This window comes from Maricaulis sp. (assembly GCF_034670125.1).
Classification (GTDB): Bacteria; Pseudomonadota; Alphaproteobacteria; order Caulobacterales; family Maricaulaceae; genus Maricaulis.
This window is the reverse complement of the sequence record NZ_JAXMOC010000002.1, coordinates 283,361-514,046: the sequence shown is the minus strand read 5'-3', so window position 1 is coordinate 514,046 and position 230,686 is coordinate 283,361. Positions and strand designations below refer to the sequence as shown.

General features: G+C 62.8%; 210 protein-coding genes and 3 tRNA genes (2 of these 213 cut by a window edge). 142 read left to right on the top strand and 71 right to left on the bottom strand.

What is annotated here, in order from left to right; translation table 11 throughout:
* Positions 1–529 carry the 5' portion of a pantoate--beta-alanine ligase gene (gene panC, locus VOI18_RS05755; protein WP_323761451.1) on the bottom strand. It extends 338 nt beyond the left edge of the window, so the window shows 529 of its 867 coding nt (coding positions 1–529); the start codon lies at positions 527–529; its stop codon lies off the left edge, out of view.
* Positions 530–614: 85 nt separating this feature from the next.
* Here panC and VOI18_RS05750 point away from each other — a divergent pair, with 85 nt between their 5' ends.
* The 4 genes from VOI18_RS05750 to VOI18_RS05735 all read left to right on the top strand — a co-directional run bounded on the left by VOI18_RS05750 (position 615) and on the right by VOI18_RS05735 (position 2,926).
* Positions 615–1,235, top strand: coding sequence for an SPOR domain-containing protein (locus VOI18_RS05750; protein WP_323761450.1), 621 nt, complete (start codon positions 615–617; stop codon positions 1,233–1,235).
* Between the two features lie 57 nt (positions 1,236–1,292).
* Positions 1,293–2,180: a division plane positioning ATPase MipZ gene (locus tag VOI18_RS05745; protein ID WP_323761449.1), complete on the top strand. Its 888-nt coding sequence runs from the start codon at positions 1,293–1,295 to the stop codon at positions 2,178–2,180.
* 34 nt (positions 2,181–2,214) lie between these two features.
* Positions 2,215–2,643: a J domain-containing protein gene (locus VOI18_RS05740; RefSeq protein WP_323761448.1), complete on the top strand. Its 429-nt coding sequence runs from the start codon at positions 2,215–2,217 to the stop codon at positions 2,641–2,643.
* 61 nt (positions 2,644–2,704) lie between these two features.
* Positions 2,705–2,926, top strand: coding sequence for a hypothetical protein (locus tag VOI18_RS05735; RefSeq protein WP_323761447.1), 222 nt, complete (start codon positions 2,705–2,707; stop codon positions 2,924–2,926).
* Here VOI18_RS05735 and dprA read toward each other — a convergent pair.
* From dprA to VOI18_RS05715, 4 genes are read right to left on the bottom strand one after another with little or no spacing between them, the layout of a single operon-like run.
* Positions 2,905–4,032: a DNA-processing protein DprA gene (gene dprA / locus VOI18_RS05730; RefSeq protein ID WP_323761446.1), complete on the bottom strand. Its 1,128-nt coding sequence runs from the start codon at positions 4,030–4,032 to the stop codon at positions 2,905–2,907. The two genes, VOI18_RS05735 and dprA, sit on opposite strands and share 22 nt — an antisense overlap.
* 32 nt (positions 4,033–4,064) lie before the next feature.
* A complete protein-coding gene (gene plsY / locus VOI18_RS05725; RefSeq protein WP_323761445.1) occupies positions 4,065–4,712 on the bottom strand; it encodes a glycerol-3-phosphate 1-O-acyltransferase PlsY in 648 nt (215 codons plus the stop codon).
* Between the two features lie 12 nt (positions 4,713–4,724).
* Positions 4,725–6,002 (bottom strand): dihydroorotase, encoded by a 1,278-nt coding sequence (locus VOI18_RS05720; RefSeq protein WP_323761444.1) that lies wholly within the window; start codon positions 6,000–6,002, stop codon positions 4,725–4,727.
* Positions 5,999–6,961, bottom strand: coding sequence for an aspartate carbamoyltransferase catalytic subunit (locus VOI18_RS05715; RefSeq protein ID WP_323761443.1), 963 nt, complete (start codon positions 6,959–6,961; stop codon positions 5,999–6,001). Before VOI18_RS05715 ends, VOI18_RS05720 begins: the two co-directional genes overlap by 4 nt.
* A 142-nt stretch (positions 6,962–7,103) precedes the next feature.
* On the opposite strand from VOI18_RS05715, the gene VOI18_RS05710 reads away from it, so the two are divergent.
* Both VOI18_RS05710 and VOI18_RS05705 read left to right on the top strand, forming a co-directional pair.
* The gene (locus VOI18_RS05710; RefSeq protein WP_323761442.1) at positions 7,104–7,616 is read left to right on the top strand and encodes a GNAT family N-acetyltransferase; all 513 of its coding nucleotides are present in this window, start codon (positions 7,104–7,106) and stop codon (positions 7,614–7,616) included.
* Positions 7,617–7,619: 3 nt separating this feature from the next.
* The gene (locus VOI18_RS05705) at positions 7,620–8,621 is read left to right on the top strand and encodes an MBL fold metallo-hydrolase (RefSeq protein WP_323761441.1); all 1,002 of its coding nucleotides are present in this window, start codon (positions 7,620–7,622) and stop codon (positions 8,619–8,621) included.
* Here the strand turns inward: VOI18_RS05705 and VOI18_RS05700 are convergent.
* The 3 genes from VOI18_RS05700 to ruvX all read right to left on the bottom strand — a co-directional run bounded on the left by VOI18_RS05700 (position 8,578) and on the right by ruvX (position 10,848).
* Positions 8,578–9,234, bottom strand: coding sequence for a hypothetical protein (locus VOI18_RS05700; protein WP_323761440.1), 657 nt, complete (start codon positions 9,232–9,234; stop codon positions 8,578–8,580). The two genes, VOI18_RS05705 and VOI18_RS05700, sit on opposite strands and share 44 nt — an antisense overlap.
* Positions 9,235–9,312: 78 nt before the next feature.
* Positions 9,313–10,227, bottom strand: a complete 915-nt coding sequence (locus tag VOI18_RS05695) for an AEC family transporter (RefSeq protein ID WP_323761439.1) — start codon at positions 10,225–10,227, stop codon at positions 9,313–9,315.
* Between the two features lie 165 nt (positions 10,228–10,392).
* The gene (ruvX, locus tag VOI18_RS05690) at positions 10,393–10,848 is read right to left on the bottom strand and encodes a Holliday junction resolvase RuvX (RefSeq protein ID WP_323761438.1); all 456 of its coding nucleotides are present in this window, start codon (positions 10,846–10,848) and stop codon (positions 10,393–10,395) included.
* A 101-nt stretch (positions 10,849–10,949) separates the two neighbouring features.
* Here ruvX and gatC point away from each other — a divergent pair, with 101 nt between their 5' ends.
* From gatC to VOI18_RS05650, 8 genes are all read left to right on the top strand, one after another.
* The gene (gene gatC / locus VOI18_RS05685; RefSeq protein ID WP_323761437.1) at positions 10,950–11,237 is read left to right on the top strand and encodes an Asp-tRNA(Asn)/Glu-tRNA(Gln) amidotransferase subunit GatC; all 288 of its coding nucleotides are present in this window, start codon (positions 10,950–10,952) and stop codon (positions 11,235–11,237) included.
* A 3-nt stretch (positions 11,238–11,240) separates the two neighbouring features.
* On the top strand, positions 11,241–12,716 hold the full coding sequence (gene gatA, locus VOI18_RS05680; protein ID WP_323761436.1) for an Asp-tRNA(Asn)/Glu-tRNA(Gln) amidotransferase subunit GatA: 1,476 nt from the start codon (positions 11,241–11,243) through the stop codon (positions 12,714–12,716).
* Entirely contained in the window at positions 12,716–13,003 is a 288-nt protein-coding gene (locus VOI18_RS05675; RefSeq protein WP_323761435.1) for a hypothetical protein, read from the top strand. The genes gatA and VOI18_RS05675 overlap by 1 nt, the downstream gene beginning before the upstream one ends.
* Positions 12,990–13,268 carry a hypothetical protein gene (locus tag VOI18_RS05670; RefSeq protein WP_323761434.1) on the top strand — a complete coding sequence of 93 codons (279 nt, stop codon included), beginning with the start codon at positions 12,990–12,992 and terminating at the stop codon, positions 13,266–13,268. Before VOI18_RS05675 ends, VOI18_RS05670 begins: the two co-directional genes overlap by 14 nt.
* A complete protein-coding gene (gene gatB / locus VOI18_RS05665) occupies positions 13,261–14,754 on the top strand; it encodes an Asp-tRNA(Asn)/Glu-tRNA(Gln) amidotransferase subunit GatB (RefSeq protein ID WP_323761433.1) in 1,494 nt (497 codons plus the stop codon). Before VOI18_RS05670 ends, gatB begins: the two co-directional genes overlap by 8 nt.
* A gap of 606 nt (positions 14,755–15,360) precedes the next feature.
* On the top strand, positions 15,361–15,699 hold the full coding sequence (locus tag VOI18_RS05660) for an endonuclease domain-containing protein (RefSeq protein WP_416374866.1): 339 nt from the start codon (positions 15,361–15,363) through the stop codon (positions 15,697–15,699).
* A 141-nt stretch (positions 15,700–15,840) separates the two neighbouring features.
* Positions 15,841–16,272, top strand: a complete 432-nt coding sequence (locus tag VOI18_RS05655; protein WP_323761431.1) for a hypothetical protein — start codon at positions 15,841–15,843, stop codon at positions 16,270–16,272.
* An 80-nt stretch (positions 16,273–16,352) separates the two neighbouring features.
* Complete coding sequence (locus VOI18_RS05650; protein ID WP_323761430.1) at positions 16,353–17,726, top strand: mechanosensitive ion channel family protein; 1,374 nt, start codon at positions 16,353–16,355, stop codon at positions 17,724–17,726.
* A gap of 37 nt (positions 17,727–17,763) precedes the next feature.
* On the opposite strand, the gene VOI18_RS05645 is transcribed toward VOI18_RS05650, so the two are convergent.
* Positions 17,764–18,717: an isopenicillin N synthase family dioxygenase gene (locus VOI18_RS05645; protein ID WP_323761429.1), complete on the bottom strand. Its 954-nt coding sequence runs from the start codon at positions 18,715–18,717 to the stop codon at positions 17,764–17,766.
* A 204-nt stretch (positions 18,718–18,921) separates the two neighbouring features.
* On the opposite strand from VOI18_RS05645, the gene VOI18_RS05640 reads away from it, so the two are divergent.
* The 3 genes from VOI18_RS05640 to aspS all read left to right on the top strand — a co-directional run bounded on the left by VOI18_RS05640 (position 18,922) and on the right by aspS (position 23,541).
* Positions 18,922–20,493, top strand: a complete 1,572-nt coding sequence (locus VOI18_RS05640; RefSeq protein WP_323761428.1) for a hypothetical protein — start codon at positions 18,922–18,924, stop codon at positions 20,491–20,493.
* 164 nt (positions 20,494–20,657) lie between these two features.
* Positions 20,658–20,930, top strand: coding sequence for a hypothetical protein (locus VOI18_RS05635; RefSeq protein ID WP_323761427.1), 273 nt, complete (start codon positions 20,658–20,660; stop codon positions 20,928–20,930).
* Between the two features lie 793 nt (positions 20,931–21,723).
* Positions 21,724–23,541 carry an aspartate--tRNA ligase gene (gene aspS, locus VOI18_RS05630; RefSeq protein ID WP_323761426.1) on the top strand — a complete coding sequence of 606 codons (1,818 nt, stop codon included), beginning with the start codon at positions 21,724–21,726 and terminating at the stop codon, positions 23,539–23,541.
* A gap of 89 nt (positions 23,542–23,630) precedes the next feature.
* Here the strand turns inward: aspS and VOI18_RS05625 are convergent, their stop codons facing one another.
* The 3 genes from VOI18_RS05625 to VOI18_RS05615 all read right to left on the bottom strand — a co-directional run bounded on the left by VOI18_RS05625 (position 23,631) and on the right by VOI18_RS05615 (position 28,593).
* Positions 23,631–24,977, bottom strand: coding sequence for a pentapeptide repeat-containing protein (locus tag VOI18_RS05625; RefSeq protein WP_323761425.1), 1,347 nt, complete (start codon positions 24,975–24,977; stop codon positions 23,631–23,633).
* A 123-nt stretch (positions 24,978–25,100) separates the two neighbouring features.
* Positions 25,101–25,589 carry a pentapeptide repeat-containing protein gene (locus VOI18_RS05620; protein WP_323761424.1) on the bottom strand — a complete coding sequence of 163 codons (489 nt, stop codon included), beginning with the start codon at positions 25,587–25,589 and terminating at the stop codon, positions 25,101–25,103.
* A 67-nt stretch (positions 25,590–25,656) separates the two neighbouring features.
* Positions 25,657–28,593 (bottom strand): hypothetical protein, encoded by a 2,937-nt coding sequence (locus tag VOI18_RS05615; protein ID WP_323761423.1) that lies wholly within the window; start codon positions 28,591–28,593, stop codon positions 25,657–25,659.
* 155 nt (positions 28,594–28,748) lie between these two features.
* On the opposite strand from VOI18_RS05615, the gene VOI18_RS05610 reads away from it, so the two are divergent.
* Together VOI18_RS05610 and VOI18_RS05605 are read left to right on the top strand one after the other, a co-directional pair.
* Positions 28,749–29,165 carry an NADH:ubiquinone oxidoreductase subunit NDUFA12 gene (locus VOI18_RS05610; protein WP_323761422.1) on the top strand — a complete coding sequence of 139 codons (417 nt, stop codon included), beginning with the start codon at positions 28,749–28,751 and terminating at the stop codon, positions 29,163–29,165.
* 42 nt (positions 29,166–29,207) lie between these two features.
* Positions 29,208–29,684 carry a DUF2155 domain-containing protein gene (locus VOI18_RS05605; RefSeq protein WP_323761421.1) on the top strand — a complete coding sequence of 159 codons (477 nt, stop codon included), beginning with the start codon at positions 29,208–29,210 and terminating at the stop codon, positions 29,682–29,684.
* Here VOI18_RS05605 and aat read toward each other — a convergent pair.
* Genes aat through aroQ form a run of 4 tightly spaced genes read right to left on the bottom strand, consistent with a single transcriptional unit; the run spans position 29,651 to position 32,648 of the window.
* On the bottom strand, positions 29,651–30,301 hold the full coding sequence (gene aat / locus VOI18_RS05600; protein WP_323761514.1) for a leucyl/phenylalanyl-tRNA--protein transferase: 651 nt from the start codon (positions 30,299–30,301) through the stop codon (positions 29,651–29,653). The two genes, VOI18_RS05605 and aat, sit on opposite strands and share 34 nt — an antisense overlap.
* Positions 30,302–30,331: 30 nt before the next feature.
* On the bottom strand, positions 30,332–31,678 hold the full coding sequence (gene accC / locus VOI18_RS05595; RefSeq protein ID WP_323761420.1) for an acetyl-CoA carboxylase biotin carboxylase subunit: 1,347 nt from the start codon (positions 31,676–31,678) through the stop codon (positions 30,332–30,334).
* Between the two features lie 25 nt (positions 31,679–31,703).
* Entirely contained in the window at positions 31,704–32,186 is a 483-nt protein-coding gene (accB, locus tag VOI18_RS05590) for an acetyl-CoA carboxylase biotin carboxyl carrier protein (RefSeq protein WP_323761419.1), read from the bottom strand.
* A gap of 21 nt (positions 32,187–32,207) precedes the next feature.
* Positions 32,208–32,648, bottom strand: coding sequence for a type II 3-dehydroquinate dehydratase (aroQ, locus tag VOI18_RS05585; RefSeq protein ID WP_323761418.1), 441 nt, complete (start codon positions 32,646–32,648; stop codon positions 32,208–32,210).
* 76 nt (positions 32,649–32,724) lie between these two features.
* Here aroQ and thiS point away from each other — a divergent pair, with 76 nt between their 5' ends.
* Together thiS and VOI18_RS05575 are read left to right on the top strand one after the other, a co-directional pair.
* A complete protein-coding gene (thiS, locus tag VOI18_RS05580) occupies positions 32,725–32,925 on the top strand; it encodes a sulfur carrier protein ThiS (RefSeq protein WP_041637380.1) in 201 nt (66 codons plus the stop codon).
* A 1-nt stretch (position 32,926) separates the two neighbouring features.
* Positions 32,927–33,730: a thiazole synthase gene (locus VOI18_RS05575; protein ID WP_323761417.1), complete on the top strand. Its 804-nt coding sequence runs from the start codon at positions 32,927–32,929 to the stop codon at positions 33,728–33,730.
* Here VOI18_RS05575 and VOI18_RS05570 read toward each other — a convergent pair.
* On the bottom strand, positions 33,727–34,470 hold the full coding sequence (locus VOI18_RS05570) for a DsbA family protein (RefSeq protein ID WP_323761416.1): 744 nt from the start codon (positions 34,468–34,470) through the stop codon (positions 33,727–33,729). The genes VOI18_RS05575 and VOI18_RS05570 overlap by 4 nt on opposite strands.
* A gap of 112 nt (positions 34,471–34,582) precedes the next feature.
* Complete coding sequence (locus VOI18_RS05565) at positions 34,583–35,044, bottom strand: RidA family protein (protein WP_323761415.1); 462 nt, start codon at positions 35,042–35,044, stop codon at positions 34,583–34,585.
* Positions 35,045–35,148: 104 nt separating this feature from the next.
* Between VOI18_RS05565 and VOI18_RS05560 the strand changes: the two genes are divergently transcribed.
* Positions 35,149–36,027, top strand: coding sequence for a serine aminopeptidase domain-containing protein (locus VOI18_RS05560; RefSeq protein WP_323761414.1), 879 nt, complete (start codon positions 35,149–35,151; stop codon positions 36,025–36,027).
* Here VOI18_RS05560 and VOI18_RS05555 read toward each other — a convergent pair.
* Together VOI18_RS05555 and VOI18_RS05550 are read right to left on the bottom strand one after the other, a co-directional pair.
* Positions 35,987–37,285, bottom strand: coding sequence for a DNA polymerase IV (locus tag VOI18_RS05555; protein WP_323761413.1), 1,299 nt, complete (start codon positions 37,283–37,285; stop codon positions 35,987–35,989). The genes VOI18_RS05560 and VOI18_RS05555 overlap by 41 nt on opposite strands.
* The gene (locus tag VOI18_RS05550) at positions 37,282–38,190 is read right to left on the bottom strand and encodes an ROK family protein (protein ID WP_323761412.1); all 909 of its coding nucleotides are present in this window, start codon (positions 38,188–38,190) and stop codon (positions 37,282–37,284) included. Before VOI18_RS05550 ends, VOI18_RS05555 begins: the two co-directional genes overlap by 4 nt.
* A gap of 181 nt (positions 38,191–38,371) precedes the next feature.
* Between VOI18_RS05550 and VOI18_RS05545 the strand changes: the two genes are divergently transcribed.
* Positions 38,372–38,749: a response regulator gene (locus VOI18_RS05545; protein WP_416374858.1), complete on the top strand. Its 378-nt coding sequence runs from the start codon at positions 38,372–38,374 to the stop codon at positions 38,747–38,749.
* A 12-nt stretch (positions 38,750–38,761) separates the two neighbouring features.
* Entirely contained in the window at positions 38,762–40,126 is a 1,365-nt protein-coding gene (locus VOI18_RS05540) for a PleD family two-component system response regulator (RefSeq protein WP_323761411.1), read from the top strand.
* 49 nt (positions 40,127–40,175) lie between these two features.
* Here the strand turns inward: VOI18_RS05540 and rpmG are convergent, their stop codons facing one another.
* The 6 genes from rpmG to VOI18_RS05510 all read right to left on the bottom strand — a co-directional run bounded on the left by rpmG (position 40,176) and on the right by VOI18_RS05510 (position 48,712).
* Positions 40,176–40,343 (bottom strand): 50S ribosomal protein L33, encoded by a 168-nt coding sequence (gene rpmG / locus VOI18_RS05535; protein WP_011643217.1) that lies wholly within the window; start codon positions 40,341–40,343, stop codon positions 40,176–40,178.
* A gap of 90 nt (positions 40,344–40,433) precedes the next feature.
* Complete coding sequence (locus VOI18_RS05530) at positions 40,434–41,612, bottom strand: MFS transporter (RefSeq protein ID WP_323761410.1); 1,179 nt, start codon at positions 41,610–41,612, stop codon at positions 40,434–40,436.
* A gap of 67 nt (positions 41,613–41,679) precedes the next feature.
* On the bottom strand, positions 41,680–42,324 hold the full coding sequence (locus VOI18_RS05525; RefSeq protein ID WP_323761409.1) for an NUDIX hydrolase: 645 nt from the start codon (positions 42,322–42,324) through the stop codon (positions 41,680–41,682).
* A gap of 32 nt (positions 42,325–42,356) precedes the next feature.
* Entirely contained in the window at positions 42,357–44,621 is a 2,265-nt protein-coding gene (gene rnr, locus VOI18_RS05520; RefSeq protein ID WP_323761408.1) for a ribonuclease R, read from the bottom strand.
* 5 nt (positions 44,622–44,626) lie between these two features.
* Complete coding sequence (gene topA, locus VOI18_RS05515) at positions 44,627–47,260, bottom strand: type I DNA topoisomerase (protein ID WP_323761407.1); 2,634 nt, start codon at positions 47,258–47,260, stop codon at positions 44,627–44,629.
* A gap of 147 nt (positions 47,261–47,407) precedes the next feature.
* Complete coding sequence (locus tag VOI18_RS05510; protein WP_323761406.1) at positions 47,408–48,712, bottom strand: D-alanyl-D-alanine carboxypeptidase; 1,305 nt, start codon at positions 48,710–48,712, stop codon at positions 47,408–47,410.
* A 464-nt stretch (positions 48,713–49,176) separates the two neighbouring features.
* On the opposite strand from VOI18_RS05510, the gene VOI18_RS05505 reads away from it, so the two are divergent.
* The 3 genes from VOI18_RS05505 to clpA all read left to right on the top strand — a co-directional run bounded on the left by VOI18_RS05505 (position 49,177) and on the right by clpA (position 52,660).
* Positions 49,177–49,593, top strand: a complete 417-nt coding sequence (locus tag VOI18_RS05505) for a TIGR01841 family phasin (RefSeq protein ID WP_323761405.1) — start codon at positions 49,177–49,179, stop codon at positions 49,591–49,593.
* A 423-nt stretch (positions 49,594–50,016) separates the two neighbouring features.
* Entirely contained in the window at positions 50,017–50,346 is a 330-nt protein-coding gene (gene clpS / locus VOI18_RS05500) for an ATP-dependent Clp protease adapter ClpS (protein WP_323761404.1), read from the top strand.
* A 4-nt stretch (positions 50,347–50,350) separates the two neighbouring features.
* Positions 50,351–52,660 (top strand): ATP-dependent Clp protease ATP-binding subunit ClpA, encoded by a 2,310-nt coding sequence (gene clpA / locus VOI18_RS05495; RefSeq protein ID WP_323761403.1) that lies wholly within the window; start codon positions 50,351–50,353, stop codon positions 52,658–52,660.
* A gap of 75 nt (positions 52,661–52,735) precedes the next feature.
* On the opposite strand, the gene VOI18_RS05490 is transcribed toward clpA, so the two are convergent.
* On the bottom strand, positions 52,736–53,842 hold the full coding sequence (locus tag VOI18_RS05490) for an AraC family transcriptional regulator (protein ID WP_323761402.1): 1,107 nt from the start codon (positions 53,840–53,842) through the stop codon (positions 52,736–52,738).
* 201 nt (positions 53,843–54,043) lie between these two features.
* Here VOI18_RS05490 and VOI18_RS05485 point away from each other — a divergent pair, with 201 nt between their 5' ends.
* The 3 genes from VOI18_RS05485 to VOI18_RS05475 all read left to right on the top strand — a co-directional run bounded on the left by VOI18_RS05485 (position 54,044) and on the right by VOI18_RS05475 (position 57,358).
* Positions 54,044–54,868, top strand: a complete 825-nt coding sequence (locus VOI18_RS05485; RefSeq protein WP_323761401.1) for a DUF2306 domain-containing protein — start codon at positions 54,044–54,046, stop codon at positions 54,866–54,868.
* A gap of 188 nt (positions 54,869–55,056) precedes the next feature.
* Positions 55,057–56,859, top strand: coding sequence for a DNA helicase RecQ (recQ, locus tag VOI18_RS05480; protein WP_323761400.1), 1,803 nt, complete (start codon positions 55,057–55,059; stop codon positions 56,857–56,859).
* Positions 56,860–56,944: 85 nt separating this feature from the next.
* Complete coding sequence (locus VOI18_RS05475; RefSeq protein WP_323761399.1) at positions 56,945–57,358, top strand: hypothetical protein; 414 nt, start codon at positions 56,945–56,947, stop codon at positions 57,356–57,358.
* 7 nt (positions 57,359–57,365) lie between these two features.
* Here the strand turns inward: VOI18_RS05475 and VOI18_RS05470 are convergent, their stop codons facing one another.
* The 4 genes from VOI18_RS05470 to VOI18_RS05455 all read right to left on the bottom strand — a co-directional run bounded on the left by VOI18_RS05470 (position 57,366) and on the right by VOI18_RS05455 (position 63,226).
* Positions 57,366–57,803 carry an HIT family protein gene (locus tag VOI18_RS05470; RefSeq protein WP_323761398.1) on the bottom strand — a complete coding sequence of 146 codons (438 nt, stop codon included), beginning with the start codon at positions 57,801–57,803 and terminating at the stop codon, positions 57,366–57,368.
* A gap of 100 nt (positions 57,804–57,903) precedes the next feature.
* Positions 57,904–59,040: a GNAT family N-acetyltransferase gene (locus VOI18_RS05465; RefSeq protein WP_323761397.1), complete on the bottom strand. Its 1,137-nt coding sequence runs from the start codon at positions 59,038–59,040 to the stop codon at positions 57,904–57,906.
* Positions 59,041–59,096: 56 nt separating this feature from the next.
* A complete protein-coding gene (locus VOI18_RS05460; protein ID WP_323761396.1) occupies positions 59,097–60,458 on the bottom strand; it encodes a M48 family metalloprotease in 1,362 nt (453 codons plus the stop codon).
* A gap of 113 nt (positions 60,459–60,571) precedes the next feature.
* The gene (locus VOI18_RS05455; RefSeq protein ID WP_323761395.1) at positions 60,572–63,226 is read right to left on the bottom strand and encodes a ribonuclease E/G; all 2,655 of its coding nucleotides are present in this window, start codon (positions 63,224–63,226) and stop codon (positions 60,572–60,574) included.
* Between the two features lie 502 nt (positions 63,227–63,728).
* Between VOI18_RS05455 and VOI18_RS05450 the strand changes: the two genes are divergently transcribed.
* The 3 genes from VOI18_RS05450 to prfB all read left to right on the top strand — a co-directional run bounded on the left by VOI18_RS05450 (position 63,729) and on the right by prfB (position 68,745).
* Entirely contained in the window at positions 63,729–64,916 is a 1,188-nt protein-coding gene (locus VOI18_RS05450; RefSeq protein WP_323761512.1) for an N-acetylmuramoyl-L-alanine amidase, read from the top strand.
* 97 nt (positions 64,917–65,013) lie between these two features.
* On the top strand, positions 65,014–67,515 hold the full coding sequence (locus VOI18_RS05445) for a penicillin-binding protein 1A (protein ID WP_323761394.1): 2,502 nt from the start codon (positions 65,014–65,016) through the stop codon (positions 67,513–67,515).
* A 101-nt stretch (positions 67,516–67,616) separates the two neighbouring features.
* A protein-coding gene (prfB, locus tag VOI18_RS05440) for a peptide chain release factor 2 (protein WP_323761393.1) occupies positions 67,617–68,745 on the top strand; the annotation gives its coding sequence in 2 pieces (ribosomal slippage) (positions 67,617–67,685 and positions 67,687–68,745; 1,128 coding nt in all).
* 111 nt (positions 68,746–68,856) lie between these two features.
* On the opposite strand, the gene VOI18_RS05435 is transcribed toward prfB, so the two are convergent.
* From VOI18_RS05435 to VOI18_RS05420, 4 genes are all read right to left on the bottom strand, one after another.
* Positions 68,857–69,336, bottom strand: coding sequence for a polymer-forming cytoskeletal protein (locus VOI18_RS05435; protein WP_323761392.1), 480 nt, complete (start codon positions 69,334–69,336; stop codon positions 68,857–68,859).
* 58 nt (positions 69,337–69,394) lie between these two features.
* Positions 69,395–70,636: a M23 family metallopeptidase gene (locus tag VOI18_RS05430; protein ID WP_323761391.1), complete on the bottom strand. Its 1,242-nt coding sequence runs from the start codon at positions 70,634–70,636 to the stop codon at positions 69,395–69,397.
* Positions 70,637–70,737: 101 nt separating this feature from the next.
* Positions 70,738–71,553 (bottom strand): ferritin-like domain-containing protein, encoded by an 816-nt coding sequence (locus VOI18_RS05425; protein WP_323761390.1) that lies wholly within the window; start codon positions 71,551–71,553, stop codon positions 70,738–70,740.
* Positions 71,546–72,016, bottom strand: coding sequence for a peroxiredoxin (locus VOI18_RS05420; protein ID WP_323761389.1), 471 nt, complete (start codon positions 72,014–72,016; stop codon positions 71,546–71,548). The genes VOI18_RS05425 and VOI18_RS05420 overlap by 8 nt, the downstream gene beginning before the upstream one ends.
* A gap of 103 nt (positions 72,017–72,119) precedes the next feature.
* Between VOI18_RS05420 and VOI18_RS05415 the strand changes: the two genes are divergently transcribed.
* Complete coding sequence (locus VOI18_RS05415; protein WP_323761388.1) at positions 72,120–75,623, top strand: AsmA-like C-terminal region-containing protein; 3,504 nt, start codon at positions 72,120–72,122, stop codon at positions 75,621–75,623.
* Here VOI18_RS05415 and tyrS read toward each other — a convergent pair whose 3' ends face one another.
* Positions 75,624–76,871 carry a tyrosine--tRNA ligase gene (gene tyrS / locus VOI18_RS05410; RefSeq protein ID WP_323761387.1) on the bottom strand — a complete coding sequence of 416 codons (1,248 nt, stop codon included), beginning with the start codon at positions 76,869–76,871 and terminating at the stop codon, positions 75,624–75,626.
* A 63-nt stretch (positions 76,872–76,934) separates the two neighbouring features.
* On the opposite strand from tyrS, the gene VOI18_RS05405 reads away from it, so the two are divergent.
* Positions 76,935–78,041 (top strand): anhydro-N-acetylmuramic acid kinase, encoded by a 1,107-nt coding sequence (locus tag VOI18_RS05405; RefSeq protein WP_323761386.1) that lies wholly within the window; start codon positions 76,935–76,937, stop codon positions 78,039–78,041.
* 71 nt (positions 78,042–78,112) lie between these two features.
* Here VOI18_RS05405 and VOI18_RS05400 read toward each other — a convergent pair whose 3' ends face one another.
* Positions 78,113–78,796 carry an alpha/beta hydrolase gene (locus tag VOI18_RS05400; RefSeq protein WP_323761385.1) on the bottom strand — a complete coding sequence of 228 codons (684 nt, stop codon included), beginning with the start codon at positions 78,794–78,796 and terminating at the stop codon, positions 78,113–78,115.
* A 210-nt stretch (positions 78,797–79,006) separates the two neighbouring features.
* Between VOI18_RS05400 and VOI18_RS05395 the strand changes: the two genes are divergently transcribed.
* From VOI18_RS05395 to VOI18_RS05340, 12 genes are read left to right on the top strand one after another with little or no spacing between them, the layout of a single operon-like run.
* On the top strand, positions 79,007–79,483 hold the full coding sequence (locus VOI18_RS05395) for an Rrf2 family transcriptional regulator (protein ID WP_323761384.1): 477 nt from the start codon (positions 79,007–79,009) through the stop codon (positions 79,481–79,483).
* A 6-nt stretch (positions 79,484–79,489) separates the two neighbouring features.
* Positions 79,490–80,653, top strand: coding sequence for a cysteine desulfurase family protein (locus VOI18_RS05390; protein WP_323761383.1), 1,164 nt, complete (start codon positions 79,490–79,492; stop codon positions 80,651–80,653).
* Position 80,654: 1 nt separating this feature from the next.
* Positions 80,655–82,130: a Fe-S cluster assembly protein SufB gene (gene sufB, locus VOI18_RS05385; RefSeq protein WP_323761382.1), complete on the top strand. Its 1,476-nt coding sequence runs from the start codon at positions 80,655–80,657 to the stop codon at positions 82,128–82,130.
* Positions 82,127–82,447 (top strand): hypothetical protein, encoded by a 321-nt coding sequence (locus tag VOI18_RS05380; protein ID WP_323761381.1) that lies wholly within the window; start codon positions 82,127–82,129, stop codon positions 82,445–82,447. The genes sufB and VOI18_RS05380 overlap by 4 nt, the downstream gene beginning before the upstream one ends.
* A complete protein-coding gene (locus tag VOI18_RS05375) occupies positions 82,444–82,938 on the top strand; it encodes a cupin domain-containing protein (RefSeq protein ID WP_323761380.1) in 495 nt (164 codons plus the stop codon). Before VOI18_RS05380 ends, VOI18_RS05375 begins: the two co-directional genes overlap by 4 nt.
* A complete protein-coding gene (locus VOI18_RS05370; RefSeq protein WP_323761379.1) occupies positions 82,935–83,615 on the top strand; it encodes a hypothetical protein in 681 nt (226 codons plus the stop codon). The genes VOI18_RS05375 and VOI18_RS05370 overlap by 4 nt, the downstream gene beginning before the upstream one ends.
* Before the next feature lie 37 nt (positions 83,616–83,652).
* Positions 83,653–84,417 carry a Fe-S cluster assembly ATPase SufC gene (gene sufC / locus VOI18_RS05365; protein ID WP_323761378.1) on the top strand — a complete coding sequence of 255 codons (765 nt, stop codon included), beginning with the start codon at positions 83,653–83,655 and terminating at the stop codon, positions 84,415–84,417.
* A gap of 3 nt (positions 84,418–84,420) precedes the next feature.
* Entirely contained in the window at positions 84,421–85,449 is a 1,029-nt protein-coding gene (gene sufD, locus VOI18_RS05360) for a Fe-S cluster assembly protein SufD (protein ID WP_323761377.1), read from the top strand.
* On the top strand, positions 85,446–86,687 hold the full coding sequence (locus VOI18_RS05355; RefSeq protein WP_323761376.1) for a cysteine desulfurase: 1,242 nt from the start codon (positions 85,446–85,448) through the stop codon (positions 86,685–86,687). Before sufD ends, VOI18_RS05355 begins: the two co-directional genes overlap by 4 nt.
* Positions 86,688–86,695: 8 nt before the next feature.
* The gene (locus VOI18_RS05350) at positions 86,696–87,112 is read left to right on the top strand and encodes an SUF system Fe-S cluster assembly protein (RefSeq protein ID WP_323761375.1); all 417 of its coding nucleotides are present in this window, start codon (positions 86,696–86,698) and stop codon (positions 87,110–87,112) included.
* Positions 87,113–87,121: 9 nt separating this feature from the next.
* On the top strand, positions 87,122–87,481 hold the full coding sequence (locus tag VOI18_RS05345) for an iron-sulfur cluster assembly accessory protein (RefSeq protein WP_323761374.1): 360 nt from the start codon (positions 87,122–87,124) through the stop codon (positions 87,479–87,481).
* A 6-nt stretch (positions 87,482–87,487) separates the two neighbouring features.
* On the top strand, positions 87,488–88,078 hold the full coding sequence (locus VOI18_RS05340; protein ID WP_323761373.1) for a glutathione S-transferase N-terminal domain-containing protein: 591 nt from the start codon (positions 87,488–87,490) through the stop codon (positions 88,076–88,078).
* 56 nt (positions 88,079–88,134) lie between these two features.
* Here the strand turns inward: VOI18_RS05340 and VOI18_RS05335 are convergent, their stop codons facing one another.
* From VOI18_RS05335 to VOI18_RS05295, 9 genes are all read right to left on the bottom strand, one after another.
* Entirely contained in the window at positions 88,135–89,187 is a 1,053-nt protein-coding gene (locus tag VOI18_RS05335; RefSeq protein ID WP_323761372.1) for a GGDEF domain-containing protein, read from the bottom strand.
* 154 nt (positions 89,188–89,341) lie between these two features.
* Entirely contained in the window at positions 89,342–90,868 is a 1,527-nt protein-coding gene (locus VOI18_RS05330) for a DEAD/DEAH box helicase (RefSeq protein WP_323761371.1), read from the bottom strand.
* Positions 90,869–90,981: 113 nt separating this feature from the next.
* Positions 90,982–92,253: an amidohydrolase family protein gene (locus tag VOI18_RS05325; protein WP_323761370.1), complete on the bottom strand. Its 1,272-nt coding sequence runs from the start codon at positions 92,251–92,253 to the stop codon at positions 90,982–90,984.
* Positions 92,253–93,680 (bottom strand): amidohydrolase, encoded by a 1,428-nt coding sequence (locus VOI18_RS05320; protein WP_323761369.1) that lies wholly within the window; start codon positions 93,678–93,680, stop codon positions 92,253–92,255. The genes VOI18_RS05325 and VOI18_RS05320 overlap by 1 nt, the downstream gene beginning before the upstream one ends.
* Positions 93,681–93,840: 160 nt before the next feature.
* The gene (locus tag VOI18_RS05315) at positions 93,841–96,450 is read right to left on the bottom strand and encodes a M14 family zinc carboxypeptidase (RefSeq protein WP_323761368.1); all 2,610 of its coding nucleotides are present in this window, start codon (positions 96,448–96,450) and stop codon (positions 93,841–93,843) included.
* Between the two features lie 123 nt (positions 96,451–96,573).
* On the bottom strand, positions 96,574–98,592 hold the full coding sequence (gene parE / locus VOI18_RS05310; RefSeq protein WP_323761367.1) for a DNA topoisomerase IV subunit B: 2,019 nt from the start codon (positions 98,590–98,592) through the stop codon (positions 96,574–96,576).
* Between the two features lie 169 nt (positions 98,593–98,761).
* Positions 98,762–101,938, bottom strand: a complete 3,177-nt coding sequence (locus VOI18_RS05305) for an autotransporter outer membrane beta-barrel domain-containing protein (protein WP_323761366.1) — start codon at positions 101,936–101,938, stop codon at positions 98,762–98,764.
* Positions 101,939–102,106: 168 nt separating this feature from the next.
* Positions 102,107–103,510: a type I glutamate--ammonia ligase gene (gene glnA / locus VOI18_RS05300; RefSeq protein ID WP_323761365.1), complete on the bottom strand. Its 1,404-nt coding sequence runs from the start codon at positions 103,508–103,510 to the stop codon at positions 102,107–102,109.
* Positions 103,511–103,542: 32 nt separating this feature from the next.
* Complete coding sequence (locus VOI18_RS05295) at positions 103,543–103,881, bottom strand: P-II family nitrogen regulator (RefSeq protein WP_295692425.1); 339 nt, start codon at positions 103,879–103,881, stop codon at positions 103,543–103,545.
* A gap of 130 nt (positions 103,882–104,011) precedes the next feature.
* Between VOI18_RS05295 and VOI18_RS05290 the strand changes: the two genes are divergently transcribed.
* From VOI18_RS05290 to VOI18_RS05275, 4 genes are all read left to right on the top strand, one after another.
* Positions 104,012–105,538, top strand: coding sequence for an NAD(P)H-hydrate dehydratase (locus VOI18_RS05290; RefSeq protein WP_323761364.1), 1,527 nt, complete (start codon positions 104,012–104,014; stop codon positions 105,536–105,538).
* A 71-nt stretch (positions 105,539–105,609) separates the two neighbouring features.
* On the top strand, positions 105,610–107,886 hold the full coding sequence (locus VOI18_RS05285) for an NADP-dependent malic enzyme (protein ID WP_323761363.1): 2,277 nt from the start codon (positions 105,610–105,612) through the stop codon (positions 107,884–107,886).
* Between the two features lie 85 nt (positions 107,887–107,971).
* Positions 107,972–108,475: a hypothetical protein gene (locus VOI18_RS05280; RefSeq protein WP_323761362.1), complete on the top strand. Its 504-nt coding sequence runs from the start codon at positions 107,972–107,974 to the stop codon at positions 108,473–108,475.
* Between the two features lie 97 nt (positions 108,476–108,572).
* A complete protein-coding gene (locus VOI18_RS05275; RefSeq protein WP_323761361.1) occupies positions 108,573–110,009 on the top strand; it encodes an MATE family efflux transporter in 1,437 nt (478 codons plus the stop codon).
* Here the strand turns inward: VOI18_RS05275 and VOI18_RS05270 are convergent.
* Both VOI18_RS05270 and VOI18_RS05265 read right to left on the bottom strand, forming a co-directional pair.
* Entirely contained in the window at positions 110,006–110,614 is a 609-nt protein-coding gene (locus tag VOI18_RS05270) for a methyltransferase domain-containing protein (RefSeq protein WP_323761360.1), read from the bottom strand. The genes VOI18_RS05275 and VOI18_RS05270 overlap by 4 nt on opposite strands.
* 32 nt (positions 110,615–110,646) lie before the next feature.
* A complete protein-coding gene (locus VOI18_RS05265) occupies positions 110,647–111,882 on the bottom strand; it encodes a hypothetical protein (RefSeq protein ID WP_323761359.1) in 1,236 nt (411 codons plus the stop codon).
* 152 nt (positions 111,883–112,034) lie between these two features.
* On the opposite strand from VOI18_RS05265, the gene VOI18_RS05260 reads away from it, so the two are divergent.
* The 6 genes from VOI18_RS05260 to pheA all read left to right on the top strand — a co-directional run bounded on the left by VOI18_RS05260 (position 112,035) and on the right by pheA (position 120,157).
* Positions 112,035–112,119: transfer RNA gene (locus VOI18_RS05260), tRNA-Leu, on the top strand.
* A gap of 205 nt (positions 112,120–112,324) precedes the next feature.
* A complete protein-coding gene (gene tig, locus VOI18_RS05255; protein WP_323761358.1) occupies positions 112,325–113,896 on the top strand; it encodes a trigger factor in 1,572 nt (523 codons plus the stop codon).
* Between the two features lie 191 nt (positions 113,897–114,087).
* Positions 114,088–114,723: an ATP-dependent Clp protease proteolytic subunit gene (locus VOI18_RS05250; RefSeq protein WP_323761357.1), complete on the top strand. Its 636-nt coding sequence runs from the start codon at positions 114,088–114,090 to the stop codon at positions 114,721–114,723.
* Positions 114,724–114,885: 162 nt separating this feature from the next.
* Positions 114,886–116,157, top strand: coding sequence for an ATP-dependent Clp protease ATP-binding subunit ClpX (gene clpX / locus VOI18_RS05245; RefSeq protein ID WP_011643278.1), 1,272 nt, complete (start codon positions 114,886–114,888; stop codon positions 116,155–116,157).
* A 155-nt stretch (positions 116,158–116,312) separates the two neighbouring features.
* Positions 116,313–118,721, top strand: coding sequence for an endopeptidase La (gene lon / locus VOI18_RS05240; protein ID WP_323761356.1), 2,409 nt, complete (start codon positions 116,313–116,315; stop codon positions 118,719–118,721).
* A 281-nt stretch (positions 118,722–119,002) separates the two neighbouring features.
* The gene (pheA, locus tag VOI18_RS05235; protein WP_323761355.1) at positions 119,003–120,157 is read left to right on the top strand and encodes a prephenate dehydratase; all 1,155 of its coding nucleotides are present in this window, start codon (positions 119,003–119,005) and stop codon (positions 120,155–120,157) included.
* 59 nt (positions 120,158–120,216) lie between these two features.
* Here pheA and VOI18_RS05230 read toward each other — a convergent pair whose 3' ends face one another.
* Both VOI18_RS05230 and VOI18_RS05225 read right to left on the bottom strand, forming a co-directional pair.
* On the bottom strand, positions 120,217–120,480 hold the full coding sequence (locus VOI18_RS05230) for a YiaA/YiaB family inner membrane protein (RefSeq protein WP_323761354.1): 264 nt from the start codon (positions 120,478–120,480) through the stop codon (positions 120,217–120,219).
* 12 nt (positions 120,481–120,492) lie between these two features.
* Positions 120,493–121,200 (bottom strand): PspA/IM30 family protein, encoded by a 708-nt coding sequence (locus VOI18_RS05225; protein ID WP_323761353.1) that lies wholly within the window; start codon positions 121,198–121,200, stop codon positions 120,493–120,495.
* Positions 121,201–121,312: 112 nt separating this feature from the next.
* Between VOI18_RS05225 and VOI18_RS05220 the strand changes: the two genes are divergently transcribed.
* Positions 121,313–121,954 (top strand): TetR/AcrR family transcriptional regulator, encoded by a 642-nt coding sequence (locus VOI18_RS05220; protein WP_323761352.1) that lies wholly within the window; start codon positions 121,313–121,315, stop codon positions 121,952–121,954.
* A 70-nt stretch (positions 121,955–122,024) separates the two neighbouring features.
* Positions 122,025–122,100 (top strand) — tRNA-Val (locus VOI18_RS05215).
* Between the two features lie 68 nt (positions 122,101–122,168).
* Here VOI18_RS05215 and bioD read toward each other — a convergent pair.
* The gene (bioD, locus tag VOI18_RS05210) at positions 122,169–122,834 is read right to left on the bottom strand and encodes a dethiobiotin synthase (protein WP_323761351.1); all 666 of its coding nucleotides are present in this window, start codon (positions 122,832–122,834) and stop codon (positions 122,169–122,171) included.
* Entirely contained in the window at positions 122,831–124,012 is a 1,182-nt protein-coding gene (gene bioF, locus VOI18_RS05205; RefSeq protein ID WP_323761350.1) for an 8-amino-7-oxononanoate synthase, read from the bottom strand. The genes bioD and bioF overlap by 4 nt, the downstream gene beginning before the upstream one ends.
* Before the next feature lie 43 nt (positions 124,013–124,055).
* Between bioF and VOI18_RS05200 the strand changes: the two genes are divergently transcribed.
* The 4 genes from VOI18_RS05200 to VOI18_RS05185 all read left to right on the top strand — a co-directional run bounded on the left by VOI18_RS05200 (position 124,056) and on the right by VOI18_RS05185 (position 126,328).
* On the top strand, positions 124,056–125,345 hold the full coding sequence (locus VOI18_RS05200) for an adenosylmethionine--8-amino-7-oxononanoate transaminase (RefSeq protein WP_323761349.1): 1,290 nt from the start codon (positions 124,056–124,058) through the stop codon (positions 125,343–125,345).
* Positions 125,346–125,402: 57 nt separating this feature from the next.
* Entirely contained in the window at positions 125,403–125,747 is a 345-nt protein-coding gene (locus tag VOI18_RS05195) for an ArsR/SmtB family transcription factor (RefSeq protein WP_323761348.1), read from the top strand.
* Positions 125,744–126,148 carry a VOC family protein gene (locus VOI18_RS05190; protein WP_323761347.1) on the top strand — a complete coding sequence of 135 codons (405 nt, stop codon included), beginning with the start codon at positions 125,744–125,746 and terminating at the stop codon, positions 126,146–126,148. The genes VOI18_RS05195 and VOI18_RS05190 overlap by 4 nt, the downstream gene beginning before the upstream one ends.
* Before the next feature lie 103 nt (positions 126,149–126,251).
* Positions 126,252–126,328, top strand: a tRNA-Asp gene (locus tag VOI18_RS05185).
* A gap of 90 nt (positions 126,329–126,418) precedes the next feature.
* Here VOI18_RS05185 and VOI18_RS05180 read toward each other — a convergent pair.
* Positions 126,419–127,270, bottom strand: a complete 852-nt coding sequence (locus VOI18_RS05180) for a metal-dependent hydrolase (RefSeq protein WP_323761346.1) — start codon at positions 127,268–127,270, stop codon at positions 126,419–126,421.
* A gap of 354 nt (positions 127,271–127,624) precedes the next feature.
* Between VOI18_RS05180 and VOI18_RS05175 the strand changes: the two genes are divergently transcribed.
* Positions 127,625–128,989 carry a DEAD/DEAH box helicase gene (locus VOI18_RS05175; RefSeq protein WP_323761345.1) on the top strand — a complete coding sequence of 455 codons (1,365 nt, stop codon included), beginning with the start codon at positions 127,625–127,627 and terminating at the stop codon, positions 128,987–128,989.
* A 3-nt stretch (positions 128,990–128,992) separates the two neighbouring features.
* Here the strand turns inward: VOI18_RS05175 and VOI18_RS05170 are convergent, their stop codons facing one another.
* Both VOI18_RS05170 and VOI18_RS05165 read right to left on the bottom strand, forming a co-directional pair.
* A complete protein-coding gene (locus VOI18_RS05170; RefSeq protein ID WP_323761344.1) occupies positions 128,993–130,552 on the bottom strand; it encodes an AbgT family transporter in 1,560 nt (519 codons plus the stop codon).
* Positions 130,553–130,955: 403 nt separating this feature from the next.
* Complete coding sequence (locus VOI18_RS05165; RefSeq protein ID WP_323761343.1) at positions 130,956–131,084, bottom strand: hypothetical protein; 129 nt, start codon at positions 131,082–131,084, stop codon at positions 130,956–130,958.
* A 133-nt stretch (positions 131,085–131,217) separates the two neighbouring features.
* On the opposite strand from VOI18_RS05165, the gene VOI18_RS05160 reads away from it, so the two are divergent.
* The 44 genes from VOI18_RS05160 (at position 131,218) to lpxB (ending at position 176,431) form a co-directional block, all read left to right on the top strand.
* Complete coding sequence (locus tag VOI18_RS05160) at positions 131,218–131,667, top strand: hypothetical protein (RefSeq protein WP_323761342.1); 450 nt, start codon at positions 131,218–131,220, stop codon at positions 131,665–131,667.
* A 259-nt stretch (positions 131,668–131,926) separates the two neighbouring features.
* Entirely contained in the window at positions 131,927–132,295 is a 369-nt protein-coding gene (locus VOI18_RS05155; protein ID WP_323761341.1) for an NADH-quinone oxidoreductase subunit A, read from the top strand.
* Positions 132,296–132,301: 6 nt separating this feature from the next.
* The gene (locus VOI18_RS05150; protein WP_011643295.1) at positions 132,302–132,868 is read left to right on the top strand and encodes a NuoB/complex I 20 kDa subunit family protein; all 567 of its coding nucleotides are present in this window, start codon (positions 132,302–132,304) and stop codon (positions 132,866–132,868) included.
* A gap of 14 nt (positions 132,869–132,882) precedes the next feature.
* Positions 132,883–133,500 (top strand): NADH-quinone oxidoreductase subunit C, encoded by a 618-nt coding sequence (locus VOI18_RS05145; RefSeq protein ID WP_323761339.1) that lies wholly within the window; start codon positions 132,883–132,885, stop codon positions 133,498–133,500.
* Positions 133,501–133,515: 15 nt separating this feature from the next.
* Entirely contained in the window at positions 133,516–134,712 is a 1,197-nt protein-coding gene (locus tag VOI18_RS05140; RefSeq protein ID WP_416374865.1) for an NADH-quinone oxidoreductase subunit D, read from the top strand.
* Positions 134,709–135,374 carry an NADH-quinone oxidoreductase subunit NuoE gene (gene nuoE / locus VOI18_RS05135; RefSeq protein ID WP_323761337.1) on the top strand — a complete coding sequence of 222 codons (666 nt, stop codon included), beginning with the start codon at positions 134,709–134,711 and terminating at the stop codon, positions 135,372–135,374. The genes VOI18_RS05140 and nuoE overlap by 4 nt, the downstream gene beginning before the upstream one ends.
* Positions 135,375–135,377: 3 nt before the next feature.
* Positions 135,378–136,691, top strand: coding sequence for an NADH-quinone oxidoreductase subunit NuoF (nuoF, locus tag VOI18_RS05130; RefSeq protein ID WP_323761336.1), 1,314 nt, complete (start codon positions 135,378–135,380; stop codon positions 136,689–136,691).
* Between the two features lie 8 nt (positions 136,692–136,699).
* Positions 136,700–137,155: a hypothetical protein gene (locus tag VOI18_RS05125; RefSeq protein WP_323761335.1), complete on the top strand. Its 456-nt coding sequence runs from the start codon at positions 136,700–136,702 to the stop codon at positions 137,153–137,155.
* Positions 137,152–139,239: an NADH-quinone oxidoreductase subunit NuoG gene (nuoG, locus tag VOI18_RS05120; RefSeq protein ID WP_323761334.1), complete on the top strand. Its 2,088-nt coding sequence runs from the start codon at positions 137,152–137,154 to the stop codon at positions 139,237–139,239. Before VOI18_RS05125 ends, nuoG begins: the two co-directional genes overlap by 4 nt.
* Before the next feature lie 5 nt (positions 139,240–139,244).
* Entirely contained in the window at positions 139,245–139,736 is a 492-nt protein-coding gene (locus VOI18_RS05115) for a heme-binding protein (RefSeq protein ID WP_323761333.1), read from the top strand.
* A gap of 3 nt (positions 139,737–139,739) precedes the next feature.
* Positions 139,740–140,810 carry an NADH-quinone oxidoreductase subunit NuoH gene (gene nuoH / locus VOI18_RS05110; protein WP_011643301.1) on the top strand — a complete coding sequence of 357 codons (1,071 nt, stop codon included), beginning with the start codon at positions 139,740–139,742 and terminating at the stop codon, positions 140,808–140,810.
* A gap of 3 nt (positions 140,811–140,813) precedes the next feature.
* Positions 140,814–141,302, top strand: a complete 489-nt coding sequence (gene nuoI, locus VOI18_RS05105; RefSeq protein WP_323761332.1) for an NADH-quinone oxidoreductase subunit NuoI — start codon at positions 140,814–140,816, stop codon at positions 141,300–141,302.
* 47 nt (positions 141,303–141,349) lie between these two features.
* Entirely contained in the window at positions 141,350–141,961 is a 612-nt protein-coding gene (locus tag VOI18_RS05100) for an NADH-quinone oxidoreductase subunit J (RefSeq protein WP_323761331.1), read from the top strand.
* On the top strand, positions 141,961–142,269 hold the full coding sequence (gene nuoK / locus VOI18_RS05095; protein WP_121210232.1) for an NADH-quinone oxidoreductase subunit NuoK: 309 nt from the start codon (positions 141,961–141,963) through the stop codon (positions 142,267–142,269). Before VOI18_RS05100 ends, nuoK begins: the two co-directional genes overlap by 1 nt.
* Positions 142,270–142,275: 6 nt before the next feature.
* On the top strand, positions 142,276–144,435 hold the full coding sequence (gene nuoL, locus VOI18_RS05090; RefSeq protein WP_323761330.1) for an NADH-quinone oxidoreductase subunit L: 2,160 nt from the start codon (positions 142,276–142,278) through the stop codon (positions 144,433–144,435).
* Positions 144,436–145,950 (top strand): NADH-quinone oxidoreductase subunit M, encoded by a 1,515-nt coding sequence (locus VOI18_RS05085; protein ID WP_323761329.1) that lies wholly within the window; start codon positions 144,436–144,438, stop codon positions 145,948–145,950.
* 12 nt (positions 145,951–145,962) lie between these two features.
* Positions 145,963–147,405 (top strand): NADH-quinone oxidoreductase subunit NuoN, encoded by a 1,443-nt coding sequence (gene nuoN, locus VOI18_RS05080; protein WP_323761328.1) that lies wholly within the window; start codon positions 145,963–145,965, stop codon positions 147,403–147,405.
* Between the two features lie 10 nt (positions 147,406–147,415).
* Positions 147,416–148,159 carry a biotin--[acetyl-CoA-carboxylase] ligase gene (locus VOI18_RS05075; RefSeq protein WP_323761327.1) on the top strand — a complete coding sequence of 248 codons (744 nt, stop codon included), beginning with the start codon at positions 147,416–147,418 and terminating at the stop codon, positions 148,157–148,159.
* Between the two features lie 10 nt (positions 148,160–148,169).
* On the top strand, positions 148,170–148,949 hold the full coding sequence (locus tag VOI18_RS05070) for a type III pantothenate kinase (protein ID WP_323761326.1): 780 nt from the start codon (positions 148,170–148,172) through the stop codon (positions 148,947–148,949).
* 47 nt (positions 148,950–148,996) lie between these two features.
* The gene (locus VOI18_RS05065) at positions 148,997–150,616 is read left to right on the top strand and encodes a ribonuclease J (protein ID WP_416374864.1); all 1,620 of its coding nucleotides are present in this window, start codon (positions 148,997–148,999) and stop codon (positions 150,614–150,616) included.
* Positions 150,617–150,623: 7 nt separating this feature from the next.
* A complete protein-coding gene (locus VOI18_RS05060; protein WP_323761324.1) occupies positions 150,624–150,998 on the top strand; it encodes a hypothetical protein in 375 nt (124 codons plus the stop codon).
* Positions 150,999–151,096: 98 nt separating this feature from the next.
* Complete coding sequence (gene mce / locus VOI18_RS05055; protein ID WP_323761323.1) at positions 151,097–151,516, top strand: methylmalonyl-CoA epimerase; 420 nt, start codon at positions 151,097–151,099, stop codon at positions 151,514–151,516.
* A complete protein-coding gene (locus VOI18_RS05050; protein ID WP_323761322.1) occupies positions 151,513–151,851 on the top strand; it encodes a DUF1467 family protein in 339 nt (112 codons plus the stop codon). The genes mce and VOI18_RS05050 overlap by 4 nt, the downstream gene beginning before the upstream one ends.
* A 125-nt stretch (positions 151,852–151,976) precedes the next feature.
* Positions 151,977–153,572 carry an AbgT family transporter gene (locus tag VOI18_RS05045; RefSeq protein ID WP_323761321.1) on the top strand — a complete coding sequence of 532 codons (1,596 nt, stop codon included), beginning with the start codon at positions 151,977–151,979 and terminating at the stop codon, positions 153,570–153,572.
* A 125-nt stretch (positions 153,573–153,697) separates the two neighbouring features.
* On the top strand, positions 153,698–155,032 hold the full coding sequence (proS, locus tag VOI18_RS05040) for a proline--tRNA ligase (protein WP_323761320.1): 1,335 nt from the start codon (positions 153,698–153,700) through the stop codon (positions 155,030–155,032).
* Positions 155,025–156,356, top strand: a complete 1,332-nt coding sequence (locus tag VOI18_RS05035) for a lipoprotein-releasing ABC transporter permease subunit (RefSeq protein WP_323761319.1) — start codon at positions 155,025–155,027, stop codon at positions 156,354–156,356. Before proS ends, VOI18_RS05035 begins: the two co-directional genes overlap by 8 nt.
* Complete coding sequence (locus VOI18_RS05030; RefSeq protein ID WP_323761318.1) at positions 156,349–157,038, top strand: ABC transporter ATP-binding protein; 690 nt, start codon at positions 156,349–156,351, stop codon at positions 157,036–157,038. Before VOI18_RS05035 ends, VOI18_RS05030 begins: the two co-directional genes overlap by 8 nt.
* 328 nt (positions 157,039–157,366) lie before the next feature.
* Positions 157,367–160,810: a DNA polymerase III subunit alpha gene (dnaE, locus tag VOI18_RS05025; protein WP_323761317.1), complete on the top strand. Its 3,444-nt coding sequence runs from the start codon at positions 157,367–157,369 to the stop codon at positions 160,808–160,810.
* Positions 160,811–160,904: 94 nt separating this feature from the next.
* On the top strand, positions 160,905–161,357 hold the full coding sequence (locus tag VOI18_RS05020; RefSeq protein WP_323761316.1) for a nuclear transport factor 2 family protein: 453 nt from the start codon (positions 160,905–160,907) through the stop codon (positions 161,355–161,357).
* Positions 161,358–161,628: 271 nt separating this feature from the next.
* Entirely contained in the window at positions 161,629–162,501 is an 873-nt protein-coding gene (gene rpsB / locus VOI18_RS05015) for a 30S ribosomal protein S2 (protein WP_323761315.1), read from the top strand.
* A 34-nt stretch (positions 162,502–162,535) separates the two neighbouring features.
* A complete protein-coding gene (gene tsf, locus VOI18_RS05010) occupies positions 162,536–163,474 on the top strand; it encodes a translation elongation factor Ts (protein WP_323761314.1) in 939 nt (312 codons plus the stop codon).
* Between the two features lie 50 nt (positions 163,475–163,524).
* Positions 163,525–164,316: a UMP kinase gene (gene pyrH, locus VOI18_RS05005; RefSeq protein WP_416374857.1), complete on the top strand. Its 792-nt coding sequence runs from the start codon at positions 163,525–163,527 to the stop codon at positions 164,314–164,316.
* Positions 164,317–164,352: 36 nt separating this feature from the next.
* Complete coding sequence (gene frr, locus VOI18_RS05000; protein WP_323761312.1) at positions 164,353–164,913, top strand: ribosome recycling factor; 561 nt, start codon at positions 164,353–164,355, stop codon at positions 164,911–164,913.
* A 25-nt stretch (positions 164,914–164,938) separates the two neighbouring features.
* The gene (locus VOI18_RS04995; RefSeq protein WP_323761311.1) at positions 164,939–165,676 is read left to right on the top strand and encodes an isoprenyl transferase; all 738 of its coding nucleotides are present in this window, start codon (positions 164,939–164,941) and stop codon (positions 165,674–165,676) included.
* The gene (locus tag VOI18_RS04990; RefSeq protein WP_323761310.1) at positions 165,660–166,463 is read left to right on the top strand and encodes a phosphatidate cytidylyltransferase; all 804 of its coding nucleotides are present in this window, start codon (positions 165,660–165,662) and stop codon (positions 166,461–166,463) included. The genes VOI18_RS04995 and VOI18_RS04990 overlap by 17 nt, the downstream gene beginning before the upstream one ends.
* A complete protein-coding gene (locus tag VOI18_RS04985) occupies positions 166,460–167,650 on the top strand; it encodes a 1-deoxy-D-xylulose-5-phosphate reductoisomerase (RefSeq protein WP_323761309.1) in 1,191 nt (396 codons plus the stop codon). The genes VOI18_RS04990 and VOI18_RS04985 overlap by 4 nt, the downstream gene beginning before the upstream one ends.
* 17 nt (positions 167,651–167,667) lie before the next feature.
* On the top strand, positions 167,668–169,110 hold the full coding sequence (gene rseP, locus VOI18_RS04980) for an RIP metalloprotease RseP (RefSeq protein WP_323761308.1): 1,443 nt from the start codon (positions 167,668–167,670) through the stop codon (positions 169,108–169,110).
* 37 nt (positions 169,111–169,147) lie between these two features.
* Positions 169,148–171,535 (top strand): outer membrane protein assembly factor BamA, encoded by a 2,388-nt coding sequence (bamA, locus tag VOI18_RS04975; protein ID WP_323761307.1) that lies wholly within the window; start codon positions 169,148–169,150, stop codon positions 171,533–171,535.
* Between the two features lie 4 nt (positions 171,536–171,539).
* Positions 171,540–172,130, top strand: a complete 591-nt coding sequence (locus tag VOI18_RS04970; protein WP_323761306.1) for an OmpH family outer membrane protein — start codon at positions 171,540–171,542, stop codon at positions 172,128–172,130.
* Positions 172,131–172,152: 22 nt separating this feature from the next.
* Positions 172,153–173,187 (top strand): UDP-3-O-(3-hydroxymyristoyl)glucosamine N-acyltransferase, encoded by a 1,035-nt coding sequence (gene lpxD / locus VOI18_RS04965; RefSeq protein WP_323761305.1) that lies wholly within the window; start codon positions 172,153–172,155, stop codon positions 173,185–173,187.
* Positions 173,184–173,639, top strand: coding sequence for a 3-hydroxyacyl-ACP dehydratase FabZ (gene fabZ, locus VOI18_RS04960; protein WP_416374856.1), 456 nt, complete (start codon positions 173,184–173,186; stop codon positions 173,637–173,639). Before lpxD ends, fabZ begins: the two co-directional genes overlap by 4 nt.
* On the top strand, positions 173,636–174,433 hold the full coding sequence (lpxA, locus tag VOI18_RS04955; RefSeq protein ID WP_323761303.1) for an acyl-ACP--UDP-N-acetylglucosamine O-acyltransferase: 798 nt from the start codon (positions 173,636–173,638) through the stop codon (positions 174,431–174,433). Before fabZ ends, lpxA begins: the two co-directional genes overlap by 4 nt.
* Complete coding sequence (locus tag VOI18_RS04950; RefSeq protein ID WP_323761302.1) at positions 174,426–175,268, top strand: LpxI family protein; 843 nt, start codon at positions 174,426–174,428, stop codon at positions 175,266–175,268. Before lpxA ends, VOI18_RS04950 begins: the two co-directional genes overlap by 8 nt.
* Positions 175,265–176,431 (top strand): lipid-A-disaccharide synthase, encoded by a 1,167-nt coding sequence (gene lpxB / locus VOI18_RS04945; protein WP_323761301.1) that lies wholly within the window; start codon positions 175,265–175,267, stop codon positions 176,429–176,431. Before VOI18_RS04950 ends, lpxB begins: the two co-directional genes overlap by 4 nt.
* Before the next feature lie 62 nt (positions 176,432–176,493).
* Here the strand turns inward: lpxB and gltA are convergent, their stop codons facing one another.
* Positions 176,494–177,798: a citrate synthase gene (gene gltA / locus VOI18_RS04940; RefSeq protein WP_323761300.1), complete on the bottom strand. Its 1,305-nt coding sequence runs from the start codon at positions 177,796–177,798 to the stop codon at positions 176,494–176,496.
* A gap of 24 nt (positions 177,799–177,822) precedes the next feature.
* Positions 177,823–179,262: a glutamate--tRNA ligase gene (gltX, locus tag VOI18_RS04935; protein ID WP_323761299.1), complete on the bottom strand. Its 1,440-nt coding sequence runs from the start codon at positions 179,260–179,262 to the stop codon at positions 177,823–177,825.
* A gap of 118 nt (positions 179,263–179,380) precedes the next feature.
* Between gltX and VOI18_RS04930 the strand changes: the two genes are divergently transcribed.
* Positions 179,381–181,441: a ComEC/Rec2 family competence protein gene (locus VOI18_RS04930; protein ID WP_323761298.1), complete on the top strand. Its 2,061-nt coding sequence runs from the start codon at positions 179,381–179,383 to the stop codon at positions 181,439–181,441.
* Positions 181,442–182,141: 700 nt separating this feature from the next.
* On the opposite strand, the gene lexA is transcribed toward VOI18_RS04930, so the two are convergent.
* The 4 genes from lexA to VOI18_RS04910 form a co-directional block, all read right to left on the bottom strand.
* Entirely contained in the window at positions 182,142–182,840 is a 699-nt protein-coding gene (gene lexA / locus VOI18_RS04925) for a transcriptional repressor LexA (protein WP_323761297.1), read from the bottom strand.
* A gap of 108 nt (positions 182,841–182,948) precedes the next feature.
* Positions 182,949–183,755, bottom strand: a complete 807-nt coding sequence (gene trpC / locus VOI18_RS04920; protein ID WP_323761296.1) for an indole-3-glycerol phosphate synthase TrpC — start codon at positions 183,753–183,755, stop codon at positions 182,949–182,951.
* 3 nt (positions 183,756–183,758) lie between these two features.
* Entirely contained in the window at positions 183,759–184,778 is a 1,020-nt protein-coding gene (gene trpD / locus VOI18_RS04915; protein WP_323761295.1) for an anthranilate phosphoribosyltransferase, read from the bottom strand.
* Between the two features lie 286 nt (positions 184,779–185,064).
* Positions 185,065–185,655 (bottom strand): aminodeoxychorismate/anthranilate synthase component II, encoded by a 591-nt coding sequence (locus VOI18_RS04910; RefSeq protein ID WP_323761294.1) that lies wholly within the window; start codon positions 185,653–185,655, stop codon positions 185,065–185,067.
* Positions 185,656–185,754: 99 nt separating this feature from the next.
* Here VOI18_RS04910 and VOI18_RS04905 point away from each other — a divergent pair, with 99 nt between their 5' ends.
* Positions 185,755–186,786: a divergent polysaccharide deacetylase family protein gene (locus VOI18_RS04905; protein WP_323761293.1), complete on the top strand. Its 1,032-nt coding sequence runs from the start codon at positions 185,755–185,757 to the stop codon at positions 186,784–186,786.
* Here the strand turns inward: VOI18_RS04905 and trpE are convergent.
* Together trpE and VOI18_RS04895 are read right to left on the bottom strand one after the other, a co-directional pair.
* Positions 186,772–188,268: an anthranilate synthase component I gene (gene trpE, locus VOI18_RS04900; RefSeq protein ID WP_323761292.1), complete on the bottom strand. Its 1,497-nt coding sequence runs from the start codon at positions 188,266–188,268 to the stop codon at positions 186,772–186,774. The genes VOI18_RS04905 and trpE overlap by 15 nt on opposite strands.
* Positions 188,265–190,202 carry a peptidylprolyl isomerase gene (locus tag VOI18_RS04895; protein WP_323761291.1) on the bottom strand — a complete coding sequence of 646 codons (1,938 nt, stop codon included), beginning with the start codon at positions 190,200–190,202 and terminating at the stop codon, positions 188,265–188,267. The genes trpE and VOI18_RS04895 overlap by 4 nt, the downstream gene beginning before the upstream one ends.
* A 175-nt stretch (positions 190,203–190,377) precedes the next feature.
* On the opposite strand from VOI18_RS04895, the gene tpiA reads away from it, so the two are divergent.
* The 4 genes from tpiA to VOI18_RS04875 all read left to right on the top strand — a co-directional run bounded on the left by tpiA (position 190,378) and on the right by VOI18_RS04875 (position 194,369).
* Positions 190,378–191,109: a triose-phosphate isomerase gene (gene tpiA, locus VOI18_RS04890; protein WP_323761290.1), complete on the top strand. Its 732-nt coding sequence runs from the start codon at positions 190,378–190,380 to the stop codon at positions 191,107–191,109.
* A 90-nt stretch (positions 191,110–191,199) separates the two neighbouring features.
* The gene (locus VOI18_RS04885; protein ID WP_323761289.1) at positions 191,200–192,246 is read left to right on the top strand and encodes a response regulator receiver protein; all 1,047 of its coding nucleotides are present in this window, start codon (positions 191,200–191,202) and stop codon (positions 192,244–192,246) included.
* Positions 192,247–192,336: 90 nt separating this feature from the next.
* Complete coding sequence (gene secG / locus VOI18_RS04880) at positions 192,337–192,663, top strand: preprotein translocase subunit SecG (RefSeq protein ID WP_323761288.1); 327 nt, start codon at positions 192,337–192,339, stop codon at positions 192,661–192,663.
* Positions 192,664–192,740: 77 nt separating this feature from the next.
* The gene (locus VOI18_RS04875; RefSeq protein ID WP_323761287.1) at positions 192,741–194,369 is read left to right on the top strand and encodes a CTP synthase; all 1,629 of its coding nucleotides are present in this window, start codon (positions 192,741–192,743) and stop codon (positions 194,367–194,369) included.
* Between the two features lie 145 nt (positions 194,370–194,514).
* On the opposite strand, the gene VOI18_RS04870 is transcribed toward VOI18_RS04875, so the two are convergent.
* Positions 194,515–195,903, bottom strand: coding sequence for a pyridoxal phosphate-dependent decarboxylase family protein (locus tag VOI18_RS04870; protein ID WP_323761286.1), 1,389 nt, complete (start codon positions 195,901–195,903; stop codon positions 194,515–194,517).
* 127 nt (positions 195,904–196,030) lie between these two features.
* Between VOI18_RS04870 and VOI18_RS04865 the strand changes: the two genes are divergently transcribed.
* The 14 genes from VOI18_RS04865 to VOI18_RS04800 all read left to right on the top strand — a co-directional run bounded on the left by VOI18_RS04865 (position 196,031) and on the right by VOI18_RS04800 (position 207,896).
* Positions 196,031–196,684 (top strand): head GIN domain-containing protein, encoded by a 654-nt coding sequence (locus tag VOI18_RS04865; RefSeq protein WP_323761285.1) that lies wholly within the window; start codon positions 196,031–196,033, stop codon positions 196,682–196,684.
* 133 nt (positions 196,685–196,817) lie between these two features.
* Positions 196,818–197,000, top strand: a complete 183-nt coding sequence (rpmF, locus tag VOI18_RS04860; protein WP_011643350.1) for a 50S ribosomal protein L32 — start codon at positions 196,818–196,820, stop codon at positions 196,998–197,000.
* Positions 197,001–197,155: 155 nt separating this feature from the next.
* Positions 197,156–198,826, top strand: coding sequence for a formate--tetrahydrofolate ligase (locus tag VOI18_RS04855; protein WP_323761284.1), 1,671 nt, complete (start codon positions 197,156–197,158; stop codon positions 198,824–198,826).
* Positions 198,827–198,973: 147 nt separating this feature from the next.
* On the top strand, positions 198,974–200,248 hold the full coding sequence (gene eno / locus VOI18_RS04850) for a phosphopyruvate hydratase (protein ID WP_323761283.1): 1,275 nt from the start codon (positions 198,974–198,976) through the stop codon (positions 200,246–200,248).
* A 287-nt stretch (positions 200,249–200,535) separates the two neighbouring features.
* A complete protein-coding gene (locus VOI18_RS04845) occupies positions 200,536–200,841 on the top strand; it encodes an FtsB family cell division protein (protein ID WP_323761282.1) in 306 nt (101 codons plus the stop codon).
* A gap of 162 nt (positions 200,842–201,003) precedes the next feature.
* The gene (gene pdhA, locus VOI18_RS04840; protein WP_323761281.1) at positions 201,004–202,050 is read left to right on the top strand and encodes a pyruvate dehydrogenase (acetyl-transferring) E1 component subunit alpha; all 1,047 of its coding nucleotides are present in this window, start codon (positions 201,004–201,006) and stop codon (positions 202,048–202,050) included.
* A complete protein-coding gene (locus VOI18_RS04835; protein ID WP_323761280.1) occupies positions 202,047–202,436 on the top strand; it encodes a VOC family protein in 390 nt (129 codons plus the stop codon). The genes pdhA and VOI18_RS04835 overlap by 4 nt, the downstream gene beginning before the upstream one ends.
* A complete protein-coding gene (locus tag VOI18_RS04830) occupies positions 202,433–202,843 on the top strand; it encodes a hypothetical protein (protein WP_323761279.1) in 411 nt (136 codons plus the stop codon). The genes VOI18_RS04835 and VOI18_RS04830 overlap by 4 nt, the downstream gene beginning before the upstream one ends.
* Positions 202,844–202,896: 53 nt before the next feature.
* Complete coding sequence (locus tag VOI18_RS04825) at positions 202,897–204,288, top strand: pyruvate dehydrogenase complex E1 component subunit beta (protein WP_323761278.1); 1,392 nt, start codon at positions 202,897–202,899, stop codon at positions 204,286–204,288.
* A 5-nt stretch (positions 204,289–204,293) separates the two neighbouring features.
* Positions 204,294–204,704 (top strand): hypothetical protein, encoded by a 411-nt coding sequence (locus VOI18_RS04820; RefSeq protein ID WP_323761277.1) that lies wholly within the window; start codon positions 204,294–204,296, stop codon positions 204,702–204,704.
* Positions 204,704–205,126, top strand: coding sequence for a GFA family protein (locus VOI18_RS04815; RefSeq protein WP_323761276.1), 423 nt, complete (start codon positions 204,704–204,706; stop codon positions 205,124–205,126). Before VOI18_RS04820 ends, VOI18_RS04815 begins: the two co-directional genes overlap by 1 nt.
* 16 nt (positions 205,127–205,142) lie before the next feature.
* Positions 205,143–206,471: a pyruvate dehydrogenase complex dihydrolipoamide acetyltransferase gene (locus tag VOI18_RS04810; RefSeq protein WP_323761275.1), complete on the top strand. Its 1,329-nt coding sequence runs from the start codon at positions 205,143–205,145 to the stop codon at positions 206,469–206,471.
* A gap of 8 nt (positions 206,472–206,479) precedes the next feature.
* Entirely contained in the window at positions 206,480–206,884 is a 405-nt protein-coding gene (locus tag VOI18_RS04805; RefSeq protein ID WP_323761274.1) for a hypothetical protein, read from the top strand.
* A 229-nt stretch (positions 206,885–207,113) separates the two neighbouring features.
* Complete coding sequence (locus VOI18_RS04800; protein ID WP_323761273.1) at positions 207,114–207,896, top strand: acyl-CoA thioesterase; 783 nt, start codon at positions 207,114–207,116, stop codon at positions 207,894–207,896.
* Between the two features lies 1 nt (position 207,897).
* Here VOI18_RS04800 and VOI18_RS04795 read toward each other — a convergent pair whose 3' ends face one another.
* Both VOI18_RS04795 and VOI18_RS04790 read right to left on the bottom strand, forming a co-directional pair.
* Positions 207,898–208,572, bottom strand: a complete 675-nt coding sequence (locus tag VOI18_RS04795) for a 2OG-Fe(II) oxygenase (RefSeq protein ID WP_323761272.1) — start codon at positions 208,570–208,572, stop codon at positions 207,898–207,900.
* 54 nt (positions 208,573–208,626) lie between these two features.
* Entirely contained in the window at positions 208,627–209,043 is a 417-nt protein-coding gene (locus tag VOI18_RS04790; protein WP_323761271.1) for an ACT domain-containing protein, read from the bottom strand.
* A gap of 79 nt (positions 209,044–209,122) precedes the next feature.
* On the opposite strand from VOI18_RS04790, the gene VOI18_RS04785 reads away from it, so the two are divergent.
* The 3 genes from VOI18_RS04785 to VOI18_RS04775 all read left to right on the top strand — a co-directional run bounded on the left by VOI18_RS04785 (position 209,123) and on the right by VOI18_RS04775 (position 211,767).
* Complete coding sequence (locus VOI18_RS04785; RefSeq protein ID WP_323761270.1) at positions 209,123–209,494, top strand: cupin domain-containing protein; 372 nt, start codon at positions 209,123–209,125, stop codon at positions 209,492–209,494.
* A gap of 125 nt (positions 209,495–209,619) precedes the next feature.
* Positions 209,620–211,020 (top strand): dihydrolipoyl dehydrogenase, encoded by a 1,401-nt coding sequence (gene lpdA, locus VOI18_RS04780; protein WP_323761269.1) that lies wholly within the window; start codon positions 209,620–209,622, stop codon positions 211,018–211,020.
* Between the two features lie 84 nt (positions 211,021–211,104).
* Entirely contained in the window at positions 211,105–211,767 is a 663-nt protein-coding gene (locus tag VOI18_RS04775) for a hypothetical protein (protein ID WP_323761268.1), read from the top strand.
* A gap of 190 nt (positions 211,768–211,957) precedes the next feature.
* On the opposite strand, the gene VOI18_RS04770 is transcribed toward VOI18_RS04775, so the two are convergent.
* Positions 211,958–213,610: an AMP-binding protein gene (locus VOI18_RS04770; RefSeq protein ID WP_323761267.1), complete on the bottom strand. Its 1,653-nt coding sequence runs from the start codon at positions 213,608–213,610 to the stop codon at positions 211,958–211,960.
* Positions 213,611–213,863: 253 nt separating this feature from the next.
* On the opposite strand from VOI18_RS04770, the gene VOI18_RS04765 reads away from it, so the two are divergent.
* The 4 genes from VOI18_RS04765 to VOI18_RS04750 all read left to right on the top strand — a co-directional run bounded on the left by VOI18_RS04765 (position 213,864) and on the right by VOI18_RS04750 (position 219,083).
* Entirely contained in the window at positions 213,864–214,643 is a 780-nt protein-coding gene (locus VOI18_RS04765; RefSeq protein WP_323761266.1) for a hypothetical protein, read from the top strand.
* 61 nt (positions 214,644–214,704) lie between these two features.
* Complete coding sequence (locus tag VOI18_RS04760) at positions 214,705–216,000, top strand: hypothetical protein (RefSeq protein WP_323761265.1); 1,296 nt, start codon at positions 214,705–214,707, stop codon at positions 215,998–216,000.
* 113 nt (positions 216,001–216,113) lie between these two features.
* Positions 216,114–218,549 (top strand): M1 family metallopeptidase, encoded by a 2,436-nt coding sequence (locus tag VOI18_RS04755; RefSeq protein WP_323761264.1) that lies wholly within the window; start codon positions 216,114–216,116, stop codon positions 218,547–218,549.
* 24 nt (positions 218,550–218,573) lie between these two features.
* Positions 218,574–219,083 carry a DUF6702 family protein gene (locus VOI18_RS04750; RefSeq protein ID WP_323761263.1) on the top strand — a complete coding sequence of 170 codons (510 nt, stop codon included), beginning with the start codon at positions 218,574–218,576 and terminating at the stop codon, positions 219,081–219,083.
* A gap of 12 nt (positions 219,084–219,095) precedes the next feature.
* Here the strand turns inward: VOI18_RS04750 and VOI18_RS04745 are convergent, their stop codons facing one another.
* Both VOI18_RS04745 and VOI18_RS04740 read right to left on the bottom strand, forming a co-directional pair.
* Complete coding sequence (locus VOI18_RS04745) at positions 219,096–219,815, bottom strand: SET domain-containing protein-lysine N-methyltransferase (protein WP_323761262.1); 720 nt, start codon at positions 219,813–219,815, stop codon at positions 219,096–219,098.
* Positions 219,816–220,528: 713 nt separating this feature from the next.
* Complete coding sequence (locus tag VOI18_RS04740; RefSeq protein WP_323761261.1) at positions 220,529–220,933, bottom strand: hypothetical protein; 405 nt, start codon at positions 220,931–220,933, stop codon at positions 220,529–220,531.
* Positions 220,934–221,259: 326 nt separating this feature from the next.
* Between VOI18_RS04740 and lipA the strand changes: the two genes are divergently transcribed.
* Entirely contained in the window at positions 221,260–222,237 is a 978-nt protein-coding gene (gene lipA / locus VOI18_RS04735; RefSeq protein WP_323761260.1) for a lipoyl synthase, read from the top strand.
* Positions 222,238–222,291: 54 nt separating this feature from the next.
* Complete coding sequence (locus tag VOI18_RS04730; protein WP_323761259.1) at positions 222,292–222,792, top strand: type II toxin-antitoxin system RatA family toxin; 501 nt, start codon at positions 222,292–222,294, stop codon at positions 222,790–222,792.
* Here the strand turns inward: VOI18_RS04730 and VOI18_RS04725 are convergent.
* Both VOI18_RS04725 and VOI18_RS04720 read right to left on the bottom strand, forming a co-directional pair.
* Complete coding sequence (locus VOI18_RS04725; RefSeq protein WP_323761258.1) at positions 222,763–223,263, bottom strand: nicotinamide-nucleotide amidohydrolase family protein; 501 nt, start codon at positions 223,261–223,263, stop codon at positions 222,763–222,765. The two genes, VOI18_RS04730 and VOI18_RS04725, sit on opposite strands and share 30 nt — an antisense overlap.
* On the bottom strand, positions 223,260–224,414 hold the full coding sequence (locus VOI18_RS04720; RefSeq protein WP_416374863.1) for a bifunctional 2-C-methyl-D-erythritol 4-phosphate cytidylyltransferase/2-C-methyl-D-erythritol 2,4-cyclodiphosphate synthase: 1,155 nt from the start codon (positions 224,412–224,414) through the stop codon (positions 223,260–223,262). The genes VOI18_RS04725 and VOI18_RS04720 overlap by 4 nt, the downstream gene beginning before the upstream one ends.
* An 80-nt stretch (positions 224,415–224,494) precedes the next feature.
* On the opposite strand from VOI18_RS04720, the gene dusB reads away from it, so the two are divergent.
* The 5 genes from dusB to VOI18_RS04695 form a co-directional block, all read left to right on the top strand.
* A complete protein-coding gene (gene dusB, locus VOI18_RS04715; protein ID WP_323761256.1) occupies positions 224,495–225,493 on the top strand; it encodes a tRNA dihydrouridine synthase DusB in 999 nt (332 codons plus the stop codon).
* A gap of 17 nt (positions 225,494–225,510) precedes the next feature.
* Positions 225,511–226,539, top strand: coding sequence for a two-component system sensor histidine kinase NtrB (locus tag VOI18_RS04710; RefSeq protein WP_323761255.1), 1,029 nt, complete (start codon positions 225,511–225,513; stop codon positions 226,537–226,539).
* Positions 226,536–227,801: a sigma-54-dependent transcriptional regulator gene (locus tag VOI18_RS04705; RefSeq protein ID WP_323761254.1), complete on the top strand. Its 1,266-nt coding sequence runs from the start codon at positions 226,536–226,538 to the stop codon at positions 227,799–227,801. Before VOI18_RS04710 ends, VOI18_RS04705 begins: the two co-directional genes overlap by 4 nt.
* Positions 227,802–227,874: 73 nt before the next feature.
* Positions 227,875–230,088, top strand: a complete 2,214-nt coding sequence (locus tag VOI18_RS04700) for a PAS domain-containing sensor histidine kinase (protein ID WP_323761253.1) — start codon at positions 227,875–227,877, stop codon at positions 230,086–230,088.
* 3 nt (positions 230,089–230,091) lie between these two features.
* Positions 230,092–230,686: the 5' portion of a sigma-54 dependent transcriptional regulator gene (locus tag VOI18_RS04695; protein ID WP_323761252.1), read on the top strand. Its footprint extends 794 nt past the window's final position; 595 of the gene's 1,389 nt are visible here — the first part of the coding sequence; the start codon lies at positions 230,092–230,094; its stop codon lies beyond the right edge, outside the window.

Sequence of the window (230,686 nt, the reverse complement as noted above, 5' to 3'; positions counted from 1 at the left end):
CGAGCACGTTGATCGGGAAATCGAGGTCTTTCACCAATTGGCGTATCACCAGTAATTGCTGGTAATCCTTCTCGCCGAAGAAGGCCATGTCCGGGCGGACCTGGTTGAACAACTTGGTGACAACCGTGGCGACACCGTCAAAGAAATGCGGGCGGACCGCCGCCTCCAGTCCCAGCGCCGGACCTGTCAGGGTCACGCCGGCACTGTAACCGTCCGGGTACATCGCCTCGGATGTTGGCAGGTAGATCAGATCACACCTGGCGTCGGTCAGTTTCTCCGCGTCATCGATCAGCGTGCGTGGATAGGCGTCCAGATCCTCGCCTGCCGCAAACTGTTTCGGATTGACGAAGATGCTGGCGACCACCCGGTCGCACTGGGCCTTGGCCAGGCGGACCAGCGAGATATGCCCCTCATGCAGCGCGCCCATGGTCGGCACGAAGCCAACGGTCAGCCGGTCGTCGCGCCAGCTTCGGACCCGTGTCCGGAGAGCGGAGACCGTGGTGGCATGCGGGATTTGCTGCGTAATCATGAGAGGGTCCACACAACGGGTCGCTTGGGGATAATCATAAGCGATGATACAGGCAATTGATGCGATGCCGTCTACAGACAATGACATGAAACGACTGACTGTTTTTATGACCGCGCTGGCCGTTGCCGGTTGCGCCACAACGACCACGGCCTCGCCCGGGGCGGACGGGGCAACTGTGGCCACCGTGGCCCCGACGCGCAATGCCCGGCTGGCGGATGCCATCGCTCGGGAACTGGCGCATCTGGCACGCTTCGATCCGGACGCGGTTGATGCGGTGTCGCCCGAATTGCAGGCCCTGGCCAATGCCGTCATGGCCCTCAATTCGCCGGGAGAGGCCGTCGAGTTGCCGCTGGCCCCGGGACCGGTCCCCTCTGACCTGCCACCGCCGCCCGAAGGCATGACCGAGGCACCCAGTCTCTATCACGGCGTCCATCTTGCCTCCTATCGACGGCTGGAGACGGCGCAACGAGGCTGGGACGAGCTGGTGCTTGCACATGGCGATTTGCTCGCCGGGCTGGAGGCGAGGGTCAGCGAAGCGGACATTTCCGGGCAGGGGACTTATTTGCGGCTGAAGGCCGGGCCTTTCGATTCGGCCGCTGCCGCACGCGCTGTCTGCCAGCACCTGATGGCGAACGGCGACTACTGTGCCGTGGTTGACTTCACCGGGCGGCGCATGGCGGATAGGGCTGCGATCACGGACGAATAGAATCGTCATGGGCCTGCCGGCACGCGGCGGCCCGACCGTGGTCCGGATTGGGACGAGATGACTAGTCAGACCGGTTTTCGCTTGCCTGCCAGACCCTTGGGTCGCGTTCGTGACGGCGTCCAGGCCGCCCATGTCATTGTCGTCGGCAATGAGAAGGGTGGCGCGGGCAAATCCACGGTTGCCATGCATCTCGCGGTCGCCCTTCTGCGCATGGGCAAGACGGTTGGCGCCATCGACCTCGACCTGCGCCAACGCAGCTTCGGTCGGTACCTTTCCAATCGGCAGCGCTGGTGCGAACGTCACCGCGTTTCCCTGCCACGCCCGGAGGAGATCGTCCTGGCGCCCAGCGCCCAGCGCGATCTGGACCTGGTGGAAGAGGAGGAGACCGAGCGCTTTTCCGAAGCCCTGACCAGGCTGAAGACCAGTTGCGAGTTCATCATCATCGACGCGCCAGGCGCGGACACCCTCTACTCACGCCTTGCGCACTCCAGCGCCGACACGGTCATCACGCCGGTCAATGACAGCTTTGTCGATTTTGATCTGCTCGCCGAGATCGACCCGGAAAGCTATGAGGTCGGCAAGCCGAGCGTTTACTCCGAGATGCTGTGGGAATGCCGCAAGCGCAAAGCCCAGCTTGAAAAACGGTCGATCGACTGGGTCGTGATGCGCAACCGGATCTCGATGCTGGATGCCCGCAACAAGCGACGCGTCGGCGACGGCCTCAAAATGCTGTCGCAACGGATTGGCTTCCGGCTGGCGCCAGGATTTGCCGAGCGGGTCATCTATCGCGAGCTCTTCCCGCTGGGGCTGACCCTGCTGGATCTGACCGAGAGCGGCTCGACGGTGACCTTCACGATGAGCCATGTCGCGGCCCGGCAGGAGCTGCGCGATCTGTTGATCATCCTCAAATTGCCCGGTCTCCAGGGCGAAACCATCCCGTTCTGACATGGTCCCGTTTGTCCTCGGATTTCTGGCTCTGATGGTCCTGTTGGGGGCGGCGTGGTGGTTTTCCCGACAGAAGACCGCCAAGGCCGCGCGCATGGTCCGGATCATCCTGGGCGGCGGCGCCTTGTTGGCGGGCGTGCTTATCAGCCTGCGCGGCGGCGTTATCCTGGGCGGTCCGATCGGCCTGTTCGGGCTGGGCATGTTGGGGGATGTCCTGCGACCTGGCCGGGCCGGGCGACAGGGCCGGACCACCGGGTCGGCGCCTTCTGCCAGCAACGCCATGAGCCTCGCCGAGGCGCGAGAGATTCTGGGCGTGGATGCAGACGTGGATGAGGACGGAATCCGCGCCGCCCACCGCCGTTTGATGAAGAAACTTCATCCCGATACCGGCGAGGGATCGGCGGCGTTGGCGCGTCAGGTGCAGGAAGCCCGCGACCTTCTGCTGGCGCACCTGTCTGGATAATTACTCAAGGTTGTATTTACCCGGTTTGTAATTTACCGTCGCTTCGACCAGGGAGGGCGGTATGCGTCGCAAGATAAGGCCCGGGCATGACCTGTTCGGGCATCCCTTGCCCGGCTTCATGCCGTTGACCGAGGAATCCGACCGGTTGTCGCGCGAACTCCGCCGTCTGAGTGAAGATGCCTTTCAGCATGGTTATGGCCAGAGCGCCTGCCTGATCGAACTGGCCGCCAATTATATCGAGATGGAGTCGCAGCGACTCAATCAGCTCTGGCGGCGCCGCTGAACCAGGCCGTCGGGCAGGGTCGAGACCTCCCCGCTCATTTCCATTTCCAACAACATTGCCTGCACCTCACCGACCGGCAGGTCGGCAGCGCGGGCCAGCTCATCCCCTGAGACCGGAGCTGGCGACAGCAGGGCCCGCAGGCGGTCCAGCGGCGTCCTGGCCGTCGGCTCGGACCGGCTTTCATGGTGCGACGGGTCGGATTCATCGTCCGGGAAGAGGTCCGCGAGGCGCTCCGCTGGCAGGTCTTCGAGGCCGCCAACAGGAGGCTCAGGCCGGCGGGCTTTCGACAGGATGTCCAGCACATCATCGACCGACTCGATCAGATGGGCGCCGTCGCGCAGGAGCTGGTTGGAGCCGCGGGCGCGCGGGTCAAGCGGCGAGCCGGGAACCGCCATCACCTCGCGGCCTTGTTCGGCGGCATAGCGCGCGGTGATGAGAGAGCCCGAGCGAAGCGCGGCTTCGACCACCAGCGTGCCCAGCGCCAGCCCTGAGATCAGGCGGTTGCGGCGTGGGAAGTCCCGGGCCGTCGGGGTCTGGCCCAGCGGTATTTCGGACAGCAGGAGACCCTGCTCGCCCAGCCGGGCGTGCAAGTCGGCATGTTCGGGCGGATAAATGTGGTCAATGCCGCCGGCGAGTACGGCGATGGTGCCGGTCTCGATCGCGCCTGAATGGGCGGCACCATCTATGCCGCGAGCGAGGCCGGAGACCACTGCCACGCCTTCGCGCCCCAACCCGTTTGCCAGTTCACGGGCAAATCTCAGCCCGACCGCAGACGCGTTGCGCGCGCCGACCATGGCACAGCCGGGGCGTTCGAGCAGGGACGGGTCGCCGCGCACAATGAGGACGGGCGGCGGTCCCGGTATGGCGGCGAGCAGATCCGGATAGTCCGGATCGAGGCCGGTGATCAGACGGGCGCCGAACCGGTCGATCTGCTCCATCTCGGCCTCGGCCGTATCTCGGGACGGGATGGTGATCTCCCGACGCCCGGCCGACCGGGCCCGGGCGGGCAAATCATCAATGGCGTCAGCGGCGTTGCCGTAATGGGCGATGGCCCGGGCGAAGCCGATCGCGCCCAGCCCTCTTGTCCGCGCGAGGCGCAACCACATCACCCTTTCGGTGTGGCTGGGCCCCGGCTGCGTCATGTCGCCGGTGTGTCGGGGTCGTCCCCGTCGCTGTCATGGGCTTCCGTTTCGGTCTTCTTGCCGCCGATACGGGGCTCTTCGCCCTTGAGCAGACGACCGATATTGGCGCGGTGCAGCCAGTAGATCAGGAGCGTCAGCACCCCCGCCATGATCGCCACATCAGGCCGCCCCCAGGCGAGGGCGGCAAACGGTGCGGCGAGGGCTGCAGCCAACGCGGCGAGCGAGGAGATGCGGAAAATCGCAGCCATGATCAGCCAGGTCGCGATGACCGTCAGGCCGACCGGCCAGAACACCACCAGCATGGTGCCGACAAAGGTCGCCACACCCTTGCCGCCCTTGAAGCCGAGCCAGACCGGAAAACAATGGCCGGCAAAGGCAAAGGCGCCGGCGACAAGCCCCGCCTGCGTGCCCAACGTGTATCCAAACACCGCCGCGGCGATACCGGCCTTGCCGGCATCGAGAATGAGGGTGAGGGCGGCGAGGTCCTTGCGGCCGGTGCGAAGAACATTGGTGGCGCCGATATTACCGGACCCGATGGCGCGGATATCGCCCAGACCGGCCAAGCGCGTCAGCACCAGTCCGAAGGGGATGGAGCCGAAGAGGTAGCCACCGGCGGCGGCGAGCGCGATCAGAAGACTGGTCATGTCAATTTGCACCTAAGGGTTGTATAATGTGTCTCCGGCGACGATGGTTTGCAAGACCCGTCCCTGGAAACGGCGGCCGGCCCAGGCCGAATTGCCGCGCGCCGAGGCAAATCCATCCGGCTGGCAGACCCAGGGCTTGTCACCGTCAATGAGAATGAGATCGGCCGGGGCACCGACCGAAATCCGCCCCTGCGGCAGGCCGAGCAGGTCGGCCGGGCCACAGGTCATGACGCGCAAGGCGTCGATCAGCTCGAGTTCACCATCGTGCACCAGGCCCAGCATCGCGCCCAGCATGGTCTCGAGGCTCAGCGTCCCGGCCATCGCCAGGGCGAACGGGTCGGCCTTGTCGTCGAACGGGGTGGGGCGATGATCGGAGACAACCGCATCGATTTCGCGCGCGACCACAGCGTCGACCAGCGCCAGCCGGTCCGCTTCGCCGCGCAGCGGCGGGTCCATGCGGAAGGCACTGTCGAGGGCGCCGGCATCCACTTCGTTGAGGGTCAGGTGGGCAACCGCGACCGTGGCCGCGATCTCGAGGTCGCGGCTGCGGACATGGCGCAGGGCATCGAGCCCGGCGGCGGTCGAGAGGCGATCGATCATCAACTTGCCGCCGGACAGTTCGGCCAGCGCCGCGTCGCGCTCGATGGCGATCCGTTCGGACACCGTCGGTTCCGACGGCAGTCCCATGCGGGCCGACCAGTCGCTTTCCATGACCACGCTGCCGGTCGACAGGTCCGGGTCGGCCGGCCGGCAGGCCAGCCAGATGTCAAACTGGCTGGTATAGGAGAGGAGGCGGCGCATCAGGCGCGTATCGGCAATCGGGCGATCCCCCTGGCCGGCATAGACAGCGCCGCCACGCACCATCAGGCCGATCTCGGCCATTTGCTCGCCGGCCAGGCCCTGGGTCGCGCCACAGGCGGACAGTATGCGCACGCCACGCTGGGCCAGGCCGCGCGACATGCCGGCAAAGCCGTCCGCCTTGTCCAGTGGTGAGCGGGCGTTGGGCGCCAGCACGATGGTCCCGAAACCGCCGCTCATGGCGGCCGCGCACAGCGTATCAATTGTTTCCCCATCGGGGGTGAGCGCCGGTTCCTTGGCGCAGCGAAGGTCGATCAGGGCGGGAGCGAGGATGCGGCCCTTGGCATCGATGACCTCGTCAGCGGCATCAAGGTCCAGCTCATTGCCCATCTGGGCGATCACGCCATCCTCGATCAGTACGCCGCCGGGGCCGTCATGACCGGAGGCCGGATCGACAAGGCGGGCATTGGTGATGGCCAGGCTGGTACTCATGCCAAGGCCTCCTTGCGGATATTGGCGCCGATCAGTTCAAGGATCGCCATGCGCACGGCGACACCGCTTTCCACCTGCTCCAGGATCACGCTGCGCTCGGGATCATCGGCCAGCTTGGTATGGATCTCGACACCGCGATTCATCGGTCCGGGATGCATGACCAGCACGTCCGGCGAGGCGGCTTCGAGGCGCTCATGGGTCAGACCGAACAGGTGGAAGAACTCCCGTTCCGACGGCACGAAACCGCCCGACATGCGCTCACGCTGCTGACGCAATGCCATGACCGCGTCACAGCCTTTCAGGGCCTCGTCGAGATCGTGGAAGACGTCGCAGCCCCACTGGTCGACATCGGAGGGCAGCAGGGTCGGCGGCGCACACAGGCGGATCTCGGCGCCGAGAATGTTGAGCAGGCCGATATTCGAGCGGGCCACGCGCGAGTGCAGGATATCGCCGACAATCAGGATGCGGCGGCCACCGACCGATCCCCAATGCTGCGACAGGGTAAAGCTGTCGAGCAGGGCCTGGGTCGGGTGTTCGTGCATGCCGTCGCCGGCATTGACCACGGACAGGCCGGTATGGTCGGCGAGAAACTGCGGCGCCCCGGTCGCCGAATGCCGCACGACCATGATGTCGGGCTTCATGGCCGCGAGTGTCCGCGCCGTGTCGGACAGGCTCTCGCCCTTGGAGGCGGATGAGTGGGCCACCGCGAAATTGACGACATCGGCGCCCAGTCGCTTGCCGGCCATCTCGAACGAGCCTTGCGTTCGCGTTGACGCCTCGAAGAAGAGGTTGAGCACGGTCAGGCCGCGCAGCACGTCAGAGCGCTTGTCCGGCGTCCGGTTGGTCGCCAGGTGATGCGCGGCGCGCTCGAAAATGATCTGGATATCAACGGGGTTGAGATCGGCCACCGATAGAAGGTGACGGTGGGGGAAGTCGTAGGAAAATTCCGCGCGGCTCATCCCGTCTCCTGGGTCGCCAAGGGCACACAGATACGTCGTGCGGCGGTATAGGGGGTGTTGAGGGCGGGAGCAAGGGAGGGTGTTGACCTGCGGTGGAGCTTGCGGCCTGCTGGGCGAAACCCCGCTCGCAATCGGAACTACCATGACCACACTCCGCCCCATGACACCCGCCGACGCGCCTGACGTCCTCGCCATCTATGCCGAGGGCATTGCCACCGGTCATGCGACCTTCGAGAGCGCCGCGCCGGACTGGGTCCATTTCGACGACAGCAAGCTCGCCGCGCCCCGGCTGGTCTCGGCAGATGGTGCCGGGCTGGTCACCGGCTGGGCCGCACTCAGCCCGGTCTCCTCGCGCTGTGTCTATGGCGGTGTCGGCGAGGTGTCGGTTTATGTCGCGGAATTCGCGCGCGGGCAGGGGCTCGGGCGGACGCTGCTGCAGGCCTTGATTGACGGCTCCGAGGCCGAAGGCCTGTGGACGCTGACGGCTGGTATCTTCGCCGAGAACGCCTCCTCCATCCGCTTGCACGAGCAATGCGGCTTCGAGCGTCTCGGCGTGCGTCGCGGCCTCGGCAAGATGAGCCACGGCCCCATGGCCGGTCAGTGGCGCGATGTGGTGCAGATGGAGCGGCGCAGCACGGTGGTGGGGGTGGATTAGCGCTTGACCTGGCCGCCCGGCTTTCGTCTCGTTCACCGCATGAAGACTCACATTCTGGCACTTGGCGCCCTGACCCTGACCGCCGCACCTGCGCCGGCGCAGTCCGAAGCCGTCATTGAATCCTGTTCCGTCGAGCTCATCGTCCTTGGCGTCGGCCAGGATGGCGGCGCGCCGCAGCTGGGCAACAGCGCGGATCTCGCCTGGGAAGATCCGTCGCTGCGCCGCCTGGCGACCTCGATCGCAGTCGTCGATCGGACGGCGGGGGCGCGCTATCTCTTCGAGGCGACGCCGGACATTCGCGAGCAACTCTATCGCCTCGACCAGGCCATGCCGACGACCGCGCCTCCCGGACTGGATGCTATCTTCCTCACGCATGGCCATATCGGCCATTATACGGGCCTGATGTTTCTCGGGCATGAGAGCATGGGCGCGCGGGACGTGCCGGTCTACGCCATGCCCTCCATGTCGGCCTTTCTCTTCTCCAACGGTCCCTGGGACCAGCTGGTCCGCTATGACAATATCGAGCTGGAGGCCCTTCATGCTGGCCAGCCGGTCGAGCTGGGTGATGTCCGGGTGACGGCCTTCGAGGTGCCGCATCGTCAGGAATATACCGAGGTCGTCGGCTATCACATTGCCGGACCGACGCGCTCGGCAATCTTCCTGCCGGACATCGACAGCTGGGAAGAATGGGAAACCTGGGACGATGGCCTGGCCATGCGGATCGAGGATCTCATTGCGACGGTTGATGTCGCCTATGTGGACGCCACCTTCTACGCCAATGGCGAAATCCCGGGCCGCGACATGTCAGGCTTCCCGCATCCCTTCATTGCCCATTCGATGGAGCGTTTCGCTGACCTGGCCGAGAGCGAGCGGGCCAAGGTCCGCTTCATCCATTTCAACCACACCAATCCGGTGCGCTATCCCGATGCGCCGGAGCGGGACGTGGTGACAGAAGCCGGGTTCAACCTCGCCGATGAGGGCGAGCGGGTCTGTCTGGCCGACTGAGCACCGCTATCCAGATGAAGCCGCTGCCGACAATGAAGTGCCCGACCGCTTCGGCGTAGGGGAATGCGCCGTGCTGGGTCATCACAAAGGCCCAGCCGCCAAGGATCAGCGCGCCGGCGATACGCGGCAGCCATCCGGTGATCAGGATCGGCAGCGCTATGATGAACATGCCGAGCGGGAACAGCATCGGACCGATCATCGCAAAGGTCATCTGCAGGGGCTGCGACGCCAACAGCGCATCCCTTGCCAATAGCGCGGCTTCCGGCTCGAGACCGGTTGCCAGGGCACCATAGACCAGATCCAGGGTGAAGTTGCCGACCAGGCCAAGTGTACCGATCATCATGGGGACAGGCAGAAGGCGTGCCGTCACGGGCCGGTGACCTGAAAGCTCTCGTGCTATGCCAATCGCCGCAAACAGGTACAGGACTGCCGCTGCGAGCATCAACAAGTGCCCCGCCAACCAGGCGTTCGGCTCAGCCGCGAGTGAGGCGAGGAAGGCGCCAGGCCCGCTCAGGCCCTCCAGCGCCGTCATTTGTGGCTGCATGATCGCGAGGCCGGCCGCAAAGGTCGGTCCGGCGAAGAACATGGGAATGCGGGTCAGGTAAGCGGTCACGATTTGTCCTTTCAATCCCGGGTCGGATTGAATCATGGATGTTTCGTGTGCCGTCTATGGATGCACGCTAACCGGTGATTATCCCAACAACCAGAGCCAGAACGGTATCGTGATGAAGCAGAACAGCGCGCTCGCCGTGATGTCACCGGCGGAATAGGGCGCATCGCCGCCCAGTTGCTGCGCCAGCACATAGGCCGACGCCGCACCCGGTGAGGCACCGGTGAGGAGCAGGACGGTCAGGGGAATGCCGTCAATGCCGAAGGCGCGGCCGATGCCGTAGAAGACCAGCGGGCCGATCATCAGCTTGACGAAGACCGACAGGCCGAGCAGGCGTGGCCGGGCCCGCATGGCGGTGAAGTTCAGTCCCGCGCCGACCGCCAGCAGGATCAGCGGCAGCGCCGCCTGACCGGTCAGCGCAATGGTGTCGGCCAGCATCGTCGGAACCGGAATGTTGGCCAGGTTGACCAAACCACCGGCAGCCGAGCCGAGGATCAGCGGATTGGTCAGAATGCGGTAGAGGATGGAGCGCCACTGCGGCGCTGCGCCGGTGCCCCAAACCGACAGGACGGCGACGCATTCCATATTCACCAACGGGATCGAGGCGACCATCACCAGGGCCACCAGAACCTCGCCCTCGGCCCCGAACAGGGCGATGGCGATGGCGAGGATCAGCAGGCCATTCCAGCGACTGGTTGCCTGGAACAGCGAGGTGAAGGTCGGGTCGGGAACGCGCAGCACCGGCTTCAATGCCAGTGTCAGCGCCGCCATGGCGACAAACCCCAGCATCGCCGCGGCCATGAAACCGCCGAGCTCGATCTCGGACAGGTCGGCAAAGGCGATCGAGGAAAACAGGAGGGCCGGGGACAGCCCCAGATAGGCCAGCCGCGAAATCGGCCCCCAGCTCGTTTCCGGCAACAGGTTGGAGCGTCGCAATACCCATCCGAGAAAGATCACGCCGAAGACCGGCACGAGGGCGGAGATGATGGGGTTCATGCGGGACAGCCTCGCGTCGTCAAAAAGGTCAGCCGCTGTTTTCCCTCTCCCCGGGGAGAGGGATCAAGGGTGAGGGGGAAAGCCCGGCTGTTGTCGGGTTTCGCACCGAACCCCCTCATCCCCCCTGCGGGGACCTTCTCCCAAGGGAGAAGGAAGATGGGGGCTCTACTCACCCAGCATCTCCAGACGGTCCAGCGCGCTTTGCAATATGTTGGCGGCGGCGTGGGCGTCGATGATGTCCTTGCGCTTGTCGCGGCGGACACCGGCCGAGATCAGCTTCTCCTCGGCCTCGAAGGTCGAGAGGCGTTCGTCCTGGAAGACGATGGGCAGATCGCGCAGCCGGATCAGATTGCGGGCCATGGCGCGCACCGACTGCACGCGCGGGCCCTCCGAGCCGTCCATGTTGACCGGCAGGCCCATCACGATGGCGACGGCCTTGCGCTCGTCCAGCAGGGCGAAAATGCGCTCTGCATCGAAGGTGAACTTGGTCCGCTTGATGGTTTCCACCGGTGTCGACAGGCCGCGTGACGCGCCGCAGGCGGCCACGCCGATGGTTTTGCTCCCTGGATCAAGGGCGATCAGGGGGCCATCGGGCAGGTCTTCCAGGGTCACAATCGGCATGATGGCGGGATGCGCTTTGCACGCGCGACCGTCAAGCTTTCTTGCACCTGCGAAAGGCGATTGCTACTCAGTCGGTCAAGACCAATCGGAGTGATTTCCCCATGTCCGTCACCGCTGATGATGTGCGCCGCATTGCGCGCCTCGCCCGCATCGCCGAACCGACCGATCGTATCGACACGCTGGTCGGCGAGCTCAATGGCATATTGAACTGGATCGAACAGCTCAATGAAGTGGATGTCGACGGCGTTGAGCCGATGACCACGCCGGTGAAATTCCCGCTGCCGCAGCGCGTGGACGAGGTCACCGACGGCAATTGCCGCGACAAGGTGCTGGCCAACGCTCCCAGCTCCGACGAAGGCTTCTTCGTTGTCCCGAAATCGGTGGAGTAGGTCATGAGCGAGCTTTTCAAACTCACCCTGTCCGACATCACCGCCAAGCTGAAGGCGCGCGAGGTCTCTGCTGTGGAACTGGCGACCGAGGGCCTGGCCCTGTGCGAAGCGGCGCAGCCCAAGCTGAACGCCTTCACGGCCTTTGATGCCGACAAGACGCTGGCCATGGCGAAAGCCTCGGACGAGAAACTCGCCAAGGGCGAGGGTGGTCTGATCGAGGGCGCGCCGCTGGCGATCAAGGATTTGTTCGCGGTTGAAGGCGTCGAGACGGCGGCCTCCTCGAACATTCTCAAGGGCTTCAAGCCGACTTACGAGTCGAGCGTCACCGCCAAGCTGTGGGACAATGGCGGCGTCTTCCTGTGCAAGACCTCGATGGACGAGTTCGCCATGGGCTCGTCGAACGAGACCGCCAATACCGGCCCGGTCAACAATCCCTGGAAGGGTCCGAACGGCGAAATGCTGACGCCGGGTGGCTCCTCGGGCGGCTCGGCCGCGGCTGTGGCGGCCGATCTGTGCTTTGGCTCGACCGGCACCGATACCGGCGGGTCGATCCGGCAGCCGGCGGCCTTTACCGGCACGGTCGGGGTGAAAGCCACCTATGGCCGCACCTCGCGCTGGGGCGCGGTGGCCTTTGCCTCCTCGCTTGATCATCCGGGTCCCTTTGCCAAGACGGTAAAGGATTCGGCGCTGATGCTGCAGGCCATGTCGGGGCATGATCCCAAGGATTCGACGTCCTTGCCGAACGAGCTCCCGGATTTCGTCGCGGCGGTCGGTCAGTCGGTGAAGGGTTTGCGCATCGGCGTTCCCAAGGAGTACCGGGTCGACGGCATGCCGGGCGAGATTGATGAGGTTTGGCAAAAGGGCATTGACTGGCTCAAGGCGGCTGGCTGCGAGATCGTCGACATCTCCCTGCCACACACCAAATACGCCCTGCCGGCCTATTACATCGTCGCGCCGGCCGAGGCCTCCTCCAATCTCGCCCGCTATGACGGCATGCGCTATGGCAATCGCGTCGAGGGGACAAACCTCAATGCGACCTATGAAAACACGCGCGGTGCCGGTTTCGGCCATGAGGTCCAGCGCCGCATCATGATCGGCACTTATGTGCTCTCGGCCGGTTATTACGACGCCTATTATCTGCGCGCCCAGAAAGTGCGCACTCGCATCCTTCAGGACTTCGAACAGGCGTTCGAAAAGGTCGATGCCGTGCTGACGCCGTCGGCGCCGTCGGCGGCTTTCGAGCTGGGGTCCAAGTCGGACGATCCGATTGCGATGTATCTCAATGATGTCTTCACCGTCACCGCCAATCTGGCCGGTCTGCCGGCCATGTCGGTGCCGGCTGGTGTCGACAAGGACGGCCTGCCGCTGGGGCTGCAGATCATCACCCCGGCGCTGGACGAGGAAACCATGTTCAAGGTCGGCGCGGCGATCGAGGATTCGGCCGGCTTCGTCGCCAAGCCGGACAATTGGTGGTCTTGATGAGCACGCCTGAAACCCCGCAGCCGACCCCAACTCCGACCCCGGAAACTCCCAGGAAGCCGCAGCGTGGCTTCATGATCATGATGGCGGTGCTCGGTCTCGCCTTCGGCCTGCCGACAGTCTATTCCGGCGGCGTGATGGTGGGCGGCGCGTTCGGGTCGGGAGAATTTCCGTCGATCGGGTTTCTGGTCCAGCTGGGCTTCGGGCTGGCGCTGACCGGCTTCGGCCTGGCGGCGCTCTGGGCTGTCATCCTGTCCTTCACGGAGCGCGGCAATGGCGACAGCTGAACCCGCCCATCCGGCCATGAAGCTGGCGCGACCCAGCCTGCTGGTCGGCGCGCTGCTGCTGCTGGCCGGGGCGGTGGTGTTTCGCGGTGTGATCGAGCTGGAGCCGCGCAATCTGTGGACGGTCCTGCTGGTGACGCCGGGGATCGGCTTTTTGTTTTTCGGCCTGACCGTCGCCATGGCGGGCCGGGTCCTGGTTGCGGCGATGAACACGCCGGAAGACGAACGTCCCACTTGGGATGACGACGAGGAAGATCGAGATGAGTGATCACAGCTACATCCTGCCGGGCGCGACCGGTGACTGGGAAGTCGTCATGGGCCTGGAGATCCACGCGCAGGTGGTCTCCAACGCCAAGCTCTTCTCCGGCGCGGCGACGGCGTTTGGCGCGGCGCCCAACACCCAGGTCTCGTTGGTCGACGCGGCGATGCCGGGCATGCTGCCGGTGATCAATGCCCATGTCGTCGAACAGGCGGTGAAGACGGGTCTGGGTCTCAATGCGCAGATCAATCTGATGTCGCGCTTTGATCGCAAGAATTACTTCTATCCCGACCTGCCGCAGGGCTATCAGATCAGCCAGTTCCAGTTTCCGATTGTCGGCGAAGGCGAGATCGAGTGCGAGCGTGATGACGGCTCGCGTTTCACCGTCGGTATCGAGCGCCTGCACCTGGAACAGGACGCCGGCAAGTCGATCCATGATCTCGATCCCAATTCGACCTATGTCGACCTCAACCGGTCCGGCGTCGCGTTGATGGAAATCGTCTCGCGCCCGCATATCCGCTCGCCCGAAGAGGCCTCGGCCTATGTCGCCAAGCTACGCACCATCCTGCGCTATCTCGGCACGTGTGGCGGCGACATGGAGAAGGGTCAGCTGCGCGCCGATGTGAACGTCTCGGTCTGCAAGCCGGGCCAGTATGAGAAATTTCGCGAGACCGGTGATTTCTCGCATCTGGGCACGCGTTGCGAGATCAAGAACGTCAACTCGCTGCGCTTCATCCGCCAGGCCATCGAATATGAGGCCAAGCGCCAGATCGACATCATCGAGGAGGGCGGCAAGATCGACCAGGAAACGCGCCTGTTCGACTCCAATACCGGTGTGACCCGGTCCATGCGCTCCAAGGAAGAAGCGCATGATTACCGCTACTTCCCCGACCCTGATCTTCTGCCGCTCGAGCTGGAACAGTCTTTCGTCGACGCCATCAAGGCCGGCCTGCCCGAGCTGCCGGACCAGAAACGCGCCCGTCTCGTCTCCGAGCTTGGCCTGTCGGATTATGATGCTGCCGTCCTGTCGGCCGACAAGGATCGCGCCGATTACTACGAGATCGTGGCCGAGGGCCGCGACGCCAAGCTGGCCTCCTCCTGGGTCAATAACGAGCTCTATGGCCGCCTCAACAAGGAAGGCCTCGACATCACCGACAGCCCGGTCTCGGCCGCGCAGCTCGGCGGCCTGATCGCGCTGATCTCCGACGACACCATCTCCGGCAAGATCGCCAAGGATGTGTTCGAGATCCTGTGGAGTGAAGGCGGCGACCCGGCTAAGATCGTCGAGGAAAAGGGCCTCAAACAGGTCACCGACACCGGCGCCATCGAAGCCGTCATCGACCAGCTCATCGCCGACAATCCCGACCAGGCCGCCCAGGTCAAGGACAAGCCCAAGACGATGGGTTGGTTCGTCGGCCAGGTGATGAAAGCCATGCAGGGCAAGGCCAATCCAAAAGCGGTGAACGAGATTTTGCGGAAGAAGTTGCTGGGGTAGGGCGATGAGGCCCGTTAATGTGATTGCAGCGTTTGTGGGCCGGTCACTGGTATGGGTGTTGGCCGTTGTGATTGGCGCTGTCCTCGGGCTGGTCGCGATAGGGGCTGCGCCGGTGTGGGACGCAATTCAAGCGTCTCGTGCGTGCGACTCGGCTTTGGAGCTACGTGCTGCCGGTGATGGCATACAAGTGGTCACCGGCACTGGCTCCGTGACGGATTGGCGCGACGTGATTGAAGCCGCGCGGGATACGCAGGAGCGTTGCGTCTCTGTTCACATGACGGGAAGCGCAACCTTGGGGGATCACATACTGTTGCGAGACGCCGCCGACGCAAATGGCATTCGGTTGAGCATCGAGCGCGAAGACTAGATTGTCGCATTGCCGACACCGGGATATCCCCCTCATCCGCGCTACGCGCACCTTCTCCTCAAGGAGAAGGAAAGTGTGTGAGCTTGGTCACGTGAGGCATCGGGTTTCCCGAGCTAGTCTGGACAACCCCTCTTTCCCTCTCCCGTGGGAGAGGGTGGCCGAAGGCCGGGAGAGGGGGAAATCCCGGAGCTTGCCGGTTGCCGCAATCCGTCCACAAGAACCGCCATCTCGCGCGGACGATGCGAAAAAGCCAGACACCGGCGGAAGCCTGTCTGTGGTCGCGATTGCGCAACCGCAATCTGCTGGGCGTCAAGTTTTGCCGACAAGTCCCCATCGGGCCGTACATCGCCGACTTCGCCTCCCGGGACGCGCGGCTGATCGTCGAGGCTGATGGCGGTCAGCATGGTGAAACCGAAAGTGATGACGCCGAACGGACGGCGTTTCTCGAGCACCGGGGATATCAGGTGCTCCGGTTCTGGAACCACGCGATCCTGACTGATACGGATGCCGTGATGGAGGTCATTGGCGAGGCGGTTCACTATGCCGTGCACCCCGGCAATCCTGATGCAAAGCGGTAATTTTCAGCCTAGGGGGTTTCCTCCTTTATCCGTCGCTTCGCGACACTGTCTCCCAGTGGAGAAGGAAGTTCCGCCGGTTAGTGCTGGCCCCGATCTCCCCAACAATGCTACCTCTTTGAAGTACGGGGGAGAGGCTTTCTCATGATCAAGTTGAACACTTGGCGTTGGTTGATCGGCTTGCTCGTGGCCGTCACGCTGACCGTGCTGGTCAGCCTGTTGGAGCCGGGCTGGGGGAACGCCTTGGACACTATGGCGGGACTGACCGTTTTTCTCGATCAAGTTTTGGCGGCCAACAGTGCGTCGCGAGGGCGGTGCGTCCGGGATCGCGGTTTTTACGTCCGCCGGGCCCTGGTTGGCGGCGGGGCAATGCTGGTACTCGCCTTGTCAGCTGTGTGGCAGCAACAGTGGTCCCTTGGCTCAGTGGGCCTGTCTGGTTTCACCTTAACCGTCAACATCGTAGCCAGTGCCGCTGGCGCGATGATCTCTGCAAAGGTGATTGCACTCGTCTATCCCTTTCGACCGACGAGCTCCGCTGATGCTGATGACGGGGGCATGCGTAAGCGGGCGCCGTAGGCGCTCATCATGCCTGCCCCACGCTAGCCCCGCACCTAACGCTCATGCTACCTCTTTGAAATCAGGAGAGAGACCGCCACATGACCACACCGCAGGATGACAGTGCGCTGGATGAACTTCTGCCGATGGAGGTTCTTGAGGGGCAGGTGCGCGAGATCTGGGGGTGGCTGGTTTCCAGCCTGCTCAATGTCGATGTCGCCCTGCAGCTGGGTCTGGTCCTGGCGGCTTTCATTCCGGCGCTGATTTTCGGGCCGCGCCTGCGCCATGTCGTCGAAGGGCTGACCAAGGGGCGGATCAAGACAGGGCTGGCGCGGCGTCTGCTGACGGCCGCGATTTCCCTGGCGACGCCGCTCGCCCTGGTCGCGGTTCTGGCGGTGATCCGGATCGTGCTGGGCGCGCTCGATCAGCCCTTTGGCCTGATCGATGCGGCGATGAGCCTGATGACGGCCTGGCTGGTCATTCGCGCCGTGACCCTGATCATCCGCTCGCGCTTCTGGTCCAAGGTCGCCTTCTATGTCGCCTGGCCGGTGGCGGCGCTGGATGTCTTCGGACTGCTTGATGATGTCGTGATGCAGTTGCAGGCGCTCGCCATTCCGCTGGGTGAGACCGATGATGGCGAGCCGGTGGACCTGTCCCTGTTCGATGTGCTGCGGACGCTGCTCTATTTCGGCGTGCTGTTCTGGCTCGCCTCGCTGGCCGGCCGCACCGTCAACACGCAGCTGGAGCGGGCCGAGGAAATCTCGCCGGCCTTGCGCGCGCTGATCGCCAAGGTACTCGGCTTTGTCCTGCCGGTGGTCGCCCTGCTGGTGGCCTTGCAGCTGACCGGCTTCAATCTGGCGACCCTGGCCATTTTCTCCGGTGCGGTGGGTATCGGTGTCGGCCTTGGCCTGCAAAAGACGGTGGCCAATTTCGCCGCCGGTTTCACGCTCCTGGCCGACAAGTCGATCAAGCCCGGTGACGCTCTGGAAGTGGATGGCCAGTTCGGCTGGGTGACCGGCATGCAGTCGCGCTATGTCTCCATGCGCACACGCGACGGCACCGAGCATCTGATCCCGAACGAGCATTTCATCGCCAATGGCGTGATCAACTGGTCGAAATCCGACAGGGTCGTGCGCCAGCATGCGCCGTTCGGCGTCTCCTATGACACGCTGGACCTGGAGCGCGTGCAACAGCTTGCCATCGAGGCGGCCAAGACTGTCGAGCGCGTCGTGTCCGACAAGGACCCGGTCTGCAACCTTGTTGAATATGGTGACAGCTCGGTCAATTTCGACCTGCGCTTCTGGATCTGTGATCCCGAGAACGGGCTCTCCAATGTGCGCAGCGAGGTTTATATCGCGCTCTGGAAAAGCTTCCACGAACACGAAGTCGAATTCCCCTATCCGCAGATCGACATCCATGTCCGCGATGTTCCGGCCGGCATGAAGAAGCCCAAGCCGATCGGCGGCGCGGGCTGAGCCGGTCCGGGTTCATCAGGTCGACGACCCGGCTTTCCTATTTCAACAGGCCGATCTCGCGCAGGCGCTGGTTGAGATAGTCATTGGCCCGCATCGGTTCGGGGTATTTGTCCGGATTGTCCGGTCCTGCGCAGCCCGGCAAGGTCTCGATCATGTAGTCGGGACGGTAGTGCAGGAAAAACGGCAGGGAATAGCGTGAGAAGCCGGTGCGGGCGCCGGCCGGATTGATCACGCGGTGCTGGGTCGAGGGCAGGACGTCATTGGTCGACCGGGCCAGCATGTCGCCCATATTGACGACCAGGCATCCGGGCGGCGGGTTCATGTCGATCCATTCGCCGTCGCGCGTCTTGACCTGCAGGCCCGGTTCCTCGGCGCCCAGCAGCAATGTGATGGTGTTGATGTCGCCATGGGCTTCGGCCCGGATCGAGCCACCCGGATCACCGGTTACCGGCGGGTAGTGCAGCAGGCGCATCACCGAATTGCCGTCCTTCACCGTGTCGTCGAAGAAGGTTTCCTCAAGCCCGAGATCCAGCGCGATGGCGCGCAGGACCTGGGTGCCGAGCTGGTCGAAAGCGTCGTAGAGCCCGTGCACGGGCTCGCGCCAGCCCTCTACTTCGGCCGGAACGAGATTGGGCGCCATGTCGGCTTCATACTTGTGGCCGGCCGGCAGGTCGCGCCCGACATGCCAGAATTCCTTCAGGTCGACATGCTTGGCGTCCTTGGCGATCTCCTGGCCGAAGGGCGTGTAGCCGCGGGCACCGCCACCGCCGTCGACGAGATATTTCATCTTTGTCGCCTCGGGCAGGGCAAAGAAGTCAGCCGCCCGGTCATAGGCCGCCTCGATCAGGGCCGGGTCGAGGCCGTGATCCGAAATGGCGGCGAAACCGAATTCCCGGAAACTGCGACCCAGCTCGGCGGCAAAGCGGGCCTTGTCGGTCCGCGCCAGTGCCATCGAGACGGGCGGGAAGCGGGAAAGGGTATCGGACGGCATGGTGCGGGCTCCTGATGGCGGTCTGAAGGAGATAAGCCGCACGACGGTGCGTGCCAACACCCCTTTCATTGGCCAACCCCCATTTATGGCAACCAGGTGATCCGGCAGGAGGATAGCTGGCGAGGGTTTTCTCGCGCCTCACGCGCATCTGGTTGCAAGCGCGTTTTTGCCTGCCATAACTGATATCGGGATCAGGGGGGCATCATGACGGATATCGTCGATGCTGGTGACACGACCAAGCCGGGCGCGGACGCCTGGCAGCGGGCCGGTTTGACCCGGCGCGAAGCGATCCGGCGCGAGCGCGTCGAGCGCTGGCGCGGTGAAACCCAGTCGCCCTGGGAGGCGGGGGCGGTCGGGCTCACGCTGTGGCTGCTCTGGCGAGCGGTGTTCAAGGGATTGCAGCCACTGTGGTTGATCGGGTCACTGGTCGTGGCCGCTTGGTTCGCGGTGCAGGGGCTGGCGCAGACCGGCGGCCTGGCCGGTCATGTCGCTGCGCAACCCGGCGAGCGCGAGCGCCTGTCCGCCCTGGTACACGCCGCGGTTCCGCCCGGCGAGGACGCCCGCGACATCTGGCTGTCCCGCCTGGAGGAGGCGCTGCGCGGTGATCGGCGCCGACGGGCGGACATGGACCGTTTCCGCAGCTGGGCCGCCCTGGGACCAGACCTGATCGGCCGTGACCGGCTGGCGCTCGACTTGCTGGCGGGCGCTGCCGGGCCGCGGGCGCTGGATGCCGAGCTGCGGGCCGGGCCGGCCTGGCAGAGACGGGCCAGGCTTGACGCTGCCTTCGATGGGGAGATGGCCCGCGGTGCAGCGCTCGGGCTGTCGCCTCCGGCGCTGATTTTCGCGCCCGACACCGTGCGGCAAAGCCAGGCCGGGCGGCAATTTGCCTGGGCCATTGCCAACACCAGCGCCGACGGTTTCTTCCGGGGTGCCTACCGGGGCCAGTTCGAGATGCGGTCGGTCCCGGGCCTGGTCGCTTTCGGTGCCGGCGATACGCGCCTTTATGGCGGCGTGCGGCATCTGGTCATCCAGATATGCGCCGACCCGCGGACCCGCCTGGACGGTTGCGACAGCGCCATCATTCCGCCGGCGCCCGTCGATGATCTGGCCCTGGCCCTGGCCGCGGTGGAATCGGGACTGGTGAATCTGCCGGGGCGAGACCGGGCGATGGCCTCCGGGGCTGAAATCCTGATCGCCGCGCGGCGGGCCGGGCGGTTGCACCCGCAGTTGGAGGCGTGGTTGGCTGCCGAGCTCGCGGGACTTCTGCCCGGCGGGCAGATCGGCGAGGCTTTCGCCGGGGCGATGATCCGGCCCGATATCGCCTTCGCGGCCCCGTCCCGGGCCGAGCCAATGATCGAGGCGCGGATCGATGCGAGCGCCTCTGCGGGCGCGGTCGGGGTCGCCACGGTCCTTCAGTCCGTCGCCCGTCTGAGGCGTCAGACGTCCAGCTTCGAGGTCATTCGCCTGATGAGCGAGGCTGGTTCTCCGGACCGCCTGGCCGACCTGCAGCGCGTGGCCGAGTTGGCCGGCCCGGCTACACTTGCAGTAATGGAATGGCTGGGTGAGGACGCGGTTTCCGCATTGCAACCCTTGCCGCCAAGACAGCAGGCCGAGCCGCACATCCAGCAGGCGCTGGTCCTGGCCCTGGCGTCGGCTGCCTTGGTCTTGCTGCTCACGCTGATCCGCCTGATGACGCCGGATCGATTGCGCCGGGCAAGCCGGGCAAGTCTTACCGATGCGTGGATATCGCGTTTACTACTCGGTAGGAAAATCTAATTGATTTCAAGACTTAAGGCGAATTTTTTCTGTCAGGCCTTAACTTTAATGCAAGCCTCTTTGCGCACTATCCTCCGTGTTCGAAGGCATTCGGACTGGATGGTGGTCGCGGGTCACAGGTCAAAAAGACAGGACCCGCCAGTGTAGAGTAAGGGGAAAGACCCATGGCGTTCACGGACGTAGAAACGGCCCAAGCGCATCAAGCGGCATTTGCTGACCCGACGGGTGAGGATCTGTGCAAGCTTGGTATCTTGTATTCAACCGGCCAGGGCGGCGAGATCGACTATGTCGAAGCGCACAAATGGTTCAACCTGGCAGCCCTGATGGGCTCGGAACCGGCCAAATACTACCGCGCCGAAATTTCCGACCAGATGTCGACCATTGAAGTGGCCAGCGCCCAACGCGCCGCCCGTGAATGGCTGTCGACGCGCCACTAGGCGAATCCGACTGACATGATGACAGCCGGCGGATGGGGGCATCTGCCGGCTCCAGGACCAACGTGCCCGCCAATCCGGATGGATGGCGGGCACGTTTGTGTTTGCGCATCAATCCGCGCTGTTCCAGCTATCGCGGTTCCGGGAAGCACCTGACCGCACGTTTTCTCGCTTCTCCCTGGTCAGGCAGAGGCAGTTATCCCCGCTCTGCACCACTTTCCTTCTCCCTAGGGAGAAGGTGCGCGTAGCGCGGATGAGGGGGATTCCTCCTGCTGGAACCGGGATTTACCCCTCACCCTGACCCTCTCCCAAGGGAGAGGGAAAGTGGCTTGAACCAAAAAACTTGTCCTCCCCCTTTTCGCCCATCGCATAATCGCTTCCGTTCCCAGGCCATCTTGAGGCCCGGACCGGTTATCCGGGGGTTTGGGGATAGCGGAGCGCATCCGGTTTGGTGGGGCTGACCACCATCAGACCCGGTGCGGCCGCCGGCAGGACTCGCGGCACAACGATTGACCGCCCTGATCCCGTCGGCTTCGATTCGGGGGCTTGAAGGCAACCCGGGAAATCTTCGCGTGCGGGATGTCTGTCGTGGCTACCGTTATTAAAATCAGCGCTTTATCGGCTCCGGCCGGTATCCCGCACACCCTCTTTCCCCAAAACGCCAGGCGGTGACGCCGTGGCGCTATCGGTGCTGCCCCGCAACTGCGCCCGGAGCCTCGCTCTCCTTGACATTTCACCCTGCAAACCGGCATGTCGCGACAACCTGTCTAACCCCGTTTTACCGGACGATTTCCCCATGCATGCATACCGCTCCCATACCTGCGCCCAACTGCGCAAGGAACATGTCGGCCAGACGGCCCGGATTTCCGGCTGGATCCATCGCAAGCGCGATCATGGCGGTCTGCTCTTCATCGACCTGCGCGACCATTACGGTCTGACCCAGGTCGTGCTGGAGCCGGAAAGCCCGCACTTTGCCGTGCTGGAACGTCTGCGCGTGGAAAGCGTGATTACGGTGACGGGTGAAGTCATTGCCCGCTCGAACGAGACGGTGAACCCCAATCTGCCAACCGGCGAGATCGAGGTCCGCCTGGCCGATCTGGCGATCCAGTCCGAGGCCGAAGAGCTGCCCCTGCCAGTGTTCGGCGAGCCGGACTGGTCGGAAGAGGTCCGCCTAAAACATCGCTATATCGATCTGCGCCGCGAAAGCCTGCACAAGCGTATCGTACTGCGCTCGAAGATCATCGACAGCATTCGCCGCCGCATGGTCGACGAAAACTTTGTCGAATATCAGACACCGATCCTGACCGCCTCATCGCCGGAAGGCGCGCGGGACTTCCTGGTGCCGTCACGGGTTCACCCTGGCAAGTTCTACGCCCTGCCGCAGGCGCCACAGCAGTTCAAACAATTGATCATGGTCTCCGGCTTCGACCGCTATTTCCAGATCGCACCGTGTTTCCGCGATGAAGACGCCCGTGCCGACCGCGCGCCGGGAGAGTTTTACCAGCTCGACATGGAAATGAGTTTTGCCACCCAGCAGGACGTGTTCGATGTGATCGAGCCGGTCATGAAAGGTCTGTTCGACGAATTTGCCGACGGTCGTACCGTGCCGGACGAACCCTTCGTGCAGATCGCTTACAAGGACGCCATGCGCTGGTACGGCTCGGACAAGCCGGACCTGCGTAACCCGATCAAGATGTCGGATGCGTCCGAAACATTCCGCGATTCCGGTTTCAAGGTCTTTGCGGGCATGCTGGAGCGCAATCCCAAGGTACAGGTCTGGGCGATCCCGGCCAAAACCGGCGGCAGCCGCAAATTCTGCGACCGGATGAATTCCTGGGCCCAGAAGGAAGGCCAGCCCGGGATGGGCTACATTTTCTGGCGTGAGACCGATGGGGCCATGGAGGCTGCCGGCCCGATCGCCAAGAATATTGGCGAAGAGCGGACCGAAGCCCTGCGCCAGTCGCTGGGCCTTGGCGTTGGAGACGCGGTCTTCTTCGCGGCCGGTGATCCGCGCGAGTTCGCCAGTTTTGCCGGGCGTGCCCGCGATGTGATCGGGGCCGATCTCGACCTTTGCGAGAAAGACACATTCCGCTTCTGCTGGATTGTCGATTTCCCCATGTATGAGTGGGACGAAGACAACAAGAAGATCGACTTCTCGCACAATCCGTTCTCGATGCCGCAGATCGATCCGGATGAGTTCCTCAAGCTCGACGCCGACACTGATGCCGACACGCTGCTGGCGTTGAAAGCCTATCAGTACGACATCGTTTGCAACGGTGTGGAGCTGTCTTCCGGCGCTGTGCGGAACCACCGCCCGGATGTGATGCTGAAGGCCTTCGCCTTTGCCGGCTATGATGCGGCGACGGTCGAGGAGGAGTTCGGCGGCATGCTCAATGCCTTCCGCTATGGTGCCCCGCCGCACGCCGGTATCGCTCCGGGGGTCGACCGCATGATCATGTTGCTGGCCGGTGTCGAGAACCTGCGCGAAGTCGTGATGTTCCCGAAAGACCAACAGGCCCGCGATTTGATGATGAATGCGCCGGCGGAAGTCGAGCTCAAGCAATTGCGCGAGCTGCATATCCGCACTGTCGTGCCGGACGCCAAGAAAGGCTGACGCCAGGTCCTGCAAGGGCCAAGGGCGCAGACCGGATTGAAAAAGCCGACCCTGGAAAGGGTCGGCTTTTTTGTCGGTTGATGCGTCTTTCAGTTATCCTCGGGTGCACCGCTTTGCGGTGGCGCCGGATCGGGGCGTGGCCCAAGCGGCGGGTCGGCCGGAGTTGGTGGCGGCGTCGGAGGGAAGTGGCGGACCTCTTCCTCGTCGACGACCCAGAAAGTATCCGTGTCGGTATTGGGCAGTTCGATGACGAAAGTGCCGTGTTCCGTTTCGATGCGGGCTGTCGCACGTCTGCCCGGGCCGGTCTGAACCCGTGTTTCCTCGCGCAGGGCCTCGCGGGCGGCGGCATTGGCTTCCATCGCATCACGGCGTGCGTCCTCGATGATGCGGCGGCGTTCTTCGCTGACGGCTTGGCGGCGAGTCTCCCGCTGACGCTCGATCCGGCGCAGTTCGCGTTCAGAGCGGGCGATTTCCCGCATGGCCTCATTGGCCGCGGACCGGACCGCATCGCGATCCAGCTCGGTCGCGTGCAACTGCAGTGCGGCTCCGATCTCCGACAGGATCTCGATTCGGGCATTCTCCAGCGCCTGCAATTCGACCAGGTGCTCCACGCGCTCGGAGCCGGAGAAGCGAAGCGCGTATTCGAGCTGGATGTCACTGCCATCATCAACGGGCTGGCTGTCGCAGCCCGGCAGTGCGATATCGTCACCGAGCGCGGTCTGGTCATCGCCACAGGCGCCGGCGAGCGTGGACTTGTTCAGTCCCGAGGGATCGCGGATCTCCGCCCCCGAAAAGTTGGCACCGACCAGGACCGCACCGGTGAAGTCGACATCGCGCAGGTCGGCATTGCGGAAATTGGCGCCCGTCAGGTCAGCATCCTGGAAATTGACATCGCGGCCATTCACCTCGGCGAAGTTTGCCCGGCGCAGTTCGGCGCTTCGAAAGTTCGTCTCGTTCAGATCGGCTCGCAGGAAATTGACCTGGCGCAGGCGGGCATCGGCGAAAAGCGTCTCGTTCAGGGACGAGCCGATGAAAGTCACAAACACCATTTGTGAGCCGGCGAAATCGGTCTCGGTCAAATCGGCGGATGAGAAGTTGACCCGTTCAATGACCGAGTTTGACAAGCTCGCGCCGGACAGGTCGGCGCGCGAGAATGTGACCCCGGTCAAACGTGCGTTGACCATGATGGTGTCGGTGAAATCGGTGTCGTTGAACCGGCTTTCGATCATGGAGACTGAGGGCAGTTCCGACCGGGCGAAACTCGTACCCTCGAAATTGGCGCCGATGAAGACGGCATTGGCCATGTTCTTGTCGGAAAAGTCGCAGCCTTCGCATTCCCCGCCAATCGCCAGGCCACGGCGCGGATGGTCGTCACCCCCGGCGAGGGCAGCGGATGCGACCAGGGCCAGGAGTGCGGCAGCAGAGGCAAATGTCATCAATCTGTTCCGCATGTCCCCACGGATAGGCCAGCGACCCCGGCAAAGCGACTTAAATCCCGGTAACCCGTGAGTATATCCTGTGAGGGACATGTCAGGCTGACCAGCCTGTCCAGCCGCGGATCAGCGGCAGGCGGGAACGCTCAGCCCGGCGGGCAGGCTAGTCGAACTGTCGCCACATGCGCTGGCCAGCTGGGTCTGGGTGAGCCCGCGCGCGCCATCCAGTTCGGCACCGGAAAGCGTTGCGCCTGACAGGTTGGCACCGGTCAGGTCGGCACTACCGAAATGGGCCCCGACAAGATTGGCGTGGCTGAGATCGGCATTGCGGAAATTCGCACCCGTGAAGCGGCCACCGAAGAGATTGGCGACGGACAGGTCGGATCCGTTGAAATTGGCCCGGTTCATGGTCACCAGCGCCAGATTGGCCTGGCGCAAACGCGCGCCGGAAACATTGATGCCGGGCAGGTCGAGATAGGCGAGCTCAGCCTGAAACAGGTTGCAACCGGGGCAGGACTGGCCTGTCTGGACACGCGCGATCTGACCGGCATCCTGGGCCTGGGCCAGTCCGGATGTCGTGAGCAGGGCGGTCAGGGCAAGAATCAGCCGTACCATTGTGGAGCACTCCAAGCGTTGATGTGCCTTGAACTGCAAGGCTTGCGCCGTCGCCGGATGGCCTGTGTCAGGCTCCGGTCCAGCCACAGGCGTCGCAGGCCTGCCCACCGCTGTCGGTCTCGACCACGGTGAAATGCCCGCAATCGGGGCAGGGCGCGCCGGTGTAGACCGAGATGTCACGTGTGGTCGTCCGGCTGGTGCTCCGGTCGTCCAGTTCATAATGCCCGGACGTGGCCTCGCCGCCGGTTGCCGCCTTTTTGGGCGCGTTGGCGAACATCAGGATATTGTCGGGGACCTGACCGCGCGAAAAGCCGCGGGAGATGAATTTCGCAGCATCCTCCCGGGCCAGCTTCTCTTCCTCGACCCCGCGCCCCAGACCGCCGGGATCAGCCTTGTCCGGGGAGAGTTCGGCCAGGTCATCGCGGCCGAGATAGGACACGCCCAGTTCGCGGAACAGATAGTCCAGGATCGAGGTCGCATGCTGGATGGAATCATTGCCCTGGACAGCGCCGGCCGGTTCGAACCGTGTGTAGACGAAGGCGTCGACAAATTCCTCGAGCGGGACGCCGTATTGCAGGCCGATCGAAATGGCTATGGCGAAATTGTTCATCAGCGAGCGGAAGGCTGCGCCCTCCTTGTGCATGTCGATGAAGATCTCGCCGAGCTCGCCATCATCAAACTCGCCGGTATGCAGGTAGACCTTGTGGCCGCCGACCGTTGCTTTCTGGATGTAACCCTTGCGACGATCCGGCAGCTTGCGGCGGCTGGCCGGCTTTTCGATCACCCGTTCGACGGTGCGCTCGACGATCCGTTCGGTGGCCGGCGCCTCGGCGGCATAATCGCCCTTGTCGAAGTCGATCGAGGGGAGCAGGTCGAACAGGCCCGACGCAGTCCGGCGGACGGACAGGTCGCGAAGACCCAACTCTCCGCCCAGGTCAATCAGGTTTGCGACATCGTCGATGGTGGCCTCGCCGTCGAGGGTCAGCTCAAGGGCGCAACAGCCTTCGATCTGGCCCTCGATGGCCGCCGCCATGAGCATCCGGTCCTGCTGGCCGGGTTCGTCAAACACCGACCGGATGGTTGCTGGCAGGTCGGGAGCCTGAGACAGGTCGCCGGTCCCATGGGCGTGAGCATCGGCGGCACGGATATCGTCTTCGGTAAAGCCGATGGCACCACACAGCGCATTGCCATGTCGTTCGATAATGTCGCTGGTCAGGCCCAGCGTATCGCGGCAGGTGCGATCGCCCAGTGTCCAGCGATTGACCGCGTGGCGGACCGAGGCGCCTTCGGCAATCGAATCTTCCAGCCGCTCGAGCGCTTCGGACGGAACACCGCGGTCCATCAGGTCCTCAAGTGATATTCCGGGGGCACCGCGCAGGCTGCCATGCCCGGCGGCGTGGTCTTCGGCGCACTCGACGTCGGTGACGCTGCAGCCCAGCGCCAGAAGGCCCGCTCGTGCACAATCGCGAAGGCGCTGTCCGCCGGCCATGCTGGCATCCGACGTGGTCGCAGACTTGACGGGCGCCGCGCCGGAACTGTCAGCGTCGAGCAGTCCGGCGATCTCCGGGGCGGGCGCGCGGCAGACAAGCGTGGGGCCGGGCCGCGCGAGCGCAGCCTTGGGCAGGAAAGGCGGTGCGCTGGAGGACAGTCGCTCGATCAGCTGGGCGAAGCCGGACGGCAATTCGTCCAGCGCCGGCCGCTCGCCAAGTCCGGGCGCTGCGGCGCCGGTTTCCATCGCAACCTCACGCAGGGTGCGGGTGGCGAAGTGGGCCAGGGCGGCGGCTGTCTGACGCGCGCTCTCGCTGCCATAGGCCTGACCGCTGGCCATCAGCAGCGCGCCCAAACCGGTCAGGGCGATCGACCCGGCCGAGCCGGCACCCTTCGGGGCGCTCATGGTCAGCGCGATTGCCCAGTATCGCAGGGTGTCGCACAGGATTTCGGCCTGAAATGCATGACTCTCGTCGAGGAAGGCCGGCAGGTTGACGTAAATGGTCGGACCGGTCTCGCTCGGGCTGGCTTGAAATGCCAGGGTCGGGGTTCCGAAGCTCCAGACCGTCCGCGCGATTCCTGTGCGGAAATCGCGGGCCCTGACGGCACCTCCATCCTGTTCAAAGGTCCAGGCCTCATCGTCCGCGACCGCCTTGCCGAACGCGCGCGGCACATGCAGGACCGCCGGACGGGCAGGCACGGCATCGGGAATCAGGGCGGAAAGGGCGTCGTCATCGGTTCCCTGGCGGGCCAGGGAGAGGGCGCGTTCGACCGCCTCTTCGGCGACTCCGTCCTTCAGGGCGCGGCGCATGGCCCGCGCGAGAGCCGCATTGCGGCGCGGGTCGAAGCAGTCCTCGACATCGCCAGAGCAGCGGCGGACCGCTTCGCCGATCGCCTCGAGGCGATCCCGGGTGACACGAGCGCCAACGTCGAGGACTGAGGCCCGCAAGGCGGTTTCGGCGACCCTGCGCAGATGTTCGGGCGCCTGCCGGGAATTGACGCGAATGGTCAAGGGGGCGGCGCGGGCCGGTGTATCGCTGGCTGCGTCGCCATAAGCCCAGTCCACGCCGCCATTGCGGATCAGATCGGCATCCGGCACCACGAGACGACCGCTGAGGCTGGCGGACAATTCTTGGGCGAACAGGTCGGCCTCTTCGTCGCTGTTGAAGGCGCCCTGACGCGCTGCCGACCAGGCGAGAGAGCCGGCCAGTCGACGGCTGACAACGGGAAGGCCTGTCTCAACCACCCGGTCCTCGCCGGCAGCGGATGAAGGCGTGAGTGTGCCGAATGTCTTCGCGCCCTTGCGGGCAGTGGTGTTGGCCGGACGTGGCGTGTCGAGTAGGTCGGCCAGCGTCTGGACCGCGGTCAGCGACCAACCCGACGGCGCGGTCAATTCCCGGTCGAACCCGGACACGGAGCTGTCATCGGGATCGAGGGATGCCAGCTGCCTGGTTTCAGGGGGTCCGCCCAGCGCGGATTCGGCGATAAAATCGGCGATGCGACCGAAGACCTGCATGCGACTTTCCTCTCGTGGCCCGAATCGCCTGTGCGTACGCCCAGTGTATCGTGTTGACGCGTCGTCCTGAAACCCGCCGCGTTCAACACTGGACCCGCCCGCCGGGTAAGGGCATATAAGCCAAGCCTGCCTCGACCGACTCGGAGCCGCTGACAATGTTCGGACTGATCTCAAAATTGTTTGTGTGGTGGAAAGACGCCACGCCGGGAACCTTCCTGACGCTGCGCATGCGCGGTGCCAAACAGGTCGGCTCGGATGAGTACGGCAATCGCTATTTCGAGGAATCCGGTGTCACCGGTCCCGATGGCCAGGGCCAGAAGCGGCGTTGGGTCATCTACAAGGGCTATGCCGATGCGTCGCGCGTGCCCTCCGACTGGCATGGCTGGCTGCATCACACCTTTGACGAATTGCCGACGGACGCGCCTCTCATGCGCCAGGCTTGGGAAAAGGACCATCATCCCAATCTGACAGGCACGGTGCATGCCTACCGGCCGACCGGCTCGCTGGCGGTCACTGATCGTCGCCAGTCGACCACAGGTGATTATCAGGCCTGGTCGCCGGACGAGGCATAATCCGCCTTTACCGCGTCACATTCCCGCGACAGGGTAAGCACCATGAAAACCTGTGTTCTCGTTTCGATTGTTTCGCTTGTGCTGGCCGCGCCTGTGTGGTCGCAGGGCAGTGCGCAGCCCGCCTCCGACTCCGCGGCGGACGCTGCCGACCTCCTGCGGCGTGATGATCCCGACAATTCGGTTGAACGCGGCCCGCTTTCGTCCGAGCCAGGGAGTGTTGTGGTTCTGCGGGGTCTCGACAAGGTGACCGCCCGGACCCGTGACTTTGAAGTCGCGATTGGCGACACAGCCCAGTTCGGTGCCCTGTCAATCACGGCGCAATATTGCCGCAAGCGGCCGCCCGAGGAGACTCCCGAAACCTACGCCTTCCTGCAGATCAATGATCGCCGGACGGATGGTTTTGGCGTTGATGTCGAGGGTGAGCAGGTTTTTTCCGGTTGGATGTTTGCCTCGCGCCCGGCACAAAACCCGCTCGAACATCCGGTCTACGATGTCTGGGTGGTCGACTGCAGGGCCTGAGGACCGGAAATTTCGTCCGGCAATGCGTTGAAATCAGCCTCAAAAATCAAGGCATCGGCCAACCGTTCACGATACGCGCTGCGCGGAATGGTGAGCGCGCCAAAGGATTCCAGATGCGCAGTGGTGAACTGGGTGTCCAAAAGCGTATAACCGCCCGCCTTCAAGCGCGCGATGAGGTGCACGAGCGCGACTTTTGACGCATCCCGCCTGACCGAGAACATGCTCTCGCCGAAAAATGCTGCCCCGAGGGAAACCCCGTACAGGCCGCCGACCATTTCTCCAGCGGACCAGCATTCGACCGAATGGGCGTAACCCGCCGCGTGAAGTTCGGAATAGAGCCGGATGATTGAATCGTTGATCCAGGTCTCCTCGCGGTCGGCTGACGGCTGTGCGCAGCCAGCGACGACGGCCGCAAAGTCCTGATCGACCGTTACCTGGAACACGTCCTGCCGGACTTTTTTTCGCAGGCTCCGCGAAACATGGAAAGCATTGAGCGGGATGATGCCGCGCTCGTCCGGATCGAGGAGGTAGATCCGCGGATCATCACGGCCTTCCGCCATTGGGAAGACGCCGCGGGCGTAGCAGTTGAGCAATTCCTCGGCGCCAAATCCGCGCATGATCACTCCTGTACCAACCGGCCGGAGGGATCAGCTCTCCCGGCTTGCCAACCAGTCTTCCAGCCAACGGATGTGGTAGTTGCCGCTGACGAAATCGGGTTCCTCAAGCAGGTCGAGGAAGATCGGGATCGTCGTCTCGATCCCGCCGACAACCATTTCCTCCAGCGACCGGCGCAGCCGCAACAGGGCTTCCTGGCGGGTGCGCCCATGCACGATCAGCTTGCCGATCAGGCTGTCATAATAGGGTGGAATGGAATAACCGGCATAAAGGGCGGAATCGAGGCGGACGCCAAGGCCGCCGGGCGCGTGGAAGTCCGTGACCAGGCCCGGAGACGGCGCAAAGGTGCGCGCGTTTTCGGCATTGATTCGGCATTCGATGGCCCAGCCTTCAAAAGTCACATCGGACTGCTTGATGTCGAGCTTCTGGCCATCGGCAACGCGGATCTGTTCGCGCACCAGGTCGATGCCGGTGATCATCTCGGTGACCGGATGCTCCACCTGCAGGCGGGTGTTCATCTCGATGAAGTAGAACTCACCGTTTTCCCACAGGAATTCGATCGTGCCGACACCGCGATAGCCGATCGCCTCGATGGCCCTGCGGACAACATCACCGATCTTCTTGCGATCATCGTCATTGAGGGCCGGTGAGGGGGCTTCCTCGAGGATCTTCTGGTGGCGGCGCTGCAGCGAGCAGTCACGCTCGCCCAGATGGACCACATTGCCATGCGTGTCGGCGAGGATCTGGATCTCGATATGGCGCGGGCGGCCGAGATACTTCTCGATATAGACCGTACCGTCGCCAAAGGCCGCGAGGGCCTCGGTCGAGGCCGTGTCCATGGCTTCTTTCAGGTTGGCGGCTGTCTCGGCCACCTTCATGCCACGGCCGCCGCCACCGGAGGCAGCCTTGATCAGCACCGGGTAGCCGATCTGCTCGGCGATCGGCACCGCGTCTTCATAGCTGTCGACGCCGCCCTCGGACCCTGGAACGACCGGAATGCCGGCATCCATGACGGCCTGCTTGGCGGTAATCTTGTCGCCCATCATGCGGATATGGGCCGCCGTCGGTCCGATGAAGGCGAGGCCGTGCGCTTCGACGATCTCGGCGAAACGGGCGTTCTCCGACAGGAAGCCATAGCCCGGGTGGATCGCCTGGGCGCCGGTCACCTCGGCGGCCGTGATAATGGCCGGGATGTTGAGATAGGACTTGTTTGCCGGCGGTGGTCCGATGCACACGCTCTCGTCGGCGAGGCGGACATGCATCGCATTGGCATCGGCCTCGGAGTGCACGGCCACGGTGCGGATGCCCATCTCGCGGCAGGCGCGATGGACGCGAAGGGCAATTTCGCCGCGATTGGCGATCAGGATCTTGTCGAACATGTCGTCGCTCGCCTTGCTGGTCGCGTCAGGACAGGACGAAGAGGGGTTCGCCGTATTCGACCGGCTGCCCGTCTTCGACAAGAATGGCGCTGACCGTGCCGGCTTTCTCTGCCGTGATCGGGTTGAAGGTTTTCATGGCTTCGACCAGCAGGATGGTATCGCCCTTTTTGACCTGGTCGCCGACAGTCACGAAATTGCCGGCATCCGGGTTGGGCCGCAGATAGGCTGTGCCCACCATCGGGGATTTGACCGCGTCCGGATCATCGACCGAGGCTGCCGGGGTCGCGGCAGCAACCGGCGCAGCTGCGGGGGCTGCGGCCGCCGGCGCGGCAGCGGGGGCCGCCACGCTGTGCACGACCGGCGCGGCTGTAATCTGACGGGCGATCTTGAGGCGCAGATCTCCCCGCTCGACTTCGATTTCCGACAGGTCGGTTTCGCGCAGGATGTCGGCGAGTTCGCGGACAAGTTTCGCGCTGATCGGGGAGCGGGGGCGGGAATCAGAACTCATGATGTAAACCCTTTGGTTCCGTCAGTTGCCAAGAGAGGTGATGGCAGCGTTGATGCCCAGAAGGTAGCTTTGCAGACCGAAACCGGTGATCGATCCGCGTGCCGCCCGGGCGATGTAGGAGTGGTGCCGAAATGTTTCGCGTGCTGCCGTCTGACTCAAATGTACTTCGATGACAGGAGGTTCTATCGCGCGAACCGCGTCGTGCAAAGCGACCGATGTATGCGTAAATGCAGCCGGGTTGAAAACCACGGCACAGGCGTTGACGTTTGCGTCATGCAGCCAGTCAATCAGTTCACCTTCATGATTGGACTGGCGAAAGACGATGTCATACCCCAAATCACGGGCATGGTCGGCACAGGCCTGTTCGATCTCGTCCAGGCGCAGCGTCCCGTAAACCTCCGGCTCACGGGTGCCGAGCAGGTTGAGGTTGGGACCGTTGAGAATGTGAATCGGTTGGGTCATGGCCTTGCTTTTCAGCGGTTACGGGATTTACCACGGGTCTAACGAGGGACTCAACGAAAGGCCAGCGAAGACCATGCTGCAGCTGACAGTCAATGGCGAAGGCCGCAAGGTCGCGCCCGATACCAGTGTGAGTGGCCTTGTCACCATACTCGGCCTCGATGGTCGCAAGATCGCCGTCGAGCGTAATCTGGCCATCGTGCCGCGCTCGCAATATGAGCAGACCGCGCTCGCCGATGGCGACCGGATTGAGATCGTCGCGTTTGTTGGAGGTGGATGAGATGGACGACGCAATCACGCTGGAGACAGCCTTCGAGGACAAGCCGCTGGTCGTGGCCGGTCGCGCCTTCACCTCGCGCCTGATCATCGGTACCGGCAAGTACAAGACCTACGCCCAGAACGCTCAGGCGCTCGAGGCCTCCGGCGCCGAGATGATCACCGTCGCCATCCGCCGGGTAAACCTGTCCAATCCGGACGAGCCGCGCCTGGTCGATTTCATTTCGCCGGAGGATTACACTTTCCTGCCCAACACCGCCGGCTGTTTCACCGGCGAGGACGCCGTGCGTACGCTGCGCCTGGCACGCGAGGCCGGCGGCTGGAATCTGGTCAAGCTGGAAGTCCTGTCCGACCCCAAACACCTTTATCCCGACATGGCCGAGACGCTGCGGGCCGCTGAGCTTTTGATCCAGGACGGGTTCGACGTCATGGTCTATTGCTCGGACGATCCGGTCTACGCGAAGAAGCTGGAAGAGATCGGCTGTTGCGCGATCATGCCGCTGGGCGCGCCGATCGGCTCGGGCCTGGGCATCCAGAACCCGGTCAATATCCGCCTCATCATCGAGCAGACAAAGGTGCCGGTCATCGTCGATGCCGGAGTCGGGACGGCTTCAGACGCCACGGTGGCCATGGAACTGGGGTGTGACGGCGTGTTGATGAACACGGCCATCGCCGAAGCGAAAGACCCGATCCGCATGGCGCGGGCCATGCGCCATGCGGTCATTGCCGGTCGTGAAAGCTATCTGGCCGGGCGCATGCCCAAGAAGCGCTACGCCGATCCGTCCAGCCCGCTGTCCGGTTTGATCTAGCCGCGCAGGGCGGCGGCCAACGCCTCGTTCAAAGCCATCTCGTTGGCCCCGGGCACGACCACGCCGTCGACAATGAAGAAGGGGGTGCCGGTCACGTTGAGGGCCCGGCCCAGCGAGCGCACCTGATTGATGTGGGCCATGATTTCCGGATCCTCCATGTCGGCCCGCATGCGGGCGACATCGACACCGGAGACCGCGGCAAGCTGGTCAATGCGTGACCCTGGCAGCGGGCCCGATGAACGGATGAGGGCCATGTGGAAGGCCGCATAGACCGCCTCACCCTGGCGAAGGGCTGCGATCGCGGCACGCGAGGCCTCCACCGACTCCTCGCCAAGGATCGGGTATTCCTTGAACAGGATCTGCACCCGGTCGCCATACTCCTCGCGGACGTTTTCAACCCATGAGGCAGCCACCCGGCAATAGGAACACTTGTAATCCATGAATTCGACGATCACGACGTCGGCGTCGTCAGGACCCAGGCGCGGATCGCGCGGATCATTGTAGATGGCAACCTCATTGGCGGAGAGGGCGTCGTACACCGACTGCATTTCCCGAGCCCGGGCGCGGCGTTGCAGCTCGATCAGCGCCTCTTCAATGATTTCCGGATTCTCCAGGATGTATTCGCGTACCAGCTCGCGGACTTCGTCGCGTTCCGGCTCGGACAGCTGGGCGGAAGCGGCCGGCTGTTGGCAGCCGAGCAGGGCGACCGTGGCCGCAAGAAAGACAAACAAGCGATGCATGGGGCAGTCTCCGTGGTTCCGCGTCTGTCTAGCGCAGCGATCAACCCGTTGCGAGGGGCGGGCCTGTAAAATCCGCGTGTTTGCGGGCGGGCGGTGTTTCGCCAGGTACCCGTCAGACGATCTCGAACACGCCGTCGACTTCGACAGCAGCACCCAGGGGCAGAACCGGGCAGGACACGGCAGAGCGGGCGTGACGGCCGGCCTCGTCAAAGACCGCGACCATCAGGTCTGAACACCCGTTGATGACCAGCGGGATGTCGGTAAAGCCCGGCACTGCAGCAACAAATCCGCCCAGTTTCACAACGCGCTTGAGGCGGGCAAGGTCACCGCCGCAAGCGGCTTTCAACTGGGCGACGAGATTGATGCCGCACAGCCGGGCCGCCGCCTGACCGGCGGCGACGTCCATATCGCGGCCCAATGTCCCCTTCACCAGCCCGTCCGGTCCGACCGAAACCTGGCCGGAAATGAAGACCTGGTTGCCGGTCTGAACGAAGGGCACATAATTGGCGACCGGTGCGACCGGTTCCGGCAAGGTGATTTCAAGATCGGCGAGACGGGTATCGATAGCGGACATGTCGGCCTCCGGTGTGTGTGATCGAAGCGGAGATTAGCGCCGTATCCCGGCCATGCAATCTGCGCGCTTGACTTGACGCGCGCGTCATCCCGCATGGTGTGGTCATGATGACCCTGCTCCACGAAGAAGAAATCCGGTTCGACGCCCGCGACGGCTATTCCTTGTCGGGCCGGATCATCGCGCCGGACAATCCGAGCGCGGCTGTGCTCATTTCGTCAGGGACAGGCTTTCCCAAAGGCCTGTATCGACGCCTGGCCCTGGCCGGCGCCGAGGCGGGCTTTGCCTGCCTGATCTATGATTATCGCGGTATTGGCGGGTCGGCACCAAAACAGATGCGCGGCTTCAAGGCGGACATCGTCGACTGGGGCCGCCTCGACCATGCTGCCGCCCTGGATCGGGCTGCGGCTTTGGCTCCGGGGCAGCCGCTTTACACGATTGGCCATTCGGTCGGCGGGCACCTGACCGGTTTTGCCGACAATGCGACGGCACCGCTTGCGCATGCCTTCATCACGGTCGGCACCGGTTATTGGGGGGCGCATGAAGTGTCCTACCGTCCGTCGGCGCTGTTGTTCTGGTTGCTCTATGGCCCGGCCTGTCTGGCGTTGACCGGCCATATTCCGGCGGGCGGTGTCTGGGGCGGCACGGCCCTGCCACGCGATGTCTTCCTGCAATGGCGCCAGTGGGCGTCCAAGCCTGACTATTTCGGTCATTATCTCGATCAGCTGACCCCGCATCATTTCGACGCCGTGACAGCCCCGATCCGCTCCTGGTCGTTCTCGGACGACCGGCTTTGCGCTCGCCGGTCAGCCGAGGACCTGTTGAAGCTCTATCCCAATGCCGCCACCGAGCACCGACGCCTCGCCCCGGCCGATATCGGCGCGCATCGGGTCGACCACCATGGTGCCTTCAAGAAAGACGCGGCCGCGTTCTGGCCGTGGATCTTCAACTGGTTTGATCAGGTTTCGGCGTCCGCTTCGCGCTGAGGCCGCGCCCTTTCATCACCGCATCGCTGCCGAAGCGTTCGCGCGCCCTGTCCATGGCGCGTTCGGCCGTGGCACGACGGATGGCCTGGGGATCAAGCAAGTCGCCGGCATCGCCGACGGCATCGCGCAGGCCGGAAAACCCGATCCCGATCAGGCGGAAGCGTGTCCCGTCCACCTCCTTGTCGAGCAGCTCCCGGCCGACCCGGAACAGCGTGTCGGCGAGTTGGCTGGGTTCGCTCAGGGTGCGGCGGCGGGTGCGGGTCTTGAATTGCGCAGTCTTGAGTTTGAGCGTGACAACCAGACCTGACAGTCCCTTGGACTTAATCTGGTCGGCGACTTTTACACTCAGGCGCCAGAGATGTTTCTCCAGTGTCTCGCGGTCGTCATGATCGGCATTGAAGGTGGTTTCGGACGACACGCTTTTGCGTTCGCGTTCCGGTGAGACCTGGCGCCGGTCTTCACCACGCGACAGGCGTGACAGGTGGTAACCCATATCGCCATAGCGCTCGGCCATGCGCTTGTCTCCCTGGCGGCGGATGTCGGACAGGGTGCGGATACCGTCGCGCTCCAGCTTAGCGGCAAAGGCGGGGCCGACGCCGTAGATCGAGCGCACCGGCCGCGGGGCCAGGAAGTCCAGTGCTTCCGCCTCGCCTATCACGGCAAACCCGTTCGGCTTGTCGAGGTCAGAGGCTGTCTTGGCCAGAAACTTGTTGAAGGAAAGGCCGACCGAGACGGTGATCCCGACCTGCTCCTCAATGCGCCTCTGGAGGCGCAACAGGGTGAGGGCTGGCGGTGCGCCGTGCAGCCGGGTCGTGCCGGTGAGGTCAAGGAAGGCCTCGTCGATGGACAGGGGCTCCACCAGTGGCGTGATGTCCTTCATCATGTTGCGGATGCGAAGCCCCTCGTGTGTGTACTTGCCGTGTTCCGGCCGGATCACGACAGCATCGGGGCAGGCCTTCAAGGCCTGGAACATCGGCATGGCCGAGTGAACGCCATACAGGCGCGCGACATAGCAACAGGTCGAAACGACACCGCGTTGTTGGCCGCCGATGATGACCGGCCTGTCCTCCAGCTCCGGATTGTCGCGCTTTTCCACAGCCGCAAAGAAGGCGTCGCAATCGATATGGGCGATGGACAAGGTGTCCAGCTCCGCGTGATGGAGCAATCTGTGACTGCCACACTGCGGGCAGGCATCGACCGGACCGGGCAATGGCGTCAGGCAGGCGCGACAATAACCGGGCAGGCCGGGAGGGCTCACATCCGGACTCCGTCCTCATCCCACAGCCAGGCCGCACCCCGGACGCCGGAGGCATCACCGTGCTCATGGCGAACAATGCCCGTACGACAGACATCCGAGAACAACCAGGCGGGCAGGGCGCGGTTGATCCGCTCGACCAACCCGTCGGCGTTGGATACCCCTCCGCCCAGGACGACGATGTCGGGATCGAGAATGTTGATGACCAAGGCGAGGCCGCGAGCCATTCGTTCGCCGTGACGTTCAATGCTTTCCGACGCCGCGGCGTTGCCGTCCTGTGCCGCGAGGGCGATCTCGCTCGCGTCCAGCGCACCGCCGTTCCGCCGGGCGTGATCGCTGGCCAGGCCGGGGCCGGACAGCCAGGTTTCCAGGCAGCCGGTCCTGCCGCACCAGCAGGCGGGCGGCGCCAGCTCATCGTCTTGTGGCCAGGGCAGCGGCAGATGTCCCCACTCTCCGGCAATTCCCTGCGTGCCATCGATCAGTTGCCCATTGACCACAACGCCGCCACCGACGCCGGTTCCGACTATGACACCGAAAACAACATCGCCGTCGCGCCCGGCCCCGTCGCGGGCCTCCGACAGGGCGAAGCAATTGGCATCATTTGCCATCCTGACAGGGCGTTCGAGCCTGGCTGACAGGTCGTCGCGGAAGGGGCGGCCATTGAGCCAGACCGAGTTGGCATTGCGCATGAGCCCGGTGTCCGGACTTGTCGAGCCAGGGTGCGCCAGTCCGACCCGTGCGGCACCGTGTTCGGCCTCCAGGGCCCGTACAAGTCGCTCGATCTCGCCCAGCGTGCTGTCATAGTCGCGCGGTGTCGGCACACGCCGACGCACACGCTCCTCGCTGCCGGGCGCGAACAGGCGCGCTTCAATCTTGGTTCCGCCAAGGTCGATACCGATACGATTCATGCTGTCGTCCCCTGGCTCGCGGGCTATAATCCGGGTGGCCCCTTTTTGTTCTTATCTTGTACCACGCGACCCGAAAAGTGGCCCTCGACTCATGGTTGGTTAAGGAAAGTCGGGTTTAGTGAAGGTGGGGTTCAACAAGCACGATAAAATATGTGCAAACAACGGGAAGCGCGTCGCCGACATGCTGCAGGTCATGCCCAAAAAGGTCCTGATTGTCGAAGATAACGAGCTGAACATGAAACTGTTCAATGATCTGCTGGAGGCTCATGGCTATGAGACCCTGCAGACCAAGGACGGCTTCAAGGCGCTCGAAATGGCGCGTGAACACACGCCCGATCTGATTCTCATGGATATCCAGCTGCCGGAAGTGTCCGGCCTTGAAGTCACCAAGTGGCTCAAGGACGATGATGCGCTGGCGGCAATTCCGGTGGTCGCTGTCACGGCGTTTGCCATGAAGGGCGACGAGGAGCGCATCCGCGAAGGCGGGTGCGAGGCCTATCTGTCCAAGCCGATTACCGTGGCAACGTTTATTCAGACGGTTCGTCAATTTCTGGACTAGGGGTGGCCGTCGATGAGTGCGCGTATTCTCGTCGTGGACGACCAGGCCGCCAATGTCAGGCTGCTTGAGGCGCGTCTTCAGGCCGAATATTTCGAGGTTTGCACGGCGACCAATGGCGCCGATGCGCTTGTCCTGGCCAAGTCAGAACAGCCCGATCTCATCCTCCTCGACGTCATGATGCCGGGCATGGACGGGTATGAAACCTGTTCCCGGATCAAGGATGACCCCGCCACCCGGCACATACCGGTTGTCATGGTGACCGCGCTCGATCAGCGCGAGGACCGGATCCGGGGTCTGGAAGCCGGCGCCGATGATTTCCTGACCAAGCCGATTGACGATGTCGCGATGTTCGCGCGGGTTCGCAGCCTGTTGCGTCTCAAGGAAGTGCTCGACGAATTGCGTTTCCGCGAGTCCAGTTCGGCGATGTCAGGCATAGCCGGTGAACTGCACGACGATGACGACCTTCCCGCCCGCGTGATCGTGGTCAGCCCTGACCCGCGCGCAACCGGTCGGCTCGCTGCAGCCATGCCGACGACTGCCATCAGCATTCAGATCAACGATCCCGCCACGGCGATCGCGGCTGTTCGCGACGATGCCGACCTGCTGATCGTCGATCTGACAGCGACAGATTTTGATGGGCTCAGGCTGTGCGCGCGCATCCGTTCGGACGCGGCCACCCGCCAGCTTCCGATCCTCGCTGTCGTGCGGCCCGGCGATGTGAAACACGCGGTGCGGGCGCTCGATTTGGGCGTCAATGACATCATCCAGCGTCCGGTGGACGCCGGCGAGCTGACAGCTCGGGCGCGCACACTGCTACGGCGCAAGCGGTATGCTGACCAGCTGCGCTCGCACCTCGACCAGGGCATGGAACATGCGGTGACCGATCAGCTGACCGGCCTGCACAACCGCCGCTATATTTCATCGCGGCTTCGCCAGGCCATGGACAGCGCCGGCAATGGCGGTGCGCCGGTTGCCCTGCTGCTGGCTGATATCGATCATTTCAAATCGATCAATGATTCCTACGGCCATGACGCCGGTGACAGCGTCCTGCGTGATTTTTCGACCCGGTTGCAGACCGGATTGCGCGCGCTCGACCTTGCGGCCCGATACGGTGGTGAGGAATTTGTGGTGGTCATGCCCGGAGCGGGGATGGCCGAGGCCGGAATTGCAGCGGAACGTCTGCGCTCCAGCGTCGCCGGAGCCGGTTTCGATCTGCCTGACGGGACCCGGATCCCGGTGACGGTCAGTATCGGCATTGCCCAGGCCCGCCGCGGCGAGAGCGTCGATGCCTTCCTGCGACGGGCTGACGAGGCGCTCTATGCCGCCAAGAACGCTGGCCGGAATCAAGTTCAGGCCGCGGACAACGCCGCGGCCTGACAAAACTTGATGGTCGAGCGGGGAAAGCCGTTCGAACGGGAAACCCGTCCTACTTGATTTTCGCTTCCTTGAAATCGACGTGCTTGCGGGCGACCGGGTCGTACTTCTTCAGCACGAGCTTCTCGGTCATGGTGCGCGCATTTTTCTTCGTCACGTAGAAATAACCCGTACCAGCCGTGGAGTTCAGGCGGATCTTGATGGTTGTCGGCTTCGCCATGGCTCTAAATGTCCTGGTGCATAGTGTGTGCGCGCGATCGACCCCGTGCCGATGCGAGAGCGCGCGAACATACGCACGGCAGCGCCGCTGTCAACTGTTCCCGGCTGTACGTGATGCACGCCGCCACACCAGTCCAGCATAGACCGCTGCAATCGCGGCCATGACGATCATCAGCCCCTGCGGTCCCACAATATCCATGGCCGTGCCCGACGTTGGCGGCCCGAAAAGCGAGCCGGCACCATAGGCGAAGATGAAGGCGGCGTTGGCGGCGGCGATCCCGCCGCCGGAAAAGCGCTCTCCCAGCAGGGCAAGGCCGACCGTGTAGAGGCCGGACGCGACGCCCGCCTGGATGAAGAAGAGCAGCATCATGCCCGGCAGGAAATCGCCGACCGCCCAGATGGCAAGCGGCGTGACGGCGGCCGTGGTGGCGATCCATTTCAGCGTGTCGCGGCGATCGGTGCGGTCGGCGATCCAGCCCAGCGGGATCTGGAAGGCGAGGGCCCCGGCAGCCGCAGCCATGGCAACCAGGGAAATGCCATGCTCGCTCAGCGCCAGCCGGTCGCCATAGACCGGTGCCAGGGAGAACAGGACGGTTTCCAGGGCGCCAAAGGCCAGGGCCGCCCCGATCGCCGCCGGCGCAGCCTTCGCGGCGCCCAGAATGGCGCGCGGCGAGGCTTCATCCTTGTCCGGGGCCTGGGCCGCCGGACCTTGCAGAAGAATGATGGGAATTGCGCCGATCAGGAAAATCAACCCGCCGACATAGAAGCCGGCATTGCTGACCGCGCCCAGTTGGCCAAAGAGGAAGGCGCCGATCCCGAAACCGCCGGACAGGACTGTCCCGTAAATGCCCAGGATTGTGGCGCGGCGCAGCGGCGTGGCGATCTGGTTGATCCAGGTTTCCGAAACGACAAAGACCACGGTCATGAAGCAGCCCATGACGAAGCGAAGAACAAACCAGGCCGGCACGTTGTCAAAAACGGGAAAGAGCGCGTGCAGCGTGCCGGCCAACACAAGGCTGATCACGATCAGCACGCGTCCCGGAACAAGGGAAAGCAGGCGCGGTACGAGCGGTGCCATGACGAGTGTCGAGGCTGCCGCAGCGGCCCCGTTGAGGCCGACGATCAAACCTGACGCCGTCATCCCTTCCAGGCGCAGCGAGATCAGCGGCATGGAAAGACCGAACACGATTCCGCACACCGCCGCACAACAGATCGCCGCAATCAGCGAGCGGTTGTTGGCAAAACGGGGATCGGTTAGCGGGTTTGTCATGGCTCAGCTATAGCGCTGGCCGGTCCGGACGTCTTGCTCAGGCGGCAGGCGGGCCGCGTCGCGGTGATCAGAGTGCTTCCACGACCATCTTGCCGCGCACGGCCCGCATGCAGCGTGGATGTTCGGGAGCCGGCGGCTGGACGCGCTTGAGTTCATCCAACACGAAATGGGTCACGAAGGGAAGGTCCAGCTGGCGGGCATCGGCCAGTGTGACCCATTGAACATCTTCCAGTTCGTCGCTTGGCTTGGGTGCGCGATCATCCAGCAGCGCCGAGGCGTCGGCGGTGAAGAACCAGGTATCGAAACGGCGGGTGCGGCCCGGCGGGGTGATGGCACGGGTGATGAGTTTGAGCGGGGCGAGGTCCGGCGCGGCGCCGGCGTCGCGGAAGGGTAGCCAATTGACGTGGCGGCTACGAATAGGCGCTTCGCGGGCGATCAGAAGGCCGGTCTCCTCGGCGGTTTCACGGACTGCGGCAGCGGCAGCGGCGCGAGCGCGGGTGGCGGCCATGGTGCGCGACATCACATTCAAAACTTGAGCATCCAGATCGCGCGCAAGCGGAGCCGTGCTGTCGGCCCGGTCGACCCGGCCGCCAGGGAAGACGTATTTGTTGGGCATGAAGACATGCCTGGCCGAGCGCCGTCCCATCAGCACGTCGATCCGGTCGCCTTCGCGCCGGGTGAGGATCAGGGAGGCCGCGAGGCGCGGGCGCATCGGCCTGACATCCTTGCGCGGCCGCTCATCGTTCATCGGCGGCGGCCCTTCTTCCACGGCTTGCCGGAGCGTCGGCCATTGGGTGGTCCGCCGGACTTGGGACGGCGGCGGCCGCTCGGTCGTTCGCCTTTTTCCGCCTCGGTCAGCATGTCCAGCAGAAGGCCGCCGGTGACCGGCTGGGCTTCGTCTATGCGCACCATGACCGGCATGCCGAGCCGGTAGCGCGATCCGGTCTGAAGCCCAACCAGAGCGTGGATCTTCTCGTCGTGTTCGAAGCGCTCCTCTCCCAGCCGGGAGATCGGTACCAGACCGTCGGCGCCGGTCTCGTCCAGCTTCACGAAGCAGCCGAAACGGGTCACCCCGGTGATGCGGCCGGAAAATTCGGCGCCGATCTTGTCGGCCAGGTAGGCGGCGATGAAGCGGTCGACCGCATCACGCTCGGCGGCCATGGCCCGCCGCTCGGCATGGGTGATTTCTTCCGCGATGACGGTGAGGCGACTTCGTTCCTCGTCGCTCTGGCCGTCATCGCCCAGTCCCAACGCCCGGATCAGCGCCCGGTGGACGGTCAGGTCGGCATAGCGGCGGATGGGCGAGGTGAAATGGCCATAGCGCTGCAGGTTGAGCCCGAAATGGCCCTGGTTCTCGGTGTCATAGACCGCCTGTGACTGGCTGCGCAGGACCACCACATTGATCGTTTCATAGTGCTCGGAGCTTTTGGCCTGCTTGAGCAGTTGGTTGAAACGCCCGGTCTCGACCTTGTTGCCCTTCGCCCATTTCATGCCGACGGTCGGCAGGAAGTCGGACAGCGCGTCGATCTTCTCGCGCGAGGGTGGCTCGTGGACGCGGTAGATCAGCGGCGTGCGCTTTTGCTCCAGGGTTTCCGCAGCGCAAACATTGGCCTGGATCATGAATTCTTCGACCAGCTTGTGGGCGTCGAAGCGCTGGCGGGTTTCCACCCCGATCACCTGGCCGTCCTCGCCGACCCGGACCCGCCGCTCCGGTGCGTCGATTTCCAGCGGCTCGCGGCGACCGCGTGCCTCGCGGGCGGCGAAATAGGCCCCCCACAGGGGTTTCAGCACGTCGTCGAGCAGGGCATTGGCCGGACCGCCATCGCGGCCATCAATGGCATCCTGGGCTTGTGTATAGGAGAGCTTGGCGGCCGAGCGCATCCAGCCGCGCATGAAGGTGTGTGAGCGCTTGTTGCCGGACTTGTCGAAGACCATCCGCACCGCCAGGCAAGGCCGGTCTTCCTTCTCTCGCAGCGAGCACAGGTCGTTGGACAGGCGCTCGGGCAGCATCGGCACGACCCGGTCGGGAAGATAGACCGAGTTGCCGCGCTTGAAGGCACCGCGATCGAGCGCGCTGCCGGGTGTTACATAGGCGGCGACATCGGCAATGGCGACGATGACCTGCCAGCCGCCAGGGTTTTTCGGATCGTCGTCGGGTGCGGCCCAGACGGCGTCGTCATGATCCTTGGCGTCGTCCGGGTCGATCGTGATCAGGGGCAGGGCGCGCAGGTCTTCGCGATTGCCCTGTTTCGCCGTCGGAGCCTCGTCGGCCTCGCGCTGTTCGGCCTCGGTAAAGCCTTGGGGAACCCCGTGGGAATACAGCGCGATCAGGCTGCCGGCGCCGGGCGCACTGGCATCGCCGACGACTTCCACGATCCGGGCGGTTTTCAGTCCATGGCGGCGATCCTTGGCGATCTCACACAGGACCAGGTCACCGTCGCGGGCCTTCTCGGCCTCGCCCTTCGCCGGGACCAGCTCATGGCGTGACCGTCGGTCGACCGGCAGGAGCCGGTAGGGCCCCGATTGCGGCTTGCGCAGCATGCACAGGAGTTTGTGGGCGCTCTGGCCGAGCTTCTTGATCAGCCGGGCCTCATAGCTGCCATCGTCTTGTCGAGCGAGGCGGACCAGCGCCTTGTCGCCAATGCCGATGGCCGGTGTGCCCTTGCCACCGGCGCCTTCACCGGGGGCCAGGCGGATCACGGGGGCCTGGCGGTCCGGTCGAACCGGCTCGGCCAGAAGCTCGCCGTCATTGTCGCGTCCCGTCAGCTGGACGACGCAAACCGCTGGCAGGGCGCCGGGCAGGGAATAGGTCTTGCTGTTCGAGCGGGTCAGGGTGCCGTCTTCGGTCAGTGCGGCGAGCGCGTCGTTGAGGGCCCGCTTGGCATCGCTGCCCTTCAGGGACATCGCCCGGGCCAGCTCGCGCTTTCCATATTCACCGCCACCCTCGCGGACGGCGTCAATGACCGCCTCGCGGTTCAGGCCGGCATCAAACTCTGTCTTGCCGGCCATCAGGTCTATTCCGCCTTGTCTTTGGCGGCGGCCGTCTTCTTGGCTGCGGGCTTCTTGGCCGCCGGTTTCTTCGCTGCCGGCTTTTTGGCGGTTGCCTTCTTCGCCGGAGCTTTCTTCTTGGCAGGGGCCTTCTTCTTGGCCGGGGCTTTCTTCTTGCCGCCCTTGGCAGCCTTCGCCTCGACCCATTCCATGGCCTGTTCCAGAGTCACGCTTTCCGGATCGGTATCCTTGGGCAGGGTGGCGTTGATCTTCTCGTATTTCACATAGGGACCATAGCGTCCGGACATGATCCGGACCGGCTTGCCGTCATGCTCGCCCAGCTCCTTGAGCGCAGAAGCCGTCGCGCCGCGGCGTCCGCCATTGGCCCGCTTGTCGGCGATCACCGAGACCGCGCGATTGACGCCGATCTCGAAGACTTCCTCGACCGAGGGGATATTGGCGTAGGTCTTGTCGTGGTGAACATAGGGACCATAGCGGCCGATATTGGCGGTGATCGGCTGGCCGTCATCAGGATGCTCGCCAACCGTGCGGGGCAGGTCGATCAGCTTGATCGCTTGTTCCTCGGTCAGGGTCGCCGCGTCCCAGCCCTTGGGGATGGAGGAGCGTTTGGGCTTATCCTCGCCATCCAGCTGCATCTGGAGATACCAGCCGAAGCGGCCATTCTTCAGTTCGACATCCTTGCCCGTCTCCGGGTGCTGGACGATCACGCGATCGCCCTGGGCGTCATCCTCGCCGGGAGGGCTCATCTGGCGCGTGAAGGAGCAATCGGGGTGGTTCGAGCAGCCCAGGAAGGCGCCGAACTTGCCCAGACGCAGGCTCAGCATGCCCTCTTTGCAAGACGGGCAGAGGCGCGGATCCGTGCCGTCTTCCTTTTCCGGGAAGATGTGCGGCGCCAGAGCCTCGTTGAGCGCATCGAGCACATTGGTGATGCGCAGCTCACCGATCTCGTCGATGGCGGCCCGGAAATCGGTCCAGAAATCGCGCAGCAACTGTTTCCAGTCGAGCTCACCGGCCGAGACCTTGTCGAGCTGGGTTTCAAGCGAGGCTGTGAAGTCATACTCGACATAGCGCGCGAAGAAGTTTTCCAGGAAGGCGATCACCACCCGACCCTTGTCGAAGGGATGGAAGCGGTTCTTCTCCATCTGCACGTATTCGCGGTCGCGCAGCACCTGAAGCGTCGAGGCATAGGTCGAGGGACGACCGATGCCCAGCTCTTCCATGCGCTTGACCAGAGAGGCTTCGGTAAAACGCGGTGGCGGCTGGGTGAAGTGCTGGTCGGCATGCGTCTTGGCGACGGTGGCGGCAGCGCCCTGGGTCAGCTTGGGCAGGCGGTTTTCGCCTTCATCCTCTTCATCGTCGCGGCCTTCCTGGTAGAGGGCCAGGAAACCGTCAAAGAGCTGGACCGTGCCAACCGCACGCAGCGCCGTCTGTCCGTCCGGGGTGGCGATATCCACCGTGGTCCGCTCGAAGCGGGCGCTTTCCATCTGGCTGGCAACCGCCCGTCGCCAGATCAGCTGGTAAAGGCGAGCCATGTCCGCATCCAGCGACAGCTTTTCAGGCAGGCGCGAGAAGCTGGTCGGACGGATCGCCTCGTGCGCTTCCTGGGCGTTCTTGGCCTTGGAGGCGTAGTGACGGGGCGCCGAGGGGACGTAGAGCGAGCCGTGCTCCTTGCCGATCACGTCGCGGGCCTGGTTGACCGCTTCGGGTACCATGGTGACGCCGTCGGTCCGCATATAGGTGATCAGGCCGGTCGTCTCGCCGCCGAGGGTGACACCCTCATAGAGCTTCTGTGCGGTCTGCATGGTGCGGGTGGCAGAGAATCCGAGCTTCCGGGCGGCTTCCTGCTGCAGGGTCGAGGTGGTGAAGGGCGGCGGCGGATTGCGCTTGGCCGGCTTTGCCTCGACCCCGGTGATCGACAGGTCGGCACTCTTGATCGCCTCCACCGCCGCATTGGCGCTGGCGCGGTCCTTGATCGAAAGCTTCTGGAGCTTCTTGCCACCGAGTGTGACCAGCTTGGCCCGGAAACTGTCCGAATTGGCGGTCAGGTCTGCATCAACGGTCCAGTACTCCTCGGAGCGGAATTTCTCGATCTCCAGCTCGCGGTCACAGATCAGGCGCAGGGCAACGGATTGCACACGGCCAGCCGAGCGTGACCCTGGCAGTTTGCGCCAGAGCACCGGCGAAAGGGTAAAGCCGACCAGATAGTCGAGCGCACGGCGGGCCAGATAGGCGTTGACCAGCTCCATGTCGACGGCGCGCGGATGCGCCATCGCTTCCAGGATAGCCGGCTTGGTGATGGCGTTGAAGGCCACCCGCTGGACTGTCACATTCTTGAGCACACGGCGCTTTTGCAGCGCTTCCAGCAAGTGCCACGAGATCGCTTCACCTTCGCGATCCGGGTCAGTCGCAAGAATGAGGCGGTCGGAGTCGCGGACTGCGTCGGCGATCGCCTTGACCCGTTTGGCGGAGGCCGTGTCGATCTCCCACGCCATCTCGAAATCTTCGTCCGGTTTGACCGATCCATCCTTGGCCGGCAGGTCGCGGACATGGCCGAAACTCGCCAGAACCGTGTAGTCCGAACCGAGATATTTGTTGATGGTTTTGGCTTTGGCCGGGGATTCTACGACGACAACATTCATCGGTGCTTGGTTCCAGACATGTGGCAGGGACCGCCGGGGGGCAGCCAAGGCGCGCGAAAGTGTTCGAGCGGAAAGGTTGTGTCAACCGACCGGAGGATTCCAGTCCGACGCGCACATGTCCGGACAATTCTGGACAAATCGACCGGTTCAGCGGCCCGGCGCGACTGCAAAGCAGGGGTGGCTGCGCGCCGACAGATCACGGCAGGCAAGGCGGGCGCTGTCCTCGGTCAGGTTTTCGAAGCGGGCACGCCACAGGCGGTCGCCGCTGATCGTGACCGCGCGCGCGGCGGGCTGGGCCGAGCCCAGGGCACCGGAATAGATGGCCACTTCGGCCAGACGGTCATGAGCGGCGTCGGCGGTATTGTAGGCCCCCACCTGGATCGCCCAGCTGCCTTGGCTCTGAATTGGCTCCGAGCCGGAACGGGCCGCGGCAGGGCGGTCGCGTACAGGCGCCAGGGTGTCGACACGCATCTCATCTTCATCGGCGAGGACAATCTGCAGGGCTGGCGGTTGATCGGCCGAGCCCATCTCCACAGGTTCGCTGAGGTGCAATGCCGCCACATCTAGGGCGATCAGGTCCTGTTGACGCACGGGATTGATACGCGGTGAGGAGAGGGCGGCGAACAGGCGCGTATCCTGGCGTTGCTCCAGCGTTGCGAAGGCGGCCTCGATCAGTTCTTCAGCATGTGCGTCGCGGGCCGCGGCGCTGGGTCCGCCCATGATGACCGTAATCAGCCGGTGATCGTCCCGCTCGGCCGATACGACGACATTGAAACCGGAAGCGCGGATATAGCCGGTCTTCAGCCCATCCACACCGCGGACCCGACCGACCAGCGAATTGTGATTGCGATAGGTGCGGCCATTATAGCGGAAGGATTCCTCGTTGAAGTAATCGAAGTACTGCGGAAAATCGCGGTGCAGGGCAATCGCCAGGCGCGCCATGTCGCGGGCGGTGGTCGTCTGGCGGCTGTTGGGCAGGCCGGACGCATTTCGAAATGTCGTGTTGGTCAGGCCGATCCCGGCCGCCCGGGCGGTCATCAATTCGCCAAACCGGCTTTCTCCACCGCCGAGGCGTTCCCCGACAGCCACAGCGACATCATTCGCGCTTTTCACCACCAGGGCCCGGATGGCGTTTTCAGCCGAGATGGTCGAACCCGCCGACAAACCGAGTCGGGACGGGCTGGCATTGGCGGCGTTTGCAGAGATCCGGATGGGGTCGTTGAGCCCGATCTCACCCATCTCGAGCGCCTCGAACAGCATGTAGAGGGTCATCATCTTGGTCAGCGAGGCCGGGTAGCGCTCTGCCTCGGACCGGCGCGAATGCAGCACCACTCCGGAATTCTCCTCGACCACAAATGCCGCATAGCGGGAATTGTTTGCGTGGGCAGGGGTGGACAGCCCTGAAAGGGCGAGGCCGACCGAAAGAATGAGAACGCGCGCGTGCTGGATCATGGGGCCACCGTGCCAACCGCGTATTGCCAGCGGGTTAAGGGGTGGCCGGGCTCATCAGATATATTTTGTGCAGTGCACAATTTCGGACTTGACCCGGGTTTGCGCGGGCCCTATTAATATTGCGACTGCGAAGAGCGTTCGCAGCAAAGGCAGCAACCAGACAGTGACCCGAAATGAGTGACGTCGAAAAACCTTCCACCGCAAAGCAAGCGGACGTTATCCAAGCGACTGCTCCGGCTGCGCCCAAAGGCGCGCCGGCAAAAGCGAAGACGGTGAAGGGAACCGCCAAGGCGAGCCCGGCCAAACCGAAAGCGGCGTCAAAGCCGAAATCGGTCAAGGCCCGGAAGGCTGCGCCGAAGAAATCGACGGCGACCGTGAAATCCGCGCCGTCCCAACCCGCCCCCAAGGCTGCCCATCCGGCTCGGAAGACCAAGCCGGCAGCCCGCATCAAAAAGAGCTTTGCCATGAACGATACCATTGAGAGCATGACCGCCGCGAGCAATGACGCGCTCAAGGAAGGTTTCGAGAAGACGCTGAAATCGGTCACCGAGGCCAGCAACTTCCAGAAGGAAACCGTTGACGCCCTGATCGCTTCGGCGACGGTCGCCGGCAAGGGTTTCGAGACCGCCAACGCCAATGCCGTGACCTACGCCAAATCGGCGATGGAAGAGGGTGTTGCCGCGACAAAGAAGTTCGCGTCTGCCAAGTCGGTCCAGGAAGTGTTCGAGATCCAGTCCGAGTTCACCAAACTGGCGATGGAAAACTACCTCGCCGAGGTCAACAAGAACTCCGAGCTTTTCTCTGACCTGATGAAGACGTCCGTGAAGCCGCTGAACGATCGTGTCGCGGCCGCCATGGAGCTGGCACAAGTCCAGCGCTGACGTTCGCGTGACGACTGTGTCACGTCCTGACTGAATGAGAATTTTCCTCCCCGACTGGGCCCGGTGATCTGTCACCGGGCCCTTTTTTGTCGGCGTCCCCCAATTGCAGGCGGTGTAGCCTTTGCGGCTGTCTTGGGATGGCGGATGTCGTCATCCGGCGTCCGGTGCGTTTCGGCGCCGGTTATCCGGCTGCTGGACGAAACGCTGCTGTCCTCCCCGACCGGGCCCGTTGTGGTCCGGTGGCTCCCCGACTGATGCGGAGGGCGCCTTTTTAGGCTCTCGGAGGCAAAACGGGAAGCACGAATTTGCCGGGCGTGTTATTCTCCGCGCCGGGCGGCGCTGCGGGTCGTCCCTTTCCAAGTCCGGCGCGGATTCCTATCTGTGCTGATGAGTAGCGAAGTAATATTCGAGCACGTTTAAAATATGACCGAACGAAAACATGACGATACTGGCGTTGAAGAGGGAAGCGGCCTCGCAACGAAGACCCGACCAGCCACGAAGAAACCTTCGCTTTACCGTGTTCTGCTACTCAATGATGACTACACGCCGATGGAGTTCGTGGTCGAGGTATTGGCCCGGATCTTCCGGAAGTCGCCCGAAGATGCAGCGCGAATCATGCTGCATGTTCATCAAAACGGTGTCGGGATGTGCGGCGTGTACACGTATGAGGTTGCCGAAACAAAGGTAGCCCAGGTCATGGACGCCGCACGGCGGGCTCAACACCCGCTTCAGTGCACAATGGAAAAGGAATAGAGTGGTGCCTTCATTCTCTTCAGACTTGGAAGACAGCCTGCACCGCGCTCTGGGCTACGCCAATGAGCGTGGGCATGAATTTGCCACCCTGGAGCATCTCCTTCTTGCTCTGGTGGACGACCAGGACGGCGCGGCGGTCATGAAGGCCTGCGATGTCGACCTGGACGAGCTTCGAGCGACGCTGACCGAATACGTGGACAACGAGCTTTCCGAACTGGTCGTTGATGACGACGAGGACGCCAAGCCGACAGCCGGTTTCCAGCGTGTCATCCAGCGGGCTGTGATCCACGTCCAGAATGCCGGTCGCGAAGAAGTCACCGGCGCCAATGTTCTGGTAGCGCTGTTCGCCGAGCGCGAAAGCCATGCCGCCTATTTCCTCGCCGAGCGCGACATGACCCGTTATGACGCGGTCAATTTCATCTCGCACGGGATCGGCCGCAAGCCCGGCGCTTCGGAAGAACGCGCTGTTCGCGGAACCGAACCGACCGAAGAACCCCAAAAAGATGGTGACGCACTCACCGCCTATACGGTCAATCTGAACGAGAAGGCCCGCAACGGCGGAGTCGATCCGCTGATCGGCCGTGATTCCGAAGTCGAGCGTTGTGTTCAGGTCCTGTGCCGTCGACGCAAGAACAACCCCTTGCTGGTTGGCGATCCGGGCGTCGGCAAGACGGCCATTGCCGAAGGGATTGCGCGCAAGATCGTCGAGAACCAGGTTCCCGACGTGCTGGCCGGCGCGACCATCTACTCGCTCGACATGGGCTCATTGCTCGCCGGTACCCGCTATCGCGGGGATTTCGAAGAGCGCGTGAAGCAGGTCGTCAAGGAGCTCGAGGAAAAGGACAATGCCGTTCTCTTCATCGACGAAATCCACACCGTTATCGGCGCCGGCGCCACGTCAGGCGGCGCGATGGATGCATCCAACCTGCTCAAGCCGGCGCTGCAGTCCGGCAATCTGCGCTGCATGGGGTCGACGACCTACAAGGAATACCGGCAGCATTTCGAGAAGGACCGGGCCCTGGTACGCCGGTTCCAGAAGATCGACGTCGCCGAGCCGTCTGTGCCTGACGCGATCAAGATCCTGCAGGGACTGAAAACCTATTTCGAGGATTTCCACGATGTCCGCTTCACCAATGACTCGCTGAAATCGGCAGTCGAGCTGTCGGCCCGCTACATGGGCGATCGCAAACTGCCGGACAAGGCGATCGATGTGATCGACGAGGCGGGCGCCCAGATGCGCCTGCAGCCGGTGTCCAAGCGCAAAAAGACGATTGGCGTGAAAGAGGTCGAGGGCATTGTCGCCACGATGGCCCGCATCCCGCCGAAATCGGTGTCCAAGGATGACGAGCAGTCTCTGCGCAATCTGGAAACCGAGCTGAAGCATGTTGTCTTCGGCCAGGACGAGGCCATTGGCCAGCTCTCCACCGCGATCAAATTGTCGCGTGCCGGGCTGCGCGAGCCGAACAAGCCGATCGGTTGTTACCTCTTCTCGGGCCCGACCGGTGTCGGCAAGACCGAGGTGACCAAGCAGCTGGCTGATACGCTCGGCGTCGAGCTGCAGCGGTTCGACATGTCGGAATACATGGAGCGTCATGCGGTTTCGCGGTTGATTGGCGCACCTCCCGGCTATGTCGGTTTCGACCAGGGCGGTTTGCTGACTGACGGGATCGACCAGCATCCGCACTGTGTGCTGCTGCTGGACGAGATCGAGAAAGCCCATCCGGACCTGTTCAATATCCTCCTGCAGGTCATGGACAACGGCACGCTGACTGATACCAACGGCAAGAAGGTCGATTTCCGCAATGTCATCCTGGTGATGACAACCAATGCGGGGGCGTCCGACGCGCAAAAGGAAGCCATCGGCTTTGGCCGTGGCAAGAAGACCGACGAAGCGGACAAGGCGGTCGAACGCCTGTTCACGCCGGAATTCCGCAATCGCCTCGATGCGGTCATCCCGTTCGCCCCGCTGTCCCCGGATTCCATCGGTCGCGTGGTCGAGAAGTTTGTCCTGCAACTGGAAGCGCAGCTCATTGATCGCGGCGTGACCTTCGAGCTGACGCCGGACGCCACGGCCTGGCTGGCCGAGCGCGGCTATGACAGCCGCTTTGGCGCCCGTCCTTTGGCCCGGGTCATCCAGGAGCACATCAAGAAGCCCTTGGCTGACCAGATCCTCTTTGGAGAGCTCAAGAAGGGTGGCCTGGTGAAGGTTGATGTCGATGCGGCCGACAGTGAACGGCTCGACTTCCACGTCACGCCCGGTGACCGCTTGTTGCCGCGCAATGCCAAGAAGAAAGACAAGAAGGAAGAGGTCTGATCCTCCCCGTCTGGTTCAATGAGAAACGGCGCCCCTCGGGGCGCCGTTTTTCGTTTCCGCTCCTGTATCGGACAGTCAACGGACCGCTGGCTGACCCAGACCGGACGGTGCGTGCGTCGGCTCCCTCCCGCCGCGCCGATATTCGCGTGGCGTCATGCCCGTGCTGTCCTTGAACGCCCGGTTGAACGGCCCGATCGAGGCAAAGCCGCTATCAAGGGCGACGTTGAGAATGCTGCCGGCTTCCTGTGGATCGGCGCGCAGCAGGGCCTTTGCGTGGCTGATGCGGTACCGGTTGATGAAGCGATTGAAATTGCGCTCTCCCAGCCCGGCCGAGATAGCGCGACTGATCCTGTAGTCCGGTTCGCGCAGGCGGTGGGCCAGCGTCGCAACCTTGAGGTCCGGGTCGAGGTAGAGCTGGTCGGCTTCCACCCGGGCACGAAGCCACTCACCCAGCTCACGATCGGCGCGACGGTTCTCCGCCGTCAAGGCCGGAGCTGTCGCTGCAATCGCCATGAGCGGATTCCGGCTGCGCCAGATAACGCCGTAGCCGGCGACGAGGAAGATCGTGGCGCCGCATCCGGCTTGAAGGATGGCCATCAAGGCCGGATCAAAGCGGGTCGAGTTGCCGTGATCCAGTAACATCACACAAATGCCGACACATGTCCCGAAGCTGCCGAGAAAGGCGAGGCGCAAGCGACGCTCGGCAACCGGCGCGGATTGTGACCAGCCGCGCAGGCCTTCCCAGAAAGCCAGCACCAGGACTGTGGATGACAGCATGGCCTGAAAGCCGTAGGCCGACGCAGAGATCGCCTCCATGCCGGTCGGTCCGAAAAGCCGTTCAGCCGAAGCGGCAGTGAGAAATTGGACCAACACGGCCGGACCGAAGATCCCGCTGACCACCAGCCCCTGTGGCCAGCCAAAGCCGACATCGGTCCGGAACAGGCCCCGTGCCACCAACCAGAAGCAGCTGCAGCTGGCGCACCCGGCAATCACGAGCACTGGTGTCATCAGTGCCGGGAGTGATCCGAACACGTCGCGGAGCATCACCGCGGCCATGCCGGTGCAGAAAATGGCCCAGGCAATCTGCAACCCGCTCCGGCGCTGATGGGCGATCACCATCAGGATGGAGGCCAATGCCGCGAGGCAGATGGTGAACTTGATAGCGTTGGCGACTTCCAGCATTGGCAGCACATCCTTGAACTCACGCGCCCCCGCGCTCCCGGATTGTGTCGCACATTTCGGGCCAGGATCAAGCTTGGTGCCGGATCCGATGTCGAATATTGGCCGATTTGCAAATCGGCAAGACGTTCCGGGTCGGGCGTGGTGTTTGGGCGATGCAGCCCGACTCGGCTGCCTGTGTTCACCGGTTCCAAGGTTCAGATCATGTCCGACACCCCCGCCTCTTCGTCACGGCGCCCGCTGTTTTCGCCGCATTCCCTGCTCGCCGGCAGCGGAGTGCTCTGGTTCGCAATCGCTGCTGCCGGGCAGTGGTTGTTCGCCTACTACATCATTGCCGCCTACATTCCGCGCACGGCATCGGGTGAGTTTGAGCGGTGGAACGAGACCGGCCTGATTAATGGATATGCCGAGGGCGACCTGATCGGCAATCTTGGCTTCATCTCGCATGTTCTGCTGGCGGCCTTCGTCAGCATCGCGGGAGTATTGCAGCTCCTGCCCATGGTTCGTCGTCGCTTTCCAACGTTCCACCGCTGGACCGGGCGTTCCTACATGTCGGTCGCGGTTTTTCTGGCTGTGGGCGGAATCATCCTGGTCTGGGGGCGCGGCACGCGGATGAATGACTGGGCGGCCCTGGGGACCACGATTGACGGCCTGCTGATCCTGGTGACGGCCGGTTTCACGCTGCGCCATGCGATCGCGCGCCGCATTGATCAGCACCGGCGTTGGGCCATGCGCTTGTTCGTTGTCGTCAATGGGGTCTGGTTTATCCGGGTCGGTTACATGGCCTGGGCGATCGCCAGTGGCGGGGCCGGCATGAGCCGGACAATGAGCGGGCCGGCGGATATCCTGATGCCGTACGCGGCCTTCCTGATCCCGCTCGTGCTGCTCGAGTTTTACCAGCGGGCCCGCGATAGTTCTTCGTCAGCGTTCAAGTTCACCGTCGCTGCCGCCATCACGACCGGGGCGGGCGTGACAGCGTTGGGCATCTTCGGTGCGTGGATGATGATGTGGTCACCGAATATCGGCTAGCCCTTCACATGCGGCCAGACAGGCATGACCGGATTTGATCTGACCGGGCCCGGGGGGGCAGGGCTCGAGTCCGGGATGGCGGGGCGTGATGCGGGTCAGCGGAATAGGGGGGCGGCCGTGAGTCTGGCGGATTGATGCGGGCGGTGAAGTCGCGCACAACAGGGGGGCCTCGCGACCGGACCGACGCCATGCCCCAAGCCCGCCCTGATGACATCCTTCGGTCGACTTTCGGCTTTCCGGAGTTTCGCCCGGGGCAGTCTGACATCGTCGACCTCATCCTGACCGGTCGCCCGACCTTGTGCGTGATGCCGACCGGTGCCGGCAAGTCGATCTGCTATCAGCTGCCGGCCCTGATGCTGGATGGCATGACAATCGTGATTTCGCCGCTGACGGCGCTGATGGATGATCAGGTGGCCGCCCTGCAGGCCAATGGCGTGGCGGCGGCGGCGATCCATTCAGGCCGCGACAGGGCAGCCAATGTCGACAGCTGGCGACAGGCGCAGGCGGGCGATCTGCAATTGCTCTACCTGTCGCCGGAGCGTCTGATGACCGCTCGCATGCTGGCGGCGCTGGAGGGGTTGAGCCCGGCCATGTTCGTCGTCGATGAAGCGCACTGCATCTCCAAATGGGGCGCGAGCTTCCGACCGGAATACGAAGACTTGTCGCAATTGCGCGCGCGTTTTCCATCAGCCCGGCTGGCCGCCTTCACCGCCACGGCCGATGAGGCGACCCGGCGCGACATTGCCGGCAAGTTGTTCGGAGAGGCCGGAGAAATCGTGGTGCACGGTTTCGATCGTCCGAACCTGACTCTCAGCGTTGCCGCCAAAACATCCTGGAAACCCCAGCTGCTGGCATTCCTTGAGGGCCGACGGACCGAGTCCGGCATTGTTTATTGCCTGTCGAGAAAATCGACCGAGGAAGTCGCAGGCCTGTTGCGGGAGGAAGGCTTTAACGCCCTGCCATATCATGCCGGTCTGTCGCCGGTGACCCGTCGCGAAAACCAGGAGCGGTTCATGGCTGAGGAGGCGGTGGTGATGGTGGCCACGATCGCCTTCGGGATGGGGATCGACAAGCCGGACATCCGCTATGTCTTCCATTTGCACATGCCCGGTTCAATGGAGGCGTATTACCAGGAAATCGGGCGCGCCGGACGCGACGGCCAGCCGGCGGAAACCATGATGCTCTTTGGCCTCGCTGATGCTCGCATGCGGCGCCAGTTCATCGATCAGGACGGCGAGGACGGCGAACACAAAAGACGTGAGCACAAACGCCTCGACAGCCTGCTGGCCTATTGCGAAGCGACCCGATGTCGCCGCGTGTCGCTCTTGGCCTATTTCGGCGAGAGCGGCGGACAGGCCTGCGGCAATTGCGACCTGTGTCTCGATCCACCGGTGTTGATCGATGGCAGTCTGGAAGCCCAAAAACTGTTTTCAGCGATCCTCAGAACCGGTGAAATGTTTGGCGCGGCTCATCTGATCGACGTCTTGCGGGGTGCCGACACTGAGAAAATCCGCGCGCGCGGCCATGACAGTCTACCGACCCATGGTGTGGGCGCCGACCGCCCCAAACCATTCTGGCAAGGTTTGATCCGGCAGAGTGTGGCGGCCGGACTGGTGGAGATCGACATCCAGGGCTTCGGGGCGCTCAAGCTGACGAATGATGGTCTTGCAGTCCTGAAGGGCCAGCAGACATTCGAGATCCGCGAGATCAGTACCAAACCGGCCCGGTCGCGCCGTGCGCCCAAGTCCGCGACAGCCGATGCTGCGATGGTGGACGGCGACCTGCTCGCGGCATTGAAGGCAAAACGTCGCGAACTGGCGGCGGAACGCAATGTGCCGGCCTATGTGGTATTCTCCGACGCGACCCTGATCGGCATGGCGCAGCTGCGACCGACCAGCCTGGAGTTGATGGCGTCGGTCAACGGTGTCGGGCCGAAGAAACTGGAGACCTTCGGGCAGACATTTCTTGACGTCCTTGGAGACCATGACTGAACAATCCGGGCCTGTTCAGGATTGGTGACTCCTGGCAGGTTTCATGGAGAAGTGTCGCCGCGCCAGGCGGATGCCAGAGGCTTCGATGAACAACCGTGACACGCCATTCTATATCCTGATCGGCCTGTTGTCTGTGCAGGTCGCCTATGGGGTCTATTGGGCAGGATATGATCTCTCGGCCCGTCTTGATCTTTGGGAAAACAGTGAGATGGCCGCGGCCTTCGTGCAAAGCCTGACACTCATGCAGGAAGTGTTCTTCTTTGCCCATGTGGTATTGAACATGGTGACGTTAGGCCTCGCCCTGGCAGGCCGGCACTGGGCGCTTCCGGTCTTTGTCCTGTCCTTCGTGTGCGATCGCGCGGACTGGGTGATCATGGGAAGCAACAACCTGTTTTCGATGCTGGTTGATGTCGATAGCTGGGCGCTGTTTTCCTTCACCCTTCAGGGCGCGATCATCGCTTTGCTGGTGTTTTTGAGGTTTGAGGGACGTCTGCGCTAAGCAGGCGTCAGGGCAGGGTGATCGCCGCAGCGATGCGCTTGGCCTGATCTTCGAGGACCGCCGTATCGGCCTGTCCACCGCCATGGGCTCCCAGTTCGACACCGTCCTGCCGCGGAATGATGTGGAAATGGACGTGAAAGACCGTCTGGCCCGCCGGCGCGCCATTGAACTGGGTCAGGATGATGCCGTCCGGCGCCAATGCCGTTTTCACCGCGTTGGCGATCCGCTTCACCCGAAGAATCGTGGCCTGCAGGGCCCCATCCGTCATCTCCAGCGCGTTGAGGGCCGGCTCGCGCGGGACGACCAGGACATGCCCGGGCGCTTGCGGAAAAAGGTCCATGAAGGCGAGAACATGGGCGTCTTCATAGACTTTCACACATGGCAACTCGCCGCGGAGAATCCTGGCAAAGATGTTGTCCGGATCATATTGACCTTCCAGGCTCATGGTACTGCTCCGCGGGTGTTGTGGTGCGACTTGGGTACCGCGATCGCGACCAGCCCGTCCAGCCTTCAGGCCTCGCTGATCCGTCTTGTCGCAGGACGGTTCAGGCTGGCCGGTCTTTGCGATACGGGCTTTCGCCCGCCTGGGCAAGAATATCAGCCCGGACTGCGGCTCCTTCCTGGTCGAGATACTGAGCGACAGCGTCGCGGAACCCATGGTCCAGAATGAAGTGTGCGGAGTGGACCTCGGTCGGCGTATAGCCTCTCGCCAGCTTGTGCTCGCCCTGGGCACCGGCCTCGACACGGCCCAGCTTGCGCTCGATTGCGGCATCGATGGCCTGATGGTAGCAAAGTTCGAAATGCAGGAAGGGGTGATCCTCCAGCTTGCCCCAATACCGGCCATAAAGCGCATCGGAGCCGATCAGGTTCAGGGCCGCCGCGATGTAGCGCCCGTCCTTTTTTGCCATGACCAGAAGGACACGGTCGGACATGCGCTGATGGAGAAGGTCGAAGAAGGCACGGTTGAGATAGGGGTATCCCCATTTCCGCGACCCGGTTTCCTGATAGCAGGCGAAGAACACATCCCAGTGCTCTGGTCGCAGCTGATCGCCGGAGAGATGCTCGATCGTGATGCCCGCCCGGGCCGCCGCGCGCTCCTTTCGCAAGGCCTTGCGCTTGCGGGAGGACAGGTCAGCGAGAAACCCGTCATAGTTGGCATAGCCGGGATTCCTCCAGACATACTGGCGATCCACGCGAGGCAACAAGCCGAGGGATGCAATCTCCGACAGCGTGTCTGGAGCAGGGAAATTGATGTGCCAGCCGGACACGCCCCACCGGCGGGCGATGTCGCAGGTCGCCTCGACCAGGGCGCGGCGCAAGTCCTCTGATCCGGCGAGGATGCGCCGACCGGTGACCGGTGAGAAGGGGACCGCCGTCACGAGTTTCGGGAAATACCGACCGCCGGCGCGCTCATAGGCGTCGGCCCAAGCGTGATCGAAGACATATTCGCCCATCGAATGGGACTTCACATAGAGGGGGACTGCGCCCCGCAATCGCCCCGCGGCGTTCCGAGCCAGCAAGTGGCGTGGCAGCCAGCCAGTGGTGTTCCCCACGCAGCCGCTCTGTTCGAGCGCCTGCAAAAAATCCCAGCTGAGAAAAGGATCGTATTCGGAACCAGGCGGATTGGCGACCCTGTCCCAGTCGTCGCGCGCGACGGCGTCCAGCGAATCGACGGGTTGCACCGTCAGTCCCGCGGCCAGGTCACCATCATCTGCCGGAGGTACCACTTTCGGCCCTGTCAGTTGCGCTGTTGCCGTCGGATCTGGCGCATTTCGGCTTCGGTGGGCAGAGATACCGACTCGATTTCAGTCGCGCGGACCCAGGCTGGTGTGCCGATCTCGAGTGAGGTACGGGCACGCGAGGCAAACTGGTGCGCACGCTGGCGGTTTCCGGCGGCATAGGACTGTTCCGCGATGGCCAGCTGGGCCAACGCGGTATTGCCGTTGCGTTCGTGGACGATCGACAACTGGTACCATGCAAATCCATTGTCCGGTTCAATGTCCAGTGCGACGCGAAGGCTTTGCGCCGCCTCGTCGAGGTGGTCCGGATTATCTGTCGCGATCAGCGCTGTCGCGAGGTTGACGCGCAACAAGGGGGCCGTCGGCTCCAGTTCAACCGAGCGTCGGTTGGGTTGGATGGCCTGCTCCGCCCGACCGCTCTCGAACAGCATCTGCCCGTGAAGCTCATGGAAATAGGGATTATCCGGCTCCTCGGCCAACAAACCGGTGATTTCTTCCAGAGCGCGGTCAAGCCGGGCATCGTGATAATAGGCAACCGCGCGGGCGTATCGCGCCGGCAAAGACTGATCGCTTTCCGGATAGCGATAGAAAACGAATTCGGGTTCGGCCAAAAAGCCGTAAATCTTGCCTTGGATGCGCTGCAGCCGGGCGATCTCTTCGGGGCTGTCGACCGTTTCATGATAAGGCGAGCTTGTGGCCCCGCCCCGCAGGTTGGCGATCCGCTCGGAGGACAGCGGATGGGAGCGGAAATAGGGATAGCGCCGGGCGTTCGACATCACTTCCTGGTAGCGAAAGCGCTCGAAAAACGAGACCAGCCCATTGGCGGACTGGCCGGTGGCTTCCATGAATTGCAGGCCGGCCTGGTCGGCGGACGCTTCCTGCGCACGGCTATAGGTCATGAAGGAGAGGGCGCCGAACTGCTGGGAGGATGCCATCAGGGCACCGGCAGCTCCGCCTTCGCCGGCGAGCGCCGCCAGGACACCCAGACCCAGGGTCACATACATCGGCGCTTGTGCCGCCGCGATTCCATCGTTGACGCGGGCCAGGTGGGCGCCGGAAATATGCCCGGTCTCGTGGGCGATCACGCCCTTGAGCTGGTTGGGCGTCTCTGATTCAAGGATGATGCCCGTGTGCAGGAAGATGTTCTGCCCGCCGGTCACAAATGCATTGAGCGACGGGTCAGCGACAATGTACATGTCGACGTCAGCCGGTTGCAGTCCGGCGGCGGCGAGAATGGGGTCTGCGTAATCGCGCAGCATGTGCTCGATCTCGGTGTCCCGGATGAGGGACTGGCCGAAACCCGGTGCGTGTGTGGCCACAGCAAGAACGCAGGCTGCGGCGACGGTTTTCAGGATCGACATCCTGCCTCCACTGATCGGCCCCCGCTCGGCCCATGATAGCGACGTCACCCCAAGACGCCACCCGACGACTCCAAGATGGGTTGCCCGGCGATGCCGGGCAACCCTCATCCTGGTCAGTTACCGAACAGGCCGGTCCGGTTCCACCAACCGCGACGCTTCGGCTTGCCGTCGTCTTCGGTGGTACTGTCGGCGCTGTCCGTTTCAGTCTCACCCGGTTCGGCTTTCGATTCCGTTGCTTCAGGCTGCGTGTCAGGCGCCGGGGTCTCAGCGGCGGTCACGTCTTCAGCGACAGGCTCCTCAACCTTTTTGCGACGCGTGCGACGCTTGGGCTTGGCAGGCGCTTCAGCTTCGACGCCAGCCGACTCGGCGCTTGCGTCCTCGACCGGTGCGGCCTCTGACGCGGCGTCTGCCGCTTTCTTGCGTGGGCGTCGGGTGCGCTTTTTCGGCGTCTCTTCAGCAATCGCGTCCGGTTCTGGCGCTTGTGCGACCGGTTCGGACGTGGCGTCTGACGCATCGTCCGTGGCCGTCGCATCATCGGTGTCAGCAACCTTGGACGAGCGACGCCGAGGGGCGCGTTTGCGTTTCGGGGCCGTGTCCGGAGCCTCTGCGGCGGGTGCCGCGTCGTCGGAGGTGTCGCTCGACGGCTCGGCGTCAGACGCTGGCGCATCGGATGCCTCGGTTGGCGGCGACGTGTCGGTGCCTTCGGCGTTCACCGTCTCTTCGTTTCCGGCCTCGCCCTCTGTCCGGCGACGGCCCCGCCCGCCGCGACGGCCGCGACGGCGCCGGCGACGGGGTTGATCGTCATCATCTTCGCCACTCGACGCGTCCTGTTTCCGGGTAGACGGTTCGGCGTCGTCATCATCGTCCTTGCCAGTGCCGTCGACATTGACGACTTCCATGGCCGAGGCGGTGTCATCCGACGATGGCTTGCGCCGACGCCGGCGCCGACGCCGGCGTCCACCGGAGACCTCCCGGCTTTCCTCGTCTTCGTCCGAATCGCTTGAATCCTCGTCGGGGGCGTCAGGGATTTCGATCTCTTCGACCGATTCCACCGACAAGGGCGCCATGACGAGCTCTTCACCGGGTTCCCGGTTTTCCAGCGCTTCGATGGAGAATTCCGGTGCCAGGATGGTGTCGTCTGCCGTGACCGCGATGCTCATGGAGAATCGTTGCTCGATCATCAGCAGATGGTCGCGCTTGTCGTTGAGCAGGTAGATGGCGACGGCGGTAGGTACGGAAATGCGGATCCGCTTGGCACGGCCGCGCGTCCCTTCCTTCTCCAACCCGCGCAAAGCGACGAGCGCACTCGACTCGGTCGAACGCAGATGTCCGGTGCCCTTGCAGGTCGGGCAGGGAGTGGTGGAGCCTTCGAGCAGGCTGGACCGCCGGCGCTGGCGGGAGATTTCCATCAGTCCGAATTGCGAGATCCGACCGACCTGGAGACGAGCCCGGTCACGCTTCAGCATGTCCTTCATCTTCTTCTCGACGGCACGATTGTTCTTGTTCTCGTCCATGTCGATAAAGTCGATGACAATCAGGCCCGCCAGATCACGCAGGCGCATCTGGCGCGCCGCTTCAGCCGCGGCTTCCAGATTGGTCTTCAAGGCGGTCGCCTCGATATTGCGTTCGCGGGTGGAGCGGCCCGAGTTGACGTCGATCGAGACCAGCGCCTCGGTCGGATTGATCACCAGATAGCCGCCGGACTTGAGCGGGGCGACGTCGGAATAGATCGCCTCAAGCTGCGCTTCGCACTGATGGCGCAGATAGAGCGGGACGGCTTCCTTGTAGTGCTGAACCTTCTTGGCATGGCTCGGCATCAGCATCTTCATGAAGGCTTTCGCCTCCTTGTAGGCCTCTTCGCCTTCGACCTGCACGGAATCGATTTCCTTGTCATACAAGTCACGGATGACCCGTTTGACCAGATTGCCTTCCTCATAGATCAGGGACGGCGCGACCGAACTCAGGGTCAGCTCACGGATATTGGTCCAAAGGCGCAACAGGTAATCGGCGTCGCGCTTGATTTCGGTCTTGGTCCGGGACGCACCGGCGGTGCGGATGATCAGGCCGACACCCTTGGGCAGGTCGAGCTCTGAAACAACGGATTTCAGGCGCTTGCGATCCGAGGCATTGGCGATTTTCCGCGAGATGCCACCGCCACGCGGTGTATTGGGCATCAACACGCAGTAACGGCCGGCCAGTGACAGATAGGTCGTCAGGGCCGCACCCTTGTTGCCCCGTTCTTCCTTGGCCACCTGGACCAGAAGAATCTGGCGCCGCTTGATGACTTCCTGGATCTTGTATTTCCGGAACATCTGGCGACGACGGCGGGCGGCCTGCTGGTCGCTGATGTCATCATCTTCGCTGTCGTCGCCAATGGTTTCAGGCGCTTCGGATTCGCCGTCACCATCGTCGGACGCACTGTCGGCAGACGGCGCTGATTCGGATTTGGTCTCCTCGACCTCATCGTCCTCATCATCAGCCGCAGAGGCTTCCTCCTCGGCGAGGGCCTGGCGGTCCTCGAACGGGATTTGATAATAGTCCGGATGGATTTCGTTGAAGGCGAGGAATCCGTGGCGATTACCCCCATACTCCACGAACGCCGCCTGGAGCGACGGCTCGACCCGCGTTACTTTCGCGAGATAAATATTGCCACGGATGGGGCGGCGGGCGGCCGCTTCAAAATCAAAATCCTCAACTTTCGAACCGTCGAGTACGACGACGCGGGTCTCCTCGGGATGACCGGCGTCGATCAGCATTTTCTTGGACATTAAAGTCGTCTCCTGCACCCGCGCACATTCGCCTGTTTCCAGCCAAGAGGCGGGACAGGGCAGAGAGTGGCGGCGGGGGCGAGATGGTCGGGGTGCGGCCTGTTTTCAGTGCTCTGGGCATCAGGCGCTCCCCGCGCATCGGCAGTTACCATTAGCGTCCCGCACCGATAAGGGAGGACGCGGCGGTCGGGGCCCCGGAATTGTCTTCGGTCGAACCGGGGCGACGATTAGCGTGTTGGCAGGCGCATTACGCCCAGCCGCTTCGCGCCCAGCTGACGCACACGACCGGCAAATCCGGCGGCGCGTCGCCAAGGCGTTGGCAACATGCAACATTCGAATGCGGATGAAAAGGCTTTCGCGCGGTCGGTGAATTCAACGGGAAATTCCTGCCGGGCATCAACCAAACGTCAAGTTCCGTGCGTTAGTGTTTCGCAAAAGCCGTGGACAGAACCGCGGCATGTGCGATGGTGTAGTGATGCGGGTTCAACAGTTATTCTTGGCTATGGCTGCCGGCTTGGCGCTGTGTGGTGCCAGCCTCGCGGACCAGGAGGTCCGGGACGTCCGCTTCGGCGTGGAAGTCTCCACAACCCGTGTGGTCATCGAGATGTCGGAGCCCACGGAGTTCAGGGCATTCACGCTGGATGGCCTTTCGGACCGGTTGGTTGTGGATCTGCCCCAGGCACGCTGGTCGGTTGAAAATCTGGTGTCAGGTGAGGGTGTCGGCCACGGGCTGGTGGACGCGTTTCGTTTCTTTGACAATTCGATGTCCAGTTCCCGCGTTGTGTTTGAGCTGGATCACCCTGCCGTCATCGTCAATCAGTTCGCCCTCGACCCGGCCACGCCCGGCGGCAACCACCGCCTCGTGATCGATGTGGAGCGGAGCAGTCTCGACAGCTTCCAGACCGCGTCAGGGTTCAACCACACGCGCGCTGAATCCCTCGATTCGCTGATCGCGGAGCGCGTTGAAGCGGTCTATGTGCCGCCACAGCGTGACCGTCGGGTGATCGTGATCGATCCCGGTCATGGAGGACACGATCCGGGCTCGATCGGTCGCAGCGGAACCCATGAAAGCCAGGTCAATCTGGAAGCGGCGCGGGAACTGCGCCGGCAGCTGGAGGCGACGGGGCGGTATGAAGTCCTGATGACCCGGGATCGCGACATCTACCCGTCATGGGAAGAGCGTGTCGGGGTGATGGAAGATGCCCGCGCCGACCTGTTTCTCTCCATCCATGCTGACAGTTCGAGCAATGCCGATGTTCGCGGCGCGGCTGTCTACACGCTCAATGACCGGGCCGAGAACCGGGCTCGTGCCCGCGCTCGGGAAGACTCCAGCCATACGCAGCAAGCCGACGTGAACAACATCCTTGTCGAGCTTGAACTGCGTGAAAAGCGGAACCAGTCCTCGGCCTTTGCCGAAGTCCTGCTGGAGCATCTCGACGATGCCGGTCCGCTTCTGGCCAATCCTCACCGCCAGGCCAACCTGTTTGTCCTGCTTGATCCACGCGTGCCGGCTGTCCTGCTCGAGATGGGCTTCGTGACCAACCGGACTGACGAGAACAATCTCAACTCGGCGTCGGCCCGCCGCCGCCAGATGGAGGCGGTGACCCGTGGCATCGACAGCTATTTCGCGCGCCGTGGCGATGACGGCGAGCTGCTGGACCAGACAGCGATTGCACTTCCAGCCCGCTGACTCCCTTTAAACTCCCGGCAAGCGCGGCCATAATGCCGCCGTGTAGTCATGGTCAAACGACAACGCTGACCAGCGGGTAGAGCGGCCAGAGGGCAAAATGAAACTCTTCACCTTGCGTAATGTTTTGCGGGTTGCCCTTTGGGGGAGCGTCGCAGCTGCCGTTCTGGCCGTCATCGGCTTCATTGCGGTCGCGGTCTACGTCGTCCGTGTGACTGACGATCTGCCCGACTACCAACAATTGGCGGAGTACGAGCCGCCGATCATGAGTCGCGTCCATGCCGGGGACGGTCTGCTGATTGCCGAATATGCGCGCGAACATCGCGTGTTCGTGCCGATCGCCAACATTCCCCAGAATGTTGTGCATGCTTTCATTTCGGCGGAAGACAAGAATTTCTACGAGCATGGAGGCTTGGACTTCCGCGGCATCATTCGCGCCGGCCTGTCCAATATTTCCAATGTGTTGCAGGGGCGCCGCCTTGAGGGGGCGTCCACAATCACCCAGCAGGTGGCCAAGAACTTCCTGCTGTCCAGTGAGCAACGACTGGAGCGCAAGGTGCGTGAGATGGTGCTGTCGCGCCGGATCGAGCGTGCCTTCACCAAGGATCAGATCCTCGAACTCTATCTGAATGAAATTTATCTCGGCAATCGCGCCTATGGCGTCGCCGCAGCGGCTTTGAATTATTTCGGCCGCTCGCTGGACGAGCTTGAATTGCACGAGATCGCTTATCTGGCGGCCCTGCCGAAAGGTCCTGCCAACTACCATCCGGACCGTCATCACCAGGCGGCGGTGGAACGCCGCAACTGGGTCCTCTCGCGCATGGCCGACAATGGTTATGTGACCGAGGAGGCGGCGCGCGAGGCCATGGCGCGCCCGCTTGAAACCGTCGATCGACTGTCCGGCGCGACCTACACAGCCGCCGAGTATTTTGTCGAGAATGTCCGTCGCGAGGTCTTTTCGCTGTATGGAGAAGACGAACTCTATGACGGCGGGCTGTCGATCCGGACCACGCTGGACACGCGCATGCAACTGGCAGCCCGAAGCGCCCTGCGCAACGGGTTGGAAACCTATGATCGCCGGCACGGTTATCGCGGCGCCCTCGAAACCATTGAACTGGGTGAGGGGTGGATGGAACGCCTTGCCGCGGCTGAAATCCCGCGTGATCTCGACGAGGGGTGGCTGCAAGCCGTTGTGCTCGAGACAACCGCCGCAGAGGCTCGCATCGGGCTGCTGAACGGCGAAGAGGGCGTAATCCCGATGGCTGCGCTGGAGTGGGCCCGCGAGAATCTGCCAGATGGCGAGATCGGGCCTCCGGTCTCAAGCCCGTCCGAAGTCCTGACAGCGGGGGATGTGATCCTGGTGGAGAGCATTTCCGATCAGGAAGGCTTCGCCGATGGCCAATATGGCCTGCGTCAGGTGCCCGCGATCAATGGCGGCATCATGGCGATGGATCCGCATACCGGCCGTGTGCTGGCCATGATGGGCGGTTATTCCTTCCAGCACAGCCAGTTCAACCGAGCGACCCAGGCACGCCGCCAGCCCGGCTCGGCGTTCAAGCCATTCGTCTATGCCTCGGCGCTCGACAATGGTTATACGCCGGCCAGCCTGATCCTTGATGCGCCCTTCATCGCCACAGGTGGCGCGGATGAACGTTTTTACATGCCGTCCAACTATTCCGAACGCTATTATGGAATGTCGACCTTGCGGCTGGGACTGGAGCTTTCGCGAAATGTGATGACGGTCCGCCTCGCCCAGGAAATGGGCATGGCGCCAGTCGTCGAATACGGCACGCGGTTTGGCATTTACGATGAGTTGGAGCCGGTGCTTGCGATGTCGCTCGGTGCCGGTGAGACGACCCTCTACCGCCTGGTCTCGGCCTATGCCGCGATGGTCAATGGCGGGCGCCGGGTCGAACCGACCATTATTGACCGGGTCCAGGACCGTAATGGGCAGACGATTTTCGCGCATGAAGTCCTGCCTTGCGAAACCTGCGATGTGGAGGCCTGGAACCAACAGGATGTGCTGGAACCGCTCTTCCCGGAAACCCGTGAAGAGGTGATCGACCCGGTGACGGCCTATCAGGTCGTGCACATGCTGGAAGGCGCCGTCCAGAGCGGTACCGGTACGGCCCTGCGTCCCCTGCCATGGACCCTGGCCGGCAAGACCGGCACGACCAATGACTTCCGTGACGCCTGGTTCATGGGGTTCGGCCCGGACCTCGTCGTCGGCGTCTATGTCGGTTTTGACACCCCCTACCAGCTCGGGTCCGGCGAGGCGGGAGGTCGTGTAGCAGCGCCGATCGCTCGCGATTTCCTTGAGGTCGCCCTGGAAGGCTACCCCGTCGCGCCATTCCGGGTGCCGCCGGGCGTTCGTCTGGCGCCGATCCATCGTGTCACCGGCGAACCGGGCGTGCTGGGACAGTCCGGCGTGATCCTGGAGGCTTTCCGGCCAGGCACGGAACCGTCGCGTCAGACCGATGAGGAAGAAAGCGGCCTGAGCTTTGCCCGCTCGTCTGTCAGTGACGATCCACTCGCTTTTCTGCTGAATGAGCAGGAAGACGAGGAGGAAGAAGAGGAAGATGAGCTGGGCGGACTCTACTGAGCCCAGGCCCGTCGGCCTGTGCGGAACCGCTTGTATCGGCAGATTGCTCTGATTATCTCCTTGTGACTGATCCCTTTGACGAATCGCAGGATTGATTGCCCATGCGCGCAGACCTCCAGACCCTGTCCGACGAAATCCAGCAGGCAGTTGGCCTGCTGAGGAGGCGTCTTTGACTGGGATACCGCCCAAAAACGTCTCGACGAACTGAACGCCAAATCCGAAGCGCCGGATTTCTGGAACCAGCCACAGCAGGCCCAGGCCCTGATGCGTGAGCGCAATCGGTTGGAGTCGGCGATCACCACCGTGGTCGAGGCCGAACAGGAGTATTCCGACAGTCTCGAGATCATCGAACTCGCCGAGATGGAAGACGATGCGGAGATGGTCGAGGAGGCTGTGGCCGGTCTCAACGCCCTGGCAGAGCGGATGCGCCGCGCCCAGCTCGAGACACTGCTTTCCGGTGAGGCCGACGGCAATGATGCGTTCGTTGAAATCCATTCCGGTGCCGGTGGCACGGAGAGCCAGGACTGGGCTGCCATGCTGGCGCGGATGTATACCCGCTGGGCCAACGCCCATGGCTACAAGGTCGACACCATGGAAGAACAGGCCGGCGAAGAGGCAGGCCTGAAGTCGACGACAATCCTGGTAAAGGGCGAGAATGCCTATGGCTGGTTGAAGACCGAGGCCGGCGTCCACCGGCTGGTGAGAATTTCACCCTTTGATTCCAGTGCGCGCCGTCACACCAGCTTCTCCTCGGTCGGCGTTTATCCGCAGATCGATGATGCGATTGATGTCGATATCGATGTCTCCAAGGTACGGACCGATACCTATCGGGCGTCAGGGGCAGGCGGTCAGCACATCAACAAGACCGACTCTGCGGTGCGACTGACCTACGACATGCCGGGCGAGGAAAAGCCCGTCGTTGTGCAGTGTCAGAATGACCGGTCCCAGCACAAGAACCGGTCCCAGGCTTGGGAAATGCTGCGCGCGCGGGTCTATGAAATCGAGCTTCAGCGCCGCGAAGCCGCCGCCCAGGCCGAGGCGGACAGCAAGAGCGAGATCGGCTGGGGGCACCAGATCCGCTCCTACGTCCTGCAGCCCTACCAGATGGTCAAGGACCTGCGGACCAATGTGGAAACGTCCAACACGGGCGGAGTCCTCGACGGTGATCTGGACGACTTCATGGCCGCCGCGCTGGCGGCTCGGGTCGGTGGCGAAGAGGACGAGGCCTAAGCCTCCACTACCCCGGGGCGGCTCGATTATCGGACCAACTTCCGTTTTGAGGCACAAAAAAACCGGCGCTCGATGTGAGCGCCGGTTTCCTGAACAGCGATGATCGCGAGCCTAGAAGCCCGACTTCGATGCCACGGGCGGCTCGAGCGAGCCCAGCGGGTCCTGACCTTTGGACGGTGCCGGCGGCTTGCTGTCGGCCTTGGCGGACGGCTCTGCCTTCACACCATTGTCCTTGGCGGCGGGCTTGTTGGCGGAACCGCTGTCTTTCAGCGGATCAGAGGAATGCCGGCAATGGCCGTCGAAGAAAGCGCCGCTTTCAACAGACAGGGCCGCGTGGACAATGTCCCCTTCAATCCGGGCGGTGGCGGCGAGCTGGACCTGACGGGCGCGCACACTGCCGGTCACGCGGCCGCGGATCACGACGGTTTCAGCCTGGACTTCGCCAGAAACGGTGGCGTCTTCGCCAATGATCAGCGAGCCTGCACGCACATCGCCATCCACCGTGCCATCCAGCTGGATTTCACCGTCAGACACGATGGTGCCGGTCAGAACCAGATCACCGGAGAGAATGGAGGGGGCTTTCGATTTCATGGCAGTCCTTTTCGGGGGGGCGCTGAACGCACCGGTCTCGGGAGACGAAGAGTCTTTGTTACCCTTGTTGAACATATTGGCCAGCTCTCAATAAACGCTCAGGATCGATTGCCGATCCGTTATACCAGATTTCATAGTGCAGGTGTGTGGCGGTACTGCGTCCTGTCGACCCCATGCCCCCGATACGCTGGCCGCGTTCGACAGTATCACCACGTCGCACGTCGATTTCGTGCAGATGACCATAGCGGGTTACGAACCCGTAGCCATGGTCAATCTCCACGGTACGACCATAGCCTCCCCGCCAGCCGGCGTAAATGACGCGGCCCGGTCCGGTCGCTTCGATCGGTGCACGACGGTAGGCTGCGAAGTCCATTCCCCGGTGCGAGGTCGGGCGGCCATTGAACGGGTCGATACGAACGCCGAAATCACTGGTCTGGCGGTAGGTGTCGCCAACCGGCTCGCCGAGCGGGCCAGCTTCGACAAAATCTTCCAGCTCTTCAACTTCCAGCAGGCGCGAGGCAATGCGCGCGATCCGACTGGAAAAGGCCTGGTCCAGATTGACCGACGACGAGGCGAAGGCTCCCGATTCAGAAATGGGTATAAACGGCCCGCCGGTCTCCGTTGTGTCGCGGTTATCGGCGATGACGGTTTCCAGGTCGAGGCCGGTCAGGCGGAGGACAGCGCGCAGGTTTTGCAAGCGCGCTTCGGTCGCGTCTTCTGCTTGCGCGAGTACGCTGTCCTGTTCGCCCATGAGATAGGTGATCTGATCCTCGGCCTCGCCCGATGCGGTTGCGGCGATCGCGATAAGCGGGTCGCGCGCCTCACGCGGGGTGGGGTCGGCGGGCGTCGCGGCCATCAGGATGCGACCATCGGCCAGCGCCGGCGACGGTTCCATTTCCTGCCCGGTCAATTGTTCGGCAAATTCGACCAGCTGTCGAAGTGTCTCGTGGCGCATCTGGAATTCGTAGGCGGTCCGGTCGAATTCCTCCATCCGCGATTCCATCAGTGAGATGGCGGTCGCTTCCGTCGCCCGCGCTTCGGCGACCAGGCGGTGCGATTCGACCCGCTCGAGCTCGATTTCATGCTCCTTGGCGGCCATGGCCTGGCCGTGGAATGCGACTGAAACAGTTGAAAAGCACAGCCAGCCAGCCAGCACGGTCGCGCCGAGCAGGGCTGAAATCTGTACCGTTGTGGAGATCGCAAAATAGCGAACCTGACCATCGGACCGATGGTAGATTTGCCGGTCCGGAAACCAGCGTTGAGCCGTTCCCCAAACAGCTTCTTTCACTCGTGTGAACATGCAGTACGCCGCTTTGTTCCGTTTGCCCCGGGCCCCAAGGCGTGCATGTGACACAAAACCGGCCCGAATATCAACAAGTCCGTTGCAAGAGATGCGCCGGATCAGGTGAGAGTTTGGTAAAATTCAGGGAAAAGCTCGGCTGACGCGCGCGCTTCCACGTTGAAGGGTGGTTTCAAAGAGCCACCATAATGCTGTCGAACCAGGGCTTTGAACCAGTTCTCCGGGTCTTTGCCGGCGCGTTCCGCGACATGCCTGAACCAGCGCACGCCGGCTGCGACATGGGCGACTTCTTCGGTGTAGATGATACGCAGGCAATCGGCACTGGCTTTGTCGCCGGCCGAAACGAGCCGGTCGATCATGCCCGGTGTCACGTCCAGTCCGCGCGCTTCAAGGACCATTGGTGCGACCGCGAGGCGTGCCGGGAGCGACCCTCGGGTGGCCGTTGCCGCATCCCAGAGACCATCATGGGCCGGCATGTCCCCATAAGCGGCCCCAAGTTCGGACAACCGGTCGCTGAGAAGGTTGAAATGCCGGGCCTCGTCATCGCCGACCGTGATCCAGTCGCTGATGAAGTTACGGCGGCGATCGTCCGCGATGGCTGTGTCTGTGGCGAACCGGGCCACAAGATCAAAGGCAAGATCGATAGCGTTGAGTTCGATGTGGGCGACGGCGTGCAACAGGGCGGTCCGCCCGGCGGGCCCGTTCAGGCGCCGTCTTGGCACATCGCCCGGGGCAACAAGTTCTGGGCTGTCAGGCCGGGCAGGTCGATTTGCCACCGGCTGGGCTGTGTCGGGGACATTGCAGGATCCATCGCGCCAAAGCCGGGCAACCGTGTGCGCTCGCGCCGCTTTTTCGTGTGGGTCAGCCGTATCCAGCACGGTTCGCGCGAGATCCGTGATGTCAGTGGAATCAGCCAAGCGCCCGCACCGCCTCGAGCACGTCGTCGACATGGCCCTTTACTTTTACCTTGTGCCAGATCCTCGCAAGGCGGCCTTCGCGATCGATCAGGAAAGTCGAGCGGTCGATGCCCATGTATTCGCGTCCGTACAGTTTCTTCAGCACCCAGGAGCCATAGGCTTCGATCACGGATGCCTCTGGGTCCGAAACCAGACTCACCTCGAGCCCATGTTTGGCCTTGAAATTGTCGTGTCTTTTGACGCTATCCTTCGACAGGCCGATGATGACCGCTCCGGCGTCGCCGAAAGCTGCACTGGCTGCAGTGAAATCGAGCGCCTGCGTGGTACAGCCGGGAGTGTCGTCTTTCGGGTACATGTAAAGGACGACGATCTGGCCGCGCAGGTCCGCGAGGTCGATCATGCCGCCGCCGTCGGCGGGCAGTTTGAAAGTCGGAGCAAGGTCGCCGGTTTTGAGTTCACTCATGTCATTTCCCCGTCTGGTGTCGCCTGCAAGGCCGTCAGGCCCGAGTAATGTGCTGCTCCAGGCCGCTCCGTCCAGTGCGCGGACTGCGGGAAGGCGGGTCTGAATGCTGCGTAAATCCGCCAAATGGACCCTGATTTATCTGCTCGAAGCCGTCGCGGCGCTGTTGGCGTTGACCATTTTTGCGATCGGGTTTGTCCTCTGGCGGCTGTCATCCGGGCCGGTGGAGCTGGAATTCCTGCGCGAAGATGCGCAGGCGATGCTGGCGACGGCATTTGAAGGCGAGGTCGTCGCGCTTGGATCCTTGCAGGCGCGTTTTGAACCGTCATCGCGTGCGATTGTGCTGGTCGCGACCGATGTGACGGTCGCCGAAGCGTCCGGTGAGGTCGTGACCCGGGCGCCGCGCATAGAGGCAGGCCTCGCTGCCGACGCGCTCATCTTCGGACGTATCGAGCCAGTAGAGCTGACCATTGACGGCGGCTCGGTTTCAATTGTGCGGCGGGCAGACGGAGCCGTCGGGGCCGGCTTGGGCGGTGTCGAGCGAATTGCGTCGACGGCTCGCCTGCCAGAACGCGGCGGTGATGACAGCGTGTCCCTGTTCGAGATACTGGCGTCGCCCGACGCGCCAGCCCAACTGGAACGCCTGCGCCGGGTCCGGATTTCCAATGCGGCTGTCCGTCTCGTCGACGATGTCGCGGGACTGGCCTGGTTCATTGATTCGGCCGGCGTCTCATTTGATCGGGACGATTCGCGAATTCTGGCGGAACTCGAGGGTCGACTGGCGACACCGTCGGGTTTCGCACCCGTTGATCTCAGACTCCGGGCCGGCACGGGGCTGGAAAGTCTCCTGCTGGAAATGAGCTTCAGTGATCTGTCGCCGGCCGGAATTCTGCCCGACACCGGCCCGGCATCAGCGTTGCGCGCGCTGGATGCGCCCATCGCGCTTGACCTCGTTGTCGATGCGACGCGAGAAAACGGTATCCGCACCGCCTCATTGCAATTGGACGTCGGCGCCGGGCAAATCCTTGTTGACGGGGCAAGCCACGCCTTTGACGGGGCCAATCTCTACGCCAGTTTTGATCCGGTGGAGCGGGTCATGACACTGCATGGCGGGCAGGCGCGATCCGACCTGTTTGCCGCGACCATCGAAGGACGGCTTACCGAGATCGGAAACTATGACGGGGCGTTGCCCACTCGAGCCCGGTTCGATCTTGCGATCGGGCCCGGATTTGTCGATGTAGGCCCGGTTTTCGAGCGCGCTCCGGAATGGGGTCTGCTGGCGGCCTCCGGGGAAATCCGGCTCGATGAATTTGCTTTGACGCTGGACCGACTGGCCGTCGAGATCGATACCATCAGGGCGGAGCTGACCGGTGGCCTTCAACTGGAGCAACGGCCGGACGGGAGCTGGCTACCCAATTTGCAATTGGAAGGTCCGATCGCCGGTGACATCCAGCCTGAAACGGTCCTGGCTTACTGGCCGGTTGAACTGGCCGACGGCGGTCGTGAATGGGTCAGTGAGGGCATTCTGGGCGGGCGTTTCTACAATGCCCGGTTTTTCCTCGACCTGCCGGGCTCGGCGATCGAAGCCGGCGTGCTCGACAATGACCGGATGCAATTGAGCTTCGATTTCGAAGACGCGCATGTTCGGTACATCACCACGATGACGCCGGTGACAGCCGGGCGCGGCGCTGCTGTCCTGCACGGGAATTCATTTGAAGTAACCCTGGAGCACGGATGGGTCGGCGATATCGAGCTGACAGAGGCCTTCGTCGATCTGCCGCGTCTCAACCCGAAAGGCGCCATGGCGCGATATGGCGGGGTCGCGCGTGGAGCCGCGTCTGATCTTTTGGCCCTGATTGACGAGGATCCGCTCTTTCTGGTGTCCGACTATGGCCTCGACCCGGCCCTGGTCGGCGGTCAGGGCGAAATGCAATTCGAGATCCATCGCGCCATGCTGACCGAGGTTGAGCCGGAGGACATACCCTTCTTCATCAGTGGTCGGTTTCACGACGCCTCGCTGGACATCCCGGGAACCGGATACGCGCTGAGCGATGGCGATGTGGCGTTGGAGGCCAGCCAGGCCGGGCTGCAGGCAACGGGGACGGCGCGCCTGTTCGATGCCCCGGTAAGGATCGACTGGCGTGAAAGCTTTGGACTTCCCGATGATGCCCCGTCCACCCGCATCGGTCTGGAGACTGTCATCAGCGCACGGACACTCGACCGCTTCAACATGCCGGCTCGCCGCTTCCTCGATGGATCCATTCGTATTGCGGCCGAGGCAGTGTCTGACGGTCTCGATTTCCGGTCGGTGCAGATCGAGGCGGATCTGCTCGACGCGCTGGTGGAAATTCCCGGCGAGATCTGGGCCAAGGAGATAGGCGAGCCAGGCATGGCGGCGCTCAATCTCGTGGAGCGCGAGGACGGGGGCTTCGATCTGAACTCGATCAGCATGGACGCCGACGGCGCCCGGTTACAGGCCGCAGCCGGCTTGAGTGCGTCCGGCGCGCTCGAGGACATCGTGATCGACAGGTTGTTTGTGGAAGGCTTGTTTGACCTGGCGGGCGAAATATCGCCGTCTGCCGCTCCGGGTGATCCGTTGAGGGTGCAGCTGACCGGCCAATATGCCGATGTCAGCCGCTTCATCCCGCAGCTCACGTCCATGGGCGGAGAAGGCGGCATCACGCTGCCATTGTCGGTGCGGGCCGATATCGGCCGCTTGATCCTGTCCGAGCAGAGCGTTCTCGACCATTTCAATCTGATCTGGCACAGCGAGACAGCGGGCATTCGCGCCGTGTCGGTCTCGGGCAATGCGACCGACGGGCCCTTCCAGGCCTTTTTCGGCGCCAGCGAAGCCGGCGAGCAGCGAGATTTTCACATTGAAGCGCAGTCCCTGCAGCGCATCTCCGCCCTGATCGGGATCGAGGGATATGCGCTGGGCGGCCAGGTCTCGGTCCTCGGAAGCGCGCCGCCACTGGGTACGGATGGCCCCCTGACCGCGCGGGTCGAAATCCGGGACCTGACCCTTGTCCGGGTTCCGGTTCTGGCGCGGATACTGGCAGCAGGCTCCTTCCAGGGACTGGGCGCCCTGTTGAACGGCGAGGGTATCAGCTTTGACGCAGTCGACGCGGATATCGCCTATGAAGACGGCCTGCTCACCATTGGTGACGGGCGTGCCCAGGGCAGCGCTTTGGGTGTAACCGCCTCGGGTACCGTCGACTTCGCCGGCAGTCGTGCCGCCATCGACGGAAACCTGGCGCCCTCATACGTCATCAATTCGATGTTGGGCGGCCTGCCGGTGATTGGCGAGGTGCTCGTCTCCCGCCCGGGCGAAGGGGTGATCGGCATCACCTATTCGGTGGAAGGACCGTTCGACAGCCTGACCGTTTTCGCCAATCCGCTGTCGGCGTTGGCGCCGGGCGTGTTTCGGCGCATGTTTGAAGGGACAGCTGCAGAGCGCGCGGCCCGGGAACGCGCCAGCGACGTGCCGGACAACACCGATCCGTCGGTGACGCCAGCCGACCAGTCCGCGCCTCCCGAAGCGGAGCCCGTCGCTCCCCGGCCGGCAGACCCGGTGCCGGATGACAACGAGCGCGCGCCTGACAACAATTGATCAGACCGGCTTGGCGAGCGCGTGCCGCTTTTTTCCGATCGACAACTTGATTGTCCCGTTGACCACATCTGCGATGCTTGCCTTGGCGAAGGGATCGGTCAGGACCTGATCATTCACCTTCGCTGCCCCCGCCTTGATATGTCGACGCATCTCGCCATTGGAGGCGGCCAGCTCGGCGGCGACAAACAAGCTCATCAACGTGACCTCTCCGCCGTCAAGGCTCTCGAATTCGACCGTCGGAAGGGCCGACCCACTGCCGCCCTGAGCGAAGGTCTGACGCGCGGTGGCCTCTGCTGCACTGGCCGCTTGGGCGCCGTGCAGCAGGGTTGTCGCCTCATTGGCAAGGCGGATTTTGGCTTCATTGATCTCGGCGCCTTCCAGCGCTTCGAGCCGTGCGATTTCGTCCAGCGGGAGATCGGTGAACAGACGCATGAAACGCCCGACATCGGCATCTTCCGTGTTGCGCCAGAACTGCCAGTACTCGTAGGGGCTGCGCATGTCGGCATTGAGCCAGACCGCGCCCTCGGCGGTCTTGCCCATTTTTGCGCCCGACGAGGTGGTGATCAGCGGCGTGGTGAAGCCATAGACTTCCTTCTGGTCGACACGGCGACAAAGCTCGACGCCATTGATGATATTGCCCCACTGGTCGCCGCCACCCAGTTGCAGGGTGCAGCCGTAGCGCCGGTTGAGTTCCAGGAAGTCGACCGCTTGCAGAAGCATGTAGTTGAACTCGAGGAAGGTTAGCGGCTGTTCGCGGTCCAGGCGCAGCTTCACCGAGTCGAAGGTCATCATCCGGTTGATGGTGAAATGCGGTCCGAATTTGCGTAGGAATTCGATATAGCCAAACTCTGACAGCCACTCGTTATTGTTGACGAGTACGGCATCGGTCGGGCCGTCGCCGATCTGCACAAGCGGACGGAAGGCCTGCAGGATGCCGTCGATATTCGCATCGATGGCCTCGTCGGTAAGCATGGAGCGCGACTTGTCCTTGCCGGAAGGGTCGCCAATCTTGGTGGTTCCGCCACCCATCAGGATGATCGGCTTGTGACCGGCCTGCTGCATCCGGCGCAGCATCATGATCTGAACCAGCGATCCAACGTGCAGGCTCGTCGCCGTCGCGTCAAAGCCGATATAGCCCGTCACCACGCCATCCATTGCGGCCTGGTCGAGGCCTTCTATGTCGGTAGCCTGATTGAGGTAACCGCGTTCGACGAGATCGCGGACCAGCTGGGACTTGTAATCGCTCATGAAGATGTCTCCTGATAGGACGCTTCTAGGTCGACTGGCGCGCCGGGAAAAGAGGGGGCTTGCATGAAGCGGATCATAGGCTTGATGAGCGGAACCTCGCTCGACGGAATCGATGCCGCGTTGCTGGAGACCGATGGCAATGAGATCCGCCGCTTCGGTCCTGGGGAGACGCAGCCCTATTCCGACGATGATCGCGCTGTCCTTCAGGATGCGGTGGACCGGTCGCTGGCTTGGGCGTTTGTCGGCACTCCGCCCGATTTCGCCGCGGCCGAGCACGTGCTGACAGTGCGGCACAGCCTGGCGGTCCAGCGGGTTCTCGACGCCGCCGGATTGTCGGCGTCCGATATCGATCTTATCGCTTTTCACGGGCAGACCGTGCTGCACAGGGCGCCGTCCGGCGGTCGCAAGGGCCAGACCCTGCAAATCGGTGACGGCAGGGCGCTGGCCGGTGCGACCGGGATACCGGTGGTCCATGATTTTCGTTCGGCGGACATGGAGCTGGGCGGGCAGGGCGCCCCGCTGGCGACGCTCTATCATGAGGCTCTGGCCCGGCAATCCGGTCTGGACAGGCCGGTCGCGGTTCTCAATCTCGGGGGCGTGGCCAATGTCACCTGGCTCGGACCGGACACGGACCCGATCGCATTTGATACCGGTCCTGCAAACGGACTGCTTGATGCCTGGTGCCAGAAAATGATCGGCCGCCCCTATGACGAGGGCGGGCTGCTCGCGGCCAGCGGCGCCGTTGACGACGCCGCGCTTGATGCATTGATGGCCCATCCCTTTTTCGCGCTTTCGCCGCCAAAATCCCTGGATCGCTGGGATTTTTCCCTCGAGCCGGTGTCCGGCCTGTCAGCACGGGATGGTGCCGCGACTCTGACGAAGTTCACGGCGCAGACGGTTGCCGATGCCATTGCGGCTTTGGGACAGCCATCCCGTGTCCTGGTGACCGGCGGTGGGCGGCATAACCCGACGATGATGTCAGTCCTCGCGGACTGCCTTGGACGGCCCTTCGAGCCGGTAGACAACGTGGGTTGGCGCGGCGATTTGCTGGAGGCCGAAGCCTTTGCATGGCTGGCGGCCCGTGTGGTTGCCGGTTTGCCCACGAGCCTGCCATCCACCACCGGAGCCAGTCAGCCTGTGTCGGGCGGGGTTCTGTCCCGACCTGAGTGAATCCGGGAACCGTCACGAAAAAGCCCCGGCGTGATGGCCGGGGCTTTGGTCTTTCGTCCTGAAGCGCCGGTTCAGCGCTTGCCGGTAATCGTGCGCTCCGAGCGCTCTTTCTCGACCAGCGGCAGACGCCCTTCCAGATAGGTCTCGATATGCTTCTCCAGCACGTCGAGATGTTCGGAGAACAGGTGATTGGCGTCCGGCACGACCTCGGTCGTGATCTCGATACCCTTCTGGACGCGAACCTTCGACATCACCCGTTCGACATCGTCCGGAGGTACGATCTTGTCGGCCGATCCATGCACGATAATTCCCGATGCCGGGCAGGGTGCCAAGAAGGTGAAGTCATACATGTTGGTCGGTGGGGCCACCGAAATGAAGCCGGCGATCTCGGGACGGCGCATCAGCAATTGCATGCCGACCCAGGCACCGAAGGAGTGCCCGGCGACCCAGCAAAAGCGTGCACCTTGGTTATAGCCCTGCACCCAGTCGAGAACGGTCGCGGCATCGGAGAGCTCTCCAAGGCCCTGGTCGTAGCTGCCCTGTGATCGCCCGACCCCCCGAAAATTGAACCGCAGCGTGGCAAAACCGCGCTTGCGGAACACGTCGTACATCATGTCGACGGACGGGTTTTCCATATGCCCGCCGCCGAGCGGATGGGCATGCAGGATCAGGGCGATCGGTGCGGTAGGGTCTTCGCTCGGGCTGTAGCGCCCTTCAAGCCGGCCGGCCGGGCCGGGGATGATCACGTCAGGCATTCAATCTCGCCTTTTTGGGTCGTTGTGTCTGGGTCCCGTGAATATGCGGCATTTCGTCCGTTGCAAGTGCACAGATGTGCGCCCATATTCTTGACTAATTCACTCGGATATTGGACGTGCGTCACTCTTACAGAGATCGGCTCCCCCTCCGGAAAGGCGGGTCTTAGCATGATCAGCCCGCTGGATGCGAGTGTTTAAGGAGGTAAACACATGAAGCTTAGCACAAAAGGCCGCTATGCCGTCATGGCCATGGCCGACCTGGCAGATGCCGCATCCACCGGTCCGGTGACCTTGGGTGACATTGCTTCGCGTCAGTCCATCTCGCTGTCCTACCTTGAACAATTGTTCGCCAAGCTTCGCCGGGCGGACATTGTGTCCTCGGTGAGGGGGCCGGGCGGAGGCTACAAGCTCAGCCGGTCTTCCGACCAAATCCGCATTTCGGATATCATTCTGGCTGTCGACGAACCCTTGCGCGCCACGCGGTGCTCGCAGGCGAAAGGTTGTCTGAGTGATGGCCGTCGGTGCATCACCCATGATTTGTGGGATGAGCTGGGTCGGCACATTTATCTCTATCTGTCGTCCGTGACCCTGGATGACGTCCTGGAACGACGCCTGTTCGGGTCCGCGAATGGCGCCACCGGGCGCCTCAAGCCGATGGGTACTGACGCGAACCAGGCGGCGGAATAACCCTCCATGCGCACCTATCTGGATCACAATGCGACCACGCCGGTCCGGCCGAGCGCGATTGCCGCCATGTCCAAGGTGATGGCCGAGGTCGGCAATCCGTCCTCGGTGCACGCCCATGGTCAGGCCGCGCTGTCCCGGGTCGAGACGGCCCGGCGCGCGGTCGGCAAGGTGCTTTGCGCGCGGGCTGAAGACATCATTTTTACATCCGGTGGAACCGAAGCGCTGAACCTGGCTTTGCACGCGGCGATCAGTGCCGGAGGCGTCGGCCGGATCGTCGTGACCGCGCTGGAGCATGAAGCGGTCGCTGCCACTGCGATCGCCAGCGGGCTCCCGGTTGAGACCTGGCCTGTCGATGCGAAGGGCGTCGCCAGGGTCGACTGGCTCGCAGAACGCCTGTCCCGCGTTTCACCGGAAGATGGCCGAACGCTTGTGGCGATGATGCTGGCGAGCAATGAGACCGGCACGATCCAGCCTGTCCGGGAGGCCGCGACGCTGGTGCGCGAAGCCGGCGGGTTGACGGTGGTCGACGCGATCCAGGCTGCCGGCAAGATTGAAGTCGATTTCGCAGAGCTGGGTTGCGACTATCTGGCGATCTCGGCCCACAAGTTCGGCGGCCCTCAAGGTGTCGGCGCCCTGTTGGCGGCCTGCGATGCGCCAATGGCGAGACACCATCACGGTGGTGGCCAGGAGAAGGGGCGTCGGGCCGGTACACTCAACGTGGCCGGTATTGTCGGGCTGGCCACGGCACTCGAGGAAGCTGTCACGGGGCTTGCGCGGTTTGCCGCCTTGGCTTTGGAGCGCGACCGGATGGCCGCCGCGATCCGTGCGGTGGCGCCCCAGATGATTGAAATCGGGGCAGACGCACCCCGCCTGCCCAATACGCTTGGCATGAGCCTGCCAGGTTGGCCCGGGTCGACCCAGGTCATGGCGGTCGATCTGGACGGTGTCTCGATCAGCGCCGGTTCGGCCTGCTCGTCCGGATCGTCAAAAGGGTCAAAGGTCGGAACAGCGCTCGGCCTGCCCGAAGCCGCGTCGCAGGGCTTTGTGCGTGTAAGCCTGGGTTGGAATTCAAAACCGGATGATGCAGACGCCTTCATCAAGGCGTGGACGGCAGCGTATGCGCGCGCCGAATTGCCATCAAAGCAGATGCCTGAAGAGGTGGTAGGATAACATGGCCGCAGTCAAGGAAACCATCGAAGACGTCCGCAAGCTGGAGGCCGACAAGTACAAGTACGGCTTCACCACGGACATCGAACAGGATCTCGCACCCAAGGGGCTGAACGAGGAGACCGTGCGTCTCATCTCGGCCAAGAAGGGTGAACCGGGCTGGATGCTGGATTGGCGTCTGGAGGCGCTCGAGCGCTTCAGGGCGATGAAGGAACCTGAGTGGGCCAAGGTCAACTATCCCAAGATCGACTATCAGGACATTCACTATTATGCCGAGCCCAAGGACGGCGCGAAGTATGACAGCATTGACGATGTCCCCGAGGAAATCCTCGCTGACTTCGCCAAGCTGGGGATTTCGCTGAAAGAGCAGGAAGTCCTGCTGGGTGTAAAGGGTTCGGAAAATCGTGTCGCGGTCGACGCGGTGTTTGACTCAGTGTCTGTCGTCACGACCTTCAAGGCGGAACTCGCCAAAGCGGGCGTGATCTTCTGCTCAATCTCCGAAGCCCTGCGCGAACACCCAGACCTGGTAAAAACGTACCTTGGTTCGGTCGTGCCCGCTTCGGACAATTTCTTTGCCACGCTCAACACCGCCGTCTTCTCGGACGGGTCCTTCGTCTATGTCCCGCCGGGCGTTCGCTGCCCGATGGAGCTGTCGACCTATTTCCGGATGAACGCGCAAGGCACCGGCCAGTTCGAGCGCACGCTGATCATCGCCGACAAGGGCGCTTACGTGTCCTATCTGGAAGGCTGTACGGCGCCGATGCGCGACGAAAACCAGCTCCACGCCGCCGTGGTTGAATTGGTTGCGCTGGACGATGCCGAGATCAAGTACTCCACCGTCCAGAACTGGTGGCCGGGCGATGAGAACGGCAAGGGCGGGGTCTATAACTTCGTCACCAAGCGCGGCGATTGTCGCGGCAAGAATTCGAAGATTTCCTGGACCCAGGTCGAGACGGGTTCGGCGATTACCTGGAAATACCCGTCTTGCATCCTGCGCGGTGAAAACTCGCGCGGTGAGTTCTACTCGATCGCGGTGACCAATGGTCATCAACAGGCCGATACCGGCACCAAGATGATCCATCTGGGCAAGGGCTCGACCAGTCGTATCATCTCCAAGGGCATATCGGCCGGCCGCTCCGACCAGACCTATCGCGGCCTGGTCTCGGTGCACGGCAAAGCCGAGGGTGCCCGCAATTTCACGCAGTGCGACAGCTTGCTGATCGGTGACCAGTGCGGCGCCCACACCGTGCCCTATGTCGAGTGCAAGACGCCCAAGGCCGTGCTCGAACACGAGGCGACAACGACCAAGCTGTCCGAAGACCAGCTCTTCTACGCCCGCCAGCGCGGGCTGGGCGAGGAGGCAGCGACGGCCCTGCTGGTCAATGGTTTCGTCCGGGAGGTCCTGCAGGAACTGCCGATGGAATTTGCGGTGGAAGCGCAAGCCCTGCTCAAGGTCAGCCTTGAGGGGAGTGTCGGGTGAAAATCAACCGACCGATCTTCGCGCGAAAGGCGGGTTATCGCATGTTCGGCTACAGAACGCCGCTTGTTTCGCGACCGTCGGGATTCCATGTCAGCTTCATGCCGGCCAATCACGAAGCATGGGGCCTCAGCGTCGCGATGGTGGCCGTTTTCGCGCTTCTGGCCTGGCTCCTGCCGGTGCTTGTGGGATCAACCTTCCAGCTTGGAACTAATGAAGTCTCGACGCGCTGGACGGTGATTGTGCTCGGTTTCCTGGCATTGCTGGCGGTCAGCTTTTTGTTCTCGGTCTCCGCCGACGAGTCGGAGGACAGGCCATGACGCGGACGCCTGTGACCCACATCAATGATGTGCCGCTGGAAAACCTGGCGCATGGCGAGACCTTTTCGGCCGACCTCGCGCGCCTTGGCCCATTGATCGGTCTGCAGCAGCTGGGCTGTTCGCTGGCCATCGTCCCGCCGGGCAAGACGGCGTTCCCCTATCACAATCACCACGCCATCGAGGAAGCCATCATCATCTTGGAAGGTGAGGGGACCTACCGTTTTGGCGAGACCCGCCATGCCGTGCGCGCCGGACATGTCCTGGCCGCGCCGACCGGCGGCCGGAATGTCGCGCACCAGCTGATCAATACCGGCACCGGAGATCTCAAATATATTTGCGTCTCCACGATGCAGCCGGTCGATGTGGTGGAATATCCGGACTCGAACAAGGTCGGCGCCGTGCGTTGGTCCGAGACTGATGGCGGCGAACCGGCCTTCCGGCACCGCGCCTATGCGGCCGAACCGGTGGACTACTGGGAGGGCGAAGGATGATGACCAGGATGAAGCACATGATGATGACGGGTGCGACCCTCACGGCGATAGCGCTGAGCGCGTCGGTGTCGGCCCAGGATTTCACCCATGCCGAAGACGGTATGCCCTGGTGTGACACGCTGGAAATCGGCTATGCCGGGACCGTCGACTGCGCCCTGATGCCTGGCGAAGTTCTGTTGAATTTCGTCTATGAAACGGGTGATTGGGAGTCGGTCCTGACCTTCACCCAGCATGATCCGCTGAGCGGCGAGATCCTCGATGCGTCCGATCCGATGACCATTGAAAGCGTGGTGTCGGCACCGGCCTTGCGCGATATCAACGCGGATGGCACGCCCGAGCTCTTCATCCCCTACATCACCGGTAATGTGAACACCTACTACTATGTCTGGCAGGCCGATGAGGACGGTGTCTACTACCCATCCGGCGAGCTCGGCGGTTTCGGTGTGGACGCCTTCGAACTCCGCAATGGCCTCGTGATCACGTTGACCCGCGAGAATGCGGCCACCTATCACGAAACAGCGCAGCTGCTTGATGCGGATGGATTCGTCCACATCTACGAGATGCGGATCGACGCCGCTGCCGGGCGCTGCACCATCACTGACGGTTCCGGGATTGTGGCGCGCGGGCTCGATGCCAGTGCCATCATCGCCGTATGCGAAGCTGAATACACGCAATAACCGGCCCGGCCGGTTCGACAGGATAATGAGAGAGACCATGCTGAGAATCCAAGACCTCCAGTGCCAAGTCGAAACCCAGGACGGCGAGGAAAAGTCGATCCTGAAAGGGCTGTCGCTCGAAGTGCCGGCTGGCGAGGTCCACGCGATCATGGGGCCGAACGGCTCTGGCAAGTCGACCCTGTCCTATGTGCTGACCGGCCGCGATGGCTATGAGGTCACCGGCGGCGAGATGCGCTTTTCTGGCGAGGACCTCGCTGACTTGGCCCCGGAAGAGCGCGCTGCCCTGGGTCTCTATCTCTCCTTCCAGTACCCCGTTGAAATCCCCGGTGTTCCGACCATCACCTTTCTCAAGGAAGCCCTCAATGCCCAGCGCATCACGCGCGGTGAAGAGGAGGTCTCGGCACCGGAGTTCATGAAGTTGATTCGCGAGAAGGCCAAGCAGCTCAACGTCTCCATGGACATGCTCAAGCGGGCCGTGAATGTCGGCTTTTCCGGCGGTGAGAAGAAGCGGATGGAAATCCTCCAGGCGCTGGTGCTGGAGCCCAGATTCCTGATCCTCGACGAAACCGATAGTGGCCTTGATATCGACGCGCTGAAGGTTGTGTCGGACGGCGTCAACGCCCTGCGCTCGCCTGAGCGCGGCATGCTGGTGATCACCCACTATCAGCGCCTGCTCGACCACATCACGCCGGACGTGGTCCACGTCATGGCCAATGGCCGTATCGTCAAGTCGGGTGGCCCGGAACTGGCGCGTGAGCTCGAGGCCGAAGGCTATGACAAGTATCTCGGCGAGGCGGCCTGAGGCATGACCGTAACGCTGACCCATACACCGGCCGAACTGGCCCTGATCGACGCACTCGACGGTGCGACCGGCTGGCGCGCGCAATTGCGCGAGGCGACACAGCGGGACGGCTTGCCGACGCGCCGCAATGAGCTTTGGAAATGGTCTGATCTGCGCCGCGCCGCCAATGATGTCAGCGGTGCCGGACGGATCGATGTAACGGGCCTGAACGGGCGGGTCACGCTTCAGGACGGCGACCGACTGGAGCTGGTCATCTCGGCCTCGGCAGGGGCCAGTGCGGCAGACGCATCACTGATTGTTCCGGCGGGCGCGTCCGTGTTGCTGGTTGAAACGCTGAAGGGGGGCGCCGGTTCCCTGGGCAACTGGCATGTGTCCATTCGTGTTGAAGCCGGGGCCCGCCTTGATCGCATTGTGCTCACCGAACATGACGCAGATGCGGTCTTTGTCGGATCGGCCGAAATCGAGCTGGCGGAGGGAGCGACACTCAACCAGACCATGGTTGATACCGGTGCACGTCTCTCGCGCAATGAGACCCATGTGACGCATCCAGGCCAGGGCGCCAGCATTGACATGGGCGGTGCCTATATCCTGGCCGCCGGACGCCATGCCGACACAACCAATCTGGTCCACCACACAGGGCCGGGCGGCGTGACCAGGCAGCTGGTGAAGGGAGCGGTGGCCTCAGGTGGACACGGCGTGTTCCAGGGCAAGTTCGTCGTCGACCGAGCGGCGCAGCAGACCGATGCGCGGATGACGCACCGGGCGCTGATGCTGGGCGAGAAAGCCGAGATCGATGCCAAGCCGGAGTTGGAGATCTACGCCGACGACGTCCAGTGTGCCCATGGCAATGCGTTGGGTACGTTGGATGAAACGGCGCTTTTCTACATGCGCCAGCGGGGCTTGCCGGAAGCCAAGGCCCGCGCGCTTCTGATTGAAAGCTATCTGGCCGAACCGCTGGACCGGGTCCGGGACGAAGCCCTGCGAGAGACGCTCAAGGCCAGCCTGCGCGCGCGCCTGGGAGCACTGACATGACCGCACAATCGACCATCAAGGCGCCGCTGAACATCGACGCAATTCGCGCCGAGTTTCCGATTCTGCAGCGCGAAATCAACGGCTATCCGCTTTGTTACCTCGACAATGCGGCCTCGGCCCAGAAACCGGAATTCGTGATTGAGAGCGTCGCCGGTGTCTATCGTGCTTCCTACGCCAATGTGCATCGCGGGCTCCATACCCTGGCCAATGAGACCACTGAGGAATTCGAGAAATCACGCGAGGATGTACGCCGTTTTCTCAATGCCGAGCGAACCGAGGAAATCGTCTTCACCCGCGGGTCGACCGAAGCGATCAATCTCGTGGCCCACAGTTTCGGCCAGATGCTGGGCGAGGGAGACGAGATCATCATCTCCCAGATGGAGCACCACTCCAATATCGTTCCCTGGCGGCTTCTGGCTGATTCCCGGGGCTTGAACTTGCGGTGGGCGCCCGTGACCGACACCGGCGAGTTGGATTATCCACAGCTGGCAGCCATGGTGAACGAGAACACGAAGCTGATCGCGATCACGCATATGTCGAATGTCCTGGGTACGGTGAATGACGCGGCCCGGATCGTCGAGATCGGCAAGTCCCGCGGCATCCCGGTCCTGCTCGACGGTTCCCAATCGGCGGTTCACCTGCCGGTCGATGTCCGTGCGCTTGATTGTGATTTCTTCGTCTTCACCGGACACAAACTCTACGGCCCGTCCGGCATCGGCGCGCTTTATGCCAAGGGCGACTGGCTCGACCGGCTCCCACCCTATATGGGCGGCGGTGAGATGATCGCCGATGTGTTCGAGGACCGGGTGACCTTTGCGGATGTCCCGCACAAATTCGAAGCCGGTACGCCGGCCATCGCCGATGCCATCGGTCTGGGCGCTGCAATCCGCTGGCTGGAACGTCATGACCGGATCGCGATTCTCGAGCACGAACGTATGCTGTTGGATCGGGCCATGCAGGGCATCGCCGACATGGACGGTGTGAGGGTGGTCGGCACGGCCCAGGACAAGGGCGCCATCATTTCATTCACGCTCGACGGCGCCCATCCCCATGATGTGGCGCAGATCCTCGACAAGTACGGTGTGGCCGTGCGGGCCGGGCATCATTGTGCCCAGCCGCTCATGCGGCGCATGGGTGTCAGTTCCACGGCGCGAGCCAGTTTCGCTATCTACAACACAATCGAAGAGGCTGATGCGTTTGTCGACGCATTGAAAAAGGCCCGCGACTTCCTCATCTAGGTAAAACCATGACCGAACAAACCTCCCGTGACGTGATCGACCTGTCGACGCCCGCTGATGCCCTCGGGGCCAGCCCCGCCAACCCTGCGGACGGAACGGGTGCGATTCCTGCTGACGAGCTCGCGCGGATCACCGACGCTGTCGTGGAGGCGTTGAAGTCAGTGTATGATCCGGAGATTCCGGTCGACATCTATGAGCTGGGTTTGATCTACAAGGTCGACCTGGAAGATGACCGGACCCTCAAGGTGCAAATGTCCTTGACCGCACCGGGCTGCCCGGTAGCCGGCGAGATGCCGGGCTGGGTCCAGGAAGCGGTCGAGAAGGTCGACGGCGTCGACAGGGCGCTGGTTGATTTGACGTTCGAGCCTCCCTGGACGCCGGACCGGATGTCGGATGAAGCGCGTCTCGCGCTCAACATGTTTTAGGAGGCCGACTTGGCTGTTCGTGAACGTCCCAAGGCTGTGAGCCTGACTGAAGCTGCGGCTGCCCGGGTCAAGGACCTGATGGCCCAGCGCGGTGCTGGTTTCTTGCGCGTCGGTGTCAAGAATGGTGGCTGCGCGGGCATGGAATACGAGATGGCCTATGTCGAGGCTCCGGAACCGCTTGACGAGCGCGTCGAGGACCAGGGCGTCGAGATCGTGCTCGAGTCCAAAGCACTTCTGTTCCTGCTGGGAACACAGATTGATTATGAGATTTCGCCGCTGCATGCGAAATTCGTGTTCAACAACCCCAACCAGACCGACGCGTGTGGCTGTGGGGAAAGCGTGACGATCGTTCCTGTCAAGGAGGTCTGACCAACCATGAAGCTCATCATCTCAACCACTTCTCCCTATTCCAGAAAATGCCGGGTGATGGTCCGTGAGCTTGGATTGGGAGACCGGATCGAGGAATGGGAGTCCCATCCGTTCGACGATGATCCCGAGCTCTTGCGGGCCAATCCGCTGGGCCGTGTACCTTGCCTTGTTCTCGATGACGGTCAGGCTTTCACCGAAAGTGCGCTGATTGCAGATTATCTCGTCGAGCAGGCAGATCAGTCCTGGCCGCAGGACTGGAATGACCGACGACTTGAGGCGTTGGGAAATGGGCTGCTTGACCTGACAGTGGCCCGCCGCGTCGAGATGGTGCGGGATGAAGGCCTCCAGTCGGCCTATTGGATAGGGCGCCGCGAGCGCGGGATCATGCGCGCGATTGATGAACTGGAGACCGCCGTTGGTGGGCTGGAAAGCGTCCTGGCCCAGGGACCGCTCACCATGGCGGTGGCTCTGGCCTATATGGATTTCCGGTACCCGGAGAGCGATTGGCGTGCAGGGCGCCCGCAATTGGCGGCACTGCTGGACGCGTGGCAACAGCGGGTGAGCTTCCAATCGACGCGACCACCGTCGGACACCTGACATGAAAAAGGCCGCCCCTTTGGAGTGGCCGGATTTCTGGCGATTGGCACTTGCGGTCAGGCCGCGCTGCGAGATCTTTCGCGGCTGCCATCAGTCGTGGTCCGATTGCGGCCCTCGGTTTTCGACCGATAAAGGTTGGTATCGGACCGTTCGATCAACTCCTCGATCGACTCGCCTTCGTGGTAGTTCGCGATGCCCAATGAGACCGTGATATTGCCGAGGTCTTCATTGGTTGATTTACGAAGCAGTTTCTTTGATTCGACGGTTTTGCGGATTTTCTCGGCCACCTGCTCAGCCACGTCGGGCGTCGTGTTCGGCATCACGATCCCGAACTCTTCACCGCCATAGCGGGCGACAAGATGGGACTCGCCGGCATGCCGGGTGAGGCAGCCTGCCACGAACCGGATGATCTGGTCGCCGGTCTGGTGACCCCAAGTGTCATTGAAGCGCTTGAAGAAGTCGATGTCGCAGAGAATCAGGCTCAGCGGCTCTTTCTTGGTATCGGCGTCACGGCGGGCACGGCGCAGGGACTCATCGAAGCGTTTCCGGTTGGCGATGCCGGTGAGGGCATCGGTCATGGCTTCTTCGCGAACCTTTTCCAGATGTGACCGCAACTGGGTGACTTCATTGGACGTCGCCTGCAGCCGGTCTTCCAGCGCCTGGCTGCGACGTTGCATGCGGGCCGTAGCCGAGACGAGGCTTTCCACCAGCTTTTTCATGCCCGGGGCGTCCGGCGTCGCGGTCAGCTCGTGGCTCGCGCCCTCCAGGGCCGCGCCGTAAGCGGCGGTGTCGCGCTCGGCAGCTTCGAGGGATTCCTTGACGACGCCGAGTTCGCGGCACATGACGCCGCCGCTTTCGAGGACGGCGTCCTGGATGGCTTTCCACTGAAAATACTGTTCGAACAGGTCATTATTGACGGATTCCGAAAAGTTTCCGCCGGCCTCGATATGACTCTTGAGCGATTCGCAGAGTTCCGGATTGGTGTCGCTCGCGAAGCAGATCCAGACGGAATAGTTTTCCGGGGTCGGCGCTATGCCGAATTGATCCATGAGATCCAGCGCTTTGAGCGCGAACTCACGTCCTTCTTTGCCAAGCAGTCGACCGTTCACCAGAAAGTCCTTTCCTGCGGAGGCGAATGGCTTCGCCCTGCGGTTAATCCTGAAACTAACCAGCAAACGGAAAGAAGAGGTAAAAATCACTCATGCCATATGAGTCGAAACTGAAGTCGGCCCCAACAAGGGCTGCGACCGACTGCCGGCGTTTCTATCGATCGGCGTTCATGAAACCGGGAACATGATCCCCAAATCCGACAACCGAGCGATCATTGCCTTGACCGCGATCGCGCTTGGAACCAGAGCGTCGGTTCGATTGCCGCGACTTTTCATCGCCCGTATCACGACCTGAATCCGGCGCCTTGGACCGACTGACGGCCCGGGTTTCACCGGCGGTGACCGGCTGGGACCGCGCAGGTTTCGGCTCCGCCTCCGGTTCTGGTGTATCGTTTGCGCTTGCGTCCGCAGCAATGTCGGTCTCGGGATCGGCTGTTTTGCGAGGTGCCTTGGGCTTTCTCGAGCGCGAACGGGCGGGGCGAGGCTTGGTGGAGGCTTCATCAGCCTCGGTACGTGCCGGGTTGCTGGCTTCGCCTGCCGCGCCGGTGCTGCCGTCCATCACCAGTTCGGGAATGTCTTCCTTGATCAGTTTCAGGACCGCGGCCAGCGACTTTTCATCGCCAGGCGCGAAGATTGTGACCGATTCCCCGGACTTGCCGGCGCGACCGGTTCGACCGATCCGGTGCACATAATCATCGGCGTGATGCGGCATGTCATAGTTGAAGACATGGCTGACATCGGGAATGTCGAGACCACGGGCGGCCACATCGCTGGCCACCAGGAAACGCAGCGTGCCGGCCTTGAAGTCAGCGAGTGTCGCGGTCCGGGCTGACTGATCGAGATCGCCATGAATGGGCGCTGCGGAGAAGCCGTGGCGCTGAAGCGACCGCGCCACAACGTCGACATCGCGCTTGCGGTTGGAAAAGATGATGCCGTTCTTCACGCCATCCCGCGACATCGCCTGGCGCAGTGCCAGACGCTTGGACTTCGCCGAGTTGTCAGTCAGCCGGATCATCAGCTGATTGATATTGGCGCCCGTCTGGGCCGGGCGAGACGTCTCCACGCGCACCGGGTCGCGCAGGAAACGATCAACAAGGCTTTGGATTTCTTTTGGCATTGTGGCCGAGAAGAACAGTGTCTGGCGGCGCGGCGGTGGCGGGATCAGCGAGAAGATTTTCTCGAGGTCCGGGATGAACCCCATGTCGAGCATGCGGTCGGCTTCATCGACCACCAGCATCTGGACGCCATTCATCAGCAGTTTGCCCCGACCAAAATGGTCGAGCAGGCGGCCCGGGGTTGCGATCAGCACGTCAGCGCCCCGGTTGAGAATTTCTTCCTGTGGGCCAAAGGCGACACCACCGATAAGGAGCGCCATCGAAAGCTTCTGGCCTTTGGAATAGGTCTCGAAATTCTCGGCGCACTGTGCTGCCAATTCACGTGTCGGCGCGATGATGAGGGAGCGCGGCATGCGGGCTTTCGCACGGCCACGCGACAGGCGCTCGATCAGCGGCAGCGTGAAGGAAGCCGTCTTGCCGGTACCAGTCTGCGCAATGCCAAGCACATCTTTCCCGGCAAGTGCCGGCGGGATGGCACCGGCCTGGATCGGAGTCGGTTCGCTATAGCCGGCTTGGGTAATGGCTTCGAGTAGTTTTGGGCTCAGACCCAGATCTGCGAACGTCATGGCATCCTTTGGCTTGACCTGAAATCAGGACGGCCGCGCCGTAGGGGCGCGGCCGCTTGGTGAGCGCAAAATACGGTGGCCCGGCTGCAAGTCAACGCAACAAGGCTGAACCGCTAACGCCGATACGCGAATGGCGTCTCGTCCGTGATATTGATGTAACGGTCGCGCAGGCGCGATTGCCGTGAATCCATGGCCGTCAACTCGCCATCGATCAGAACCGCGACAGGTGAACTCATCACCTCCAGCGGGTCCCCGTCCCAAACAACGACATCGCCGGCATAGCCGGTCGCCAGCGCACCGTAGCGCTCGCCGACGCCATAGATCTCGGCCGGTGTCAGGGTGATGGACCGGAAGGCCTGATCCCAGGCAACCCCATTGGCCACGGCATTGCCGGCGTGTTGGGCGATCAGGCGGGCGTTGTAATACCCGTCCGAGGTTTGCGTGGTGTAAGCGACCGTCACGCCCGCTGCATGGAGACGTTGGGCTCCATCCAGCGTCGCGGCGACCTCGTCAAACGAGGCCGGCAGGTTGCGAAGCGGATCCAGCAAGACCGGAATACCCGCCGCGGCCAGCTCGTCGGCAACCATCCAGGCTTCGGCACCGCCCTCAATGATGATCTGGACCGGCGCATTGTCAGCCTGGAAGCGGATCGCCCGGCGCAGGTCTGCCGCGCGATCGATATTAAGGACCAGAGGGACGCGACCGCGGACCACCGGCAACAAGGCCTGGGCGTCATAGCGATTGAGTGCGTCGCCCTCGTGATCGGCCGAGAAACGGCCTGGATAGCCGCGGGCATCGTTGAAGGCGGCCTCCAAAAAGGCCCAAGCAGCGGGTCTCGACCCGCCAGCAGTGGATGCGCCGGATTGGCTCAGGTCGGCAAACACGAAACTGTTGCTCTGGAACAGCGAGTCGCCTTCGCCGCCTGTTTCCACCAGCGCGCCCTGGCCGGCAAAAATATTGTGGCCGGTTGTCGGGTAGATGGCGGCTCGGGTCACACCTCGCATGCGGGTGGCCGCGATATGCGTTCCGCCCGGATTGAATCCGTCGCTGACATCCAGCGCGACCGAATACGGCGAATCGTTGGCGCCGGAATCCGTCGTCGAGCCCTCCAAGGCCACCTCGGTGAGGCCGATCTGTGTAAAGGGCGCGAACAGGCCGGGCGTGATCCACCCGCCATTGGCGTCGATGATGTCTGTGCCGTCAGGTATGCTGACCTCGGCACCGACCGCGACGATGTTGCCATCGCGGACCAGGACGGTGCCGTCGGCAATGACGCCTTGTTCGGTGTTGGTGACCACGCGGCCATTTGTGACCGCATAGGACTGCGCCAGGCCGGGCGCTGCGCTGGCAAGCGCCAGGGCGAGGGCTGGAAGGATGGTTCTCATCATTGGTCTCCTTCACCCGGCTGGCCGAGCATGAAGTCGCGTACCGGCTGGTCGTCTTCGTCGCGGCGGTCAAAGCTCAGGGCTCCGTCGATCCAGACTAGGTCCGCACGTGTGTAAGTTGAATAGGGATTGCCCGACCAAAGCACGACATCGGCGCGCAAACCGGCCTGCAGGCTGCCGGTCTGATCGGCAATGCCGAGTGCTTCGGCTGGATTGGAAGACAGCCAGCGCCAGGCTTCGCCGTCGGAGATGTCCAGACCGGCCCGGCGACCATCGCCCAAGGCCTTGGCCACTTCCTGGTTGAGCCGCTGGATGCCCATGTCGCTGTCCGAATGGATCATGGCGCAGGCGCCATTGGCATGCGTCATGGCCAGGTTCTCACGGATGGCGTCATAAGCCTCCATCTTGAATCCGCCCCAATCAGCCCAGACTGCGGCACAGGTGCCGTTCTCGGCCAGAAGGTCAGGAATCTTATAGGCTTCCACAGCGTGGTGGAAAGTCGTTACCTGATAGCCAAACTCTTGGGAGAGATCGATGATCTGGGCCATCTGGTCGGCCCTGTAGCAATGCATCTGGATCAGGATCTCGCCGTCGAGGACACCCATCAGGGTTTCCAGCTCAAGATCGCGTGTCGGTGCCGAGGCGTCGTCACCGGCTTCAGCGGCGTCCCAGTATTCCTGCCAGCTGTCGCGATATTCCGACGCCCGGATCCAGGCGGTCCGGTAGCCCGCCATGTTGCCCATGTCAGTCGCCGGCGACTGGCCCCGATTGCCGTAGACCCGGGACGGGTTTTCGCCACAGGCCATCTTGAGCGTGTAGGGGGCCTCCGGGAACTTCATTTCCTGGACTGTGCGGGCAGACACATTGCGCAAGGTCACACCGCGACCGCCAAAAAGATTGGCGGAACCGGGTAGCACATGCAGCGTAGTGACGCCGCCGGCCAGGGCTGCCTCGAACCCGGGATCCTGGGGCCAGACGCTGTGCTCGACCCAAACTTCGGAGGTCACTGGCTGGGTCGCCTCATTGCCGTCGCTGTGGGCGCTGACGCCGGGCGAGGGGTAGGCGCCCAAATGGGAATGGATGTCGACTACACCCGGGGTTACATAGCGTCCCGTGGCGTCCACCACGGTCGCGCCTTCCGGTGCCTCGAGGCCGGTCCCGACCGCAACAATGCGGCCATTCTCGATCAGGACATCGCCGCCTTCAATCTCACCGCCCAAGCCATCAAAAATCGTTCCTCCCTGGATGAGGGTGACGCCGCTGGGTCGCGGTGAGTAGGTTGATGGATATGGATCGAGACTGTGCCGAACGATATCGGATTGTGATGATGCAGCTTCGGTACCATCGCTTTCGGTACCCGAGCTGCACGCCGCCAGACCCAGGGCAGCTGTCGCCGCCAAGGTTGGCATCCATGCCTTGAAAGTCATTGGTATTCCCCACTTTGTGTCCGGCGTGACCAGCCGGAAGAGATGAGTGATTGAACGCTTTCCGGACCGGGTCGTCAAACCCTGATCGGTCAGTTTTCGCCCCGGTCCTGACGCCAGGCCGGAGCGGAGCCCGAATGGCCGCGAACGGCCAGCTGGCGGCCTATTCCTCTTCGTAGTCGCCAAAGGGGCGGTCGATCAGGCCGCCGAAAAAGATCGCATTCATGAACGCCCGCTCGGTGCCGCGGAAGGTTGCGCGGAAGGTCGGGTTGTCGGCGAACATGACGACAGTCCCGCGGCCATGCCGCTGGGCGATGATCGCCGGCGTTCCTGCGATTTCGTCCTGTCGTCGTTGTGACGCGTAGCCGGACAGCAATGGCGTGTTGGTATACTCCGCGACGACCGCAAACGGATTGTCCTCGGGCCGCTGCAGGGTGAAGCTGGTATTGCGGTGAACCGGAAGGTTGCGGTCGCCATAGCCAAAGCCGATCGGATTGGACGGATCGAGGTCGGTCTGGAAGATGGCCCCCCCAATGACATGCTCCGCATCGTCCACGCCCATATCGGCATAGTCACGACGCTCGGTGGTGGCGTCCGCATCGTCTTCCGCGTCGTCTTCGGCCGCTTCCATTCCCAGGAAGGCCGACTGCGCCATCCGGGATGCCTGGCGCATGGTGACCAGGATGCCGCCGTCTTCGCGGATCCACTGGTTCACCCGTTCGGTCGTGCGGGATGACAGGCTGGTATTGCCGCCGCCGACGATGACCAGATGGGTGTAACGTGACCAGTCCATACCGCCCAGCTCATCCTTGCGCCGCAGGGTGACGGGGATATGCATGCGGTGATCGAGCTGGTGCCAGACCTCGCCCGCGTCATAGCTGGTCAGTCCATCGTCGAACAGGACCAGGACTTCCGGGCGTCGGACGGCCCGGAAGCCGTTCCCGTCACCCAGATCCGGTGTTCCCGCCGCAGTTGACCCCGACGTCACCGAAGAAACGGCGACCCCGTCTTCACGGGCGATGGTCTCGATCAGCTGGTGGATGGTGTCATTGTCTGTGTCCTGTCCGATCAGCGGTACGAACACGGCGCCCGGCCCGAACGGGGTTGAGCCCGTGTGGGTTGCGATGGTGGCCGGCTCTGTTGCGACCCGGACGCGGATGTCGGCGTCCAGCAGGCGATACAGGGCGCGGGGAGCGTAATAGTCGGACCAACGCAGCACATAGCCGTAGTTCGACCGCGGCGGAGCGGCTACGGCCAGTGCCGCAGGCCCGGTTTCTGCCCCGACAAGGTCGGCTGACCAATTTCGGCCCAGCGCGGAATAGTCGAGGTCAAAGGCAAGCGGAAGGGTCCAGCCCGACACGTCGTAGAAGACGTTTTCCTCAAATGTCGTAACCCGGTCGAACACCGACCGGATCATTGTGTACTGCGGTTGGGCCAGGGAAACGACGAAGCTCTCGCCGGCGGCATAGGTGCGTCCATTGCTGCGGACATCGCGGGCGAGGCGATTGACGCGAATATCGTGACGATTGAGCAGGTCAATGAACATGTTGGCCCGGGCCGGATCGCCCTCGGCGGTGAACACAAAGCCGCGGTCACGATCCCGGCCGGCCGCCTCCATGGAACTGGTGAAGAAATCGCGCTGATAGGCAGCAATCTGGTCGCGAGCGGCCAAGCCACCGGCAATGGTGGTCAGTGAGGTTCGGAAATGGGTGCGAACATTGTCCGCGTGGCTGACAAGCCCGCGTTCCGATTCGATCAGGCCGCCGCGCGCCGCGCCGATTTCGAACAGGATGCCGAGTGACCCGTTGACCTGCGGATAGGTCGAACCCTTGCCGACATAGAAATTGTCAAAACCTTCCTCCGAGGTGTAGAGCCGCGCTTCGCTGTCCAGAAAACTGATGTGGTGGCGAGCGATCCCGAGGGTCAGTTCGCGGGCCTGCTCGGGAATGAGCGGATTACGACGCAGGGGCTCGCCAGGGTGGAAGTAGAACGTGCTTTCAGTCCCCATCTCATGGAAATCGGCTGACACCTGGGGCTTCCATTCGTGCCATTGCTCAAGCCACGCGCGGGATTCCGGTTGGGTCTGGAGCAACCATTGCCGGTTGAGGTCGAACCAGTAGTGATTGGTTCGGGCGGCGGTCCACAAATTGTGCTGCTCATGGTCCGGGTCGGTGGTGCGGACATCGCCGCCGAATGTCTCGACATGGTTGACGCGGCGCGAGTGCCCGTCCGGATTGAAGATTGCAGTAATCAGGATGACGCTATTGTCCAGCGTCGCCTCGATTTCCTCACCCTGTGCGGCGGCCAGGTGGTAGAGCGTCGGGATCGACGCATCCATACCCGCCGACTCGGCGCCGTGGACCCCGTAGTTCAACCAGACTATTGCCGGTCCATCCGTCGCCGCCGCGCCGGGTTCGAGCGAGGCGAGGTGGGCGGCGCGGATATCATCGATGCGCGCATGGTTTTCGGGCGAGGTAACGACAAAAAACAGGATCGGCCGACGTTCGTGCGTATAGCCGATGGTTTCGACCGAGATGCGGTCTGATCCATTTGCGATTTCCGAGAGGTAGGTGACCAGCTGGTCGTGACGGACCGGCCGGTCGCCAAGGCCCCAGCCAATCGAATCCTCCGGTGCGGCAACCCCGGGATCATAGGCGACACCCTCAACCTGGAAAAACTCGATCGGTTCGGCGTTGGCGGGGCCGACCAGTCCGGTCGCGGCCATGGCCAAAAGCGCGCAGCCAGCCAGTCCTGAACGAATAGAGCGTCGCATCATCATCGGATCCCCTCGTGATTCTGATCATCATCTCAGGACAGGGAGGCTAGCGTTATGATGGAACTTGTCCACTCACCGGACAGTCAGAAAACGAAACAGAGGTGGCCGGGCTGCGCGGTCCTACAGGTCGAGGTCTTCCGTCACGAAGGTGGCATTGTCCTGGATGAACTTGAAACGCGCCTCCGGCTTTTTTCCCATCAGCGTTTCGACCAGTGCCTCAAGGGTGGGCATGTCGTTCTCGTCGATGACCACACGCGCGAGAGTCCGGACCGCCGGATCCATGGTGGTTTGTTTGAGTTGGGACGGGGTCATTTCGCCCAGGCCCTTGAAGCGTCCGACTTCGATCTTGCTGTTGGCCTTGAATTCATCCCGGATCAACTGCTCACGATGGGCATCATCGCGCGCATAGAGCGTGCGACTGCCCTGGGTCAGCCGGTAGAGCGGCGGCTGGGCCAGGAAAAGCCGTCCGGAATGGATGAGCTCCGGCATGGAACGATAGAAGAAGGTAATCAGCAGGGCCGCGATATGCGCACCGTCAACATCGGCATCCGTCATGATGACAACGCGTTCGTAGCGCAGGTCTTCCAGTTTGAACTTGCTGCCTGTCAGACACCCCAGTGCCAGCAGGAGATCGCTGATTTCCTGGTTGGCCGAAATCTTGTCGGCAGTGGCGGAGGCCACGTTCAGGATTTTGCCGCGCAAGGGCAGGATTGCCTGGGTCTGGCGCGACCGGGCCTGTTTGGCAGAGCCGCCAGCCGAGTCCCCCTCGACCAGGAAAAGTTCGGTACCATCGGCATCCGCCCGAGAGCAGTCGGCGAGTTTTCCCGGCAGGCGAAGGCGCCGTGACGCGGTCTGCCGCTTGACGTTCTTTTCCTTGCGGCGACGCATGCGGTCGTCGGCGCGCTCGATGGCGAACTCGACCAGCTTGGCGGCCTCCTTGGGCGAGCCGGCAAGCCAATGGTCAAATTGGTCGCGAACCGCCGTCTCAACGAGTTTGGTTGCTTCCGGGGTCGCGAGGCGTTCTTTCGTCTGACCCTGGAATTCAGGGTCGCCAATGAAGACCGAAACCAGGGCACCAGCACCACCCAGCACGTCTTCCGCCGTGATCTGGCTCGCCTTTTTGGCATGGGTATGCTCGGCGTAGGCACGCAAGCCCTTGGACAGGGCGGCCCGCAGACCCTGCTCGTGCGTTCCGCCCTGCGGGGTCGGAACCGTGTTGCAATATGACTGGCAAAAGCCGTCAGCGTCGCCGCCATAACCATTGGCGGACCAGGTGATCGCCCATTCCACGCCACCGGCGCCGTCCTCACGTTCGACGCGGCCGCTGAAGGTTTCGGTCGTCACCAGGGCCCGCTTGTCGGCCAGCTCGGCCATGCGGTCAGCGAGTCCGCCCGGGAAACACAGAATGTCATCCGCCGGTGTATCGGTGCCCTCAACCAGGCTGGGGGCACAGCGCCATTGGATCTTCACACCGCGACGCAGGAACGCCTTTGACCGCGCCATGGCGTAGATGCGCGCGGGCTTGACCGACATCCGGTCGCCGAAAATCTGGGTGTCAGGCAAGAACCGGATCTTGGTGCCGCGCCGGTTTGGAGCGGGGCCGACCTTGACCAATGGTCCCTGCGGCAGGCCGCGTGAATAGGATTGGGTCCACAAGGTCTTTTCGCGAGCGACCTCAACGTCGAGCACTTCGGACAAGGCATTGACCACTGAAATGCCCACACCGTGCAGTCCGCCGGACGTCTTGTAGGCACTATCGGAAAACTTGCCGCCGGCATGAAGGATGGTCAGAACAACCTCGAGCGCGGACTTGTCGGGGTATTTGGGGTGGGGATCGACGGGAATTCCGCGGCCATTGTCGGTGACGGTAATATAGCCGTCCTCGTCGACGGCAACCTCGATCCGATCCGCCCAACCGGCGACCGCCTCATCCATCGAGTTGTCGAGGATTTCCGCAAACAGGTGATGATAGGCGCGCTCGTCCGTTCCGCCGATATACATGCCGGGGCGGCGTCGGACCGCTTCCAGCCCTTCAAGAACCTCAATATGAGCCGCGGAATAACCGGGAGCCGGCGCCTTGGAAGGCGTCGGCGCCGGTGCGCCTGAAAACAGGTCGGAATCGGAGTTCTGGTTCGACATGTATCCACTTTGCACGAGTCGGCGGTCAGGGGTGAAGTCTACGCAGGGTTTGCCGTGTGATCAGCTTGTCAGTGCAGCCTCGGGCGGTCCTGCAGGTGATGTTCCACAGGAAAATGCCCCGGCAGCGCGGCTGCCGGGGCATTTGTATCCGTGGCGACCGAAATCGGGTCTAGAACACCATCCGCATCACGAGGCGGGCCGTATGGCGGATGAAGTCTTCCCGCACATCCGCATCGTAATCGAAGGAGAAGGTCGAGTAACCGGAGCCGGCTGCGACACCGAAACCGAATATGGCGCCTGTTCCCGGCATCGACTGGGACCGCAAGGTGAAGGTGTCGTCAAAGTCTGCGAAGCTGGCCGCTGTCTCCGCTTCCCCACCGCCGAATTCATTGCGGAAGCCGACGCGAACGCTTGGCGACCACCAGCTGTTGGTGTTCTCGAAGCGGGCTCCCAGGGTCAACAGACCGGTTCCCGAGAAGCTCGAAGACTCGCGGTCGCCGACGGTCAGGTCGACCCCGACGCCGCCGCCGGTTTCGGTGTAGCCGCTTTCGCTCAACCGCAGATAATCAACCGAGAAAGCCGGCCGCACATACCAGCGATCGCCCATTGCGAGGTCGCGCGAGATGCGGGCCGAAGCCGAGGTGTGCCAGCCGCTCCAGTCAGCGGTGGAAGAGGCGTCGAATGCGCCGATCAGGACGCGGCGATTGTGCTCGAACCTGTCATAGCCAACCGCAGCGTAGGCATCCAGGTCGAAGGCGCCAAAACGGGCACCGGCATAGGTTCCGACCTGCGCCGTCATGGCGCTCATGGGATCGTCGACCCCGTTGATCTCGGAGACTTCGCTGGCCGCGCCGACGAGATTCAGCCCGACAGCGTAGAACGGACCGACCGGCCTATCGAAGCCGACGGCGACGCCGATGCCGTGTCCGCGATACCCGGGACCGAAGGCGCTGCCGGCGCGATCTGCGAAATAGCCGAATTCCTGGACCCAAAGTCCGCCCGACTCTTCCGGGCTGCGGCGGACGGCCTCAAGCCGGTTGGCAAGGGCGCCAACGGCACTGTCATTGGCAGCGAGTGCGAACTGGATCGCGCTGGCAGAGTATTCCGGCAGCAGCTGGTCATAGGCCGCGAAGAATTCGTCCTGGGTCAAAAGCGATGCAATCGCCTGGCCCAGCTCTTCATTGGTCTGCCAGCCTTCAAGTGCCGCCGTGTAGGCGGCGCCCTGGTTGGCGTTCATGCCCAGTTCGGCGGCCGTGCGCCGGCGCAGCGTCAGGATCAGCGCGTTGGCATTGTTCGGATCGAATTCGAGATTCGATTCATAAAGCCAAGGCGCTTCGGTATCCTGAAGAATGTCGAGGCTTTCCTCGATCACGAGGTTATTGGCGGAAACGACGACAAATGTTGCGCCGTCGCCAATCAGATTGGCCAGCGTTGCAGCCACCCTCGAGCCGGACTGGAAGGTGATGTCACCTGATGCCGTGATGTTGGCGGCTGTGCCGGCCTCGTCATCGATCTGGAACCGGATCACCGAACCATCGCCGAAACGGGCGGTCGTGATATTGGCGCTGGTGTTGGCCGCGAGGGCCAGCTGGGCGTCATCGACTTCGATTGCGAGATTGCCGTCGGAATCAACAAGCGCGCCGGAGACGTTGCCGCCGGAGATCATCAATTGATCGGCACCGTCGCCGAATGACAGGTCGCCGGACACTACGCCGGACTCGACCTGCAACACGTCGTCGCCCGATCCGAACCGGACTTGCCCGATCAATTCCTCGACATGGTCGTCCGCGGCATCGGTCGCACGATACTGCCGGACGGTCGTGCCGACCGTGTTTGCAGACAGGTCGATGGCAACCAGATCGTCGACCTGGGGATCGGTGCCAACCAGGGTGTTCAGGTGATAGGCGGCAATCTCACCCGTGTTTTCGATCAGGGTGAGGGTGTTGGACAGGTCGGTGACGGCGACCGCGCCGCCGCCATTGAGTGTCGTGGCATCGATGGTGCCGGAATTCACCAGCATGGGGACATTGGCCCCGGTATCGATGTAAACGCCCCGAGCTGTTGACCCTTCGTTATTGGTCCGGATCAGGATGTCGCCCGCATTGGCGAAGGTCGGGACGATCGCGCCTGTACCCAGCAGGACGCCGGTCGATGTGGCCTGCCAGGCGGAGCCATTGATGGTGCCGTCATTGAGGAAGCCGCCGGTGAGGGAGACGGTATGACCATCCGCTCCGCTGACTTCGAGCGAAACTGTATTGACGGCGTCCAGATTGCCCTGGGAGCTCAGGGTCCCGCGATTGACCAAGGCGTAGCCGATCAATTCGGCCGCGACGCTTTCGTCAACGTCAGCGGTGTCCGGATCGTCAGGAATGGCTTCCAGAACGACTTCCCCGAGAACAATGTCGCCTGAGCTGGCATTGGCCAGGATATGGGCGGCGGGCGCTGAGCCCCGCACCGTGATATTGGCGGATGGCGTACCGGGCCGGTCTGCTGAAAAGCCACTGAAGAAAACGCCACCGGCCGCGTTGCCGTTGATGAGGACCGGCGAGGCACTGTCCGCTGTGTCTTCAGCCTCGAGGTTGTTGCGGGTTTCTTCGACCGGCCGTCCGAGGAAGCGATAGGCCGTCGCGTTGACGGTTGCGCCGATGGTGATGGCGCCATCGACGTCACTTGCGATCAGGATGCCGCCGCTGCCTTCACCCTGGACTTCAACCCGACCGTCGATGTCCACATCGCCGGATACGTCACCGCGGATTTCGACACCGAAGCTGTTGTCGCCGATCGCCCGGACAATGCCGGCCAGGTCAATATCGCCGTCGAGACCGGTCAGAACACGCAGGCCCGCCGAATCATTGCCGATCACCGTCAACGTGCTGCCGGCCGAGGCGAGGATGTCGCCCGTGAAAACGGCGGCGCCGTCGACAAGAATGGCAACGCGGTTCGAACCAACGGCGATGGGGCCGTCGACCAGTCCGTCCGCGGGGTCGTCGGTATCGCTGGCGCGGGTCTCCGCAATGACCTGGATCAGGCCCGTATGGGTGATCGTGCCGGTGTTGCCGCCAACCGCGTGGATGCCGACGCCGCCGTCATCGTCACCCTCAATGATGATGCTGCCACCATTGGTGACGTCATTGTCGCTGTCGATCGTCACACCGGTCGCGCCCGGCACGAGCGTGACGCGGCCGCCGACGGAAATGACGATATTGTCCGGAACGCCACCATCACCCGCAGTTGAGGTTGCCACCGGCGTGGTGATTTCGTCGGTGATTTCGCGATCTGCAAAGGCGGCAGGAGCTGTAACGGTCAGCGAAACAAGGGCGCTGGCGAACAAGAAACGGCGACGCATACGAACTCCTGACAGGACTTCCCAACGGGGTTGGGTCGATTGGAGCACGATTTGTAGCGAATGCCCGCGCGCTCGTCGACCTCGTGAGGTGTTCTGCGGACAAAAGAAAACGGCCGGGCAGGCGCCCGGCCGTCATTTTCAACCACAATTCAGTCGAAACTGCTTGATTTAGCAGGAGTAATACATGTCGAACTCAACCGGGTGCGGGTGCATTTCATAGCGCAGCACTTCTTCCATCTTGAGGTCGATATAGGCATCGATCTGGTCATCATCCATCACGCCACCCTTCTTGAGGAAGGCGCGGTCGGCGTCGAGCGATTCCAGCGCCTCGCGGAGCGACCGGCAGACGGTCGGGATGTCCTTGAGCTCCTCGGGCGGCAGATCGTAGAGATCCTTGTCCATCGGATCACCCGGATCGATCCGGTTTTCGATGCCGTCAAGACCGGCCATCAAAAGTGCGGCGAAGGTCAGATAGGGGTTGCCGGCGGGATCCGGGAAACGGGTTTCGAGACGCTTGGCGTTCGGCGAGCCGACCCACGGGATACGGATCGATGCGGACCGGTTGCGGGCCGAGTAGGCGAGCAGGACCGGCGCTTCGAAGCCGGGCACGAGGCGCTTGTAGGAATTGGTCGAGGCATTGGCGAAGGCATTGATGGCCCGGGCGTGCTTGATGACGCCGCCGATGTAATGGAGGCAGGTTTCCGACAGGTCCGCATAGCGGTCGCCGGCGAACATCGGCTTGCCGTCTTTCCAGATCGACTGGTGCACATGCATGCCGGTGCCGTTGTCGTTCCAAACCGGCTTGGGCATGAAGGTCGCGGTCTTGCCGTAGGCGTGGGCGACCATGTGGACGGTGTATTTGTAAAGCTGCATGCGGTCCGCCATCGTCGTCATCGACGAGAACTTCATGCCGAGCTCATGCTGGGCGGGGGCAACCTCGTGGTGATGCTTTTCCGGATGCAGACCGAGCTCTTCGAGCACGGTGAGCATCTCGGTGCGCATGTCCTGGCCGCTGTCGACCGGATTGACGGGGAAATATCCGCCTTTGGGACCGGGCCGGTGGCCCATATTGCCGCCTTCGAATTTCGAGCCGGTATTGTGCGGCATTTCCTCGCTGTCGAGCTTGTACCCGGTGTCCTGCTGACTCGTTGAGTAGCGAACATCATCGAACACGAAAAACTCGGCTTCCGGGCCAAAATAGGCCGTGTCACCGATGCCGGTGGATTTCAGGAATGCCTCGGCCTTCTTTGCGGTCGTGCGCGGATCACGGTTGTAGGCTTCGCCCGTTCCCGGCTCGAGGATATCGGCCAGGATGACGGCGGTTGGCTGCTGGTAGAACGGATCGACTTCGCAATAGCTGGCGTCGGGCTTGAGTACCATGTCGGACTCGTTGATCGCCTTCCAGCCGGCGATCGAGGAGCCGTCGAACATCACCCCGTCCTCGAAGAAGTCCTCATTGACCTCCGACCGGTCGAATGTGACGTGCTGCAGCTTGCCGCGCGGGTCGGTGAAGCGCAGGTCGACATACTTGATGTCTTCGTCTTTGAGCTTTTTGAGAATTGCGTCTGACATGGGCCAGGCTCCAGATATTTGATCAGATAGGATTAGAGGGCATCGCGACCGGTCTCGCCGGTACGGATGCGGATAACGCTTTCGATGGGACTCACGAAGATTTTGCCGTCCCCGATGCGGCCGGTCTGGGCCGCAGTCTGGATAGCTTCAACCGCAGCGTCGACCCGATCGGCCGGCAGGACCAGTTCGATTTTGATCTTGGGCAGGAAATCGACGACGTATTCGGCGCCGCGATAAAGCTCGGTATGCCCTTTTTGCCGACCGAATCCCTTGGCTTCGATGACAGTCAGCCCTTGCACACCGATTTCCTGCAGGGCCTCCTTCACGTCATCAAGCTTGAAGGGTTTTATGATCGCTTCGATTTTCTTCATCACGGACTCCATGATCTCGACGGGACGCTAGGCACCACGCTGTCGGTTACAAGTCGGAATCGGGACTCCGCGACAGCCGGTAGCCGGTATGCCCCACAATGGGGCAGGGGTGCCACACAATGGAGCGCTCATGACGATGGAAATTCTCGCAACCGCAGACACCGCCGTTTGTGACCGGTTCGCGCTCGATAGCGGGATCGAGGTCCAGAGCCTTGTGGAGGCAGCCGGATCGGCGGTTGCTGACGCGATTCGGACCCGATGGGCGCCCCGTCTTGTGTGGGTGTTGGCCGGATCCGGCCACAATGGCGCGGACGGGCTGGTCACTGCGCGTGTCTTGCGCGAGGCAGGCTGGCCGGTTCGGGTCATTTTGCTGCCGAGTCCGGACCGCCTTGCCGCCGGGGCTGAACGGGCGCTGGCGCGATGGGCCGGGCCGGTCGATCCACCGGACACCGCGTTGTCGGATACGCCGGACGGCAGGCCGGGACTGGTGGTTGATGCCCTGTTCGGGGCGGGCCTGTCGCGACCGATCACGGGGCTGGCCGCGGGCTGGATCGATTGGGTCCGGGAGAGCGAGGTTCCGGTAGTCGCTGTGGATATTCCGAGTGGCCTGTCCGGTGATGCAAGGCCGGTGGACGGGCCCCATTTTGCGGCCACACTGACGGTGACGTTTCACCGGAAAAAGCTTGTGCATTTGATTGAACCATATGCGCAAAGTTGTGGTGAGGTCGTCCGTCGGGAGATTGGTATTCCGGCGGGCTGGTCCGAACATGTGGCGCCGGTGGCGCATGAGGTTCACACGCCGCTTTGGCATCCGGATACCCGGCCAGACGGACGTCCTTTCCACAAACATGCCCGCGGTCGGGTTGCCGTGTTCAGTGGCGGCGCCCGGTCTTCCGGCGCGGCCCGGCTGGCCGCGGCGGCGGCGCTGAGAGCAGGCGCCGGCGTGGTAACGCTATGCGCGCCGCCGTCAGCCGTGATGGTCAATGCGTCCCACCTTACCGCGGTCATGCTGACGCGTTGGGACGGCGCGGCTGATGTGGGCGATACGCTTGACGGGCTGCGCGCTGATGCGGTCGTGATGGGGCCCTCAATGGGTGTTGGCGAACCCGCGCGGGACGCCGTTTTGGCGGCCCTGGAAACCGGCATTCCAGTGGTATTGGACGCGGACGCGCTGACCAGTTTCGAGCACGATCCGGACGCCTTGTTTTCGCAATTGAACGGGCAATGCGTGCTGACACCCCATGCCGGTGAATTTCTGCGGGTATTCGGGCCCGCCCAAGCGCATTGGAACAAGGTTGAACGGGTTCAGGCAGCGGCCGACCGGTGTGGTAGCACGGTGTTGCTGAAAGGGCCCGCGACGGTGATTGCCACCCCGGGCATGACGCCGTGGATCAACCCACACGCAAGCCGATGGCTTGCCACGGCCGGCAGTGGCGATGTGTTGGCCGGTATCATCGCGTCCGGGCTCGCGGCCGGCATGACGGCGCACGACGCGGCAGCCAGTGCGGCCTGGATTCATGGAGATGCGGGACTGAAACTGGGAGAAGGCCTGGTGGCGGAGGATTTGCCGGCGACCCTGCCGGCTGTGCTGCAAGGACTGGCGGCGCGACGGCGCCAGGGGGCGGCGCTCAGCCATCTCCTCGCGCATGGAAGCTAGGCGATAGCGGGACTTGGCACCCGCGCCGGAGCGGTTCATGTTCGACATTGCACTTTTCCCCGGGACACATCATGGCTGAATCGACCTATCGCGCAGACACACAACTGGATGCGGACGCCCTTGCCTTCCACATGAAACCGACGCCCGGCAAGCTGTCTGTCGCCGCCACCAAGCCGATGGCGACCCAGCGAGATCTGGCGTTGGCCTACAGCCCTGGCGTTGCCGCACCGGTTCGGGCCATCGCGGCGGACCCGGACACGGTCTACGACTACACCTCCAAAGGGAATATGGTCGCGGTCGTTTCCAACGGGACCGCCATTCTGGGCCTCGGCAATCTCGGCCCGGCCGCATCGAAGCCGGTCATGGAAGGCAAGGCGGTCCTGTTCAAACGCTTTGCCGACATCGACGCTGTCGACATCGAGGTCGACTACACCGACCCGGACAAGTTCATCGCCTGCGTGAGAGGGTTCGGTGACACGTTTGGCGGGATCAATCTGGAGGACATCAAGTCGCCGGAATGCTTTGAGATCGAGACGCGCCTGCGCGACGAGTTGAACATTCCGGTATTCCATGATGACCAGCACGGGACCGCCATCATCGCCGCCGCAGGGCTGATCAATGCGTGTGACCTGACCGGCCGCCGGATGGAAGATCTCAAGGTCGTGCTTTGCGGTGCCGGAGCGGCGGGCCTCACGGTGCTTGAATTGATCGAGTCCATGGGCGTCAAGTCCGAGAACACCATCGTGGTCGACATTGATGGGGTCGTTTACGAAGGTCGCCCGGGCGGGCATGAACGCCTGAACCGGCATGCGATCCGTACCGACAAGCGGACATTGGCCGACGCCGCGGCAGGCGCCGACGTATTGCTCGGCCTGTCTGCGGCCGGTGTCTTCACCAAGGACATCGTTGCCTCGCTGGCGCCCAATCCGATCATTTTCGCGATGGCCAATCCGACACCGGAGATCACGCCTGAAGAGGTGAAGTCGGTGCGCGATGACGTCATCATGGCTACGGGGCGGTCTGACTATCCCAACCAGGTCAACAATGTTCTCGGCTTTCCCTATATTTTCCGCGGGGCGCTGGATGTCCGCGCCCGGACGATCAATGAGGAGATGAAAATCGCGGCCGCGAAAGCGCTGGCAGCGCTGGCCCGGGAAGACGTGCCGGACGAGGTGGCTCAGGCCTACAAGGTTGACCGGCTTCAATACGGACCGGACTACATCATCCCGACACCGTTCGACCCGCGCCTGATTTCCTGGGTGCCGCCCTTTGTCGCCCAGGCGGCAATCGAAAGCGGCGTCGCTCGCCGGCCGCTGGAGGATGTTGATGCTTACAAGCAGGTCCTGGCGCGGCGGCTGGACCCGACCGCGGCAGTCCAGCAACGCATCACGGCATCGATCCGGGCGGAACAGAAAACGATCGTCTTTGCCGAGGGCGAGGAGCAGACGGTCATACGGGCGGCGCACGCCTTTCAGGTCCAGGGGCTCGGCAAGGCCATCCTCGTTGCGCGTGAAGATGTCGTCGCCGCGAACATGAAGGAATTGGGAATCCCGGCCGGGTCGCTGGAAGTGTGCAATGCGCGCCTGTCGGAGCATAATTCCGAATACGCTGATTACCTCTATGAACGCCTGCAGCGGAAGGGGTATCTGCGACGGGACGTTCAGCGCCGGGTCAATAACGACCGCAATGTCTTCTCCGCCTGCATGCTGAAAATGGGCCATGCCGATGGCATGGTTACGGGCGTGACCCGGCATTCCAATGTCGTGATGAACGAGGTCGAGCTTGTTCTCGAACCTATCGCCGGGAGCCGCCCCGTTGGTGTCACGATTGCAGTGACGCGTGGTCGAAGCCTGGTGATCGGGGATACGTCGGTGACCGAGTTCCCCGACGCCGAGGCCTTGGCCGAAATCGCGGTCGTCACCGCCCATGCTGCGCGTCGGTTCGGTATCACGCCTCATCTGGCCTTCCTGTCCTATTCCAGCTTCGGAAATCCGCCGGGCGAACGGACCACGAAGATCCAGCAGGCTGTCGAGATCCTGGACGCCAATGGCGCTGACTTCGAATATGAAGGCGAGTTGGCGGCTGACGTTGCCCTCGATCCGGAACACCACAAGCTCTACCCGTTCTCGCGGCTGACCCAACCGGCCAATGTGCTGATCATGCCGGCCATCCATTCGGCCTCGATTGCCGTGCGCCTTCTCAAGGCCGCTGGCGGAGCGACGGTGATCGGCCCGATGCTGGTGGGCCTGGAAAAGCCGGTCCAGATCGCGCGCCTCGGTGCCAATGTAACGGACATCGTCAATCTGGCGGGTATCGCGGCCTTTGACCTGAACAAGGTCCCGGGCTGAAAGCGCGACACCCATATCGCTGTAAGTGCGAGTTTAGGGATTGCCGGAATAGGCTGTTGCACGGTGCGAACCTGGAAGGACAGCCATGAGCTCGGTCAGTTTGATCACAATGTCCCGCCGTGCCAGCCTTGCCGTTGCGTGCGTGCTTTTGAGCGCGACGCCGGCGCAGGGTCAGGAGCAGGGCGCACCGCTGGCTGGTCAGGAATGGTCGGTTCTGCTTGGTTATAACTGGAGCGACGGTGGAAGCTGGACATTTGTGTTTCAGCCCGATGGCTGCATTGATATTTCCCTGATCGGTGGTGGGCCCGGTGTCCACCAGTCTTGCGCGTTGCAGTATGCGGTGACCGAAATCGACCGGAGCAGTGACGGCAGCGCCACCGCTGATATCGTGTTTTCCTATGAGGATTTTGTCTACTTTGCCGGGCGGAATGACTTTTTGCGCTTGCGGGGCAGTGCCAGCGGAGACACGCGCTGTTCCGGCTTCTCGGTGCCGGAGATCGGCGCGGACCTCACTGAGCCGAGCTGCGCGATGCCGCCGATGGACGGTGTTCAGGCCGAAATCGTCTGGACGGTCACGCGGACTCGATAACCGAAGTCCGGCCCATCACAGTCATTTGACAGCGAGGCAGTGCAGACAGGCCCGACACTTCCTATCTATGCTCGTCTGTGAGTGAAGAGGGGACATCATGGCCGGCCGGTCTGCACATGACATGACGGAAGGTCCGGTCTTCGGGCATATCGTCCGAATGATTCTGCCGATGAGCTTCGGCATCCTCGCCATGATGCTGGTGGGTATTGTCGATACCTATTGGGTTGGCACGCTCGGGACGGCGCAGCAGGCGGCGGTCCAGATGAGCTTCCCGGTCACCATGCTGGTGATGAGTGTCTCCATCGGTTTGGGCGCTGGCGCCGTCTCGGCCGTCTCTCGTGCCGCCGGACGCAAGGATGGCAGCTCGACCATCGCCCGGATTTCCACCGACGCGATGACCCTTGCCCTGATCTCCGTCGGATCGGTGTCGCTGCTGGGTGTCATTTTTGTCGAACCGATATTTGCGCTGCTCGGCGCGAGTGACACCATGTTGCCGCATGTCGTTGACTACATGACCGTGTGGTTCGCCGGGATCGTGCTGATCGTCGGGCCGATGGTGGCCAGCAATATTCTTCGTGCCCTCGGCAATGCAGTCATCCCCAGCCTGATGATGATCGCGGCGGCAGTGGTGAACCTGATCCTGGACCCGATTTTCATTCTTGATGATGTTTTCGGCCTGTTCCCCGGCCTTGGCTGGGGGGTCTCCGGAGCAGCCCTGGCAACCGTCGCCGCCAACGCGATGACCTTCTTGATGGTTGCCTGGTACCTGGTGGTCAAGGAGAAGCTGATCGACTTCAAGCCGGAAGACCTTGGCGAAGTCTGGCACCACTGGATGGATGTTGCCCGGGTCGGCCTGCCGGCCTGCCTGTCCAATATCTTCAATCCCCTGGCGATGACGATTGCCATGTCCGGGCTCGCCATGGCGCGTTTCGGTGACGCGGCTGTCGGCGGACTTGGCGTGGCGGGACGGATCGAGGCTTTTGCGATCGTGCCCCTGTTTGCCCTGTCGGCCTGTATTGGTGCTGTTACTGGACAGAATGGCGGTGCCGACCGGCTAGACCGGGTCCGGGAAGCCTTCCGGTCAAGCTTCCTGTTCTGCATCGGCTGGAGCGTTTCGATTGCGGCCCTGCTCTGGGTGGCTGCGCCCTGGCTGGCGGAATTGTTTCTGCCCAGTGAGGCCGGTCAGTCTACCGCGATCGCCTATTGGCGTATCGTGCCGGTGACCATCGCCGGCTACGGGATCACGATTGCCGCCTCAGCCGGCTTCAACGGGCTTGGCCGCCCGGCCCACGGCATGGTGATCACCGCCAGCCGGGCCCTGGGCCTGATGATCCCGGCCGTCATTATTGGCGCCCACTATCTCGACGCGCCCGTTGGCGTGATCTGGGGTGTCGCCTTCGCCAACATCCTGGCGGGTGCCGCGACGGCACTGTTCGTGTTGGTTCGGGCCCCAATGACCGCCAAACATGGTCGTCAGCGCAAGCGTCGCAGCGTACCACCGACAGATCCCGCGGCGGCCCAGGACACCCCCTAGCGCTTGATCAGGACAGCGCCGAGTTCGGCTTTGTCGTTGAGTTTGGGGTGCGGCCACGCACGGATATGCCGCGCGTCAGGCCAGATCCAGCGTTCGGCCGGAAAAAGGGTCCGCATGGCCTCAAGCGAGCAATCGAATGGCGGGCCGCCGCGCTCGGGCTTTTGCATGAACAGGGCGTAGAGCCGCCCGCCGGGCACCAGCCATCGGGTCAGGCACTGCTCGTAACGGCCGCGCAAGCGCGGGTGGATCGCGCACAGGAAAGTTTGTTCGTAGACCAGGTCAAACGCCTGTTCCGGTTGCCAGGCGAGGACATCACCGGTGATCAGCTCTACTGACCGGGCCGCAATGTCGGATTGCTGTCGCTGCCAGGCCATGGCCGTTGCCGACAGATCTGCCCCGGTAACGGCCAGACCGGCTTGCGCCAGTGCCAGAAGTTCCGGGGACCGGCCGCAGCCCGGGATGGCCGCGCGCTCGCCGGCCCGGAAAGCGGCTTGCCGGTGCCATGCCTCAAAGGCGGGATGTAACCCGCCACGCTCCCAGGGCGTATTGTTTTCGATGAACCGTGTTTCCCAGTCAAAAGCTGACCGGTTTTCCTCGTCTGTCATGACGACACTATCGAGGGGGGCAGGTGGCGCGTCTAGGCCGCCTTGTGCATTCGGTAGAGGTCGACCATGGACAGGGATTGTGACGGCGCCGGGGTCGCTCGGTCAGCGACCACGGCCTGCCCGGAGAAGAAGCGGACGCCGCTGGCCATGGCCGCCTTGAGCACAAGCAGGTCACGCACGTCATGGAGATAGGTCGCGGCCTTCAGTTCGGCAGCCGCTTTCACCATCTGGTTCAGGGCACGGGCATCGTGGTCCATCATGCCCTCGGAATTGGCATTGGTTGGCGGCGGACAGGCGCAGGAGAACAGGCTGACGCCCTTGTCGGCGAAGTCGTTCAGCTCACACTCTCCAAACGGAATTTCCGCCATCAAGCCGACTCCAAGATGGGCCAGTCCTGACAGGGCGTCCGCCTGCCTTGCCGGCTGATCGCTCACGCCGTCAAGGCGCACAAGGAGCGACTTTCTCAGGGGAGCAGGCAGGCGTTCAATGGCTTCGGTGAGCGAGGCACGCTGGTCGCGATCCGCCCAGCTGTCGGCATGAAGCGCGACCCGCAGGGTCATGCGCTTTTGCTTGCGGACGAGGGCCGTGATCATCTCCACGGCGGCATCAAGGGCGCACCGGTCGAGATCAAACTGGCTGGCGGTGGACATTCGCGTCGCGATGGCGCGTCGCCCTTCCAGCGCGCGGCCGCCGATAACGACTTTCGCGAGGCAGGCATTCGCGGCCAGCAATTGCCGCTGGGCGTCCCAGAGCGGACGATACTGCGCAATCACGCTGTCTTCCTCGCACTCCGATACGGGGCGCGAGCGGGGCAGGGGGCGTTTGTCTTCCTCGGGGGCGGGCTTGCGGAGTGTGGCTGTCGCCGGTGCTTTGGGTGCCGCCGCCGTGGTTGCCGCGAGTTGGGATATCTCGCTCGCGTCAACGCGGCTGGCCTGGGTCTCCACCGCCAGGGCGCGGGTTTCCGGGCTGCCCAGGAAAAAGGCCATCAACGCATCGCCCAACTCGGCCAGGAAAGCGGCAGGATCTTCGGGCGGACAGGCGAATAAGACCAGAAATCCCTCTTCACAGGGGATCACCGCGTCGTCCTCGTGCAGGCGCTTGGACAGGAATTGCTGGCCTGCCGTCATGATCTTCTTCTTGGCGGACGGCCACGCCTCGCCGGCCTGCTCGCGCACGGCAGTCAGGTTGAGAAGCCGGAACTGGCCGGCGTCGATGCGTTCGCCACGTGCCATGGCCCGGCGGATGAAGGTTTTCAGGTCGGCAGTCATGAATACTCGATCAGCAGGCGTCGGCCTCACCATGCCGCGCAATGCTTAAGGCTCGATTGACCACACGACATGTGGCTGCGGCCGGCCTTCCTGTCAGGCACATGGCGAGCTTGCACGGTCTCGAAAGCCGCGCCATAACGCCGGCCCGACATGCGGATGTGGCGGAACTGGCAGACGCGCCAGATTTAGGTTCTGGTGCCGAGAGGCGTGGGGGTTCGAGTCCCTCCATCCGCACCATTTTGGTCTCGATGCGACCAGTTTGCGGGGTATTGTGACGGCGCGCGCGATGGGCCGGTTGGTCCCGCGACGTGCCGAATGGTGTGCTGTGATGCGGTCCAACCGCTCCACAGCGTTGCACGCTCCGAATCCGCGTGACATAACGCGCGCTCGATTTTGCACGCGGTTTCGACCGCCCGTCTGTTTGAAAATCTAAGGCTAACCCATGAACGTCATCGAGAAAGCTTCCGAAGGCTTGAGCCGCACCTATGAGATCGTCATCCCTGCTGACGACCTGCAAGCTCGCCTGGCGGCGAAGATCGAAGAGATCCGCCCCGAAGTCCGCCTGAAGGGTTTCCGCCCGGGCAAGGTGCCGACCAGCCACATCCGCAAGATGTTCGGCGAGAGCATCATGGGTGACCTGCTCAACGAGCTGGTCCCGGAGACCACCCAAAAAACGCTGGACGACAAGAAATTGCGGCCAGCCTCGCAGCCGGACATCTCGGTCACCAGCGAAGCCAAGGACGTGGTTGCCGGCAAGGCCGATTTCGTTTTCGAGATCGCCCTGGAGATCATGCCTGATTTCGAGCCGGCCGATCCGGCCAAGCTTTCCGTCACGCGCCCGGTCGCCGAGGTCGAGGACGCGGAAGTCAATGAGGCGCTGGAGCGCCTGGCCAATGAGAGCCGTGAATTTGCTGCCAAGAAAGGCGGCAAGAACGCCAAGGCTGAAGACGGCGACGTTGTCGTGATCGATTTTGTCGGCAAGCTGGACGGCGAAGTCTTTGAAGGTGGCTCGGCCGAGGACGCCCGTGTCGCCATCGGTGACGGTGCCTTCATCCCCGGCTTTGAAGAGCAGCTGCTCGGCGCCAAGGTTGGCGAGGAGCGCGAGCTGAACGTCACCTTCCCGGAAGACTACCAGGCCGCTCAGCTGGCTGGTAAGGCCGCCGTGTTTGACGTCACCGTCAAAGGGCTGGAAGCGCCGCAGGAAGCCAAGGTCGATGACGAGCTGGCCAAGCGCCTCGGTCTCGAAAATCTCGACGGGCTGAAGGATGCGCTGAAGAAGCGTTTCGCCGGTGAGCATGCTCAGCAGTCGCGCATGAAGGTCAAGCGTGACCTGCTTGACAAGCTGGATGCCGAACACAAGTTCGATCTGCCGCCGAAAATGGTGGCGGCTGAGTTCGACAATATCTGGCGCGAAGTAGCGCACGCCATCGAGCACGATCACCTTGAGGAAGAAGACAAGAACAAGTCGGAAGACGAGCTCAAGGGCGAGTATCGCGACATTGCAGAGCGCCGTGTGCGTCTGGGTCTGGTCCTGGCCGAGATTGGCCGGCGCAACAATATCGACGTGACTCAGGAAGAGCTGTCCCGTGCCATCAACCAGGAAGCGGTGAAGTATCCGGGCCAGGAGCGTCAGGTTGTCGAATTCTACCAGAAGAATCCGAACGCCGTCGCCCAGATGCGCGCCCCGATCTATGAAGAAAAGGTCGTCGATTACATCCTCGAACTGGCAGACGTGACGGAAACCACCGTTTCCAAGGACGCGCTGTATGCGGACGAGGATGAGGCGCCTGCCAAGCCGGCCAAGAAGGCCGCCGCCAAGAAAAAGGCGCCAGCCAAGAAGACCGCCGCCAAGAAGTCCGAAGCCACGGCCGACGACAAGCCGGCCGCCAAGAAGGCTCCGGCCAAAAAGGCGCCCGCCAAGAAAGCCGCGACCAAGGACGAGGCCCCGGCCAAAAAGCCTGCTGCCAAGAAGAAGGCTCCGGCCAAGAAGGCCGCTGCCAAGAAAGACGCGTAATCACTGACGCGTTTCGCATTGATACAGCGCCGGTGCTTCCCCGAAGCGCCGGCGCTTTTCATTTCCGGACGAATTGGCAGAGATCGCTGCAGCGTGCGCCTTGCCTGAAACTTCGACGCCCGCGATAGTTCCACAATCCCGTCTGATGAGAATCGGCCCGAACCCGGTGCCGTCACACCAAGGAGCGCGATATGCATGATCCCCAGGACGTAATGATGAATCTGGTTCCGATCGTCGTCGAGCAGACGAGCCGCGGCGAGCGCTCATTCGACATTTTTTCGCGCCTTCTCAAAGAGCGCATCATCTTCATCACCGGTCCCATCGAGGACCACATGGCGAGCCTGATCATCGCCCAGCTTCTCTTCCTCGAGTCCGAGAACCCGAAAAAAGAGATCTCGATGTACATCAACTCGCCCGGCGGCGTCGTCTCGGCCGGTCTGGGAATCTATGACACGATGCAATACATACGCTCCCCGGTGTCGACGATGTGCCTGGGTATGGCGGCGTCGATGGGGTCGCTGTTGCTGACGGCGGGCGAGAAGGATCTGCGGTTTGCCTCGCCGAACGCGCGTATCATGGTGCACCAGCCATCGGGTGGATTCCGGGGGCAGGCCTCTGATATCGAGCGCCACGCGGCTGATATCCAGAAGATCAAGCGCCGTTTGAACGAGATTTACGTGCACCACACCGGTCGGACCTATGACGAGATCGAGAATGCCCTCGACCGCGATAATTTCATGTCGGCGCAGGAAGGGCTTGATTTCGGCCTTGTCGACAAGGTGATCGAGCGCCGTGCCGCGGACGAAAAGGAAGGTTCCGACAGCTAGCGACGGTTCTGGATGCAGGCATGGTGCTTGATCGGTACTGCATCCATGTGATCGAATAAGCAGCGGCGGAAACCTTTCGCTAAAGTTCGGCCTTGATTTTGCACGAGGCTGAAAGCGAAAGCAGGCATCATCGCGATGCTTGCGGGTTGAAATGGAGCGGTCATGAGTAAGACGACGGGCGGAGACAGCGAGTCGAAGAACACCCTCTACTGCTCTTTTTGCGGAAAGAGCCAGCACGAGGTTCGCAAACTGATCGCCGGCCCCACGGTGTTCATCTGTGATGAATGCGTCGAGCTCTGCATGGACATCATCCGCGAGGAAAACAAATCCTCGCTGGTGAAATCCAAGGAAGGCGTGCCGTCTCCACAGGAGATTTTCAACGTCCTCAATGATTATGTGATCGGCCAGGCGCATGCCAAGCGCGTGCTCGCCGTGGCGGTCCACAATCACTACAAGCGGCTCAATCACGCATCCCAGAATTCCGATGTGGAGCTCGCCAAGTCCAACATCCTGCTGATCGGACCGACCGGTTGCGGCAAGACCTTGCTCGCGCAGACTCTTGCCCGCATCCTCGACGTGCCGTTCACGATGGCGGATGCCACCACGCTGACCGAAGCCGGTTATGTCGGGGAGGATGTCGAGAACATCGTCCTGAAACTGCTGCAGGCCGCCGATTACAATGTCGAGCGGGCCCAGCGCGGCATTGTCTATATCGATGAAATCGACAAGATTTCCCGCAAGTCGGACAATCCGTCCATCACCCGCGACGTGTCGGGCGAGGGCGTCCAGCAGGCGCTTTTGAAGATCATGGAAGGCACAGTCGCGTCGGTGCCGCCACAGGGCGGTCGCAAGCATCCCCAACAGGAATTCCTGCAGGTGGACACGACCAATATCCTGTTTGTCGTCGGTGGGGCGTTTGCCGGCCTCGACAAGGTCATCTCCCAGCGTGGCCAGGGGTCGTCGATTGGCTTCGGCGCCGATGTGCGCGAGCCGGATGCCCGTCGTACCGGCGAAATCCTGCGTGAAGTCGAGCCTGATGACCTGCTCCGCTTCGGTCTCATCCCGGAGTTTGTTGGTCGTCTTCCGGTCATTGCGACCCTGGAAGATCTCGACATCGGTGCGCTGGTTCAAATCCTGACCGAACCGAAGAACGCGCTGGTCAAGCAGTATCAACGCCTGTTCGAGATGGAAGGTGTGGGCCTGACCTTCACCGAAGATGCGCTCAAGGCGATCGCCAATCGAGCCATCGCACGGAAAACCGGTGCGCGTGGGCTGCGATCGATCATGGAGGGCATCCTGCTTGAAACCATGTTCGATCTGCCAAGCCTGGAAGGCGTGGAGGAGATCGTCGTCAATGGGGAAGTGGTTGATGGCAATGCCAAGCCGCTGTCCATTTATGCAGAGCGCAAGGACGACAAGCGGGAGGGCGCTTGACCTTTCGAGGTCGGATCGCCACCTCCTGAAGCAAGCCGGACTTCCGGGCCTCGCGGTCGACGCGACGGTCCGGTGAGCCGTTCAGTCACGATCTGTAGACCAAACTAGCAACAGGTCTGCCCGCGCTCCCCCGTGTGAGCGCGAATGGAGAAAACATGTCCACTACGAAGACGCTTCCTCTTCTTCCGCTGCGCGATATCGTCGTATTTCCGCACATGATCGTGCCGCTCTTCGTGGGCCGGGACAAATCGGTCCGTGCCCTGGAAGAGGTGATGAAGGCCGACAAGCAAATCCTGCTCGCAACCCAACGTACGGCCGCCGATGACGAACCGGGGGCTGATGCCATCCACAAAACCGGCGTCATCGCGTCTGTCCTGCAATTGCTGAAGCTTCCCGACGGGACCGTTAAGGTACTCGTTGAGGGTGGTGTTCGCGTGGAAATCAGCGCCTTTACCGAGCGCAGTGATTTCTACGAAGCTGTCTGCGAGGTCCTGGATGAAGATCCAGGTGACGTGTCGGAGCTGGAAGCCCTGATGCGGACTGTGTCGGCCAAGTTCGATGACTACGTCAAACTCAACAAGAAGGTTCCGCCTGAAGCGCTGGCGTCGCTGTCGCAGATCCGCGAGCCGGGTAAGCTTTCGGACAGCATCGCCGCCCACCTGGCCGTCAAGATCGAGGAAAAACAGTCGCTGCTGGAGGAGCCGGACGTCAACCGTCGGCTCGAGCGCATCCTTGGCATGATGGAAGGCGAGATCGGCGTCCTGCAGGTCGAGAAGAAAATCCGTTCGCGCGTCAAGCGCCAGATGGAGAAGACCCAGCGGGAATACTATCTCAATGAGCAGATGAAGGCGATCCAGCGCGAGCTGGGTGAGGGTGATGACAGCCGTGAGGAGCTGGCCGAGCTGGAAGAAAAGCTGGCCGAAGCCAAGCTCTCCAAGGAAGCCCGCACCAAGGCCGATGCCGAATTCAAGAAGCTTCGCAATATGAGCCCGATGTCGGCCGAGGCTACTGTCGTTCGCAATTATCTCGACTGGATCCTGTCGGTCCCGTGGGGCAAGCGCAAACGCCTGAAAAACGATCTGGAACGCGCCGAAGGCGTGCTCGAGACGGATCACTATGGCCTCGACAAGGTCAAGGAGCGCATCCTCGAGCATCTCGCGGTCCAGGCCCGCACCAAGAAGCTCAAGGGCCCGATCCTGTGTCTCGTTGGCCCGCCCGGCGTCGGCAAGACCTCGCTTGGTCGCTCGATCGCCAAGGCGACGGGTCGTGACTTCGTGCGCATGTCGCTGGGCGGCGTGCGCGACGAGGCCGAGATCCGTGGCCACCGCCGCACCTATATCGGCTCCATGCCGGGCCGGATCATTCAGTCGATGAAGAAGGTGAATTCTTCCAATCCGCTATTCCTGCTCGACGAGATCGACAAGCTGGGTGCCGATTATCGCGGCGATCCCGCTTCGGCCCTGCTTGAAGTGCTCGATCCGGAACAGAACGCCAATTTCAATGATCACTATCTGGAGGTCGATTACGACCTCTCTGACATCATGTTCGTAACCACGGCCAACACGCTCAACCTGCCTCAGCCGCTGCTGGACCGGATGGAGATCATCCGTATCGCTGGCTACACCGAGGATGAAAAGGTCGAAATCGCGCGTCGCCACCTGATCCCCAAGCAGATGAAAAACCATGCGCTCAAGGACAGCGAGTGGTCGCTGACCGAGGACGGTCTGCGCGACCTGATCCGCTATTACACCCGCGAGGCCGGTGTCCGTAGCCTCGAGCGTGAGATCGCCAATCTGGCCCGCAAATCCGTCGTCCAGATCGAACGTGGCAAGGTCAGCTCGATCACCGTGTCGGCCGAGAATCTCGGCGAGTTTGCCGGTGTTCGGAAATTCCGCTTCGGCGAGACCGAAGACCACGACCAGATCGGTATCGTCACCGGTCTGGCCTGGACCGAAGTCGGCGGCGACCTCCTCACCATCGAAGCGGTCCGCATGCCCGGCCGTGGCAAGATGATGGTGACCGGCAATCTGCGTGACGTGATGAAGGAGTCGATTTCTGCGGCCAATTCCTTCGTCCAGTCGCGGGCCCCGTCGCTGGGTATCAAGCCGACCATTTTCCGGGCGGCGGACATCCATGTCCACATGCCCGAAGGTGCGACCCCCAAGGATGGGCCGTCTGCGGGCGTTGGCATGATGACCGCGATCGTCTCTGTTCTGACCGGTATTCCGGTCCGCAAGGACATCGCCATGACCGGGGAGATCACCCTGCGTGGCCGGGTGCTGCCGATCGGCGGCCTCAAGGAGAAGCTGCTGGCCGCCCTGCGCGGTGGCGTGAAGACGGTCCTCATCCCCAAGGACAATGAAAAGGACCTCGCCGAGATCCCGGACAATGTCAAAGAGGGTATGGAGATCATTCCGGTCGAGACGGCGGATGAAGTCCTGATGCGGGCGTTGGTCGAGGCTGTCGAGCCGGTCGAGTGGACCGAAGCGGACGAGGCGGCCCTGGCCGCGATCGCGTCGCAGCCGGGTGGTGAAGGCGATGCCGGACAGCCGATTGCACACTAGCGTCTGAAACCGGTTTCATTTGAAACAATATTGGCCGGAGGCGTCGTCTCCGGCCATTTTTGTGCGCAAGGCTCGCGGTGAAGCGCAGAAAATGGATTGACCGTGCAAGTCGGGCCCGCCACTCTGCAGGCCATGAACAATGCATCGTACTTTTTTGCGGCCTATTTTAGCAACGCAACCCAATTGGGGGCGGTGACCGGCTAGCTTGTGCGACGGCGCAACGAAACCAGGGCCTCCCTCACCGGGGAGGCCCTTTTCTTTTGTCTGAAGGGATCAAACACATGGCAACGGACATGACGCGGGATGAAATCCGCTCGGCAATCAGCGAGATCGATCAGGAATTGATTGATGCCATCGCACGTCGTGCCGGCCTCGTGGAGGACATCCTCAAGGCCAAGGCGCGATCCGGTAGCCCGGTGCGGGACAGGGAGCGTGAGCGCGATGTGTTGCGGGCGGCTGTCCGGCAAGGCGCCGAAAAAGGCGTCCCGGCGGAGCTGGTTGAAACCCTGTTTCACGCCTTGTTCGAGGCCTCGGTCCGACGGCAGCGCCAGCAGTTCGATTCAATGCGCAATGACGAGCTGAACGAAGCGTCGGTAGCCTATCTTGGGGGGCCTGGCAGCTACAGTCACATTGCGGCCCAGAAAGTCTTCCAGCGTCGCAATGCGACAGTCGTGCCGTCCCCCAAGCGTGACTTCGTATCGATCTTTCGCGCCGTCGAGAACGCCGAGGTCGATTATGGTGTGATCCCGATCGAAAACACGACGACTGGATCGATCAATGAGGTCTATGACATCCTGATCAATTCGCACACGCAGATCATCGGCGAATTCCTGCTGCGGGTCGATCATTGTCTGGTCGGTCGGGCGAGCGGGCAGGGACGAGTCAGCCGGGTGTTCGGACACCCGCAGGCGCTGGCCCAATGCCGTCGCTATATCAGTTCCCATCCAGAGCTCGAAACTCATATGGCGGCGTCAACCACGCGGGCCCTGGAGCGCCTGTTGGAGGATGATGACACGGCCGTGGCCGTCGCCGGCGAGGATGCGGCACGCCTGTTCGGCATGGATATTCTCGAGCGCAATGTCGGCGATCACGAGCAGAACATTACCCGGTTCATCGTCATCGGACGCAAATCCAAGCTCCCGACCCGCGAGGTCGAGTGCAAGACATCAATGATGTTCACCACCCGCGACACGCCGGGCTCGCTGGTCAATGCACTGATCGGCTTCCGGGACAACGGCATCAATCTGGTGAAGCTCGAATCGCGACCGATTGCCGGCAATCCCTGGGAAGAGATGTTTATCATGGATGTCGAGGGGCATATGGAGGATGGCAAGATCCGCCAGTCCATGTCGGTGCTGGAAGAGCATACCCGAGAGATCAAACTGCTCGGCTGCTATGCAATGGACGCGATCGACAAGGTGTCTGTTAGCAGTTGATTTCAGGGCCGGTCCCGGCCAGCTGGCGGCGCCCGTTCTTGGCGGGCGCCGTTCGCCGGTCAGGTTCTGGTGACGTAGTCTTCCAGGATTTTTTCGTGTTTGGCCCGTTCCAGTTTGGATGAAAACTGATCGTTGATACGCTGCTCCTGCAGCGTTTTGACCAAGGTGATGAGGGAGCCGGTCAGAAACAGGATCCCCATCCCGACATAGCCCTTGGTCGAGAGGTCGACGGGCACCAGGAGCAATGACAGACCCAACATGGCGTAGGCGATGGCGACGCAGGCATAATTGAAACTGATCCAGAGCTTTGACTGTCCAAGCATGGCACGTCCTCCCTAGACCGGCTGAGCATCAGTCGGCGCGGTGTCCAGCCCCGCCCTGATCCGATTGAGAATGTCGTCTCCACGCGCTTTTACCGAGGCACCGAACCCTTGGTCTGCCATGCGCTCGATCAGGCCATCGCCTGACAGGTCCGCGTTGATGTCATCAAGAATGTCGGCGAAGCCACCGGCATCCAGGGCGGCAAGTGCGCGCTTCAGGACGGCCTCTCCCTCCATCAAGGCGCCGAGCCCGCTGAGGCTTCCCTGCAGGGCGGTTCCACCACGGCGCTCGTCTTCAAGCGCTTGCGCCGTGACAAGGCCTTGTCTGAGATCTGTCAGGCGGCGGTCGGTTTTTTCGAGCAGCAAACGCAGCCGCCTGGCGCTCGACCGGGTCCGGGTGAGGGCGTTGGTGCGTGCGGTGTTTTCATTGTCCAGGTCGGCGAGGGCGTTGGCTCCATCACCCGCCAGCGCTTCCATCCCCGCCTTCAGGGCGTCGCGGGTTCGCGCTTCCATGTCCTGGCGCCTTGCGGTGAGTGCCTGCAGCGCCGTGTCTTCCTGGCGCTCCCGCAGAATGAGTTGCGCCAACGAGCGCTTGGCTGCGTCGTGACCCTTTTCGGCATCCCGGATGTTTTGCTCGATGAGCAGGGCAGCGTTCTCGGTTTCCAGGGACTGGCGGCTTGATTCCGACCGGGCCCTGAACAGGGAGACAAGGGTAGTGAACATGTCATTCTCCTTTGTGAACTGTGTTCATTTAATAAGGCTAGGTGGGAATCCCGTTCACGCAAGCCGAATAATGAACGTTGTTCGACAGGCGTCCCCGGAGTATCAGTGGGTCATGACAGATGTTCAGGACAAACACCGGGCCCGTGGCCGCCCAGCGTTGGCGCCGGAAGTGCGCGACCAGGCCTTGGCGGCGGCCGGAGCCCTGTTGGCGGAGCAGGGGCTGAACGGCATGAAGGCCCGGACCATTGCGGCGCGGGCCGGCCTCAGCGTCGGATCGATCTACAAGCTATTCGGCGATATCGACGATTTGATCCGTGAACTCAACATGATCACCTATCGTGATTTTGCCGAACACCATCGTCAGGCGCTGGAGCGCGCGGGGCTCGATCGCTCCAAGGTGCACGGCCGCGTTATGGTGCTTGCGAAAGCCTATGTGGATTTCGTCACCACCGAGAATGCCCGGTGGCGAGCCCTGTTGGCGTTCAATCGGCGCCAGGGCGGGGCAGCGCCGCAATACTATACAGATGTCGAAGACGAGTTGTTTCAGCTGGTCATCGATGTCCTGGAACCAGCCCCGGGGCTTGAAGATGTCGCCTTGCGCGAGACGTCGGCACGCGCACTCTGGGCGGCGGTTCATGGCATCATTGTCGTCGTGCTGCCCAATGCCAGCTATGACAACCCGGTCGCGACGGCGATGAACCAGATCGAGATGGTGGTGGGCGCCTATATCCGGGACGCTGCACAGAGCCGTTGAAGCGGGCTTGCGCCACCCGGGTGGAAGGCATTACAAGCGCGTCCTGCCCCGCAGACGGGCACCGATACCCGGGCGGTTAGCTCAGTTGGGAGAGCATCTCGTTTACACCGAGAGGGTCGGGGGTTCGAGCCCCTCACCGCCCACCATACCGGCCGGTTGTGACCCGAGTGGCATGACGGCCGCCCCCCCAAACCGGACAGCACCGACGGATCGGTCAGTCGAGCGATGTTGCTGTCGCCCGTTTGAACAGGTCGAGCAGTGCCTCCGGGGCCGCCGGCTCATAAATGCGTATATCGGCACGCGGCGCGAACCGGCTCAAAGTGCGGACGATCTCCGCTACCGGTGTCTCGCCACGGGGATGATCATTGAGGATGACCGTGCAGCGCCCATCGAGCACTCTCAGTGCCGTCAGCGTGTGAGAAATGGTTCCAAGATAACTGCCGGCGACCAGCACCGGATGAGCGTCGAGTTCACGGATCAGGTCAAGATTGAGTCCGTCAGAGGCGATCGGAGACATGACACCGCCAGCGCCCTCGATGACTGTGGGCATGTCACGGCTGACATGGTCGAGGCACCAGCTGACGACTGTCTCGAGTGGCAGGTCGCGCCGTTCCTTGCGGGCGGCGAGATCGGGCGAAAGTGGCGCCCTGAACCGCCAGGGGGAGACAGCCTGCACGCCTTCTCCGGTCAACGCCTCTCCGTTGGCCCGCATCAGGCGGATGGTGTCGGTCTCGTTGAGAGCGGACGGGTTGAACCCGGAAATCACCGGCTTGAGGACGCGCATGGCCTTGCCGCCCGCTCGCCAGGCCCGGATCATTTCGCACAGCACATGGGTCTTTCCGATATCCGTGCCGGTTCCGGTGAAAAAAAGCGGTCTCATGACTCGGCGGCCTCGGCGGGTTGCAGGATCGACTTCAGGGTGGAGGCGAGCCGGTCAATGTCGGCCTCGCTGTGCGCCGCATTGAACGTCACCCTCAGGCGAGCCGTGCCGCGCGGGACCGTCGGCGGACGTATTGCTGTGACCAGAAACCCGGCCGTCTCGAGGGTGGCGGACGCGGCGAGGGCGTCCGCCTCTTTTCCGATGATGATCGGGACGATGGGTGAGGCGGGTTCGGCCAGCCCCAGCGCCCGGCAGAAACGGCGGGCCAGCCTCATGGGGCGGTCGCGAAGCACCGGGTCTCGGGCAATCAGGTCCAGCGCAGTCAGTGCCGCCGCGATGCTGGCCGGCGGCAGGGCGGTGGTGAAAACAAGGGGGCGGGCCCGCGTCCGGAGCAGGTCGCAGACATCTTTCGACGCGCACACATAGCCGCCATAGCTGCCGAGAGCTTTGGACAGCGTGCCCATCTGCAGTGGCGGCGTTACCGGCGGCTGGAAGGCATGCGTGCTGCCATGGCCGTTACCGATCACGCCGATCCCATGTGCGTCATCGACCAGCGTCCAGGCGTTGTGCCTGTCTGCCAGGGCCAAGAGGTCGGGCAGGGGCGCGAGATCACCATCCATGGAGAAAACGCCGTCGGTCAGGATCATCGCATGACGGTGGTCGCCCCTCAGCTCGGTCAGCCGGGAGGCGAGTGCCGCCATATCATTGTGGGGGAAGGTTTCCACGCGTGCGCCAGACAGGCGCGCACCGGCATGAAGGCAGGCGTGCGCGAGGGAGTCCACGAACACGATATCGCCCTTTCCGACCAGGGCGGGCGTGATCGCCAGATTCGCCAGATAGCCGGACCCGAACACAAGACAGTCCTCGGTTCCCTTGAAGGTTGCCAGTCGCGCTTCCAGGTCGAACAGCAGGGGGTGACCGCCCGTTACCAGGCGTGACGCCCCGGCCCCCGCGCCGTAGCGGCACGCTGCCGCTGCCGCTGCCGCGGTGACATCGGGATGCTGGCTGAGGCCGAGATAGTCGTTCGAGCAGGCATTGATCAGCTGGCGACCATCGCGTTCGACCAAGGCGCCGCCCAGCGGCAGGGTCTCGCGGGTCCGGCGACGCAGGTTGCGCCGGTCGAGCCCGGCCAGCTTGCTGGCTGCGAAACGCTCGAGGGAAGCACTGGCAGTTGTCATACAATGCCTGTCGCACAGAATTGTGGCCTGCTAAAGCCTCCACATGTTTCGGGATGCAGACAAGATGAATTTCGATCCGGCTGATCATGCGCTGTGGCGACCCTACGCCCAGATGAAAACAACACCGCCCGCCCTTCCGGTTGCCAGCGCGGAGGGCGTCCGCCTGACGCTCGCGGACGGCCGCGAGCTGATCGACGGTGTCTCGTCCTGGTGGACGGTCTGCCACGGCTATCGCCATCCCCACATCATCGACGCCGTAAAGCGCCAGCTTGATGCCGTCCCGCATGTGATGCTGGGCGGGTTGACCCATGACCCGGCGGAGCGGCTGGCGCGGCGCCTCGCGGCCAAGGCCCCGGGTGAGCTCAATCATGTTTTCTTCTGCGAGTCCGGATCGGTATCGGTCGAAATCGCGATGAAGGTTGCCGTCCAGTCCTTCATCAATCGGGGGCAGCGGGGCCGCACGCGGTTTCTCGCCTTTCGCGGCGGGTACCATGGTGACACGCTTGCGACGATGTCGGTGTGTGATCCGGAAGAGGGTATGCACGCCCTTTTCGCTGGTGCGATCGCCCGGCAATTGATCGCTGACCTGCCGATCGACGCAGATCGCGCCGACAGTCTTGACGCTTTGGTGTCGCACCATGCGGACACACTGGCCGGTGTGGTTGTCGAGCCTCTCGTCCAAGGCGCAGGTGGCATGCGCTTTCATGATGCCGCGACGCTGCGAGTGCTACGCAACCTTTGTGACCGTCATGGGCTGCCTTTGATATTCGACGAGATCATGACCGGTTTTGGTCGCCTGGGCACACTGTTTGCCGCAGAAAAGGCTGGTGTCACGCCTGACATCATGACCGTCTCCAAAGCATTGACCGGCGGTACGCTGCCACTGGCGGCGACGCTGGTTACTACCCGCTTGTTCGAACTCTTCTGGGACGAGGACCCGGGCAAGGCGCTGATGCACGGGCCGACTTATATGGGCAATCCGGCCGCCTGCGCCGCCGCCAATGCCTCGCTCGATCTGTTCGAACGCGAGCCGCGCCTGGATCAGGTTCACGCCATCGAATCAATGTTTGCGGCGTTGTTGCCGGCAGCGCGTCACATCCCGGGCGTGGTGGATGTGCGCTGGCAGGGCGCGATCGGGGTGATCGAGATGGCGAGTCTGCCCGAGCTGGATATCCTGAAGGCCGAATTCGTCGATGCCGGTGTGTGGGTGCGACCGTTCAACAATATCATTTATCTCATGCCTCCCTATGTGATCAGTGCCGAGGATCTGCAGATATTGATCGGTACCACCTTGCGCGTCACGGAAGCGTGGGCCCGGCGGCACTTCATTTAATTTCAGTATTTTCAAAATGATCCTTGCACGAGTAATTATTTTCACTAAATTGGAATTATGGAAAAGACAGACGCCATCGCCGCGCTTGCGGCTCTCGCCCATGAAGTCCGGATGGATGTATTCCGTCTGCTGGTGACGGCGGCAACGCCCTGTGAGGGTGACGGGGGACTGACGCCCGGCACCATCGCCGAGGCGCTCGGGTTGCCGGCTCCAACACTGTCTTTTCATCTGAAGGAATTGTCGCGGGCCGGTCTGATCCAGTTCGAGCGGCGCGGGCGGTCATTGATTTATTCACCGCGCATTTCCCGGCTGCAGGCGGTTGCCGGATTCCTTCTTGAGGATTGTTGCAAAGGTCTGCCGACAGTATCCGTCGCCAGAAAAGCCAAGGAAACAGGATCATGAAACGTCTGCATGTCAGCTTCAAGGTGCGCGATCTTGATGCATCGATCGGTTTTTATACCCGCTTGTTTGGCAGTGAGCCCACGCTGGTCAGGGACCGCTACGCGAAATGGTTGATCGAAGACCCGCGCATGAATTTCGTCATCGAATCCGGCGAAGGCGTGCCCGGTTTCAGTCATGCCGGTCTGCAATCGGACAATCCGGAGGAACTGCATGGCGTTTTCGAGCGGATGAAGTCTGCGGAGGCCCCCTATTTGCCGGAAGGAGTGACAACGTGCTGCTACCACAAATCAGAAAAGAGCTGGACCGCAGATCCTGATGGCGTGATGTGGGAGGCGTTTCACACGCAGCACCAGACCGAGGAGCGCGGTGACGGTCCGCAAATCGGGTCACGGGCGGGCTGACTGCGCTCGACCTGCGTTCGGCCTGCAAAGCGTGTTGAAACCCGCTTGACCGCACCGCGCTCTGCTCATAAACAACGCACCTCGCTTCGGCGAGACGCCTCAAGCGGGTGTAGCTCAGTTGGTTAGAGCGCCGGCCTGTCACGCCGGAGGTCGCGGGTTCGAGTCCCGTCACTCGCGCCATTTCTTTCCGGATCGGAAGAGATGGTCAGACGCCAAAACGGCCGCCCCTCGGGGCGGCCGTTTGCGTTTGGTCAGTCTTTGGAAACCGGGCTATTCGGCGGCGATTGGCTCGGCCAGATCATATTGCGCTTCGACGTCGGCGATCAGATGGCGATCATCCACCTGCCAAGGGTGAAAACCGGGCTGGAAATAGGCGAGCCAGGGCAGGATTACACGCCGGATGACGCCAGGGCGCCCCCAGAGATACGCGGCGAGGCCGAACCGGGCCTTGAAGCCTGTGATCCCATCCTGCGCGAGCAGGTGAAGGGCCTCGGTCCAGCGCTTCACAATGAAATCCTTCGAGACCCGGGCAAACACCGCGCAACGGATGCCCCAGCGCTTGAGCGGCGACACATCCCGCATGACATAAGCGTAGGTGTCGAAAGCGACGCTCTTGTGCTCGATCTCCTCGATTGCATGCCACAGCCACATGCGTTGCGATTCCCGATCGGTACCGTCGTACAATGACAGGTCCTTCAGGGCGAGGTGGGCAAAAATGGCGGTGAAATGCTCCAGCGACACGGTGATGCTGAGCTGGGCGACCGGATGTCCCTGCCGAGCCTCGGCCAGGCTGTCTTCGACCTGTTGCAGGGCCGCGCTGACATCATATCCGGCCTCGATGACCCGGACATTGAAACCGTTGTGCTCCCGGGTGTGAAACGCTTCCTGGCGGACGAAGTCCTTGATCTGTGCGGCGAGGGCGGGCGGTACGTCTTTCTGGAACCGTTTGACACTCTCGATGAAGAAAGTCTCTCCGGCCGGAAAAGTAACCGAGAGCGCATTGTGCCACGCCGTTGCAAAGGGATCGCCGCCAAGCCACCAGCGTTTCCGCGTCGCATCATCGGTGAATTTGCGATTGCGCGGGGTGATTTTCAGGTCGTCGGGCGTGGCGGTCCGGGCCATGGTCTGCTCCAGAAAGAGGTGCCTGATGGTGCGAGTGAACGGTGTTTACCGTTGCCTGATGCTGCGGTCGTGTCAATTCCGCCTGTTTGCTGCGACAGCGAAATGATTTGCTATCTGAACCGAAACATGTGACATGCGGCTCACGTTCCACCGTGTGTAGGCAGCCAGCAGGCTGCGAACGGTGGTCGTTGGCGAGACAGTCAGCCGTTTGACGGCCCGTATTGATCATTGCCACCGCGGCGCCAGGTCCGGCGCCAGATACTGGCAGCTGATCTACGCAAGCTTCCGCAACGAAAACCCCGAGGATCGCGTCGCGCGGCTGTCTGCGCCCGGTCCATGAGAAAGATATTATTTTTGACCCAGTTTACTGATCTCGGCCTGGCCGAGCCTATTTTGCGCGCCTTGACCGATGAAGGTTATGAGACCCCGACCCCGATTCAGCGCGAAGTCATTCCGGCGATGATTGCCGGCCGGGACATCGTCGGCATCGCCCAGACCGGCACCGGCAAGACCGCATCCTTCGTCCTGCCGATCCTCAATCGCTTGATCGAGGAGAGCCGGCCCACCCATCCGAAAACCTGCCGGGCGCTGATCCTGTCGCCGACCCGCGAGCTGTCGGCCCAGATCCTCGAGAATGTCCGCGGTTATAGCCGTCACATGCGGGTGTCCTCGACACTGGTTGTTGGCGGCGTAAAGCCTGGCCCGCAAATCCGTGCTCTGGCGAAGGGCGTCGACGTGCTGGTCGCCACGCCGGGACGCCTGCTCGACCTGATGCAGTCCGGCGCCGTCAAGCTGAGCGAGACGAAGGTCCTGATCCTGGATGAAGCCGACCAGATGCTGGACCTCGGCTTCTTCCCGGCCATTCGCAAGATTGTCAGCTTCCTGCCGAACAAGCGTCAGACAGCCCTCCTGTCGGCCACCATGCCCAAGCCGATTCGCGCCCTGGCGCAGGAAATGCTGGAAGACCCCAAGGAAGTCTCTGTCGCGCCAGCCTCACGTCCGATCGAGCGCATCGAGCAGTCGGTTGTGCTGCTGCCCAAGGAATCCAAGAAGGATCTTTTGCTGGAATTGATGTCGGACAAGGCCGTCGAGCGCGCCATCGTCTTCTCGCGGACCAAGCACGGCGCAGACAAGATCAACCGGCATCTGGTCGACTACGGTCTCAAGTCCGCTGCCATCCATGGCAACAAGTCCCAGGCGCAGCGGATCAAGGCGCTCGCCGGTTTCAAGACCGGCGCGGTGAAAATCCTGGTCGCGACTGACATCGCCGCACGTGGCATTGACGTTGATGACGTCTCTCATGTCGTCAATCACGACCTGCCGAACCTGCCGGAGTCCTATGTCCACCGGATCGGTCGGACGGCACGGGCCGGCAAGTCCGGCGTCGCGGTCTCCATGTGTGAGCCGGGTGAGTATGAGTATCTGCGTGATATCGAGCGCCTGACGGGGCTCGACATTGATCGCGTATTCATCGGTGACGAAGACAAGTTTCTCGCCGAAGCCAAGAATGCCACACCAGCGGCGTCGCAGAAGAAGCAACAGCGCCCGGCGCGCAAGAAACCCTTCACCGCCAGCCGCGCCCGTCCGCAAGGACAGGGCAATGGCGGGGGGCGTGGGCGCCCGTCCGGCCAGGGTGGTGGCCAAGGCGGCGGTCAGGGCGGCGGGTCAAAGCGTCCCCGCCGCCGCAACAACCGGTCTGGCGCGCGTACGCCAGCCTGACGACTATCGTCGCCCGTCAGCCCCGGCTTCGGCCGGGGCGCTTGCGGCTGCCGGAACCTCATAGGTGAAGCTGGCATCGTTCGGGCCGAGGGGCAGGTCGAAGGCGAACCAGATGAAGATCATCGTCAACGACGAGACCAGGATCGCCATCGAATAGGGCAGCATCACCGCAATCAGGCTGCCCAGACCAAACTCCGGCACATAGCGCTGACAGAAGATCAGGATCAGCGGCAGATACGGCATCAACGGCGTAATGATATTCGTCGCCTGATCACCCATGCGGTAGGCCAGCGTCGACCCCTCTGGCGAAATGCCGAGCAGCATCAGCATGGGCACGAATACCGGGGCAAGCAGAGCCCATTTCGCCGAAGCTGAACCCATGAACAGGTTCAGGATGGCGACCAGCAACACCATTCCGATGATCAGCAGCGGTGCTGGGAGGTTCAGCGATTGCAGGCCATCCGCGCCGGAAATGGCGATCACGGTATCCATCTCGGAAGCGCCGAACAGCATGATGAAATGCGCCATGGCGAAGGCGAGGATGATGTAGCCGCCCATGTCGGCCATCGACCGCGTTCCCAGCTGGACGACATCCTTGTCGGACTTCACGGATCCGACAGCGACGCCATAGATCGTGCCTGATACCAGGAAGGCGATCATCAGGATGGCGACAATGGAGCGATAGAACGGCGCGAGATCACCGGTCGGGTCCCGCAGAATGCCGTTCGATGGGACAGTCATGAACAAGACGACGATGGTCACAGCGACCAGCGACAGCCCTGCCCAGAGCAAGCCTTTGCGTTCATTGGCGCTAAGCGTTCCGTCGCCTTCCGGTTCGGCAAAATCGGCAGGGCGCTGCCAGGTTCCCAGACGCGGTTCGACGATCCGATCGTTAACAAGGGTGCCGACAATCACAAGCAACGGGGTGAGGGCGATGGTGAAGTAGTAATTGTCGAGCATGCCGATGGTCGCACCGGGCTCGATTGTCTGCGCTGCGACCTCGGTGATTCCGAACAGAAGTGGTTCAAGCGACGTCACGACGAGGTTGGCCGAGAAGCCGGCCGAGACACCGGCGAAGACCGCAGCGATGCCGGCAATCGGGTGACGACCAGCGGCGGCAAAGACCACTGCACCCAGCGGCACCATCACGATATAGCCGGAGTCCACAGCCAGATTGCCCATCACACCGGCGAAAACCAGAACCGGCGTCAGCAGGTAACGGGGCGCGCCTGACACCATCACCCGCAGGCCGGCTGACAGGAGGCCGGTCTTTTCCGCGATCCCGGCGCCGATCATGACGACGAGCACCATGCCCAAAGGCGCAAATCCAGTGAGGACGCCGGGCATTCCCACGAGCAGGTTTTGCAATTGTGCGCCGGTCAGGAGATTGACGACCGCGATGTTCTCACCGTTGACCGGATTGGTGACGGCAACGTCCAAGGCTGCCAAGCCGAACGACGCGACCAGCACCACGACGATCAGCGCCAGGAAGATCGTCACTGGATCCGGCAGTTTGTTGCCGGCCTTCTCGACCGAGTTGAGAATGGCTGTTCCTATGCTCATGTGCAGTCTCCCCGAAAAACAGGTGGGGAGTTTGAGCGCATTCGACGGGCAATCGCAATGCCCCAGAGGATAGCGATGCCGCGCGCGCCGCTGTCAGCGTTTGTCGGGCCGGTCAGTGGATGACGCGGCGACAAACTCGTCCATCGCCTCGTCGTCGGCAGCAAGGGCGGCGACGGCCGGAGAGACGTATTGTCGCGACAGAACTAGGCCAGCCACAAACAGGGTGCCGGCAATCTGGGCCTACGGTCCGGCCATCCAGGAAAAGCTCGCCGAAATCAGGGCGAAGCCGATCACGCCATGATAGTTGTCCAACATGGATCGGGCCTTGGCTGCTTCCGGCCGTGCAGCCATGCCCCGATCCGGCTGGCAAGGGCTATGTCCCTCGACTTTCCGGCGGCGTTGCTCAGCCGCCGTTCACGCCGAACAGGATGGCCAGTGCGACCACAGCCAGCACGATGGATGCGCCCAGGACCCAGCGGACATGATGCCCGCTCTCGCCTTGCCGGGCGTCGTCTGTTGTAAGCTTGGTCATGATAATCTCCTTGCTTGGTACCTGATCAGCTAGACCGCCGAGGATTTGATTCAACTCCGGACGGTCCGCGGGCGGGATCGCTCGACCTCCCGTCCCGCTGGCCGGCCGGTTCGACACGGGCCATAGCTGGACGATGCAATATTTCTCCGGAACCCTGCGGGACCGTCTCTGGTTCGTCCGCGCGACCTGGCCACCGCTGCTGCTGGCCGTTGGCTGTCTCGCGCTGTCGCGGGTGTACGAGCCCATCTGGTGGGCAGGCCTTTGTGTGGCTGCCACTATTTTGTTGTGTCTGGACAGTGCGGCCCGGCATCGTGAGTTCCGCCGCCTGCGGCATTCCGTCCGCAAGGCGCGTGGTCTGAGCGGTGAGGCGCTGGCCCGGTTCCGGGCTGCACGTACGACTTGGTGCTCGCGTCGCGCGGCTATTGCAGCGGCGCATGCGGAGGGGTTCGAAGATGATGCCCGAGCCCTCGTCAGTGGTTGGGGGTACAAGCCCTGGCACGTGTTTCCGGATCGGGCTTTCAGTTTCAACTCGCCATTTCTGCGGGCCTCTTTCTGGCAGTCTGTCCTGGGATGGCGCCGCTGAACCGTGTCAGATCCGGTCAGTCGCCAAAAGTGTAGTTGCAAACGGGTCTTAACTGAGCCTCGATGTGTCGCGGTTGCGATACAAGGAACTGAAGTCAGACGGTCTTTAGCCCTTGCTCCGAGCGCCCACGCGCTCTAGCTTCCGCGCCAAATCGGGCAGGGGGCCTGATTGGCGTTGGCGATTCGCTTTCGGCGTGTCTTGCCAGCCAATCCGCGGTCTTCCATACCCTACCGGACGCTCTTCATGGCGAGGCCTGGCGATGGACGCATTGCTTCTAGAATACCTGCCCATCCTGATCTTTTTCGCGATTGCCGCGGCGATCGGCATTGGCTTCATGGTGGCGGCCTTCGTGATCGCGCCGTCGCGGCCTGACCCGGAAAAAGTGTCGACCTATGAGTGCGGCTTCAACGCCTTTGACGACGCTCGCATGAAGTTCGACGTGCGATTCTATCTGGTCGCCATCCTCTTCATCATCTTCGACCTCGAAGTCGCTTTCCTCTTTCCCTGGGCGGTGACGCTTCGCGAGCATCTTGGCCAGTTCGAGTTCTGGTCGATGATGGTCTTCCTCGGTATCCTCACAATCGGCTTCATCTACGAGCTGAAAAAAGGCGCGCTGGATTGGGAGTAGTCCACAATGGCATCTGATCTCACACCCCATGCCGGCATGGCCGGACGCGCAACCGTCCCGGGCTATGACCCCAAGAAGCACGACCCGTTCTTTGACGGCGTCAGCGACGCGCTGGCCGACAAGGGATTCGTGGTCGCGGCTGCCGATGATCTCGTCACCTGGGCGCGCACCGGCTCTTTGATGTGGATGACCTTCGGTCTGGCCTGTTGCGCTGTTGAAATGATGCAGGCCTCGATGCCGCGTTATGATGTCGAGCGTTTCGGCTTTGCGCCACGCGCTTCCCCGCGCCAGTCCGACGTGATGATCGTGGCCGGTACATTGACCAACAAGATGGCGCCCGCCCTGCGCAAGGTCTACGACCAGATGCCGGAGCCGCGCTACGTCATCTCGATGGGTTCGTGCGCCAATGGCGGCGGCTATTACCACTACTCATACTCGGTCGTGCGTGGCTGCGACCGCATCGTTCCGGTGGATATCTATGTCCCGGGCTGCCCGCCGACCGCGGAGGCCCTGGTCTATGGCATTTTGCAATTGCAAAAGAAGATCCGCCGCGAAGGCTCGATCGAGCGCTAGGAGAGAACGGCACAATGAGCGAAGCCCTCAAGGTTCTCGGCGAGCATGTTGCCAACGCCCAGGATGCGGCCGTCACAGGCTGGTCGATCGCCAATGGCGAGCTGACGGTGGAGATCCACCGCGACCGGATCGAGACCGTGTTGACCTGGTTGCGCGATGATCCGGCTTGCCGTTTCACTACGCTGATCGACATATGTGGCGTCGACTACCCGCAGCGCGCCTCGCGCTTTGAAGTGGTCTACCACCTGCTCTCCATGCACCAGAATCACCGTATCCGGGTCAAGCTGTCGACCGATGAGGAAACACCCGTTCCGTCGGTCATTCCGGTTTTTCCGGTCGCTGACTGGTTCGAGCGCGAAGCTTTTGACATGTACGGCATCGTCTTCGCCGATCACCCGGATCTGCGTCGCCTGCTGACCGATTATGGCTTTGAGGGCCATCCGCTGCGCAAGGACTTCCCGCTCACCGGCTATGTCGAAGTGCGCTGGGACGAGGAAGAGAAACGCGTTGTCTATGAGCCGGTCGAGCTGGTCCAGGAATATCGCGACTTTGACTTCATGAGCCCGTGGGAAGGTGCCAAATACATCCTCCCGGGTGATGAAAAGGCCCAAGATGGCCAGAAGGGGGGCTGAACCATGGCTGATGACATGACCCAGGCCACCGAGGCCCCGCGTAATTTCACCATCAATTTCGGCCCGCAACATCCGGCTGCGCACGGCGTGCTGCGCCTGGTGCTTGAGCTGGATGGCGAGGTTGTCGAGCGCGTTGACCCGCATATCGGCCTTCTGCACCGCGGCACCGAGAAGCTGCTGGAGCACAAGACCTATCTCCAGGGCATCGGCTATTTTGACCGTCTCGACTATGTCGCGCCGATGAACCAGGAGCACGCCTTCTGCATGGCCGCTGAAAAGCTGGCCGGCATCACCGTGCCCAAGCGCGGCGAATATGTGCGGGTGCTGTATTGCGAGATCGGTCGGGTGCTCAACCACCTGCTGAACGTGACCACGCAGGCCATGGATGTCGGCGCGCTGACACCGCCGCTCTGGGGTTTTGAAGAGCGCGAAAAGCTGATGGTCTTCTATGAGCGCGCCTCTGGCTCGCGCATGCACGCCCATTATTTCCGTCCGGGCGGGGTCCATCAGGACCTGCCGATGAAGCTGGTCGAGGACATCCGTGCCTGGTGTGACCAGTTCCCGGCCAAGCTGGACGATATCGACAGCCTTCTGACCGAAAACCGCATTTTCAAGCAGCGTAATGTCGATATCGGCGTTGTGACCAAGGAAGATGTGCTGGCCTGGGGCTTCTCCGGCGTCATGGTGCGCGGCTCGGGCCTCGCTTGGGACCTGCGCCGCTCGCAGCCCTATTCGGTCTATGACGAGCTGAAATTCGACATTCCGGTCGGCAAGAATGGCGATTGCTATGACCGCTATCTGTGCCGCATGGAAGAGATGCGCGAGAGCGTGAAGATCATGATCCAGTGCTGCGACTGGCTCATGAAGGACGAGAATGCGGGCGAGGTGCTGGCCACCGACTCGAAGTTCTCGCCGCCGCGCCGGGCCGAGATGAAGCGCTCGATGGAAGCGCTGATCCAGCACTTCAAGCTCTACACCGAAGGTGTGCGGGTGGAAGAGGGTGAGGTCTATGTCGCCGTCGAGGCGCCCAAGGGCGAATTCGGCGTCTATCTCGTCTCCGACGGCTCGAACAAGCCTTACCGCCTGAAGATCCGCGCACCGGGCTTCGCCCACCTCGCGGCGATGGATTACATGAGCAAGGGCCACATGCTGGCCGACGTGTCCGCGATCATCGGCTCGCTGGATGTCGTGTTCGGGGAGATCGACCGATGAGCGTTCGTCGTCTCGCAAAAGAGCAGCCCGAGAGCTTTGCCTTCAACAAGAAGAGCGAAGACGAGATCAAGTTCTGGCTGGCCAAATATCCCGAGGTCAAAAAGGCCTCAGCGGTCATTCCCATGCTGTGGATTGCGCAAAAGCAGGAAGGCTGGGTCTCAGAGCCCGCCATTCGTGACATCGCGACCCGTCTCGAGATGCCGTATATCCGCGTCTACGAAGTCGCGACCTTCTACACCATGTTCAACTTGGAGCCGGTCGGGACACACCTGATCCAGGTCTGCGGTACCACGCCTTGCATGCTGCGCGGCTCGGATGAGCTGATCGATGTGTGCAAGAAGCGCATCGGCAAGCAGCACGAGATTTCTGCTGACGGCAAGTTCACCTGGATCGAAGTTGAATGCATGGGCGCTTGCGCCAATGCCCCGATGGTCCAGCTCGCCAACCCCGATGGCGACCATTACATCGAGGATCTGGACGGCGCCAAGCTGGAAGCCCTGATGGACGACCTCGCTGCGGGCAAAAAGATCAAATACGGCCCTCAATCGGAGCGCAATGCCTCCGAGCCGCACGGCACCAAGGTGCTCACCGATCCGTCGCTTTATGACGGTTCGCGCGCCAAGAAGATCAAGCTGCCGAATACCGGCAAGGCGGAGGGCTGATAAATGGCGACGCAACTCCTCCAGGATAAAGACCGGATCTTCACCAATCTGTTCGGACATCATGATGCCGGGCTGGAAAGCGCCAAGCAGCGCGGCTGCTGGAATGGCACCACCGAGATCCTGCAGCAGGGTCGTGACTGGATCATCGACAACATGAAAGCCTCCGGCCTGCGCGGCCGTGGTGGCGCCGGTTTCCCGACCGGTCTGAAATGGTCCTTCATGCCCAAGGAAGTGGGCGCGCGCCCGCATTATCTCGTCGTCAATGCCGACGAATCCGAGCCGGGCACCTGCAAGGACCGCGAGATCATGCGGCATGATCCGCACCTTCTCATCGAAGGCTGCCTGATCGCTTCATTCTCCATGCAGGCCCATGCCTGCTACATCTATCTGCGCGGTGAATATGTCACCGAGCGCCTGGCCATGGAAAAGGCCGTCGAGGAGGCCTATGAGGCCAAGCTGATCGGCGATGACAACATCCATGGCTGGCCCTTCCACGTCTATATCCATCACGGTGCCGGCGCCTATATCTGCGGCGAAGAGACGGCCCTCTTGGAAAGCCTGGAAGGCAAGAAGGGCCAACCGCGCCTCAAGCCGCCATTCCCGGCCAATGCCGGCCTTTATGGCTGCCCGACCACGGTCAACAATGTGGAATCGATCGCCGTCGCCGGCACCATCCTGCGCCGCGGCGCCGAATGGTTCGCCAGCTTTGGCCGCGAGCGCAATGTCGGCACCAAGATCTTCTCGATCTCCGGCCATGTGAACAATCCGTGCAATGTCGAAGAAGCCATGTCGATCCCGATGAAGACCCTCATCGAGACCCATGCCGGCGGTGTGCGCGGCGGTTGGGATAATCTCAAAGCCGTCATTCCGGGCGGCTCCTCGGTCTCGCTCCTGCCGAAAGACATTTGCGACGACGTGCTGATGGATTTCGACGCGCTCTCGGCGCACAAGTCCGGTCTGGGCACCGCCGCGGTCATCGTCATGGACAAGTCCACCGACGTGGTGAAGGCGATCGCACGCATCTCCTACTTCTACCGCCATGAAAGCTGCGGCCAGTGCACGCCGTGCCGCGAAGGCACTGGCTGGATGTGGCGCGTCTTGACCCGCATGGCGGCCGGCGAGTCGACGATTGAAGAGATCGACATGCTGCTCGACGTCGCCGGTCAGGTCGAAGGTCACACGATCTGCGCCCTGGGTGACGCGGCCGCCTGGCCGGTCCAGGGCCTGATCCGCCATTTCCGGTCCGAGATCGAGGACCGCATCAACAATTACCGCGCTGGCAAACCTGTCTTTGTCTCGCAAGTGGCAGCGGAGTAGGGCGGACCGTGAGAACTCTCCTCACATACGTTCTGGCGGCTCTGGCGGCGATACTTGCCGCAGGCATCGTTGAATTTGCTGATGCTGCGTTGGTTTACTTGTCGATGTTGGGAGAGGGCAGCCCTCACCTCCAGGGACCTGCGATTGCCTCTTTGCTGGTGGCGGTTCCGTTGGCGCTCGTGGCGAACATTTTACTGGTCGGGCCTATCTGGTTTGGGGTGACATACATTGCGCGAAAACAAGGTGTTGAGCTGAAGTGGTGGAAGTATGTTGTCGCAGGCGCCGCGATTTATCTCATCGTCGTTATGTTGTTCGCTCAGGCGGTTAATCTGATTTCCAGCCAGTCGCTTGCGTTGGATGGCCTGGGGTACAAAGCGGCGCTGTTGAGTATTGCAGGCGCCGCCTGGGGCACAGTTTTTTGGATTCGGGCACCTAAGCCCATAACAGCAGGGATCGCAGCATGAGCGACGACCTTCGCAAAATCATTATCGACGGCGAGGAAATCGAGGTTCCGACTTCCTATACGCTGTTGCAGGCGGCTGAAGCGGCTGGCCGGGAAATTCCGCGCTTTTGCTATCACGAGCGCCTGTCGGTCGCCGGTAATTGCCGGATGTGCCTCGTTGAGCTCGTCGGGGCGCCGAAACCGGCTGCCTCCTGTGCGATGAATGTGCGTGACATGCGCGGCGGGCCGAATGGCGAGCCGCCGGCGATGAATACGCTGTCGCCGCTGGTCAAGAAGGCCCGCGAAGGGGTGATGGAGTTCCTGCTCATCAACCACCCGCTCGATTGCCCGATCTGCGACCAGGGCGGTGAGTGCGACCTGCAGGACCAGTCCTTGGTCTATGGCCGCACCGGTTCCCGTTTCCCGGAGAACAAGCGCGCGGTTGAAGACAAGGAAATGGGTCCGATCATCGCCACCGAGATGACGCGCTGCATCCAGTGCACGCGCTGCGTCCGCTTCGTGACCGAGGTCGCCGGCTCGCCCGAGATCGGCATGATTGGTCGCGGTGAAGATGCCGAGATCACCACCTATCTGGAAAGCGCCGTGACGTCCGAGCTGTCCGGCAATGTCATCGATCTCTGCCCGGTCGGTGCGCTGACCTCCAAGCCCTACGCCTTCAACGCCCGCCCGTGGGAGCTGAAGAAGACCGAGACCATTGATGTGATGGACGCACTCGGCTCGAATATCCGTGTAGACGCGCGCGGCTCCGCCGTGCTGCGCATCCTGCCGCGCGTCCATGAGGGCGTGAACGAGGAATGGATTTCCGACAAGACGCGCTATGCTTGGGAAGGCCTCGGCCGGCAACGTCTCGACAAGGCTTATGTCCGGACAAACGGCAAGCTGCGTCCGACCGATTGGCCCGAAGCGCTGACCATCGCGGCTGAAAAGCTGGGTGGTGACGCCTCCAAGATCGGCATGATTGCCGGGGATCTCTGCTCGGCCGAGGAAATGAAGGCCGCCAAGGATCTCGCCGACGCGCTCGGCGTGGTCTCGACCGATTGCCGCCAGGACGGCGCCAAAGTTGGTGGTGGCGCGCGTGAGGATTACCTCTTCAACGCGACCATTGCCGGGATTGAGGAGGCTGACGCCATCCTCATCATCGGCGCCAATCCGCGCAAGGAAGCGGCCGTGCTCAATGCCCGCATCCGCAAGACCTGGCTGCACAATGACACCCAGGTCGGGCTGATCGGCGAAGCGGTCGATCTGACCTACCCCTATGAGCATGTCGGCACGTCGGCCGATGTTCTCGCCGGCCTGAAGAAAAAGCGCTCCGGCTTCATCAAGACGCTCAAGGACGCCAAGCGTCCGCTGATCCTGGTTGGTTCCGGCGCCCTGACGCGCGCCGATGGCGCCCAGGTGCTGCGCGCCGCCGGTGAACTCGCCGATGCGGTCGGGGCTGTCAGCGCCGAGTGGAATGGTCTCTCCATCCTGCACACGGCGGCGAGCCGCGTTGCCGGTCTCGATCTCGGCTTTGTGCCGGGTGAGGGCGGTCATGATGTGGCAGGCATGCAGTCCAATCCGCTCGACACGGTTGTTCTGATGGGCGCTGACGAGCTGGACATGGCTCAGTTCGGCGACGCTTTTGTGATCTATGTTGGCAGCCATGGCGATGCCGGTGCGCACCGCGCCGATCTCATCCTGCCCAGCGCCGCCTGGACCGAGCAGGACGGCTTGTTCGCCAATACCGAAGGCCGGGTCCAGCTGGCCTATCGCGCGACCTTCCCGAAGGCCGATGCGAAAGAGGGCTGGGCGATCTTCCGGGCCCTGTCCGAGCGTCTGGGCAAGACGCTGCCCTACAACAACCTCACCGAATTGCGCCACAAGCTGTTCGCCGATGTTCCCGTGCTCGCGGGAATCGATCACGCACCGGGTGCCGGTGAGGGCTATGACGCCAAAGCGGCCGGTGCTGCCGGTGGTGTCGAGGCAACCGATTTCGTGCCGGCGGTTCGGAATTTCTACTTCACCAACCCCATCGTCCGGGCCTCCAAGACGCTGGCGGAATGCTCCGCTCTTGCGTCTGGTCCGGCCCAGATGGCTGCGGAGTAGCGGGCATGATGCAACGTATCCTGACCATCTTTGCGGCGCTTTTCGCGGTCAGCGCTCCGGTAGCTGCCCAGGATAGCCGTGTTGTTCTCAATACGGCGTCGGCGCAGACCATCATCGAGACCTGCCAGGCCTGGGCGGTCGAGCGCGACCTTCGGGTCAATATTGCGGTTTATGACCAGGGCGTGGACCTCATCGGATTCCTGCGCATGGACGGTGCCCCGCTGGCATCGATCCAGATCGCCCAGTGGAAGGGCGAGAGCGCCGCGGGGATCAATTTCTCGACCGGTGCGCTCGCTGGCTTTGCGACAGAGAATCCGGTACTCGCCCACGCGCCCGCTATTGCCGTGTTGCGCGGCGGTGTGCCGATCCTCGCTATTGATGGAACGCATATCGGTGGTGTGGGTGTCTCGGGTGCCAGCTCGGAAGACGATGAACACTGTGCGGTCGCCGCGATCGAGGCCGCAGGTCTTGTCGCCAACCTGCCGGCTGAGGAGTAAGCGATGACGGATTTCATCGAACAATTCGGTGTCTGGGGCGGGTTCGGCATTGCCGTGCTGCAGATCCTGGCTTTTGCCGTTGTCCTGCTGATTTCGCTAGCCTTCCTCTTGCTGATGGACCGCAAGGTCTGGGCCGCCGTGCAGATGCGCAAGGGCCCCAATGTGGTCGGCGCCTTCGGCCTGCTGCAGTCCTTCGCCGACTTCTTCAAATTCGTGTTCAAGGAAATCGTCGTCCCGGCCGGCGCGGATCGTTCGCTTTACCTGCTTGCACCGCTGATCACGCTGATCCTGGCCTTCGTGACCTGGGCCGTGGTTCCGGCCGCACCGGGCTGGGTGATTGCCGATCTCAATGTCGGCATTCTTTACCTGTTCGCCATGTCGTCCCTGGGTGTCTATGGCATCATCATCGGTGGCTGGGCCTCGAACTCGAAATACCCCTTCCTCGGGGCGCTGCGCTCGGCGGCGCAGATGGTGTCCTATGAAGTCTCGATCGGCTTCATCATCGTGACCGTGCTCTTGTTTGCCGGCTCGATGAACCTGTCCGAGATCATCGAGATGCAGGGCGGCGGTTTCTGGAACTGGAACGTGCTGTCCTTCCACGCCTGGCCGATGCCGATGTTCCTGGTGATGATCCCGATGGCGGTGATCTTCTTCATCTCGGCCCTGGCCGAGACCAACCGTCCGCCGTTTGACCTGCCCGAGGCCGAGTCGGAACTGGTGGCCGGTTATCAGGTCGAATACTCCTCGACGCCGTACCTGCTGTTCATGGTCGGCGAGTATCTCAACATCGTGCTGATGTGCGCGATGACGGCGATCCTGTTCTTTGGCGGCTGGAATGACCCGTTCGGTCTGGACGTGTCCGGCTGGCCCTACCTGGCCTCGCACGCCTGGTATTTCTTCTGGTTCGCCGCCAAGATCGTCTTCTTCTTCTTCATGTTCGCGATGGTGAAGGCCCTGGTGCCTCGCTACCGCTACGACCAGCTGATGCGGCTGGGCTGGAAGATCTTCCTGCCCATCTCACTGGCTGCGGTCGCTCTGGTCGGCGCTGCCGTCGTTTACGGACCTCAGGGGTAAGTCATGGGACGCATTCAACAAGCCTTGCGCGGCGCGCTCCTGATGGACTTCTGGTCCGCTTTCGGACTGGGCATGCGCTATTTCTTCGCCAAGAAGGCAACGCTGAACTACCCGTTCGAGAAGGGTCCGCTCAGCCCGCGTTTTCGGGGTCAGCACGCCCTGCGTCGCTATGCCAATGGCGAGGAACGCTGCATCGCCTGCAAGCTGTGCGAAGCGATCTGTCCGGCCCAGGCGATCACCATTGAGGCCGAGCCGCGCAGTGACGGCTCGCGCCGCACCACGCGCTACGACATCGACATGACCAAATGCATCTATTGCGGATATTGCCAGGAGGCATGCCCGGTCGATGCAATCGTGGAAGGCCCGAATTTCGAATTCGCCGCCGAAACCCGCGAAGAACTTTTCTACGACAAGGCAAAATTGCTCGAGAACGGCGATCGCTGGGAACGGGAAATTGCCAAGAACCTGGAACTCGACGCGCCTTACCGCTGATGCGGTCGGGGGCGATTTTGGGACGCATTTGAGAGGACGAGGGCACCATGCTCGCTAACCTGGCTTTCTGGGCCTTTTCCGGAGTGGCGATTTTGTCGGCCTTGATGGTCGTCATTGCGCGCAACCCGGTGCGGTCGGTCTTGTTCCTGATCCTGGCCTTCTTCTCGGCGGCCGGGCTCTTCGTGCTGCTCGGCGCCGAATTCCTCGCCATGTTGTTGATCGTTGTCTATGTCGGCGCGGTCGCGGTCCTGTTCCTGTTCGTCGTGATGATGCTGGATGTCGATTTCACCGAGCTGAAGCAGGGCTTTTTGAGCTATCTGCCGTTGGGCGGGCTGGTCGCCCTCATCCTGGCCGTCGAGCTGGGCATGATCGGCATGACCTGGCAGGCCTCTGACCAGGCGATGGCGCTGCGCGATGCGGCCATCCCGGACGGACTGACCAATGTCGAGGCGCTCGGTCTCGTGATTTACGACCAGTATGTCTATTTCTTCCAGGCTGCGGGCCTCGTGCTGCTGGTCGCCATGATCGGCGCCATCGTGCTGACCCTGCGCCACAAGCCGGGTGTGCGCCGCCAGAGCGTCAGCGCGCAGGTCGGCCGGGATCGCAAGGATGCGATCTCCATGCATGATATCAAGCCGGGACAGGGGATTGGGGAATGATGGACGTCGGACTGGGACATTATCTCGCCGTCGCCGGTGTGCTCTTCACCATCGGTGTCTTCGGCATTTTCGTGAACCGCAAGAATGTCATCATCCTATTGATGTCGGTCGAGCTGATCCTGCTCTCCGTCAACATCAACCTGGTGGCCTTCTCGGCCTTCCTCGGCGATCTGGCCGGGCAGGTGTTCGCGCTTTTCGTCCTGACCGTGGCGGCCGCTGAGGCGGCGGTCGGTCTGGCCATTCTCGTCGTCTACTTCCGCAACCGGGGTGATATCTCGGTTGAGGGCGTCAACCTGATGAAGGGCTAGGGGATCATGGCACCCATTATCGTCTTCGGGCCGCTGATCGCTTCGGCCTTTGCCGGTCTTCTCGGCAATCATGTCGGCCACCGCGCGGCGCAGATTGTCACCACCTTCTTCGTGGTGCTGTCCTTCGTGCTGTCGGTGATCGTCTTCTTCGACGTCACCTATGGCGGCAATGCCCAGACCATCCATCTGGCGACCTGGATGAGCGTCGGCGCGTTCGACGTTTCCTGGGCGATCAAGCTGGACAGCCTGTCAGCGGTGATGCTGGTGGTGGTGACTTCGGTCTCCTCGCTCGTGCACATCTATTCTTGGGGCTATATGGAGCACGACCCGCACCGGGCGCGCTTCTTCTCCTACCTGTCTCTCTTCACCTTCGCGATGCTGTCGCTGGTGACCGCCGACAATTTCCTCCAGCTCTTCTTCGGTTGGGAAGGCGTGGGGCTGGCCTCCTATCTGCTGATCGGCTTCTGGTACAAGAAGCGGTCGGCCAATGATGCGGCCATCAAGGCCTTCGTGACCAACCGGGTTGGCGATTTCGGCTTTGCGCTGGGCATCATGGCGATCTTCCACGTCTTCGGCTCCGTACGCTTTGACGATGTCTTTGCGGCGGTCCCGGATCATGTCGACACCGTGCTGGCCTTTGCCGGAATGGAGTTCAATGCCATCGAGCTGATCGCCTTCCTGCTGTTCATTGGCGCGATGGGCAAATCAGCCCAGTTTTTCCTGCATGTCTGGCTGCCCGACGCGATGGAAGGCCCGACGCCGGTCTCCGCCCTGATCCACGCCGCCACCATGGTCACCGCCGGCGTCTTCCTGGTCTGCCGGGCTTTCCCGATCTTCCAGGATGCCGAGGCGGCGTCCGCTTTTGTCACCGTGATCGGTGCCACCACAGCGCTGTTTGCAGCGACGGTCGGGGTGGCCCAAAACGATATCAAGCGCGTGGTCGCCTATTCGACCTGTTCTCAGCTCGGCTACATGTTCTTTGCCGCGGGTCTGGGCCTTTACGGCGCCGCCATGTTCCACCTGTTCACGCACGCCTTCTTCAAGGCGCTCTTGTTCCTCGGTTCCGGCGCGGTGATCCACGGCGTCCATGACGAGCAGGACATGCGCAAGATGGGCGGCCTGTACAAGATGATGCCGATGACCTGGCTGATGATGCTCATCGGTACAGTGGCTTTGACCGGTGTCGGCTTCTCCTTCGGCGTTCTGGGCCTGCTGCCGTGGGATCTGGGCTTTGCTGGCTTCTTCTCCAAGGACGCCATCATCGAGGGGGCCTTCATGGCCGGCCGCGAGGGGGTCTTCTTCGGTATTCCGGCGTTCTGGATCGGTTGTGTCGCAGCGCTGCTGACCAGCTTCTATTCCTGGCGCCTGATCTTCATGACCTTCCACGGAAAGTTCCGCGGTCCCAAGGACGTGTACGAGCATGCCCACGATCCGAAATTCGCGATGGCGATGCCGTTGGTCGTGCTGGCAGTCGGCGCGATATTCGCTGGCGGCATCTTCAAGAAGGACTTCATCGGCGAGAATGCCGGTCACTTCTGGCATGACGCGGTTCCCGCCGCTTCACATGGGCCGGCTGTTGCGGGCGATCATGGCGAAGCTGCCGGTTACGCTGACGCTGGCGATCATGGTGACGCGCATGCCGTGGCGGACACCCACGCTGCAGACGACTCACATGCGACAGCAGACGACAATCACGGTGCGGCCGCGGCTTACGGGGCGACCGAGGCGCATGGCGAAGCCGGTGAGGGCGATCATGGTGGCGGACATCATCCGCCGACCTGGGTGTTGCTGTCGCCGTTCTTTGCCACGCTGATCGGTTTTGGACTCGCGATCTGGTTCTACCTGATCAATGAAGGCATGGGCGCGCGCATTGCGGCGCGTGGCGGTCCGATGCATTCCTTCCTCTACAACAAGTGGTATGTCGACGAGATCTACCATTTCGTCTTCGTCCGCGGCGCCAAGGCGCTGGGTGACCTGTTCTGGAAGATCGGCGATGTGAAGCTGATCGACGGGCTGGGTCCCAATGGTGTGGCCGGCACCACGCTGGCCGCGGCGCGCCGCTTGGCCAAGGGTCAGTCCGGTTTCCTCTACCACTACGCATTCGTCATGCTGATCGGCGTCCTGGGCTTCACGCTCTGGGTCATGATCGGGCAAGGGGGTCTTTAAATGTTCGGCGAATTTGAAGCCTTCCTGTCGATCCTGACCTTTGTTCCGGCGCTGGGCGCGCTGGTCATAGCGATCTTCCGGTTCACTGCGCGCTCGGACGACCAGGCGCTGATCGACCGCAATTCGCGCTGGGTCGCCTGGTTGGCGACCATGGTGACGCTGGGCATGTCGGTCCTGCTGCTGGCCAATTTCGATGCCGAAGCGACCGGATTCCAGTTTGTCCACGAAGTGACCTGGCTCGAGCAAATCGGCCTCGGCTACCGGATGGGTGTGGACGGGCTGTCCGTCCTGTTCGTGGTCCTGACCGCCTTCCTCATGCCGATCTGCATCATGGCCTCCGGCGCGATCAAGACCCGTGTCGCCGACTACATGATCGCCTTCCTGTTGCTGGAAACCATGGTCATCGGCGTGTTCTGTGCGCTCGACCTGGTGGTTTTCTATATCTTCTTCGAAGGCGGCCTGATCCCGATGTTCATCATCATCGGCGTCTGGGGCGGGCAGAACCGCGTCTATGCGGCGTTCAAATTCTTCCTCTATACCCTGCTCGGCTCCGTGCTGATGCTGGTCGCCATGATCGCGATGTTCCTGCAGGCCGGCACGACCGATGTCACCGTGCTGCTGGAGACCGAGTTCGCCCGCAACGCCCAGATGTGGATGTGGCTGGCCTTCTTCGCGTCCTTCGCGGTGAAGATGCCGATGTGGCCAGTCCATACCTGGCTGCCCGACGCGCACGTGCAGGCGCCGACCGCGGGTTCGGTTATCCTTGCGGGCGTGTTGCTGAAACTGGGCGGTTACGGCTTCCTGCGTTTCTCGCTGCCAATGTTCCCGGAGGCGAGTGACTATTTCGCGCCGATGGTCTTCGTGCTGTCGATCATCGCCATCATCTACACATCCCTTGTGGCTTTCCGTCAGACCGATATCAAGAAGCTGATCGCCTATTCCTCGGTCGCCCATATGGGCTTTGTCACCATGGGCCTGTTTGCGATGAACGAGACCGGCGTGCAGGGCGCCATCTTCCAGATGATCTCGCACGGCGTGATCTCCGGCGCGCTCTTCTTGTGTGTCGGCGTCATCTATGACCGCATGCATACCCGCGAAATCGCCTTCTATGGCGGACTGGTCCACAAGATGCCGGTGTTTGCCGCGATCTTCGGCCTGTTTGCGATGGCCAATGTCGGCCTGCCCGGCACGTCCGGCTTTGTCGGCGAGATCATGACCATGGTCGGGGCCTTCCAGGTCAGCTGGTGGATCGCCACCGGCGCGGCGGTCGGCGTGATCCTGTCGGCGATGTACATGCTGACGGTCTATCGCGATGTCGTTTTCGGCGAGATCACCAACCCCAAGCTCGAGACCATCACCGACCTCAACCGGATGGAGTGGCTGATCTTCATTCCCCTGATCATTGGTACGCTGCTGCTTGGCGTGTTCTCGACCCTGATCACGGATGTCACCGCAACCGCGGTTGATCATCTGCTTTCCAATTATGATGCGGCGCTTGCTGCATCGGCCCAGTAGGAGAAGCCAGCCATGACGGCGGACATGCTTTCCCACGACCTGTCGCTTCTCATTCCCGAGCTGGTGCTGGCCGGCGGCGCCATGGCGCTGCTCATGCTCGGCGTCTTTCTCAAGGGAGACGGCACCGAGAAACTGGTTCAGTGGCTGACCGTCGGCCTGCTGGCCGCGGCCGGTCTGGCAGCGCTTTTCCTGGTGAGCGGTGAGGGCACGGCCTTCAACGACAGCTTTGTGTTCGACAGCCTGGCGCGTTTTTCCAAGACGGCCATAGCCTTGGTCGCGGCCGTCGCCATGCTGCTGGCCATGCCGTATCTGCAGGCTGAGAAGCTGGGCAAGATCGAGTATCCGGTCCTGGTCGCCCTGGCGGTGACCGGCATGGTCATGATGGTGTCGGCCAATGACCTGATCGCCATGTATATGGGGATCGAGCTGCAATCGCTGGCGCTTTATGTGCTGGCTGCCTTCAACCGGGACAGCCTGCGGGCCTCCGAGGCGGGCCTGAAGTATTTCGTGCTCGGCGCGCTGTCGTCCGGCCTTCTGCTGTATGGTGCGTCGCTGGTTTACGGTTTTGCCGGTTCGACCGGCTTCAACGACATCGCCCTGGCCGTCGAAAGTGGCAGCAATATCGGTCTTACCGTGGGCCTTGTCTTCGTGATCTGTGGTCTGGCTTTCAAAGTGTCCGCTGCGCCCTTCCACATGTGGACGCCCGACGTTTATGAAGGCGCCCCGACCCCGGTTACCGCCTTTTTCGCGACGGCACCGAAATTTGCCGCGATCGTTCTTCTGGCCCGGGTCCTGATGGAGCCCTTTGGCGCCGTCGTCGACCAGTGGCGGGACGTGATCTGGATGATTGCCGTCCTGTCGATGGCGGTGGGTGCCTTCGGGGCGCTGACACAGCAGAACATCAAGCGTCTGATGGCCTATTCCTCAATCGGCAATATGGGTTATGCGCTGGTTGCTGTTGCCGCAGCCAGCCAGACAGGTCTGTGGGCGCTTCTGGTGTTCATGACGCTCTACATGGTCGGCGTGATCGGTTCGTTTGCCGGAATCCTGTCAATGCGCACCCGCGAGGGCATGGTCGAACAGATCTCCGATCTCGCCGGTCTCGCGCAGCGCAATCCGGGTCTTGGCTGGTCGATCACGGCACTGATGTTTTCCATTGGCGGCCTGCCGTTCATGGTCGGCTTCTTCGGCAAGTTTTTCGTGGTCTATGCCGCGGTTCAGGCCGACCTGATGGTCCTCGCCGTGCTGGCGGTGCTCTTCTCGGTCGTGGGTGCGGCCTACTATCTGCGCATCGTGAAAGTGATCTGGTTCGATACCTCGGAGGTGGAGTTCGTACCGTCTGCGGTTTCGACCTACTGGATTGCCCGTATCGCCGGTCTGGCAACCGTCCTGCTGTTGCCCGTGCTCGGCTGGCTGGTCTTCCGCGCCTATTCGGTCGGGCTGGCGCTGCTCTAGCACCGCACCCTTGGCCGAGACCCAGCCCCGTATCGAGTGGATCGAGGAAACCGCCTCGACCAATGCCGATATCCGGGAGAGGGCCGTTGCTGGTGAGCGCGGCCCGCTCTGGCTGGCAGCCCGCCGGCAGACCGCCGGGCGTGGCCGACGTGGTCGGGCCTGGAGCGGGCTGACCGGCAATCTCTTCACGACCGGGCTGTACACGCTTCAAAGCGATCCGGGCCGCGCCGCCGAGCTGTCCTTTGTGGCGGCGCTGGCTGTTGCGGCTGTGTGTGACAGCGCCACGCGAGATCCCTCGGTGACGCGCCTGAAATGGCCCAATGATGCTCTCGTTCACGGGCGCAAGGTCGCCGGCATTCTGCTGGAAAGCGGGTCGGCTCCGGGCGGTGGCCTTTGGCTGGCTGTGGGCATCGGACTGAATCTGGTCGAGGCGCCTGATGATACAGAACGGCCTGCGACGTCGCTCGCCAGGCATGGCGCTCGGCTCGAGCCGGATCGGGCGCTCGAGACGCTGGTTGTCGCCTTCGAGCGGGAACGCCAGGCCTGGCAGCTGGGCGGGTTCGGGCCGATCCGCGATCGCTGGCTGACCCGGGCCCACGGGCTTGGCCAACCGTGTGAGGCGCGGCTTGAGGGAGAGACGGTCAAGGGCGTGTTCGCTGACCTGGGACCCGATGGTGCACTGCGACTGGACTTGGTCGGCGGCGGTCGCCGGTATATCTCCGCAGGTGACGTGTTTTTCCCGGACGCGGGATGAAAGGAAGCCCATGCTGCTCGCGATCGACTGCGGCAATACCAATACGCTGTTTGCCATTCATGACGGCCGTGACTGGGTCGCCCAATGGCGTTCCGGGACCGATTCGACCCGGACTGCTGACGAGCATGCAGTCTGGCTGTCCCAGCTCATGGCCTTGCAGGGCCGCACCTTCGCCGACATCACCGCCTGCGTGATCTCGACCGTGGTGCCGCAAGCGCTGTTCAATCTGCGCAACCTGTCGCGTCGCTATTTCAAGGCCGAGCCGGTGATTGTCGGTGAGCCGGGTGTCCGCATGGATATCGAGGTGCGCCTGGATCGTCCCCAGGATGCCGGCGCTGATCGCCTCGTCAACGCGCTCGGCGCCCGAGCGGTCTATGACGGCGCGCTGATCATCATCGACAGCGGAACGGCAACCACGTTTGACGTGATTGCTGATGACGGTGCCTTTGAGGGCGGTATCATTGCGCCTGGCATCAACCTGTCCATGCAGGCCTTGCATGGCGCCGCCGCCAAACTGCCGCGTGTCGCCATCGCCAAACCGGCGCGTGTGATGGGCAAGGACACGGTGTCGGCCATGCAGTCCGGCGTGTTCTGGGGCTATATCGACCTGATTGACGGGCTGGTCCATCGCCTCAAGAGCGAGTACGCCCAACCCATGACCGTGGTCGCGACCGGTGGGGTCGTCTCGTTGTTTGACGGGGCCTCCAAGTCAATCGACCACTACGACGCGGATCTGACCATTCGCGGCCTTCTCGAAGTCTGGAAACTCAATGGCGGTGCCAATACGTGACCGATAGCCTGTACTTCCTGCCGCTTGGCGGATCCGATGAAATCGGCATGAATCTCAATCTCTACGGCTATGGGCCGGAGGGAAAACAAAAATGGATCATCGTTGACTGCGGTGTGACCTTCGGTGATCTGACGACGCCGGGTGTCGACCTCATCATGCCCGATCCGCGCTTCATCGAAGAGCGGCGGGACGACCTGATCGGCATGGTGCTGACCCATGCCCACGAAGACCATATGGGCGCGGTGGCCCATTTGTGGCGGCGCTTGCGCTGCCCGATCTGGGCGACCCCTTTCACCGCCTGGCTGGTGCGTGACCGTTTGCGTGAATACGGGCTTCTCGACGAGGTTGAGCTGCATGAGATGGCGCTGGATTGCCGCTTTGATCTGGGCCCGTTCAACTTGCAGCTGGTGACGCTGACCCACTCCATCCCGGAACCCAATGGCATCGCCATACGCACGCCTGCGGGCATGGTGCTGCACACCGGCGACTGGAAGATCGATCCGGCGCCAATGATCGGCGAGGCGACCGATATCGACGCCCTGACCGCGATCGGCAATGAAGGTGTGCTAGCCATGGTCTGCGACAGCACGAATGTGTTCTCGCCGGGCGAGAGCGGTTCGGAAGGCGATGTCCGGGAAGAGCTGATCAAGGTCGTCGGCGAGTGCAAGACCGGCAAGGTGGCGATCGCCTCCTTCGCCTCCAATGTCGCACGACTGCAATCCTCCATCGAGGCCGCCGAGGCCAATGGCCGCCGCGTGTGTCTGGTGGGCCGCTCGATGCACCGCATGACGGCCGCCGCGAAGGCTGTCGGCATGTTGAAACATGTGAAGGATTTCGTCAGCGAAGAGGAGGCGGCGTCTTTCCCGGCCTCCAAGATCCTCTATCTGTGCACCGGGTCGCAAGGTGAGCCTCGTGCCGCCCTGTCGCGCATCGCGGCGGGCAATCATCGCAATGTCTCGCTGAGCACCGACGACACCGTCATTTTCTCGAGCCGTGTCATTCCGGGCAATGAGCTGGGTATTTTTGAACTGCAGAACCAGCTGGCCGAGCGGGGTGTGCATATCATCACCGAGAAGACCCGGCCGATCCATGTCTCCGGTCATCCCTGCCGGGACGAGCTGGCGCAGATGTATGCCTGGGCCAAGCCGAGCGTGGCCATCCCGGTGCATGGCGAACGCCGTCACCTGCTCGAGCACGCCGACTTCGCCCGCGAGCTGCAGGTGCCGCATTCGGTCTCTGTCCGCAATGGCGACATGGTCCAGATCCGCTCCGATGGCACCGCCTCGATTGTCGACGAGGCGCCGGCCAGCCGGCTCCATGTCGATGGCAATTTCATCGTCGATGCGGACGCCGCCTCGATGCGCGAGCGGCGCAAGCTGGCCCATGCCGGACAGGTGACGCTGTCGATGGCGGTCAGCGAAAAGGGTGAGATTGTCTCGGGTCCGGAAGTGCGTCTGCAGGGCGTGCCGGAAGACGACAACATGTCCCTCGATGATTTCGCCGACGCCATGGCCGACGAGGCCGAACGCGCCTTCGACCGCCTGTCCAAACGCGATCGCCGCGATGTCGAACGGGCCGAGGAAGAGGTGCGCCGCGCGGTCCGCCGCGAGGCCAACCGCATCTGGGGCAAGAAGCCCTGGGTGGAAATCATGATGCTGGAAGTCTGACGAGGCCATGACACGAACCCCGGCCACACGTTCCTGCTGGGAAGCGGTGCCTTTCAATGCGGAGATCGAGATTCCCTATTCCGCTACGTTTTCAGTCGAGGAATTTGGGGTCATCAAGCGAGGCCTGGTCCCGCAATCAATGGACCATAAGTGGTTCATTTTCTACGAGGATAATGCCTTGTATCTCCACAGAAGCTGGAATGGGCACGGCATGTTCAAGGTCGAATTCCAGGTAAGAGAGGCGGGGGTTAGCATTGCCACGGCCAGAACGGTCGACGACTATGCGACGGATACCACTTACGCCGCGCAGATACTGGGTTTCCTGATTGAAGGCTTTTTGCTCGGGCGCAGTGTTTCGTTTCCGACGCCGCCGGCCCGCTAACGCGCATCAGCTTTTCATTTCCAACCGGATTCGCAGACAGGATTTTGGGACCGGATAGGTTCAGGCAGGTCGCGGCGGCGGCTTTGATGGAGAAAAACATGAAGATCGGACGTTTGAACCATGTCGGCGTCGCCGTCCCCGATATCGAGGCGGCCAAGCGCACCTATGCCGCGCTCTATGGCGCGACCCAAGCGACCGAGACCAAGGATTTCCCTCACTTGGGCGTACGGGTCGCCTTCGTCCAGCTGGACAATTCCGAGATCGAACTGATCGAGCCGTGTGGAGAGGCCAGCCCGATCCACAAATTCCTCGAACGCAATCCCAAGGGCGGCCAGCACCATATCTGCTTTGAAGTCCCCGACATCATCGCCGCCCGCGACGCCATGCGCGAGCGCGGTGCGACGGTCCTGGGTACAGGAGAGCCCTATGTCGGCGCCCATGGCGTGCCGGTGATCTTCGTTCATCCCAAGGACAGTCATGGCCAGCTGATCGAGCTGATGCAGGAGCCGGCCCGATGACCCGCTGGCTCAGCTACCTGCCTGTCGGACTGGCGTCCATCCTTTGGCTCAAGGGCTTTTTCGTCCGGGATGGCGGTGTCGGCATCGTCAACGGGGCGGTGGTCTTCCTGATCGTCTGGTGGCTGTTCTTCTTCATGATGCTGCCGGTCGGCGTTCGCTCGCAGGAAGAGGCGGGCGATGTGGTGGCCGGCTCCGAGCCCGGGGCACCACAGGCTCCAAATCTGACGCAGAAGATGTGGTGGACCACCATTGCGGCCTCGATCGTCTGGATCATCTACTTCGTTGTCACCGAAAGCGGTGTGATGGCGCAATTCATGCCTGGTCGACTATCCTGACCTGACTTGACCGGTCCTTCGGGCCGGTCTGGTGCCGGTCCTGGAAAAGTCCCCAATACCTGTCGGGTTGAATTCGGGCGGCAGCTCGTATTCCTTGCCTGTCACACAGCTGGACGGGGACGATCATGGGTGACAAGCAGGGCAAGGCCGTAACCACGCGCCGGGGTGCATTCACACGGTTTCTTGACGGGGTGGAGTGGCTTGGAAACCTGCTACCCCATCCAGTGACCCTGTTCGCACTGCTCGCCCTTGGAATCGTTTTGTTGTCCGGTCTGCTTGGTTGGATGGGTGTCGCGGTTGACGACCCGCGGCCGGCTGGCGCCCGCGGTGTCGCTGAAGACGGCATGATCCGCGCAGTCAGTCTGCTCGATGGCGATGGCATTCGCCGGATCTTCACCGGCCTCGTCGGCAATTTCACCGGTTTCGCCCCGCTCGGAGTCGTGCTGGTTGCCATGCTGGGCGTCGGCGTCGCCGAGAAATCCGGCCTGCTGTCTGCGGCGGTCAGGGCCATGGTCCTGTCGGCCCCGCGCCATGTGGTGACCGTTGCCATCGTCTTTGCCGGCATTGTGTCCAATACCGCGTCGGAAGTTGGATATGTTGTCCTGATCCCGCTTGCCGGCGCGATTTTCTATGCGCTGGGCCGGCACCCGCTGGCCGGGATGGCGGCGGCCTTCGCCGGTGTGTCAGGGGGCTATAGCGCCAATATTCTGATCGGCACGATTGATCCGTTACTGGCGGGCATCACGCAGGAGGCGGCCCGGCTGATCGATGAAGACTACGTCGTTGTGGCCACAGCGAACTGGTACTTCATGGTCGCGTCGACCTTCCTTGTCACAGTCATCGGCTCGCTGGTCACCATCTTCATCGTCGAGCCAAAGCTGGGCCAGTATGATCCGTCCTCGGCTGACCCGACGGTGTTGGACAAGAACATGATGCAGCCCTTGAGCGCCAGCGAGGGCAAGGGGCTGCTGTGGGCCGGAGTGGGCATTCTGGCTGTCTTTGCGCTCATGGCTGTGACGCTGCTGCCGGAGTGGGGCGTCTTGCGCAACCCCGATACCGGCGATCGGATCAACTCACCCTTTTTCCGCGGGTTTGTGGTCTGGATCCTGATCTTCTTTGTCGTTGCCGGCTATGCGTATGGTCGTGCCGTCGGGTCGATGAAAACAGACCGCGACGTGATCGACGCCATGGCCAGCGCCCTGAGTGCGCTGGGCCTCTATATCGTGCTGGTCTTCTTTGCAGCCCAGTTTGTCGCCTTTTTCGGGTGGACCAATCTGGGCGCGATCACCGCGGTGACCGGGGCGCAATTCCTGCAGGACAGTGGTCTGACCGGCCCCCTGGTCTTCTTCCTGTTCATCCTGATGTGCGCGGTGATCAACCTGTCGCTCGGCTCGGCCTCGGCCCAATGGGCCGTGACGGCGCCGATCTTCGTGCCGATGTTGATGCTGATCGGCTATGCGCCCGAAGTCATACAGGCGGCCTACCGGATCGGCGATTCAACGACCAATATCATCACGCCGATGATGAGCTATTTCGGTCTCATCCTCGCCTGGGCGACGCGCTATGACCGCAAGCTTGGCGTCGGGACGCTCATCGCCATGATGCTGCCGTATACGATCTTCTTCCTCATTTTCTGGTCGTTGTTCTTCTTCCTGTGGACGTTCGGACTGGATCTGCCTGTCGGGCCGGGCTCGCCGACCTATTATCCGGCGGAAGGTTAGGGTTGGCGCGCAGGTGTCGGGTGTGAGCGGGTGCTGGTCCCTGCTAACCGGGCAGCTTGCCGCCTTGTATTACGCGGCTCACCCGGTCTAATGGGCGTCAAACACCAACCCACCGGAATCGCCCCATGCGCCTGTCCCGCTATTTCCTGCCCGTCCTCAAGGAAACCCCGTCCGACGCCGAGATCGTTTCGCACCAGCTGATGCTGCGCGCCGGCATGATCAAGCAGGAGGCCGCCGGTATTTATGCCTGGCTGCCACTGGGCCATCGTGTGCTCAGGAAAATCGAGCAGATTGTGCGCGAGGAACAGGACCGGGCCGGTGCGGTCGAGCTGTTGATGCCGACCATCCAGCCTGCCGACCTGTGGCGCGAGAGCGGCCGGTATGACGACTATGGGGACGAGATGCTGCGCATCACCGACCGCCATGATCGCGACATGCTGTTCGGGCCGACCAATGAGGAGATGATCACCGACATCTTCCGGTCCTATTGCAAGTCCTACAAGGATGTTCCCAAGCTCCTCTATCATATCCAGTGGAAATTCCGCGACGAGCGCCGGCCCCGTTTTGGCGTCATGCGCGGTCGCGAATTCCTGATGAAGGATGCCTATTCCTTTGATGTCGACGAGGCGGCGGCGCGGCGGTCCTACAACCGCATGTTCGTGGCCTATCTCAACACATTCGCGCGGCTCGGGCTGAAGGCCGTGCCGATGCAGGCCGATACCGGTCCGATCGGCGGCGATCTCAGCCATGAATTCATCGTTCTGGCCGAGACCGGCGAGAGCGAGGTCTTTTGTCATGCAGATCTGGTCGAGATGGGAGCGCCCGGTCTCGATGTCGATTTCGACGGCGACCTGCAGCCGCTGGTGGACCAGCGCACGGCGCTCTATGCCGCCACCGAGGAAATGCACCAGCCCGACGCCTTTGCCGCCGTTCCGGCCGACCGCCAGCTGTCGGCCCGCGGCATCGAGGTTGGCCATATCTTCAATTTCGGCACCAAATATTCCGAGCCGATGAAGGCCACGGTCCAGCACCAGGACGGTCAGCCGCGCCCGGTCCATATGGGCTCTTATGGGGTCGGTGTGTCGCGTCTGCTGGGCGCGATCATCGAAGCGCATCATGACGAGAAAGGCTGTATCTGGCCTGAGAGCGTTGCTCCGTTCGGGGCGGGCATCATCAATATGCGCGTCGGCGATGAGGCCTGCGATGCCGCCTGCGAGACCGCCTACCAGGGCCTGGTGAAGGCGGGTCTCGATCCGCTCTATGACGACACGGACAACCGCGCCGGTGCCAAGTTCGCGACCGCCGACCTGATCGGTTTGCCTTACCAGCTCGTGATCGGACCACGCGGCTTGAAAGAGGGCAAGATCGAGCTGAAGATCCGGCGGACCGGCGAAACCCACGAACTGTCGCCCGAGGATGCGGTCAGCCGGCTCGCCGAAGGGGCGTTCAGCGATGTCTGAGGCGGCTGGCGGGACGGGTGTTGGTGATGGCAGCGGCGCACGGCCGTTCAGCCCTTATGAGTTCCTGCTCGCCTTTCGTTATCTGCGTTCGCGTCGCAAACATGGCGGGGTGGCGCTGATTGCCTGGATATCCTTTGGCGGGATCGCGCTGGCGGTAACCGGCCTGATTGCCGTCATGTCGATCATGAACGGCTTCCGGGCTGAATTGTTCAGTCAACTTCTCGGCTTTCAGCCGCATGTCTATGTTGATACGCGGGAAATTCCCGCCGACGAAGTTGATCGCCTGCTCGTCGAAATCGAGGCCATGACCGGCGTGTCCAGTGCTGATCCGGTCATTTCCGGCCAGGTGATGGCGACCTCTGACCGGTATGAGAGCTTCCTCCAGGTCCTCGCCGTGCGCCCGCAGGACCTCGCCGAGATGGACGTCATCCGTTCCGGTGAAGATCCACGCAGCCGGACCGGCTTGACCCAGGGAGACCTGTCGGAGTTTGGCACCGGCCGCAATGGCGGCGATGTGATCGTCCTCGGTACCGGCGTGGCCCGCCGGCTCGGGGTCAATGTCGGCGACCGCGTGACCTTCCTGTCGGCCCGCGCAGCCCCTTCCGCCTTCGGGGCGCGGCCGCAGCAGAAAGCCTATTATGTCGGCGCCATCCTGGCCGCTGGCGTCTCCACCATCGATGACAGTCTTGCCTACATGCCGTTGGAACAGGGGCAGTTGTTCTTCGTGCGGGGTGATGATGTGGACTTGATCCAGGTGCGTCTCGACGATGCCGAACAGGCGCCGCTCTATGTTGACCCGATCCGCGCGATCGCGGGCCCGAATGCGGCTGTCTACGACTATACAAGGCTCGATCCGGCCTTTTTCAACGCACTGCAATTCGAGCGCACAGCGATGCGCCTGATCCTGTCGATCGTCGTGGCGATTGCCGCAATGAATATCATTTCCGGCCTGGTCATGCTGGTGAAGAACAAGTCGCGCGACATCGCCATCCTGCGCACGATGGGGGCGACCCAGGCCTCGATCATGCGGGTCTTCCTGATCGTCGGTGCCAGTATCGGCATGGCGGGCACGCTGGCCGGGCTGACTCTGGGCATCCTGTTCGTGACCTTCATCGGTCCAATTCAGGACTTCATCACCTGGACGACCGGCGCCCAGGTCTGGGATCCGAGCGTATATTACCTCTATCGAATTCCGGCCAAGATGGATTGGGGCGAGGTCGCCTTCATCTCGATCTTCGGGCTGGCAGTCTCACTCCTCGTGACCTTGCCGCCGGCCTGGCGGGCAGCCCGTCTCGATCCGGTAGAGGCGCTGCGATATGAGTGATTTCGTCCTCGAGCTTGACGCCATTGATCGTACTTATGTCACCGAAGCCGGCGAGCTGCCGGTCCTGCGCGGTGCCAGCCTGGCGCTCGCACCAGGCGAGATCGTCGGGCTGGTCGGACCGTCAGGGTCCGGCAAGTCCTCCTTGCTGCATGCTGCCGGATTGCTGGAACGCCCCGACGCCGGTGAAGTGCGGGTGAGGGGACAGGCCACGCGCGATCTGGATGACCGTGCCCGCACCGCCATCCGCCGCCGCGATATCGGTTTCGTCTATCAATTCCACCATCTGCTGCCGGAATTCGACGCGCTGGAGAACATTGTCCTGCCCCAGCTGATCGCCGGCGTTCCCTCGGGCAAGGCGCGCCAGAGGGCGGAAGAGTTGCTGACCCGGCTGGGCCTGGCCGAGCGGCTCCTCCATCAGCCATCGCAGCTGTCCGGTGGAGAGCAGCAACGCGTGGCGATTGCCCGGGCGCTCGCCAATGCACCGCATGTCCTGCTGGCCGACGAGCCGACCGGCAATCTCGATCCGGATACCTCTGACACGGTGTTTGCAGCCTTTCGGGATACGGTCCGGGCCGAGGGGGCCGCTGCGCTGGTCGCGACCCATAATCACGAACTGGCCGGACGCATGGACCGCATCCTGACTTTCGCGGACGGGCATCTGACGCCCTATGAGCCTGCCTGAGCCAGGCGTTCGACCAAGTAGAACAAAATCGGAACAAATGCCTTGACGCTTTGCTCGTCGCCGCATAGAACAAAGGGCGAACATAGTTGTTGGGGAGATAGCCATGCGCCGCGTTGTTCAAGATGTGTCTGCCGCCACTGCCGTTTTGGGCTTTGCCTGGATGATCGCGATGTGGGGATCGGTTCTCGGCGCAGTCTGAACCGTCTATGCTGGTCCGACTGACCCGGGGAGTGCTCGCAGTGCTGATCCGGTGAGTGGTCGGGCCGGGTGTCGGCCCGATGCGGTGTTCATGGTCCAGGCAGGACCGGGACCGATTCGGGAGAGTGGGATGGCCGCGCAGCTACCCTTTGTGCATTTGCGGGTTCGGTCGCCTTACTCCGTGCTCGAGGGCGCGATCCGCATGCCGAAAATGGTCGAGGCCTGCCAGACCCATGGCATGCCCGCGATCGCGCTGACGGACACCAATAATCTTTTTGGAGCGCTTGAGTTCTCCGAGGTCCTGTCCGGGGCGGGCGTCCAGCCGATTGTCGGCTGCACGCTGAAAGTCCGTCTGGCGGATCCGCATCCCGGCGAGCGTGCCGAGCCGGACGGGACTTTGGTCCTGCTGGCCCAGGACGAGGTCGGCTATGGCAATCTGATGGCGCTTTCCAGCGCCGCCTATCTGGATGTCGACGGGTCGGAAGAGCCGCACATCCCGTTCAGCCTGGTGCTCGATCACGCGGCCGGGCTGATCGCCCTGACCGGCGGGCCGGATGGTCTTCTCAATCGTCTGGTCACGGGCGGTCGGCAGCCCGAAGCGGCCAGTTATCTCGACCAGCTCGCCTCGGCCTTTGGCGATCGGCTTTATGTCGAGCTGCAGCGTCACGGTCTTGAAGTCGAGCTCGAAGCCGAGACCTGGCTGGTCGGCCAGGCTTATGCGCGCGATCTGCCGCTGGTGGCGACCAATGAGGCCTATTTCCCGGACGCGTCGATGCACAAGGCCCATGACGCCTTGTTGTGCATCTCGGAGAGTTCCTTCGTCTCGGTCACTGACCGGCGTCGGGTCACGGCGGATCATTATCTGACCACGCCGGAAGAGATGAATGCGCGTTTTGCCGACCTGCCGGAAGCGCTGGCCAACACGATCGAGATTGCCCGCCGCTGCGCCTTCCGTGTGCGCACACACGCGCCGATCCTGCCCAGCTTCCCGACCGAGGGTGGCCGGACCGAGGTCGAGGAGCTGATCGCGCGCGCCCATGAAGGTCTGACCGACCGGCTGGCCAGCATCAATGCGGCGGCGCCCGAGGAGGAATATCGGGCCCGTCTCGATTTCGAGCTCGACATCATCAAGCAGATGGGGTTCCCGGGCTATTTCCTGATCGTCTCGGACTTCATCCAGTGGGCCAAGAATAACGATATTCCTGTCGGGCCGGGGCGGGGCTCGGGCGCCGGTTCGCTGGTCGCCTACGCGCTGACCATCACCGATCTCGATCCGCTGCGCTTTGGTCTTCTGTTCGAGCGTTTCCTCAATCCCGAGCGGGTCTCCATGCCCGACTTCGACGTCGACTTCTGCCAGGAACGACGCGGTGAGGTGATCCGTTATGTGCAGGAGCAATACGGTCACGACCGGGTCGCCCAGATCATCACCTTCGGCACCCTCCAGGCCCGCGCTGTGGTGCGCGATACCGGCCGGGTCCTGCAGTTGCCGCTGGGTCTGGTCGACCGGCTCGCCAAGATGGTGCCGGCCAACCCGGCCAATCCGGTCACCCTGGCCCAGGCCCTCGATATCGAGCCGCGCCTGCGCGAAATGCGCCGCGATGACGAGTCCGTCGACACGCTGCTGACGGTCGCCCTGAAACTGGAGGGGCTTTACCGAAACGCCTCGACCCACGCCGCCGGCGTGGTGATTGGTGACCGCAAGCTGTCCGAACTGGTGCCGCTCTATCGCGACCCGCGCTCCGACATTCCCGCCACCCAGTTCAACATGAAGTGGGTCGAGCCGGCCGGTCTGGTGAAGTTCGACTTCCTCGGCCTGAAAACCCTGACCGTGATTGCCCGGGCGCTGGGCTATATCGCCTCGGCCGGCAAGGACGTGCCGGATATCGAAGCGCTTGATTTCGACGACCAGGCGACTTTTGACCTGCTTCAATCCGGTCATGCGATCGGCGTGTTCCAGCTGGAATCGTCCGGCATGCGCGACACGCTCAAGAAGATGAAGCCCGATGCGATCGAGGACCTGATCGCCCTGATCTCGCTGTATCGACCGGGCCCGATGAAGAATATCGACGTTTATGTCGACCGGAAGTTCGGGCGCGCCGAGGTCGATAATCTGCACCCGGATCTCGAAGGCGTGCTGTCGGAAACCTATGGCGTCATCATCTACCAGGAACAGGTGATGCAGATCGCCCAGATCCTGTCCGGCTACTCGCTCGGCGAGGCCGACCTTCTGCGCCGCGCCATGGGCAAGAAGAAGAAAGAGGAGATGGACAAGCAGAAGGTCCGTTTCCTCGAAGGCGCCGAGGCCAAGGGCGTCAGCCGCGAAAAAGCCTCCTACATCTTCGAGCTGGTCGCCGAGTTCGCCGGCTATGGCTTCAACAAGTCCCACGCCGCCGCCTACGCCGCCATCGCCTACCGGACCGGCTATCTGAAGGCCAATTACCCGGTCGAATTCATGGCGGCGCTGATGTCGCTGGATGCCGCCAATACCGACAAGCTGTCCGCCTTCTTCCAGGAGGTGCGGCGCATGAAGCTGGACGTGCGGCCGCCGGACGTGAATGCGTCCCAGGCCGACTTCTCGGTCGAGGAGGGGACGATCCGCTTTGCCCTCGGGGCCATCCGCAATGTCGGCTTTGTGGCGATGGAACATATCGTCGGCGAACGTGAAGCGAACGGCCCCTTCCGCGATCTCTATGATTTCGCCGAGCGCGTCGATCCGCGCCAGGTCAACAAGCGCACGTTTGAAAACCTCGCCAAGGCCGGCGCCTTTGACAGTCTTGATCCCGACCGGGCCCGGGTCATGGCCTCGGCGGAAACCCTGATCTCGATGGCCCAGCATGCCGCCGAGCAGCGCGAGAGCGCCCAGGCCAGCCTGTTCGGCGGTGGCGGCGAGGAGGCCCAGCTGGCGCGGCCGCGCCTGCCCGAGCCCGACCCCTGGACCGCGACCCAGCGTCTCGACGCCGAATTGTCGGCAATCGGTTTCTACCTGTCCGGACACCCGCTCGATGATCTGGCCGAACACCTGGCCGGGCGCGGCGTGGTCTTCTTCGCTGAAGCGCCGGCCCGCGTCGCCGACGGTGCCACGGCCCTGCGTCTGGCCGGCATGGTGCGGCGGCGCCAGGAGCGGGTCTCCAACAAGAATGGCGAGCGTTTCGCCTGGACCACCCTGTCTGACCCGACCGGGGAGTTCGAGGTCTTCGTCAATTCCGATCTGCTGGTCAGTTCGCGCGACATTCTCGATAGCGGTCAGGCGGTGATGGTCAATTGCCGGGTCGATGAGCGCGACGAACAGATTTCCTTCTTCGCCGACAAGATCGAGCCACTGGACACCAAGGTCTCCGCCGAACGGTTGCGGATTCGCCTCGACACCGCTGCCGCGCTGGCCGGCATTCATGCGCGCCTCGAGCGGGCGAACGGGCGCAAGGATGCCAGCCATGACGCTGTGGTCGACCTCTTGTTGCCGTTGCGCGATGGGGGGGAAATCGAAATGCGTCTGCCCGGCCGCCATTCTGCCGACGCCGCCCTGCAGGCCGCCCTGAAAGGGGTCAAGGGCGTCGCGTCCGTGGAGACGGCCTGACCGGGGCGATGCCGCTTTGGCCGCGGCCGGGATGTTTTCGGTTGCGCGAGGCCTTCATGCAGCGGATGCTCGCATTTTGCGGAGGGATTGATCCATGAATCGTTTTTGGCTAGCGGCCGTCTTGGCGGTCGGGCTTGGGAGCGCAGCGCAGGCTCAGGAGACGCCGGACGCGCTGCTTGAAGCCTTCATCACGGCGATCAGTTCGGAGGACGCGTCGGCACTGGCCCAGCTCTATACCGAGGATGCCGACAGCTACGGTCCGGGCACCGATCATGTCCGTGGCCGCGAGGCGATCGCAGCCGACTGGCAGGGGTTTTTCGATGCCTTCGATGACATCGCCCTGGTAATCGAGCCGCACGGGTCTGTCGACGTCGATGATACCCATGCGGCTTGGGGCGTGTGGACGATGACCCAGACCCCGGCAGGCGGTGGTGAGCCATTCGTGTTGACGGGGCGGTTCATGGATGTCCAGGCCCGCATCGACGGCCGCTGGTATTATGTGGCCGATCATGCCTCGGTTTCGCCAGCAATGGCTCCGGTCGAATAGCGTGCGGCGCGGCGCGCGACGGGCAATGCACCGCGTTCGGACGCGCCCACCGGGGCGCGTTTGACACACGCCGGCGTGTTTCCGATCAATCCGGTGTGTTGGCAATGCTGCGGTCCTGTCTGACCGCGCTTGCCAACCTGCCCTTGCGCGCCTATAAGCCGCGCCATCACGCACACGGGGCTACGTCCGGTTTTCTGACCTGACGCTCCGGTGTCATCTGTTCAGGCAGGTGACTCCGCCCCGTGGAGGCCAACCGGAAAAGGAAAACACGATGGCTCTCCCCGATTTCAGCATGCGTCAGCTGCTCGAAGCTGGTTGTCACTTTGGACACCAGACCCACCGCTGGAACCCGAAGATGAAGGATTTCATCTTTGGCGAGCGGTCCAACATTCACATCATCGATCTGTCCCAGACCGTACCGCTGCTGCACCAGGCCCTGGTGAAAGTGCGCGAGACGGCTGCCAAGGGCGGTCGCGTGCTGTTCGTCGGCACCAAGCGCCAGGCTCAGGATCCGCTGGCCCAGGCTGCAGGTCGCTGCGCCCAGTACTACATGAACCAGCGCTGGCTCGGCGGTACGCTGACCAATTGGCGCACCATCTCGAACTCCATCGCCCGCCTGCGCGAGCTGGAAGGCATGTTCGAGAATGAGGGCGGCATGGCCGGCCTGACCAAGAAAGAACAGCTGATGCTGACCCGCGAGCGCGAGAAGCTCGATCGTTCGCTGGGCGGTATCAAGGACATGGGCGGCACGCCGGACCTGATGTTCGTGATCGACACGAACAAGGAGGGCATCGCCATCCAGGAAGCCAAGAAGCTCGGCATTCCGGTCATCGCCGTGGTCGACACCAATTGCGATCCGGACCTCGTTGACTTCCCGATCCCGGGCAATGATGACGCCAGCCGCGCCATCTCGCTGTATTGCGACCTGATCGCCGACGCCGTTCTGGACGGCATGGGCGACAGCCAGCTGGCGATGGGCATGGACCTGGGCGAAGCCGAAGCACCGGTCGAGACCTTGGTCGAAGCCGAAGCTCCGGCTGAAGCTCCGGCCGAAGCCGCCCCGGCGGCTGAGGACGCTCCGGCTGCCGACGCCGAAGCGGCTGCCACGGACACGTCATCCGAATCTGACAAGACCGAAGCCTAAGACTTCGATCCAAAGCGAAATTCAGGAGAAACCGATGGCTGGCATTACCGCTGCTCTCGTGAAGCAACTGCGCGACAAAACCGGCGTAGGCATGATGGACTGCAAGAAGGCGCTCGGCGAGACCGATGGTGACTTCGAGGCGGCCGTTGACTGGCTGCGCAAGAAGGGCCTGTCCAAGGCTGCCAAAAAGGCTGACCGCGTCGCCGCTGAAGGCCTCGTGGCTGTCTCCACCAAGGGTGGCCAGGGCGCCGTTGTGGAAGTCAATTCCGAAACCGATTTCGTGGCCCGGAACGAAAAGTTCCAGACCGCCGTCAAGGAAATCGCCGCGCTCGCCATTGGCGGTAGCGGTGATGTCGCCGAGATCAAGGCGGCGTCCACGTCTGGCGGTTCCACGGTCGAGGATCACCTGACCAACCTGATCGCCACGATCGGTGAGAACATGGCCCTGCGCCGTGCTGCGGTCGTCGTGGCCGAGCCGGGCGTGGTGGCCTCCTATGTGCACAATCCGGCAGCGACCGACATGGGCGCCATCGGCGTGCTGGTCGGCCTCAAGTCGGATGGCGACAAGGACAAGCTGGCTGAGTTGGGCCGCAAGATCGCCATGCACGTGGCAGCCGGTTCTCCGGCCGTGGCCGTGTCGGTCGATATCGATGGTGTCGACAGCGCCATTGCCGACAAGGAACGCGAAGTCTTCGCCGACCAGGCCCGCCAGGCTGGCAAGCCGGACGCGATCATCGAAAAGATGGTCGAGGGCCGCATGCGTAAATTCTATGAGGAAGTCGTGCTGCTCAAGCAGGCCTTCGTCATGGACCCGGACAACACCATCGAGCAGGTTCTCGAAGCCGCTGCCAAGGATCTTGGCACCCCGGTCACCATTTCGGGCTTTGTCCGCATGGCCCTGGGTGAAGGCGTCGAGAAGGGCCCCGAGGAAGACTTTGCCGCTGAAGTGGCTGCGGCTTCCGGCCAATCCTGATCCCTGTCTGACAACAAGCGGCGGCGCTTTCCAGCGCCGCCGCTTTCTATATGCTGCACGCCGTGACTGATTCCTCTGCATCCGGGCCGGCTGATGGCCAAGCGGGCGCGCCGAAATTCCGGCGTGTACTGCTCAAAGTCTCTGGCGAGGCCCTCATGGGCTCCCAGAATTATGGCATCGACATTGATACCGCTGACCGGATTGCGCGCGAAGTCGCCGCAGCCGTGAAGGGCGGGACCGAGATGTGCCTCGTTATTGGCGGCGGCAACATCTTCCGGGGCCTGTCCGGCGCCGCCAAGGGCATGGACCGCGCCGCTGCCGACTATATGGGCATGCTGGCCACTGTCATGAATGCCCTGGCCATGCAGACCTCGCTGGAACGCATCGGCGTTCAGACCCGGGTCCAGTCCGCCATTCCCATGACGACAGTCTGCGAGCCCTATATCCGGCGCCGCGCGACCCGGCACATGGAAAAGGGCCGAGTGGTGATTTTCGCCGCCGGGACCGGCAATCCCTTTTTCACCACCGACACCGCCGCCGCTTTGCGGGCGGCAGAGATGGGCTGCGACGCCCTCCTCAAGGGCACCCAGGTCGATGGCGTCTACTCCGATGATCCGCGCACCAATCCGGATGCCGAACGGTATGACCAGCTTGACTACCTCGACGTCCTGACCCGGGACCTGCGGGTGATGGATGCGTCGGCGGTGACGTTGATGCGTGAAAATGCGATACCGATTGTCGTGTTCGACATTCACAAGACCAATGGTCTTGCCCGTGTACTGGCCGGGGAGGGCAAGTGCACCATGATCGGCAAGATGAAGCCGGACGCCGCCACCGTCTGATGCGCGCCGGCTGACCCAGGAAAGAGCGAAAACGCCATGAGCGACGAGTATGACGAAAACGATCTGAAGCGGCGCATGGACGGGGCCATCGAGGCCCTGCGCAAGGAATTCGCCGGATTGCGGACCGGGCGCGCCAGCGCCGGCCTGCTCGAGCCGATCAAGGTCGAAGCCTATGGCACGCCGACACCGATCAACCAGCTTGGCAATATCTCGGTTCCCGAACCGCGCATGATCACGCTGCAGGTGTGGGACAAGGGCATGGTTGGCGCCGTCGACAAGGCCATTCGCAATTCCGGCATCGGGCTCAACCCGGTGATGGAAGGCCAGCTGCTGCGCATTCCGATCCCGCCGCTCAACGAGGAACGCCGGGCCGAAATTGCCAAACTGGCCGGCAGCTATGCCGAGCATGCGCGTGTTGCCGTGCGCAATGTGCGGCGTGACGGCATGGACGCGCTGAAAAAGATGGAAAAGGATGGCGACCTGTCCGAGGACGAACAAAAAGCCTTTTCCGAGGACGTGCAGAAACTCACCAATGACGCCATCAAGCGGATTGATGAAAGCCTGAAGTCCAAGCAAGAAGAGATCATGCAGGTCTGATTATCCCGTTTGGCGGAGCGAATGAATGAGTGACGACGCTTCCGCAGGCACGCCGGGGCCATGGCATACCGCCATCATCATGGACGGCAATGGACGGTGGGCGAAGGCGCGTGGGAGACCGCGCTCATTCGGCCACAAGCGGGGTGTGGAGACGGTCCGCAATATTGTCGAGCATGCGGGCGAACTGGGCATTCGCTATCTCACGCTTTTTTCATTCTCGACCGAGAACTGGAGCCGGCCGGCCGACGAGGTCGGCGCCCTTTTCGAATTGCTCAAACTCTATGTCGAAGCTGACCTGGAGGGTCTGGCCCGGCGCGGCGTGAGGGTACGTGTCATCGGGCGTCGTGATAATCTCGGGCCCGATCTGGTCGCAATCATTGATCGGGCGGAAGCGCGCACCCGCGACAATGACGCCTTCCACCTGACCATCGCATTCAACTATGGCGGTCGCGACGAAATCCTGCGCGCCTGCCAGGCCGTGGCCCAGGATGTCGCTGACGGCCGCCTGGACCCGGCGACCCTTGACGAGGCCCGCCTGGGCCACTTCCTCGACACCGCGGCCCTTCCCGATGTGGATTTGATGATCCGAACCAGCGGCGAACAACGCATATCGAATTTCCTCCTGTGGCAGGCCGCTTACGCCGAACTGGTCTTTGTCGACGCCTTGTGGCCTGATTTCTCGCGCGACGACCTCGCCCGGGCCGTCGACACATACCATCAGCGTGTCCGGCGTTATGGAGGCGTTGATGCCGGCGCCGCGTGATCCGGTCTTCCGGCGTCGTCTCATTTCCGCCCTGATACTCGGTCCGCTTGCGGTCGTGCTGCTGTATGTGGGTGACCTGGCCTTCACCGCCTGGGTCGCCGCCTTCGCGGCGGCCATGGCCTGGGAATGGATCCACATGTCGGACCGCGACGCTCCGCCGGTCGCTTATGCCATTGCCTGTGCAACAGCCTCCGGGACGGTGCTCCTGGCCGGTCAGACGAGTGTGCTGGATGCGCTCGCCTGGGGCGCAGCGGGCACTTTGGCAAGCGGGATAGAGCGCTGGCGGCGCGGCTGGTCGAGCGAAGTGCTCGGTGTTCTCTATGTCTCCTTGTCGGCGGCGCTTCTGGCATCGATGCGCGCCGACGCTGATCACGGACTGAAGGCGGTCGTCCTTCTGTTCGCCGTGGTCTGGGCGGCCGACAGCCTCGCCTATCTGGTCGGCACCTGGGTCGGCGGCCCCAAATTGCTGCCGCAGGCCAGCCCCAAGAAAACCTGGTCGGGCTTTGTCGCCGGTGTGGTCGCCGGCGCAGCGGCGGGGCTGGCTGCCGGGCTGCTCTTCGGATTGCAGCCGATGAATGTGCTTCCCTTTGCGGTGCTGGTGGCCCTGGCCTCAGTGGGCGGGGATCTGGCCATGTCAGTCTTCAAACGCAGTTTCGGGGTCAAGGATTCAGGCACGCTCATCCCGGGCCATGGCGGCGTTCTCGATCGGGTGGATGCCCTGATGCTGGCAGTTATCGCGGCGGTCCTGTCGGCACGCCTGTGGCCGCTTGAATGGGTGCCGTCATGAGCGCCCGCAGGATTTCTGTGCTTGGCGCCACCGGCTCGGTCGGTCTGGCCACGCTGGACCTGATCGGTCGGGCGCAGCCTGGCCGCTACAAGGTCGTCGCCCTGACCGCAAAGACCAACGCCGCCGAGCTGGCCCGACAGGCCATCCGCTTTGACGCCGAGTGCGTCGCGATTGCCGACCCGGACGCGGCTGCGGCCCTGCAACAGGCCCTGAAAGACCATCCCGGGATCGAGATCTGTGTCGGCGAGGAGGCGGTGTGTGAGGTCGCGGCGCGGGACGCCGACTGGACAATGGCGGCCATTGTCGGCGCTGCGGGGCTGAAACCGACGCTGGCAGCCTTGCGGCAGGGTCGGGCACTGGCTTTCGCCAACAAGGAGTGCCTGGTTTGTGCAGGCGCGCTGTTCATGGATGAGGCGGCGCGCTGTGGCACGACGCTGCTGCCGGTCGACAGCGAGCACAATGCCGTTTTTCAGGTCTTTGACCGGGCCCAGCGCAATGCAATCCGCTCGATCACGCTGACGGCGTCCGGCGGCCCGTTCCGGGAAGCGACGCGTGAGGCGATGGCCCGCGCCAGCCGCGCTGACGCCCTGGCGCATCCGACGTGGGAGATGGGTGCCAAGATCTCCATCGACAGCGCTACCATGATGAACAAGGGCCTCGAAGTCATCGAGGCCTGCTGGCTGTTCGACCTGCCGCCAAGCCGCGTCGAGGTGGTGGTGCATCCGCAGTCCATAGTCCATGGCATGGTCGAGTACGCCGATGGATCCTTGCTGGCGCAATTGGGTTCACCGGACATGCGCACTCCGATCGCCAGCGCACTGGCCTGGCCGCAGCGTATGGCCGCGCCGGTCGAGCGGCTCCGGCTGACCGATATTGCCCGGCTGGACTTCGAACCACCCGACCTGACCCGGTTTCCGGCAATACGCCTGTCCCGCGAAGTGATGGAAGCGGGCGGCATCGCCCCGGCGGTATTGAATGCGGCCAATGAAATCGCGGTCGAGGCCTTCCTGGCCGACCGGATCGGCTTCCTTGACATCGCCTCGGGCGTTGAACAGGTTCTTGACCGAAGCCTTTCCGATGCGGACATGCCGCGCTCGCTAACGGCTTTTGAAGATGTTTTCGCGATTGATCATCGCGCGCGCCAGATGGCACGGGACTTGATGGTCGAGCGCCAGACTCAACCCTAATTACGGACAGTTTTGACATGAGCCTGATCGGCGACGGCTTTCTGACCATATTCTCCTTCGTGTTCCTGATCTCGATTGTCGTCGTGATTCACGAGCTTGGCCATTATTGGGCGGGCCGCTTTTGCGGTGTACACGCGGAAGCCTTCTCGATGGGCTTTGGCCCGACCCTGTTCTCATGGCGGGACAAGCGCGGCACGGTGTGGCGCGTCGCGGCCCTGCCGCTGGGCGGATATGTGAAATTCCTCGGTGATGCCGGCGCGGCCAGCGAACCCGATGCCGACAAGCTGGCGCAGCTACGCGCGCAGATGGGGGAGGCGGCGGACCGCTGCTATCACTTCAAACCGATCTGGCAGCGCGCTTTCATTACGGCGGCAGGGCCGATCGCGAATTTCATTTTGGCCATTACCATCTTTGCCGGCCTGTCGCTGACCCTCGGCAATCGCGAGCTGCAGCCTGTCGTCGGAGCGGTTGTCGCAGAGTCTCCGGCCGCCAGCGCGGGGATTCAGGTTGGAGACCGGGTCGTTGCCATCGACGGGCGCGAGGTTCGAGCCTTCAACGACATCATGCGGATCGTGATTTCCAGCGGGACCAGTGAGCTGTCCGTTGAAATCGAGCGGGACGGCACGGTCATCCCGCTGCAGATGGTGGCGGCTCGAAATACCGTGGAAGACGAGTTCGGAGGCTCGCGGCGCTTGCCCCAGCTTGGCATCCAGGCTTTTTCCGAACCTGTCATCGGAGGGATCGAAAACGCCGGCCCCGCCGCGCAGGCCGGATTCCAGGTCGGTGACCGGATTATATCGATCGGGGATGAGGCCGTCGTCAGCTTCCAGCAATTCAGCCAGTTCGTTGCCCTTGCTGTTGACGCATTTGATGTCGGGGTTGAGCGCGGCGATCAGGTTTTAAGCCTGACAGTCGAGCCGCGGGACACACCCGAAGGGGCCACGAATGTATCACCGGCCTATGCCAGGCTCGGGATGTTGTCGGCCGGCCGGTTTGTTGAGTATCGCCGTTATAATCCGATCGAGGCAGTCGGATACGGGATCGGCCAGACGGGTGCTGTTGTTTCCACAACAGTTGATTACGTCACAAACATCGTGACCGGCCGCGCTTCGCCGGAGCTTCTCAATGGCCCGCTTGGTATCGCGACCGCCGCCGGGCAGGTGGCGCAGCGTTCCATAGAAGGCCATAGCAGTGCCTTTGACGCCGCGCGTGCGCTGCTCGTGAACCTCATAAACCTGGCCGGCGTGCTGTCCGTCGGACTGGGATTGGTCAATCTTCTACCGATACCCATCCTCGACGGCGGGCATTTGGTGTATTACGGCTATGAAGCGGTGGCACGACGTCCGCTGAGCATGAAGGCGCAAGCACTCGGTTTCCGGGTGGGGCTTGTTTTCGTGCTCGGTTTGATGCTTGTAGCGACCTGGAATGATATAAATTACAAGCTCAGCCAGTGGTTCTAGTGAGCAACTGACCGGGCCCAGCAAGCGGCGATCTTCCATGGTGAGTGTTCTGCGTGTGCTCTTCGCAGCCCTGATGACTGTGAGTGTGGCGACCATAGCGTCGGCACAACAATCGGGTGCGGAAGTTCCCGCAACGGCCCAGACCGAGGTGCAGCAGCCTGCTGCTGCCCCGCTGGTCCGGCAAATCCTGGTTGAGGGCAATCAGCGGGTCGAGGCCGATACGGTCCTGTCCTATCTGCTGCTGCAACCGGGCCAGCCCTTCGATACCCGACTGGTCAACCTGTCGATCCAGACCCTGTTTGCCACCGGCCTGTTCTCGGATGTGCAGATGGAGGATCGCGGCGAGATCGTGATCGTCCGGGTCCAGGAAAACCCGATCATCAACCGCGTTATCCTCGAGGGGAACAGCGCCATTGATGACGAGAAGATCACCGACGAAATCCAGGCCCAGCCGCGCGCCATCTTCACCCGCTCACGGGTGCAGTCGGATGTGCAGCGCATCATCGAGGTCTATCGGCGTTCCGGACGCTTTGCCGCGACCGTGACCCCGAAGATCGTCGAGCAGCCGCAAAACCGCGTCGATCTGATTTTCGAGATTTCCGAAGGTCCGGTTACCGGCGTGCGCCGGATCAACTTCATCGGCAATGAGAGCTATTCGGACCGCCGTTTGCGCCGCGAACTGGTGACGCGCGAATCGCGTTGGTGGCGCTTCTTCTCGTCCAACGACAATTACGATCCGGACCGTCTGGAATATGACCGCGAACTGTTGCGTCAGTTCTACTCGAACCAGGGTTATGCCAATTTCCGCGTTCTTTCTGCGGTGGCCGAACTGACGCCCGATCAGCGTGATTTCTACATCACGGTCACGATCGATGAAGGCGAGATCTACAATTTCGGCAACGTCACGGTCTCGACCGAAATCCCCGATCTCAATCCGGAATTCCTGCAGGCGATCCTGCCGGTCCAGGAAGGTGATCTCTTCCAGGGGCAGTTGATCGAGGACAGTATTGACGCGCTGACCTTCTCGGCCGGTGCAGCGGGTTACGCCTTCGTCAACATCCGTCCGCTGACCACCCGTAATCGCGAAGACCGGACCGTTGACGTCGAATTCGTGATCGATGAGGGCCCGCGGGTCTATATCGAACGCATCGATATCTCCGGGAACACACGGACACTGGATCAGGTGATCCGCCGCGAACTCGATATTGTCGAGGGCGACGCCTTCAATCAGGTCCTGATCGACCGGTCCCGCAACAATATCCGGCGTCTCGGCTTCTTCGAGGATGTCGAAGTTGAAGAGACCCCGGGCTCGGCCCCGGACCGTGCTCGCGTCAATGTCGCCGTGACCGAACAACCGACGGGCGAGCTGGCCTTCGGTGCCGGTTTCTCCTCGACCGACTCCTTCCTGATCGATCTGTCGATCTCGGAACGGAACCTGCGTGGTCGGGGTCAGTTCCTGCGTTTCAGGATTTCCGCCTCGTCGAACCGCGAATCGCTGGATATTCGCTTTACCGAACCGCGCTTCCTGGACCGCAACCTGGCCGCCGGCTTTGACCTGTTTCGGGTCAATTCCGACTTCCTGTCCGAAGCTTCGTTCCAAACCGAGTCAACCGGCGCCAGCCTGCGGCTGGGTTTCCCGGTCACCGCGTCGACCAATCTGCAGCTGGGCTACACCTACCGGACCGATAATGTCCTGGTGTTCTCCTCTGCGTCCTCGGCTCTGATCAACCAGGCCGGAAGCCGGGTCACCTCGGTTCTCACCTATACGCTGAACTGGTCGCGCCTGAATGACCCGGTGGAGCCGAGCAATGGTTACCGGCTTCAGTTTACGCAGGGATTTGCGGGTATTGGCGGCGATGTTCGCTATGTCCGCTCGGAATTCAACGGCGCCATATATCGGCCATTCTTCCCGGGTCTACTCGGCAATGAGGTGGTCGCCAGCTTTACGATGAACGGTGGCTTCGTCCTGCCATGGGGCGGAGACTCGGTTCGGATCAATGATCGCTTCTTCAAGGGCGGAAACTCATTCCGCGGCTTTGAAGTCGCCGGTATTGGCCCGCGCGCCGTGTCGCGTGATCCCAATACGGGCGAGCTGATCCGGGGTGATGCCCTGGGTGGCAGGCTTTATGCAGTGGGTGCACTGGAAGTCTCATTCCCGCTCGGTTTGCCCGAGCAATACGGGGTGAGAGGGAGCCTGTTCACCGAATTCGGCACGCTTGGCATGCTGGACTCGGCCGATCAGGTAGACGAGGGAACACAATCGGTGTTCACGGTTGATGATTTGGCGCTGCGTGCGTCGGCCGGCCTGAGCATCTTCTGGGATTCACCATTCGGACCGGTGCGGTTCGACTTTGCTCAAGCCTTCCTCCGTGAAGACTATGACAGGGCCGAGTTCTTCCGGTTCAGCACTCGAACAGGGTTCTAATACTATGAAATTGCTTAAAACTCTTCTGCTCCTTCCGGTCCTCGTGATCGGCATCGCCGCCCCGGCGATGGCGCAGGCCAATATCGCGGTACTCAACGAGGAGCGGGTCCTGCGTGAGAGCGCGGCTGGCGTCCACATCGCCGCGCGGATGCAGGAAATCGCTCAGCAGATCGATGCTGAACTGCAGGCCCTGAGCCAGCCCATCCAGCAGGAAACCGAGCGCCTCAATGCCGAGACAGCGTCGATGACGCAGCAGGCCATCCAGGAGCGCCCGGACCTGATGAGCCGGATCACCACGTTGAACCAGCAGGCCCAGCAGTTCGAGGTCCTGCGTCGGGCCCGTCAGCAGGAAATCGTGCAGACGGAGCGCCAGGCCATGCGCCCGGTCTATGAGGCACTCGGCCCGATCCTCGAGGAAGTCGTCGCGGCCCAGGGTATCGATATTCTCGTGGACCGGTCCAACCTGGTGTTTGCGGCCCCGGAAATGGACATTTCCCCGGATGTAATCGCCCTGTTGAATGCACGTCTGCCAACCGTTCCGGTGACGCGTGTGCGCCTTCCGCAAGACGGAGCCGGCCAGCAGCGCCAGCAATAGTCTGACATCCAGGGGGAAGACAGTGGCAGATCCGCGTTTCTATGACCGGCTTGGCCCGCTGACCCTGACAGAGATCGCCGCGCTCTCGGGTGCGGCGATTTCCGATTCTGGCACAGGCGATGCCGAGGTCGATCGGGTCACACCGCTGGGTGAGCCGGTTGCAGGCGCCCTGAGCTATGCCGAAAAAGCCAAGCTTTTGCGCACCGCGCCGGATGGGGCCCTGGCCGGTGTTGTGCTGATATGTCCCGAGGCCGCGACCGAGGACGCCAGACGCCTGGGTGCGGTTGTCCTGACCCACCCAGAGCCGCGAGCGGCCTTTGCCCGTGTGCTTCCGGCATTGTTCCAGGCCCGGGATTTTGCCGCCGACACCTATATCGATCCGACCGCCCGGATCGGGGAGGGGACCCGTCTGGCCGCCGGGGTTGTTGTTGGCGCCGGCGCCGAGATCGGACGCAATTGTGTCATCGGTCCCCACAGCGTTGTCGGACCGGGCTGCCGGGTCGGGGACAACACGCGGTTGGCGGCCCGCGTCAGCCTGCTGTGCTGTGATATTGGCGCCGATTGCAACATTCTTGCGGGAGCCGTGATTGGCGAGGATGGCTTCGGCATTGCAGTATCCGACGGAAATACAGTCGGTATTTTGCATTTGGGGAGCGTAGTGATCGGCGATCACGTCACCATTGGCGCCAATTGTGCGATTGATCGCGGCCTGTTCAGCGCGACGCGGATCGGCAACGCGTCAAAAATCGACAATCTGTGCCACATCGCCCACAACGCCGTCATTGGCGAGAACGTCATCATGGCCGGGTATTCGGGTTTGGCCGGCAGCGCTGTTCTGCAGGACAACGCCATGCTGGGCGGCCGGGTCGGGATCTATGACCATGTGACGATCGGAAAGGGGGCTCGCGTCGGCGGCAATTCCGCGGCTGCGCGGGATGTTCCGGCGGGCGAGATTTGGGTCGGAAATCCGGCCCAGCCGATGCGCCAACACCTGCGTGAACTCGCCGAGTTGCGTCGTCTGGCGCGGCCGAAAGACAAGACCTCCAGGAAAGGTTGACCAGCGTGTCCGATCGCATTGAGAACGCGGAAATCCAGACTCTTCTGCCGCATCGCTACCCCTTTTTGCTGATAGACGCCGCCGAGGATTATGTCGCCGGACAGTCGATCGTCGGCATCAAGGGTGTGACGGCGAACGAGCCCTTCTTTCCGGGCCATTTTCCGGGCAATCCGGTGATGCCCGGGGTCTTGATGATTGAGGCCATGGCCCAGGCCGGTGCCGTCCTGATGTACAAGACGCTAGGCGCGTCGCCGGATTCCGCGACAGTCTTTTTCATGGGCGCCGACAAGGTCCGCTTCCGCGCGCCGGTTCGCCCGGGCATGATGCTGCGTATGCCGGTGACGGTGACGGCAGCACGCCATGGCGTGTTCAAGTTCAAGGGCGAGGTCTGGGCGGACGGCAAACGTGCTGTCCAGGCCGAGTTTTCCGCCAAGGCTATCGAGAATTCATGACCCAGTCTCGCGACATCCACCCAACCGCCATTGTCGATCCGGCGGCTCAGCTGGGCGCCGGCGTCGAGATCGGCCCGTTCTCGATCATCGGCCCCAAAGTCGTTTTGAAGGACCGCGTCCGGGTCATTTCCCACGCGACCATCGCCGGGAATACGACCCTGGGCGAGGACTGTGTCGTTTACCCGGGTGCCCAGCTGGGACACCCGCCGCAAGACTTCAAATACCAGGGCGAAGACACGCAGCTGGTCATCGGTCAGCGCAATATCATTCGTGAAAATGTCACCATGCATCCCGGAACCACATTCGCGCGGGGCAGGACAGTGGTGGGCAATGACGGGTATTTCATGGTCGGCGCTCATGTCGCCCATGACTGCATCGTCGGGGACCGGGTGGTGTTCGCCAACTGCGCCGCGATCGGTGGCGAGACCGTGGTCGCGGATCACGCGATTCTGGGCGGCTATGCCGGCATCCATCAGAAAAGCCGGATCGGCCGTCACGCCTTCATCGGGGCGATGGCCATGGTCACCGCCGATGTCATTCCCTACGGGTCGGTAATCGGCAATCACGCTCATCTGGCCGGCCTCAATGTGGTGGGCCTGAAGCGCCGGGGCATGCCGCGGGAGACCCTGCGCGAGCTGCGAGCCGCCTATCGGTTGCTGTTCGCCCAAGAGGGCACGTTCGAAGAACGTGTGGACGACGTCGCACAGCTCTATTCCAACAATGCGCCGATCGCGGAGATTATTGATTTCATCCGTGACGACACCAAGCGTTCCATCTGCATGCCGGATGACTGAGCAGAACTGGACAAAACTCGGCCTGATCGCCGGCGGCGGTGACCTGCCACTGGAAATCCTCAAGGCTCAGGCGGGCCAACCGGTTTTCGTGATCGTGCTGCGTGGGTTTGCCGACCGCGATTACAGCGGCGTCGACAATGTGTCCCTGTCGGTTGGTGAGATTGGCGGCATCATCAAGGCGCTCCGCGGTGCCGGCTGTGACGCCATCTGTTTTGCCGGATATGTGTCCCGCCCTGACCTCAAAGCCCTGAAAATGGACACTCGCGGCCTGGTCATGGTGCCGCGGGCGCTGGCGGCGGGTCGCAATGGTGACGACGCGGTCATCCGCGTCGTGGTCGAGGAGTTCGAGCGTGCCGGTTTTGCTGTCATCGGCGCTGACAGCCTGTTGGGGCAGGACGGCTTGCCGGTCGGCTGTCTGGGGCGTGCCGAAGCCGCTGATGCCCATCTGGATGATGCCCGCAAGGCGATGATGGTAGCGGCGGAAATTGGTCGACTGGATATCGGTCAGGGCGCCGTTGTGTCCGGCGGCGTGGTGCTTGCGGTGGAGGCCCAGGAGGGCACCAACGCAATGCTGGAGCGGGTTGCCGGACTTCCGGCCCCGATCCGGGGAACGCCGACGGACCGGTCGGGCGTGCTCGCCAAGCGGCCCAAACCGATTCAGGAACGTCGGGTCGATCTGCCCACCATCGGAGTGGACACGGTCGAGCGTTGTGCCCGGGCCGGTCTCGCCGGCATTGTGCTGGAAGCCAACGGTGCCTTGATTGTCGACCGGGCCGGAGTCGAGGCCTCGTTGCAGGAACACGGGCTGTTTGTCCTGATCGAGTCAGCCCAATGAGCCAGCCGCACATTTACCTGGTCGCGGCCGAACGTTCGGGAGATTTGCTCGGCGCCGACCTTGCCCGCGCCTTGGTCGGCCTGACGGGCGGAGATGTGACCCTGTCGGGGATCGGTGGGTCGGCCATGGCAGAGGCGGGAATTGCGTCGCAGATGTCGATCGATGGCCTCAATATTCTGGGCTGGATTGACGGGCTGAAAGCCTACAAGCGCGTCAAGCAATCGGTCGCCGAAGCGGTCGAGCGGATCCTCGCTGCACGGCCTGACACGGTTGTGTTGATTGATTCCTGGGGCTTTACCCTGCGGGTCGCGCGCGGGGTGCGAGCTGTCGATCCTTCGATCCGGCTGGTGAAATATGTCGGCCCCCAGGTTTTCGCAACGCGACCGGGTCGCGCGGCCGTGTTGGCTGACACGGTCGATGAGCTGCTGACCATACTCAGCTTCGACGCTCCCTTTTACACGCCGCACGGCCTGCCGGTGACTTTTGTCGGCAATCCGACTCTGGAACGCCTGCCGTCCGGTGACGGGGCTGCATTCCGGGCGCGACACGGCATTGGTGATGCCGATCAGGTGCTTGTCGTGCTGCTGGGCAGCCGACCGTCCGAGATCCGCCGCATGACCCCGCCCTTCGCGGATGCGCTCCGGCGACTGCTTGATCAGTACCCGGGACTGCGTGTGGTCCTGCCGGTTGCCGATCCTGTCGCCGGCGATGTTGACGCGGTCATTGCGGCCCATGACAGCCTCGCGTCGGCGATCCGGGTCGGTGAGGACGAAAAGGCGGATGCGTTTGCGGCGGCGGATCAGGCGCTGGCGTGTTCGGGCACCGTTGTCACCGAGCTGGCGACAGCCGGTGTTCCGACCGTGACCAGCTACAAGTTGGGCTGGATCACCTGGGCCATCGCCCGCGCGTTCAACCTGATCCGGACGCGGCACATTTCGCTGGTCAATATCGCCGCCGACGAACGGGTCATACCCGAGCTGGTGCAGCTGAATTGTACAGGGTCCAGGCTCGCCGACGCGGTCGACGGTTTACTACGGGACCCGGCGGGGCGTAAGGCCATGTCGGTCCGGCTTCGAAGCATCACGGCGACGCTGCGCGGCGATGGCCAGGCCAGTATACGGGCGGCTGAAGCGGTCCTCGCCGGCCTCGACCCGCGCGACTGATCGGCAAACAAGAAAGGCCGCCCCGAAAGGAGCGGCCTTCTTCATGGTGCATACGGATCCGCTCAGCGTTTGGACAGGTCCAGATAGTCGCGCGGACGGGCGCCGGTGAAGAGTTGGCGCGGACGACCGATCTTCTGGGTCGGGTCCTCGATCATCTCGGACCACTGCGCGATCCAGCCAACCGTCCGGGCCAGGGCAAAGAGGACGGTGAACATCTCGGTCGGGAAGCCCATCGCCTTCAAGGTGATGCCTGAATAGAAGTCGATGTTCGGATAAAGCTTCTTCTCGACGAAATACGGATCTTCCAGCGCAATGCGTTCGAGTTCCATGGCGACCTGCAAGGTCGGGTCGTTACGCACGCCCAGAACGTCCAGAACCTCATGACAGGTATCGCGCATGACCTTGGCGCGGGGGTCGTAGTTCTTGTAGACGCGGTGACCGAAGCCCATCAGGCGGAACGGGTCCGACTTGTCCTTGGCCTTGCGGACATACTCCGGAATCTTGTCGACCGATCCGATCTCGTTGAGCATGTTCAGTGCCGCTTCGTTGGCACCGCCATGGGCCGGTCCCCAGAGCGAGGCGATTCCCGCTGCGATACAGGCGAACGGGTTGGCGCCCGAAGACCCCGCCAGGCGGACCGTCGACGTCGAGGCGTTCTGCTCGTGATCGGCGTGGAGGATGAAGATCTTGTCCATCGCCTTGGCGAGCACCGCATTGCTCTCGTAATCCTCGGCCGGAACCGCAAAGCACATGCGCAGGAAATTGGCAGCGTAGTCGAGCTCGTTGCGCGGGCTGATGAAGGGCTGGCCGATGGCATATTTGTAGGCCCGTGCGGCGATCGTCGGCATCTTCGCGATCATCCGGTGCGACGCTATTGTGCGCGCCTCGGGATCATTGATGTCCGTCGAGTCGTGGTAGAATGCAGACAGTGCTCCCACGGTGCCGACCATGATCGCCATCGGGTGGGCATCGCGCCGGAAACCACGGAAAAACTGGTCGAACTGGTCGTGCAGCATGGAATGGCGACGGATCGTCCAGTCGAATGTTTCCAGCTCCGGCTTGGATGGCAGTTCGCCATTCATCAACAGGTAGCAGACTTCGATGAAGTTCGAGTTGTCCGCCAGCTGGTCGATCGGATAGCCACGATAGAGCAGGGTGCCCTTGTCGCCGTCAATATAGGTGATCTGGCTTTCACAGCTCGCGGTCGAGGTGAAACCGGGATCGTAGGTGAACATGCCGGTTTCGGCGTAAAGCTTGCGGATGTCGATTACATCCGGTCCGATCTCGCCGCTGAACACCGGCAGTTCGAGTGATTTGCCATTGTAGTTGAGCGTGGCCGATCCGTTCGGCTTGGCTTTGTTTTCCATCACGTCATCTCCATGGTTCGCCGGCTACTCGGATGCAACCGGCGTCATCTGATCCTTGATACGATCCAGCGTCTCGTCGCGACCGATGAAGGTCATGACCAGAGCCAGGTCGGGAGCGGGCGCTCCGCCAGTCAGCGCCGCGCGCAGCGGCTGACCGATTTTCCCGAAGCCGACTTCCTCGGCCTCGGCGAATTCCTTGAGCGACCCCGCCAGGGTGGTTTCATTCCATTCACTCACATCGCCGAGATGCGTGAACAGGCGGTAAAGCCGCTGGCGCGCTTCATCGTCCTTCAGGGGCTTTGCGGCCTTGCCTTCCAGCGTGAACGGTCGCTTGCGCAGCAGGAAATAGGACTGGGTCGCCAGTTCTTCCAGTGTTGACGCCCGGGTTTTCAACACCGGCATCGCGGCCCCTAACCGGTCACGGGTGATGCCGGCGTCGTCGATCCGGTCTTCAAGCGTGTCCAGGAAGGGCGCAAGCAGGTCAACGAGCCGTACGTCATCCGCCTGGGCGAGATGGTGCCCGTTGATATGATTCAGCTTGTCCAGGTCCATCCGGGCTGGCGCCTTGTTCAAGCCGGCCAGGTCGAACGCGGCAATGGCTTCGGCGTCACGAAACAATTCCTGGTCGCCATGCGACCAACCGAGGCGCAGCAGGTAGTTGCGCAACCCTTCCGGCAGATACCCCATTTCGCGGTAAGCTTCCGCGCCGAGCGCGCCATGGCGTTTGGATAGTTTTTTGCCGTCCTGGCCATGGATCAAAGGGACATGGGCAAAGACCGGTCGCTCCCAAGCCATGGCGTCGTAGATCTGGCTCTGACGCCCGGCATTGACCAGGTGGTCGTCGCCGCGAACGATATGGGTGATCTCCATATCGTGATCATCGACCACCACGGCCAGGTTATAGGTCGGCGTGCCGTCGGAGCGCAGCAGGATGAGATCGTCGAATTCCTTGGCGGCCCAGCGCACCTCACCCTGGACAGCATCATCAATCACCACAGCGCTGTCGGGCGCCTTGAAGCGTACCGTGAAAGGCGTATCTGCCGGGGCTTCGGCCGCTCCCTTGTCCCGCCAGGGCGAGCGCAGGGCGCGACCGGCGGCATAGGCTTCATCCCGAAGAATCTGGGTCTCTTCCGGTGTGCAATAGCATCGGAAGGCGCGGCCGCGCGCCAGCAATTCGTCGGCGATTTCGACATGCCGCCCGGCCCGGTCAAACTGCGAGACCGGCTCGCCGTCCCAGTCCAGACCCATCCATGACAATCCGTCGAGGATGGCTTCAACGGCGGCCGGATTCGAGCGCGCTCGGTCGGTATCTTCGATGCGCAGAAGGAAGGTGCCGCCATGGCGCTTCGCCAGCAGCCAGTTGAACAGCGCCGTTCGTGCCCCTCCGATGTGAAGGAAGCCGGTCGGTGAAGGAGCGAAGCGGGTACGGATCATCTTGGCGTTGTTTTGCAATTGCGAATTCATGTTGCACTGCGAGAGGAGGAAGTCGTGTTAGCATGAATATCAGGTTTTGCGATAGACCGTAGGCTGCTTCATGCTCGACCCTGACGCAATCAGGCCGCACCGCCCGGCACGTCACCGGATGCGACCGGCTAAGTCCATCGACCCGTTTGCAGATTTCGGTCCGGTCATCCTCACAGCCCTGGGCGGAATAATTGGCTGTAGCGCCTATTTTTTCGTCTCGGCCGAGCCGGGACCCGTTGTTTTCCTCGTTCCGGCAGTGACCGGATTGGTGCTCGGGCTGCTGGTACATTTTTCCCCTGTTGGCCGAAAACGCTGGCTTCGCCTGACGGCGATGTTGGCGATCCTGCTGGTCGCGGCTGCCGCATTCATGTGGCGAGCCCAGGATCACACCCGCGCCCATCATGGTGCGACTGTTTATCGCGGCGGGGGTGAAGCGGTGCTGGTTGAGGGCTGGCTCGAGGCGGTCGACCGCAGCGGTTCGGGACGCCAGAGGCTGCTGATCCGGGTCTCCAATGGCGCTTTGGCGGCGTCGTCGTCCGGTGTGGTCCGGGTGAGGGTATTGGGAGACCCCGCAGGCCTCGTTGCCGGCGACGCGGTGGCGCTCCGCGCCGTCCTGTCGCCGCCACGGCCGGCTGCGGTGCCTGGCAGTTATGATTTCGCGTTTCACGCCGGTTTTTCGAACATTGTCGCGACCGGCTATGGCATCAGTCCGGCAACCGCCGGACCATCTGTCGACGGGGATCGGCTGGCCCGCGGTATTGCCCGTATCCGGGCGTCGCTCTCAAGCCATATCCGTGACCGGATGGCGCCCCGGCCCGGCGGGCTTGCGGCCGCCTTGCTGACGGGGGACCGCGCCCACATCGCGCCCCGCGATGTCGAAGCCCTGCGCCGGGCAGGACTGGGCCATGTCCTGGCCATCTCCGGCATGCACATGGCCTTGCTGGCCGGCGGCGTATTTTTTGCGGTGAGGCTTTGCCTGTCCGCCATCACGCCCTGGGCGCGTCGGCATGACCCGGCCTTGCCGGCGGCTTTTGTCGCCCTGATTTTCGCGGCCGGGTATCTCGTCCTGTCTGGCTCGACCATTCCCACACAGCGCGCTTTCATCATGACAGTCTCGGTGCTCGGCGCCGTCATCCTGCGACGCCGGGCCCTGTCCATGCATACTCTGGCGCTGGCGGTGATTGCCGTTCTCGTCATGCAGCCACAGGCCATCGTGACTCCGGGTTTCCAGATGTCCTTTTCGGCGGCGGCAGCCCTCGTCGCAGTGGCCAGGGTCTGGCAGCAATCCCGCGGACATGGCGCCAGCCGCGGCGTGTTCGGGCAGCTCCGGCTCTTCATTGGCGGGTTGGGGACAACAAGCCTGGTTGCCGGTACAGCGACGGCCGGATTCGCAGCGTTCCATTTTCACCGCATTGCCACCTTCGGGCTGGCCGGCAACCTGTTGGTGATGCCCATCTTTTCACTCTTGGTGATGCCGGCCGGTGTGTTGGGCCTGGTGCTGATCCCTGTCGGGCTCGATGCGCTCCCGTTCCGGGTCATGGAGGCCGGGCTCGTTGTCATGCTCGACCTTGCCGGACGTGTTGCTGACTGGCCGGGTGCCCAACGCACTGTCGTGGCCGCGCCAGGTGCGGTGCTGGCCTTGTTCTCGGCCGGGTTCATCCTGCTTCTTTTGCTTCGTGGAGCGTTCCGCGGAGCCGGTGGCGCCGTGATGGCGATCGCCCTGGCCGCCTGGATGCTGCTGCCCCAGCCTGACCTGTTCATTTCTGAAACCGGTCTGGTACTGGCCCGCAATGGCGATGAGGCCTGGGTGGTCAGTGACCGTCGCCGGTCGCGCTTTGCGGCCCGGGTCTTTCTGGAAGCGCGCGGGGTCGGCGGAGCGCCGCCGCAGCGCTGGCAGGCCCGGTGCGACGGGAGCGGGTGCAGCGCCCGTCTGGGCGAGCTGACTGTCACCCGGCTGACCCGGCTTGATGACTGGGCCACTGATTGCGCCCGCTCGGACATCATTGTCAGCGACGCCCGGATGCCGACCTGGATCATCGCTCAATGCAGAGCCGAGGTATTCGACCCTGACCGTCTTGCCCGTACCGGCAGCCAGGTCATTCAAACAGGTGGACACAGGATAATGTCGGTCCGGAGCGCGCGACCGGCTGGCGTCAGACGGCTTTGGTCGACGGGTTGATTGGCCAATGGCCGTGCGGGTCAGGGACGCGGTTGGACAGTGTCGGGGGTGGGCGCAGATGTGATTGCCTGCGGATGGGACTGCGGGGAGGGGCGTTATTATCGAGAGCGGTCTCTACGGGGATGGGGCTGGCGTGGCTGACTGGCGACGTCGCGGGCACGTGTCCGGGTCCGCCAGCGGTCGCGATGGCGGGTTTGCATAGCGCGATTTCACAGATTTCGCCTGGAGCGTCGCAACGAGGAGCGGACCAACGAGGAGCGAACCAAACCGGAATGGACCAAGCGAGGGGTCGCCTGTTGCGACGCCCATTCCATCGCAAGCGCGCGTGTTTCCCAACCCCTGTTTGCCGCGGCCAGGCGGCTCTCCCCCAGCAAGGCGTTCACCCGGCAAGGCTTTCATCCAGCAAGGCGTTCATCCGGCAAGGCTCTCATCCTAACTGCATCCAGGCCCAACGGGATCGAATGACCTTGCGGCCTTGAACCGGCGGCTTTGACCCGGCGCTTTTGACTCGGCACGGGCAGGGACCGGAAATGCCGGCAGGCCGGATACAAATCCTGCCCGCGAGCCTGACGCCCGCGTGTGGACGTCATCGTGCGCAAACCGGCAAAGGACCTGAAATCACGAACAGGGTCGCCCGTGCATGAGTGCGTAGCCCCCTCGTGCTCAGGCTCGAACACCCGCGCAAAACCGTGTTCATCCGCTAGTGATAGCGTCGGATCAATCCCACAAGGCGACCCTGAACCTTGACACGATCCGGCGGAAAAATCCGCGTTTCATAGTCCGGATTGGCAGCCTCCAGGGCGACGGAGCCGCCCTTCTTGCGCAAGCGCTTCAAGGTTGCTTCCTCGTCATCGATTAGGGCGACCACGATGTCTCCCGTCTCGGCCGACTGACACCGGCGGATGAGCACGGTGTCTCCATCCATGATGCCGGCCTCGATCATCGAATCGCCTTTCACCTCAAGCCCGAAATGCTCGCCACCGACAACCATGTCGGCCGGTACCGGAAATCGGTCCGTCTCGTGCTGGATCGCGGAGATCGGTACGCCGGCGGCGATCCGCCCGAGCATGGGAATCTCGACTGATCGTTCGTGGGTATCGGGATCGGGCTTGGCGAAATTGCCGCGCACGACATTGTCGCCCAGATCGCCCTTTGGCAGGACGGGCGCTTCATGGGCTGCTGCCGACTCGGGAAGTTTCAGGACTTCCAATGCCCGGGCGCGATGGGCGAGGCGACGGATGAAACCGCGCTCCTCAAGCGCCGTGATCAAGCGATGAACTCCGGACTTGGACGCCAGTTGCAGGGCGCCCTTCATCTCGTCAAACGAGGGCGAAACCCCGGTTTCCTTGATGCGATTATGGATGAACAGCAAAAGCTCGTTCTGTTTCCGCGTCAGCAAGGTGACCCCCTTGTTTGCGTTCCGGAAATCGGGCCGGGAATCGGAACCGACACTGCAGGAACAAATCAGGAATAGTTGCGTTTGTTCTACAAGTGTTCTGATGCAGCGTCAAGCCGGGTCGGATCGGCCCAGAAGCGCCTGGGTGGCAGTCGTCACATCGTCCTGTCGCATCAGGCTCTCACCGACCAGTAGCGCCCGCGCCCCGGCCGCCTGGACCCGGCGGGCATCGTCCGGTCCGGATATGCCGCTCTCCGCGACCAGCAATCTGTCGGGCCCGACCATCGGGGCCAAGGCGTCGAACGTGTCGAGTGATGTCTCGAAGGTCCGCAAATTCCGGTTGTTGATTCCGACCAGCGGCGAATCGAGCCGCAAGGCACGCTCCACCTCCGGCGCGTCATGGACCTCAACCAGGACATCCATCGACCAATGGTCGGCTTCCTCGATCAGCGACCGGGCCGTGTCATCGTCAATCGCCGCCATGATCACCAGGATGGCGTCAGCGCCCAAAAGGCGCGCTTCGGCGACCTGGTAGCGGTCATACATGAAATCCTTGCGCAAAGCCGGGATGGCGACGGCGCGCCGGGCCGCTGTCAGGAAGGCATCGGCGCCCTGGAAGCTGGGGGTGTCTGTCAGGACCGACAGGCAGGCCGCTCCGCCTGCTTCATAGGCACGTGCCAGCGCCGGTGGATCAAAATCGGCGCGGATCAGCCCCTTGGACGGGCTGGCCTTCTTGATTTCGGCAATCAGTCCCAGTCCGCCGGGTGCCGAGGCAAGGGCTGCCGTGAAGCCACGGACCGGTGCGGTGTCGCGTGCCGCCGCGGCGATCTCGGCATAGGGGCGGGCCGTCTTGCAGGCCTCGATGTGGGCGCGCTTGTAGATACCGATGCGGGCCAGTGTATCGGGCGTGTTGGTCACGGCTCACGCCTCCCCGTTGGAAATGGCAACCATGCGGGTAAGCGCCGCCTTGGCCCGGCCATCATCAACAGCAGCGGCCGCCAGTTTCGTGCCTTCAGGGATGTCGCTGGCGAGCCCTGCCAGCATCAGCGCAGCCCCGGCGTTGAGAATGGCGATGTCGCGGAATGCGCCAGCTTCACCATCGAGCAATGCGCGGATTGCCGCGGCGTTGTCAGCCGGTGTGCCCCCCTGCAGGTCCGCTTCCGTCACCAGCGTCAGACCGGCGTCTTCCGGATGGAAGCTGTATTCACGGATATCGCCGTCACGCAGCTCGGCAATGTCGGAGCCGGTTGTGGTGGTCAACTCGTCCATGCCGTCCTGGCCACAGATGACGAGCGCGTGCTCGCAACCCAGGTCGCGCAGCGCCTCGGCGATCGGTACCAGCCAGCGCCGGTCATAAACGCCCAGCAATTGCCGCTTCACGCCGGCCGGATTGGAAAGCGGTCCGAGCAGGTTGAAAACGGTTCGAACGCGCAGCGCCTGGCGGGCCGGACCGACATGGCGGACGGCCGCATGATGGGCCGGGGCAAAGAGGAAACCGACCCGGGCCTCGGCGAGGGACCGCTCGACGGCCTCCGGCGGGCAATCGAGCTTGACCCCGAGCTGGGCAAGCACGTCGGAGGAGCCGGACTTGGAGGAGGCCGCGCGGTTACCGTGCTTGGCGACCGTGGCGCCGGCGCCCGCCGCAATGATTGCGGCCGTGGTCGAGATATTCCAGGCGCCCTTGCCGTCGCCGCCGGTGCCGCAGGTATCAATGGCCCCCGCCGGCGCTGCGATCCGGGTCATCCGGCTGCGCAGGGCGCGGGCCCCGGCGGCAATGTCGGAGGGGCGCTCGCCGATCGCCGCGAGACCGACGAGGAAGCCGCCGATGGCCGCGTCCGGGGCATCCCCGGACATGAGTTCGTCGAACGCGCCGGCGATGGCCCCGTCATCCGGATAGGTACCGCGGGCGAACGCGGTCAGGCACAGGTAGATGTTTTTCATGGTCAGTCGTTTCGCTGGGAATGATCACAGGCGGACAAGGGCCGCGAACCGGACAGGTCAGGCGGGGTCATCACGCCATCGATGATCCGGGCACCATTGCGCGGCCGGCTGGAAGTATCGAACGCGCGTCGCGGCTCGCACGGCGTTCCCGCCGGCACAATGGGCCGGGCTGGAAGCGGATGGAGCGAAAGAAGACGGCATACCTGTCACCGGGTTGAACAAAGCGAACCCGCCCGATCTAGCGCGAGCCAGCCGTCGGTTCAACGTCGGCCAGCGGTGACGGTGCTCAGGCCGCAGCGGCGCGGGGCAGTCCGGTCAGGTCGAGAAAATTGCGCAGCAGGGCGTGGCCGTGTTGGGAAGCGATCGACTCGGGATGGAACTGGACGCCATGGACCGGCCGATCCCGGTGGCACAATCCCATGATTTCGCCGTCGGCGGTGTGGGCGGTGGCGCGCAGAACGTCGGGAAGGCTGTCGGGTCGCACCGCGAGGGAGTGGTAGCGCGTCGCTGTGAAGGGGCTGGGCAGGTCCTTGAACAGTCCGGTTCCGTCATGAACCACCTCGCTGGTCTTGCCATGCATGATCTCTTTCGCGGCCACGACCTCGCCACCGAACACCTGACCGATTGACTGGTGACCGAGGCAGACACCGAGTATCGGCAGATCCCGAGGAGCGGCTGCGATCAGCTCGAGGCAAATCCCGGCCCGGTCGGGATCACAGGGGCCGGGCGACAGGACGACCCCGCTCGGCGCGAGCGCCAGGGCTTGCGCGGCGCTCATGGCGTCATTGCGGATCACTTTCGTGCCAGCACCGAGCTCCTGGAAGTAATGAACCAGGTTGAATGTGAAGCTGTCGTAGTTATCGATGATCAGCAGCATGGCGCTCTCCCTGCCGCAGACCCTAGTGAGCAGGGCGGATTTCGCCAATCCCGGGAATGCATTAACGACTGATTAACCACATTCCAGCGTGCTGGTGACATGTCCGGACCCGTCATTCCGCCCATCAAGGCCCGTCACTCCGCGATCCCCGCTTTTGCCGGGGCGCTGGCTGCTGCCGCGTATCTTCTTGGTGCTGTTGTGTTTTCGGTCGCAAGCAAGGGCGGTTTCCCGACCCTTTCAGTGGCATCCGCAAACAGTCCCGAACAACATCGCTCGGTTCGGGTGAACCCGATCCGCAATTTTGATTCGGTCGAGGGCGGTGGCACTGAGGTGGCCCTGGCCGCGCTTGCCGCTCCGATCGACGGGGCCGCATCAGATATGAGCCCCGCGGCCGTCGACCCGGTACGCAGGCCCGCCGCGCTGGCCTCGCGACCGCAGATCGTGCTGGTCATCGACGATGTCGGACTCGACGTCGCGGCCGCCGAACGGGTGATGCAGCTGCCGGTTCCGCTAACCGTGGCAATCCTGCCCTATGCCGATGCCTCGATCGCGTTGTCCGCGCTGGCCCGTCGACACGGGCATGACGTGTTGCTGCACATGCCGATGGAACCGGTCGGACTGGCCGACCCGGGGCCGAATGCACTGCGCCTCGGGCTCAGCGATGCCGACCTGCAGGCGCGATTGCGCTGGGCCATGTCCCGGGTGCCTGGCGCCATCGGGCTCAACAATCACATGGGAAGCCGTTTCACCGCGGACCCGCGGGCCTTGCGCGTGGCACTGTCCGCTGTCAGCCACTCCAATCCCCTGTTTCTCGACAGTCTGACCACGGCACAAAGCCGCGGGCGGGCGGTTGCCGCGGGTCTAGGATTGCGCGCCTTGGAGCGTGATATTTTCCTCGACCATGATCGCGACGCGGCGGCAATCACCGAGCGCCTGACCGAGGCCGCCGAATTGGCGAGACGGGACGGACATGCGGTCGTGATCGGTCACCCCCACGCGCTGACCCTTGATACCCTGGCCGCCTGGCTGGACAGCCCTGACGCGCAGGGGCTGGACTTCGTCACCGCGGGATCGCTGGCCGACCGGTTGTTCGTGGCCGAACCGGGCCTGCAGGCTTCAGTGGTCGAGTGAGTCGATCGCGGCGCGGAACAGCGCCTCGGCCTTGTTGACCGTCTCGACGCGCTCGGACTCCGGATCACTGTCCAGCACCACACCGGCACCCGCCTGGACGTACATGCGGCCATCCCTGAACACGGCGGTGCGCAGCGCGATCGCGGTATCCATGCCGCCGCCCGCACTGAAATAGCCGACCGCTCCGGCATAAACGCCGCGCCGGTGTGGTTCCAGCTCGTCGATGATCTCCATCGCCCGGACTTTTGGTGCGCCGGACACGGTGCCGGCCGGAAATCCGGCAAACAGGGCCGAAACGACATCCTCACCATCGGCCAGGTCGCCTTCGACATTGGACACGATATGCATGACGTGGCTGTAGCGTTCCACAATTTCACGCGCGGTGATCCGGACAGAGCCGGGTTTGGCGATACGGCCGACATCATTGCGACCGAGATCCAGCAACATGAGGTGTTCGGACCGCTCCTTCGGATCGGCCAGCAGGTCGGCCTCGTAGGCGTCATCCTCGGCCGGTGTCCGGCCGCGCGGCCGGGTGCCGGCGATGGGACGGATGGTGACGACATCATCGCGCAGCCGGACCAGGATTTCCGGGCTGGATCCGACCACTTCAAACCCGTCAAAGCGGAAAAAGAACAGGAAGGGCGAGGGGTTCAGCCGTCGCAGGGAGCGGTAGACCCAAAACGGGTCGGCCGGATAATCCGCCGAGAAACGTTGGCTGGGCACCACCTGAAAGGCATCCCCGGTCCGGATATAGTCACGCGCCTTGTCGACAGCGGCGCGATAATCCTCGGCACTGCGATTGGACTGACGCGGGCCGACTTCGCCGGTCGGCACCCCTTTCTCCGGGGTCGCCGCGGCCAGCTTTTGCAATGTCGTTTGCAGGCGCTCGACCGCCGCGTCATAGGCTTCGCGGGCGGAGAAATCACCGGGACGGACCGGGCAGTAAACCTGGATTTCCTGCTTCAGCGCATCGAAGACCACCATCGTCTGCGGGCGCAGCAAGGTCGATTCGGGCAGGCCAAGCGGGTCCGGCGCAGCGCCCTGGGGCAGGCGCTCCAGATAGCGCACCATGTCATAGCCCAGATAGCCAAACAGGCCCGAGGCCAAGGGCGGTGCATCGATGGGCAGGGGGCAATGCGCCGCTTCGATAACCTCACGCAATGCGTCCATCGGTGCGGTGTCGAGCGTCGTGAACGTTCGCGCCGCGACGTCCACGCCGCGGGCTTCGCTGACCACGCCGTCCCGGCATCGCCAGATCAGGTCCGGATCCAGGCCAATGGCCGAATACCGGCCACGCCAGGCTCCACCCTCGACCGACTCGAGCAGGAAGGTATTGGGCTGGCTGTCGGCCAGTCGCAGATAGGCCGCGACCGGGGTCAGAAGGTCATCGACACGCCGGGCCTGGATGACGCAGGTCTCACCCCGCTCCAGCTGGGCCGCGGCGGTTGCGAAGTCAGGCGTGATGGCCGCGTGCGGCGTCATCTTTGCGTGCTGGGATCGGTCTCACCGATAGCGAGTGAGTACAGGCGGCCGTCAACCGACTCGTCGGTGATCCCGTAATCCCGGATCAGGTACTCCCGGGTTGCCGCGACGACGTCATTGCCCAGCTCTGTGGTGAGACTGGATTCAATACCGGCGAGATCAGCGGCCGGCGCTGCCGCGATGTCGGCCGGGATGATTTCGTCGACGGTGAAGACCAGATACCGGCCTTCGCCGATCTGCAGCATTTCGTGGGTGCCGGGCTCGGTGGTGAAGGCGAGGGACACGGCATTGCGCGTGAAACCGCCGGCCGTCTGTCCACGTTTCAGGGTCGCGGTTTCCGTTCGGCCAACCGCAATCAGGCTCACCGTTTCCATGTCCAGGCCCGCCTCGAGCTGCGCCAGCGCGTCTTCGGCGCGGGCCTGCAATTGCGTGTCGATCTGGATCGAGCGCCAGCGTCTTTCCGCCTGCTCGCGGACCTCGTCCAGTTCGAACGGGCGACTGGGAATGACTTCGTCAACGCGAAGCGTGTAAAAATCGGTCTCGTTATAGCTTTCCAGATTGGTCTCGAAGCCTTCGAGCTGGTCGAACGCTGCCGGCAGGATTTCCGGGGCAAGCGCCTCATAGCGCTCGACATCATACTGGAGGTCCGCGTCGACCGAGTTGACGGTCAAGGGCTGGAAGACTTCCAGCGGCGTTCCTGATTCTTCCGCGGCGATTTCCAACGACGCACCGGTGGCGCGCACGGTCTCGAAAGCCGAGATGGCGTCATACATGTCGTCGGTCGCCTGGGCCCGGGCCGCATCCGCCTGCAGGCGAGGGCGTTCGTCCTCGAATGTGGGCTGGACGGCGTCCACGGCGGTATCGACAATGACGGCACTCCAGCCAAAACGTCCGGCAATCGCGCGGGCTTCACCGGCTGACATGGCAAACACGGTTTCGCCCAATCCTTCATCGGGGATCTCGAACTGCTGAACGTCGGTCTGGGCCAGCGGTGCATCAAGTCCCAGTTCGGTCGCGATCGCCGCCGGGCTCTCGCCGGCGGACAGACGGCTGGCCGCATCCTCGGCAACCGCCTGATCGCTGGCGGTCAGCTGGGTGAAGCTGCGCAGGGCCGGCGTGCCGATCTGGTTGGTGGCGATCTCGTAATCGTAAACCTCCCGCAGGGTCGCCTCGTCGACGTCGACATCGCGAATGAAGTCTTCCAGCTGGAACCGAACCAGCGTGATCGCGCGGTATTCCGGACGGGTGAAGAGCGGTTCGCCATTGGCGCCGGGCGTTTCGTCGACAAACGCCTGCAAGACGTCATCGCTCGGGTCCTCGATTTCGTCGGCGGTCGACGCATCGATCACCAGGCCCGTCATCCGCCGCTGTTCCTCGGCCACGAGGTAACGGGTGGCGGCGATCTGGTCGGGAAGGTCGGTGAAGCCGGCCAGGGTGGCCATCAGTTGCGACCGCAGCAGGTCGCCCTCGATATCGCGGGCGAACTGATCTTCGGTCATGCCCGATCGTTGCAGGGCCGCGGCCATGGTGTCGCGATCAAAACGGTCGGTCACCGGATTGCGGAAAGCCGGCACATCGGCAACTTCGCTGACAATGGCGACATTGGAAATCGCCAGACCCAGGTCACGGGCGCGGGCGGCCATGGTCGCCATGGAAATCTGCTGTTGCAGGACCTGGTAGGCGATCCCTTCCTCTCGTGCCATTTCGCGGGTCACGTCCGGGTTCTGCTCCTGCAGCCGAGAAACCTCGCGGTTGAAGGCGACAGCCATCTCGCGCTGGCTGATCCGTTCCGGACCAACCACCACGACGGCATCACCGCTGCCGGTGAAGATACCTCCAGCCCCCGGCATGGCGATGGCGAAGGACAGAACCAGCAGAACGATGATGACCAGCGCGAGGGGCGACTGGGCGAAAGCTCGGAAATTGGAAAGCATGAGACCGGGATGCCTTTGAAAAACGTCGCGCGGAAGGTAGCGGCGAGGTATGGCAGTCGCAAGCGTCAGGGGCGGTTGGTCTGCGATTGTGGGTGCTGGGCGTTGCCCGAGCCGGATTTGATGAGTACTCCTGCCGCTCCGGTCAGGGGCTGGATTGACGGATAGGGGAGGCTTGATGTCGCGGCGCACACTCATTGCAGGCAATTGGAAGATGAACGGGCTGTCGGGGGCGCTCGGCTATTTTGACGCGGTCGCACCGGTCGCGGCGCAGGCCGCCGCAGACATATTGGTCTGCCCGCCCGCAACCTTGCTTTACCCGGTCGCACGGGCCTGTGAAGGAACGCGGATCCGGGTCGGTGCACAGGATTGTCACGCGCATCAGAGCGGCGCCCATACCGGCGATCTGTCCGCATCGATGCTGCGGGATGCCGGCGCCAGCCATGTGATCGTGGGGCATTCCGAGCGACGCGCCGATCATGGTGAAAGCGACCGCAACGTCCAGGCCAAGGCCGCAGCCGCCATCGCCGCCGGCCTTGTGCCGGTGATCTGCGTTGGCGAGACATTGGCCGAGCGGGAAAGCGGGGAGGCCATTGACGTGGTCGCACGGCAACTGGCGGGCTCCCTGCCGGACAATTCTGCAACCGTGGATCTGGTAATAGCTTATGAGCCGGTCTGGGCGATCGGCACGGGGTTGGTGGCGTCGCCAGCCGATGTCGCGGACATGCATGCGGCCATTCGCGAGCGTCTGCCGAACCCGGCAACCACCTGTATTCTCTACGGGGGTTCAGTAAAGCCTGCCAATGCTGCCGAGCTGTTGTCCCTGGCCGATGTCGATGGCGCTCTGGTTGGTGGAGCGAGTCTCGATGCAGCTGATTTCAGTGCGATAATCCGGGCCGCCGGTTCCTGACGTCCAACAGTGCGGTAAGTGGATTGAAACCAATTCGCGTCATGCTCCTGGCTTGAGTTTCCATTAGCCGTTGCTGGAGCCGAACCGAGTATGGCCGAAATCGACTACGCCCGGGCCCCTGTGCTCCTGTTTGATCCTGTGCATGTGAACCAGCGAACCTCGCGCTATGCGTTGTTTGAAATCGGATTCCGGCAGATCGAATGCGTGGCCACGCTGCCTGAGTTCAAATCGGCGATCACCGAAAGCGCACCGGCAATGATTGTCGCCGAATCCAGCGCGAGCGACGCCGATATTTTCAACCTGGTCCGCAGCATCCGTCGCAGCGAGCTGGGGTCCAATCCCTTTGTGGTGATGCTCCTGACGACCTGGAGCCGCGATACCGGGCATATCCGCCAGGCGATTGAATGTGGCGCCGACGACGTGATCGTCCGTCCGTTCTCGACCATGTTCGCCGAAGAGCGGGTCAGGACATTGATCCGGGGCCGCAAGGACTTCATCGTGACTTCGGACTATATCGGTCCTGACCGGCGCAAGGATGCCGACCGGTCGACCGATGCGCTGCCGATCACGGTGCCGAACTTTCTCAAGGCCACGGTCGAGAATGACGAGGCGGCGCTCAACAATGGACGCCAGCAGGTGCACGAGGCCCGCGAGGCGATCACCGCGGAGCGGGTGCGCCGGGTGGCCATGCGAATCGTCATCTCCGTCGAGCTCGAAGCGTCGAAGGAAACCGGCAGCAAGGTCCCCATCTCGCTTGACGTCAATGACCTGCAGCGTGCCGCGCGGGAATTGCGGGCGCATGTGATCCGGGCTGGTCGACGCGAAGCCGCCGAAGTCGCTGAAGCACTGATCGACCAGATCGGAACGCTGGGCGATGGCCGCAATGCCGAAACCGGAAACCTGAAACTGGTCAAGGAACTGGCGATGGGCTCCTATGCAGCTTTCGCCAATGGCGACACCATCGAGCGTTCGAAAGACGAAATCGGCCGGACCGTTTCCAATCTGCGCAAGCGCCTGCAGGCGCGGGCCGAAGCCGCCAAGCGGAAAGCGCAACTGGCGGCCAGTGAAGCCCCGGCCGGTACCGCAAACGGTGCTGGCCAAGCGGGGTCACCTGCTATAAAACGCGCCGCCATGTGACCGGGCGGTGCTGGCATCGCACCGGAAGCTCCTTATATAACAGGTCGAGCCGCCCGATGAGGCGGCGCGACCCGATTTATGGCGGTATTCATGACCACAGTCCTTTTGATCATCCAGCTCCTGGTCGCCCTTGGTCTCATCGGCGTCATCCTGCTGCAACGGTCTGAGGGCGGTGCCTTGGGTATCGGCGGCGGCGGTGGTGGTGGCGGCATGATGTCCGGACGCGGCGCGGCCAATATCCTGACCCGCACAACCATGATCCTGGGCGCGGTGTTCATCGGCAATTCGATCCTGTTGGCGATTGTCACCGGCGTTGCGGCAGACGGCACCAGCGTGTTCGATACCGAGATCGACAATCCGGCAACAGGCGTTGTCGAGCAGGACGAGTTGGGTACTCCGGTACCCACTGACGGCTAGCCCGGTCCGCATTTAATCATCACATATTTCAACTCGCGTCTTTCGAGGCGTCCGAATCTGGGATAATCAGACGGCCCATGCCGCGATATATCTTCATTACGGGCGGCGTGGTCTCCTCTTTGGGGAAGGGCCTCGCTTCAGCTGCCATCGGAGCCCTGCTTCAAGCGCGTGGATATAAAGTCCGCCTGCGCAAGCTGGATCCCTATCTCAACGTCGACCCGGGCACGATGTCGCCCTATCAGCATGGCGAATGCTATGTGACCGATGACGGGGCCGAAGCCGACCTCGACCTGGGTCACTACGAGCGCTTCACCGGCGTTGCCGCCAGCCAGGCCGACAATATCACCACGGGACGGATCTATTCGCGCATTATCGAGCGCGAGCGCCGCGGCGATTATCTCGGCGCGACCGTGCAGGTCATTCCGCACGTCACCGACCAGATCAAGCAATTCGTCCTCTCGGACGCCGGCGATGTCGACTTCGTCCTGTGCGAGATCGGCGGCACGGTCGGCGATATCGAGGGCCTGCCCTTCTTCGAAGCGATCCGGCAGCTCGGCCAGGAGCTGGGCGAGGGCAATGCGGTCTTCCTGCACGTCACCTTGCTGCCCTTCATCAAGGTCGCCGGCGAGATGAAGACCAAGCCGACCCAGCACTCGGTGAAAGAGCTGCGCTCGATCGGCATCCAGCCTGATATCCTGCTGTGCCGCTGCGAGATACCGATCCCGCCGGGCGACAAGCGCAAGATCGGCCTGTTCTGCAACGTCAAGGAAAGCGCCGTCATCGAAGGTCGTGACGCCGCGTCGCTCTATGATGTGCCGCTGGAATACCACCGTCAGGGCCTGGACACCGAGATCCTGCGCTGCTTCGGCATCGACGACGCACCGGACCCCGACCTGACCCGCTGGGAAGGCATTTCCGACACCATCGCCAATCCTGACGGCGAAGTGACAATCGGCGTGGTCGGCAAATATGTCGGCCTGCTGGACGCCTACAAATCCCTGATCGAGGCGCTCGCCCATGGCGGTATTGCCAACGGGGTGAAGGTCAAACTCAAATGGCTCGACAGCGAGCAATTCGAGAAGGATGACCCGTTCGAGCCACTCGAAGATGTTCACGGCGTCCTCGTACCAGGCGGCTTCGGCGAGCGCGGCGTCGAGGGCAAGATTGCCGCGGCCAAATTCGCCCGCGAGCGCAAGGTTCCCTTTTTCGGGATCTGCTACGGCATGCAGATGGCGGTTCTGGAAGCGGCACGCAACCTGGCCGGTGTCGACGAAGCCGTCTCGACCGAGTTTTCCGACGGTGGCGAATCAGTCATCGGCCTCCTGACCGAATGGACCCGCGGCAATGAAGTCGAAATCCGCTCCGTTGATGGCGATATGGGTGGCACGATGCGTCTTGGCGCTTACCCGGCGGTCCTCAAGGAAGGCTCCAAGGTCCGCGAGATCTACGGCCAGGCCCATATCGAGGAGCGTCACCGCCACCGCTATGAGGTCAATGTCGGCTACAAGGACAGACTGGAAGCCTGCGGCCTGACCTTCTCCGGCCTGTCACCCGATGGCGTTCTGCCGGAAATTGTCGAGATCGAGGACCATCCCTGGTTCATCGGCGTGCAATTCCATCCGGAACTCAAATCGCGGCCCTTCGAACCGCACCCGCTGTTTGCGAGCTTCATCGCCGCGGCGCTCGAGCAGAGCCGGATGGTTTAGGGGCGAGAGCCTCACGCACCTGTTTGTCATCCCTGTCGAATGTCCGGCGCAGGCCGGACGCAGAACAGGGACCTAATTACCTGCAATCACATAGGTCCCTGACTTTCGCCCGGCCTGCGCCGGGCGTCCATCAGGGATGACAAAATTACGGCGCCAACAACGCCCCAATCACCCCCACAGCCGCCATCACATCCTCCCGCGTGCAATCAAACTGCCCGACCTGGAAGCGGATCACATAGCGGCCGTCATGGCGCGTCTGTGTGAGATAGGTGCGGCCATCGGTATTGATGCGTTCCAGCAGGTCCGCCGTCGCTTCATCACCTGTGTCACAGGCAAAGCTGAACAGGCTGAAACGGGGCTCGGTGGTGATCTCGAGGCCGGGCAGGGCGCGGATGGCCTCGCAGGCCTCGTTTGACCAGGCAATGTGGTTGCGGATACGGGTTCGCAAACCCTCCAGCCCGTAGGCGCGAATCAGGAACCAGAGCTTCAAGGCGCGAAAGCGGCGGCCGAGCGGGATGGTCCACTCAGAGTAATTAATCGCGTCCTCCATGCCCGGCGTTTCCAGATAGTCCGGGCGCAGGGTCAGGGATTTGAGCTGGTCGGTCGGGTCGCGCAGGAATTGCACCGAACAGTCGAACTGCGCGCCGAGCCATTTGTGCGGGTTGAAGACGATCGAGTCGGCCTGGTCGGCACCGGCCCAGACATGGCGCAATTCCGGACAGATCATTGCCGAGCCGGCCCAGGCGGCATCGATATGTGTGTAGAGGCCCTCGGCCTGCGCAACCTCGATGATCGCCGCGACCGGATCGCTGGCGCCGATCGAGGTGCCGCCGACACAGATCACGATACCGGCGGGCAGATGTCCGGCGGCGCGGTCGGCCTGGATGGCCGCGCGCAGGGCCTCCGGATCCATGCCGAAATCATCGGTGGTGGCGATCTTGACCAGATTGTCCTGACCGACGCCGGCCACCCAGCAGGCCTTGTCGACTGAGGAATGCGTCTGCGCCGAGGCATAAATACGCGGTGCTTTTTCTCCAGCCAGGCCCGTACGGATGCCGCGCCAGTCGAGTGCCCGCTCACGCATGGTCATGATCGCGGAGAGCGTGGCCGAGGAGGCACTGTCCTGGATCACGCCGCGCCAGCCATAGGGCAGGCCGACCGCCTGACGCAGCCAGTCCACCATGCGGGTTTCCATCTCGGTCGCGGCCGGCGAGGTCTGCCACAGCATGCATTGCGCCGCCATGGTCGAGACGAGCTGTTCGGCCAGGACCGAGGCGGGCGCGGCATTGGCCGGAAAATAGGCGAAGAAGCGCGGATGCTGCCAGTGGGTCATGGCATCGGGGACGATCCGTTCGAAGTCGGCGAAGATTTCGGCCATGCCGGTGGCGTCTTCAGGCGGCGTGACGGGCAGGGCGCCGAGCACGTCTCCCGGCCTGGTCCGGGCGCGCACGGGCCGGTCGCGCAAGGTTTCGAGATAGCGCACGGACCAGTCGGCGATGCGCCGTGACCACAGGCCAAATTCTTCGAGCTTCATCGTCATCCCCGGTTGCGGTCGCGGCTTTTTTACATTGCCCGTGCATCTAAACCCATTGTCACACGCATCCGGAGGACAATGCCGCTATCCTGTGGCCAAGGGATCATACGGGATCAAGGAGACGACCATGCGTTTTGAACGCCTTACCATCCTCGCGAGCACCGCCCTCGCGGCACTGGCTCTCACTGCGCCGGGCTTTGCCCAGGACAGCGAGATCCGCGATCTCACCGGCTTCACCGCGATCGACGCCAATGGCGGATATGAACTGGTGGTGGTTCAGGGGGACACTTTTTCGGTCGAGCTGGTCGGTGATGCCGACGATTTCGACGACATCGAGACCGAGGTCAATCGCGGCACGCTCGCAATCGATCAGGACACAGGCTGGTTCTCGCGGCGGCACAGCCTCGATGTTGTCGTCCAGGTCACCCTGCCGGCCATTGAAGAGCTGGATTTCGGCCGCGGGCTCAGGGCCGAGGTCTCGGATATTGATTCCGACCAGCTGGAGGTCGAAGTATCCACCGGAACATCCGTCCGTTTGTCTGGCCGTTGTGGGTCCCTCGAAATCGATGCCTCCACCGGCACATCGCTGAATGGGCGCAATCTTGTCTGTGCCCGCGTTGACGTCGACGCGTCGACCGGCGCGTCGGTGTCAGCTCACGCCACGGAGGCTTCGGACAGCTCGGCCAGCATGGGCGCGTCGATCCGGATTCACGGCAATCCGCCATCCCGCGATGCTCGCAGTTCCATGGGCGGATCGGTCAGCCATCCTGCTGGCGGCTGACACGATTGGCAGCGTGGCCTGAATCAGGCCGCGCGCCATGCTTGCACCGCGTTGATTAAGCCTGTATACGGCGCGGCTCGAACGGATGGTGAAAGCTGTCCCGACCACTGATTCATAGCGCTGGAGAGGCTCAATGGCCGTCCCTAAAAGAAAAACGACGCCGAGCAAACGCGGCATGCGCCGGGCCCACGACGCCCTGTCGAGCCCGGTCTATATCGAAGACAAGGACAGCGGCGAGCTGCGCCGTCCGCATCATGTCGACCTGAAGTCGGGCATGTATCGCGGTCGCCAGATCCTCGAGCCGAAGGACGACTGAGTCGTCTCCGGCTGACCGGTCCGCCGGTCAACATAGCTGACACGAAAACGCGCCGGGCTATAGCCGGGCGCGTTTTTCTTTGTGCGTTTGCGCCGGCCGCTTGCACTCGGCCCCAACATGCCCAAACTGTCGGCAACCAATCGACAGGGGACGACATGCGCAGTGATATCGAAATCGCCCGTGCGGCGAACTTGAAGCCTATGGCTGAAATCGCGGCCGGGCTGGGCATTCCCGACCATGCCCTCATTCCCTTCGGTCGCTCCAAGGCCAAACTGTCCGGTGAGTTCATTGCCGGTCTGCAGGACCGCCCGCGGGGCAAACTCATCCTGGTAACCGCGATCAGTCCGACCCCGGCGGGCGAGGGCAAGACCACGACCACGGTCGGTCTTGGCGATGGGCTGTCGCGGATCGGCAAGAAAGTCGCCATCTGCCTGCGCGAGCCGTCGCTGGGTCCCTGCTTCGGCATGAAGGGCGGGGCGGCCGGCGGCGGCATGGCCCAGGTCGTGCCGATGGAGGATATCAATCTCCATTTCACTGGTGATTTCCACGCCATCACCTCGGCCCACAACCTGCTCGCCGCGCTGATCGACAATCACGTCCATTGGGGCAATGAGCAGCAGATCGACAGCCGTCGCATTGCCCTGCGCCGCGTGCTCGACATGAATGACCGCTCCCTGCGCAATCTGGTCACCGGGCTGGGTGGGCCAGCCCATGGCACGCCGCGCGAGGGCGGGTTTGACATCACCGTGGCCTCGGAAGTCATGGCGATCCTGTGCCTGGCGCGCGATCTGGCGGATCTGGAAGAGCGACTGGGCAATATCGTCGTCGCCGAACGGGCCGACCGCAGCCGGGTCACGGCGCGCGATATCGGTGCCGCCGGAGCGATGACGGTTCTCCTGAAGGACGCCTTCCAGCCCAATCTCGTACAGACCCTGGAGCACACGCCGACCTTTATCCATGGCGGCCCCTTCGCCAATATCGCCCATGGCTGCAACACGCTGGTCGCCACCGACACGGCGCTGCGCCTGGCCGACTATGTGGTCACCGAGGCCGGATTCGGGGCGGATCTCGGCGCCGAAAAATTCTTCGACATCAAATGCCGCAAGGGCGGTCTGGAACCGTCGGCGGCCGTCCTGGTCGCCACGATCCGGGCGCTGAAGATGAATGGCGGCGTCGCCAAGGATCAGCTCGGCAGCGAGAATGTTGCCGCCGTCGAAGCCGGTTGCGCCAATCTGGGTCGCCATATCGAGAACCTGGCCAAATTCGGCGTGCCTGTGGTGGTCGCGATCAACCATTTTACCGCCGATGGCGAGGCCGAGGTTGCTGCCGTCCAGGCTTATTGCGAAGCACGCGGTGTGAAGGCTGTCCTGGCGCGGCACTGGGCCGATGGCGGTCAAGGCACGGAAAAACTGGCCAAAGCCGTCAGCGACCTCGTGGAAGGCGGCGCGAGCCGGTTCGCCCCCCTCTATCCGGACGACATGCCGCTGGTCGACAAGATCGAGACCGTGGCCAAATCCATTTACCGCGCCGGATCGGTGACCTTTGAACGCTCGGCCCGCCTGCAGCTGGAGCGCTGGCAGGAGGCCGGCTACGGGCACCTGCCCGTGTGCATGGCCAAGACCCAGTACTCCTTCTCCGCGGACCCGGCCCTGACCGGGGCACCCGAGGGCCATGAACTGCCCGTGCGCGAGGTGCGCCTGTCGGCGGGGGCCGGTTTCGTGGTGGCGGTCTGCGGCGCGATCATGACCATGCCCGGGCTGCCGCGGAAGCCGGCGGCGCTGGACATCCGGTTGAACACGGCGGGGGACGTTGAAGGCCTGTTCTAGGTCAGGCTTTTGCACGAACGCGTCGGTTAACCGTACTAATTTCGGGTGTTCGCGGTAACACGACGGATTCCCCGCACCGGCGGGCTTGCGTATGGGCCAACCTTGGTTATGAAGCGCGCAACGCGCCCTTACCTTGAAGAGAGTCCCATGACCGCCATCACCGACATCATCGCCCGCGAAATCCTCGACAGCCGCGGCAATCCGACGGTTGAAGTCGATGTCTTGCTGGAAGACGGATCCTTCGGCCGGGCCGCTGTCCCGTCGGGCGCCTCGACCGGGGCCCACGAGGCCGTCGAGATGCGTGATGGCGATGAGCGCTATGGCGGCAAGGGTGTGTTGAAAGCCTGTGACCTGGTCGAGGGCGAAATCTTCGAAGCCATCGCTGGCATGGATGCCGAGGATCAGCGCCGAATTGATGAGGCGATGATCGAGCTGGATGGCACCGCCAACAAGGCCCGCCTCGGCGCCAATGCCATGCTGGGCGTGTCGCTGGCGACCGCTCATGCCGCTGCCGACGTTCAGGCTCTGCCGCTCTATCGCTATATCGGCGGCATGAATGCACGCGTCCTGCCGACCCCGATGATGAACATCATCAATGGCGGCGCCCATGCCGACAATCCGATCGACTTCCAGGAATTCATGATCATGCCGGTCGGCCTGCCCAGTTTCTCCGAAGCCCTGCGTTGCGGTGCCGAGGTCTTTCATGCCCTCAAATCGCGTCTGAAGGCGGATGGCCTGAATACCAATGTCGGCGATGAGGGCGGGTTCGCGCCGCATCTTCGCTCGGCCGAGCAGGCGCTTGACGTGATCATGGATGCCATCGAAGCGGCCGGCTACAAGCCGGGCGAGGACGTCGCCCTGGCGCTCGATGTTGCTTCGACGGAGTTCTACAAGGACGGCCAGTACGTTCTGGAAGGTGCCGATGAGAGCCATGACGCCGACGGCTTTGCCAAGTATCTGGAAAAGCTGGCCAATAAATACCCGATCGTTTCGATCGAGGATGGCATGGCCGAGGATGACTGGGATGGCTGGCGCGCCCTGACCGAGCGTCTCGACGGAAAATGCCAGCTGGTCGGTGATGATCTCTTCGTCACCAATCCGGAGCGCCTGGCGAAAGGGATCGAGACCGGGGCGGCCAACGCGATCCTGGTCAAGGTCAACCAGATTGGCACGCTGTCAGAGACCCTGGACGCCGTCGATATGGCGCTGCGCTCGGGCTATGGCGCCGTGATGAGCCACCGGTCCGGCGAGACCGAGGATGCCACCATCGCCGACCTCGCCGTCGCCACCAATTGCGGACAGATCAAGACTGGCTCACTGGCCCGTTCCGACCGCACCGCCAAGTATAACCAGCTGCTGCGAATCGAGAGCCAGCTGGGTGAGACGGGCATGTTTGCCGGACCGTCGGGTCTGGCCAGCTAGGGTTCGGGGCACTCACCGTCCTTGTCATCCCCGCCGGATAGCCTGCGGATGCAGGCTGCAGGGCAGGGACCTAACTTCCTGCAATCACTTAGGTCCCTGACTTTCGCCCCGCCTTTGCGGGTCGTCCATCAGGGATGACAAACAGGGGCTATCCAGCCCCATTCCGGCCCAACCCCTTACCCAGAGCTGAATCCCGGATTCACGACTCCTAAAGTGTGATCGTGTTGAATCACCCGTACAGAAGAACACGGTGCAAAAGCGCCGGTCTCAACAAGGGTGTACGGGTTTTGGACGCGATCAAGCGCTTCTCCACAACAGCATTGCTGACCGTTGCGATTGCCTATTTCGGCTATCACGCGCTGACGGGCGAGCAGGGTGTTTTGAACTGGATCGTGGTGGAAACCGAGATCAGCGAAGCCGAGTCCGAGCTGGCATTGGCTGTCGCCGAACGCCAATCGCTCGAGGTCACCGCGGCCCGTTTGCGCTCTGACAGCCTTGATCTCGACTATGTCGAGGAGCGGGCCCGGGACATTCTCAATGTCGCCCATCCGCGTGAATTCATCGTCGAGATTGATACCGAAGACCGCCGCTGATTCTGGCGTTGAGCCGACCGGTCTGAGGCGAACGATCCCGTGCCTTCCGATTTCCCCATCTGAGTGAATCACCGCTTGGTGCTTGCCCGTGCAGTGCGTCATCTGCTATGCGGCGATGGACGTCAGATGGGAGCGCGAAGGTTATATTTCGCGTGCGAATTAATGACCAGCAAGCGCACTAGCAAGACCGCCGCATCCAAGTCGGCTGCCAAATCGACCAAATCAGTGGCACCGGGAACGGCCGGAAAAGACGAGCTGCTTCAGTATTATCGCGACATGCTGATGATGCGCCGGTTCGAGGAAAAGGCCGGCCAGCTCTATGGCATGGGTCTGATCGCCGGCTTTTGCCACCTCTATATCGGCCAGGAAGCGGTCGTCACCGGCATCCAGGCGGCGCTGGAAGAGGGCGACCAGGTCATCACCGGTTATCGCGACCACGCGCACATGCTGGCCTGCGGCATGGACCCCAAGGGCGTCATGGCCGAGCTGACCGGCCGCGAGGGCGGCTATTCGCGCGGCAAGGGCGGCTCGATGCACATGTTTTCCCGTGAGAAGAATTTTTACGGCGGTCACGGCATTGTCGGCGCGCAGGTGGCGCTGGGCACGGGTTTGGGTTTCGCCGATTGGTACAAGAATAACGGCAAGCTCTCGGTGGCCTATTTCGGCGACGGCGCGGCCAATCAGGGCCAGGTCTATGAGAGCTTCAACATGGCGAAGCTGTGGAACCTGCCGGTCATCTATGTGATCGAGAACAACCAGTACGCCATGGGTACCTCGGTCAAGCGCGCCTCCTCGGAAACGGCGCTGCACAAGCGCGGCATCTCCTTCGGCATTCCCGGCGAGGAAGTCGACGGCATGGATGTCGAGGCGGTCAAGCGCGCCGCCGAAAAAGCCGTCAAGCACGCCCGTGGTGGTAGTGGCCCCTACATTCTGGAAATGAAGACCTACCGCTATCGCGGTCACTCCATGTCCGATCCGGCCAAATACCGCACCCGCGAGGAAGTCGACGACATCCGCTCGCACCACGACCCGATCGACCTGATCAAGAAGCGCCTGGTCGAAGGCGGTCATGCAACCGAAGACGAGCTCAAGGCGCTCGACAAGGACGTGAAAGCCATCGTCAACGAGGCCGCCCAGTTCGCCAAGGACAGCCCGGAGCCGGATCCGTCGGAGCTTTATACTGACGTGCTGGTGGAGGTCGGGTCTTGACCGCACGCCTCGCCAATTTCGAAATTCATGCGTCCGACCCCGACGCTACGGTTGCCTTCTACACCGCGGCCCTGGGTTGGACGTTCAAACCGATGTCCTTCGGTGAGGTGCGTTACTGGCAAATCGTGACCGCCGACGGGATGCCGTCCGGTCGCCTGATCAAACGTCATGGCGATGGCCCGCAAGCGGGCGCTGCCGTGATGGGTGCGGTGATCACGGCGCTGGTCGATGATATCGATGCGGCCTGCGCCAACACCGCCGAAGCTGGCGGCGTGCCGGCGATGGAAAAATTTCCAATCCCGGGTGAGGGCTGGCAGGCCTATTTTCTCGACCCGGATCACAATGTGTTCGGCCTCTTCCAGGCGGACCCGGGAGCCGGCTCATGACCCCGCAAGTGAAACACTTCCTCGACAACTGGCACCAGGCCGTGCGTGAGCGTGATGCTGTTCGCCTGTCCTCGATCATTGCCGAGGGCTGCGAGCTGCATTCGCCGGTGGTGTGGAAGCCGTCAGCCGACAAGCATTACCTGCTGCACATCCTGATGGGTGTGATCACGGTGGTCGAGGGCTTCGACTATCGCCAGGAATGGGTCGACGGCAATGAGCTGATGCTTGAATTCACCGGCACGGTGGAGGGCAAGGGCCTCGTTGGCATCGACAAGATCACCCTCAATGATGCCGGCCAGATGGTCCGTATCGAAGTGCTGATCCGCCCGATGAACACGCTGATGGAATTTGCCGGCAAGATGCGCGAGCACGCCCTGCGCTACAAACCCGAAGCCGCCAACGGTTGATGCCGTGCCGGTCTCCGGCGCTTGACAAGATTTGACACAGGACAGGTAGAGCCATGTCGATTGAAATCCTTATGCCGGCCCTTTCTCCGACAATGGAAGAGGGCACGCTCGCCAAGTGGAACATCAAGGAAGGCGACACCGTCGAGAGCGGTGACGTGATTGCTGAGATCGAGACCGACAAGGCGACGATGGAAGTCGAAGCGGTCGAGGAGGGCGTGGTCGCCAAGCTCCTGGTCGCCGAAGGCACCGAGAATGTGAAGGTCAATGCGCCGATCGCCATCCTGGCCGAGGATGGCGAGGATGCCAGCGCGGTCGAGGCGCCCAAAGCCAAGACTGAAGCGCCAACCGAGAGCGCGTCGGACGAGGATGCTGATGAGGCGCCGGCGTCTGACGGCTCTGTCGAAGTCATCGAATACAGCCGGCCCGACGCCTCCGACCCGGACATTCCCGAGGGCACCAAGATGATCTCCACCACGGTCCGCGACGCCCTGCGCGATGCGATGGCCGAGGAGATGCGCCGCGACGACACCGTCTTCGTGATGGGTGAGGAAGTCGCCGAATACCAGGGGGCCTACAAGGTCACGCGCGGCCTTCTGGACGAGTTTGGTCCGCGCCGCGTGGTCGACACGCCGATCACCGAGCACGGCTTTGCCGGCCTCGGTGTCGGCGCGGCGTTCAACGGCCTGAAGCCGGTCGTCGAATTCATGACCTTCAACTTCGCCATGCAGGCCATCGACCACATCATCAACTCCGCCGCCAAGACGCTCTACATGTCAGGCGGCCAGATGGGTTGCCCGATCGTTTTCCGCGGTCCCAATGGCGCGGCCAGCCGCGTCGGTGCCCAGCACAGCCACGACTATTCCTCCTGGTACGCCAATGTGCCGGGCCTGAAAGTCGTCGCGCCCTATGACGCTGCCGACGCCAAGGGCCTGATGAAGGCCGCCATTCGCGATCCCAACCCGGTCGTCTTCCTCGAGCACGAGCTGATCTATGGCGAGAGCTTTGACGTGCCGGACGTGGAAGACTGGGTCCTGCCGATCGGCAAGGCCAAAATCCGCCGCACGGGTTCTGACGTGACGATCACCGCGCATTCCCGCATGGTGGGTTACGCGCTTGAGGCCGCTGAGATCCTGGCCGGCGAGGGCATCGACGCCGAGGTGATCGATCTGCGTACCTTGCGTCCGCTGGACACGGATACCGTGGTGGAATCGGTCAAGAAGACCAATCGGATCGTCTGCGCCGAAGAGGGCTGGGGCCGCATGGGCGTCGGCGCCGAGATCGCTGCCGTCGTCACCGCCGAGGCCTTCGACTATCTCGACGCCCCGCCCGCCCGTGTCCACCAGAAAGACGTCCCGCTGCCCTATGCCGGCAATCTGGAAAAGCTCTCCCTGCCGGGCGTGGACGATATCGTGAAGGCGGTGAAAGCCGTCTGTTACGCGGAGTAGGGATTGTGTTTGACTACGCCGAGGCGGAATTTGCGCACTGGGATGGAGGGCTTCCTGAAGGGACGCATGAACTGCTGGCGCATCGACATCAATTTGGCGAACTCTCCATGACAATCATCGTTCATGGTGCTGGCGACCAGAAACAAGCGGCGTTCGAGCTTCTGGCACGCCCGGATTGGTTTTGTGTTTTTGACGACGAGCGTCAGCAAACGGGTTTGATTGGTGCTGTTGCGAAGGCTGGCCTTGGTCCTGGAATGTTTGAAATCGTGAACTCGTCATTGATCACCACGCTACAGCAAAGTGAGCCGCTATTTATTGTTGGTGACAAAAAGGTTCGTCACTGGGTGCTTCTCGGGGTGGAGAGTTGCTGCCATATCGTGGCGTCCGACGAGCCCAAACTCCGCAGGATTTACTGATGACCAACTCCCCCACCAAATCCTGGCGCCACGGTGAGTGTCATTGCGGTGAGGTCGGCTTTGCCGTGAACCTGCCGGACAGTGTCGTGGCCCTGTCGTGCAATTGCTCGATCTGCGCCAAGACCGGCTTTATTCATCTCATTGTCGAGAAAGACGATTTCAAGATCGAACGCGGCGCGGAGAGCCTGACGACCTATACGTTCGGCACGCATGAGGCCAAGCACCTGTTCTGCTCGAAATGCGGCGTGAAGAGCTTCTATGTGCCGCGCTCGCATCCCGATGGCTGGAGCGTCAATCTGCGCGCGCTCGACGCCGATGCCGACCTCCAGCTGCGCTTCGAGGAATTCGACGGCGCGAACTGGGAAAAGAACGCTTCCAAGATCAACCCCGAACTGGCCCAACCGGGCGCCAATGACGCCTGAGGCGAGGACTGAAACCATGTCGATTGAAATCCTGATGCCCGCCCTGTCGCCCACCATGGAAGAGGGCACGCTCGCCAAATGGCACGTCAAGGAAGGCGATACCGTCGAGAGCGGCATGGTCTTGGCCGAGATCGAGACCGACAAGGCGACGATGGAAGTCGAGGCCGTCGATGAAGGCACGGTCGGCAAGATCCTGGTCGAGGACGGCACTGAAGGCGTCAAGGTCAATGCCGTTATCGCGATCTTGCTGGAAGAGGGTGAAACGGAGATTTCTTCCCCTGTCGAAGACGGGGGGAGTGGGGCGACCGAAGGTCGGGTCGATGGGGGCGATGACACCAAGAAAGACGCCACGTCGGCCACGAAGCCTGCGGCTTCGGCCCCCTCTGCCGGCAAGGCCGACATCTCCCCCGCAAGCAGGGGAGAAAAAAAGGACGGCGACCGCATCAAGGCCAGCCCGCTGGCCAAGCGCATCGCCGCCGACAAGGGGCTGGACCTCAAAATCATCGACGGATCAGGCCCCTATGGCCGGATCGTCAAACGCGATGTCGAGAACGCCCAGCCGTCACAGGCGGCTGCATCAACGCCCTCCGAGGCCCCCGCTGCCAAGCCCGTCGACATGGACGACCCGCTCAAGGCCTATGGCATTGCCCGCGACCGCTACGAGGTCGAAAAGGCCGACAGGATCACCAAGATCTCGGCCAAGCGCCTGGCGGACAGCTTCCGCGATATCCCGCATTTCCCGCTGACGGTTGATTGCCGGATCGACGCGCTGATGGATTTCCGCAAGCGCGTGAATGCCGCCGCCGAGAAGGATGGCGACAAGGTTTCGGTCAATGACATCCTGATCAAGGCCTCCGGCCTGGCCCTGAAGAAAGTCCCGGCCGCCAACTCGTCCTGGATCGAGGGCGGCATGATTGCCCGCCACAAGCATGCCGATGTCTCCATGGCCGTGGCCATTGAAGGCGGGCTGATCACCCCGATCATCGCCGATGCGGATCAAAAGGGCCTGGTGCAGATCTCCCGCGAGTCGAAAGACCTCGCGGCACGCGCCCGTGATCGCAAGCTGAAGCCGGAAGAATTCCAGGGCGGCACCTTCTCGCTGTCCAATCTGGGCATGTTCGGCATCGACAGCTTCGCCTCCATCATCAATCCGCCGCAGGGCATGATCTTGTCGGTCGGGGCCGGCGAGCAGCGCCCGGTCGTCAAGGACGGCGCCCTGGCCATCGCCATGGTGATGACGGTGACGCTGACCTGCGACCACCGCGTCGTTGACGGTGCGACAGGTGCGAAGTGGCTGCAGGCCTTCAAGACCTATGTCGAAGATCCGATGACGATGTTGATGTAGGTGCGGGCGTGACCGAACACTGTTCTTGCTTCGGCAAACTGGCGAACGGATTCGATGGACCTCCGTCCACCGGCTGGAAATGGGTCTCTGCCCAAAGAGGCGAGGCGGCATTTTCAGATGACGCAATTCGCTTCAACGGACAGGAATTTAGGTTTGAGAACGTCGAAAAACTTCGCCTCTATCGCCTCAAATCCGTGCTGGGGTTCGTCTACGGTCGTGTTGTCCAGTTCCAACATGGCGGCGAGTGGTGGAATATCGGTCTGAGTGCTTGGTGTTCCGGATGGAAATCCCTTCCGGAGGAGATTGAAGTTTCAACAACCCGCTTGCGCGTTGGGATTGGCGGTTGGCTTTACCGTGGCGCTTTCTTTGGCGGACTCGGATTTCTCGTTTGGTGGACAGTCTTTGCAGGTTAGTCGCTTTGGTTCGTCGAGATGCGGCGCGTCGCGCGGAAAGGGACATTGGTCTCTTGTCAGCCAGCAGGCCTCAGCGTGTTTCTTCAGTCAAGGGCGCCCAAGGCGCCGCGCTGCGGGCATGCCCCTTGACTGAAGAAACACGCTGAGGCGTCGTCTCGGCAAGCGATCAATGGGCGGGTGTGCGCAAGCGCCGGTCGTCTGATATCACCGACAAAGTGAGACCATCCCCATGACCCAACCCCGACATCTCGCCGAAATCCGCCATACCGATCTCGTTTTCCCGGACCAGAGCAATCACCAGGGTTCTTATTTCGGTGGCGCGGCGATGGCGGAGATGGACAAGATCGCGTTTCTGGTCGCGGCCCGTCACGCCCGGCGGCCGTTCGTGACCGCTTCCTGTGACAAGCTGGATTTCGTGGCGCCGGTCCATGTCGGCAATCTGATCGAACTGACCGGACAGGTGCGCATGGTCGGTCGCACTTCGCTCATCGTCGATGTCGAGCTGGCGGCGGAGGACCTGACCACCGGCGCGCGTCACGTCTGCACCCGTGGTGCCTTCACCATGGTCGCCGCGGACCGCAAGACCAATCCCGACCGATTGCCGCCATCGCCCGACGCCGCCCCGAATTTCGCGCCGAGCCCGCCAGCCTATGCGCGCACGCTGCAACTCGTCTTTCCGGGCGATACCAATCATCTCGGTCAGCTGTTTGGTGGCAATGCCATGTCGATCATGGGCAAGGCCGCCTACATTGCCGCCTCGCGCCATACGCGTTTCGATGTCGGCATGGCAGCATCCGACAAGATCGACTTCATCGCACCGACCCGCGAAGGCGAAATGCTGGATGTCATCGCCGAAGTCATCAAGGTCGGCCGGACCTCGATGACGGTCAGCGTCCTCGCCGAGGCCGAGGACTTGATGACCGGCGAGCGCCGCAAGGTCGGCACGGCGGATTATGTGATGGTTGCCCTGGATGATGAGGGCCGACCGACGCCGGCCGGTGCGCTGGGCTAGTCTAGGGTGCGATCGGCAGGACCCGCGCCTGCAGCGCCGGCGCCAGGCCGCGATCATTGCAGCGATGCCAGCCGGCGATCGAGAAACGCTCGCGGTGCGAGACCATCACTTCGTGCGGGATTTCCTCGGACAGGAAGAGCGCCAGCGTGCCGAATTCCGGACGCAGCTCGGTCAGGATATCATCGCCCTCGCCATGGATGCGCAAATGGCCGCCATCGCCCTCCCGCCAGTTCGGGTTCAGGTAGAGCACCGTAGAGAGCACCCGGTTGCGGGCGCCGCGGAAACTGTCGAGATGGCGTTTGTAGAAGGCACCTGCCTCATAGACCGCGAAATGTGCCTCGAAGGCGAAAAGCCCGAGCATGAGACGGGCATTGATCTGTTGGCGCAGGGCTTCGGCAAAGGCGAAATAGGTCGCCTGGCCCGGCGTTGAGCCATCGAGCCATTTCGTCTTGTCGCGGCGGACGCGGGCGATCAGCCCGTGATCATCGGCGCGGCCAATACCGGCCGGTGTGAGGCCATCCTCCTGCCACAGCGCCTCGGCCTCCAGGCGCAAGGCGGCCAGCATGTCGGTATCGGTCAGGCGCGCCGCGACATATCCGGGCCCGGCGAGAGCATCGCAGACGGTGTCGATGTCGAGGGCGGGCAGGCCGGTCAGGCCAGACGGGATAAGGCTCAAACGCAGGGTCCGATCAATCAGGGTGCGCGCTGGTACGCCGGGTCGGACGGACCGTCAATCGAATTCGCGCCCGCTCGCACGGGCCAGCGCCTTCAGCGCGGCGAGGGCGTCTCCGAGCCGGTCTTCCGGGACGAACACGTGGTCATGGAAATAACCCGCCACCGGATTGCAACCGATCCCTTCGGCGGCGAGGGCGGCTGCGACATGCGCCATGAACCCGACAGCCTCAAGCGAGGAATGGACCGCCAGTGTGATCCGCCGGCACGGGAAGACCGGCTCCAGCCCGGCGGCCTCGGCCTCGTCGAAGGGCAGAATCAGGGTGACCCCCTGGGCCTCGGCAAAGCGCATCAGGGCCTGACCTGCGAACGGGTCCAGACGGGCAGCCGGGCCGGTGACAAATCCATAGCGCGCCGGGTCCGGCTCGGGCCGTAATCCAGCCAACAGGACGTTCAGATCACTGATACCGGTCATTTCGAAGCGCTCCCGCTTGCCGCTAGAATCGTTGCTATAAGCGACAATGAATAGTGAGTCGCACGAGGGGAGCGGACAGATGACGGTAGAGGTGATCTCTCTGGTGGAGAAGCACAGCCAGTTTGACGAACCCTGGTCGCCCAAGCGGATCGCCAAACTCGACAATTACGAGCTCAAGCTGGCCAAGGGCGAGGGCAGTTTCGACTGGCACTGCCATGAGGATGAGGACGAATTGTTCTTCATCAGCCAGGGCATTCTGAAGATCGAGATCGAGGGACAGGACCCGGTCCTGCTGGGCCCGGGTGAGCTGTGTGTGATCCCCAAGGGCGTGCGCCACCGTCCCGTCACCCAGACTGAAACCGTCCACATATTGCTGATCGAGAAGGCCGGCGTGACCAATACAGGCGACAATCCCGACAGTGACCTGACCCAGGAACTTGTGGACCTGTAGCCCGCTCCGCCGCCGCATCCACCGCCAGGGTTTTCGTGTACGCCATTGATCTGGACGGGGGCAACTGCTATCCCGCGAACAGATTGTACGCATCTATTTCGTATGCAAAATAAATGAGGATGGCCATGAGCGCAGGCGCTTTCGACGTGATCGTGATCGGTGGAGGCCCGGGTGGCTATGTGGCCGCGATCCGCGCTGCGCAGCTGGGCTTCAAGACCGCCGTCGTGGAGCGCGACAAGCTGGGCGGCATCTGCCTCAACTGGGGTTGCATCCCGACCAAGGCCTTGCTGCGGTCGGCCGAAGTCTATCACCTCATGCAAAACGCGGCTGATTTCGGTCTCTCGGCCGAGAAGATCGGGTTCGACATCGACGCGGTGGTCAAGCGCTCCCGCAAGGTGTCATCACGCCTGACCGGCGGTATCGGCATGCTGATGAAGAAGCACAAAGTCACGGTGATCGAGGGCTCAGCCTCGCTGGACAAGGGCAAGGACGCCCCGACCGTGGTTGTCGGCAAGGATCGCTACACCGCCAAGCATGTCATTCTCGCCACCGGCGCGCGGGCGCGTACGATCCCGCAAGCCGGGCTCGAGCCGGATGGCGACAAGATCTGGACCTATCGAGAAGCCATGGTGCCGACCGAGATGCCCAAATCCCTGCTGGTCATCGGTTCCGGCGCCATCGGCATCGAGTTCGCCAGCTTCTATTCGACGATGGGCGCCGATGTGACGGTCGTTGAGATGATGGACCGCGTGCTGCCGGTCGAGGACGCGGAAATCTCTGCCTTTGCTGCCAAGAGCTTCAAGAAACAGGGCCTGAAGCTGAAAGTCTCGGCCCAGGTCGAAAAGCTGGAGAAGACCGCCAACACGGTGAAGGTCCACGTCAAGGACGCCAAGGGCAAGGTCGAGGTGGTCGAGGTCGAGAAGGTTATCATGGCCGTCGGCATTGCCGCCAATATCGAGAATATGGGTCTGGAAGCCCTCGGCGTGAAGGTCGACCGGGGCCATGTCGTCAATGACGGCTTCGGGCGCACCAATGTAAAAGGGCTTTACGCCATCGGTGACGTCGCCGGCCCGCCCTGGCTGGCGCACAAGGCTTCTCACGAGGGTGTGGTGTGCATCGAGAAGATCGCCGGTGAGAACGTCCACGCGTTCGAGACCGGCAACATCCCGGGCTGCACCTATTGCCACCCGCAGGTCGCCTCGGTCGGCCTGACCGAAGCCAAGGCGAAAGAAGCCGGGCACGACGTCAAGGTTGGCCGCTTCCCCTTCGTCGGCAATGGCAAGGCGATCGCGCTGGGCGATGACCAGGGCCTGGTGAAAACCGTCTTTGATGCCAAGACCGGTGAGTTGCTCGGCGCCCACATGGTCGGTCCGGAAGTGACCGAGATGATCCAGGGCTATGTGGTCGGCCGCCAGTTGGAGACCACCGAGGCAGAGCTCATGCACACGGTCTTCCCGCATCCGACCCTGTCGGAAATGATGCATGAAAGTGTGCTCGACGCGTACGGGCGCGCGCTTCACATCTAGCAATCGGAATTATATCCACTCGCTTGCATCCAATTGACCGGCGCAGTGCATCCCATGGGCAAACCAGACCCTTGCGAGGATGCCATGCTGACCCGATCCCTTCTCTGCGCCGCGACCGCATTTGCGCTTGGCGCCTGCACCTATTCGGTGTCGGGCCACGGTGATGACCGTTCCATTGAATCCGCCGGCCTGGTGGCGTCGCGAGACGTCAATGTCCCCGGCGATGCCGATTTTTCCGGCATGTTCGTCGGGGCCGATGGCGACGTGGGAGGCGATCTGGAGCTCGCTGGCGCGAGTGTCCGTTCAAACGCCCGTGTTGGCGGTAATCTTCTCGCCGCGGGAGGGCGGGTCCGGTTTACCGGCGAGGTGGCTGGAAATGTCGAGATCGATGCCGGAACCGGCTATGTCGATGCCATCATCCACGGGGATGCGACGGTCGCCGCCGGCCGGATCACCTTGGATGGCCGCATTGGCGGTGCCCTGGAAATGGATGGCGGTCGCATGACATTGCGGGCCGTTGTGGCGGGGCCGGTACAGATCCGCGGGCATGGCCGCGATGACGGACGCAATGGCCGGGTGGATGTAGAAGGCCAGTTGCAACAGGGCGGCCTTATCTGTGCGTCCGAGGTCAATATCCGCAGAAGCGCGCGAATTGGTGGCGAGTTGCTGGTGATTTCGAACCAGCGACCGGACGGTGAGGGTTTTGCCTACGAGGCCCTGGCCGGTCGCGATTGCGCACACATCTGAGTTCAGCCTGGCGGCCGTGTGGTCCATCTGACGGTCCGGCGGACACAGGAGACCGATCCGTGGCGGTCAGGCCCGCACCAGGCCGACCTATCCCGTTTCGGGGTCTGCCCATCAAGCTTCCTGTCCGGAAGCCAGCCATCCCAAGCCCCCTTGTCCCGGCTGGATGTGACAGACCCCGAAAACCCGCGATCTATTCGGCTGGTTCGGCGACGGGGGCTTCGCTTTGCGCCATCAAGGCCTCGACCGTTTTCTGCACCGAGCCATAATCCGTCTTGCCGGTTCCCAGCACGGGGATGCTGTCGACCTTGATGATCTTTCGCGGAATGGCGAGTTCGGAGATCCCGTGATTGCGGGCAAAAGCCACCAGGTCTCCCCGGTCTGCCTTGTCATAATCGGTCAACAGAATGACCTGCTCACCCTTGCGCTTGTCCGGAATGGCGGCAGCAGCGTGCATATTGTCCGGCCACAGCGAGGTGGCACAGTTTTCGACCACGGCCAGCGACACCATTTCCCCGCCCAGCTTGGCGAAGCGTTTCACCCGGCCACGGATGGAGATGAAGCCCTCATCATCGATCGAGACGATGTCACCGGTATCGTGCCAGCCGTCGGCCGGAGCTTCCAGCACCAGTGGCGCGGTGGGACGGATATAGCCCTTCATGATGTTGGGGCCCTTGATATGAAGCTGTCCGCCATCATTGATCCCCGGAACCGGAACCAGTCGGGCTTCACAGCCCGGCATGATCTGGCCAACCGTGCCGGGCCGGTTATTGTCCGGCTGATTGACCGAGAACACGGGGGCGGCCTCGGTCAGGCCATAGCCCTCGACTATTTCCAGATTGAATCGTCGGCGCAGCGAAGACCGGGTTTCGTCCTTCACCCGTTCGGCACCGCAAACCGCCATCCGCAGCGATGACAAATCGTCGGCACCGGCGGCCCGCGCATACTGGTTCATGAAGGTGTCGGTGGCGAACAGGATTGTCGCCTTTGTCTCGGCGATCCGTTTGACGATGGTCTTGGCTTGCAGGGGCGTCGGATGGCAGATCGCCGGCACACCCAGGCCAAGCGGCACAAGCACCCCACCGGTCAGCCCGAAGCAATGGAAGGTTGGCAGGGGATTGAACAGGATATCGGTGGGCAGGATGCGAACATGGTCGCGCACCTGTTCGACATTCGCGAGCAGGTTCGAGTGGCTCAGGACCACGCCCTTTGGATCCCCCTCCGTCCCTGAGGTGAAAAGATAGACGGCCGGGCTGTCCGGGTCGGGGTGGGCACGGACAAGAAAAGGCGCAACCATGCCGACCGCCGCAGCCACCTTGTCCATGGTCGACAGGTTTGCACGGACATCCTCGAGATAGATCAGCTCATGATCCTGCTTGAGGGTCGCTTCAAGCTCTTCCAGCTCGCCCAGCTCGATGAAACGGCGAGCCGTCACGATCCGCTTGGCCTTGCAGGCCAGACAGGCGGCCTTGAGCGCACGTTCCCCGGCGGTGAAGTTCAGCATGGCCGGCACACGCCCATAAGCCGAGACCGCGTAGAAGGAGATGATCGCGCCAACCCCCGTGGGCAGCAGAACGCCAACAGCCTCGCCCGGCTCTGTGCCCGCCTTGAGGGCGTGGCCAAGGGCGAAGACCGCTTTCGTCAGGTCTCCAAAAGACAGTTCCCGGCCGTCGGCATCAACCGCCGCGAGTTTCTTGCTGCCATACCGACGCTTGGAATCGAGCAGGGCGGCGAACACGGATTTGCGGATCCGCTTGAGGTTGAAATCGCCCCCTGAAAAAATTTGCCCATCGATAGGCAAGGCGGTATCTGCCGGAATGTCTCCGGCGACGGCACTGTCAGCCATGAAATCCTCCCATCGGCGCCCTTGTAAGGCGGACGCTCGTTTGACTGCCGATATTACGCTTGGCTGACGCATAGGGAAGGGGGAGGAATGATTCACATGCGTCGGGACCATCCGACATCGCGATTTACGGAAACTATTTATCGAAAAACGAAAAAACCGGTTGATATCGATTTTCGATAATGTATGCTCCGACTCGACGCTGGGGAGCGTTTGACCGGGTCTTCAAATGACCCTGAATGGAACGGAGACTTGCATGCAAAAGGTCCTGTTGGCCGCGACGGCCCTGACCACTGCGATGATGACATCGGGCTGCGTGATCGTCGTCGATGGCGACGGCGACAGCGACAGCAAGATGGTGCGGGGCCACGCCGCCCGCACTGCAGATGGCTATGTCGTCCTTGATCGTGACGGAGATTACAGCCGTCTGGCCGGCGATCTGAATTTGCGTGGTCGCATCGGCGGCGATCTCAGTCTCGTGGCTGGCGATATTGATGCCGACGATCTCCAGGTCGGTGGCGACGTCTCAATCGCTGGCGGCGAAATCAATTTTTCCGGCCGTATTGGTCGTGAAGCGTCGATTGCCGGCGGTGACATTCAATTCACGGCCACAGTTGGTGACGCGCTCAGCCTGGCGGGCGCCGAGGTCGATTTTGACGGTCGCGTTGAAGGCGAGGCGGCCCTGGCTGCAGCCGAGATGACTGTTGGGGGCTGGTTCGGTGACGAGCTTCACGCCCACGCTGAAGAAATCCGCTTCACCGGTGAAGCCCTCGGACCGGTCACATTTGTCTCGGCCAAAGAGCTCAACCGAAATCGGCGAAACCGGGATCGCGGCCAGGTCGAGATCAGCGGGTCGCTGGAAAATGGCGGCCAGATCTGCGCGATCGACGTCATTTTCACGGATACGGCCCGGGTTCGCGGAGGCGTCACGGTCTGGTCTGAAAATGCACCGGTCACGCAGTCCGGTGCTCAGGTTGCCGGACTTGACTACCAGCCTCGCAATGGTCGCGATTGCGACGACCTGATTGATGGCTGACCTTGAGCAATACGTGTTTCAATCCTGACCTGACCGCCGGGGGGCGCAGGGAGATTTGACAATGAACAGCAATATGATGCGAAAATTGGTAATGGCCGGGGGGCTGGCCATTACCCTTTTTACCGGTACCGCGACCGCTCAGGTCATCGGCGGTGAGGTGAATGTCGAAGGCAGCAGTCGTGACGTTATCTTCCTGGGCGGGGAGATGGATGTTCGCGGCCAGATCGATGGTGACATCAAGGGCGTTGCCGGGAGCATCCAGGTCAATGCCGATGTCCGTGGGTCAGTGCAGCTTGTGGGCGGCGAGATCGATGTCTCCGGCACAATCGGCAATGATCTCGATGTCGCCGGTGGCGAGGTTCATTCCGATGCCCAGGTTTCCGGTGATGCCAATTTCGCCGGCGGCGAATCACTGATCAGCGGAACAATCGCCGGTTTTCTAAACGCTGCGTCCGGCCATATCGAAGTTGACGGCCAAATCGGCAGTGACGCCAAGTTGGCCGGTGGATATATCTTGGTCTCCCGATCCAGCCATATCAGCGGTGCCGCCGAGATCGTTGGCGGAGACGTGCACCTGGAGGGCCAGATCGACGGGCGGGCCGACATCGAAGGGGGCGAAATCCACCTGTCCGGCAGTTTCCTGGATGATGTCGAGATCATGGCCGAGGAGGTCTATATCCTCGAAGGCACACGCGTGAACGGCACGCTGACCATCCGTTCACCGAACGATCCGGTGATCGCCGACGGCGCGACCTTCGGGGCCTATGATTATGCGTATTCCGAATTCAATTTCGGTGCAGAGGACTGGGAGGATGTCGATTTCGACTTCGATTTCTTCCCGTCAATGGCCGTGTTCGGCCTGTTCATTCCGGGCGCAGCCTTCCTGTTGGCCGCCCTGTCCTTGTTGATCGCTCCGGGCGGGACCCGTGCGATCACCCGCAAATTCCGCGAGCAACCGGTCGTCAGTGGTTTCCTGGGCTTCATCGGCTTTGCCCTGTCGCCCGTCATCCTGGTCATCCTGACCGTCTTGCTTGCGATCACGGTGATCGGCGTGTTGCTGATCCCGATCATGTGGGTGATTTTCTGGCCCTTCATGCTGCTGTGCATGGGCTTCGGCGCCATTGCGGTCGGCGACATGATCTTCAATCGCAATCCGGGCGAGAGGTCCCTGGGACTGGGAATGCGACTGCTTTCCACATTCGTGGTGATTGCCGGTTTCGCCGCGCTGGGATCGGTCACCGTGTTGGGCTTCCTGGTCGGTTTCACCCTGCTTTTCATCGGGTTTGGCGCCTGGATGTTGTCGCTGGGCAAACGACAGGACCGGGGTGCGAGTCCAGCGTCCGGTGCACCGGTCTAGTCTGGCCGCTCACCGATGGTTCATGACAAAGCGGCAATGCAGGGGTGACCTGACTCACCTCGCGCGCTAAATCTCCGTCCGACTGAAGCCCGAAGCAGGCGAACGGGGACACCATGCGCACCATTACAATGATCGCCCTGGCGACGGCGACCGCGACCTTCAATGTCGCGGTCGCGCAGCCGGTCCAGCAGACTGTCAATGACTGGCAGGACGCGTTCCGACAGCTGGAAGACGAGGATTGGCCGTCGCCGAACCGGGAACGTCGCGCCACCGGTGCGCCCGGACCGGACTACTGGCAACAGCAGGTTGATTACGACATCGACATCCGTCTCGACGAGGACGCCCGCCATCTGTACGGCACCGAGACGGTCACCTACACCAACAACGCGCCCGACACGCTCGACTTCCTGTGGTTCCTGCTCGACCAGAACCGCTTCCGCCCGGATTCGATTGCCGTGATGACCGAGACGGTCGGCGGTGGCGGACGCTCGGCCGGTCGGGCCGGCGGGTCATTCCCGGACGGAATTTCGGCGCGGGCGATGCGGCGTCACCAGATGATCGAGGCTGACGGCTATGGCTTCAACATCACCGGTGTCACCGATGCCGAGGGCGAGCCGATGGACTTCACCATCGTCGATACCCTCCTGCGGCTCGATCTCGACGACGACCTGACCACCGGCGAAAGCGTCATCTTCACCATTGAGTGGGACTACCGCCTCATCGAAACCCAGGTGGTTGGCGGACGGGCCGGTTGGGAATGCTTCGAGGAGACCGAGGACACGGGTGGCGATTGCATCTTCCAGATCGCCCAGTGGTTCCCGCGCGCGGCTGTCTTCTCCGACTATGAAGGCTGGCACAACAAGGCCTTCCTCGGACGCGGCGAGTTTGCCCTTGAGTTCGGTGATTACGACGTGTCCATCCGGGTGCCGCAGGATTTCATCGTCTCCGCCACCGGCGTGCTGCAAAACGCCGACGAGGTCCTGACCCAGCCGCAGCGTGACCGCCTGGACGAAGCCCGGACAGCCGACGAGCCGGTCTTCATCGTCACTCCGGCCGAAGCCCGCGCCAATGAGCGCCGGGGCACGCGCTCCATGGCGACCTGGGAGTTCCGGGCCGAGAATGTCCGCGATTTCGCCTGGGCCGGTTCTCGCAAATTCATCTGGGACGCGGTTGGCGTCGAACAGGACGGGCAGGGCGATGCGCCCGACCTGGTCATGGCGATGTCCTTCTATCCCAATGAGAGCGAACCGCTGTGGTCGACTTTCTCGACGCGGGCCGTCGAGCACACGCTCGCTGTCTATAATGACTTCGCCTTCCCTTACCCTTACCCGGTCGCGCAATCGATTGCCGGGCCCCAGGGCGGGATGGAATACCCGATGATCACCTTCAATGGCGGCACCTATGGCCGCCCGATGGTCGATGATGACGGCAATCTGAGCTATTCTCTCGGCTCCAAGCGCGGTCTGATCGGCGTGATCATCCACGAAATCGGTCACATCTATTTCCCGATGACCGTCAATTCCGACGAACGTCAGTGGACCTGGATGGATGAGGGGCTCAATTCCTTCCTGCAATTCCAGGCCGAGCGTCAATGGGAAGAGAATTTCCCGGTCCGACGCGGCGATCCGCACTCGATCACCTCCTACATGGCATCCACCATGCAGATGCCGATCATGACCCAGTCGGACTCGATCCTTCAATTCGGACCGAATGCCTATTCCAAGCCGACCATCGCCCTGGTCGTCCTGCGCGAGACGGTGCTGGGTCGCGAACTGTTCGATGAGGCCTTCCGCACCTATTCGGAGCGCTGGCGTTTCCGTCGCCCGACGCCTTATGATTTCTTCCGCACGATGGAAGAGGTCTCCGGTGTTGATCTCGACTGGTTCTGGCGCGGCTGGTTCTACTCCACTGACCATGTCGACATCTCGCTGGACCGCGTGATCGAGGGCACGTTCGATACCGAGGACCCGGCCATCGAAAACATGCGCGAGCGTGAGCAGGCGGCCCGTGAGCCGGAAAGCCTGACCCAGGTGTCCAACCGCGACGCCGGTATCGCCACCTATGCCGACAGCAATCCGGAAGTACTCGATTTTTATTCCGAGAACGACCGCCACACCGTCACCAATCGCGAGCGCGAGGCTTATGAAAGCATGCGCGAGGGGCTGGAAGACTGGGAAGCCGAGATCCTCGATAGCGGCGACCGCGTCTACTATCTCGACTTCACCAATGAGGGTGGGGTGGTCATGCCGATCATCCTGGAGTTTACCTTCGCCGATGGGTCGACCGACATGGTGCGCATCCCGGCTGAAGTCTGGCGCTATAATCCACGCAATGTGACCTGGACCTATATTACCGACCGCCAGGTCGTCTCCGTGGAGCTGGACCCGCTGTGGGAAACCGCCGATGCCGACCGCACCGACAACTACTTCCCGCCGCGCATCGAGCCGACCCGTCTCGAGCTCTATCGCTCGTCCAGCAATCCATCCAGCATGATGGACGATCTGGACCTGCGTGTGACCCGTGACAGCGTCCGCACGCGTCCGGAATAGGCTACAGGAGAACGGTTCAACCCCATGCGCATCCGTTCGACCCTCCTGACCGCACTGGCGGGGCTGTCCTTGCTGACAGCCCCGTCATTTGCCCACCGCATGCATGCCGGCGTCACCGAGATTGCCGTCAATGAGCGCACGCAAGAGCTGGAAATCATCCACCGTGTCTATGGCCATGATCTCATGGAAGCGCTGGACCGGACCGATCTCGACGCCGCGACCTTCCTCGCGGCACCGGAGGGCCTGGCCGCGGTGGGCGCCTATGCCGGCGAGACCTTCCGCATGGCGGATACCGACGGCGAGCTGCTGACGCTGTCCTATGTCGGGGCCGAGATCGATGGCGAGTTCGCCTGGATCTATTTCTCGGCCGCCATTCCGGCCGAACAGGCCAGCTTCATCGTCGACAATGACTTGCTCGCCGATACCTTCGACGACCAGGTGATGATGACCAATCTTCGCTTCAATTCGGCCGTTCGCACCGCCATGCAGGGCCCCGGCCGCCGCGCCCCGGTCCGGGTCCGCTTTTCAGACTAGGGCCCGCCACGCCTAAACCTTGTGCACCAGCGCCGGGCACCGGCACTCAAAGGCACCGGCCAGATCGCCCTCGGTGCCCGTATAGTCGAAGGTCACTTCCTCGCCCGCCGCCAGATCGCGCAGCGCCACCAGGGTCGGCAGGGCGGTCACGCTGTCATAGACAATCCCGCAGCTCGGCTCGCAGGCATGATTGACGAAATGGCCGTAGCCGGTCGGCTCGACATGGCGATTGTCATCGGTGCGGAAGGAGTAGGGCGTCTGCTCGGCTCCGACCGGCCCGTCAATGCCCAGCACCGTCTCCCCAGCCAAAACGGCGTTTTCCAGCACCGTGCCCCAGCCATGGGTGGGGGAGCGGTCCAGACGCGCCGCCGGGGCGTGCGCCATCACATAGGCCAGGGCCGTGGCCCCGTCTGCGCCGGCAATGCGTCCGATCAGCGCCGCGCCATGTCGCCGCGTCTCGGCTGCCAGGTCCAGCATCACCCCGCTCGGCGAGGCGCCCTCAAACTCCAGCATCAGGGCCAGACGGTTACCCATCACCATGCCCCGTGCCTCGGCGGTTTGGGCCACGCCGTCACGCTCGGCAATCCGCTCGACCGATCCGGACACCCGGCCATCCTCATCGATCAGCAACGCCGCGCGGTCATAATACCGTGTGCCGCGCGCGGAGACATGAAAGCCGATCAAATGCAGGGGGCGTGACGCCTCTCTGGTTGTTCCAAGAAACTGCGTCATACCCGAATCCTCAACACAAACAATAAGGTGCGGCGAGGTTAGGGGATTTGTGTTGGGGTGCAAGGCGAGACAAATGCATCCTGGCTATTTGCCAGGCCACTGCCGTCCGATGAGGCAACCTGCACCCAAGCGCGCGCGCTCCCCACGCCGCAGGGAATTGAAAGAGCTGCCCGCTTTCCCTCTCCCTTGGGAGAGGGTGGCCGGAGGCCGGGTGAGGGGGAAAGCCCGGTGCCTTGACGCGCCCCCCCTCATCCGCCGCTCCGCGGCACCTTCTCCCCGGGGAGAAGAAAGGCAGCACCGCGGATCGGATAGTGCGGCGCCCACCCCCCGGTCGATTTTTCCCGGGCGAAGCCCCGGGACCCACCGAGCGCCCCTTCAAGCAAAGCGTTTCCGGTAGATCCCGGATCGCGCCGGGGCGCGTCCGGGAAAAATGGGGAGGTCAGTCGGGCGATCACACGGCCCGTCAATCAAGCGCGCCGAGCGCGCACTTTCCAGACATAAAACGAACGCGCGAGGCGCACCCTGGGCCATAAACCCTTTGCCGGGAGATCGCCGTATCCGTTTCTTCAGCTCAAGGGGCCTGCCCGCGAAGCGGCGCCAACGGCGCCCTTGACCTGACGAACCGGATACGGCCCGCTGGCTGGCATGCGGTTTATGGGGTGGAGGGCTTGGCGAGGAGGATTGAGGGTGTCACCGGTTTCTCCGCGTGGAAGTCAGAGCGCTTTCACCCATAGTGTCGCGTTCAAGTCCGCGAGTGTCCGCAGGCATTCCGAGGAGAATTGTTGGACGGCGTAAACGTCCGGTCCAATTAGCAAAAATAACGTCACTTCGATATTTGTCGCGTAGCGTTCCAAATAGTCTTGGGCGTCGTCGTGAAAAGCCGCGAGGAAGTCCACTAGCTCCTGCTCCAATGCTGAAATGCATGCATCATCGCAACTCGACGCTTCTCGCTCCCAGATCCAGCGATAATAGGGCTTACCGGGCGCCGGGCTGGTCACTCTGGTCGCTTTTCGCCCGATGCAGGCCTCAAACTCGGGCAAGGCCCCGGTCATCGTCGTGAACGCGAAACTGATACGGACCTGCGTTGGTGCGTTTGTGTCAGGAAACTTGGTGGGCAATTTAAATACCTTGCGCGGTCACTCTTAGTCGCTGTGACGTTTGATCATTGGTTAGGCATTGTCGAGCGACGAGAGCACCGCAGGCTGAGCACGATTACATCGCCTTCACGGAAGCCGCGTGTCCGGTCGCCTTTCCCTCTCCCTTGGGAGAGGGTGGCCGGAGTCCGGGTGAGGGGGAAAGCCCGGTGCCGTGACGCGGACCCCCCTCATCCGTCGCTTCGCGACACCTTCTCCCCGGGGGCGAAGGAAAGCGCGGGCCGACATGAACATTCACACCACAGCCCCCCAACCTTGCCACAACCGCCGCCACATCATACATCGCCCCCATGGCCAATCTGATCGACACGACCGCCCGTTCCGCCGCGTCTGACGCGCGCGCGGCTCGCCATCCGGAGAAGCAGAAGCGGGCGGATACGCCGGTGCTTCGCAAGCCGGACTGGATCCGGGTCAAGGCGCCGCTGGGCAAGACGTTTTCCGAGACCCAGAAAATCGTCAAGGATGGTGGTCTGGTGACGGTGTGCGAGGAGGCGGGCTGTCCCAATATCGGTGAGTGCTGGGAGCAAAAGCACGCCACGTTCATGATCCTGGGCGATACCTGCACCCGCGCCTGTTCCTTCTGCAACGTCAAGACCGGCCTGCCGGCCGCGGTCGACACGGACGAACCGCGCCGTGTCGCCGAGGCGGTGGCGCAGATGGGGCTCAATCATGTCGTCATCACGTCTGTGGACCGCGATGACCTCGATGATGGCGGGGCGCAGCATTTCGTCGATGTCATCAGTGCGATCCGCGCCGCCACGCCCAAGACGACGATCGAAATCCTGACCCCGGACTTCCTGCGCAAGCCGGGTGCCGCCGAAGCGGTGATCGATGCCAAGCCGGACGTGTTCAATCATAACCTCGAGACGGTGCCACGGCTTTACCTCTCCATCCGCCCGGGTGCTCGCTATTTCCATTCGCTGCGCCTGCTGGAGCGGGTCAAGGATCGCGATCCGGCGCAGTTCACCAAGTCGGGCATCATGGTCGGGCTGGGCGAGAGCAAGGAGGAAGTGATGCAGGTGATGGACGACATGCGCTCCGCCGGCATCGATTTTCTCACCATCGGCCAGTATCTGCAGCCGACCCGCAAGCATGCCGCCGTCGACCGTTTCGTGCACCCGGACGAATTCAAGGCCTATGAGACGATCGCCCGGGCCAAGGGCTTCCTGATGGTTTCGGCCACGCCGCTGACCCGCTCGAGCCACCATGCCGGTGATGATTTCGCCAAGCTGCGCGCCGCCCGCGAGCAGATGATGGCACGCGGTTAAGCGCGTTCAGGCTGGCTGTAAGGGCAGGGACAGGGGCAGGGGCAGGGGGCAAGCATGGTTGTTGAAGTCTGCGAACGCCTGCGCCTGTTTCACCACGCCGATGACCTGTTCGAGCTGGTCAGCGATGTCCGTCGCTACCCGCAATTCATCCCCCAGATCACGGCCATGCGCGTGCTTGACGAGCGCCGTGGGGACAGCCACATCGACATGACGGCGGAAGCGCGGGTTCGCTATAAATTCGTCACCGAGCGTTTCACCTCGAAGGTCAAAGCCGACAGCGCGGCGAGACGGATTGATGTCGGTTTCGTCGCCGGTCCATTCCGCGTGCTGGAAAACCACTGGCGGTTCCACACCCTGTCGGACGGCTCCTGCCTGGTCGATTTTTCCATCATTGCGGCGTTCAAGAATGCCATCCTGCAAATGCTGCTGGAGAGCAATCGCGACCGCGCCGGCCGGGTCCTGATCGGGAAATTCTCTGCCGAGGCGGCGCGACGCTACGGGTCCGTCGGCGACCCCGCGCTCGACCTAACCGAAGAGATCAACGCCATCGGCTAAAAGGTCCAGCGCCGTGGCCACACTGGCCAGGCGGACCGCGTCGCGACCCCGGTCGCCAAACCGGCAGACGTCGGTGCGGGTCGGCTTGTCCCGGCAGGCGAGGCCGAAATGCACGAGGCCGGCCGGCTTGTGCTCTGAGCCCCCTGGACCGGCAATCCCCGTGATCGACACCGCGATATCGGCATTCGATCGCAAGAGCGCTTCTTCCGCCATGCGCCGGGCGACTTCATTGGAGACCGCGCCATTGGCCTCGATCACCCGCGCAGGAATGCCCAGCATCTCGGTCTTGGCGGCGTTGGAATAGGTCACAAAACCGCGGTCGACGACGTCTGACGAGCCGGGGATCTCCGTCAGCAGGCCAGCGACCAGCCCGCCGGTGCAGCTCTCCGCCGTGGCGATCATGACGCCAGCGGTGCGGGCCCGGGTAATCAGGGTTTCGGTCTGGTCGAGCAGGGAGTGGGTGAACATCATGGGGTCAGCCTCGCTGTGACAATGGCCTGGGCAGCGAGACCTTCGCCGCGCCCGGTAAATCCGAGTTTTTCCGTGGTGGTCGCCGCAATATTGACCCGCGCCTCCGGCAAGCCCAGCAACCCGGCGACCCGTGCCCGCATGGCATCGCGATGGGGGCCGATCTTGGGCCGTTCGGCGATGATTGTCAGGTCGGCATGAACGAGCTCGCCGCCGGCCTCTTGCAAGAGTTTGATCGCGTGATTGAGGAAGGCGTCCGAGCGCGCGCCCTTCCATTGTGGATCCGAAGGCGGGAAATGCTGGCCGATATCCCCGGCGCCGGCTGCGCCGAGCACCGCGTCGGTCAATGCATGCAGGCCGGCATCGGCGTCCGAATGCCCGACCAGACCCAGACCGCCTCTGATCTCGATCCCGCACAGCCACATGCTGTCGGCGACTTCCAGCCGGTGCACGTCATAGCCCTGACCGGTGACGGTGATCGTCTCGCTCATGATCTGTCTTTCTGCCCGCTGGAAATCGGCCGCGGTCGTCAGCTTGAAATTCTCGGCCTCGCCCTCGACAAGCGCAACCGTTCCGCCCGCCGCGCGGATCACCGCAGCATCATCGGGCAGGGCGGTGTCGCCCAATCGGTCGTACGCCGCCAGCAGCGGCGCGAGATGAAAAGCCTGTGGCGTCTGCGCGGCTTGGAGCCCGTCGCGGGAGACCGGGTCACCCATGGTCTCGTCCTCGCCCCGAAACAGGGCGTCACTGACCGGCAGGGCCGGGATCACGGCCGGATGCTCGGCGAGCGCGGTCACGAGACGATGGATCAGGGCGTTGTCGAGAAAGGGCCGCGCCGCATCGTGGATCATCACCGCGTCGAGACCCAGGTCGCGGGCCCGGTCCAGACCCGCGCGAACCGAGGCCGTCCGGGTCGCGCCGCCGGGAACTGTCTCCAGTTTGATGCCGAGTTCGACCTCAACGGCGGCAATGTGGTCGGCATCGGCCGGATTGACCACCACGATGATGCTGTCAAACACATCACGATGAAGCAGACGAAGAAGCGTACGGGTGAGTACGGTCTTGCCACCCAGTTGGCGATACTGTTTCGGTATTCCGCCACCAGCCCGCTCACCGCGTCCGGCGGCCACAATCACAGCACCGATCTTCATCAACAGGCCTCGTGCATTGCCGCAGCGCAGCATAATCGCTAGCCTTTGGCCTTACGACGCTCACCAAGGATCTGTCCAGCCGCATGCGCTTTTCGATCGATAGCCACGCCATTGAAATACCGACGGTCCTGGCACCGATGTCCGGTGTGACAGACCTGCCTTTCCGCCGCCAGGCGCAGCGTTTCGGGGCCGGCATGGTCGTCTCCGAAATGGTCGCGTCCGACGCCCTGGCCGCCGGTCGTCGCGACATGATCCGCAAGGCGGCCCTTGATGCATCCTTGAAGCCCTGCGTTATCCAGCTGGCGGGACGTGAGGCCCACTGGATGGCCGAGGGCGCCCGGATCGCCGAGGATGCGGGCGCCGAAGTCATTGATATCAATATGGGTTGCCCGGCTCGCCAGGTCACCAAGGGGCTGTCCGGCTCGGCCCTGATGCGCGATCTCGACCACGCCCTGACCCTGATCGAGGCCACCGTCGGTGCCACCAGCAAGCCGGTGACGCTGAAAATGCGCCTTGGCTGGGACCATGCGAGCCTCAATGCGCCGGACCTTGCCCGCCGCGCCCGCGATGCCGGGGTGCGACTGTTCACCGTTCATGGCCGGACCCGCCAGCAATTCTACAAGGGCGAGGCCGATTGGCTGGCCGTGCGCAGGGTCGTCGAGGCCGTCGACCTGCCGGTCATCGTCAATGGCGATATCCACACCACGGCGGATGCCCGCGCGGCACTCGAGCAGTCCGGCGCCGCAGCGGTCATGGTCGGTCGCGCCGCGCAGGGCCGTCCCTGGCTGCTTGGCGAGATCGGACGGGAGCTGCTTGGTGCCGCTCCAGTGGAGACACCTTGGCCGGACAAGATCGACGCCCTCGGCCAGCAATTTGATGACAGCGTTGTCCATTACGGGGAAGGCCTGGGGATCCGCATGATGCGAAAGCATTTTGCCAGTTTCTGCGATGTCGAGTGCGGCGCCGGCGACCGGGACTGGGTTCGCGCCCAGCGCGCCAGCCTGTGCCGCTCCGATGTTCCCGGCGACGTACACGCCGCCCTCGATGCCTTGCGCACGCTACAGGGCCGGGCCGTCGCATGACGGCTGTCAGCCCCCCCATGACCGCCAGTCTGGCCGCCGATCAGGCCGCCATCCCAATCCTGGTGTTCGGCGCCGATGCGCAATGCGTGTGGGCCAATACACGGGCCGAGGAGTGGCTGGGCCTGTCCATCCGGCACCTGCGAAAAGGCCGGTTCGGCGAAATGTCGGCAACCTGCTCACACCTCGCCGATATCATCGATCAGGCCTGTTCCGGGCGGCGTACCCTGGTAGCACTGGGTCGGATGCTTGGCGGTGCGGGACCGTATGACGTGCATGCCTGCTGGTCCGATCCGCAGGAGCAACTGGTGCTGTCGGTCCTGCCCCACCAGTCGATGGGCGCCAAGGGATCCGAAGCTCCGGCGCTTGGTTTTGGTCGCATGCTGGCGCACGAGTTGAAAAACCCGCTCGCCAGCGTTCGCGGCGCCGCACAGCTGATCCGTCGCGAGACCGATCTGGACAGCGCCCGCGATCTGGCCCGGATGATCATCCAGGACGTCGACCGCATAACACGGCTGGCGGATCATTGGAGCCGTGTGGGTGATATTCGCCTCGGCGACCGCTCCGGGATCAATCTCAACCTGTTGGCCGTCAGTGCGATGGAGAGTCTCAACCGAGCCGACCCCGCCACCCTAGGCTTGCTGCACGAGAATTTTGACCCGTCGCTTCCGCTGGTCGATGGCGATCCGGACCTGATGCTGCAGGCAGTCCTCAACCTTTTGCAAAACGCACATGACGCCGTGCAATCTGATCCGGGTGGCAAGATCATGGTCGAAACCAGGTTTGACGCAGGTCCCAAGAGCCGGGCTGGCGGCCACCCGACGCCGCTGGTCCTGTCTGTCCGCGACAACGGGCCGGGCATCCCGGAGACGCTTGGTCCCGGCATCTTCACGCCCTTCGTGACCACCAAGCCGGCCGGCGAAGGGCTGGGCCTGGCTTTCGCCGCCCGGATTGCCGCACTTCATGATGGCCAGATCGACTTTGACAGCCGCCCCGGCACGACCGTGTTCAACATACGCCTGCCAATCGCCAGGAAGGAAATGCTGTGACTGCCCGCATCCTGTTGCTCGAAGACGATGAAAGCCTGAAGCTGATCCTGTCGCGGGCCCTTGCTTCGGCGGGGTACCAGGTCCGTGCGACAGCGTCACCGGACACCGCGCTGTCCTGGATCCGCAATGGCGAGGGTGACCTGCTGCTGGCCGATGTGCTGCTGGACGGGACCAATTTTCTCGAAAATCTTGGCCTTGTGTCGCGGCTGCGACCGCAAATGCCGGTTATTGTCATGAGCGCGCAGGCCACCGCGTCGACGGCTATCAGCGCAGCAAAGGGCGGGGTGTTCGAATATCTGCCCAAGCCATTCGACCTGGACGACATGATTTCGGCGGTCGCGGCTGCCCTTGGCGAGGACACCAGGACCGGTCGCCGCAGGAAACCGGATGAACCGACCGGATTCATCGGCCAGTCCGCCGCCATGCAGTCTGCCTTCAAGGCCATCGCCCGCGCCGCGACCAGCCAGGCGCATGTGATGATCATGGGTGAGCCCGGCGTGGGCAAGCGACAGGCCGCTGAAGCCCTGTTGCGTGCCCGCGGGATTTCGTCCGACGACGCGGTGGTAATCACTCCGTCCAATCCGGTCGCGGACATTTTCGGCTCAACCCAATCCGCCAAGCAGGTGGTGTGGCTGCGCCTGGAGGAATGGAGTGAGCCGCAACAGCGAGCGGCACGGGACGCGCTGGATGCTGGCGTTGGCCGGGTGATCGCAACGGCATCCCAATCGCCTGATGCAGGCCTCGACCCGCGGCTGCTGGGCCGCTTGTCAGAATGCATCATCACGGTCCCGCCCTTGCGCGAAAGGCGCAGCGATATTCCGGCCCTGTGCGAGGCGTTTCTCGGACAGTTTGCCCGCCGCGACAATCAGGACCGGGTCCGACTCGACACGGACGCGGTGGACTATCTTGAAGGGTCCGCTTGGACCGGCAATGTGGTGGAGTTGCGCTCGGTCCTGTCGCGAATTTCACTGGCGACCCGGGGGCGTGTGGCGGGGCTCGACGACGTCATGAACGCCATCATGGCTGATGCAGGGGATGCGCGGGACGCGCTCGATGTCCACGCCAATGCGATCGCTGCCTTGTCGCTGGGTTTCGAGAATGCCCGCACCGTGGCGCTCAATGCGGTTGATTCCGCCCTGTTCAGCCAGGCGCTGGATCGGTGCGGCGGCAATCGGTCCCGGGCGGCTGACCTGCTTGGTTTGAACCGCAATACACTGGCACGCCGGCTTGCGGAGCTGGATCCGGCCAGCGACGACATGTGACCTGTGCGGCACGGGTGTTGATTATGTGCAACAACGAGGTAATGATGCGGATCTGCAACACGCGAGATCACACTTGCCGAACGCCGATCCGAAGCCATTGATCCGCAACATATCCCCGCGCTCAGCGGCGCTGTTCGGGGTAGGCTTCGTCACATCTGCGGTATTCCTGACCATCGCGGCAACCGGATTGCTGGGCGATAACGGCCTGATGCGCCTGAGTGATCGCACCGCCATGGCGATGCTGATCGGCAATGCTGTCCTGATTTCCGGACTGGCCTGTGTGGTGATCGTACGATTCGTGCGACGGGTGCGGGCACGTCGCTTTGGCGAACCGACGCCGAGGCTGCACCTGCGTTTCGTGGCCCTGTTCTCCCTTGCGGCCGCGGCGCCGGCCATCCTGGCCGCATTGTTCCTGGGCGCTGTTCTCAACCGTGGCGTCGATTACTGGTTCGGCGAACGCATCGCGACCGTGGTCGACGGTACGGCAACCGTGGCCCGGGAAATCTATGAACGCGAGACCAGCGAGGCCGGATACAAGCTTGCCGCAATGGCTGATGCGCTGAACCGGGACGACGCCGTCGAAACCTTCAGCTCCAGCCGAATTCAGTATGTCTGGGGGCTGAGTTCCCTGGCTGCAGAGCAACGGTTTTCAGCGGCCTATGTCGTCGATGGGCGTGGCAATCTCCTGGCTCAGACCCGGTTTCAGGAGAACGAGCCCTATGTGGCGCCGTCCACGCGATTGTACGAGCTGGCAAGCGCCGGCGGCGTGGCCGTTTCAACGCCTGAATTCTCACCCGTCGGAGCCGATGTGGTTCGTCTGCTCCATCAGCTGGAGGCCTATGACGACGCTTTCCTGTATGTGTCGATCCCGATGAATGTGGATCTGTTCCGGCAGATGGAGGAAGCCCGGGTGGCCCTTCGGCGCGCGGATGAGCAGGAATCCTCGATCCGGCAGACCTTCTTTCTGCTCTATTTCGAGGTCGCGGCCCTGATCCTGATCGGGTCCGTCTGGCTTGGCCTGAGTGCCGCAACCCGCGTTGTGACCCCGATTTCGCGCCTGGTCGCTGCGGCGGAACGGGTCCGGCGGGGTGATCTTGAGGCCCGCGTCCAGATGGGCCGGGACGATGATGAGATTGCGGCGCTGGCCCGGGCCTTCAACCGGATGACACGGCAGCTTCGCACCCAGCGCCGCGAACTGATTGAAAGCCATGCAGAAAGCGAACAGCGTCGCGCATTCATCGAGGCCATTCTGGCCGGCGTCCGTGCCGGCGTTATCGGTCTTGACCGGGATGACCGGGTGACGCTGATCAATCGCTCGGCCATCGGCATGTTGTCGCCGGGGTCCGAAGACCGGATCGGCGCCAGGCTGGATGACATCACGCCGGCGCTCAACGACCTCGTCGCTGATGCCCGGCGCCGGCCGGGCGCGGTCGCAGAAGCACAAATTGACCTGGAAGCAGCGGATGAGCAGATCCGGCATATCACGGCGCGTGCGTCGATGGATGAGGAGGCCGGTCTGGTCATCACCTTCGATGATGTGACCCGCCTGGTGACCGCCCAACGCAATGCCGCCTGGCGCGAGGTTGCCCGCCGGATCGCCCACGAGATCAAGAATCCGCTGACCCCGATCCAACTGTCGGCGGAACGGATCAAGCGGAAATACCGGGCCGAGATCTCCAGCGATCTTGAAACCTTCGATCGCTGCACAGAGACCATTATTCGCCAGGTGAGCGATATTGGTCGCATGGTCGACGAGTTCTCGTCCTTTGCCCGGATGCCCCAGCCCAAAGTGGAGGCGGTCGAGCTGGGTGAACTCACCAAGTCGGCAGTGTTCGCGCGCCGCGTCGCCTCCGCCGGTATCGACGTTGCCTTCGACAAGCCGGGCCAGCCCGTTGTCGGTTTATGCGACTCCCGCCTGTCCGGTCAGGCGCTGGCCAACATTCTCAAGAATGCCTCGGAAAGCGTTGAAAGCCGTATGGAAAAAGACGGTGGACAAGGTCGGATATCGGTCCAGCTGACCGAGCGGGACGGGTATGCCGTGATCGAGGTAACGGATAACGGACTTGGCTGGCCAACGCCGAACCGCGAGCGATTGACCGAGCCCTACATGACGACGCGCGAGAAGGGCACCGGTCTCGGTCTCGCCATCGTCAAGCGCGTGATGGAAGACCACAAGGGACGGCTCGAGCTCGACCTGCCGGCCAGCGGCAGCGGTGCGGTCGTCCGTCTGATTTTCCCGCTCGCGGAACCCACAGACCAAGAACTTCAAAGCATACAGGAGGCCTGATCAATGGCTCGCGACATACTGATCGTGGATGATGAGGCGGATATCCGTGAGCTGATCGGCGGCTTGCTGGAAGATGATGGATACGAAACCCGGGAAGCCGCTGACGCCGACGGTGCGCTGGCGGAAATCCGCGCCCGCAAGCCCTCACTGGTCATCCTGGACGTCTGGCTGCAGGGCAGCCGGCTCGACGGGATCGAATTGCTCGATGAGTTCCGATCGATCGATGCCAATATGCCGGTCATCGTGATTTCCGGCCACGGCACGATCGAAACGGCGGTCGCGGCAATCCGCAAGGGGGCCTATGACTTCCTCGAAAAGCCGTTCAAGAGCGACAAGCTGCTGCTGACGGTGACCCGGGCCCTGGAGACCAGTCGCCTGCGCCAGGAGAATGCGCAATTGCGTGCCAGGAGCGAGGCACAAAGCTCGTTGATCGGGGAATCGAGCGGGATCGTACAGGTCCGTCAGCTGATTGACCGGGTTGCGCCGACCAATAGCCGGGTTCTGATCCGCGGGCCATCGGGTGCCGGCAAGGAGCTGGTGGCCCGCCTCATCCATGAAAGTTCTCCCCGCGCCCAAGCCGACTTTGTAGCGGTCAGTG

Bases quoted from the DNA above. Each gene is read 5' to 3' on its own strand.
- VOI18_RS05325 (WP_323761370.1), bottom strand. From the start codon at position 92,253: ATGAGAACCATCCTTCCAGCCCTCGCCCTGGCGCTTGCCAGCGCAGCG.
- VOI18_RS05740 (WP_323761448.1), top strand. From the start codon at position 2,215: ATGGTCCTGTTGGGGGCGGCGTGGTGGTTTTCCCGACAGAAGACCGCC.
- VOI18_RS05645 (WP_323761429.1), bottom strand. From the start codon at position 18,717: ATGCCGTCCGATACCCTTTCCCGCTTCCCGCCCGTCTCGATGGCACTG.
- trpE (WP_323761292.1), bottom strand. From the start codon at position 188,268: ATGACGCCGCACGCGGCCATCACGCCTGACTTCGCAACCGCCGCGGCC.
- VOI18_RS04765 (WP_323761266.1), top strand. From the start codon at position 213,864: ATGCAAAAGGTCCTGTTGGCCGCGACGGCCCTGACCACTGCGATGATG.
- VOI18_RS05290 (WP_323761364.1), top strand. From the start codon at position 104,012: ATGACGATGGAAATTCTCGCAACCGCAGACACCGCCGTTTGTGACCGG.
- VOI18_RS05695 (WP_323761439.1), bottom strand. From the start codon at position 10,227: ATGAACCCCATCATCTCCGCCCTCGTGCCGGTCTTCGGCGTGATCTTT.
- VOI18_RS04895 (WP_323761291.1), bottom strand. From the start codon at position 190,202: ATGCTTTCCAATTTCCGAGCTTTCGCCCAGTCGCCCCTCGCGCTGGTC.
- VOI18_RS05200 (WP_323761349.1), top strand. From the start codon at position 124,056: ATGTTTCGGGATGCAGACAAGATGAATTTCGATCCGGCTGATCATGCG.
- VOI18_RS05675 (WP_323761435.1), top strand. From the start codon at position 12,716: ATGAGCACGCCTGAAACCCCGCAGCCGACCCCAACTCCGACCCCGGAA.
- VOI18_RS05230 (WP_323761354.1), bottom strand. From the start codon at position 120,480: ATGCTTGGACAGTCAAAGCTCTGGATCAGTTTCAATTATGCCTGCGTC.
- VOI18_RS04930 (WP_323761298.1), top strand. From the start codon at position 179,381: ATGCGACCGGCTAAGTCCATCGACCCGTTTGCAGATTTCGGTCCGGTC.
- VOI18_RS05220 (WP_323761352.1), top strand. From the start codon at position 121,313: ATGACAGATGTTCAGGACAAACACCGGGCCCGTGGCCGCCCAGCGTTG.
- VOI18_RS05490 (WP_323761402.1), bottom strand. From the start codon at position 53,842: ATGCTGGAAGTCGCCAACGCTATCAAGTTCACCATCTGCCTCGCGGCA.
- nuoI (WP_323761332.1), top strand. From the start codon at position 140,814: ATGGGACGCATTCAACAAGCCTTGCGCGGCGCGCTCCTGATGGACTTC.
- VOI18_RS05670 (WP_323761434.1), top strand. From the start codon at position 12,990: ATGGCGACAGCTGAACCCGCCCATCCGGCCATGAAGCTGGCGCGACCC.
- VOI18_RS05280 (WP_323761362.1), top strand. From the start codon at position 107,972: ATGAGCTCGGTCAGTTTGATCACAATGTCCCGCCGTGCCAGCCTTGCC.
- VOI18_RS05430 (WP_323761391.1), bottom strand. From the start codon at position 70,636: ATGTTCACACGAGTGAAAGAAGCTGTTTGGGGAACGGCTCAACGCTGG.
- VOI18_RS05620 (WP_323761424.1), bottom strand. From the start codon at position 25,589: ATGGTACGGCTGATTCTTGCCCTGACCGCCCTGCTCACGACATCCGGA.
- gltX (WP_323761299.1), bottom strand. From the start codon at position 179,262: ATGAATTCGCAATTGCAAAACAACGCCAAGATGATCCGTACCCGCTTC.
- VOI18_RS05190 (WP_323761347.1), top strand. From the start codon at position 125,744: ATGAAACGTCTGCATGTCAGCTTCAAGGTGCGCGATCTTGATGCATCG.
- VOI18_RS05265 (WP_323761359.1), bottom strand. From the start codon at position 111,882: ATGACTGCCGACCTGAAAACCTTCATCCGCCGGGCCATGGCACGTGGC.
- VOI18_RS05415 (WP_323761388.1), top strand. From the start codon at position 72,120: ATGCTGCGTAAATCCGCCAAATGGACCCTGATTTATCTGCTCGAAGCC.
- VOI18_RS05485 (WP_323761401.1), top strand. From the start codon at position 54,044: ATGTCCGACACCCCCGCCTCTTCGTCACGGCGCCCGCTGTTTTCGCCG.
- nuoL (WP_323761330.1), top strand. From the start codon at position 142,276: ATGGCACCCATTATCGTCTTCGGGCCGCTGATCGCTTCGGCCTTTGCC.
- VOI18_RS04885 (WP_323761289.1), top strand. From the start codon at position 191,200: ATGGCCGAAATCGACTACGCCCGGGCCCCTGTGCTCCTGTTTGATCCT.
- VOI18_RS04910 (WP_323761294.1), bottom strand. From the start codon at position 185,655: ATGCTGCTGATCATCGATAACTACGACAGCTTCACATTCAACCTGGTT.
- gatA (WP_323761436.1), top strand. From the start codon at position 11,241: ATGAGCGAGCTTTTCAAACTCACCCTGTCCGACATCACCGCCAAGCTG.
- VOI18_RS05720 (WP_323761444.1), bottom strand. From the start codon at position 6,002: ATGAGTACCAGCCTGGCCATCACCAATGCCCGCCTTGTCGATCCGGCC.
- VOI18_RS05145 (WP_323761339.1), top strand. From the start codon at position 132,883: ATGAGCGAAGCCCTCAAGGTTCTCGGCGAGCATGTTGCCAACGCCCAG.
- rseP (WP_323761308.1), top strand. From the start codon at position 167,668: ATGAGCCTGATCGGCGACGGCTTTCTGACCATATTCTCCTTCGTGTTC.
- VOI18_RS05065 (WP_416374864.1), top strand. From the start codon at position 148,997: ATGAATCTCAATCTCTACGGCTATGGGCCGGAGGGAAAACAAAAATGG.
- bioF (WP_323761350.1), bottom strand. From the start codon at position 124,012: ATGACAACTGCCAGTGCTTCCCTCGAGCGTTTCGCAGCCAGCAAGCTG.
- rpmG (WP_011643217.1), bottom strand. From the start codon at position 40,343: ATGGCGAAGCCGACAACCATCAAGATCCGCCTGAACTCCACGGCTGGT.
- VOI18_RS04830 (WP_323761279.1), top strand. From the start codon at position 202,433: ATGACCCCGCAAGTGAAACACTTCCTCGACAACTGGCACCAGGCCGTG.
- VOI18_RS05610 (WP_323761422.1), top strand. From the start codon at position 28,749: ATGTTCGGACTGATCTCAAAATTGTTTGTGTGGTGGAAAGACGCCACG.
- VOI18_RS05710 (WP_323761442.1), top strand. From the start codon at position 7,104: ATGACCACACTCCGCCCCATGACACCCGCCGACGCGCCTGACGTCCTC.
- VOI18_RS05545 (WP_416374858.1), top strand. From the start codon at position 38,372: ATGCTGCAGGTCATGCCCAAAAAGGTCCTGATTGTCGAAGATAACGAG.
- VOI18_RS05070 (WP_323761326.1), top strand. From the start codon at position 148,170: ATGCTGCTCGCGATCGACTGCGGCAATACCAATACGCTGTTTGCCATT.
- VOI18_RS04755 (WP_323761264.1), top strand. From the start codon at position 216,114: ATGCGCACCATTACAATGATCGCCCTGGCGACGGCGACCGCGACCTTC.
- trpD (WP_323761295.1), bottom strand. From the start codon at position 184,778: ATGAAAAACATCTACCTGTGCCTGACCGCGTTCGCCCGCGGTACCTAT.
- nuoE (WP_323761337.1), top strand. From the start codon at position 134,709: ATGAGCGTTCGTCGTCTCGCAAAAGAGCAGCCCGAGAGCTTTGCCTTC.
- bamA (WP_323761307.1), top strand. From the start codon at position 169,148: ATGGTGAGTGTTCTGCGTGTGCTCTTCGCAGCCCTGATGACTGTGAGT.
- VOI18_RS05560 (WP_323761414.1), top strand. From the start codon at position 35,149: ATGATGACCCTGCTCCACGAAGAAGAAATCCGGTTCGACGCCCGCGAC.
- nuoN (WP_323761328.1), top strand. From the start codon at position 145,963: ATGACGGCGGACATGCTTTCCCACGACCTGTCGCTTCTCATTCCCGAG.
- VOI18_RS04970 (WP_323761306.1), top strand. From the start codon at position 171,540: ATGAAATTGCTTAAAACTCTTCTGCTCCTTCCGGTCCTCGTGATCGGC.
- tsf (WP_323761314.1), top strand. From the start codon at position 162,536: ATGGCTGGCATTACCGCTGCTCTCGTGAAGCAACTGCGCGACAAAACC.
- clpX (WP_011643278.1), top strand. From the start codon at position 114,886: ATGAGTAAGACGACGGGCGGAGACAGCGAGTCGAAGAACACCCTCTAC.
- eno (WP_323761283.1), top strand. From the start codon at position 198,974: ATGACCGCCATCACCGACATCATCGCCCGCGAAATCCTCGACAGCCGC.
- VOI18_RS04990 (WP_323761310.1), top strand. From the start codon at position 165,660: ATGCCGGCGCCGCGTGATCCGGTCTTCCGGCGTCGTCTCATTTCCGCC.
- VOI18_RS05370 (WP_323761379.1), top strand. From the start codon at position 82,935: ATGATGACCAGGATGAAGCACATGATGATGACGGGTGCGACCCTCACG.
- VOI18_RS04800 (WP_323761273.1), top strand. From the start codon at position 207,114: ATGACCCAACCCCGACATCTCGCCGAAATCCGCCATACCGATCTCGTT.
- VOI18_RS05115 (WP_323761333.1), top strand. From the start codon at position 139,245: ATGATGCAACGTATCCTGACCATCTTTGCGGCGCTTTTCGCGGTCAGC.
- VOI18_RS04810 (WP_323761275.1), top strand. From the start codon at position 205,143: ATGTCGATTGAAATCCTGATGCCCGCCCTGTCGCCCACCATGGAAGAG.
- pdhA (WP_323761281.1), top strand. From the start codon at position 201,004: ATGACCAGCAAGCGCACTAGCAAGACCGCCGCATCCAAGTCGGCTGCC.
- VOI18_RS05715 (WP_323761443.1), bottom strand. From the start codon at position 6,961: ATGAGCCGCGCGGAATTTTCCTACGACTTCCCCCACCGTCACCTTCTA.
- rnr (WP_323761408.1), bottom strand. From the start codon at position 44,621: ATGGCCGGCAAGACAGAGTTTGATGCCGGCCTGAACCGCGAGGCGGTC.
- VOI18_RS05575 (WP_323761417.1), top strand. From the start codon at position 32,927: ATGGACGACGCAATCACGCTGGAGACAGCCTTCGAGGACAAGCCGCTG.
- secG (WP_323761288.1), top strand. From the start codon at position 192,337: ATGACCACAGTCCTTTTGATCATCCAGCTCCTGGTCGCCCTTGGTCTC.
- VOI18_RS05180 (WP_323761346.1), bottom strand. From the start codon at position 127,270: ATGGCCCGGACCGCCACGCCCGACGACCTGAAAATCACCCCGCGCAAT.
- VOI18_RS05020 (WP_323761316.1), top strand. From the start codon at position 160,905: ATGAATCGTTTTTGGCTAGCGGCCGTCTTGGCGGTCGGGCTTGGGAGC.
- VOI18_RS05655 (WP_323761431.1), top strand. From the start codon at position 15,841: ATGATCAAGTTGAACACTTGGCGTTGGTTGATCGGCTTGCTCGTGGCC.
- VOI18_RS05445 (WP_323761394.1), top strand. From the start codon at position 65,014: ATGAAACTCTTCACCTTGCGTAATGTTTTGCGGGTTGCCCTTTGGGGG.
- VOI18_RS05455 (WP_323761395.1), bottom strand. From the start codon at position 63,226: ATGTCCAAGAAAATGCTGATCGACGCCGGTCATCCCGAGGAGACCCGC.
- mce (WP_323761323.1), top strand. From the start codon at position 151,097: ATGAAGATCGGACGTTTGAACCATGTCGGCGTCGCCGTCCCCGATATC.
- tyrS (WP_323761387.1), bottom strand. From the start codon at position 76,871: ATGAGCGATTACAAGTCCCAGCTGGTCCGCGATCTCGTCGAACGCGGT.
- VOI18_RS04785 (WP_323761270.1), top strand. From the start codon at position 209,123: ATGACGGTAGAGGTGATCTCTCTGGTGGAGAAGCACAGCCAGTTTGAC.
- VOI18_RS05225 (WP_323761353.1), bottom strand. From the start codon at position 121,200: ATGTTCACTACCCTTGTCTCCCTGTTCAGGGCCCGGTCGGAATCAAGC.
- VOI18_RS04770 (WP_323761267.1), bottom strand. From the start codon at position 213,610: ATGGCTGACAGTGCCGTCGCCGGAGACATTCCGGCAGATACCGCCTTG.
- dnaE (WP_323761317.1), top strand. From the start codon at position 157,367: ATGGCCGCGCAGCTACCCTTTGTGCATTTGCGGGTTCGGTCGCCTTAC.
- VOI18_RS05330 (WP_323761371.1), bottom strand. From the start codon at position 90,868: ATGACGTTCGCAGATCTGGGTCTGAGCCCAAAACTACTCGAAGCCATT.
- ruvX (WP_323761438.1), bottom strand. From the start codon at position 10,848: ATGCCGATTGTGACCCTGGAAGACCTGCCCGATGGCCCCCTGATCGCC.
- VOI18_RS05475 (WP_323761399.1), top strand. From the start codon at position 56,945: ATGAACAACCGTGACACGCCATTCTATATCCTGATCGGCCTGTTGTCT.
- lpxA (WP_323761303.1), top strand. From the start codon at position 173,636: ATGACCCAGTCTCGCGACATCCACCCAACCGCCATTGTCGATCCGGCG.
- VOI18_RS05565 (WP_323761415.1), bottom strand. From the start codon at position 35,044: ATGTCCGCTATCGATACCCGTCTCGCCGATCTTGAAATCACCTTGCCG.
- dusB (WP_323761256.1), top strand. From the start codon at position 224,495: ATGCGCTTTTCGATCGATAGCCACGCCATTGAAATACCGACGGTCCTG.
- VOI18_RS05735 (WP_323761447.1), top strand. From the start codon at position 2,705: ATGCGTCGCAAGATAAGGCCCGGGCATGACCTGTTCGGGCATCCCTTG.
- clpS (WP_323761404.1), top strand. From the start codon at position 50,017: ATGACCGAACGAAAACATGACGATACTGGCGTTGAAGAGGGAAGCGGC.
- plsY (WP_323761445.1), bottom strand. From the start codon at position 4,712: ATGACCAGTCTTCTGATCGCGCTCGCCGCCGCCGGTGGCTACCTCTTC.
- VOI18_RS05660 (WP_416374866.1), top strand. From the start codon at position 15,361: ATGCGAAAAAGCCAGACACCGGCGGAAGCCTGTCTGTGGTCGCGATTG.
- aroQ (WP_323761418.1), bottom strand. From the start codon at position 32,648: ATGACCCAACCGATTCACATTCTCAACGGTCCCAACCTCAACCTGCTC.
- aspS (WP_323761426.1), top strand. From the start codon at position 21,724: ATGCATGCATACCGCTCCCATACCTGCGCCCAACTGCGCAAGGAACAT.
- VOI18_RS05195 (WP_323761348.1), top strand. From the start codon at position 125,403: ATGGAAAAGACAGACGCCATCGCCGCGCTTGCGGCTCTCGCCCATGAA.
- nuoG (WP_323761334.1), top strand. From the start codon at position 137,152: ATGAGCGACGACCTTCGCAAAATCATTATCGACGGCGAGGAAATCGAG.
- VOI18_RS04875 (WP_323761287.1), top strand. From the start codon at position 192,741: ATGCCGCGATATATCTTCATTACGGGCGGCGTGGTCTCCTCTTTGGGG.
- VOI18_RS04775 (WP_323761268.1), top strand. From the start codon at position 211,105: ATGCTGACCCGATCCCTTCTCTGCGCCGCGACCGCATTTGCGCTTGGC.
- VOI18_RS05420 (WP_323761389.1), bottom strand. From the start codon at position 72,016: ATGAGTGAACTCAAAACCGGCGACCTTGCTCCGACTTTCAAACTGCCC.
- nuoH (WP_011643301.1), top strand. From the start codon at position 139,740: ATGACGGATTTCATCGAACAATTCGGTGTCTGGGGCGGGTTCGGCATT.
- VOI18_RS05530 (WP_323761410.1), bottom strand. From the start codon at position 41,612: ATGACAAACCCGCTAACCGATCCCCGTTTTGCCAACAACCGCTCGCTG.
- VOI18_RS05315 (WP_323761368.1), bottom strand. From the start codon at position 96,450: ATGCGACGCTCTATTCGTTCAGGACTGGCTGGCTGCGCGCTTTTGGCC.
- gatB (WP_323761433.1), top strand. From the start codon at position 13,261: ATGAGTGATCACAGCTACATCCTGCCGGGCGCGACCGGTGACTGGGAA.
- VOI18_RS04750 (WP_323761263.1), top strand. From the start codon at position 218,574: ATGCGCATCCGTTCGACCCTCCTGACCGCACTGGCGGGGCTGTCCTTG.
- VOI18_RS05270 (WP_323761360.1), bottom strand. From the start codon at position 110,614: ATGACAGACGAGGAAAACCGGTCAGCTTTTGACTGGGAAACACGGTTC.
- VOI18_RS05525 (WP_323761409.1), bottom strand. From the start codon at position 42,324: ATGCGCCCGCGCCTCGCGGCCTCCCTGATCCTCACCCGGCGCGAAGGC.
- VOI18_RS05305 (WP_323761366.1), bottom strand. From the start codon at position 101,938: ATGCGTCGCCGTTTCTTGTTCGCCAGCGCCCTTGTTTCGCTGACCGTT.
- tig (WP_323761358.1), top strand. From the start codon at position 112,325: ATGAACGTCATCGAGAAAGCTTCCGAAGGCTTGAGCCGCACCTATGAG.
- VOI18_RS04710 (WP_323761255.1), top strand. From the start codon at position 225,511: ATGACCGCCAGTCTGGCCGCCGATCAGGCCGCCATCCCAATCCTGGTG.
- VOI18_RS05140 (WP_416374865.1), top strand. From the start codon at position 133,516: ATGACCCAGGCCACCGAGGCCCCGCGTAATTTCACCATCAATTTCGGC.
- VOI18_RS05750 (WP_323761450.1), top strand. From the start codon at position 615: ATGAAACGACTGACTGTTTTTATGACCGCGCTGGCCGTTGCCGGTTGC.
- VOI18_RS04825 (WP_323761278.1), top strand. From the start codon at position 202,897: ATGTCGATTGAAATCCTTATGCCGGCCCTTTCTCCGACAATGGAAGAG.
- proS (WP_323761320.1), top strand. From the start codon at position 153,698: ATGCGCCTGTCCCGCTATTTCCTGCCCGTCCTCAAGGAAACCCCGTCC.
- VOI18_RS04725 (WP_323761258.1), bottom strand. From the start codon at position 223,263: ATGATGTTCACCCACTCCCTGCTCGACCAGACCGAAACCCTGATTACC.
- lpxB (WP_323761301.1), top strand. From the start codon at position 175,265: ATGAGCCAGCCGCACATTTACCTGGTCGCGGCCGAACGTTCGGGAGAT.
- VOI18_RS05745 (WP_323761449.1), top strand. From the start codon at position 1,293: ATGACTAGTCAGACCGGTTTTCGCTTGCCTGCCAGACCCTTGGGTCGC.
- bioD (WP_323761351.1), bottom strand. From the start codon at position 122,834: ATGAGACCGCTTTTTTTCACCGGAACCGGCACGGATATCGGAAAGACC.
- VOI18_RS04855 (WP_323761284.1), top strand. From the start codon at position 197,156: ATGCGCAGTGATATCGAAATCGCCCGTGCGGCGAACTTGAAGCCTATG.
- accB (WP_323761419.1), bottom strand. From the start codon at position 32,186: ATGAGTTCTGATTCCCGCCCCCGCTCCCCGATCAGCGCGAAACTTGTC.
- VOI18_RS05635 (WP_323761427.1), top strand. From the start codon at position 20,658: ATGGCGTTCACGGACGTAGAAACGGCCCAAGCGCATCAAGCGGCATTT.
- VOI18_RS05450 (WP_323761512.1), top strand. From the start codon at position 63,729: ATGGCTGCCGGCTTGGCGCTGTGTGGTGCCAGCCTCGCGGACCAGGAG.
- VOI18_RS05030 (WP_323761318.1), top strand. From the start codon at position 156,349: ATGAGTGATTTCGTCCTCGAGCTTGACGCCATTGATCGTACTTATGTC.
- frr (WP_323761312.1), top strand. From the start codon at position 164,353: ATGAGCGACGAGTATGACGAAAACGATCTGAAGCGGCGCATGGACGGG.
- VOI18_RS05510 (WP_323761406.1), bottom strand. From the start codon at position 48,712: ATGATCCAGCACGCGCGCGTTCTCATTCTTTCGGTCGGCCTCGCCCTT.
- gatC (WP_323761437.1), top strand. From the start codon at position 10,950: ATGTCCGTCACCGCTGATGATGTGCGCCGCATTGCGCGCCTCGCCCGC.
- VOI18_RS04950 (WP_323761302.1), top strand. From the start codon at position 174,426: ATGACTGAGCAGAACTGGACAAAACTCGGCCTGATCGCCGGCGGCGGT.
- sufB (WP_323761382.1), top strand. From the start codon at position 80,655: ATGGCCGCAGTCAAGGAAACCATCGAAGACGTCCGCAAGCTGGAGGCC.
- sufC (WP_323761378.1), top strand. From the start codon at position 83,653: ATGCTGAGAATCCAAGACCTCCAGTGCCAAGTCGAAACCCAGGACGGC.
- nuoK (WP_121210232.1), top strand. From the start codon at position 141,961: ATGGACGTCGGACTGGGACATTATCTCGCCGTCGCCGGTGTGCTCTTC.
- recQ (WP_323761400.1), top strand. From the start codon at position 55,057: ATGCCCCAAGCCCGCCCTGATGACATCCTTCGGTCGACTTTCGGCTTT.
- VOI18_RS05045 (WP_323761321.1), top strand. From the start codon at position 151,977: ATGGGTGACAAGCAGGGCAAGGCCGTAACCACGCGCCGGGGTGCATTC.
- dprA (WP_323761446.1), bottom strand. From the start codon at position 4,032: ATGTGGTTGCGCCTCGCGCGGACAAGAGGGCTGGGCGCGATCGGCTTC.
- VOI18_RS05155 (WP_323761341.1), top strand. From the start codon at position 131,927: ATGGACGCATTGCTTCTAGAATACCTGCCCATCCTGATCTTTTTCGCG.
- VOI18_RS04760 (WP_323761265.1), top strand. From the start codon at position 214,705: ATGAACAGCAATATGATGCGAAAATTGGTAATGGCCGGGGGGCTGGCC.
- VOI18_RS05460 (WP_323761396.1), bottom strand. From the start codon at position 60,458: ATGTCGATCCTGAAAACCGTCGCCGCAGCCTGCGTTCTTGCTGTGGCC.
- VOI18_RS05320 (WP_323761369.1), bottom strand. From the start codon at position 93,680: ATGACTTTCAAGGCATGGATGCCAACCTTGGCGGCGACAGCTGCCCTG.
- glnA (WP_323761365.1), bottom strand. From the start codon at position 103,510: ATGTCAGACGCAATTCTCAAAAAGCTCAAAGACGAAGACATCAAGTAT.
- VOI18_RS05050 (WP_323761322.1), top strand. From the start codon at position 151,513: ATGACCCGCTGGCTCAGCTACCTGCCTGTCGGACTGGCGTCCATCCTT.
- aat (WP_323761514.1), bottom strand. From the start codon at position 30,301: ATGCGCGGATTTGGCGCCGAGGAATTGCTCAACTGCTACGCCCGCGGC.
- gltA (WP_323761300.1), bottom strand. From the start codon at position 177,798: ATGGAAAACAAAGCCAAGCCGAACGGATCGGCCACGCTCAACTACAAT.
- VOI18_RS05625 (WP_323761425.1), bottom strand. From the start codon at position 24,977: ATGACATTTGCCTCTGCTGCCGCACTCCTGGCCCTGGTCGCATCCGCT.
- VOI18_RS05395 (WP_323761384.1), top strand. From the start codon at position 79,007: ATGAAGCTTAGCACAAAAGGCCGCTATGCCGTCATGGCCATGGCCGAC.
- VOI18_RS05350 (WP_323761375.1), top strand. From the start codon at position 86,696: ATGACCGAACAAACCTCCCGTGACGTGATCGACCTGTCGACGCCCGCT.
- parE (WP_323761367.1), bottom strand. From the start codon at position 98,592: ATGTCGAACCAGAACTCCGATTCCGACCTGTTTTCAGGCGCACCGGCG.
- VOI18_RS05085 (WP_323761329.1), top strand. From the start codon at position 144,436: ATGTTCGGCGAATTTGAAGCCTTCCTGTCGATCCTGACCTTTGTTCCG.
- lipA (WP_323761260.1), top strand. From the start codon at position 221,260: ATGGCCAATCTGATCGACACGACCGCCCGTTCCGCCGCGTCTGACGCG.
- VOI18_RS05405 (WP_323761386.1), top strand. From the start codon at position 76,935: ATGAAGCGGATCATAGGCTTGATGAGCGGAACCTCGCTCGACGGAATC.
- lon (WP_323761356.1), top strand. From the start codon at position 116,313: ATGTCCACTACGAAGACGCTTCCTCTTCTTCCGCTGCGCGATATCGTC.
- VOI18_RS05570 (WP_323761416.1), bottom strand. From the start codon at position 34,470: ATGCATCGCTTGTTTGTCTTTCTTGCGGCCACGGTCGCCCTGCTCGGC.
- VOI18_RS05615 (WP_323761423.1), bottom strand. From the start codon at position 28,593: ATGCAGGTCTTCGGTCGCATCGCCGATTTTATCGCCGAATCCGCGCTG.
- VOI18_RS05275 (WP_323761361.1), top strand. From the start codon at position 108,573: ATGGCCGGCCGGTCTGCACATGACATGACGGAAGGTCCGGTCTTCGGG.
- VOI18_RS05165 (WP_323761343.1), bottom strand. From the start codon at position 131,084: ATGACCAAGCTTACAACAGACGACGCCCGGCAAGGCGAGAGCGGGCAT.
- pheA (WP_323761355.1), top strand. From the start codon at position 119,003: ATGGCAACGGACATGACGCGGGATGAAATCCGCTCGGCAATCAGCGAG.
- VOI18_RS04985 (WP_323761309.1), top strand. From the start codon at position 166,460: ATGAGCGCCCGCAGGATTTCTGTGCTTGGCGCCACCGGCTCGGTCGGT.
- VOI18_RS05650 (WP_323761430.1), top strand. From the start codon at position 16,353: ATGACCACACCGCAGGATGACAGTGCGCTGGATGAACTTCTGCCGATG.
- accC (WP_323761420.1), bottom strand. From the start codon at position 31,678: ATGTTCGACAAGATCCTGATCGCCAATCGCGGCGAAATTGCCCTTCGC.
- VOI18_RS05355 (WP_323761376.1), top strand. From the start codon at position 85,446: ATGACCGCACAATCGACCATCAAGGCGCCGCTGAACATCGACGCAATT.
- VOI18_RS05435 (WP_323761392.1), bottom strand. From the start codon at position 69,336: ATGAAATCGAAAGCCCCCTCCATTCTCTCCGGTGATCTGGTTCTGACC.
- VOI18_RS04730 (WP_323761259.1), top strand. From the start codon at position 222,292: ATGGTTGTTGAAGTCTGCGAACGCCTGCGCCTGTTTCACCACGCCGAT.
- VOI18_RS05640 (WP_323761428.1), top strand. From the start codon at position 18,922: ATGACGGATATCGTCGATGCTGGTGACACGACCAAGCCGGGCGCGGAC.
- tpiA (WP_323761290.1), top strand. From the start codon at position 190,378: ATGTCGCGGCGCACACTCATTGCAGGCAATTGGAAGATGAACGGGCTG.
- rpmF (WP_011643350.1), top strand. From the start codon at position 196,818: ATGGCCGTCCCTAAAAGAAAAACGACGCCGAGCAAACGCGGCATGCGC.
- nuoF (WP_323761336.1), top strand. From the start codon at position 135,378: ATGGCGACGCAACTCCTCCAGGATAAAGACCGGATCTTCACCAATCTG.
- VOI18_RS05160 (WP_323761342.1), top strand. From the start codon at position 131,218: ATGCAATATTTCTCCGGAACCCTGCGGGACCGTCTCTGGTTCGTCCGC.
- pyrH (WP_416374857.1), top strand. From the start codon at position 163,525: ATGCTGCACGCCGTGACTGATTCCTCTGCATCCGGGCCGGCTGATGGC.
- VOI18_RS05505 (WP_323761405.1), top strand. From the start codon at position 49,177: ATGAACGATACCATTGAGAGCATGACCGCCGCGAGCAATGACGCGCTC.
- VOI18_RS04790 (WP_323761271.1), bottom strand. From the start codon at position 209,043: ATGACCGGTATCAGTGATCTGAACGTCCTGTTGGCTGGATTACGGCCC.
- VOI18_RS05400 (WP_323761385.1), bottom strand. From the start codon at position 78,796: ATGCCTGACGTGATCATCCCCGGCCCGGCCGGCCGGCTTGAAGGGCGC.
- VOI18_RS05540 (WP_323761411.1), top strand. From the start codon at position 38,762: ATGAGTGCGCGTATTCTCGTCGTGGACGACCAGGCCGCCAATGTCAGG.
- rpsB (WP_323761315.1), top strand. From the start codon at position 161,629: ATGGCTCTCCCCGATTTCAGCATGCGTCAGCTGCTCGAAGCTGGTTGT.
- VOI18_RS05170 (WP_323761344.1), bottom strand. From the start codon at position 130,552: ATGAGCATAGGAACAGCCATTCTCAACTCGGTCGAGAAGGCCGGCAAC.
- VOI18_RS04815 (WP_323761276.1), top strand. From the start codon at position 204,704: ATGACCAACTCCCCCACCAAATCCTGGCGCCACGGTGAGTGTCATTGC.
- VOI18_RS05470 (WP_323761398.1), bottom strand. From the start codon at position 57,803: ATGAGCCTGGAAGGTCAATATGATCCGGACAACATCTTTGCCAGGATT.
- VOI18_RS05150 (WP_011643295.1), top strand. From the start codon at position 132,302: ATGGCATCTGATCTCACACCCCATGCCGGCATGGCCGGACGCGCAACC.
- VOI18_RS05285 (WP_323761363.1), top strand. From the start codon at position 105,610: ATGGCTGAATCGACCTATCGCGCAGACACACAACTGGATGCGGACGCC.
- VOI18_RS05060 (WP_323761324.1), top strand. From the start codon at position 150,624: ATGACACGAACCCCGGCCACACGTTCCTGCTGGGAAGCGGTGCCTTTC.
- VOI18_RS05295 (WP_295692425.1), bottom strand. From the start codon at position 103,881: ATGAAGAAAATCGAAGCGATCATAAAACCCTTCAAGCTTGATGACGTG.
- VOI18_RS04745 (WP_323761262.1), bottom strand. From the start codon at position 219,815: ATGACGCAGTTTCTTGGAACAACCAGAGAGGCGTCACGCCCCCTGCAT.
- VOI18_RS04865 (WP_323761285.1), top strand. From the start codon at position 196,031: ATGCGTTTTGAACGCCTTACCATCCTCGCGAGCACCGCCCTCGCGGCA.
- sufD (WP_323761377.1), top strand. From the start codon at position 84,421: ATGACCGTAACGCTGACCCATACACCGGCCGAACTGGCCCTGATCGAC.
- VOI18_RS05375 (WP_323761380.1), top strand. From the start codon at position 82,444: ATGACGCGGACGCCTGTGACCCACATCAATGATGTGCCGCTGGAAAAC.
- VOI18_RS05035 (WP_323761319.1), top strand. From the start codon at position 155,025: ATGTCTGAGGCGGCTGGCGGGACGGGTGTTGGTGATGGCAGCGGCGCA.
- lpdA (WP_323761269.1), top strand. From the start codon at position 209,620: ATGAGCGCAGGCGCTTTCGACGTGATCGTGATCGGTGGAGGCCCGGGT.
- VOI18_RS04870 (WP_323761286.1), bottom strand. From the start codon at position 195,903: ATGAAGCTCGAAGAATTTGGCCTGTGGTCACGGCGCATCGCCGACTGG.
- topA (WP_323761407.1), bottom strand. From the start codon at position 47,260: ATGAATGTTGTCGTCGTAGAATCCCCGGCCAAAGCCAAAACCATCAAC.
- VOI18_RS05550 (WP_323761412.1), bottom strand. From the start codon at position 38,190: ATGAATCGTATCGGTATCGACCTTGGCGGAACCAAGATTGAAGCGCGC.
- VOI18_RS05390 (WP_323761383.1), top strand. From the start codon at position 79,490: ATGCGCACCTATCTGGATCACAATGCGACCACGCCGGTCCGGCCGAGC.
- VOI18_RS05250 (WP_323761357.1), top strand. From the start codon at position 114,088: ATGCATGATCCCCAGGACGTAATGATGAATCTGGTTCCGATCGTCGTC.
- VOI18_RS04905 (WP_323761293.1), top strand. From the start codon at position 185,755: ATGTCCGGACCCGTCATTCCGCCCATCAAGGCCCGTCACTCCGCGATC.
- VOI18_RS04995 (WP_323761311.1), top strand. From the start codon at position 164,939: ATGAGTGACGACGCTTCCGCAGGCACGCCGGGGCCATGGCATACCGCC.
- VOI18_RS05605 (WP_323761421.1), top strand. From the start codon at position 29,208: ATGAAAACCTGTGTTCTCGTTTCGATTGTTTCGCTTGTGCTGGCCGCG.
- VOI18_RS05340 (WP_323761373.1), top strand. From the start codon at position 87,488: ATGAAGCTCATCATCTCAACCACTTCTCCCTATTCCAGAAAATGCCGG.
- VOI18_RS05100 (WP_323761331.1), top strand. From the start codon at position 141,350: ATGCTCGCTAACCTGGCTTTCTGGGCCTTTTCCGGAGTGGCGATTTTG.